Source organism: Candidatus Niyogibacteria bacterium (assembly GCA_016432485.1).
Taxonomy (GTDB): Bacteria; Patescibacteriota; Minisyncoccia; order HO2-45-28; family HO2-45-28; genus HO2-45-28.
In genome coordinates, this window is record CP066691.1 from 625980 (window position 1) to 836881 (window position 210902).

222 protein-coding genes, 18 tRNA genes and 1 other RNA gene are annotated in these 210902 nt (G+C 44.4%); 161 read left to right on the forward strand and 80 right to left on the reverse strand.

Going from position 1 to position 210902, the window contains the following annotated elements; translation table 11 throughout:
• Positions 1-141 precede the first annotated feature (141 nt).
• The 4 genes from HYY55_03460 to HYY55_03475 all read right to left on the reverse strand — a co-directional run bounded on the left by HYY55_03460 (position 142) and on the right by HYY55_03475 (position 2798).
• Positions 142-216: transfer RNA gene (locus HYY55_03460), tRNA-Cys, on the reverse strand.
• Positions 217-337: 121 nt separating this feature from the next.
• Positions 338-691, reverse strand: a complete 354-nt coding sequence (locus HYY55_03465) for a ribosome-binding factor A (protein ID QQG46001.1) — start codon at positions 689-691, stop codon at positions 338-340.
• Positions 692-753: 62 nt separating this feature from the next.
• The gene (gene infB, locus HYY55_03470) at positions 754-2283 is read right to left on the reverse strand and encodes a translation initiation factor IF-2 (protein QQG46002.1); all 1530 of its coding nucleotides are present in this window, start codon (positions 2281-2283) and stop codon (positions 754-756) included.
• Between the two features lie 47 nt (positions 2284-2330).
• A complete protein-coding gene (locus HYY55_03475; GenBank protein ID QQG46003.1) occupies positions 2331-2798 on the reverse strand; it encodes a DUF4446 family protein in 468 nt (155 codons plus the stop codon).
• Positions 2799-2993: 195 nt separating this feature from the next.
• Between HYY55_03475 and HYY55_03480 the strand changes: the two genes are divergently transcribed.
• Positions 2994-3061 (forward strand) — tRNA-OTHER (locus tag HYY55_03480).
• 319 nt (positions 3062-3380) lie between these two features.
• Here the strand turns inward: HYY55_03480 and HYY55_03485 are convergent.
• From HYY55_03485 to HYY55_03500, 4 genes are all read right to left on the reverse strand, one after another.
• Positions 3381-4001: a M23 family metallopeptidase gene (locus HYY55_03485; GenBank protein ID QQG46004.1), complete on the reverse strand. Its 621-nt coding sequence runs from the start codon at positions 3999-4001 to the stop codon at positions 3381-3383.
• 147 nt (positions 4002-4148) lie between these two features.
• Positions 4149-4238 (reverse strand) — tRNA-Ser (locus tag HYY55_03490).
• 102 nt (positions 4239-4340) lie between these two features.
• Positions 4341-4499 carry a hypothetical protein gene (locus HYY55_03495; GenBank protein ID QQG46005.1) on the reverse strand — a complete coding sequence of 53 codons (159 nt, stop codon included), beginning with the start codon at positions 4497-4499 and terminating at the stop codon, positions 4341-4343.
• 36 nt (positions 4500-4535) lie between these two features.
• Positions 4536-6089 (reverse strand): AarF/ABC1/UbiB kinase family protein, encoded by a 1554-nt coding sequence (locus HYY55_03500; protein ID QQG46006.1) that lies wholly within the window; start codon positions 6087-6089, stop codon positions 4536-4538.
• Between the two features lie 199 nt (positions 6090-6288).
• On the opposite strand from HYY55_03500, the gene HYY55_03505 reads away from it, so the two are divergent.
• Entirely contained in the window at positions 6289-7683 is a 1395-nt protein-coding gene (locus HYY55_03505) for an aminotransferase class III-fold pyridoxal phosphate-dependent enzyme (protein ID QQG46007.1), read from the forward strand.
• Between the two features lie 63 nt (positions 7684-7746).
• Entirely contained in the window at positions 7747-8466 is a 720-nt protein-coding gene (locus HYY55_03510; protein ID QQG46008.1) for a VIT1/CCC1 transporter family protein, read from the forward strand.
• A 23-nt stretch (positions 8467-8489) separates the two neighbouring features.
• Here the strand turns inward: HYY55_03510 and HYY55_03515 are convergent, their stop codons facing one another.
• Both HYY55_03515 and HYY55_03520 read right to left on the reverse strand, forming a co-directional pair.
• The gene (locus HYY55_03515; protein QQG46009.1) at positions 8490-9563 is read right to left on the reverse strand and encodes a trypsin-like peptidase domain-containing protein; all 1074 of its coding nucleotides are present in this window, start codon (positions 9561-9563) and stop codon (positions 8490-8492) included.
• A 65-nt stretch (positions 9564-9628) separates the two neighbouring features.
• Positions 9629-10036: a hypothetical protein gene (locus HYY55_03520; protein QQG46010.1), complete on the reverse strand. Its 408-nt coding sequence runs from the start codon at positions 10034-10036 to the stop codon at positions 9629-9631.
• An 87-nt stretch (positions 10037-10123) separates the two neighbouring features.
• Here HYY55_03520 and HYY55_03525 point away from each other — a divergent pair.
• The 3 genes from HYY55_03525 (at position 10124) to HYY55_03535 (ending at position 10861) form a co-directional block, all read left to right on the forward strand.
• Positions 10124-10195, forward strand: a tRNA-Arg gene (locus HYY55_03525).
• A 4-nt stretch (positions 10196-10199) separates the two neighbouring features.
• Positions 10200-10748, forward strand: a complete 549-nt coding sequence (locus HYY55_03530) for a cob(I)yrinic acid a,c-diamide adenosyltransferase (GenBank protein ID QQG46011.1) — start codon at positions 10200-10202, stop codon at positions 10746-10748.
• Positions 10749-10789: 41 nt separating this feature from the next.
• A tRNA-Ala gene (locus HYY55_03535) sits at positions 10790-10861 on the forward strand.
• A 48-nt stretch (positions 10862-10909) separates the two neighbouring features.
• Here the strand turns inward: HYY55_03535 and HYY55_03540 are convergent.
• Positions 10910-11113 (reverse strand): hypothetical protein, encoded by a 204-nt coding sequence (locus HYY55_03540; GenBank protein ID QQG46012.1) that lies wholly within the window; start codon positions 11111-11113, stop codon positions 10910-10912.
• 364 nt (positions 11114-11477) lie between these two features.
• On the opposite strand from HYY55_03540, the gene HYY55_03545 reads away from it, so the two are divergent.
• Both HYY55_03545 and HYY55_03550 read left to right on the forward strand, forming a co-directional pair.
• Complete coding sequence (locus HYY55_03545) at positions 11478-12599, forward strand: hypothetical protein (GenBank protein QQG46013.1); 1122 nt, start codon at positions 11478-11480, stop codon at positions 12597-12599.
• 2 nt (positions 12600-12601) lie between these two features.
• Positions 12602-12940 (forward strand): hypothetical protein, encoded by a 339-nt coding sequence (locus HYY55_03550; GenBank protein ID QQG46014.1) that lies wholly within the window; start codon positions 12602-12604, stop codon positions 12938-12940.
• A gap of 82 nt (positions 12941-13022) precedes the next feature.
• Here the strand turns inward: HYY55_03550 and HYY55_03555 are convergent, their stop codons facing one another.
• Positions 13023-13583 (reverse strand): hypothetical protein, encoded by a 561-nt coding sequence (locus tag HYY55_03555; protein ID QQG46015.1) that lies wholly within the window; start codon positions 13581-13583, stop codon positions 13023-13025.
• Between the two features lie 96 nt (positions 13584-13679).
• Here HYY55_03555 and HYY55_03560 point away from each other — a divergent pair, with 96 nt between their 5' ends.
• From HYY55_03560 to HYY55_03575, 4 genes are all read left to right on the forward strand, one after another.
• The gene (locus HYY55_03560; GenBank protein QQG46016.1) at positions 13680-14120 is read left to right on the forward strand and encodes a DUF192 domain-containing protein; all 441 of its coding nucleotides are present in this window, start codon (positions 13680-13682) and stop codon (positions 14118-14120) included.
• A gap of 82 nt (positions 14121-14202) precedes the next feature.
• Complete coding sequence (locus HYY55_03565) at positions 14203-14427, forward strand: type II toxin-antitoxin system HicB family antitoxin (protein ID QQG46017.1); 225 nt, start codon at positions 14203-14205, stop codon at positions 14425-14427.
• A gap of 7 nt (positions 14428-14434) precedes the next feature.
• Entirely contained in the window at positions 14435-14662 is a 228-nt protein-coding gene (locus HYY55_03570) for a type II toxin-antitoxin system HicA family toxin (GenBank protein ID QQG46018.1), read from the forward strand.
• A gap of 159 nt (positions 14663-14821) precedes the next feature.
• On the forward strand, positions 14822-15196 hold the full coding sequence (locus HYY55_03575; protein QQG46019.1) for a hypothetical protein: 375 nt from the start codon (positions 14822-14824) through the stop codon (positions 15194-15196).
• Positions 15197-15247: 51 nt separating this feature from the next.
• Here the strand turns inward: HYY55_03575 and HYY55_03580 are convergent, their stop codons facing one another.
• From HYY55_03580 to HYY55_03590, 3 genes are all read right to left on the reverse strand, one after another.
• Positions 15248-15589: a hypothetical protein gene (locus HYY55_03580; protein QQG46020.1), complete on the reverse strand. Its 342-nt coding sequence runs from the start codon at positions 15587-15589 to the stop codon at positions 15248-15250.
• A 65-nt stretch (positions 15590-15654) separates the two neighbouring features.
• A complete protein-coding gene (locus tag HYY55_03585) occupies positions 15655-15882 on the reverse strand; it encodes a type II toxin-antitoxin system HicA family toxin (protein QQG46021.1) in 228 nt (75 codons plus the stop codon).
• Between the two features lie 5 nt (positions 15883-15887).
• Positions 15888-16124, reverse strand: coding sequence for a type II toxin-antitoxin system HicB family antitoxin (locus tag HYY55_03590; protein QQG46022.1), 237 nt, complete (start codon positions 16122-16124; stop codon positions 15888-15890).
• Positions 16125-16325: 201 nt separating this feature from the next.
• Here HYY55_03590 and HYY55_03595 point away from each other — a divergent pair, with 201 nt between their 5' ends.
• Positions 16326-16871: an ATP-dependent Clp protease proteolytic subunit gene (locus HYY55_03595; protein ID QQG46023.1), complete on the forward strand. Its 546-nt coding sequence runs from the start codon at positions 16326-16328 to the stop codon at positions 16869-16871.
• 7 nt (positions 16872-16878) lie between these two features.
• Positions 16879-17106, forward strand: coding sequence for a hypothetical protein (locus HYY55_03600; protein ID QQG46024.1), 228 nt, complete (start codon positions 16879-16881; stop codon positions 17104-17106).
• Between the two features lie 46 nt (positions 17107-17152).
• On the opposite strand, the gene HYY55_03605 is transcribed toward HYY55_03600, so the two are convergent.
• The 11 genes from HYY55_03605 to HYY55_03655 form a co-directional block, all read right to left on the reverse strand.
• On the reverse strand, positions 17153-17365 hold the full coding sequence (locus tag HYY55_03605; GenBank protein ID QQG46025.1) for a hypothetical protein: 213 nt from the start codon (positions 17363-17365) through the stop codon (positions 17153-17155).
• Between the two features lie 39 nt (positions 17366-17404).
• On the reverse strand, positions 17405-17770 hold the full coding sequence (locus tag HYY55_03610; protein QQG46026.1) for a hypothetical protein: 366 nt from the start codon (positions 17768-17770) through the stop codon (positions 17405-17407).
• Between the two features lie 116 nt (positions 17771-17886).
• Entirely contained in the window at positions 17887-18075 is a 189-nt protein-coding gene (locus HYY55_03615; protein ID QQG46027.1) for a hypothetical protein, read from the reverse strand.
• A gap of 4 nt (positions 18076-18079) precedes the next feature.
• The gene (locus HYY55_03620; GenBank protein QQG46028.1) at positions 18080-18322 is read right to left on the reverse strand and encodes a hypothetical protein; all 243 of its coding nucleotides are present in this window, start codon (positions 18320-18322) and stop codon (positions 18080-18082) included.
• Between the two features lie 477 nt (positions 18323-18799).
• Positions 18800-18994, reverse strand: a complete 195-nt coding sequence (locus HYY55_03625) for a YHYH domain-containing protein (protein QQG46029.1) — start codon at positions 18992-18994, stop codon at positions 18800-18802.
• A gap of 328 nt (positions 18995-19322) precedes the next feature.
• Positions 19323-19748 carry a hypothetical protein gene (locus tag HYY55_03630; GenBank protein QQG46030.1) on the reverse strand — a complete coding sequence of 142 codons (426 nt, stop codon included), beginning with the start codon at positions 19746-19748 and terminating at the stop codon, positions 19323-19325.
• A gap of 61 nt (positions 19749-19809) precedes the next feature.
• Positions 19810-19880: transfer RNA gene (locus HYY55_03635), tRNA-His, on the reverse strand.
• 35 nt (positions 19881-19915) lie between these two features.
• A complete protein-coding gene (locus tag HYY55_03640; protein ID QQG46031.1) occupies positions 19916-20158 on the reverse strand; it encodes a hypothetical protein in 243 nt (80 codons plus the stop codon).
• 69 nt (positions 20159-20227) lie between these two features.
• Positions 20228-20731, reverse strand: a complete 504-nt coding sequence (locus HYY55_03645; GenBank protein QQG46032.1) for a hypothetical protein — start codon at positions 20729-20731, stop codon at positions 20228-20230.
• 146 nt (positions 20732-20877) lie between these two features.
• Positions 20878-21354 carry a hypothetical protein gene (locus HYY55_03650; protein QQG46033.1) on the reverse strand — a complete coding sequence of 159 codons (477 nt, stop codon included), beginning with the start codon at positions 21352-21354 and terminating at the stop codon, positions 20878-20880.
• 46 nt (positions 21355-21400) lie between these two features.
• Entirely contained in the window at positions 21401-21649 is a 249-nt protein-coding gene (locus tag HYY55_03655) for a hypothetical protein (GenBank protein QQG46034.1), read from the reverse strand.
• Positions 21650-21738: 89 nt separating this feature from the next.
• Here HYY55_03655 and HYY55_03660 point away from each other — a divergent pair, with 89 nt between their 5' ends.
• Entirely contained in the window at positions 21739-22938 is a 1200-nt protein-coding gene (locus HYY55_03660) for a thiolase family protein (protein ID QQG46035.1), read from the forward strand.
• A 2-nt stretch (positions 22939-22940) separates the two neighbouring features.
• Positions 22941-23990, forward strand: a complete 1050-nt coding sequence (locus HYY55_03665) for a hypothetical protein (protein ID QQG46036.1) — start codon at positions 22941-22943, stop codon at positions 23988-23990.
• Positions 23991-24033: 43 nt separating this feature from the next.
• Here the strand turns inward: HYY55_03665 and HYY55_03670 are convergent.
• The 5 genes from HYY55_03670 to HYY55_03690 form a co-directional block, all read right to left on the reverse strand.
• Positions 24034-24108, reverse strand: a tRNA-Trp gene (locus tag HYY55_03670).
• Between the two features lie 15 nt (positions 24109-24123).
• A tRNA-Ile gene (locus tag HYY55_03675) sits at positions 24124-24199 on the reverse strand.
• Positions 24200-24397: 198 nt separating this feature from the next.
• A tRNA-Leu gene (locus HYY55_03680) sits at positions 24398-24479 on the reverse strand.
• 15 nt (positions 24480-24494) lie between these two features.
• Positions 24495-24944, reverse strand: a complete 450-nt coding sequence (gene rplS / locus HYY55_03685; protein QQG46037.1) for a 50S ribosomal protein L19 — start codon at positions 24942-24944, stop codon at positions 24495-24497.
• Positions 24945-25045: 101 nt separating this feature from the next.
• Positions 25046-25117: transfer RNA gene (locus tag HYY55_03690), tRNA-Glu, on the reverse strand.
• A 46-nt stretch (positions 25118-25163) separates the two neighbouring features.
• On the opposite strand from HYY55_03690, the gene HYY55_03695 reads away from it, so the two are divergent.
• Positions 25164-26522, forward strand: coding sequence for a ComEC family competence protein (locus HYY55_03695; protein QQG46038.1), 1359 nt, complete (start codon positions 25164-25166; stop codon positions 26520-26522).
• A 1-nt stretch (position 26523) separates the two neighbouring features.
• On the forward strand, positions 26524-27375 hold the full coding sequence (locus tag HYY55_03700; protein QQG46039.1) for an MBL fold metallo-hydrolase: 852 nt from the start codon (positions 26524-26526) through the stop codon (positions 27373-27375).
• A 90-nt stretch (positions 27376-27465) separates the two neighbouring features.
• Here the strand turns inward: HYY55_03700 and HYY55_03705 are convergent, their stop codons facing one another.
• Positions 27466-27960 carry a hypothetical protein gene (locus tag HYY55_03705; protein QQG46040.1) on the reverse strand — a complete coding sequence of 165 codons (495 nt, stop codon included), beginning with the start codon at positions 27958-27960 and terminating at the stop codon, positions 27466-27468.
• Between the two features lie 47 nt (positions 27961-28007).
• On the opposite strand from HYY55_03705, the gene HYY55_03710 reads away from it, so the two are divergent.
• Both HYY55_03710 and HYY55_03715 read left to right on the forward strand, forming a co-directional pair.
• Complete coding sequence (locus tag HYY55_03710; GenBank protein ID QQG46041.1) at positions 28008-28610, forward strand: nucleoside-diphosphate kinase; 603 nt, start codon at positions 28008-28010, stop codon at positions 28608-28610.
• A 4-nt stretch (positions 28611-28614) separates the two neighbouring features.
• Positions 28615-29154: a hypothetical protein gene (locus HYY55_03715; GenBank protein QQG46042.1), complete on the forward strand. Its 540-nt coding sequence runs from the start codon at positions 28615-28617 to the stop codon at positions 29152-29154.
• A gap of 43 nt (positions 29155-29197) precedes the next feature.
• On the opposite strand, the gene HYY55_03720 is transcribed toward HYY55_03715, so the two are convergent.
• Both HYY55_03720 and HYY55_03725 read right to left on the reverse strand, forming a co-directional pair.
• Positions 29198-31003 (reverse strand): 2-oxo acid dehydrogenase subunit E2, encoded by a 1806-nt coding sequence (locus tag HYY55_03720; protein ID QQG46043.1) that lies wholly within the window; start codon positions 31001-31003, stop codon positions 29198-29200.
• Position 31004: 1 nt separating this feature from the next.
• Positions 31005-32216 carry a thiamine pyrophosphate-dependent dehydrogenase E1 component subunit alpha gene (locus tag HYY55_03725; protein ID QQG46044.1) on the reverse strand — a complete coding sequence of 404 codons (1212 nt, stop codon included), beginning with the start codon at positions 32214-32216 and terminating at the stop codon, positions 31005-31007.
• A 56-nt stretch (positions 32217-32272) separates the two neighbouring features.
• On the opposite strand from HYY55_03725, the gene HYY55_03730 reads away from it, so the two are divergent.
• From HYY55_03730 to HYY55_03760, 7 genes are all read left to right on the forward strand, one after another.
• Positions 32273-32743, forward strand: coding sequence for a hypothetical protein (locus HYY55_03730; GenBank protein QQG46045.1), 471 nt, complete (start codon positions 32273-32275; stop codon positions 32741-32743).
• A gap of 52 nt (positions 32744-32795) precedes the next feature.
• Positions 32796-34004, forward strand: a complete 1209-nt coding sequence (locus HYY55_03735) for a thiolase family protein (protein QQG46046.1) — start codon at positions 32796-32798, stop codon at positions 34002-34004.
• 61 nt (positions 34005-34065) lie between these two features.
• Positions 34066-35415, forward strand: a complete 1350-nt coding sequence (locus tag HYY55_03740; protein QQG46047.1) for an MBL fold metallo-hydrolase — start codon at positions 34066-34068, stop codon at positions 35413-35415.
• 467 nt (positions 35416-35882) lie between these two features.
• Entirely contained in the window at positions 35883-36458 is a 576-nt protein-coding gene (locus tag HYY55_03745) for a hypothetical protein (protein QQG46048.1), read from the forward strand.
• Positions 36459-36487: 29 nt separating this feature from the next.
• On the forward strand, positions 36488-36928 hold the full coding sequence (locus HYY55_03750; protein ID QQG46655.1) for an MgtC/SapB family protein: 441 nt from the start codon (positions 36488-36490) through the stop codon (positions 36926-36928).
• On the forward strand, positions 36921-38054 hold the full coding sequence (locus HYY55_03755) for a hypothetical protein (GenBank protein ID QQG46049.1): 1134 nt from the start codon (positions 36921-36923) through the stop codon (positions 38052-38054). Before HYY55_03750 ends, HYY55_03755 begins: the two co-directional genes overlap by 8 nt.
• A 9-nt stretch (positions 38055-38063) precedes the next feature.
• On the forward strand, positions 38064-38600 hold the full coding sequence (locus HYY55_03760) for a hypothetical protein (GenBank protein ID QQG46050.1): 537 nt from the start codon (positions 38064-38066) through the stop codon (positions 38598-38600).
• Between the two features lie 80 nt (positions 38601-38680).
• On the opposite strand, the gene HYY55_03765 is transcribed toward HYY55_03760, so the two are convergent.
• The gene (locus HYY55_03765) at positions 38681-39253 is read right to left on the reverse strand and encodes a uracil-DNA glycosylase (protein QQG46656.1); all 573 of its coding nucleotides are present in this window, start codon (positions 39251-39253) and stop codon (positions 38681-38683) included.
• 680 nt (positions 39254-39933) lie between these two features.
• Between HYY55_03765 and polX the strand changes: the two genes are divergently transcribed.
• From polX to HYY55_03800, 7 genes are all read left to right on the forward strand, one after another.
• A complete protein-coding gene (gene polX / locus HYY55_03770; GenBank protein QQG46051.1) occupies positions 39934-41673 on the forward strand; it encodes a DNA polymerase/3'-5' exonuclease PolX in 1740 nt (579 codons plus the stop codon).
• Positions 41674-41932: 259 nt separating this feature from the next.
• Positions 41933-42409: a hypothetical protein gene (locus HYY55_03775; protein ID QQG46052.1), complete on the forward strand. Its 477-nt coding sequence runs from the start codon at positions 41933-41935 to the stop codon at positions 42407-42409.
• Positions 42410-42813: 404 nt separating this feature from the next.
• On the forward strand, positions 42814-43281 hold the full coding sequence (locus HYY55_03780) for an NUDIX domain-containing protein (protein ID QQG46053.1): 468 nt from the start codon (positions 42814-42816) through the stop codon (positions 43279-43281).
• A 22-nt stretch (positions 43282-43303) separates the two neighbouring features.
• Positions 43304-43771, forward strand: a complete 468-nt coding sequence (locus HYY55_03785) for a GNAT family N-acetyltransferase (protein ID QQG46054.1) — start codon at positions 43304-43306, stop codon at positions 43769-43771.
• A 108-nt stretch (positions 43772-43879) separates the two neighbouring features.
• Positions 43880-44290, forward strand: a complete 411-nt coding sequence (locus HYY55_03790) for a nucleoside 2-deoxyribosyltransferase (protein QQG46055.1) — start codon at positions 43880-43882, stop codon at positions 44288-44290.
• A gap of 50 nt (positions 44291-44340) precedes the next feature.
• Complete coding sequence (locus tag HYY55_03795; GenBank protein ID QQG46056.1) at positions 44341-44553, forward strand: YwbE family protein; 213 nt, start codon at positions 44341-44343, stop codon at positions 44551-44553.
• A gap of 38 nt (positions 44554-44591) precedes the next feature.
• Positions 44592-45161 (forward strand): DNA-3-methyladenine glycosylase, encoded by a 570-nt coding sequence (locus tag HYY55_03800; GenBank protein ID QQG46057.1) that lies wholly within the window; start codon positions 44592-44594, stop codon positions 45159-45161.
• Between the two features lie 89 nt (positions 45162-45250).
• Here the strand turns inward: HYY55_03800 and HYY55_03805 are convergent, their stop codons facing one another.
• Positions 45251-45658: a hypothetical protein gene (locus HYY55_03805; GenBank protein QQG46058.1), complete on the reverse strand. Its 408-nt coding sequence runs from the start codon at positions 45656-45658 to the stop codon at positions 45251-45253.
• A gap of 56 nt (positions 45659-45714) precedes the next feature.
• Here HYY55_03805 and HYY55_03810 point away from each other — a divergent pair, with 56 nt between their 5' ends.
• Entirely contained in the window at positions 45715-46713 is a 999-nt protein-coding gene (locus HYY55_03810) for a phosphotransferase (GenBank protein ID QQG46059.1), read from the forward strand.
• Positions 46714-46767: 54 nt separating this feature from the next.
• Positions 46768-47070 (forward strand): nucleoside triphosphate pyrophosphohydrolase, encoded by a 303-nt coding sequence (locus tag HYY55_03815; GenBank protein ID QQG46060.1) that lies wholly within the window; start codon positions 46768-46770, stop codon positions 47068-47070.
• Between the two features lie 49 nt (positions 47071-47119).
• On the opposite strand, the gene HYY55_03820 is transcribed toward HYY55_03815, so the two are convergent.
• Positions 47120-47812 carry a hypothetical protein gene (locus HYY55_03820; GenBank protein QQG46061.1) on the reverse strand — a complete coding sequence of 231 codons (693 nt, stop codon included), beginning with the start codon at positions 47810-47812 and terminating at the stop codon, positions 47120-47122.
• A 60-nt stretch (positions 47813-47872) separates the two neighbouring features.
• Here HYY55_03820 and HYY55_03825 point away from each other — a divergent pair, with 60 nt between their 5' ends.
• Entirely contained in the window at positions 47873-48631 is a 759-nt protein-coding gene (locus HYY55_03825; GenBank protein ID QQG46062.1) for a ZIP family metal transporter, read from the forward strand.
• A 26-nt stretch (positions 48632-48657) separates the two neighbouring features.
• On the opposite strand, the gene rplT is transcribed toward HYY55_03825, so the two are convergent.
• The 3 genes from rplT to infC are packed head-to-tail and all read right to left on the reverse strand — an operon-like array spanning position 48658 to position 49670.
• Positions 48658-49008 (reverse strand): 50S ribosomal protein L20, encoded by a 351-nt coding sequence (gene rplT, locus HYY55_03830; protein QQG46063.1) that lies wholly within the window; start codon positions 49006-49008, stop codon positions 48658-48660.
• 10 nt (positions 49009-49018) lie between these two features.
• Positions 49019-49207, reverse strand: a complete 189-nt coding sequence (locus HYY55_03835) for a 50S ribosomal protein L35 (protein ID QQG46064.1) — start codon at positions 49205-49207, stop codon at positions 49019-49021.
• Position 49208: 1 nt separating this feature from the next.
• On the reverse strand, positions 49209-49670 hold the full coding sequence (gene infC, locus HYY55_03840; GenBank protein QQG46065.1) for a translation initiation factor IF-3: 462 nt from the start codon (positions 49668-49670) through the stop codon (positions 49209-49211).
• A 121-nt stretch (positions 49671-49791) separates the two neighbouring features.
• Between infC and HYY55_03845 the strand changes: the two genes are divergently transcribed.
• From HYY55_03845 to HYY55_03855, 3 genes are all read left to right on the forward strand, one after another.
• Positions 49792-51165: a tryptophanase gene (locus tag HYY55_03845; GenBank protein ID QQG46066.1), complete on the forward strand. Its 1374-nt coding sequence runs from the start codon at positions 49792-49794 to the stop codon at positions 51163-51165.
• Positions 51166-51243: 78 nt separating this feature from the next.
• Positions 51244-52047: a hypothetical protein gene (locus HYY55_03850; GenBank protein QQG46067.1), complete on the forward strand. Its 804-nt coding sequence runs from the start codon at positions 51244-51246 to the stop codon at positions 52045-52047.
• A gap of 82 nt (positions 52048-52129) precedes the next feature.
• A complete protein-coding gene (locus HYY55_03855) occupies positions 52130-53002 on the forward strand; it encodes a transglycosylase SLT domain-containing protein (GenBank protein ID QQG46068.1) in 873 nt (290 codons plus the stop codon).
• Positions 53003-53219: 217 nt separating this feature from the next.
• Here the strand turns inward: HYY55_03855 and ssrA are convergent.
• The 3 genes from ssrA to smpB all read right to left on the reverse strand — a co-directional run bounded on the left by ssrA (position 53220) and on the right by smpB (position 55150).
• Positions 53220-53570: a transfer-messenger RNA gene (gene ssrA, locus HYY55_03860) on the reverse strand.
• 32 nt (positions 53571-53602) lie between these two features.
• On the reverse strand, positions 53603-54622 hold the full coding sequence (locus tag HYY55_03865; GenBank protein QQG46069.1) for an ATP-grasp domain-containing protein: 1020 nt from the start codon (positions 54620-54622) through the stop codon (positions 53603-53605).
• An 81-nt stretch (positions 54623-54703) separates the two neighbouring features.
• Positions 54704-55150 carry an SsrA-binding protein SmpB gene (smpB, locus tag HYY55_03870; GenBank protein ID QQG46070.1) on the reverse strand — a complete coding sequence of 149 codons (447 nt, stop codon included), beginning with the start codon at positions 55148-55150 and terminating at the stop codon, positions 54704-54706.
• A gap of 46 nt (positions 55151-55196) precedes the next feature.
• Here smpB and HYY55_03875 point away from each other — a divergent pair, with 46 nt between their 5' ends.
• The 4 genes from HYY55_03875 to recO all read left to right on the forward strand — a co-directional run bounded on the left by HYY55_03875 (position 55197) and on the right by recO (position 61897).
• Positions 55197-56768, forward strand: coding sequence for an arginine--tRNA ligase (locus HYY55_03875; protein ID QQG46071.1), 1572 nt, complete (start codon positions 55197-55199; stop codon positions 56766-56768).
• A 383-nt stretch (positions 56769-57151) separates the two neighbouring features.
• Entirely contained in the window at positions 57152-57871 is a 720-nt protein-coding gene (locus HYY55_03880; protein ID QQG46072.1) for a GNAT family N-acetyltransferase, read from the forward strand.
• Between the two features lie 56 nt (positions 57872-57927).
• On the forward strand, positions 57928-61335 hold the full coding sequence (locus tag HYY55_03885) for a class I tRNA ligase family protein (protein ID QQG46073.1): 3408 nt from the start codon (positions 57928-57930) through the stop codon (positions 61333-61335).
• A gap of 1 nt (position 61336) precedes the next feature.
• Positions 61337-61897, forward strand: coding sequence for a DNA repair protein RecO (gene recO / locus HYY55_03890; GenBank protein ID QQG46074.1), 561 nt, complete (start codon positions 61337-61339; stop codon positions 61895-61897).
• A gap of 34 nt (positions 61898-61931) precedes the next feature.
• Here the strand turns inward: recO and HYY55_03895 are convergent, their stop codons facing one another.
• Positions 61932-63695, reverse strand: a complete 1764-nt coding sequence (locus HYY55_03895; GenBank protein ID QQG46075.1) for a thiamine pyrophosphate-binding protein — start codon at positions 63693-63695, stop codon at positions 61932-61934.
• A gap of 41 nt (positions 63696-63736) precedes the next feature.
• Between HYY55_03895 and HYY55_03900 the strand changes: the two genes are divergently transcribed.
• The 7 genes from HYY55_03900 (at position 63737) to HYY55_03930 (ending at position 72195) form a co-directional block, all read left to right on the forward strand.
• Positions 63737-65641 carry a hypothetical protein gene (locus HYY55_03900; GenBank protein QQG46076.1) on the forward strand — a complete coding sequence of 635 codons (1905 nt, stop codon included), beginning with the start codon at positions 63737-63739 and terminating at the stop codon, positions 65639-65641.
• A 39-nt stretch (positions 65642-65680) separates the two neighbouring features.
• Positions 65681-66961: a glycine--tRNA ligase gene (locus HYY55_03905; GenBank protein QQG46077.1), complete on the forward strand. Its 1281-nt coding sequence runs from the start codon at positions 65681-65683 to the stop codon at positions 66959-66961.
• A 58-nt stretch (positions 66962-67019) separates the two neighbouring features.
• Complete coding sequence (locus tag HYY55_03910) at positions 67020-67406, forward strand: hypothetical protein (GenBank protein ID QQG46078.1); 387 nt, start codon at positions 67020-67022, stop codon at positions 67404-67406.
• A 70-nt stretch (positions 67407-67476) separates the two neighbouring features.
• Positions 67477-68748, forward strand: coding sequence for an insulinase family protein (locus tag HYY55_03915; GenBank protein QQG46079.1), 1272 nt, complete (start codon positions 67477-67479; stop codon positions 68746-68748).
• On the forward strand, positions 68748-69767 hold the full coding sequence (locus HYY55_03920) for an AI-2E family transporter (GenBank protein ID QQG46080.1): 1020 nt from the start codon (positions 68748-68750) through the stop codon (positions 69765-69767). Before HYY55_03915 ends, HYY55_03920 begins: the two co-directional genes overlap by 1 nt.
• Positions 69767-71335, forward strand: coding sequence for a methionine--tRNA ligase (locus HYY55_03925; GenBank protein QQG46081.1), 1569 nt, complete (start codon positions 69767-69769; stop codon positions 71333-71335). The genes HYY55_03920 and HYY55_03925 overlap by 1 nt, the downstream gene beginning before the upstream one ends.
• Before the next feature lie 8 nt (positions 71336-71343).
• Positions 71344-72195 carry a TatD family hydrolase gene (locus tag HYY55_03930; protein ID QQG46082.1) on the forward strand — a complete coding sequence of 284 codons (852 nt, stop codon included), beginning with the start codon at positions 71344-71346 and terminating at the stop codon, positions 72193-72195.
• A 114-nt stretch (positions 72196-72309) separates the two neighbouring features.
• Here HYY55_03930 and HYY55_03935 read toward each other — a convergent pair whose 3' ends face one another.
• Positions 72310-74022 (reverse strand): aldehyde dehydrogenase family protein, encoded by a 1713-nt coding sequence (locus tag HYY55_03935; protein QQG46083.1) that lies wholly within the window; start codon positions 74020-74022, stop codon positions 72310-72312.
• 124 nt (positions 74023-74146) lie between these two features.
• Between HYY55_03935 and HYY55_03940 the strand changes: the two genes are divergently transcribed.
• From HYY55_03940 to HYY55_03955, 4 genes are all read left to right on the forward strand, one after another.
• The gene (locus HYY55_03940; protein ID QQG46084.1) at positions 74147-77128 is read left to right on the forward strand and encodes a class I tRNA ligase family protein; all 2982 of its coding nucleotides are present in this window, start codon (positions 74147-74149) and stop codon (positions 77126-77128) included.
• Between the two features lie 83 nt (positions 77129-77211).
• Positions 77212-77439, forward strand: coding sequence for a hypothetical protein (locus tag HYY55_03945; protein QQG46085.1), 228 nt, complete (start codon positions 77212-77214; stop codon positions 77437-77439).
• Positions 77436-77987, forward strand: coding sequence for a transglutaminase-like cysteine peptidase (locus HYY55_03950; GenBank protein ID QQG46086.1), 552 nt, complete (start codon positions 77436-77438; stop codon positions 77985-77987). The genes HYY55_03945 and HYY55_03950 overlap by 4 nt, the downstream gene beginning before the upstream one ends.
• On the forward strand, positions 77968-78699 hold the full coding sequence (locus tag HYY55_03955; protein ID QQG46087.1) for a CDP-alcohol phosphatidyltransferase family protein: 732 nt from the start codon (positions 77968-77970) through the stop codon (positions 78697-78699). The genes HYY55_03950 and HYY55_03955 overlap by 20 nt, the downstream gene beginning before the upstream one ends.
• Positions 78700-79493: 794 nt before the next feature.
• Here the strand turns inward: HYY55_03955 and HYY55_03960 are convergent.
• A complete protein-coding gene (locus HYY55_03960; GenBank protein QQG46088.1) occupies positions 79494-79892 on the reverse strand; it encodes a hypothetical protein in 399 nt (132 codons plus the stop codon).
• 233 nt (positions 79893-80125) lie between these two features.
• Here HYY55_03960 and HYY55_03965 point away from each other — a divergent pair, with 233 nt between their 5' ends.
• The 6 genes from HYY55_03965 to HYY55_03990 are packed head-to-tail and all read left to right on the forward strand — an operon-like array spanning position 80126 to position 85785.
• Positions 80126-80941, forward strand: coding sequence for a winged helix-turn-helix transcriptional regulator (locus HYY55_03965; GenBank protein ID QQG46089.1), 816 nt, complete (start codon positions 80126-80128; stop codon positions 80939-80941).
• Between the two features lie 31 nt (positions 80942-80972).
• A complete protein-coding gene (glmS, locus tag HYY55_03970) occupies positions 80973-82829 on the forward strand; it encodes a glutamine--fructose-6-phosphate transaminase (isomerizing) (GenBank protein ID QQG46090.1) in 1857 nt (618 codons plus the stop codon).
• 43 nt (positions 82830-82872) lie between these two features.
• On the forward strand, positions 82873-83523 hold the full coding sequence (locus HYY55_03975; GenBank protein ID QQG46091.1) for a nucleotidyltransferase family protein: 651 nt from the start codon (positions 82873-82875) through the stop codon (positions 83521-83523).
• 9 nt (positions 83524-83532) lie between these two features.
• Positions 83533-84492 (forward strand): YvcK family protein, encoded by a 960-nt coding sequence (locus HYY55_03980; GenBank protein QQG46092.1) that lies wholly within the window; start codon positions 83533-83535, stop codon positions 84490-84492.
• Positions 84485-85147 carry an HAD family hydrolase gene (locus HYY55_03985; GenBank protein QQG46093.1) on the forward strand — a complete coding sequence of 221 codons (663 nt, stop codon included), beginning with the start codon at positions 84485-84487 and terminating at the stop codon, positions 85145-85147. Before HYY55_03980 ends, HYY55_03985 begins: the two co-directional genes overlap by 8 nt.
• Positions 85147-85785: a threonylcarbamoyl-AMP synthase gene (locus tag HYY55_03990; GenBank protein QQG46094.1), complete on the forward strand. Its 639-nt coding sequence runs from the start codon at positions 85147-85149 to the stop codon at positions 85783-85785. The genes HYY55_03985 and HYY55_03990 overlap by 1 nt, the downstream gene beginning before the upstream one ends.
• Positions 85786-85883: 98 nt before the next feature.
• Here the strand turns inward: HYY55_03990 and HYY55_03995 are convergent, their stop codons facing one another.
• Positions 85884-86171 carry a hypothetical protein gene (locus HYY55_03995; GenBank protein ID QQG46095.1) on the reverse strand — a complete coding sequence of 96 codons (288 nt, stop codon included), beginning with the start codon at positions 86169-86171 and terminating at the stop codon, positions 85884-85886.
• A gap of 86 nt (positions 86172-86257) precedes the next feature.
• Here HYY55_03995 and HYY55_04000 point away from each other — a divergent pair, with 86 nt between their 5' ends.
• The 3 genes from HYY55_04000 to HYY55_04010 are packed head-to-tail and all read left to right on the forward strand — an operon-like array spanning position 86258 to position 88933.
• Complete coding sequence (locus tag HYY55_04000; protein QQG46096.1) at positions 86258-87505, forward strand: serine hydroxymethyltransferase; 1248 nt, start codon at positions 86258-86260, stop codon at positions 87503-87505.
• Complete coding sequence (locus tag HYY55_04005) at positions 87502-88359, forward strand: bifunctional 5,10-methylenetetrahydrofolate dehydrogenase/5,10-methenyltetrahydrofolate cyclohydrolase (protein QQG46097.1); 858 nt, start codon at positions 87502-87504, stop codon at positions 88357-88359. Before HYY55_04000 ends, HYY55_04005 begins: the two co-directional genes overlap by 4 nt.
• 4 nt (positions 88360-88363) lie before the next feature.
• The gene (locus tag HYY55_04010) at positions 88364-88933 is read left to right on the forward strand and encodes a phosphatase PAP2 family protein (GenBank protein QQG46098.1); all 570 of its coding nucleotides are present in this window, start codon (positions 88364-88366) and stop codon (positions 88931-88933) included.
• On the opposite strand, the gene HYY55_04015 is transcribed toward HYY55_04010, so the two are convergent.
• Positions 88930-89604, reverse strand: a complete 675-nt coding sequence (locus HYY55_04015; GenBank protein QQG46099.1) for a hypothetical protein — start codon at positions 89602-89604, stop codon at positions 88930-88932. The genes HYY55_04010 and HYY55_04015 overlap by 4 nt on opposite strands.
• A gap of 84 nt (positions 89605-89688) precedes the next feature.
• Here HYY55_04015 and HYY55_04020 point away from each other — a divergent pair, with 84 nt between their 5' ends.
• Entirely contained in the window at positions 89689-90855 is a 1167-nt protein-coding gene (locus HYY55_04020; GenBank protein QQG46100.1) for an acyl-CoA dehydrogenase family protein, read from the forward strand.
• Between the two features lie 163 nt (positions 90856-91018).
• Here HYY55_04020 and HYY55_04025 read toward each other — a convergent pair whose 3' ends face one another.
• From HYY55_04025 to HYY55_04045, 5 genes are all read right to left on the reverse strand, one after another.
• On the reverse strand, positions 91019-91507 hold the full coding sequence (locus tag HYY55_04025; GenBank protein QQG46101.1) for a hypothetical protein: 489 nt from the start codon (positions 91505-91507) through the stop codon (positions 91019-91021).
• A 435-nt stretch (positions 91508-91942) separates the two neighbouring features.
• Positions 91943-92572 (reverse strand): hypothetical protein, encoded by a 630-nt coding sequence (locus tag HYY55_04030; protein QQG46102.1) that lies wholly within the window; start codon positions 92570-92572, stop codon positions 91943-91945.
• Between the two features lie 158 nt (positions 92573-92730).
• Positions 92731-93489 carry a class I SAM-dependent methyltransferase gene (locus HYY55_04035; GenBank protein ID QQG46103.1) on the reverse strand — a complete coding sequence of 253 codons (759 nt, stop codon included), beginning with the start codon at positions 93487-93489 and terminating at the stop codon, positions 92731-92733.
• A 362-nt stretch (positions 93490-93851) separates the two neighbouring features.
• Positions 93852-94343 carry a hypothetical protein gene (locus tag HYY55_04040; GenBank protein QQG46104.1) on the reverse strand — a complete coding sequence of 164 codons (492 nt, stop codon included), beginning with the start codon at positions 94341-94343 and terminating at the stop codon, positions 93852-93854.
• A gap of 263 nt (positions 94344-94606) precedes the next feature.
• Positions 94607-94693: transfer RNA gene (locus tag HYY55_04045), tRNA-Leu, on the reverse strand.
• Positions 94694-94766: 73 nt separating this feature from the next.
• On the opposite strand from HYY55_04045, the gene HYY55_04050 reads away from it, so the two are divergent.
• On the forward strand, positions 94767-95798 hold the full coding sequence (locus HYY55_04050; GenBank protein QQG46105.1) for a ParB/RepB/Spo0J family partition protein: 1032 nt from the start codon (positions 94767-94769) through the stop codon (positions 95796-95798).
• Here HYY55_04050 and HYY55_04055 read toward each other — a convergent pair.
• Positions 95788-97536 carry a bifunctional (p)ppGpp synthetase/guanosine-3',5'-bis(diphosphate) 3'-pyrophosphohydrolase gene (locus tag HYY55_04055; GenBank protein QQG46106.1) on the reverse strand — a complete coding sequence of 583 codons (1749 nt, stop codon included), beginning with the start codon at positions 97534-97536 and terminating at the stop codon, positions 95788-95790. The two genes, HYY55_04050 and HYY55_04055, sit on opposite strands and share 11 nt — an antisense overlap.
• A gap of 72 nt (positions 97537-97608) precedes the next feature.
• On the opposite strand from HYY55_04055, the gene HYY55_04060 reads away from it, so the two are divergent.
• From HYY55_04060 to ftsH, 8 genes are all read left to right on the forward strand, one after another.
• Positions 97609-98049 carry a response regulator gene (locus tag HYY55_04060; GenBank protein QQG46107.1) on the forward strand — a complete coding sequence of 147 codons (441 nt, stop codon included), beginning with the start codon at positions 97609-97611 and terminating at the stop codon, positions 98047-98049.
• A 22-nt stretch (positions 98050-98071) separates the two neighbouring features.
• Positions 98072-99142 carry a DNA-protecting protein DprA gene (gene dprA / locus HYY55_04065; protein ID QQG46108.1) on the forward strand — a complete coding sequence of 357 codons (1071 nt, stop codon included), beginning with the start codon at positions 98072-98074 and terminating at the stop codon, positions 99140-99142.
• Positions 99143-99164: 22 nt separating this feature from the next.
• Positions 99165-101255, forward strand: a complete 2091-nt coding sequence (gene topA, locus HYY55_04070; protein ID QQG46109.1) for a type I DNA topoisomerase — start codon at positions 99165-99167, stop codon at positions 101253-101255.
• 184 nt (positions 101256-101439) lie between these two features.
• Entirely contained in the window at positions 101440-102204 is a 765-nt protein-coding gene (locus HYY55_04075; protein QQG46110.1) for a hypothetical protein, read from the forward strand.
• Positions 102201-102869, forward strand: a complete 669-nt coding sequence (locus tag HYY55_04080) for a hypothetical protein (protein QQG46111.1) — start codon at positions 102201-102203, stop codon at positions 102867-102869. Before HYY55_04075 ends, HYY55_04080 begins: the two co-directional genes overlap by 4 nt.
• 234 nt (positions 102870-103103) lie before the next feature.
• Positions 103104-104552: a hypothetical protein gene (locus HYY55_04085; GenBank protein ID QQG46112.1), complete on the forward strand. Its 1449-nt coding sequence runs from the start codon at positions 103104-103106 to the stop codon at positions 104550-104552.
• Between the two features lie 102 nt (positions 104553-104654).
• Positions 104655-105473, forward strand: coding sequence for an NYN domain-containing protein (locus HYY55_04090; protein QQG46113.1), 819 nt, complete (start codon positions 104655-104657; stop codon positions 105471-105473).
• A 100-nt stretch (positions 105474-105573) separates the two neighbouring features.
• Positions 105574-107427, forward strand: a complete 1854-nt coding sequence (ftsH, locus tag HYY55_04095) for an ATP-dependent zinc metalloprotease FtsH (protein ID QQG46114.1) — start codon at positions 105574-105576, stop codon at positions 107425-107427.
• A 63-nt stretch (positions 107428-107490) separates the two neighbouring features.
• On the opposite strand, the gene HYY55_04100 is transcribed toward ftsH, so the two are convergent.
• A complete protein-coding gene (locus tag HYY55_04100) occupies positions 107491-108066 on the reverse strand; it encodes a cation diffusion facilitator family transporter (GenBank protein QQG46115.1) in 576 nt (191 codons plus the stop codon).
• Between the two features lie 192 nt (positions 108067-108258).
• Here HYY55_04100 and HYY55_04105 point away from each other — a divergent pair, with 192 nt between their 5' ends.
• A complete protein-coding gene (locus tag HYY55_04105) occupies positions 108259-108711 on the forward strand; it encodes a hypothetical protein (GenBank protein ID QQG46116.1) in 453 nt (150 codons plus the stop codon).
• A 69-nt stretch (positions 108712-108780) separates the two neighbouring features.
• Here HYY55_04105 and HYY55_04110 read toward each other — a convergent pair.
• A tRNA-Ile gene (locus HYY55_04110) sits at positions 108781-108852 on the reverse strand.
• 129 nt (positions 108853-108981) lie between these two features.
• Here HYY55_04110 and HYY55_04115 point away from each other — a divergent pair.
• The 6 genes from HYY55_04115 to HYY55_04140 all read left to right on the forward strand — a co-directional run bounded on the left by HYY55_04115 (position 108982) and on the right by HYY55_04140 (position 118791).
• Positions 108982-111042: a serine protein kinase PrkA gene (locus HYY55_04115; protein ID QQG46117.1), complete on the forward strand. Its 2061-nt coding sequence runs from the start codon at positions 108982-108984 to the stop codon at positions 111040-111042.
• A gap of 60 nt (positions 111043-111102) precedes the next feature.
• On the forward strand, positions 111103-112476 hold the full coding sequence (locus tag HYY55_04120; protein ID QQG46118.1) for a DUF444 family protein: 1374 nt from the start codon (positions 111103-111105) through the stop codon (positions 112474-112476).
• 12 nt (positions 112477-112488) lie between these two features.
• Positions 112489-114177, forward strand: coding sequence for a SpoVR family protein (locus HYY55_04125; protein ID QQG46119.1), 1689 nt, complete (start codon positions 112489-112491; stop codon positions 114175-114177).
• A gap of 89 nt (positions 114178-114266) precedes the next feature.
• Positions 114267-116489 carry a serine protein kinase PrkA gene (locus HYY55_04130; protein ID QQG46120.1) on the forward strand — a complete coding sequence of 741 codons (2223 nt, stop codon included), beginning with the start codon at positions 114267-114269 and terminating at the stop codon, positions 116487-116489.
• A gap of 88 nt (positions 116490-116577) precedes the next feature.
• Positions 116578-118113, forward strand: a complete 1536-nt coding sequence (locus HYY55_04135; GenBank protein QQG46121.1) for a glycosyltransferase family 2 protein — start codon at positions 116578-116580, stop codon at positions 118111-118113.
• An 87-nt stretch (positions 118114-118200) separates the two neighbouring features.
• Positions 118201-118791, forward strand: coding sequence for a hypothetical protein (locus HYY55_04140; GenBank protein QQG46122.1), 591 nt, complete (start codon positions 118201-118203; stop codon positions 118789-118791).
• A gap of 82 nt (positions 118792-118873) precedes the next feature.
• On the opposite strand, the gene recG is transcribed toward HYY55_04140, so the two are convergent.
• From recG to HYY55_04220, 16 genes are all read right to left on the reverse strand, one after another.
• Entirely contained in the window at positions 118874-120970 is a 2097-nt protein-coding gene (gene recG / locus HYY55_04145) for an ATP-dependent DNA helicase RecG (GenBank protein ID QQG46123.1), read from the reverse strand.
• 2 nt (positions 120971-120972) lie between these two features.
• A tRNA-Arg gene (locus HYY55_04150) sits at positions 120973-121044 on the reverse strand.
• A 16-nt stretch (positions 121045-121060) separates the two neighbouring features.
• Complete coding sequence (locus HYY55_04155; GenBank protein ID QQG46124.1) at positions 121061-121297, reverse strand: GIY-YIG nuclease family protein; 237 nt, start codon at positions 121295-121297, stop codon at positions 121061-121063.
• A gap of 49 nt (positions 121298-121346) precedes the next feature.
• A complete protein-coding gene (locus HYY55_04160) occupies positions 121347-121811 on the reverse strand; it encodes a hypothetical protein (protein ID QQG46125.1) in 465 nt (154 codons plus the stop codon).
• Positions 121812-121852: 41 nt separating this feature from the next.
• Positions 121853-122257 carry a hypothetical protein gene (locus HYY55_04165; GenBank protein QQG46126.1) on the reverse strand — a complete coding sequence of 135 codons (405 nt, stop codon included), beginning with the start codon at positions 122255-122257 and terminating at the stop codon, positions 121853-121855.
• Complete coding sequence (locus tag HYY55_04170) at positions 122254-122754, reverse strand: hypothetical protein (GenBank protein ID QQG46127.1); 501 nt, start codon at positions 122752-122754, stop codon at positions 122254-122256. The genes HYY55_04165 and HYY55_04170 overlap by 4 nt, the downstream gene beginning before the upstream one ends.
• A 136-nt stretch (positions 122755-122890) precedes the next feature.
• Positions 122891-123631 (reverse strand): hypothetical protein, encoded by a 741-nt coding sequence (locus tag HYY55_04175; protein ID QQG46128.1) that lies wholly within the window; start codon positions 123629-123631, stop codon positions 122891-122893.
• A gap of 20 nt (positions 123632-123651) precedes the next feature.
• Entirely contained in the window at positions 123652-123858 is a 207-nt protein-coding gene (locus HYY55_04180) for a helix-turn-helix transcriptional regulator (GenBank protein ID QQG46129.1), read from the reverse strand.
• 325 nt (positions 123859-124183) lie between these two features.
• Positions 124184-124357, reverse strand: a complete 174-nt coding sequence (locus HYY55_04185) for a hypothetical protein (GenBank protein ID QQG46130.1) — start codon at positions 124355-124357, stop codon at positions 124184-124186.
• A gap of 2 nt (positions 124358-124359) precedes the next feature.
• On the reverse strand, positions 124360-124845 hold the full coding sequence (locus tag HYY55_04190; protein QQG46131.1) for a hypothetical protein: 486 nt from the start codon (positions 124843-124845) through the stop codon (positions 124360-124362).
• Positions 124846-124989: 144 nt separating this feature from the next.
• Positions 124990-125079, reverse strand: a tRNA-Ser gene (locus HYY55_04195).
• A 4-nt stretch (positions 125080-125083) separates the two neighbouring features.
• Positions 125084-125365 carry a hypothetical protein gene (locus HYY55_04200; protein ID QQG46132.1) on the reverse strand — a complete coding sequence of 94 codons (282 nt, stop codon included), beginning with the start codon at positions 125363-125365 and terminating at the stop codon, positions 125084-125086.
• 471 nt (positions 125366-125836) lie between these two features.
• Positions 125837-125928 (reverse strand) — tRNA-Ser (locus tag HYY55_04205).
• 196 nt (positions 125929-126124) lie between these two features.
• The gene (locus HYY55_04210; GenBank protein QQG46133.1) at positions 126125-126343 is read right to left on the reverse strand and encodes a type II toxin-antitoxin system HicA family toxin; all 219 of its coding nucleotides are present in this window, start codon (positions 126341-126343) and stop codon (positions 126125-126127) included.
• A complete protein-coding gene (locus HYY55_04215; GenBank protein ID QQG46134.1) occupies positions 126336-126554 on the reverse strand; it encodes a type II toxin-antitoxin system HicB family antitoxin in 219 nt (72 codons plus the stop codon). The genes HYY55_04210 and HYY55_04215 overlap by 8 nt, the downstream gene beginning before the upstream one ends.
• A 67-nt stretch (positions 126555-126621) precedes the next feature.
• Positions 126622-127230, reverse strand: coding sequence for a ComF family protein (locus HYY55_04220; protein QQG46135.1), 609 nt, complete (start codon positions 127228-127230; stop codon positions 126622-126624).
• A 155-nt stretch (positions 127231-127385) separates the two neighbouring features.
• Between HYY55_04220 and pilM the strand changes: the two genes are divergently transcribed.
• The 18 genes from pilM to gatA all read left to right on the forward strand — a co-directional run bounded on the left by pilM (position 127386) and on the right by gatA (position 142844).
• Complete coding sequence (pilM, locus tag HYY55_04225; protein ID QQG46136.1) at positions 127386-128522, forward strand: type IV pilus assembly protein PilM; 1137 nt, start codon at positions 127386-127388, stop codon at positions 128520-128522.
• Between the two features lie 20 nt (positions 128523-128542).
• On the forward strand, positions 128543-129100 hold the full coding sequence (locus HYY55_04230; protein QQG46137.1) for a PilN domain-containing protein: 558 nt from the start codon (positions 128543-128545) through the stop codon (positions 129098-129100).
• 1 nt (position 129101) lies between these two features.
• Complete coding sequence (gene pilO / locus HYY55_04235; protein ID QQG46138.1) at positions 129102-129605, forward strand: type 4a pilus biogenesis protein PilO; 504 nt, start codon at positions 129102-129104, stop codon at positions 129603-129605.
• Positions 129605-129904 (forward strand): hypothetical protein, encoded by a 300-nt coding sequence (locus tag HYY55_04240; GenBank protein ID QQG46139.1) that lies wholly within the window; start codon positions 129605-129607, stop codon positions 129902-129904. The genes pilO and HYY55_04240 overlap by 1 nt, the downstream gene beginning before the upstream one ends.
• 18 nt (positions 129905-129922) lie before the next feature.
• Positions 129923-131635 (forward strand): type II/IV secretion system protein, encoded by a 1713-nt coding sequence (locus HYY55_04245; protein ID QQG46140.1) that lies wholly within the window; start codon positions 129923-129925, stop codon positions 131633-131635.
• Positions 131636-131653: 18 nt separating this feature from the next.
• Positions 131654-132103 carry a type II secretion system protein gene (locus HYY55_04250; GenBank protein QQG46141.1) on the forward strand — a complete coding sequence of 150 codons (450 nt, stop codon included), beginning with the start codon at positions 131654-131656 and terminating at the stop codon, positions 132101-132103.
• A gap of 12 nt (positions 132104-132115) precedes the next feature.
• The gene (locus HYY55_04255) at positions 132116-132505 is read left to right on the forward strand and encodes a response regulator (protein ID QQG46142.1); all 390 of its coding nucleotides are present in this window, start codon (positions 132116-132118) and stop codon (positions 132503-132505) included.
• 1 nt (position 132506) lies between these two features.
• A complete protein-coding gene (locus tag HYY55_04260; GenBank protein ID QQG46143.1) occupies positions 132507-133577 on the forward strand; it encodes a type IV pilus twitching motility protein PilT in 1071 nt (356 codons plus the stop codon).
• The gene (locus HYY55_04265; protein ID QQG46144.1) at positions 133574-134782 is read left to right on the forward strand and encodes a type II secretion system F family protein; all 1209 of its coding nucleotides are present in this window, start codon (positions 133574-133576) and stop codon (positions 134780-134782) included. Before HYY55_04260 ends, HYY55_04265 begins: the two co-directional genes overlap by 4 nt.
• A gap of 105 nt (positions 134783-134887) precedes the next feature.
• Positions 134888-135400: a prepilin-type N-terminal cleavage/methylation domain-containing protein gene (locus HYY55_04270; protein QQG46145.1), complete on the forward strand. Its 513-nt coding sequence runs from the start codon at positions 134888-134890 to the stop codon at positions 135398-135400.
• Positions 135401-135472: 72 nt separating this feature from the next.
• Positions 135473-136279, forward strand: a complete 807-nt coding sequence (locus tag HYY55_04275) for a prepilin peptidase (protein QQG46146.1) — start codon at positions 135473-135475, stop codon at positions 136277-136279.
• Between the two features lie 38 nt (positions 136280-136317).
• Positions 136318-136875, forward strand: coding sequence for a prepilin-type N-terminal cleavage/methylation domain-containing protein (locus HYY55_04280; protein QQG46147.1), 558 nt, complete (start codon positions 136318-136320; stop codon positions 136873-136875).
• Between the two features lie 2 nt (positions 136876-136877).
• Positions 136878-137402, forward strand: a complete 525-nt coding sequence (locus HYY55_04285; protein ID QQG46148.1) for a type II secretion system protein — start codon at positions 136878-136880, stop codon at positions 137400-137402.
• Between the two features lie 22 nt (positions 137403-137424).
• Complete coding sequence (locus HYY55_04290) at positions 137425-137973, forward strand: prepilin-type N-terminal cleavage/methylation domain-containing protein (protein QQG46149.1); 549 nt, start codon at positions 137425-137427, stop codon at positions 137971-137973.
• Positions 137970-138416 (forward strand): pilus assembly PilX N-terminal domain-containing protein, encoded by a 447-nt coding sequence (locus HYY55_04295; GenBank protein ID QQG46150.1) that lies wholly within the window; start codon positions 137970-137972, stop codon positions 138414-138416. Before HYY55_04290 ends, HYY55_04295 begins: the two co-directional genes overlap by 4 nt.
• Positions 138417-138948: 532 nt before the next feature.
• Entirely contained in the window at positions 138949-140976 is a 2028-nt protein-coding gene (gene ligA, locus HYY55_04300; protein QQG46151.1) for an NAD-dependent DNA ligase LigA, read from the forward strand.
• Positions 140977-141177: 201 nt separating this feature from the next.
• Positions 141178-141402: an Asp-tRNA(Asn)/Glu-tRNA(Gln) amidotransferase subunit GatC gene (gene gatC / locus HYY55_04305; GenBank protein ID QQG46152.1), complete on the forward strand. Its 225-nt coding sequence runs from the start codon at positions 141178-141180 to the stop codon at positions 141400-141402.
• Complete coding sequence (gene gatA / locus HYY55_04310) at positions 141393-142844, forward strand: Asp-tRNA(Asn)/Glu-tRNA(Gln) amidotransferase subunit GatA (GenBank protein ID QQG46657.1); 1452 nt, start codon at positions 141393-141395, stop codon at positions 142842-142844. The genes gatC and gatA overlap by 10 nt, the downstream gene beginning before the upstream one ends.
• A 14-nt stretch (positions 142845-142858) precedes the next feature.
• Here the strand turns inward: gatA and HYY55_04315 are convergent.
• Positions 142859-142932, reverse strand: a tRNA-Met gene (locus tag HYY55_04315).
• A gap of 103 nt (positions 142933-143035) precedes the next feature.
• Between HYY55_04315 and HYY55_04320 the strand changes: the two genes are divergently transcribed.
• The 9 genes from HYY55_04320 (at position 143036) to gyrB (ending at position 150840) form a co-directional block, all read left to right on the forward strand.
• A tRNA-Met gene (locus HYY55_04320) sits at positions 143036-143107 on the forward strand.
• Positions 143108-143110: 3 nt separating this feature from the next.
• Entirely contained in the window at positions 143111-143860 is a 750-nt protein-coding gene (locus HYY55_04325; GenBank protein QQG46153.1) for an RNA methyltransferase, read from the forward strand.
• Between the two features lie 53 nt (positions 143861-143913).
• Complete coding sequence (locus HYY55_04330; GenBank protein QQG46154.1) at positions 143914-144552, forward strand: MFS transporter; 639 nt, start codon at positions 143914-143916, stop codon at positions 144550-144552.
• Between the two features lie 49 nt (positions 144553-144601).
• Positions 144602-144675 (forward strand) — tRNA-Asp (locus HYY55_04335).
• A 122-nt stretch (positions 144676-144797) separates the two neighbouring features.
• The gene (gene pyrH / locus HYY55_04340; GenBank protein ID QQG46658.1) at positions 144798-145559 is read left to right on the forward strand and encodes a UMP kinase; all 762 of its coding nucleotides are present in this window, start codon (positions 144798-144800) and stop codon (positions 145557-145559) included.
• A gap of 87 nt (positions 145560-145646) precedes the next feature.
• Positions 145647-146792 (forward strand): hypothetical protein, encoded by a 1146-nt coding sequence (locus tag HYY55_04345; GenBank protein ID QQG46155.1) that lies wholly within the window; start codon positions 145647-145649, stop codon positions 146790-146792.
• 285 nt (positions 146793-147077) lie between these two features.
• Positions 147078-147752 (forward strand): hypothetical protein, encoded by a 675-nt coding sequence (locus tag HYY55_04350; protein ID QQG46156.1) that lies wholly within the window; start codon positions 147078-147080, stop codon positions 147750-147752.
• A gap of 441 nt (positions 147753-148193) precedes the next feature.
• Entirely contained in the window at positions 148194-148769 is a 576-nt protein-coding gene (locus tag HYY55_04355; GenBank protein QQG46157.1) for a hypothetical protein, read from the forward strand.
• Between the two features lie 118 nt (positions 148770-148887).
• Positions 148888-150840, forward strand: coding sequence for a DNA topoisomerase (ATP-hydrolyzing) subunit B (gyrB, locus tag HYY55_04360; GenBank protein QQG46158.1), 1953 nt, complete (start codon positions 148888-148890; stop codon positions 150838-150840).
• A gap of 17 nt (positions 150841-150857) precedes the next feature.
• Here gyrB and HYY55_04365 read toward each other — a convergent pair whose 3' ends face one another.
• Complete coding sequence (locus HYY55_04365; GenBank protein QQG46159.1) at positions 150858-151832, reverse strand: succinylglutamate desuccinylase/aspartoacylase family protein; 975 nt, start codon at positions 151830-151832, stop codon at positions 150858-150860.
• 122 nt (positions 151833-151954) lie between these two features.
• On the opposite strand from HYY55_04365, the gene secE reads away from it, so the two are divergent.
• The 10 genes from secE (at position 151955) to HYY55_04415 (ending at position 157926) form a co-directional block, all read left to right on the forward strand.
• Complete coding sequence (secE, locus tag HYY55_04370; GenBank protein ID QQG46160.1) at positions 151955-152146, forward strand: preprotein translocase subunit SecE; 192 nt, start codon at positions 151955-151957, stop codon at positions 152144-152146.
• 45 nt (positions 152147-152191) lie between these two features.
• A complete protein-coding gene (locus tag HYY55_04375) occupies positions 152192-152395 on the forward strand; it encodes a hypothetical protein (protein QQG46161.1) in 204 nt (67 codons plus the stop codon).
• Positions 152396-152401: 6 nt separating this feature from the next.
• Positions 152402-152947 (forward strand): transcription termination/antitermination factor NusG, encoded by a 546-nt coding sequence (nusG, locus tag HYY55_04380; protein QQG46162.1) that lies wholly within the window; start codon positions 152402-152404, stop codon positions 152945-152947.
• Between the two features lie 10 nt (positions 152948-152957).
• The gene (gene rplK / locus HYY55_04385) at positions 152958-153383 is read left to right on the forward strand and encodes a 50S ribosomal protein L11 (protein ID QQG46163.1); all 426 of its coding nucleotides are present in this window, start codon (positions 152958-152960) and stop codon (positions 153381-153383) included.
• Between the two features lie 69 nt (positions 153384-153452).
• Positions 153453-154076: a dTMP kinase gene (gene tmk, locus HYY55_04390; GenBank protein QQG46164.1), complete on the forward strand. Its 624-nt coding sequence runs from the start codon at positions 153453-153455 to the stop codon at positions 154074-154076.
• An 80-nt stretch (positions 154077-154156) separates the two neighbouring features.
• Positions 154157-155002 carry a thymidylate synthase gene (locus HYY55_04395; protein QQG46165.1) on the forward strand — a complete coding sequence of 282 codons (846 nt, stop codon included), beginning with the start codon at positions 154157-154159 and terminating at the stop codon, positions 155000-155002.
• Positions 155003-155012: 10 nt separating this feature from the next.
• Positions 155013-155498, forward strand: coding sequence for a type 3 dihydrofolate reductase (gene folA, locus HYY55_04400; protein ID QQG46166.1), 486 nt, complete (start codon positions 155013-155015; stop codon positions 155496-155498).
• A gap of 65 nt (positions 155499-155563) precedes the next feature.
• Complete coding sequence (locus HYY55_04405) at positions 155564-156274, forward strand: hypothetical protein (GenBank protein ID QQG46167.1); 711 nt, start codon at positions 155564-155566, stop codon at positions 156272-156274.
• A gap of 48 nt (positions 156275-156322) precedes the next feature.
• Positions 156323-157390 carry a hypothetical protein gene (locus HYY55_04410; protein QQG46168.1) on the forward strand — a complete coding sequence of 356 codons (1068 nt, stop codon included), beginning with the start codon at positions 156323-156325 and terminating at the stop codon, positions 157388-157390.
• Positions 157391-157392: 2 nt separating this feature from the next.
• The gene (locus tag HYY55_04415; protein QQG46169.1) at positions 157393-157926 is read left to right on the forward strand and encodes an NUDIX hydrolase; all 534 of its coding nucleotides are present in this window, start codon (positions 157393-157395) and stop codon (positions 157924-157926) included.
• A 37-nt stretch (positions 157927-157963) separates the two neighbouring features.
• Here the strand turns inward: HYY55_04415 and HYY55_04420 are convergent, their stop codons facing one another.
• Together HYY55_04420 and HYY55_04425 are read right to left on the reverse strand one after the other, a co-directional pair.
• Complete coding sequence (locus HYY55_04420) at positions 157964-158377, reverse strand: hypothetical protein (GenBank protein QQG46170.1); 414 nt, start codon at positions 158375-158377, stop codon at positions 157964-157966.
• Positions 158378-158398: 21 nt separating this feature from the next.
• On the reverse strand, positions 158399-158557 hold the full coding sequence (locus HYY55_04425) for a hypothetical protein (GenBank protein ID QQG46171.1): 159 nt from the start codon (positions 158555-158557) through the stop codon (positions 158399-158401).
• A 137-nt stretch (positions 158558-158694) separates the two neighbouring features.
• Here HYY55_04425 and HYY55_04430 point away from each other — a divergent pair, with 137 nt between their 5' ends.
• The 12 genes from HYY55_04430 to HYY55_04485 all read left to right on the forward strand — a co-directional run bounded on the left by HYY55_04430 (position 158695) and on the right by HYY55_04485 (position 173262).
• Positions 158695-159153, forward strand: a complete 459-nt coding sequence (locus HYY55_04430) for a hypothetical protein (protein ID QQG46172.1) — start codon at positions 158695-158697, stop codon at positions 159151-159153.
• An 89-nt stretch (positions 159154-159242) separates the two neighbouring features.
• The gene (locus HYY55_04435; protein ID QQG46173.1) at positions 159243-161027 is read left to right on the forward strand and encodes an ABC transporter ATP-binding protein; all 1785 of its coding nucleotides are present in this window, start codon (positions 159243-159245) and stop codon (positions 161025-161027) included.
• Between the two features lie 5 nt (positions 161028-161032).
• Positions 161033-162367 (forward strand): protein translocase subunit SecD, encoded by a 1335-nt coding sequence (gene secD / locus HYY55_04440; GenBank protein ID QQG46174.1) that lies wholly within the window; start codon positions 161033-161035, stop codon positions 162365-162367.
• A 3-nt stretch (positions 162368-162370) separates the two neighbouring features.
• Complete coding sequence (secF, locus tag HYY55_04445) at positions 162371-163279, forward strand: protein translocase subunit SecF (protein QQG46175.1); 909 nt, start codon at positions 162371-162373, stop codon at positions 163277-163279.
• 45 nt (positions 163280-163324) lie between these two features.
• Positions 163325-164242: a proline dehydrogenase family protein gene (locus HYY55_04450; GenBank protein QQG46176.1), complete on the forward strand. Its 918-nt coding sequence runs from the start codon at positions 163325-163327 to the stop codon at positions 164240-164242.
• Positions 164243-164799: 557 nt separating this feature from the next.
• Positions 164800-165825: a hypothetical protein gene (locus tag HYY55_04455; protein QQG46177.1), complete on the forward strand. Its 1026-nt coding sequence runs from the start codon at positions 164800-164802 to the stop codon at positions 165823-165825.
• A gap of 8 nt (positions 165826-165833) precedes the next feature.
• On the forward strand, positions 165834-167177 hold the full coding sequence (locus tag HYY55_04460; GenBank protein QQG46178.1) for a hypothetical protein: 1344 nt from the start codon (positions 165834-165836) through the stop codon (positions 167175-167177).
• Between the two features lie 3 nt (positions 167178-167180).
• A complete protein-coding gene (locus tag HYY55_04465; protein ID QQG46179.1) occupies positions 167181-167702 on the forward strand; it encodes a hypothetical protein in 522 nt (173 codons plus the stop codon).
• Positions 167703-167712: 10 nt separating this feature from the next.
• Positions 167713-169197 (forward strand): type IV secretion system DNA-binding domain-containing protein, encoded by a 1485-nt coding sequence (locus tag HYY55_04470; GenBank protein QQG46180.1) that lies wholly within the window; start codon positions 167713-167715, stop codon positions 169195-169197.
• Positions 169198-169399: 202 nt separating this feature from the next.
• Entirely contained in the window at positions 169400-169822 is a 423-nt protein-coding gene (locus HYY55_04475; GenBank protein ID QQG46181.1) for a hypothetical protein, read from the forward strand.
• 89 nt (positions 169823-169911) lie between these two features.
• Positions 169912-171804, forward strand: a complete 1893-nt coding sequence (locus HYY55_04480; GenBank protein QQG46182.1) for a type IV secretion system DNA-binding domain-containing protein — start codon at positions 169912-169914, stop codon at positions 171802-171804.
• Positions 171805-171843: 39 nt separating this feature from the next.
• Positions 171844-173262, forward strand: coding sequence for a lamin tail domain-containing protein (locus tag HYY55_04485; protein QQG46183.1), 1419 nt, complete (start codon positions 171844-171846; stop codon positions 173260-173262).
• Here HYY55_04485 and HYY55_04490 read toward each other — a convergent pair.
• A complete protein-coding gene (locus HYY55_04490) occupies positions 173233-174405 on the reverse strand; it encodes a glycosyltransferase family 4 protein (protein QQG46184.1) in 1173 nt (390 codons plus the stop codon). The two genes, HYY55_04485 and HYY55_04490, sit on opposite strands and share 30 nt — an antisense overlap.
• Positions 174406-174435: 30 nt before the next feature.
• Between HYY55_04490 and HYY55_04495 the strand changes: the two genes are divergently transcribed.
• From HYY55_04495 to HYY55_04530, 8 genes are all read left to right on the forward strand, one after another.
• A complete protein-coding gene (locus tag HYY55_04495) occupies positions 174436-175614 on the forward strand; it encodes a glycosyltransferase family 4 protein (protein ID QQG46185.1) in 1179 nt (392 codons plus the stop codon).
• Positions 175611-176726, forward strand: a complete 1116-nt coding sequence (locus HYY55_04500; GenBank protein QQG46186.1) for a glycosyltransferase family 4 protein — start codon at positions 175611-175613, stop codon at positions 176724-176726. Before HYY55_04495 ends, HYY55_04500 begins: the two co-directional genes overlap by 4 nt.
• Before the next feature lie 18 nt (positions 176727-176744).
• Positions 176745-178457 (forward strand): hypothetical protein, encoded by a 1713-nt coding sequence (locus HYY55_04505; GenBank protein ID QQG46187.1) that lies wholly within the window; start codon positions 176745-176747, stop codon positions 178455-178457.
• Positions 178458-178577: 120 nt separating this feature from the next.
• Entirely contained in the window at positions 178578-179687 is a 1110-nt protein-coding gene (locus tag HYY55_04510) for a glycosyltransferase (protein ID QQG46188.1), read from the forward strand.
• The gene (locus tag HYY55_04515) at positions 179672-180754 is read left to right on the forward strand and encodes a glycosyltransferase family 4 protein (GenBank protein QQG46189.1); all 1083 of its coding nucleotides are present in this window, start codon (positions 179672-179674) and stop codon (positions 180752-180754) included. Before HYY55_04510 ends, HYY55_04515 begins: the two co-directional genes overlap by 16 nt.
• A gap of 20 nt (positions 180755-180774) precedes the next feature.
• A complete protein-coding gene (locus HYY55_04520) occupies positions 180775-181485 on the forward strand; it encodes a glycosyltransferase (protein QQG46190.1) in 711 nt (236 codons plus the stop codon).
• Positions 181486-181534: 49 nt separating this feature from the next.
• Entirely contained in the window at positions 181535-182464 is a 930-nt protein-coding gene (locus tag HYY55_04525) for an NAD-dependent epimerase/dehydratase family protein (GenBank protein ID QQG46191.1), read from the forward strand.
• Positions 182465-182511: 47 nt separating this feature from the next.
• Positions 182512-183963, forward strand: a complete 1452-nt coding sequence (locus HYY55_04530; protein ID QQG46192.1) for a glycosyltransferase family 39 protein — start codon at positions 182512-182514, stop codon at positions 183961-183963.
• 2 nt (positions 183964-183965) lie between these two features.
• On the opposite strand, the gene HYY55_04535 is transcribed toward HYY55_04530, so the two are convergent.
• A complete protein-coding gene (locus tag HYY55_04535) occupies positions 183966-184604 on the reverse strand; it encodes a class I SAM-dependent methyltransferase (GenBank protein ID QQG46193.1) in 639 nt (212 codons plus the stop codon).
• 28 nt (positions 184605-184632) lie between these two features.
• Here HYY55_04535 and HYY55_04540 point away from each other — a divergent pair, with 28 nt between their 5' ends.
• The 6 genes from HYY55_04540 to HYY55_04565 are packed head-to-tail and all read left to right on the forward strand — an operon-like array spanning position 184633 to position 192363.
• Complete coding sequence (locus HYY55_04540) at positions 184633-186108, forward strand: glycosyltransferase family 39 protein (protein ID QQG46194.1); 1476 nt, start codon at positions 184633-184635, stop codon at positions 186106-186108.
• A complete protein-coding gene (locus HYY55_04545) occupies positions 186105-186806 on the forward strand; it encodes a glycosyltransferase family 2 protein (GenBank protein ID QQG46195.1) in 702 nt (233 codons plus the stop codon). The genes HYY55_04540 and HYY55_04545 overlap by 4 nt, the downstream gene beginning before the upstream one ends.
• 39 nt (positions 186807-186845) lie before the next feature.
• On the forward strand, positions 186846-188027 hold the full coding sequence (locus tag HYY55_04550) for a glycosyltransferase family 4 protein (protein ID QQG46196.1): 1182 nt from the start codon (positions 186846-186848) through the stop codon (positions 188025-188027).
• Entirely contained in the window at positions 188015-189880 is a 1866-nt protein-coding gene (asnB, locus tag HYY55_04555) for an asparagine synthase (glutamine-hydrolyzing) (protein QQG46197.1), read from the forward strand. Before HYY55_04550 ends, asnB begins: the two co-directional genes overlap by 13 nt.
• Positions 189880-190521: a class I SAM-dependent methyltransferase gene (locus HYY55_04560; GenBank protein ID QQG46198.1), complete on the forward strand. Its 642-nt coding sequence runs from the start codon at positions 189880-189882 to the stop codon at positions 190519-190521. Before asnB ends, HYY55_04560 begins: the two co-directional genes overlap by 1 nt.
• Positions 190522-190527: 6 nt before the next feature.
• On the forward strand, positions 190528-192363 hold the full coding sequence (locus tag HYY55_04565; protein QQG46199.1) for a glycosyltransferase: 1836 nt from the start codon (positions 190528-190530) through the stop codon (positions 192361-192363).
• On the opposite strand, the gene HYY55_04570 is transcribed toward HYY55_04565, so the two are convergent.
• Positions 192306-193715 carry a glycosyltransferase family 39 protein gene (locus HYY55_04570; GenBank protein QQG46200.1) on the reverse strand — a complete coding sequence of 470 codons (1410 nt, stop codon included), beginning with the start codon at positions 193713-193715 and terminating at the stop codon, positions 192306-192308. The two genes, HYY55_04565 and HYY55_04570, sit on opposite strands and share 58 nt — an antisense overlap.
• 67 nt (positions 193716-193782) lie before the next feature.
• Here HYY55_04570 and HYY55_04575 point away from each other — a divergent pair, with 67 nt between their 5' ends.
• The 17 genes from HYY55_04575 to HYY55_04655 all read left to right on the forward strand — a co-directional run bounded on the left by HYY55_04575 (position 193783) and on the right by HYY55_04655 (position 209722).
• The gene (locus HYY55_04575) at positions 193783-194412 is read left to right on the forward strand and encodes a nucleotidyltransferase family protein (protein QQG46201.1); all 630 of its coding nucleotides are present in this window, start codon (positions 193783-193785) and stop codon (positions 194410-194412) included.
• Positions 194393-195154 (forward strand): glycosyltransferase family 2 protein, encoded by a 762-nt coding sequence (locus HYY55_04580; GenBank protein QQG46202.1) that lies wholly within the window; start codon positions 194393-194395, stop codon positions 195152-195154. The genes HYY55_04575 and HYY55_04580 overlap by 20 nt, the downstream gene beginning before the upstream one ends.
• Complete coding sequence (locus tag HYY55_04585) at positions 195138-196076, forward strand: NAD-dependent epimerase/dehydratase family protein (protein ID QQG46203.1); 939 nt, start codon at positions 195138-195140, stop codon at positions 196074-196076. The genes HYY55_04580 and HYY55_04585 overlap by 17 nt, the downstream gene beginning before the upstream one ends.
• Entirely contained in the window at positions 196073-196990 is a 918-nt protein-coding gene (locus HYY55_04590) for a GDP-mannose 4,6-dehydratase (GenBank protein ID QQG46204.1), read from the forward strand. Before HYY55_04585 ends, HYY55_04590 begins: the two co-directional genes overlap by 4 nt.
• Before the next feature lie 84 nt (positions 196991-197074).
• The gene (locus tag HYY55_04595) at positions 197075-198607 is read left to right on the forward strand and encodes a B12-binding domain-containing radical SAM protein (protein ID QQG46205.1); all 1533 of its coding nucleotides are present in this window, start codon (positions 197075-197077) and stop codon (positions 198605-198607) included.
• Between the two features lie 106 nt (positions 198608-198713).
• Positions 198714-199700: a galactokinase gene (locus HYY55_04600; GenBank protein QQG46206.1), complete on the forward strand. Its 987-nt coding sequence runs from the start codon at positions 198714-198716 to the stop codon at positions 199698-199700.
• Between the two features lie 117 nt (positions 199701-199817).
• Positions 199818-200435 (forward strand): SIS domain-containing protein, encoded by a 618-nt coding sequence (locus tag HYY55_04605; GenBank protein QQG46207.1) that lies wholly within the window; start codon positions 199818-199820, stop codon positions 200433-200435.
• Between the two features lie 4 nt (positions 200436-200439).
• Positions 200440-200988 carry an HAD-IIIA family hydrolase gene (locus tag HYY55_04610; GenBank protein QQG46208.1) on the forward strand — a complete coding sequence of 183 codons (549 nt, stop codon included), beginning with the start codon at positions 200440-200442 and terminating at the stop codon, positions 200986-200988.
• Complete coding sequence (locus HYY55_04615) at positions 200985-201725, forward strand: hypothetical protein (protein QQG46209.1); 741 nt, start codon at positions 200985-200987, stop codon at positions 201723-201725. Before HYY55_04610 ends, HYY55_04615 begins: the two co-directional genes overlap by 4 nt.
• A gap of 65 nt (positions 201726-201790) precedes the next feature.
• The gene (locus tag HYY55_04620; protein QQG46210.1) at positions 201791-202501 is read left to right on the forward strand and encodes a class I SAM-dependent methyltransferase; all 711 of its coding nucleotides are present in this window, start codon (positions 201791-201793) and stop codon (positions 202499-202501) included.
• A 149-nt stretch (positions 202502-202650) separates the two neighbouring features.
• The gene (locus HYY55_04625) at positions 202651-203229 is read left to right on the forward strand and encodes a methyltransferase domain-containing protein (GenBank protein ID QQG46211.1); all 579 of its coding nucleotides are present in this window, start codon (positions 202651-202653) and stop codon (positions 203227-203229) included.
• On the forward strand, positions 203226-205058 hold the full coding sequence (locus tag HYY55_04630) for a hypothetical protein (GenBank protein ID QQG46212.1): 1833 nt from the start codon (positions 203226-203228) through the stop codon (positions 205056-205058). Before HYY55_04625 ends, HYY55_04630 begins: the two co-directional genes overlap by 4 nt.
• Positions 205059-205060: 2 nt before the next feature.
• Entirely contained in the window at positions 205061-206272 is a 1212-nt protein-coding gene (locus HYY55_04635) for a class I SAM-dependent methyltransferase (GenBank protein ID QQG46213.1), read from the forward strand.
• 2 nt (positions 206273-206274) lie between these two features.
• Positions 206275-207054, forward strand: coding sequence for an aldo/keto reductase (locus tag HYY55_04640; GenBank protein QQG46214.1), 780 nt, complete (start codon positions 206275-206277; stop codon positions 207052-207054).
• Between the two features lie 35 nt (positions 207055-207089).
• Entirely contained in the window at positions 207090-208169 is a 1080-nt protein-coding gene (gene gmd / locus HYY55_04645; GenBank protein ID QQG46215.1) for a GDP-mannose 4,6-dehydratase, read from the forward strand.
• The gene (locus HYY55_04650; GenBank protein ID QQG46216.1) at positions 208169-208558 is read left to right on the forward strand and encodes a hypothetical protein; all 390 of its coding nucleotides are present in this window, start codon (positions 208169-208171) and stop codon (positions 208556-208558) included. Before gmd ends, HYY55_04650 begins: the two co-directional genes overlap by 1 nt.
• Positions 208559-209722, forward strand: coding sequence for a glycosyltransferase family 4 protein (locus HYY55_04655; GenBank protein ID QQG46217.1), 1164 nt, complete (start codon positions 208559-208561; stop codon positions 209720-209722). It begins immediately after the preceding gene.
• 220 nt (positions 209723-209942) lie between these two features.
• Here the strand turns inward: HYY55_04655 and HYY55_04660 are convergent, their stop codons facing one another.
• Positions 209943-210644 carry a hypothetical protein gene (locus HYY55_04660; protein QQG46218.1) on the reverse strand — a complete coding sequence of 234 codons (702 nt, stop codon included), beginning with the start codon at positions 210642-210644 and terminating at the stop codon, positions 209943-209945.
• Positions 210645-210902: the final 258 nt, after the last annotated feature.

Sequence of the window (210902 nt, forward strand, 5' to 3'; positions counted from 1 at the left end):
TTGGAGTATATTTACAACAAAGCTCGAACTCATTTTATCAAAAATTTTCAGAAAAAACAACGCCCCGTCGCCCACCAATTCGTCGGTCAAAAATCGGAAAGTCTAATTGTGGAGGCCCGGGCGGGAATCGTCCAGCCCTTTTGGAGGCGCGAGAGGGATTCGAACCCTCGCATAGCGGTTTTGCAGACCGCCGCGTTACCTCTTCGCCATCGCGCCGTCAAAAGGGCTGGATTGCAGATCCTTGCCTTTCCGGGGAACTCTTTAATATCATTTATTATTGTATGAGTTCCCGTCAAAAGCTATTTAAACGCTTTTGACCCTCTTGGTTACCAGGCCGTCATTTTTCTTTTTTTAAAATTTCCTCCACTTTCAGCCGCGCTTTTTCGCCCTTGTCTATTTTAAACTCGAAAACAGGCATATACTTGATTTTAAAATGCTCTTTCATATATTTATAGAGTTCTTTTTTGGAATTTTCAAGAGATCTCATGATTTCTTTTTCTCCGCCCTCCGGCCAGACGCTTATAAAAATTTTCGCCTCTTTAAATCCGGGGGTTATTTCAATTCTTGTCGCCGTAACCAAGACCCCGACGGCATCAATTTCCCGCTTAATAAAGTCCGCCGCGAGTTTTAAAATGAGCGAATGCGCGCGCCCGGCGCGCTTGCTCACCCCGTTAGAAAGTTCTTTGCTCATGTCATCACATTAACAAATTTTTTGTTTTTAGACGTAATTAGCCGTCTTTCTAACGGGGCAGGTCATATTTCCGGTTTTATTTTTTCTTCCTCAATGACTTCAATTTCGTCGCCTTCGGCCAAGGCTATTTTGGATAAAACTCTCATACCGAATTCTTTGCCCTCCTCTATTTGCACAGCGCGGATTTTATTTTGTTCCAGTCCCTGTACTCGGCCTTCACCCAAGTAGTTTGCGCGCCTTTTTATCCGGAATCTTTTGTTGACGGCGACAAATCCCGAAGTAACCCGTCCGCCAGCGATTTGGTCTTTGGCGTTTTGCTTGAAGATTCTTAGTATTTTAGCCCGCCCCAGTTCTTTTTCCACGATTTCTTCCGGCAATTTATTTTTTATCTCTTCTTTGAGCCATTCGGTTATTTCGTAGACTATCTCAAAAGTTTTCAGCGCGACACCCGTTCTTTCGGCAATTTCGGAGGCAGTTTTTTCCGCTTTTACGCGAAAACCGACGACTATTGAATTTGACGATCCGGAGGCCAGATTTATGTCGTCTTCGGTTACGGGGCCGACGCGCGAGCGAAGTATTTTTATTTTCAATTTCTCCGATTCAAGTTTTTTGATTTCATTTTCTACGGCTTCGGCTGAACCGGAGGTGTCCGCTTTGATTATTATCGATATTTCGGATATTTTTTTATTTTCTTCCGGCGCGGCCGCGGATGCCTTGGATTTGGAGTTTTTTTGGTTTTCTCCGGCAAGCGCTTCAGCTTCTTTTTTGGAATCAACGGTTATGAATTTTAGACCGACTTCCGGCGCCGAATTAAAACCGACCACGCGCACCGGTTGTCCAAACGAAGCTTCTTTGATGGAGTGACCGGCAAAGTCTTCAAAAATTCTTACCGGCGCGAAAGACGTGCCGCTTATGACGAATTCGCCTTGGCGCAAAACTCCGTCCAGGATTATTAAAGTGGCGGCATTTCCGCGTTTGGGATCAAGGCGGCTTTCAATTACGAGGCCCGAAGCTTTGGCAAGGGGATCGGCTTTTAAATCTTCAAGGTCGCTTGCTATCAGCGCCACCTCCAGAAGATCGCTGATGCCTTCGCCGGTTTTGGCCGATATCGGCACCAGCGGAATTTTTCCGCCCCATTCTTCAATAAGCACGTTGTTTTCAGCCAGGTCCTTTTTAGTTTTTTCGGCATTGACCTCGGGCTTGTCCATTTTATTCAGCGCTATTACGAAAGGTATGTCCGCGGAGTTTATGGCTTCTAGTGCTTCAAGGGTTTGCGGTTTTATGCCGTCATCCGCCGCGATAACTAAAATCGCGAGGTCCGCGACTTTTGCTCCGCGGGAGCGCATTTTTGAAAATGCTTCATGTCCGGGAGTGTCAATGAAAGTTATTTTTCTGGTTTCGCCTTCGTTGGTGCTTACGGTCGCTTCGTAGGCACCGATATGCTGGGTTATGCCGCCGGATTCGTGTTCGGCGACATTTGTTTTTCGTATATGGTCAAGAAGCGTGGTTTTTCCATGGTCAATATGGCCCATTATTACCACAATAGGGTTTCGTTCGGCTAATTTTTGATTTTGTTTGTCTGCTTCTTTCATATTTTATTTTTAAGGCCTCGGGAATCATACTATTTTTTCCGCCTCCGTTACGCGTATCTGTTTACTGCTTTTTCAATTGCTTCTTTTTCTTCGTCCGACAGTTTATGAGGCGATTTGCCGTGTTCTATCGGTTTGGCATAGACCCGGCTTTGTTCCCGGCCATAAAGTCCCGAAACCACGAAACCGCTCATTTTTTCGTCAAGAACCGCGATTGCGAAACTTTGTTCGCCTCCGACTCCGGAATACGGATTGAAGCGTACTATTCCCAAGTGCTGCGCAGAGCGGTTTAGCCGGCGTTCCACATGCCCCAAAAAATCATCAATTTCTTTTTCTTTTTCAGAGAAATATTTTAATTCTTTCTGAATTTCGGCAAGAACATTTTGCAGATTTTCGGCTCTGCTCCCTCGAAAAAGTTTTTTGAGCCGTAATTCAAGAAAAATTATCCAGACAACACTGAAAACGGCCGCGATCAGCGCGGTTATCACAAACCACTCTGTTTGCTCGCCAAAAATCATGTTTATAAGAATAACCTAAAATCATAAAAAAATAAAGCCGCTGCTGGACATTCGGGTTAAACGCCCATGATATGCAAGCAGTATCCTCCTTCGCCAAGGCTACGGAGGACGCCATAAGGCTTTTTGGGGGTCTTTTCCACTACTCGTTTTGAGGGGACTCGGTCGGAGGTTTGTTTATGATATGATTGTTTTGCTGGGCCCGGAGTGGTTCGGGAGCTCGTTCGTCAACGAGAGTCTCCGGGGTTCAATTCCCCGCGGGTCCAGCCCATAGAGATTATCCACAAGAGATGTTGACAAATAATATGTATTTGCTATACTGGAATTAGTTGACGAACGAGTATCACCGAATTACTTCGAGATTCGCCAAAGCCCGCGTTTACGCGGGTTTTTGGTTTGTCAAAATTCCCGTGAATTATCACGGGAATTTTCGGGGGAATTTTTTGAGGCAGTATAATATGGCAAAATGTGCGGCTCCGCCGCGAATATTGACAATTTCCCTCCTTCAGTAAACTTTCGGCGGGCAAGCAAGTTTTTCTTTGGAGGAATAAAAAGAATGCTGGTTTTTCAGGAAAACCAGCAAACCTATTGCGTGTCGAACCAAACGCGCAAGCTGTAGAAACCATATGGACTTCCGGCGAGCTTGCCAACTCGAAAGACAATGAAGTGCAGATGGTCTCTGTCTGTCCATCCCGTTTTCCCAACTCGAGCTATCACTTGTCCTTTCTCAATACGATCACCGACCATGAGGCCAGTTTCTCGGAACGAGTTCGGAGCAAGATGGCAATACTGTGAGTGTTCACCATTGTCGTGTCGAATTGTGAGGTAATTTAATTTGTCCCTGAACTGCTCCGTTGGTCCCCACTCGGTAAAGCTGTCAACCACTTCAACGATTTGTCCTGATTCTGCTGCCAGGACTTCTGTGTCGTCGGGCACTAGAAAATCGATCGCCCACTTGAATGGACCGATATGTGAGTTAGGACTTTTGGCGGCAACGAATTGTCCGACACGATAAAGCTGATCTTCCGGGATCCCTTTTGCAAGATTGGAAGCATCCGCGGAAAAATCTTTGTCGGTTGGAAGAGGGAAACGATAAGCCTTTTCTGTTTCTCCCTGATCCCACATTGGGTTATCAGCCAAACCACGAAGCTCATCCATGTCGAGCACCTCGCGTTTATATGGTTTTGTTGAAGGAACGCTGTTCATAAGAAAACATAAATTTGCATTGAAATCAAATATGAAAAAATTTCTTTTGCCCTTATTGATAAACGCATTTCTTTTTCGCCAAAAATCCCATACAAATTAGCCGCCGAGCGAAGCGAGGCGGACAATTCGCGTTTGCAAAATCCTTTCTGGCGGCGGGAGAGGGATTCGAACCCCCGATACCCTTTCGGGTATACCGCATTTCGAGTGCGGCCCGTTCGTCCGCTCCGGCATCCCGCCAGATTTTTTACGGGGCGAGCCAGCGCTTTAGACAGCTCAGCCAACCCACCTCAATATTGGTCATATTGAGTTTAGCAGAAGAAATTGATATTCCAAAAAAGTTTATTTAGGCGCCCTAAGCCCCCAAATGCCCAAAATGAGCGAAGCCGCTATGGCTATTCCTATTATATAATCGGGCTTGACGGCGTCGCGCGCTAAAATAGTGTAAGCGGCCATCAGCCAGATAATAACTATTGTAATTGCGAGCCACGGGTACTTCATACCAATTTTTTTAAATTTTTATGAATAATATGGGATTCATGCTTCTCTTATTTCATTATACAACTCTGGATATTTTTCGGCTAGCGCCGTGATTATCCCCATTAATTTTTCTCTGGCCGCGTACTGCTTCTCTTCAATCCTGGCCGATACTTCCCCCCCTTTTTCCGGCGCCTCCTCGGCAATGTGCAAACTGGCTAAAGTTTCCAATTCCTTTGTCTCCTCTTGATGCGCCGGAGTTTTAACCTTAATATCTTCAACGGAATGATGCCTGAAAAATAATCTGGCGGCCTCTACCATATTAAAATTAACATCCAGTTTTAGACAGACCATATCCACGATAACCAGACCCCGCAAAAAAGCAATGACATCCGAAGGAAACTTGAGCCGGTATTTTTCTATGGTCTTGGCGATTCTTAAAAACGCGCGGGCTGAACTTCTTTCGCTGATATCCGCTTCCTTGTTGCCGGTAAAAAAATTCCAGTCCTTGAGAATCGGCGCCACATCTTCTGTCAGGTGGCGCGTAATAAAGTCCAGGGTTGCTTCGTAAATTTTTTGGATTTTGGAATCGCTTTCTATCAATTCTCCGTATTCTTTGACAAGTCGCTTGTCTAAAAATTCAACAAGACCTTCAGCGCTTTCGCGAAAATCCATCTCCGTTGCTCCTTTGATGAAACGTAGTAGCCCAAAATTATCGTATAGAGACCGCCCGATTATTCCGAAATCAATGTAGCCGATTCGGCTTCCGGGAAAAATAAGGAGGTTGGCCGGATGAGGGTCGGCATGGAAAAATCCGTCTATGAAATATTGCCTCATCAGGTCGTGTATGAAAGAATTGGCCGCGTCCAGCAGGTTTATTTTTCGTTCATCCAGTATTTTTTTAAGGTCTTCCGGCCTGGTCTCCAGATAAACCATTATCCTTTTGGCCTGGCTCCCATCAAGAAATTCCTGCACTAAGACCTTTTTAGTCGTAAAGTCCGGATATATTTTAGGGATAACCACATTTTCAAGATTATGCCTTTTTGCGTGCTCATAAAGAATTTTATTGTTTTGGGCTTCTTTGGAGTAATCAAGTTCGTCGGAGAGCCACTCTTTCAGCTGGATTAAAATTTCTTTGGAAGAGACCGATTTTAAAATCCCCCAGAAATCTATAAAGAAAAAGGCCAATTTTAAAAAGAGCAGGTCGGCTTTAATGTATTTATCGCTTTCGGGCTTCTGTATTTTGACCACTATATTTTCTCCGTTCAAGACCCCTTTATATACTTGGGCGAAAGAGGCCGAGCCAATCGGTCTTCTTTCAATTCGTTCAAAGACCTCTTCCAATTTTTTTCCGGCTTCTTTTTCAAAAACATCAAACATTCTTTCATCCGAAACCGGCTTTACATTGTCTAAAATATCCATTAATCCCCGGGCGTAATTTATTGGCAGAATATCAAAACGCATCGCCAGAATCTGGCCGAGTTTTATGTAAACCCCGCCCAATTCTTCAAGAATCAGACGCAAGCGGGTCGGGCCGTCCGCGCGCTTCAAAAAATATTTAATTAAGACCGCCGGCAAAGAAAAAAGGCGCCCTATAAAAACCAAAAAAATCATAATAATTCAGGCGGCGCTTTTAAAGCCGATCATAGCCAACACTATGGTCGTGACGGTGCCGGCTAAATACAGATTGGTGGGATCCAGGCGGCTGTCGTTAGATAGAACAACGGCAATCGCCACCCATATCCCCACAATCGTGACTAATGTCCAGGGATAACGCATAAATACATATTACCAATTGACTTTTGCCTTTTCAATGCTAGATTTGGAAAGGGAAAAGAAACTTGAAAAGAAGGAGAGAAAGATGGCTGAAAATGGAAATCCGATTCGGTATACGCCGGAAAAAATTATTGAGATATCTAAGCAAACTATTGCGCCCACAACTCAAAATTTTTCGTTCGTGCCCGGCATAACGCCGCTGGGAACGCCTCCTTGTTGGATTATGGGCGAAGACGGCAATTTATATTTTGACGCTAATTCCGGCCCCGGCGTTTTCAGTATCGGCCACAGGCGTCTTGAAATTGAGCGGGTCAAAGCCGATGTTCGTTTCGGATTCGGAGCAAACGAATATCCGAATTACGAATCGGTGAAATTAGCCGAAAGGCTGATTGCTCTTTCTCCGGGCGGTTTTGATAAAAAGATTTTCTTCTGCTCTTCCGGCACTGAATCGGTTGAGGCCGCGATTCGCGCCGCCCAGATCTATCGCCGGACTCCGATAATGATGGCTTTTGAGAAGGCCTTTCACGGCCGCACCTACGGGGCTAGGACTTTGACGAGCCGAAAACATGTCACTAAATTTTCTTATCCGGCGTTTCCGGTGATTCATCTGCCATTTCCGGAGGCAGAGACGGAAATGGGTAATCCGCTTACTTTTATGAAACATGTAAAAAGGCAGCTTGCGACCGTAAATCTGAATGAGGTGGCCGCGCTTTTTTGGGAGCCCGTTCAGGGAGAAGGCGGAATCCGCTTTACGAGTCGCGACGCCTTCGAGGCCTTGATGGAAGAAATTATTGTTCCGAACAATATTTTGCTGGTGGATGACGAAGTGCAGACCTTCAGCCGCACCGGAAAATGGTTTGCCGCGGAACATTTTGGCGTTAATCCCGATATCATTTGTATGGCTAAGGCCTTGGGCAGCGGGGCGAAAATAGGCGTTACGATAATGCGGGCCGATGTCTGTTGGCCCGAAGGCGGACTTTATTCAAATACCTGGGGCGGAGATGCTTTTAGCAGCGCCTGCGCTCTTAAGACACTGGATATTATGGAAGAAGAAAACCTTATTTCTAAGGCCGAGCGCCTTGGCGATCTTTTTCTCAAAGAGCTTGCTGAAGCGATATCTGAGACGGGAGGCGAAAAAAGTTTTAAACAAAAATTGGTGTATTTTCACGGAAAGCTGATTGGTATTGTGTCCAAGGGTATGGGGCTTATGAGAAAAATTGAATTTATAGGGAGGGAAGATGATGGACCCGCGACAGAATTTCGCCAATTATTTATAGAAGAGACCCTCAATCGCCGAATTCTTTTAATGCCTTGCGGCGATTCGGCCGTACGCGTTATGCCGCCGCTGGTTGTTTCCGAAAATGAAATAAAGTGGCTGGCCAAAGAGTTGGTTAATTCTATTGTTTCGGCGTTGGAAAGGTTTAAAGATTAAGCTTCCGACTTGTCCGCCCGTGGCGGACAAGTTTTTTATTTAAAATCGGGTTATAATATTAAAATGGCGGAAATAAAAACGAGAACTTCCGAATTAAAGCACCAAAAAATGGGAACATATCTCAAAGATATGGTCTACGGCGCGAATGACGGATTGGTCACGACTTTCGCCGTCATTGCCGGTGTTGCCGGAGCGGCGCTTGACCCTATAATCATTGTTTTTCTGGGTTTGGCCAATCTTTTTGCCGATGGGTTTTCAATGGCCGCTTCAAGTTTTCTGGCGGCGCGTTCCGAAAGCGATGTTTTTAAACGCGAAAAAGAAGTTGAACACTGGGAAGTTGCCCATCAGCCGCATTTTGAAAAAAATGAAATAAAAGAAATACTCGCGAAACATGGTTACTCGGGCGCGGATTTGGAAGAGATGACGAACCTGGTGGTGAAAAATAAAAAGTTCTGGATTGATTTAATGATGCATGAAGAATTGGGCCTAGTTCCCGTGGACAGGGCCCGCCCGTTAAAGGGAGCGAGCGTGACTTTCGCGGCTTTTGTCATTACCGGATTTATGCCAGTCGCGCCCTTCTTTTTTGTTCAAGCCGATAAAAAGGCCTTCTGGATTTCTTCGGTTGTCGCCGGTTTGATGTTTTTTTTGGTCGGAGCTTTGCGAACCATTTTCACCAAACGTTTTTGGGTTTGGTCGGGAATAGAAATGTTTTTTGTCGGCGGTTTTGCCGCCTCAATTTCCTACGGAGTAGGATTTTTAATCAGAGCCGCGATTGGATATTAAACCCACCCCTCCACAAGTCGGTTTTATCTATGCAGTAAAAATTCCTCCAGCACTATTTTTGTCCGCAATTTTTTTCCGTTTCTTAAGACCTCCACATCAATTTTATCTCCTATTTTGCAGGAAGCGATCAAATCCTCAAGCGTTTCTTCCTCGGTTATATTTTTCTTATTAAAAGCGAGAATTACGTCATATTCCTGAAGTCCCGCTTTTTCCGCGGCGCTTCCCGGAACTACTGCCGTATCTCCGGGCATTCCTTCGTTCATAATCAGAGCGCCATGGTCAATCGGCAAATTGAATTTTTCCTGCAAAGATTTATTTAAAATCATATATCTTACTCCGAAAAAAGGTCTGCGTATGTGTCCGTATTTTTTAATTTCTTCAAGGTCTTTTTCCGCCTGATCTATGGGGATGGCAAAACCTATATTTTGCGCGCCGAATACCACTGCCGAATTTATGCCTATCGCGCGCCCTTCAATATCCACAAGCGGCCCGCCTGAATTTCCCGGGTTAATAGCCGCGTCCGTTTGAATCAACCCGCGAAGGCGCTGCTGATGCCCCAAAGGGTCGGTTATCGCGGTTATCAAGCGCGAGAGTCCCGAAACCACGCCGGTTGAAACCGAATTTTGAAATTCTCCCAAAGCGTTGCCGATAGCCACGACCGTCTGGCCCAATTCTATATTTTTTGCCGTACCAAGCTCTACTGCCGGAAGCTCTTTGCCGCCGGAATCAATTTTTAAAATAGCCACGTCATTTATCGGATCGCGCGCGAGTATTTTGGTTTCGTGTTTTTTGCCGTCATAAGTGATAACGCTGTAATCCGCTTTTGGATCGGCAATAACATGTTTATTGGTTAAAATAAGTCCGTTTTTAGTGATTAAAAATCCCGAACCTCCGCCGACTTTGATGCGGCCGTGTTCGTCGCGAGGAGCTTGGCGCAATTTTGATTCCAAAAAGGCCTGTTCCCGCGGATCCAGGTTGTAAAATTCCTCGGGCAAATCCGCGGCAATTTCTTTGAGATCCTTAGCCACGATAACGCTTACGACGGCCGGCATCACTTTTTTAACTGCTGTTATAATTTGTTTTTGGTAGTCTATCATGATATTCAGTATACCTTTTTTAAAAATAAAAAAAATCCCCCGCGATGAGGGGATTGGGGACGGCTTTACTGCGGGGACAAGGGGCGTGATTCTAAAAATTCCCTTTTGGTATTATAAAAACAAGGAGAGATTTCCCTCAACGCCTCCCAAAATTTTATTTTCAGGTGATTTCGCGCCGCCAACACAATGTCTGACTCTGGAGAAGGCGCTTCACCGAGAGCGGCGTAAAAACGACATTTGACGTCAAGCAAGGCATTGTCAATTTGATTTTCAATACCGCGCAAAATGGATATAATTTTTTCTTTTTCCTCCTGTGTCAACGGCGTCTTCGAATAAAGGATCATTTTTAAACGCTCATCTTGTTTTCTAATGGCCTCGAGATTCGGTTCGATAACCTCATGTACAACATTTCTGCTTATGCCGGCTAGCCGATGTAAAACGTCAACAAAACTCACCAACCCTTCTCGCGCCAATGCCTTGCCTCCTTAGCTAGTTGTCAAAGCGGACTATTTTTCCTACTCTATTAGATAGATTACGGACTTAATAAGTTTTGTCAACACGCCCCTGTCGTTCAATGGATAGGACGAAGGTTTCCTAAACCTTAAATCCAAGTTCGATTCTTGGCAGGGGCACTATATGGTGTTTTTCACAGGAAAAGGCGATGACGGAAAAACAGGCCGCTTCGGATGCGACCAGAGGATTTCAAAAAGCTCGGCTATTGCCGAAGCGCTAGGATGCGTGGATGAAATAAATTCTTTTTTGGGCGTTTGCAAAGTGAAAGCGGACGGTTTTGATGTGGCGGGCAGAGAAATTCGCGGCCTGATTTCAGACATTCAAAACGACCTTTTCGTGATTCAGGCGGAGCTTGGCGGATATTCCAAATTAAAAATCGGGGAAGAGAAAGTTAAAAAACTTGAAGAATATGTAAATTGGATTGAGCGCGAGCTTCCGCCGATAAAAACATTTTTTGTCGCTGGAGGAACGGAATTGTCGGCTCTTTTTGATTACGCCCGCGCCGTCGTAAGGCGCGCCGAACGCAGGGCAGTGCTTGTTTCCGAACAGTCGCCGGAAGATTTTAATCCAAATATTTTGGCTTATCTCAACCGTCTTTCAAGTATTCTTTACGCCTTGGCGCGTTTTGCTAATTTTAAGGCGGGCGTCCCCGAAGAACCGCCTAGGTATTAAGATTGAAATTTAGTTTTTCGGAATCTATAATTTTAGTTTAAGGGCCTGTAGCTTAGAGGAAAAGCGTGTGCATGGCATGCACAAGACCGCGGGTTCGAGTCCCGCCAGGTCCACAACACGTTATGTAATATAAAAAGCTCCACTGGAGTGGAGCATTAGGATTATGTGCTCGCTATGAGCTCCCCATCAACTTTAACAATAGCTCTCTCGTCCCATTCATAGTTAATTCCTGGATGCCCATCAATCTCAACCGAAAGCGTATGGTCATTATCAAACGTGAACACGATTATTCTCTCTTTTGGAAAAATTGAGTAGTGCCGGAGTTCATTCTCCTTAAAAACCTTACGAATCTCGTCCAGATTCATGGCCTCTTACCTCCCTTCTGTAGCAGTTCGTTCTATAATTTACACTATTGTAGTTCAGGTTGTTTTGCAAGAGGTTGCCAATTCAGCATTTCGTTTGTAATCTGGTTCCAATTAGTACGGACGTAGTCCACTGTATGATACTTCGAGTCGGAGAATTGCTGATTTATCCCGTTAATTTTGCAAAGCAAAATTTTTACGGGGCCAAAATCGGATAGGCCGCGAATACGCCACCCGCATGGCGTATTGGGAAAGCTTTGGCCTACAGGCAATAGCTCGTCCCCACACCCACACCTACGCATAGGTGTGGGTGTGGGGGCTCGCCTAACTTTGGACTTTTGTTGAGGCAATTGATATAGTAACAGCAATGAGATTTGCGCCTAAAAAAATTACACTATTGATTGCGGGGATGGTGTTTACCGCCGGACTTGCGGCGAGTTTTGTCGTCCCTGCCTTCGCCGGTGATCCGGTTGGAGGGCTTGATATAACTATTGAACAGATTCCCGGAGGGCTGGTTTCTACCAAAAATTATAGTTCTTCATTGTCAAATAAATCAGCGGGACTAATAAGAATGGAAGTCGGGGATGTGCTTTTACGCTATGGCGTTGGCGGCGCGGATATCAACAAAGTAACAGACGCACTTGAAGGCAAGGGTGTTTACGAAGCTGAACTCAAATCATTTCTAATCGCGATCGGAGTCAATGAAAAAGGCGTTCAGGAAGTCATTGCCAAACTTGACGAGCTTGGTGCCGCGTCAAACGCGGCTCCTGCCGCGTCAAACGCGGTTGAGACCGGAGCTGATTCTACTGAAAAAGAATCTGCGGGAGACGGTAACGCGCACGGCTTTCCCGATCGCAGAGCTGATTCTCCCAAAAAAGAATTTACTTCAGGAGCGGTTTTTGCTCCGGCCGCGAGGGAAACTCCGCAACCCGCGACAGTAAACCCAGAACTTCATAGGCCGCCCACATCGCTAAAAGAACTGGACACTAGCGAAAACGCGAAGGTACTTCGCGATAATTTCCGAGAAAATGTAAGAACACTGTTTAAAGACGACGGGACTCCGTTGCGCCGCATTGCCGTCGCCCACGGCAAAGGACTGCGCATGCTCAACCGTTTTCGCTCGGCAATGGCTCGGTTTGACCATATTTTAGGCCGGCTGGAATCGCGGATTGAAAAAATGAGAATTGAAATTGAGGCTGAAGAGCGCGCGGCGACGGGCAACACAAAGAGCAAATTTCCGCCAGAGAACGATGCCTCTCTTATTGAAAGAGCCAAAAATATGCAAGTTGAAAACGAGGCAAAGATGGAAGAACTTAAAGCAAAATACGAATCATTGCTTCTCGGTGAAAACGCGGGAGGAATCGCAAAAGAAGCCCGCGCCATAGCCGCGGAGCTTAAAGCAGACATAGAAAACCTCCGCGCCATAATTATTGAGATATATACATTTGCCGATGATTACAATAGTTCCAGATCAAATACCAGCATATAATCATGACTACGAATAAAAACAAACTCATCATCGCAATCATTGTTCTCGCTGTTGTCGCGGGAGGAGTATTATTTTTCTTGAATCGCGGCCCCTCGTATCAAAAAGAATCCGTTACGGTTGAACAGGATTTAACTCCGATTGAATTGACTCAAGAAGAACAGCGGGCGCTTCAGGCCGAGGGGCTCGTTATGCCGTCCGGGGACGACGCAGCTGCGAAAAAATTGCAAACCGTGCGAACTTCCGACGAACTCGGCGCCATTGGGGCTGACCTCAACGAAACAGACCTATCAGAACTTGACGCTGAACTTGATGCGATTGAGAGCGACCTTTCGGGATTATAACCGCAGTCCTTTTTATTTTAAAAAATAAAAAAGAGCCGAAGAAATAGTTGCCCATTCGGCTCTTTTCGCGCGGCTTAACCCTTCACTCGCGCGGCATGACATACATCCCGCGAATTAACTTGCTGTTGGGATATTTTTTAATAAGTTCTTTTAAATAGCGTTTATCTCCGCTGTTCCAAGCGTAAAGATAATAAAGCGCGAACGCCGCTGTCGGTTCGTTAAGGTCCTCTCTGGATGTCGGGTCTGATATTTTGCCGTTCGGGTGATTCACGACTATATCCTTAAGCCAATGATTGGCTTTTTTCCTGCTGTTTTTATCAAATTTTATGCCTGGAAAAAGTTCCTCTTCTCCCCGAGTCGCTCTGGATAGCTTATAAAACTCGGCGATGCGCAGTTTGGCGTCATCCACCAGATGGCTTTTAGGGTATTTTTTTATAAAGGCCTTATAATTCTTTATAATCCGCGGGTAGATGACCTCTATTTTTACTTTAAGGTCATCGCTTGAATAAAGTTGCTGAAAAATACCCAGATATTCGTTGAGCTCATCGGCAAACGCTATAAGCTTCGCGTTTGCCAATCCCGAACCCGCGAAAAAACAAAAAACAAGGATAAAAAAATGAAGGAGCGTTTTTCGGATTGTCATTGCCCGCGGCCCCATCCCTTTAATTCCTTTTCCGATCTCCAACTTCAGAATAGCGCATGATGTCCAATTCCGCCAATTGCCATTAATATAATAGTTATGGGCCCGATAAGATTCAGAATCTTTTTTCTTTTGGTCGCGGCCGCGGTTAGCGGCGGATTTTTTTATTTTTACGCGCCGCCGTCTCCAGTATCGGATGTTTACGTCTCCGGCCAAAAAATCGCGGTTGAACTGGCTAATACTCCGGCCAAAAGGATACAAGGCCTTTCCGGCAGAAACGCGCTCGGGCAAAACGAGGGAATGTTTTTTGTTTTTGAAAAACCGGATTACTACGCTTTCTGGATGCGCGATATGAATTTTAAAATAGATATTATCTGGATTGATGAGAATAAAAAAATCGTTGATATCGTGAAAAACGCCGCGCCGGAATCATATCCTGAAAAATTTTCTCCGCAAAGCCCCGCACAGTATGTTCTGGAAGTAAACGCCGGCCTTGTCGATGAACATAAAATAAATATCGGCGATCGGGTTGAGTTTTAAGTTAATTGGGCAAGCAAATGGGGGAAATTTATATCTATTTTTGCCTCTTTACATCCTAAAATATAATTGTTAATATTTGGTTATGAAATACTTAAATTTTTCTGTGATTATTGAAGAAGACAAGGATGGTTTTTTTGCTTTTTGTCCGGAACTTCGGGGGTGCTACACGCAAGGAAATACTTACGAGGAAGCGCTAAAAAACATAAAAGACGCCATAAAACTCCACCTTGCCGACATAGAGAAAAACAGGGAAAAACTGGAACGACCCAAATCCATTAGTTTGGCAACTGTTGAGGTAGCTGTTTAATTTTATTGTGTCTAGCGGGCTTCCGAGGACAAGAGCCAAGGATATAATCCGAGTTTTAGAAAAAATCGGATTTAGTTTTGCGCGTCAAAGCGGAAGTCATAAAATTTATAAAAATACCGAAAACAAACGAGTAACCGTGCCGTTTCACAACAACACTATTTTACATCCAAAAGTTTTAAAAAGTATCTTAAAAGACGCCGATATTGATGCCGAACAGTTGAAAAAACTGCTTTAGTTTTGTTTAGGGGCCTAGAGGGATTTGAACCCGCAACCTATTTTGCCACATGGAAACGCTCTGCCGTCGCTCTTTTTATTTCTTCATTGACCGTTCATAGGTTGGGGTATAGCGTTAAATTAGAGATGGTCTTTGTATGAGAATGCCTCGGAGAACGACATGAAACAGTGGCATCCCGAAGCTGCGTGGCGTCTTTTGCCTGAAGAAAACCACGCGCTTCAATGCGCGTTTGAAACGGCATGGGACGCGGCCCTGCTTGAAGTAAAAGATTTCGCCGCATCTCATCGAGATATTGAAGTCCTTATGATTACATTTAAAAGTTGCGTTCCGGGGGTCATTTTGCCGGCGGCCGATGATTTTGAAATATTCAAACGGGTTATTGAATACGAGCTGGATCGCTTAAATAATATTGATGAGCTCGGATCTACGGGATGCGGCAGCGACGATTGTTCGGCAGCGCGGCATCGCAAGGCGCTTAAGTCATTTTTAAAAAATAAGCTCGGCGTCAATTACAGACCCGCCGCCGATACTTAGAGTTTCAACTCAATAAAAAAGTGCGCGACCTATGTCCGCGCGCCTTTTTTATTATTTTCTTTCTTTATAAGAAAATAAAAGATAATACATTGAAAGGAAAACAAGGTTAAAAAGCATACAATTGTAAGTGAGGGTTTCAGAAAAAGGAAGATATTGATTTAAAAACGCGGCGGCGAAAACGGCGGTATGGACAAAAAAGGCGGATTTAAAAACAGGTTGACTATAAGACGTGGCCGCGTAGGCAAAAAGCGCGAGCGTAAATATGACCCATGCCGGATGCGCGAATGACTGCCAATTTATGATATTCGGCCCGTCGACGGCCAGATATTTCAGGCCGTCAAACGCTATGACGATGCCGAAGATGGATGCGTATAAAATAAGTTTTCGTTTCATATTAAGAAGGTTCCGACTTTTTTTAGTTAATGGGTCGGCAAACAAAGCCGCGCGGTCGAAGGATTTTATAGCAGTTTTATAAATTCAGGCACAGAGAAGCCGATCTGTTTTATTATTGATTTAAGCGTTTTTGGCGTAAGTTCTTTTCTGTGGAACGGAATCGTTACTCTTAGTTTGCTTTTTGCCAGATGGCGCAGCTGAATGTGGCTTCCGCTTTGATGAAATTCATAAAAACCGGCTCGTTTGAGAGCTTTGATAACCAATGCGGATGGGATGCGCGGTAATTTTGGCAAACGATTTAAATGCTAGCTGTAACTTTCTCTCTTCGTCTGGTGTTGCCAATAAAAAAGGCCTCGTCTTTGAGAACGGCCTCCAAATAACATTTTATGGCATCTTGCGCCATTTCTCGAGCTTCTTTTAAATTATTTCCTTCTGTCACTAAACCCGGGAGTTTGGGAACTGTAACCGTATATCCCGCGCCATTTGGCTCAAAAACAACTTCGTATTGTAATATATTTTCCTTACGTTTTTTCATATAGAAATATTATAACGCCATATTGCCAAAAATCAAATTTAACCCGGGTCAGCAAACAAGGCCGCGTCGCGTCAAACGCGATAGCGATTTGACGCGGTGGAATTAGTTCGAACCTGTTTTACGGTTGCCGTATGATATTTCGGGTTGGCTTTGATTGCTGTTGCAAAAATCACCCCCACCCTGTAAAATCAACCCATAATCATGGAATATTATATCCTTTTTCAAGGGCGCATTGATAAAGACGCGTCCTTGGCATTGATAAATGCGCTACTGGAGGCCAACGGAAAAAAAGAGGCCGAACATATAACCATGCTTTTTTCTTCAGTAGGAGGCTTTATTTACTATGGATTTAATATCGCTACCGTCATCAAAAATCTTGAAAAACCAATAAGAATTCATGCCACAAACGAAATAAGTTCAATAGCTAATGTTGTTTATTTGTCGGCAAAAGAAAGATCAGCCGAATCTTATGCCAAATTCTTTTTGCACGGAGCTTCAGTTGAGGGTAATCTTAGTTTAAACCTTGAAGATTTGAATGAACAAGTTTCGTCTATACAAGTCCAAAATGATAGACTGGCTAGGTTTATTTTTGAAACCACTGGAACTTCGATTGAAGAAATAAATCAAATGATGAAAGGCCGCAGATCTTTGTCGTCCGAGGAAGCTTTCAAGTATAATATTGTTCTTGAAGTAAAAGAGGAGCAGATACCAGTTGGCGCTTTAAGAAAAGATGTTATTTTCGTATAATTAAAATATGCTAAAAGAAAGTCTTAAAAATAAGATTAAAGAAATACTTGAAAAAATGGGTTGTGTTGATATTCAATTCTCAAATGGCACAGAAAATGAGGCCGCTGTTAGATTTAATTGCGAGATTTTGATAAGTTTTAAGACCGACCTGGAGGATTGGATATATTCAGGTATTCAACGTAACGATCTTGGGGAACAAAAGTACAAGATTGGGTTTAAACGTAAGAGCAACTAGGTTTTTAGGGTTATAAATCTTGAACCCCGTTTTTAAAAACGACTCTTCACTTATCTAAATAACGATCTAGTTTTTTATATGATTTACTTATTAAACGAGAAATTTTATATATGACAAAAAGAGCAAAAAACCCAATAATGATTAGTAAGAACCACCCACTAATGTCTAATAATTCCCGACCAAGGCCAGTTGTGGGTTTTAGATGATCTGGAGTTTCAACCGGTATTCCTCGTGAAAAATCAAATTCTTTTGGCGGCATATTATTAATTATAATGGATATTGTAAGTATTTGATACCGTTAAAATGTTCTATTTTTACAATGTCTCCAATCGTCCTCCATGATCGGATCTCCAACGCTAGCCCATCTATTAATGCAATCTACAAAATCTTCTAGTTTTGTTTTCGTATCTTCTGCAAATTCTTTTGCGTCTTCAAGCTGGCCTTGTAATGTAGATACGGCCCACTCTAAATCACTAATCTGACTTTCTAAATCATTAACTCTCCCCTCCAGTTCAGAATAACTTTGCCCATAAGTAGTTGGAGTTATTACCGTTTGTTTTTTAACTCCGCTTTCTTTTACGGAATGAATTTGCTCTAAATCAAACAGTGTTTCGCGTGGAGCCAAAGAAGAAGCGGTGTTATCATTTGGTTTTTCATTAAACACTGTAATATAAACCGCGGAGACCAATATGGATGTGAATAGTATTATCAGTAATGTTTTTATGCTGTAATTTTTCATGTCTTTCAACCACTGAAGCTAATTTTGTTTGAGCCGGTTTTTCATAAAAACTTTTGGCGATTTTCGCCGTGTTCTTTGCCAAGATTATAAGCCAAAACAGCGGCGTAGATAATACCATAGAAAATATGGAAAGTTTGACCAAAGTCTACACTATCCATAGCCGCATCAATAAACGCCAATGCCAGGGGAGAAATTATATATAAAAATAAGAGTATATTTTTTATTTTCATATTATTATAAGGGGTTGTTGAATGTATCCCGATTAAGTTTTTGGAAGTTTTTTATTTCTCTTTCCCCAATATATTTACTAAAACTATTTCTAAAATTATCCCCAAACCATTCAAGAGTGTCCTGTTGTGCTCTCAACCTTTTTAATTGATACTCTCTATAATTTATAAACATAAAACCAGCCACAAAAATAGTAGCTATTATTAGGATCAACAATCTAAACCAATTTTCTTTTAACCAGTTTTTCATGAATTTGTTTATACTATCAAACTATAAATTAAACTTTCTCACGATTCTACGCCAAATAAATGAAACAATAATAGATAAACCGAGGGCAATTATAAAAGACTCATCTTCGGACAAATTCCGGCTACTGTCTGACCAAATAAATATCACAGTAAAAAGTGATACGAAAATGAACGCCCTCTTTAAAAACGGCTTCAACAATACTAGTCGCCGCAGAGTTGGAAAATCGATTTTAAGCCAATCCTTCATAATTTATAATCCTTTTTCTCTTAAACAGAATTTGTAAAAAAAGTCGTAAACCCTATCTTGATCCTCAGACGCCTTTTTGGTTTTTTCGATGGACTCTGTGTTACACTCTTTTACAATTTTGTTTGGCCTCCATTCATACCAATAAAAATAACTTGCAGAGATTACGACCATCAAGACAATCACCCCAACCTTAAACCAATTTTGTTTGAGCCAATTCATGGTCGACATGATTTAACGATAACTCCTATATTTTTTAGCGTGAAAGTGGTGTTGGCCATATTTAAACCCCCACTTCGGGCAATTTGTCCTACAAGTGTGGCCGCCTTTTCTGTCTGTTCTACCGGGGTGTGCCAACGCCTCAAATGGCGCAGAGAATACAAGCGCCGTGAAAGCAGTAAAAATAACTACTAAAATAAAATTCTTCATTTCGAGGTTTAGTACCTAAATCTGTATGATTTATATGGATCAGAGTATCCCTTTTTGCCCGTGTACGGATTGTAATTACCGCGCGTGCTGTAGTTATCAAATCTAGTGCTATTGGGACTTGAGCGGTAATGGGGTAGGACATATGTGCCAGTGCGAGGTTTTACATACCCCCTCACTCTTACAGCTGCGTATGCGGAACCAGCGAAGACGAACAGACCAAAAATTATCAAAATCGCTGCTAAAAATTTAAAGTTTTTCATAATGTTTTAATTATACCATATCTAATAGAAATTGCAAGTGGGCGGGCAAATGGAGGAAGTTCGCGCCTTTACTTTTGGAGTTCTTGTTTGCGGCGAGCAAATTCAATTTGTAGGCGTGTTTTTGTTTTTTCTTCAAGAATGCCGTTTAAATTCCATAGCACCGTCCAGTCATACTTCGCTGAAAGTCGGCGAAAAAGTTCATATACAGCCATTCTTTCTTCAGAAATTATTTTTAAATTCTTGTCTTTTGTTTTGGAGCGCTCTTTTTCAGTGTCAACAGACCTCTCAAGTTCTTTCGCGTTTTTTTCTTTAGAGAAAGGAAAAAAGTTATGGAGTTCCACAAAAATCTCTTTCGGATATTTTAACAAATCTTCTATAACGGGCAGGTCTTCGGGCTTTATATCCCTGTCTTCAATAAACCTTTGAAATCTTTTTTCTTCCAAAGGAGAAGGTTCTTGTTGTGGGACCGACGACTCGCTACTTGATTCTTTCATTATATTTTATGGATTGATTAAAAATTGATTTGAGATTTTCTTTTAGAAATTCCACTTTGTGGGTGCCTAGAGGGATTCGAACCCTCGATAATTCCTCCACAGGGAACCGTGTTACCGCTACACCATAGGCACCATTTTTGCCCGACACTTGGTGTCGGGCATTGGATTTATTCGCGTAAAAGTTCTTGTTGGCCCTCTTTTTCTCCCAAGATTTTTCGGCGCATGGCTTCCAGGGCTTCATCAGCGGCTTTTTTTTCGCGCCTGCGATCTTTTGGCGTTATCACTTTTTTTACCCCCTTTACGCCCTGCATTTCAAGAATCATTTCTTTATCTTCAGGCGTCAGATTGTATTTTTCTTCGTTCTTTTCAGGCGTTTCTTGCGGCCGAAGGGAAAATTCTTCTTTAGGCATGACCCTATAATAACAAAAAAATGCCTTTTGGCAAGAAAAAAGGCCCAAAACGGGCCGCAAACTATTACGCTATTCCGATGGCACGCCGGGCCATTCCTCAATTCTAATCACCAGAGATTTTAAAGCTTGAATCAGCCGATCAAATGCCTGCCGCGCTTTTGGATTGTCCGAAAATAGCTTCTTTAATTCTTTGTTGCAAAATCTGCGAGTATCTTTTCGAGCATGAACCATAAAAGTGTTGTTGTACAGCGAAGCATAGATTATAGACTCCTGAACATGAATATCGGATAAAGCCTTTGACAATTCTTGACTATATGGATAACCTGCCCCCCTATAAAAATCTAATTGTAGGAGAGGCGGCAGATAGCACCCAAACATCTCTTGGAGCGCATAGAAAAGAGGATGAAAGACAGAATCGCGGCTATCCACAACTATTCTGGCTCGGGTTATTTTTCTGTTAAGAGGAGTATTACGGGCTTCTTCCAGCAGAAGGCGTATTAATGCTAGATGCAAAAAATTTGTAAAACAGATTTCGTTCAAACTTTCTTGCCGCATACCGCCGCCTACGGCCATTCCCAACCTAAAAGTGGCGAGCATTTTATCTCTCCCTCAGGTTATTTGAGGATATTTACAACCCAAAAAGATTGTATCGCTATTCCGCTTTAAATACAAGCGCCCTGTTTTTTACAAGAAAACGGCCCTGATTGGGCCGCGTCTATCTATATCGGGTAAATTCTTGTTTCTTTTAATGCTTCGCGAAGAAGTTTTTCTTTGAGGAAATCCACAAAGTCGCCGAAGATTCGCAAGCGAATTTCATCATTTTTAAAGATCTCGCTCGTCTCTTTAAGCACTTCCTGAACACCATCTTTTTGCGATACTACATCAAAAGAATTTTCCCGCGTGCCAAAAATCTCTATGAATCTGCTCAGTCTTAAGATAGCCATGGTCTCACTAAGTTCGCGGCTATAAGGAAACGCGCCTCTTTTGGAAAAACGCAGTTCGTTTAATTCGGGAAGCGTTTGACCAAACCTTTTTTGAGCTTGCAGAAACACCCCGTGAAGCTTATCCGGACTATATTCAAATGTGCATCTAATGCGGCTGTCACCAAAACTAAGCACAATTGTTTTTAGGGCGAGAGTAAGAATATCCACGAAAATCGTCTTTGAATCGGGGGTGCTTTTCGTTTCCTCGGACACGCAATCAACCTCCAAGAGATGAACTACATCCTAAAATATTATTATATTATTCCGCTTTAAATACAAGCGTTCCGTCTTTGGTCGGCTGGTCAACTTTTATCGCTACTTCCTGACCTTTCTTAGCCGATTTAATCGCTTCGTGCTCAAGTTGCATTGACTCAACGGTCTGTGAAAATTCATTCTCTCCTTTCACGAATTTAACTTCGTCGCCCGCCTTGAGCGCGCCGTTTAGCTTAACCACGGCCACCATGGCCTTGTCGTAATAATGTATTACTTTGCCTAATGGTTTATTCATATTAAAAAATGTTTAACCCGACCTTTACCATAATAATTCTATCATATATAATGGGTTCGGTTTTGAAAACTGAAAAAGGAGGAAAATGAATGCGAGATGTTGCGATAATTGGCGCGGGAATGACCCCTTGCCGTTCAAGATGGCTTGAAAAAACATTTTGGGAACTTTCCCAAATGGCAGTGGCTGAAGCAGTGCGCGATGCCCATATTCATATCAAAGAAATTGATGCCGGTGTGGTGGGTATTTACAACGATATTTTTGAGTTCCAGGCTATCCCCGAAAGCGGATTACAGGGGATCATCGGTCTAGCGAATAAGCCCCTGAAAAGATGCTCAAGTGGGGGCGCTACCGGCGCTTATACCATGCTTGAAGGATATACCTGGGTTGCAAGCGGACTTTATGATTTGGTTTTGGTTTTGGGAGTTGAGAAAGCGCTTGACTGCTACGATTTTGAAGCCCAAAGCCCGACACCGGCGGTGGTGCAAACCATTAGTTATTCTTGGGATCCCTGGTTTGAGCGGCCACTTGGCGCGCACGCCTCTTCAAGCTATGCAAAAGTCATTGCCGCTTATATGGACGAACATTCCGGCGACCTTGACCCACTGGCAAGAGCAAAAATTGTTGAACTTCTTTGCCAGCAAGCGCAAAATAATCCCTACGCCCAGCGTCTGGGTGAAAAGGTAACGGCGGATCAAGTCGTGCGGTCGCGTTATGTTGTCCATCCAATTCGGGCTCTTGAAACTTGCGTCTACACCGAGGGCGCGTGCGCTTTGGTTTTTGCTTCAGAAGAAATAGCCAAGGACATAGCCAAACGCAGCGGTCGCGATCCTGTCTGGATTACCGGCGTTGGCGCGGCTAATGAAAACTATTTTGTTGGCAGAGATATAACCCGTTATAAAGTTCTGAACCGCATTTATTCCGATTATCTTGCAACCAAGAAAGCTCTTGGGATGGCCCGTCTTACCATCAACGATATTCAAGTCATTGAACTGCATGATGCTTTCATCCCGCAAATGATGATTACGCTTGCTGAAATGGGAGTTGTGCCTTTGGGCCGCGCAGATGATCTGGTTAACGAGGGCATCATAATGCCTGGCGGCCGACTGTTAGTGAATCCTTCGGGTGGATTGGTTTTCGGCGGACATTTTGTCGGCGGATCAAACATGATGTCAACCTGGAGCGTTATGCGAGAGATGAGAACAAGGAATTTTGAACACGGCATGATTCATGGAACCGGCGCCAGCCGTTCAATCTACGGCGTGGCTGTTGTCCTTGAAAGGAGGGGTTGACAATGGCGAAGACGGAAGAAAAGAAACATATTATTACACCAGAAATGTGGCCGGAAGCTCGAATGGAAACAGTTCAAGGCCAAGACGGCCGGCCGTATCTTGTTCAAAATAATATTATGTTCACAGGAGTTCGACATTCACGAGGCGAATTTTCACCGTTTTTTATTGATATTCGCGATAAATGCCGAATTTTTGGCCACCGTTGTCCAGAGTGCAGGCATATTATTGTTCCGCCTTATCAACAACGCTGTGTTGGCGAGTGTAACTTTGTTCCACTGGTTAAAGAGTATGTCAAGGATATCGGGGTTTTGGTTGCTACTCCGGTCATAACTGTTTTTCCGCCGGCTCTTTTCAAAGACGCGGTTCCTTTTGGCGAAGGTGATGTTTATCTTGAAACGGTTGACGGCGAATTAACTGACACCGCTTTACCTGTTTGTGTTCGGACAACTACCGGCGCAATCCGCCCCGGTATTTACAAAAGGGGTACGCCGGTCAAAATTGTTTTTTGCAATCAACGCGAGGGCAGCGCGCGAGACATTTTTGTTATCCCCCAATCGGAACTGACACCAGAACAGATAGCCAAAAGTCCTCTTTTTGAACACGAACTTCGTTGGGCAAGTGTTGCTGAAATTAAAGAGGAAGAAAATCCAGCGATGCGTCAGGTTTTTGAGGAATGTTTTGAACTCTTTTGCCGGTTGAGAGATATGGTATCTCAAAGTCGGCGAGCGAAAAAAGATCTTGCAAATTGGCATAGAATTGTTCATATCAAAACGAAAGTGGGAACATTTGAATTAAGTTTTTATAATGGCACTTTTGCTCCCGCAAGAAAACCCGGAGGCAAAGAACCACAGCTTATTATCGTTATTCCGGATCCGAGACAGTTATCATTGTGGCTAAAAGATAGTATGAAAAGACAGAACGAACAGCTGGAGAGCCCGGCTCTGACAGACCTTGTGCTTGAGGGCGTGATTATTTTGGATCGGCCGGAGATTGAAACTGTTATTCGGCTTGACCGCATTCCAAGGTCTTTACGCCGAGACGGAGTTGTCTAAAATAAAAAACCGCCGCCACGCAACTGCGTGACGGCTTTTTGTTTGGCGGGGCCGGCAGGATTTGAACCCGCATCTTCGGGATTTGGAGTCCCGCTCTTTTGCTTTAAGATACGACCCCGCCCGAATTATTACATGGTGGGCCCGCTCCGATTCGAACGGAGGACCAATCGGTTATGAGCCGATAGCTCTGCCAATTGAGCTACGGGCCCCGTTAGTAGATTTTGGCATTGCTTTTGTGTTTACAACAAACGACTGGCTATTTTGCAGTTATGCGATATTGTCTTGTGTTGAGAAAACACACCAAAAAGCAAAAACACTATGCCAAAATTCACTACGGGGCGGGCCCACCGAAGAAACTCAGGTAACGATAAAAGAAGTATACCAAAATAAAGCTAAAAAGTCAAGTGTGCGCAGGGGGGGACTTGAACCCCCAAGCCTTACGGCATACGCCCCTCAAGCGTACGAGTTTACCAGTTTCTCCACCTGCGCTTAGTAGTCGGTTTTTTAGACCCCCTCTTTATTTTCTTTTTTCGGCTTTTCTTTTTTTATCACCTCCTCGGCTTCGCTCGGGGCAAGCATCACTTTTTCAACCTGGATGAGTTTTTTCATTTTCTTGCGTATTTCTCGCGCGGCTTTGTCGCGGATATAGTAAAGTTTAGCGCGTCTGACTTTTGAACGGCTTACGATTTCTATTTTTTCTATAGTCGGCGAATATAGCGGAAAAATTCTTTCAACGCCCACGCCGGCTGAAACTTTGCGAATCGTAAAAGTCGCGCCGGGCTCGCGGCCGTGTTTTCGGGCAATAACCAGACCTTCAAATGCCTGAAGGCGCGATTTATCCCCCTCTTTGACTTTTTGCCATACTTTTATAGTGTCGCCGGTGCTGAAGTCTATTTTGGCCCGCGCGCCGATGTCTACCGGCGAAAACTTGATTTTTTCTCTTAATAAAGTCATAAATTAATTTTTATCATGTTTGACGCCCCTCGACAAGCTCGGGGCGCTTTGTTTCGTTGATTTGTAATTTACACTGAGCGAGGCTTTGCCGAGTCGGAGTGCGGCCCCAAGGGGAATCGAACCCCTATTTTCACCTTGAAAGAGTGACGTCCTAGCCGCTAGACGATGGGGCCTAAACTCTACCCATTTTATCATTTTTTGCGTAGAATTCAAGCTATTATGCGGCGCGCTTTTCCGGCTCTAATAATTTTTGGTTTTGCTCTGGGCGTGTTTTCCGAGTCATTTTTCGCGTTCGGCTGGCCGTTCGCCCTGCTTATTATAATAGTAAGCGTTTTTTTATATATATTTTCGCGTTTTAAGGAAGTTGGCGTGTTGGCCGCAATTTCGGTTCTCCTTTTTTCTTTCGGTTTTGGGATTTTGCGCTACGAAATTAAAGACAACGCGTCTGTTTCGTCGGAATTGCAGCCAATAGTTGGGCAGAAAGTTTTACTAGAGGGTTTTGTCAGCGATGAGCCGGATGAGCGCGAAAATTCAACCCGTCTGATTTTAAAAACGAACGACGGAGACAAAATTTTACTGGTTACCAATCGTTATCCCGAATTTTCGTACGGCGATATTTTGGAGGTAAGTGGAGCGCTGAAAGAGCCGGACAGCTTTTCAGATTTTGATTATAAGGCATATTTGGCAAAAGACGATATTTTTCTTGAAATGGTTTTCCCGGAAATCGAAAAGGTCGGCTCCGGCGGTGGTTCAAAAATAAAATCGGCACTCCTGGAAATAAAGAAAAAATACCTGAGCGGCCTTGCCCGCGTTCTGCCCGAGCCTAATGCCTCTTTCATCGGCGGACTGACGGTCGGAGCAAGAAAATCGATGCCGTCCGACATTCTGGAAAACTTCAGAAAAGTCGGAGTCATACATATAGTAGTTTTATCCGGCTACAATATTACGATAATTGCTAGGGCGTTTGCGGGCGCTTTGGGCAGTTTTCTTCCGCGCATCTTGAGCGCGTTTTTCGGCGTGGCCGGCATAATTCTATTTGCGATTCTGGCCGGCGCCTCAGCCACGGTTATCCGTGCTTCAATTATGGCCGCGATTCTTTATTTGGCCGGAAGCGCCGGACGGGTATATCAGGCCAAAATCGCTTTGTTTGCTGCCGGATTTTTAATGATTTTGTACAATCCCAAAATTTTGCGTTTTGACCTCGGTTTCCAGCTTTCTTTTTTGGCTGCTTTAGGCCTAATTTATTTATCGCCTCATTTCGCGCGCTTCGTAAAATGGCTGCCGCAAAGATTTAAAATTCGCGAGTACGGTTTAGCGACGCTATCTGCACAAATCGCGGTTTTGCCGCTTCTTCTGCAAAACACCAACTCTATTTCGCTTTTGACTTTGCCGGCTAATCTTCTGATTTTAATTTTTGTGCCGATTACCATGTTTTTTGGGGCTTTATCCGGAGTTTCGGCTTGGGTTCATCCGTGGCTGGCCGTGCCGTTTTCATGGGTTGCTTATTTTCTTTCGTCTTATGAGCTTATGGTTGCGAGCTTTTTCGCGAACATTCCCTTTTCCTCAATAAATTTTTAATATGCGTAAATTTTTTGAGAAATATCAGCCGCGGTATATATTTTTAGGATCTTTGTTTCTGGCGGCGGCAGTTGTGTGGTTTGCCGTTTTTCATTTTGAAAATGACAGATTGGTTGTCGCTTTTTTAAATGTCGGTCAGGGTGATGCCATTCTCATCAATACTTCCGGCGATCAGCAGATTTTAATAGACGGCGGACCCAATAAACAGGTTTTGGCCGAACTTTCAAAAGTAATGCCTTTTTATGACCGTTCAATTGACGCGATAATTCTTACTCACCCGCATCAAGACCATGTTGGCGGATTAGTTGAAGTTTTGAAAAGATATGATGTAGATTTTGTTTTTGACTCGGGTGACGGCGCCTCGCTTGCCGAGTTTGCGGAGTTTAATAAGCTGATTAAAGAAAAAAATATGAAAGAGGTTAAAGTCCGCCGGGGGATGCGAATTTTATTGGGCGGGGGAGCGTATTTTGACGTTCTTCTGCCCGATGTTTTTCTAGACTCCGAAAATCAGCATCAAAATATGGTTGTCGGCCGCCTGACTTATGGTAATACTTGTTTTTTGCTGACCGGTGATATGGAGCGCGAGCAGGAATTTAAAATTTTAAATGATGATATTGATTGCGACGTTTTGAAAGTGGGGCACCATGGTTCAAAAACATCAAGTTCGGAGTCGTTTTTGAAGGCAGTTTCGCCTGAAATTGCCGTAATTCAGGTTGGCGCGAAAAACCGCTACGGCCATCCGTATCAGGCGGTTCTTGAACGGTTGTCTGCTTCAGTCGCTCAAGTCTTTCGCACCGACGTTTCGGGCGCGGTAATTATGGAAAGCGATGGCAGGGATATTATTGTCAAATAATTTAGGCATAATTTCAGCGATCGCTGAAATTATGCCAAGTTTATGTAAAAACAAAAACCCCGTCTTGTAACGGGGTCACTTGTAACGGGGTCAGTCGTAGCAATCAAAAATTCCGTACGTGATGCTTCTCTGTTTTTCCGCGCCTTCTCCCCGCTGTTTTTCAAAATACAATTCAGGAAACATTCTTTTGAAGGCCTCGCTGTCATTTTTAATGAGCCAATTTATGATTTCATTATGGGTTATGACGATTGGTTTGACGCCAGGGTTTCGCGCGGCTTCAATGTCGCCGATCATATCGGAAGAATGCGGCTTTCCGTCCTCAACCACAAGAATAAAATCGCATTTTTTGAGGCGTTCGCGTCCGAGCTCCTGACCAAGTTTACGCTCGTCCGGATTAAAATCATCAAGAAACTCGCAGAAATAAAATCCGGTTGATTCGGGGTCGTAACCGTTTAAGACCGCCCACCTCGCGTATAACTTAGCTCTTTCTATATTTCTTAAAAAGTTAGCCCTTTTTTCATGATCCGTTTCGCCGGTTCCGCCGATTCTGCAGCAGATAAAAATTTTTTCTCGCGCTCCGTTCACGGCTCCCTCCTTGAAAGTTTTTCAAAAACAGTTAATCTAAATTTATTATGGCACAAAATTACGCGAATCCGAAAGAAGAAAGAACATTAGTCCTCGTAAAACCCGATGGTGTCAAGCGCGGGCTAGTCGGCGAGATTTTAACCCGTTTCGAAAAACGCGGACTTAAAATAATAGCTTTAAAAATGATTCAACCGACCAAAGAACATATTTCCGGCCATTATCAGGGCGAGGACGAGTGGCTGGAAACAATAGGCGAGAAAACAAAATCGGCTTTTGAAAAACAGGGTTTGGATTTGATGGGAAAAATGGGCACGAATGAAAGTAAAGAGATAGGAAGAAAAGTAAAAGGATGGCTTGAAGATTTTATGACTTCGGGGCCGGTGGTGGCCATGGTTATCCAGGGGATGCACGCCATAAGTACTGTTCGAAAAATAGTGGGACATACTTATCCCATTGAATCCGCTCCCGGCACGATTCGCGGAGATCTTTCAGTGGATACGCCGACCGCGGCCAATGTGGAAGGCAGGGCGGTACGCAATTTAGTGCACGCTTCGGGGGATGAAAAAGAAGCCGCGCATGAAATACTGCATTGGTTCGCGCCGGAAGAAATACACGGTTATAAAAGAGCCGATGAAGACGTGATGTTTTAAAACCATGATTTTAGGAATTGACATTGTTCATAAACTTATAAGCGAGAAAAAGCTTATTGAAAATCTGTCGGAACGCGAATTAAAAAATCCCGAGGGAGCGGTTATTGATTTAAGGATTGCGCGCGCTCTTCGGCTGGAAGGCGACGGCTTTCTTGGCATTGAAGAAAGAGAAACCCCAAAGATGGAAGTTTTTGCCGAGTTTGACCCGAATAAAAAATCCGCGCTGATTTTAAAACCCGGAGACTATTTTGTTACCGAAACGATTGAAAAATTTAATATGCCGGAAGATTTAATGGCCATAATGAAGCCGCGCACAACTCTGCATAGAATGGGAATTATCGGTCGGCAAACTATCGCCGACCCCGGATTTCACGGAACAGTTCATCCCGCGCTTTATAATGCCGGACAGTCAACCATAACCATTGAAATGGGGGCGCGCTATATGCAGGTTTTCTTCGTTGAAATAAAAGGCAAAGCGAATTTATACCGCGGGCAATGGCAGGGTGGGCGAGCGACGACTGACGGAAGGGAAAAACAGATATAGGCGCGCGTGAAATAAAAATGCCCTGCAGTTGCGGGGCATTTTGCTAGTCGCCGAAAATATCAACGCTCCAATTTTCAAGGAATTCTTTGAGAGCTTGCTTGAAAATTCCGGCTTCGGCTCCGTTGATCGGGCGGTGGTCAAAAGCCAGCGTCAGTATTATTTTCCTTCCCTCGTCGGCCTCTCTTATCGCTCCGATCGCGAGCGATGCGTTTTGTCCGTCAAGAAGTATGGGGTTTCCTCTTAAAGTTCCGAACGCGCCGACATTGGTTAAAGTGAAATTGCCGCCTTGCAGTTCATCCGGAAGAATCTTTTTTTGACGGCATTTCTCGGCTAGAACATTGATGGTGCTTGCCAACTCTGAAAATCTCATATCCCCCGCATTTTTTACGATCGGAACCAATAAATCATGATTTTCAATATCCACGGCAAATGCCAGATTAACGAAATCTTTACGAAGATGCGTGTCAGCGAACATGATAGCCATAAGCAGGTCGCTCGGCGTTTCTGTTTCGGCAGATTTTTCTTCAACCGCGCTTCTGAATTTCCAAAATTCGTCCCGCGTCAAAACTTGAGTTGCGGCGTAAGCAAAGTAATGGGTCAAAGTCAGCTTGGCTTTGAACCGTCCTTCAAATTCCGTCTTGTTTTGTTCGCGATCATTCCAGATCCGCGTTACGTCAACTTCTATGTCGTCATGGATATGCGGCCGCAGCCAATTGCGGGACATTTTTTTCGCAACCCTTTTTTGGGCAGAAGAAAAAGGAACTCTGATAATTTTATCGTCGATTGCTTCGGGCTTCATGGGCGCGACCGGTACGTCTGTCTTTTTTAAGGACGTAACAATTCCGGTATCGCCAAAAATTTTTTTCATTACCGCTTCAACGATTTTTTGGGCGTCCGGAAGATATTCTTTTTCAAGATTCGGATGGTGCGGAATCGGAGTAAACGGCGCTCCAACCACTACGGGCTGCGCATATAGATATTCAAACATTTCTTCGGAGATCATTTGCGCCAGAGTCATTCCAAAGCCGCCTATTTTTTTATCTTCATGAGCGATGATCACGCGACCCGTTTTTTCAAGCGAGGCAAAGACCGTCTGCCAGTCAAACGGCATTAGAGAACGAAGGTCAATTAATTCCGCTTCAATTCCTTTTTCTTTTAGCAAGTCGCAAGCTCTGAGCGCTTCAAATAGCATATTGCCGTAGCTGACAACGGTGATATCTTTTCCATCCCTCACTATTCGCGCTTTGCCGATGGGTATTGTGTAATCTTTTTCCGGAATCTCAAGTTTAAGTTCATCGGGGTATTTTTCATAAGGCAGGTGATAGAGATTTTTCCACTCCAAGAATATTACCGGAGAATCTTGCCGTATGGCTGTTTTCAGAAGTCCTTTAGCTTCGTTGGGTGTTGACGGCGCGAGAATTATGAGCCCGGGCACATTAAAAAACATCATTTCAGGACAGATGGAATGAAAAGCTCCTCCGCTTGAGGTCGCGCCCGAGGGCATTCGTATTACCAGCGGCAATTTTATGCCATTTCGGTAATAAAGACCGGCGGCATAATCACGGACCATTTTTAGTGCGTCAGTAACGAAGTCGGCAAACTGCATTTCAGCGACGACCCTCATGCCTCTTAAAGCGATGCCCGCGGCAGTGCCGATAATGGACGATTCGTTGAGAATCGTATTTAAGACTCTGGGTGGAAAAAGTTCTGAGAGACCAGCGGTAACATTGAACGCACCGCCCTTCCCTTTGGGTCTGCAAATATCTTCGCCAATTATGAAAAGTTCCGGAAAGCGCCCCATCTCTTCGCGAAGCGCCGCGTTTATCGCTTCGGCATAGGTTATTTTCATTTTATCGCCTCCAATCCTTCGGTAGATTATCAAGAAAGTTTTGAGCGGTAGGGTTGGCAAAAATACCGCCGTATGAATCAGACGGTTCGGGATCCGGCAGATTTCTGGCCCACTCAATCGCTTCGTCAAGCTCTTGTTCAATATTCATTTCTTTCTCAAGGCGGGTTTTTATTTCCCGTAGCTTGCGGTCAAAATCCTCAATATTTTCTTCGGTAAGACTAGGTTCTCCGTAAATGGAGTTGGTTAATCGGGCAATCGGATCGCGTCTATGCCAGCGATCCAGATCTTCTTTCGGCACATATTTTTGGAATGGATCGTATTCCGAATGTCCGGCCATCCGGTAGGTAACCGACTCAATAAGAACCGGCCTGCCTCCGAGCGCGATTTCGTGGGCTTTTTTGGTTACAGCGTAAACGGTAAGGATATCGGTGCCGTCAACGGTAAAACCATGAATGCCGAATGCCTCGGCTTTTCTTGAAAGGGGAATCGCCTCGGTTTGTTCTTTCAGAGTCGTGCGGTAAGCCCACTGGTTGTTGTCAATAATTACGATTAAAGGCAGTTTCCACGCGGCCGCTTGGTTTGGCGCCTGGAAATCAGAAGCTGACGTGGCGCCGTCGCCTAAGAACGTGACGGCAACAAGCCCGCTTTTTTTAGTTTTTTCAGCAAGCGCCGCGCCGCCGGCAATCGGAATATTCGTGCCTAAATGGCTGATCATCGGATAGCGGTTCATCGTCGGAATTCCCCAATGGATGTTTCCGTCTCGGCCGCGGCAAGGAGAATCTTTTTTGGACATATGCTGGGCGAAATAAAGTTTAGCAAGGTTCACGGGAATATCTTCGCGCCTGAAAGCTCCCGCGCCTCTTACGAAATCGCACCCCAAATCGCGGTGAAGAGGGAATAGCGGGTCTTCATAGCATATCGCCGCGGTAACGCCGCAGGATGTCGCTTCATTCCCCCTTCCGAAAAAAATGCTTCCCGGAATCTCTTTCGGCCACAATTTTCTTACTTTTTCTTCAGCTCGTCTTGTGATCAGCATTGAGCGTAAAAGAAATAAAAGCGTTTCCGTATCTTTTGGCGCGAGTTCCATAAGTTCGCTTTTTTCGCGAAGATATATTTGATTGGGTCCTGCGACCTCAATAAAATGCTCCTTAAGATCTTCAAGATAATCGAATTCCTTGAAAAACGGCTTTATTTTCCCCGCGGTCGGTGTCATTTCCGGCCCCCTTTTTAGTTTTCAAATCCGCCTTAAAAATAGCAAAGTAGTTTGGAGTGTGCAATAATGTGGAAATGTTCGGGAAAACCTATCTTTTTTTAATCGCGCTTTTGGTTTTAATGCTCGCGATACATGCGGCTGCGGTTGGAGGACTGCTTGGCTATGGCCTTTGGTGGCTGGACATTGTTTTGCATTTTTTGGGCGGCATATGGCTTGCGGTTTTGGCTTTCTGGTTTTTGTTTGAGTATAAAGAGTTCCCGAGCGACTTTTTGCCAAAATGGCTTTTGGGCCTGGGCCTTATTTCATTCGTCATGCTCGGAGGCGTCTTTTGGGAATTTTTTGAATTTTCGTGGGATTATTTTATCGCCCGTCCCTACGGCGCGATTCTGGCCCAGCCGGATTTGGCTGACACCATGTCCGATTTGTTTTTTGATTTTGCGGGAGCGGTGGTTGCGGCCGCGTATTTTTTACGCTACTATCGTTTTGGATACGGTGAATACGGATTAAACTCCGAAAAACCGAACTAACATAATTCCCACGATCGTGAGAATTATGTTTACGCAAAAAGGGAGGCAGTGAATGTCCAGAAAGCGCGGAGTTTATGTTCTCGGAGCGTGTCGTACTCCTTTCGGAAAATTTTTTGGTCTTTTCAAAGATGTTCCGGCGCCTTGTCTTGCGGCCGCGGCTATAAAAGGATTATACAAATCTTTGAATCTTCCTCCCGCATTCAGCTCAATCGGCGGCCTTGTCCTTGGTCAAGTTTATTTCGCAGGCGTCGGACAGGCGCCGGTCAAACAGGCGGCTCTGCTTGCCGGTTTGTCCAAAACCGTTAATTCTGTTTCGGTTAATAAGGTTTGCGCTTCATCTCTTTATGCTTTGCAGGCGGCAAGCCGTGAAATTCAGATAGGCGAGGCAGGTCTGATGCTGGCTGGCGGAATGGAAAATATGTCAAGGGCGCCGTATCTTTTGGAACGGCGCGATAAAAAGGTCGGACCGGAATGGAGTGTTATGTCTCGCCAGCTTTTGAAAGGTGATGAACCTCTGATGTATGACAGCATGATTTTTGACGGCCTTCTTGATACGACTACTTCTAAATGGAGGACAATGGGAGAGTTGGCGGATATGTGCGCGGAAGTTCACGCGATTTCGCGCGAAGCTCAAGAAGCGTACGCCCGCGCCAGTTTTGAAAGGGTTTTATCGACTCGAGAGGCGGGCGCGTTTGATCGTCAGATTTGCGATAAAGAAGCAAAAGATGAATGCGTTCGTCATCTGGATTCGGAAAAAATCAAAGGCCTGAAACCCGCTTTTTCCCAAAACGGAACCGTTACTGCCGCGACATCTTCGCAGATTGCCGATGGGGCGGCGGTTCTTCTTCTGGGCGACTCCAGAACGGCCAGAAAAATGCGCATTTCGCCGCAAGCCAGATTGGTTGATTTTGTAAGTTTTAATCAGGACCCGATATGGTATACGACCTCTCCGGTAGGCGCGATCAGGGATCTTTTGGGCCGGAATCGGCTGGCCGTAAAAGATATTGATTTTTTTGAAATCAATGAGGCCTTCGCGGTCGTGCCGATTTACGCGATGCGGGAATTGGGCATCCCTTTTGAAAAAGTGAATGTTTGGGGAGGGGCGATTTCACTCGGACATCCTTTGGGGGCCTCCGGCGCGCGTCTGGTGATGAATATTGTTCAGCAGCTTCGTGAAATCGGGGGCCGTTACGGCATTGCTTGCGCCTGCCACGGCGGAGGAGGAGCAATGGCGATTCTTATTAAAAATATGCAGTCATGAAGTTTGAGGCCCGTGAGTATCGCGGGCTTTTTAATTTGATATAATAAAATATAATAAACAAATGAAACTTTCGTTTTACGGCGGAGCGCAGGAGGTTACGGGAGCATGTTATCTTCTGGAGACGGCAAAAACCAAAATCCTGGTTGATTGCGGGCTTTTTCAATGCCCGAAGATTTGCGAAGCGCGAAACCACGAGCCGTTTCCGTTTAACGCGTCTGAAATCAAGGCGGTTTTTATAACCCACGCGCATGTTGACCATATCGGAAGAATCCCGAAATTATTTAAGGAAAGATTTGCGGGCAAAGTTTATTCAACTCCGGCTACGAAAGAACTCGCGAAAATAATGCTTGAAGACAATCTCCAGCTTTTGAAAAAGGGCTTAGCCGAAAACGGCAAAAAAGGTCTGCTTTTTGACGAAAATGATTTGGCAAGCGCCATGCAGAACTGGGAGGACTTGGAATATCACGAAGAAAAAAATATCGGCGACTTTAAAATTCAATTGCTTGATGCCGGACATATTTTGGGCTCAGCAATGATTGAAATTACGGCGGGTGCTAAAAAATTTATTTTTTCGGGTGACCTCGGCAATCCGCCCGCGCCACTTTTACGGCCAACCGAGAAAATAACCGGCGCCGATTTTTTGACTGTTGAAAGCACTTACGGCGACCGTTTGCATGAAGACCGCGAACAAAGAAAATTAAAAATTGAGCGCGTCATTGAAAACACGATTAAGAAAAAGGGGGTCTTAATGATTCCGGCCTTTTCTTTGGAGCGCACGCAGGAATTGCTTTTTGAATTAAATTCCCTTGTTGAGGAAGGTAGGATTCCGGAAGTGCCGGTTTTTCTTGATTCTCCCCTGGCCATTCGCGCGACCGAGGTTTATAGAAAATACGAGCGCTACTATAATAAGGAAGCAAAATATATTATTGATTCTGGAGATAAGGTTTTTAAATTCCCCATGTTGAAATTTACTCTTACCACCGAAGAATCAAAACAAATAAATGAAGTGCCCGCGCCCAAAATTATTATTGCCGGCTCCGGCATGTCCACGGGCGGAAGGATTTTACATCACGAGCGTCGTTATTTGTCCGACCCTAATTCCGCGATTTTGATGATAGGATATCAGGCCGCGGGTTCCCGTGGCCGCCAGATTCAAGACGGCGCGAGGTCGGTTAAAATTTTTGGCGAAGATGTGCCGATAAAATGCGGGGTTGAAACAATTCAGGGTTATTCGGCCCACCCTGATCGCGAAATGCTTTTGGATTTTATTCGAAACTCCGCTGATACTTTGAAAAAAGTTTTTATTGTTCAGGGCGAGCCGGCCGCGGCGTTATTTTTGGTACAACGCGTTCGAGATTATCTCGGAATTGATGCAGTTGCCCCTAGATACGGCGAGAGTTTTGAATTTTAAATTATTAAACACCGATATCATTTTTCCATTGTTTATAAATGAACCTATCGGTCGATTTGTAAACAATGATGCTACAAACAAGGATGCCTTTAATATTTATTTGAAAACAAAAAACGGCGGGGAGTTTTCTCCCGCGCCGCAGGCTATTTGTTGAACCTTTCAGATTTGGTGAGCTTGTTTACGGGACACCACGGATCTTGTTCGCAAGGAATTATAAGGTCATCAGAATCGATTCCGCGCGGGATATCCGATGCTGTAAGACGGTGTAGACATTTTGTCCTTTCTATTACAAATCTTATTGGCGGATCGTTTTTCCGTCTATTTTCCACTTTCCACCTTTTTCTTCTAGCCGTGCCTAAATTTAGTATAGCGCATTAAGACGTCCAAATCAAGAAGCTTGTTGTTTAAAAACACTTTAAGTTATAATTAGAGCAATCAGGCCAATTAGAAATTAGATTAATTTATTTATGAAACCTTCTCCTCATTCACATCTGAAATTTAAAATAGCCGTATCGGGTGCGGCTGAAACGGGCCATTGCGCGCCGGATGCTTTGGAAAAAGCAAAAGAGCTCGGCAGGGAAATCGTGCGGCATAAAGGAGTTTTGGTTAACGGCGCGACTACCGGCTTCCCTTATTGGGCGGCCATCGGCGCAAAAGAAGAAGACGGGTTCACCATCGGTCTTTCGCCGGCCTCCACCGAAAAAGAACATATTGAGCGTTTTAAATTGCCGGTGGACTATATGGATATGATTGTTTATACCGGATTTGATTATTCCGGAAGAAACCTCTTGCTTACCCGCTCGGCAGACGCCGTGATAATCGGCTGCGGACGAATGGGCACGCTCAATGAATTTACTATCGCCTTTGAAGACCAAAAACCCATCGGCGTTTTAACAGGAACCGGAGGCACAGCCGACTTGATTGAAGAAATAGTCGCAAAGTCGCATCGTCCCAATGAAAAAATTGTTTATGACCCTGACCCTAAAAAATTGGTTGAGCGTGTGATTGAACTTATCCGTAAAGAAAAAGTGATTGAGATATGAGTGTCTTTTTTGATCCATTGACGCGGGAAATGACGCTTAGGATTTTATTAGCCGCGATTTTGGGCGCGATTATCGGTTTTGAGCGTTTTTACAAACACAAAGAAGCCGGCATAAGAACTCACGCGCTTGTTTCTATGGGCGCGGCTCTTTTTACCGCGATTTCAATATTCGGATTTGAAAGCGGCGGATTTCGGGACCCCGCGAGGGTCGCGGCTCAAGTTGTGGTCGGCATAGGTTTTCTCGGCGCGGGCCTTATATTTCTTAAAGGCAACGCCGTTCGCGGTTTAACCACGGCGGCGGGCGTTTGGGCCGCGGCCGCGATAGGCATGGCCGCGGGCGTGGGTTTTTTTTCCATAGCTATTTATACGACGGTAATCACCCTTTTTATTTTGTGGGGCGTGCGTCTAGTGGAAAAACGGCTTCCGAGGCCGGCGCCAAGAGAGGGAGAGGAAGACGACGGCGATGTCTAAATGGCGATTGTACCGCGACGGTTTGGGAACATTGGTCGGAATGATTTTCGGCGCGGGGATGTTCGCTCTGCCTTTTGTTTTTTCCCGCGCGGGAATTTTTTGGGGAGTTTTACATTTCCTTGTAGCGATGTTTTTTATGCTGGTTTTGCATTTGATGTACGGGGAAGTGGCTTATTTGACTGACGGCCAGATGCGTTTTACCGGCTATGTGCGGCGGTTTTTCGGTTCAAAGTCCGAAAAGTTCGCTTTAGTCGTTACGGTTTTCAGTTATTACGGCACGCTTTTGGTTTACGGCCTTTTGGGCGGCATTTTTTTATCAGCGCTTTTTCCGTTTCCTTCAGTCGCTTCATTAACGCTCATTTTTTTTGCGGTCGCGGCACTCTTGAGTTTATTCGGGTTTGAACGCATCGGCACAATAAATTTTTATCTTACAATACCCTTATTTATTTTCGTTTTTTATCTTTTTGGTTCTTCTTTCAGCTTCGTGCGTCTTGAAAACTTTCTGTCCGGCGTTTCAGGTAATTGGTTTCTGCCTTACGGCGTTTGGCTTTTTGCTTTGGGCGGGTTCGCTTCTTTGCCCGAGGCCAGGGATATAATGAAAGGGGCGACCCTTTTGGATTTCAGGAGAGTTATTATTTGGAGTTTAACCGCCTCGGCCCTTATTTATTTTGTCTTTATTGCCGCTGTCTGGGGGGTGTCCGGAGCGGCGACTTCGGAGGACGCTTTATCCGGCCTTGCCGGCCAAATTGGCCGACAGGCGCTATTGATTGGAGCTGTCATCGGGTTTCTGGCGGTTTTTACTTCTTATTTGGCTCTCGCCGCCGATTTCAAAAGCATTTTTAAATATGATTATGGCCGTAAAAATTTGGCCGCCTGGGCTCTTACGGTTATTCCCGCCCCACTTTTGTATGTTTTGGGTTTTTCCAATTTAGTGAAAACATTGGGACTGGTTGGCGCGATAGGCCTCGGGGTTCTCGGCATTTTTATAATTGAAATGGCGCGCAGGTTGCATAAACGATTTCCCGAACACCGTCATCGTCTTTTGGGGCCGAGAGTATGGCTGCGGTGGATTTTAATAGTCGGACTTTTGGTCGGCGTATTTTTGGAGATTTGGAATTTAATATAAAATTGAAATATGAAAATGCGGCAAAAAAGTTCCCGAATATCCGTCAGAAATAAACATCGTCGAGGGCTCAAACTCTCGCGTCATGCAGAGGCCGAATTCGGTCCGGGGCGTACCGACATAATTTTTTGTCCGGAAGGCCCAGAGGTTTACTATTACAAATCGTGGCATCATAATCTCCTCCGTTATCCGTACCTGAAAGAAACAAAGCCGGTTTATTTTAAGTTGTGTCCGTTTCATCAGATGAAGAAGAATCGCCAGTGGGAAGGCGAAGTCAGGATTTCGGATGTTCCCGAAAAATATCGTGCGCAGGTTTTGCAAACGGCTGAAAATGTCTCCCGCGAGGCCTATCGGCGGGATCCGATGCACCGGATTTTAAATATTAAATCCGCTAAAAAAGAAATTATAATTTATACTTCTGAAAACCAGCTGGCCCAAAAAATCGCGCGTAAAATCAGCGAGTCGTTCAAAAATAATTTTTCGCGTCCCAAAATATCGCGCGGCCGCGGGTCCGACGCGGTTTTGATTGTGATGGGGTGGGGGGAATAGGGCCTGGTCTCAACACGATGTTTAAAATAAAGGTAATTTATTAATTTTTTCAACTACGATATATCGTAGTTGAAATCAATTTATAAAACCTCTTTCAGTTTTTTGAAGTCGGCCTCAAGCAGTTTGCGGGTATCGGGGTGATACAATGATGCGGCTGGGTGGTACATCGGCATTATTTTTACTTTTCCGTAAGAGGTGTTCGCGTCAAATATTTTGCCGTGGATTTTGCTTATCGTTTCGCTATTATTTACTCCAAATTTCTCCAAAATATAGCACATTGAGAAACGCCCAAGGGGAACAAGGATTTTTGGCCGTATTATGTCAATTTGGCGGTCAAGAAACGGGGCGTAAGCCGTAATTTCTTCGGGCTCGGGGTCGCGGTTTTCCGGCGGACGGTCTTTGACAATGTTTGTGATATAGACATTTTTTCGTTCAATTCCTATTGAAGTCAGAAGTTCATCAAGAACGCGCCCGGCTTGTCCGCAAAAAGGACGGCCGGTAAGCGCCTCGTTTTTTCCCGGCGCTTCTCCCACGAACATAATTTTGGCGTTATGTGAGCCCTCGCCTATGACCGGCAGATTTTTTTGGTTTGTCCTGTATTCATATAAAGGCGAGCTCTTGAACGCGACAATCTCGTCGCGAATTTTTTTCATTGCCTTGTATCGTTCGTCTTTGTTATCCGGCATAGACGCATTATATCAGAAGAAAAACTTATCCTCACCCGTCGCGGCTCGCTCACCTCAAGGGATTCGCTCGCGCTCCCTAGAAACCCTCGGTTTCTAGCGCTCCCCCGCAACTGCGGGGTCGCTGTTTTCCAATACGGGGAACTTCCGTTCCCCCGACTTCGTCGGCCATAGCCGACTACGACGGGCGAAGGCCGACCCCCTCCCGCGCTGTGTCTAACCCTCACACCCACTTTTCAATACTTCTTTTGCGCATTGCGCTTTGAAAAGTGGGTGTGAGGGTTATCCACACCCCGCATTTGCGCATTTTCAAAAAGGATTTATTCTTAAATCAGATAGGCATTGAAAGTCGCGTAAAGATAAAAGAGGGAGTTGCTCCTCGCTCAACGAGCACAAAGTAATTTTTGCAACAAAATTCTCTTTCCTTTTTTCGCGACCGCCAACGGTCATTAAAAAATAATTTCTAACCAAAAAGCACAAGGCCTTACCCTCGCGGTAGGGTCTATTTGTTTTTTTAAGGAATTTGCTGAAAAATTGAAGTCCGCAAGACGAAGAATTTTTGATTGCAAAAACTTAACTCCGCCCCAATTTTGCGATATTATTATTTTGTGAAGCGCGGGCGCCGAATAGGCGTATCCCTCATAAAATTTATGGCAAATCAAGAACTCGCGAAGATATTTTTTGAGATGGCGGAACTCTTAGAAATGAAAGAGGTGCCGTTTAAGCCGCGCGCTTTTGAAAAAGCGGCCCATTCCATTGAGGCGCTGGATGAAGATGTGGGGGATATTTATAAAAAAGGGGGAATCGGGGCGCTGGAAGATATTTCGGGAGTGGGTAGGGGCATTGCCGAGCGTATTGAGGAATTTTTAAAGACCGGCCGCATTAAGGACTACGCGCGCCTTAAAAAAGAAATGCCGGTAGATGTGTCCGGGTTTACGGCCATTGAAGGCGTCGGGCCGAAAATAATCGGAACCTTGTATAAAAAACTTAAGATAAAAAATATCAAAGATTTAGAAAAGGCGGCCAAAGGGGGGAAATTACGCGATCTGCCGCGTTTCGGCGAAAAATTAGAGCAAAAAATTTTAAAGGGCATTGAGTTTCAGAAAAGCTCCGGAGGGCGGATGAATATCGGAGAAGCTATGCCGATTGCCAGAAAAATTATTAACGAGCTTAGAAAAGTTCCGGGAGTGGAAAAAGTTGAAACCGCCGGCTCTTTACGCAGGTGGCAGGAAAGCGTGGGCGACTTGGATTTTTTGGCCATATCTTCAAAGCCCGAACTGGTCATGGAAAAATTCGTTTCAATGCCCGAAGTCGCGAGCGTCTATGCTAGGGGCGAAACAAAATCAATGGTTCGCCTGCGTTCTGGGATTGACGCGGACCTGCGTGTTTTGTCGCACGAATCTTTCGGCGCGGCCTTACAGTATTTTACCGGCTCCAAAGACCATAATGTGGCTTTAAGGAAAATCGCGATTAAGAAAGGATATAAATTAAACGAATACGGACTTTTTAAGGGTAAAAAACTGGTTGAGGGGTATGATGAAGAAAAAATATACGCGCGTCTCGGGCTCGATTGGATGCCGCCCGAAATGCGCGTTAACTCCGGTGAAATTGAGACAGCTCAAAGACATAAATTGCCGCGCCTTATTGAGTTAAAAGACATAAAGGGCGATTTGCAGACGCAGACCGATTGGTCTGACGGCGCAAACTCAATTGAAGAGATGGCTGAATATGCCAAGAGCCGTGGATACGAATACATCGGAATAACCGACCACACTAAAAGTTTGGCGATGACCGGAGGCGCTGACGACAAAAAACTTTTGCGCCAGATCGCGCATATAGAAAAATTAAATAAAAAAATGTCAGGCATCAAAATTTTAAGCGGGGCCGAAGTCAATATTTTGCGTGACGGCTCGCTTGATATTTCCGATGCTGTTTTGGCTAAACTAGATTTTGCGGGAGGCGCGATTCACACGGCCTTCAAACTTTCGGAGGAAGAGCAAACCGAACGGCTGATTAAAGCCATGCAGAATCCGAATATAGACATCATTTTTCACCCGACCACTCGCGTGCCCATGCGTCGGGAACCGATAAAACTTGATTTTGATAAAATTTTCAAAGTTGCCGTCGAAACAGGCACAATTCTTGAAATAGACGGGCATCCTTGGCGTCTTGATTTGCACGACGAGCTGATCCGCATGGCAAAAAAATTTGGCGTCCGCTTCACGATTGACACGGACGCGCATTCAGCCGCCGAGCTTTCTTATTTGGAATACGGCGTCGCGCAAGCCCGCCGAGGGTGGGCGGAAAAATCGGACATCATAAACACCCTACCGCTTATAAAACTTCTTGAATTACTAAAAAAGCCGAAAGGCAAGAGATTCAGGAATTAAGAAGTATATGATATTATTATGGTTATGAAATCAAAAAATTATTACAACTCCAAAAGATCAGCTCAAGATATGCAGGACGAAATTTTTCGCATAATGTCAGCTGACGAAAAGATAAAGTTGGGGGCTGGTTTATGGCGCTTGGCTAAAGAGTTAGACAGTTCTAAAATTACTTATGGAACAATCGGATCCAAGAGATTTATTGGTGCGAATAATCGAAATTCTTGACCGTTTAAATATTTCCTACTTTGTAACAGGGGGTATGGCGGTTTTTATTTGGGGACGGCCGCGTTTTACCGCGGATGTCGATATTATTATTGAACTAAGACGAGAAGATTTAGGAAACCTTCAAAATGCTCTGCGAGATTTGAGTAAGGCCGGATATGTTGATAAGGAAATGATGAAAGAAGCATTTGCCAGACGAGGGGAGTTTAATTTTATTGACGGAGATACAGGGATAAAGGTTGATTTTTGGGTCGCCAAAGGCGATGATTTGGCAAAACAGGAATTTTCCAGAAAAATTCCGAAAAAAATAAAAAACCGGATGATCTATTTTATTTCTCCGGAGGATTTGATTTTACGAAAACTTCTGTGGGACAAATCAATGCCGTCAACAAAACAATTGGAAGATGCCGAATCAATTTTAAAAATCTCCGGCGATAAGTTGGACATGAAATATTTAGATGAGTGGGCGAGAAAGACGGATGTTTTTGAAACCCTCCAAGGGTTAAAAAGATAAAGCCGTGGTATTTTGAATGATGAATGAAGTATAAAAGGTGTCATGGGGCGTGAATACGCCAGACGGACGGCGTATTCAAAATTCCGAAGCTTTTGATATTCTATAAACATATGGAAAATTTAGAGCGAAGAATATGTGAAATTGAAGAAAGGAACAGAAATGTTGAGGCGGACAAAGGGTGGGAAACAAGCTGGACAAGGCGGGGATTGCTGATGCTGTTTACCTACCTTGCAATTGGGGCGTATATGCGGGCGATTGACATTTCGCGGCCGTGGCTTAACGCTGTAGTGCCAGCGGTGGCGTTTATGTTATCAACACTCACGATGCCGTTTTTTAAGAAATTGTGGTTAAAATTCGTGCGGAGTAGGCGATAAGCAACAAAAGTGCTATGGAAAATGAGGAGTATGAAAAAACCATTGTTCAAATTAAAACCGGGACAAGTTGATTATACAAACGCCAGGTGGGCGCCGGTGATAAATTGCGTGCTTAAATATCGCGGTAAAATCTTGATAGTTCAAAGAAGCAAGACATTGAATTTTTACCCCGGATACTGGAACGGCATTTCGGGGTTTCTTGACGACAAAAGAACTCTTGAACATAAAGTCAAAGACGAATTGAGAGAGGAATTGGGGATCAGCCCTAATAAGGTCAAAAAAATAAAACTCGGCGAAATTTTTCATCAAGATGCGCCGAAATATGGAAAAACATGGATTGTGCATCCGATTTTAGTTGAAGTTTTGTCAGACAAAATAAAACTTGATTGGGAAGCAAGAAATTATAAGTGGATTAAACCGCAGGAGACCAAAAAGTTTAAACTTCTTCCGGGATTTGATAAGGTTTTACAAAAATTATTTCCGCGGTTGCGGCAATAAATAAAGTGTCGTGGGGGATAACATGCAAGTCATAATTAGAAAAGCGGAATTAAGAGACGCAAAAGTAATTGCGGAGTTGCACAAAAAAGTTGTGAGCGAGGTTAATTCTAAATTTTATCCCGTCGAAGCCATAGAAGAATGGAGTAAAGACATATCGGAAAAAAACGTAAAAAACCAATTTCGAAATTCAGATTGGATAGTGGCCGAGGCGGGAAATAAGTTGGTTGGGTTTGGACAATATTTGGCCGCCGAAGGAAGGGTTTTTCAAATCAATGTCAGTCCAGAGTATCTAAATCAGAGCATCGGCAGGAAATTATATGATTATATGGAAAATGATTTTATATCCAAAAAAGTTGAAAAGATTGAATTGAATTCAACCTTAAATGCAATAGGATTTTATCAGAAATTAGGATTTAAGATGGTAGAAGAAATTTATATCGGGTCGATAAAAATGATAAAAATGGAAAAATCCCTGCGAGCTAGTCAATAAGCAATAAAAGTGCCACGGGAAGTGACATCTCGCAATCCCGAGCAAAGTCGAAGGATAAGAAGTGTCATGGGGCCAGCTGAGCTGGCTGGGGCGTAGGAGTATAAATTTATGTATTTTTTAGCATCACCATTATATAGAACAGATATAAAAGGCGTTGAAAAGGACGCGGCAAAGATGCGTAGGAATGAGATTATTGCTGAAACACTTGAACAAGCCGGAATTAAGCTTATCTTGCCACAGAGAGATGTTGATCAAGCACAACCTAAGCGGAAAATTTGGGAGCAAGAATTAGAATTGATCAGAAAGTGTGATGGAATGATTGTTATTTTGTCGGATACAAGAGGACTTTACCTCGAGACGGGATTTGCGAACGCATTAGGGAAGAAAGCGTTTGGTCTTAAAGTGGAAGAAACAAGGCCAGTTCCGCTCGATGGCTGGACTGCTCAATGGTTTGATTTTCTTACCGACGATGTCGAGAAACTGATAGAATACATAAAATCCCTGCGAGCTAGTCAATAAGCAATAGAGATGCCATATGACGCATGGATAAATACATTTAAAATTATATTATGACAGGTGACAACAAAAACCCGCCGAAGAGGTCGGAAATCAAGCCGGGGGACGCGGTCTGGATTATTGAGAAGGAAAATTACGGAACGGATAATTATAAGCAGGGAATTGTTAAGGAGCTTCTGACCTCCAAAGAAAATCATCCGCGCGGGGTAAAGGTGCGTCTGACCGACGGCTCCGTGGGACGAGTGCAATGGCTGATGGAAAATTAAAATAAATAGCATTTTCTAATTCGATCGAATAGTTGAATATGGCGGAAATAAGATTAAACAGGAAATTTTTTGAGAGGCCGACGGTGGAAGTGGCCAAAAATTTGCTTAGGCAAGTTTTGGTTCGTAAAATCGGCCCGCCCTCCGCCAAAGGCTACGGCGGACACAGCAAAAAAGAGATTCGGGGCGTTATTTGCGAAACGGAAGCGTATGTCGGCCAAAATGATAAGGCCTGCCACGCCTCTCGCGGACGCACGCCAAGATCAGAAGTTCTTTTCTGGGAGGCGGGTAGGGCTTACGTTTATTTAATTTACGGAATGCATTACTGCTTTAATGTCGTGACCGAGAAAAAGGACTTTCCTTCGGCGGTTTTGATTCGCGGAGTGATTCCCTTTGGCGGTACGGAAAAGATTTTTGGTCCGGGGAGGGTCTGTAAATTTTTCAAAATTGGTAAAAAATTTCATGGGCAAGATTTAATCGGCAATAAGGCGCTCTGGTTTGAAAGGGGTTCAAAAATTTTGGGAGCAAAAATAAAAAAAGGCCCGCGTGTCGGGGTGGACTACGCGGGCCCGTGGGCGAAAAAACCCTGGCGATTTTTGCTCGTCTCTTAACCAAAAAACCAGCTAACAACATTCTAACATTCTGCAGAATGTTAGAATGTTGCGGAAAAGAAAAAAGCCGCTGTGGACGGCTGTATTACCTATTGCATTTCTTCAATCAGCGCATCGTGCGATAAAATGAACCCGTCTTTCCATCGCACATTTCCGCGTTCGTCCTCACGGGTATATCCCAAATGTTTTTCGCAGAGAGCACAGGAGACCCTAATTCTTTTTCTCAACTTGGTTAGAGATAAAGCCCAACCGCCGGTAAGGCCAAACGGCATGTGGTCGCACTCTATTTTTTCTGGTTTGCAGTTTTTACATGGGCGATATCCCGCCTCAATAGCATCTTCCCATGTATGGAAAAAAATACGATTTTCTTTCTTGGCCCTCTTTCCGCTTCCGCATGAAAGTCGACCAAAGATTTTCTGAGTTGTTATGCCCGCGTATTGTCCCGGATAAGGGGATTTGATAATCTTGTTGTGTTTCCATATCTCATATAGTTTCACTTCTGTCTCCTTGCGGTGTCGGGAACTCTAAAATAATTGTATTATATGCATATAAAATGAAAACACCGCCGGAGATTAGGGATATAAAAAAGTGGCTAGTCAACCCCCACACCTATCGAGCAATAGCACGAATGTGCAATGGCAAAAATTGCTTGATAGGTGTGGGGGTCAAGAAAAATCCTCTTGGTTTGTTTGGTAAAAACAAATTTAGCGTTAAAAACATTGATCCTAAGCCGTGGTCGGGGCATTTTAATTATTTAATTAAAGTCGGCGGGAAAAAATTTGTTTTGCGCCTCAAGGGTCCGGAATGGGGCGAGCCGACAAAAGGGATTTTGGATGAGTATAAAACTTTGAAATATGTTGAAAAATATAAAGTCGGGCCGAAAGCATTTTATTTAACCAAAAACTTTTTCAGCTCGCCCCGTCAGAGGCGGGGCGAGCCGGCGATGCTTGAGGAATATCTGGAAGGAAAAATTTTTACGAAATTTTCGGTGAGGAAACAAGAAAAACTTTTCGGGCAAATTGCCAAATTCATCGCCCGCCTTAATAAAATCACGGTAAACAAAAAACTTGTGCCATTTCAAGAAGCGATGATGAGCTACGCCAAAAACAAAAAAGCGTGGCGCAGGCGCCTGAAAGATATTTTAAAAAACAAAAAAACACGAAAGGAGGGCCTGAAAATCAAAAATATTTTGCCAAAAGCCGAGCGTATGCTCGATGGGTTTGAGCCGAGGTTAAAAAGAGTTATTAAAAAACACGGCCCCGTTTTTATTTTTGAAAGCGCGCATGCCGGACATTTGTTAAAAACAAAAAACGGATTCAGATTTTTCAACTGGGAGCAGGTGAGTTTCGGCGACCCGTCGTATTCGCTCGCTGTATTTTTGGCTTCAATTCAGAAAAAGACGTACTTTGAAAGGGTGAAAGAAAAAATGATAAAAATATATTTGAAAGAAAATTATGTTCCGGAATTTAAAAGACTTGTTGAGCAGCGCCTGAAAGAGCGCGAGGTCTCAAATATGATTTGGAGAATCTGGATAAAAACTCAAAGAGAATAAGAAATATTATGGGAAATGATAACAAAAACCCGCCGAAGCGCGCTGAAATAAAATATGAAATATAACAAATTAGTGCGAGACAAAATACCTGAATATATTCGTAAGAAGGGCGGAAGCCCGATAACGCATATCGCGGATGAGGCAGAGTATTGGCAGAAGTTGAAAGAGAAACTGCTTGAGGAGATAGAAGAGTTCAAAAATAACGAGAGTATAAAAGAATTCGCCGATTTACTGGAAGTTATTGATGCGATAGCGGATTACAAAAAGTTTGATAGAAATGAAGTGAAAAAAGTCAGAGATGAGAAGGCGTCAGGGCGAGGAAAATTCAAGGATAAAATAATTTTGGACGAATCATAAAACAGTAGAAATGTCACGGAAGATAATGTTAAGAAAAAGGAGCGATCTTTTAATCGCTCCCGACGTTTTTTATTTTCATGCGCCAAGCATACAGGTTTTGGACAATATATGCGCCGAATAAGAAAAATCCTACAAATATTACGCCCCATAATCGTCCCGAGATTATACCAATGACAATGCCAAGAAGGATCGCGCCTATTGTAATTTCAGCAGCGGCTCGTTTGCTTTTTTCCATCCAAATTTTAAAAAGCCAGCACTGATGCTCTCTATGTATACCCCTCTCCGTATTATCAAGATACGCGCTTTTTGTTTTTGTATCCGCTCTAAATGGCCATAACCAGTTTATAGTTGGAATATCATGCAAGAAATGCCAGAGAACACAAATGGTCGCCACAACGCTCCAAAATAAACCGCCGATTACCGCGCTTAAGCCAAAAGTTGCCGGCAGAATAAAAAGAGGCCTATGCAGTAATGTTTTATGAGAATCTACGCATAGCCCATTCTTTTTTAGATAGATCATGGGGACGACAAAATCAGGAATGAGCGCGAAAATTCCGCCTAAAAAATAGTGATAAATCTGGACTTGATAGCCTGTCAAGAGCGAAGACAGAAATACAAGAAATGTCCCTGCGCTGAAATCCAGAAAAGCCGCGAGCATATTGGCGATCAGCCAAAATATTTTCAATTTAGGTTCCTCCTCCGGCAATAGACAGAGTCCGAACACCCCATTTATAAATAGCATAAAATTTTATAATCGTCAACCGTTTTTACTTTCAAAGCGCGACAATATATACTTTAAATCATGATTCTTTTTTACTGGATTTTGGGAGCGAGTCTTTTGTCAAGTTTGATATCGCTTGTGGGGCGGTCTGTCGCTTTTTTGGGCGAGGCAAAATTCAGGCACTATATTCAATACGCCATTAGTCTGGCGGTCGGAGTTTTGCTGGGCGTTGTTTTTCTTGATGTTTTGCCGGAGGCCCTGGAGATGAGCGGGGAGCCCCGCGGGGTGCTTTTATGGGTCCTTGGAGGGTTTGTTTTTTTCTTTATTCTTGAGAGGCTTTTGCTGGTTTATCATTGTCACGAAGGTCAATGTCCGGTTCATGTTTTTGGTTACCTGTCGCTTTTGGGGGACGCCATTCACAACTTTATTGACGGAATAATTATCGCGCTTGCTTTTTTTGTTGATATTAAATTGGGCATTTTAACCGCCCTAGCGGTGGTTTTGCATGAAATTCCGCAGGAGATGAGCGATTTTCTGGTTTTGCTTCATGCCGGATTCAGCAGAGCCCGCGCCATGTTTTATAACTTTTTAATCGCGCTCACCGCCGTTTTGGGCGCGGTTTTAACCTATATTTTTTCTGACGCGATTCAGGGGTTTATCGCGCCGGCTTTGGCTATTGTTGCCGGAAATTTTTTATATATTGCCGCCGTGGATTTGGTGCCCGAACTTCACGAGGCCGAACACAGCCGAAAAAAAACCGCCGTGCTTACGCAGTTTTTATTTATAGTTTTCGGAATTTTAATTATCTGGTTTGCCGGTTTGTTTTTAGAGCCTAATTAGAAAAACTTGTTTTCTAACAGCGAGCATTAAGCCGAGATCGCCTCTTCAATCACTTTTTTAAACACTTCGGGATGATGCTCGGCGAGTTCAGCCAGCATTTTGCGGTCAAGACGAATGTCCGCTTTTTTGAGCGCAGATACAAGTTTGGAATAATTTAAACCGGATACTCGCGCGCCGGCATTTATCTTTGTCTGCCAGAGCCGGCGAAAGTTGCCTTTTTTCTTTCGTCTGTCTGCGAAGGCATTTGACCATGCATGAAGCAGGCGCTCGTTGGCCGTCCGTTCTTTGGACTTAGCGCCCCACTTATACCCCTTAGCGTATTTAAGGATTTTTCGTCTGCGTTTTAATGAAGTTGTTCCCCTTTTTACTCGTGTCATATTTTAGAGATTAGGCATACGGAAGATATTTGCCCAATTCTTTTTTGGATATTGAAAATCCGCTGGATCGTTTAGTGTCCAGTTTGAAAGCGCGCGACTTTCTGGCGCGAAAATGATTTTGGCCCGGGTTTCTTTTTAAAACCCTGCCGCTCCCGGTGATTTTAATTCTTTTAGCAAAAGCTTTGTTCGTTTTTTCCATTTTACTTTTTTTCTACCATTATATATGGTCCGCGCGGACCTCTCTGGGGGCCTTCCACGATTTGATGTTCAACCGTAACATAATTTAAAATGCGTTTCAAGCGGTCATCTAAGAATTTAGGATCAAGGTATTTGGCCCGGCCTCTAAGCATCATTTCTATTCTTATCCGGTCGCCCTTTTCCAAAAAAGTGGAAGCCTTCTTGGCTTTTATTTCCAAGTCGTGTTCTGAAGTTCCAAGCCCGACTTTTATTTCCCGCGTTTCCGATTGTCGTCCTTTTTGGGATGATTTGGATTTGCGCCCCTCTTCGTAGCGGTACTTGCCGTAATCCATTATTTTAGCCACGGGCGGATTAGCTGTTGGCGATATTTCAATCAGATCAAACCCCGCTTCTTTGGCTTTAGCCAGAGCTTCTTCAGTTTTAATAATACCCAGGTTTTTACCATCCGGGCCTATGACCCTCATCTCGAGAGCCGTTATCTGGTTATTTATTCTTGTCTTTTTAATCAGATGATTTATTATAGCCCGAAAGATTTTTTAATGCAATTATTGCGGGTTTTAAATTTTACTTATATAAATAAAATATATGACATATCTGCCTCCGCCGTGGAAAATAAAAGTTGTGGAGCCGGCTATCTTGATTTCGCGTCGAGCCCGCGAGGGGGCGATTAAAAAGGCCGGTTTTAACACATTTTTACTGAAGTCCGGGGATGTTTTTATTGACCTTTTGACCGATTCAGGAACTTCGGCGATGTCCGACAATCAATGGGCCGGATTGATGCTGGGGGATGAGGCCTACGCCGGATCGGAGAATTTCTATAATTTTGCGAGTGCCGTAAAAGATATTTACGGCTTTTCTTATGTCGTGCCCACTCATCAAGGCCGAGGAGCCGAACACCTGATGGCGAAAGCTTTGATAAAAAAGGGACAATTTGTTCTTTCTAATATGTATTTTACGACTTCTCGCGAACATGTTGAACGCCAGGGCGGCGTTTGGAAAGATTGCGTTATAGAAGAGGCCTATGACCCGCAAAAAGCCAAGCCGTTTAAAGGAAACTTTGATATTAAAAAAACCGCGGGTCTTATAAAAAGATTCGGCAAAAGTAAAATCGCCTTTGTGCGCGTTGAAGCCAATTGTAATATGGCCGGAGGTCAGCCGGTTTCAATGAAAAATTTGGAAGATTTGCGCGCGTTAACCCAAAAATATGAAGTGCCTTTAATTATGGACGCGACGCGGGCCGCTGAAAATGCCTATTTCATAAAAACGCGCGAGAAAGAATGGGAGAATGTGTCGGTCAAAAAGATATTAAAAACCATGATGCGTCTGGTTGACGGAATCACCGTCAGTTCTAAAAAAGATAATCTGGTGAATATTGGCGGATTTTTGGCGACTCGCGACAAAAAAGTTTTTGAGGAAACGCGTTCTTTGGTTGTTGTTTATGAGGGTCTGCATACTTATGGCGGAATGTCCGGCAGAGATATGGAGGCGTTGGCCCGCGGCATTAGAGAGATGGTTGACGGCGATGATTATATTGAGCATCGCGTAAAGCAAGTTGAATGGTTTGGCGGGATTTTGAAAGATGCCGGCGTGCCGATAGTTTTGCCTGTTGGAGGGCACGGGGTTTATCTGGATGCCAAAAAATTTTTAAATCACCTGCCTCAAAATCAATATCCCGCGCAATCTTTGGCCGCCGCGATTTATGAAGAATGCGGCGCGCGTTCAATGGAGCGGGGTTTGGTTTCGGCGGGTCGAGATGCCAAAACAGGCCATGAACACGGATCAAAATTAGAGTTGGTAAGATTAACCGTTCCTCGCCGGGTCTATACCAACGACCATCTGGGATATGTCGCGGAGAATATAATTAATCTCTTCAAAAAAAGAAAAACCGCGCGCGGATTAAAAATGGTTTATGAACCGAAGCAGTTAAGATTTTTCCAGGCGAAGTTTAAAAGAATATAAAATGGATGTGGATAAGCGGGTTGACTAATTTATTCGTTTCTCTATAATTTCACTAATTAACAATAATTTTAAAAACTTATGTCGACATCGAACAAAAAATATTTAATTATCGGCGCGCTTGCGGTTTTTTTGACCGGAACTCTTATAGTGTCAGCCAACCATTCATGGGGCGGATATCATTGGGGCAGAACCGCCAATCCTTTTACGCTTGAGTTGGGAAGCAATGTTTCTGAAAAGTGGCTTGAACATTTGAATACGACTGCCGCCGATTGGAGCTTATCAGCCGTTCTTGATACGGTGGTTGGCGCGGGAAAAACCAAGCCAAGAAATTGCAGAGCAACTGACGGCAGAGTTGAGGTTTGCAGCGCCTCTTACGGATTTAATGGCTGGCTTGGAATCGCCCAAATTTGGATTTCTGGAGACCATATTGTAAAAGGCGCAACTAAAGTCAACGACACTTATTTTGACATGCCGGATTATAACAAGCCGGAATGGAGGAATTTGGTGATGTGCCAGGAGGTTGGGCACACATTGGGTCTTGCTCATCAAGACGAGGCGTTTGATAACCCGAATCTTGGCACCTGTATGGATTACACAAACGACCCCTTAACCAACCAGCATCCGAATCAGCATGATTATGACCAACTTGAGGCAATTTACGCGCATTTGGATAGTGTTCAGACCGTCGGTTCTTCCGATGGCGGAAGCGGGCCGGGAAAAGGCAACGGCAAGGGGAATAAATTAGGCGCCGGTATTGATTTAGATAATCCTTTAGAGTGGGGGCGGGCTGTTAAAAAAGACGCACAGGGAAAAAATTCGCTCTTCGTTCGCGACTTGGGCCGAGGCGAGAAGGTTTTCACTTTTGTCATTTGGGCGCGCTAGGACTCTTATTTTAAGCCATATTCAAACAGTCGGCTTTTCGTTATGATGAATAAAGAAAGCCGTAAAGCGGGAGGCGGTTTACATGAAACTCGCGCGTTGTTTGATAGTAGCTGGCGTTGCGGTTTTTTTGTCCGCGGGCTCGGCACAAGCCAGCGAAAAGCCGGAATTTTCTTTTTCATTTCTCGGTTTCCATAAAAAACTTGAAAAATACCGCCCAAAGATTGAAAAATTAAGCCGATATTATGGGATTGACCCCGATCTCGCCTTAGCCATAGCCATGTATGAATCCGGAGGAAACGAGGGGCTGGTGTCGCATGCCGGAGCGAGGGGCATTATGCAGGTTATGCCTTCCACGAAAGACAGCATGCAGCTTGATGACGACATTGAAGCCGGCATAAAGTATCTTTCGCGTCTTAAAAAAATTTTTGGCGACCAATCCTCAAAAATAATCGCGGCTTATAACGGAGGCCCGGGAGCGGTCAGGCGCGACCGATTGCGCCTTGAAACTATTCAATATCTGCAAGGCGTTTCAATGTATCATCACCTGCTTAAACAATATAGGAAAGAAATTGATAAAGAGGCCGCGGATTTGAAAATTGTTGAAATTAAAAATGAGACCTGGCGGGATGTCTCCATCCGTTTTCGTGTCTCCATTTTGGAACTTCGGATGTATAATCCTTTTTTGGCTCATCGCGGAGAGTTAAAGATGGGCGCGCGAGTGGTGGCGCCGAAAATATCGCGCCTCGGAATTAAAAAAGAAAATAACGAATTGATTTACATCGCGCGCTTGGGAGACGAACAGCATCTTTTGGCGAATGTATTTGATGTTTCTTACGATGAATTTCGCAGGCGTAACCATCTTTTTCTTTACGGCGCTGTCTACCCCGGCATCGTGATACGGGCGATAGCGCGGGAATATCTTTTAAGCGGATGGCCCGTAAATAATAAAAAGTAAAAATCCCCCGAGCGCTCGGGGGATTTTTGTATGGAGATGGCGGGAATTCTCTTCACCCGAAAATTTTTGGCGCTTTCAGCGCATCAAAATTTTCTCCTTCAGAGCCAGGGTTTTCAAAAAAGCAAAGCAGTTTGCTTTTTTGAAATACCCTTCAATTCCCGCTACCGAACCATACAGCAAATAAAAATCACCCCGCGCAAGGCGGGGTGATTTTTATTTGTGGAGATGGCGGGAATTGAACCCGCGTCAGGAAATTTCGGGCAGAAACGTTTACAGGCGTAGTCCCGTCTTATTTTCGTTTCGCAACTGAAGACGGAACAAAACATTGCGAAACTTTACTTCTTTGAGTCGTTGCAAACCGAAGCTTGTTTGAAACCAAGCCCCATAATTTTACGCTCCAAGCTCTTTATGAGGCCTCAAGAGCCGGAACGGCTTACGCTAAATTAAGCGTAGGCGAGTGCTGGTTGATAGTTTGCACTTAGAACTGCCTAGCGGATTTGCGAGGTTGCCAGGCACCCTCGGCATGAAGTTTTTTGCCTTCAAATCTCCTTCGAAGCCGGTCATCCCCGTCTTTATTATATACACTAAATTTTGCAATTGTCAAGTTAATGTTTTATTTCCCCGACGCAGCGCGTTTTCTACAATGTCCCTGATTAAATCGTTATAATCAATGCCCGCAACTTTGGCCGCATCGCCGAACTCTTCATTTAATGATATGTCGGGATTGGAATTAACTTCTAAAATATAAGGCCTTCTGTTTTCGCTGACTCGTATATCAATTCTGGCGTAATCACGACAACCGAGCAATTGAAAGGCCTTGAGCGCTATTTTTTCGAGGCGGTTTTTTAATATGGTTTCAATTTGTGCCGGAAAACGAGCTCTAGTGCCATATTCTCTTTTTGTGGAATTCCACTTTGCTTCGTATGAGAATACTTTAGGTTCTGTCGGATCCAAGCCGCTGAAATCAAGTTCTCCAATTCCAAAAATTCTTGGAGGATTGTCTACGACCACCACGGTAAACTCCCGTCCTTCAATGAATTCTTCAACCAGCGCCGGCTGCTTATATCGCCCGTGAATGAATTGTATTTTTTCTTCCGCCTCTTGAAATGTTCCGACTACGGATTTTTTAGTGATGCCGACGCTGCCATCTTCTCTGACCGGTTTGATAATAAAAGGCGGGGTTATTGATTCAAGATTCGGTTTTTCTCCAATGGGGGCGTAAACCGATGGCGGAACCGGAATGCCCGAAGAGCGTAAAATTTGTTTGCAGCGCATCTTATTTAACGAAAGGCCCAACGGCATAGGTGGGGCGCCGGTGTAAGGCAACTTTAAAAGTTCCAGCCATCCGGCAACATACATTTCCGTTAGACTCCTGTGCGGGTGATTATGAAGAGACACACATAAATTAAAAATCACATCCGGCTGTATTTTTTCAAGCGCGGCTGTAATTTTGGAATCAGAATTTTTTAGATTTAATGTTCGGACATTAAGCCCCGTTTTTTCCAGGGCTTGTTTTACGTCTTTAACATCCTGCACATCTTCTTGATCGTTGAGCTCGGAATCAAAATGGTTTTCTATTTTTTGCAGTGGTTCGATGTTCGCGGCGTTGTATAAAATCAAACAAGTTTTTCCTTCAAGTCTCACTATTTAATTGTAAAGTATTTTATTTACAGTTAAAGATGTGTATAACTAAAAATTGATTTATTCGTGTTTCAATTCTCTTTCAATCTTTCTTTTTGATTCGCGTTCTTTTATTTTTGCTCGTTTATCGTATTTTTTCTTTCCTCGGGCTATTCCAATTTCCATTTTCAGCACTTGTCCTTTGGCATAGATTTGTATCGGTATGACGGCGAGCCCTTTTTGTTCTGATTTTCCGGCCAGATAGTTTATTTCACTCTTTTTTAAAAGAAGTTTTCGGGTTCGCTGCGGTTCGTATTCTTTTGGCGTGTTTGCCGCCTGATACGGTGGTATTTCCATTCCTATTATATAGGCCTCGCCCCCGCGGATTATAACGCGCGCGCCCAAAAGCGAGCCCTGTTTATTCCGCAAGGCCTTAACTTCAAATCCGCGCAATTCCAACCCCGCCTCCAGTTTTTCCAGAATCTCATAATCAAAATATGCTTTTTTGTTTTGCAATAGGCCCGTCATAAAAGAATTATCGCATTTTTATCTATTTTACGATAGATTATAGGTAATGCTTCGCGGGAGAATAAAAAAAGAAATTGAAAAACTTGCGCCGAAGGGGGCGGAATTTTCCATTTTTCGGCCTGAGCGTGAGGCGTTCGGCGACTATTCGTCAAATGTGGCGATGATTGCGGCTAAGGCGGAGAAAAAGAATCCGCGCGAACTTGCCGCGGATTTTAAAAAGGAACTGGAGAAATCAGGTCTTTTTAAAAAAATTGAAATCGCGGGCTCCGGATTTTTGAATTTCTGGATTACGGACGGAAAGGTTGCGGAAAGTTTTGGGCAGTTATCAAAAATTAAAGGATTGCCTAAACTCAATTTAGGCAAAAATAATAAAATTCAAATTGAATATGTCTCGGCTAATCCAACGGGCCCTCTTACGCTGGCTAATGGCCGGGGTGGTTTTTTAGGAGATGTTTTGGGTAATGTTCTGGGACTCGCCGGTTTTAAACTTGAGCGGGAATATTATGTTAATGACACCGGAAATCAAATAATAATTTTGGGTAAATCAATACTTGCGTCAGCCGGACTGATTCCCCGCGAGGAAATATTTTATAAAGGGGACTATGTTAAAGACTGGGCAATAAAAAATAAAACCAAAGTTAAAAAGTTTAAAGATAATTCCTTAAAACTGGGTCAAGAAGCGGCAAAGGATTTTTTGAAGTCAATTAAAAATTCTTTGGAAAAAAAAGCAAAAATAAAATTTGACCGTTGGACTTCCGAAGACAAACACATCCGCAAGAGAAATTTTGTGGAAAAAGCGCGGGCGCTTTTTGACAAAAAAAACCTTATCTATAAAAAAGACGGCGCCGTGTGGCTGAAAACAACCGATTTTGACGACGATAAGGATAGGGTCCTTATAACTTCCGACGGCTATCCGACATATTTTTTGGCAGACTCCGGACACTATCTGGAAACTTTGTCACGAGGGTTCAAGAAAAAAATAAATATTTTGGGTCCTGACCACTACGGATATGTTGCGCGTATTCAGGCGGTTGCCGAAATTGTGGGAATGGAGGAATCCGAAATTATTGTTACCCAAACCGTGCGACTGATGAAGGGCGGAGAAGAATTTAAGATGTCCAAACGCAAAGGGACATTTGTGGAATTTGAAGAACTGATTGATGAAATTGGGTTGGATGCTTCTCGTTGGTTTTTTTTGGAACGCTCGGCCGATACCCACATGGACATTGATTTGGAATTTGCCAAAAAACAATCGGCGGAAAACCCCGTTTATTATGTCCAGTACGCGCACGCGCGCGCCGCTAGCATTTTAAGAAAAGCTCGCGCCGCGAGCACTCGGCCTCCAGCTTCCGTCTTCCAGCCTCAAGAACTGAGTTTTATAAAAAAACTTCTTGAGGTTGCCGATGTTTTGGAAGACACGGCGAAAGATTATCAAGTTCAGCGCCTGACCGCTTACGCCCATGAACTTGCGCAGGCGTTTTCGGCTTACTACCGAGATGTGAAGGTTTTAGGCTCGGGCGAAGATGAATCGCGCCGGCTTTTCATAGTAAAGTCCGCCAAAAATATCCTCGGTTCGCTCTTGAAGCTTCTCGGCATCTCGGCTCCGGAAAGGATGTAATACGATTTACTTTGTTTTTTGCAAAACTATCAATAAAATTTTACATACTCTTTGGGAGGGAAGCGTCCCACAAAATCATTAAAATTACATACATCATTTCCGTACGATCGTACAAAAATGATGTATATTGACAAAATTTGTATTCAGAGTATACTTTAAAATCATGCATTATCAATTTTGCATGGCCAATAAAGGTCTTAATAACCCGACTTTCGTCCGGGATATTTCCCGCGTTTCGAGGGAGGACCATTTGGCCAAAAGCGATTTTGTTTAATGCGAATTTAATTTAAAAATCAACAATTAAATTTCACAAAGACGCCCCGGCTAAATGGAGTCGGGGCGTCTTGTTTTGTTCTCTTATAACCATGGAGGAGGAAGCCAAAATGGAAAATAACGCCGTATCTCTTCGCGGAAAAAAAGTTGCGCTATGTGTTCCGGATAGAATTAAACATCTTGAAAATGCCATCAAATGGATGAACGATCCGGAGGTAACCCAATTCGTCACCACTTATTTGCCGGTAACCAGAGATTTTGAAGAGGCGTGGTTTGATAATTTGGGAAAAGAGCGCGAAAAAAACGTCGTTTTCGCGATTGAAACCAAGGACGGCAAACACATCGGCTTTACCGGACTGCATAATATAAATTGGCACGACCGAACAGCTGTCGTCGGAGCCATAATAGGCGATAAGGAATATTGGGGCAAAGGACACGGAACAGATTCAATGATGATTTTACTTTCTTACGCTTTTCTTACTCTGGATTTAAGAAAGGTGCGCGCTTCGATTCTGGCTTTTAATCAAAGAAGTTTGAAACACGCGATCAAATGTGGCTATCGCAAGGAAGGCGTTTCAGAAAAACAATACTATAAAAACGGAAAGTATGTTGATGAAATTTTGATGGCCGTTTTCAAGAATAAATGGATTTTGTTTCAGAATAGGGAGTTTCGTGAAAAAGGGGAATTGACCTTTCCGCAAGATATTTGTCCGAAATGCGCTGGAAAAATGAAAAAGCTTGCGAGGCCGGTCAGTCGTTCGGAATATCGGAATTGTTGGCGCTGCGAAGATTGCGGTTTTGAGACCGAACTGACAGAGATGCAGAAATAATAACTCGCGAATTAGGCGCCCTAGAAATGGGGCGCTTTTTTAGTTAAAGTAATCCTATGACCGACAAGGATTCGGAACATAAAAAATCATTTTCCGAAAGTGAGAAAGAAATTTTGGAATACTGGCGGAAAAATAAAATTTTTGAAGAAACCCTTGATAAAACCGAAAAGGGCAGGCCATTCGTGTTTTACGAGGGACCCCCTTACGCCAATGGCCGGCCGGGTATTCATCACGCGCTTGCCCGCGCCTTCAAAGACGCGATTTTGCGTTTTAAGACCATGCGGGGATTTTATGTCCGCAGGAAAGCCGGATGGGATACTCACGGATTGCCGACTGAAATGGAAGTCGAGAAAAAACTCGGTTTGGCTTCCAAAAAAGATATAGAAGAAAAAGTCGGATTGGAAAAATTCGTTGAGGAAGCCAAAAAAAGCGTGTTCGGCTACAAAGAAGAATGGGAAAGACTGACCGACCGAATGGCTTACTGGCTTGATTTAAAAAATCCGTACGTGACTATGACCAATGGCTATATTGAGTCGCTCTGGTCGGTTTTTTCCAAGATCGCGGAAAACGGATATTTGTATAAGGACTACAAGGTTTTGCCGTGGTGTCCGCGATGCGGAACCTCGCTTTCGTCGCATGAACTCGCGCAGGGTTATAAAAAGGTAAAAGACGAATCAGTGTATGTTAAATTTCCCCTCAAACAACCTAAAAGCTATTTATTGGTTTGGACGACGACTCCCTGGACTTTGCCGGGCAACATTGCTTTGGCGGTCAATCCGAAAATCGGCTACGCGACGGTTGAAAAAAACGGCGAGCGGCTGATTTTGGCTAAAAGCCGGCTTGAAGTTCTTGAAGAAGATTATAAAGAAATAAACGAACAAAAAGGCAAAGATCTGATCGGTCTGGAATATGAGCCGCTTTATCCAATATCTAACATTAAACATTCAACATCCGATTATAAGATAGTAGAGTCGGATTTCGTAACTGCCGAAGACGGCACCGGCATTTTGCATGTAGCTCCGGCATTCGGCAGAGAGGACCAGGAAATAGGCAAAAAAGAAAAATTGCCAACTCCGATCACGGTGGACGAAGAGGGGAAATTGAAAGCGCCCGGGTACGCTTGGGACGGCAGATATTTCAAAGACGCCAATCCGCTTATTATTGAAGATTTAAAAAACCGGCAGCTTCTTTTTAAGACCGAACTTTACGAGCACGACTATCCGTTTTGCTGGCGTTGTCAGTCGCCTCTTATTTATTTCGCGAAGAATTCGTGGTTTTTAAAAACAACGGCGGTTAAAAATCAAATGATCGCCGAAAATAAAAAAATCGGCTGGCATCCGGAGTTTATTCGCGACGGGCGATTCGGCGAGTGGCTTTCCGAAAATGTTGATTGGGCGATTTCGCGCGAGCGTTACTGGGGGACTCCCTTGCCGATATGGCAATGCAACGCGTCCGGATGCGGGCATCAGGAAATAATCGGATCGCTTGAAGAACTGGATAAGTTCGGGACAAAAAGAACTACGCGAGTTTTTATTATGCGTCACGGCGAGGCGGATCATAATGTTAACGGCTATGTGGGGCCGGTTATAAACGGCTCCGGCCTTACCGCAAAAGGCAGAAAACAGGTTGAAAAAGAAGTCAAAAAATTGGTCAAAGAAAAAATAGACATTATAATTTCTTCCCCGTTAACTCGCGCAAAACAAACCGCAGAAATTGTGTCTAAAACATTGGGAGCAAAAATAGAGGTAAACGAAAATATTTATGATTATAACTGGGGCAAACTTCAAGGAAAAACGGTTGCGGAAGGGAACAAATTATTTCCGCTTGAAAGGAGATTTAAAGAATCTCCGCCGGGGGGAGAGAGCATACCGGATGTTCGAGCGAGAATGATGATGGAGTTAAGGAAAGTTGTCAAAAAGCACGGCGGCAAAAATATTTTAATTATCAGCCACGGTGATCCGATATGGATTTTGAACGCGGCGCTTGAAGGGGCTGAAGAAAAAGATTATCCGCGATTATGGTATCCGAAAACAGGCGAAGCAAAAGAACTGAAGCTTCATAATTGGCCGTATAACCGAGCCGGAGAGCTGGATTTGCACCGGCCTTATATTGATTTGATTGATTTGGTTTGTGCCAAATGCGGAGGCGAAATGAAGCGCGTGAAAGAAGTCGCTGATGTGTGGTTTGATTCGGGCGCCGTGCCGTTTGCCCAGGACAACTTTTTATTCGGCGCGAAAGCGAAAAGGCCCAGTCAATACCCCGCCGACTATATTGCCGAGGGAGTTGATCAAACCAGGGGCTGGTTTTATACGCTGCTTGCCGTTTCGTCTCTATTGAAATTGCCGGCGCCTTATAAAAACGTTCTGGTCTTGGGATTGGTTCTTGATGAAAAAGGCGAAAAAATGTCCAAGTCGCGAGGTAACGCGGCTGAACCGCTGACGCTTTTTGAAAAATACGGGGCGGATGCCGTCAGATGGTATTTTTACACCGTTAATCAGCCGTGGGACGAAAAACTTTTTAAAGAATCGGACATCGCGGAGGCCTCGCGAAGATTCCTGAATATTTTTTGGAACTCGTTTGTGTATTGGAGGACTTATAAAGACAAGGGGAGTGTCCTGAAAAAAAAGCCGAGGCTTCTTATAAATAAATGGCTGGACATCAGATTAAACCAGGTTGGATACGACGCGACTGAAGCGCTTGAAAAATTTGACATTGTTCGCGCCGCGCGGATGATTGAAAACTTCGTGGCTGAAGATTTGTCGCGCTGGTATATCAGGCGGATAAGAGACGCCATCAGATTCGGCTCAAAGCCCGAGAAAAAAGAGATAAGCGATATTTTTGGCCTTGCTTTGCGCGAGGTTTCAAAATTAGCGGCTCCTTTTATTCCCTTTTTGACAGACAGGATGTTTTTAGAAGTTATGAAAAACGGCAGTATTCATTTGGAAAAATGGACTAAATTCAAAAAACCGTCAGTATCCGAAAAAAAACTGGTTGAAGAAATGAACGAGGCGAGACGGATTGTTTCCTTGGGGCTTGAAGCGCGGGCGAAAGCCGGCATTAAAGTCCGCCAGCCGCTCGCATTGCTTAAAATCCGAAATCCGAAATCCGAAATCCGAAACAAAAAAGAATTTCTAAATTTAATAGAAGGGGAGGTGAATATTAAAAAAATAGTTTTTGATCCCAAAATCAAAGACGAAGTTGAGTTGGACATAAACATAACTCCCGAACTGAAAGAAGAGGGCCAGCTTCGCGAACTTATACGTCATATTCAGGAGAAAAGAAAAGAAGCCGGTTTTAAGCCGTCAGATAAAATAACTTTTGCCGCATTAACCGACAGCAAAGGCGCCGCCTTTGTAAAGAAGTTTGAGGCAATCCTTAAAAAAGAAGCGGGGATTAAAATAATAATTTTTGGAGAAGCGAAGCAAGAGCGGGGGCCCCTCATTTCTTTAAAATTTAATATATAAAATGTACAACCTTCATCATACCGAGGGCGTAATTTTGTCGGAAACGGATTTCGGCGAAGCCGACCGCATATATAATATCTACACTAAAGATTTTGGGAAAATTTCGGTTTTGGCCAAAGGGATAAGGTTGGAGAAGTCAAAATTAAGAACGCACTTAACGCCGCGATCTTTAATCCGGCTTTCTTTCGTAGAGGGTAAAGAATTTATGCGCCTGATAGACGCCGAAGAAATTTATAATTTACCCGTGAACGAAGAAATATTCGCGTCGTTTACGCGGGCCGCGGCTTTTTTTGCGCGCATGATAAAAGGGCAGGAAAAAGATGAAGCGGTTTGGGAACTTATGCGCGGCATTTTATCCGACATCGAATGTTTGACAGTAGAATGGTTTGAGCCGCTTTTTGAAGCGAGGCTTCTGCATCGTTTGGGCTATGTTTCTTTGCCTGATAAAAATCTCGGAAAAATTATTTCGGAAAATAATTGGTTTCAGCCGGCCTTACCTAAAGAAGAAATTTCGGCTCTCAAAAATATTTCCTATAAAGCCGCAATGGCTTCGCAGCTTTGATTCAAAAAATCCCGCCGGAATCGGCGGGATTTCTTTATTCAATTAATTTTCGCATGGGGAGCGACTGATCATCGGGTTCAAGCCGCACATTGATTATGGCAAGCGTTTTACTTTCGGCGGCTTGATGCAGCGCTTCGGCAAATCCATTCGGAGTTAAAACCAGAAAACCGCGACCGTAATCAATGGCTTTTGCAAGCCGATGAAAATGAATTGGTGCCAGCGTCAGGCTTTCGGCATTCTGATTTTTATGGCGAAGCATTCCCCAGCCGTTATTATTAAGAACAATAATAATCGGGCAGAGGCCGTATTTTTTAAAAGAGCCAAGCTCGCCCTCCCACATTGAGAAAGCGCCGTCGCCGACAAGAACAACCGGCCTTTTGCCGGCAAACTCAACGCCGAACGCGCCGACGCTGATGCCCATTGTTCCGTAGTTTGAAGACGTGAAGTATCCGGCCGGGCTTAATACTTGAAGAGCGATCATCATTGCGTCGCCGGTATCAGCTATAAGGGGCATATCCGTGTTTTTACTGAAAAACGCGTTCAGGATCGGCGCGATGTCGGCCGTTTTTATCGGCATGGGAACAGCGTCGCTCGCGCGCACTAAAGTTTTCTGATAATTTTTAGTTTCTTTTTCCGTATAATCGGCAAACGATTCAACTTTTTCATCATCTCTCGGCAAAACATTCTCCGTCAGAAGGTTGATAAAATGAACCGCGTCTTTTGCGGATATGGTCGCATAGTGGTTGCCGATAACAATGGCGCGCTCCGGAAGGTCAATTTTAAGCGAGGGCCTTGGCAATTTTGGTTCCCTAAGGCCGTGGTTGACTTCATAATTATAAACGCCGATTTCCATTAAACAATCTGATGTTTCCGCCATCACGCCGGCAATTTCAGGATAGCTTGCGGTACCAACATATGCGCCTGTAAATAGCGGGTGTGTCAGAGGGAAATCACCGCGGCCATTAAAGCTTGAAATAACTGGAATGCGAGCCTTTTGGCTAAATCGCGCGATTGATTCTGTCAAACCGAATCGTTGGGCGAGATGCCCGATCAGAATTACGGGCCTTGCGGCATCGTCAAGCAAAGACATTGTTCTTTGGAGAAGGTTTTGAAACTTGCTTTCAGGCAGCCAAGTCAAAGTTTTTGCGGGAGGAGAGGGGAGGTATCTCGGCGTTTCAATAAGTCGATTCCACATATCCTGCGGAACTCCGATATAAACCGGCTGCTTGTCGCGCATGGCCATATCAATCATGCTGATAATTTGGCGCCAAGCGCGGCGATGGTCCACAAGGCTGATTGTGCGTTCGGGACCGAGAAGGTTTACAAAATTATCTCGCTGGTCGTCAAAATATCCCATTCGCGTCTGATGATGAAAAAGACAGTGAGTTTCTGAGCGCTTATTTAAAGCGATTTCAGAACCAATGACAACGAGCGGACAAAAATTTGTTTTAGCATCCGTTACAGCCGAAAGCATATTAAGACAGCCGACATTATATGAGCCGTAACATGCTCCCAAGCCTTTTATGCGTCCGTAGATGTTCGCGGCAAAAGCACTTCCCGCCTCTGTTCTCGTCGTAATATTTGCAATTTCAGACTGTTCGCCTAAAGCGTAAACCAGGTCCAGAATGTAATCTCCGGGAACGCCGAAAATATGTTTAACGCCGCGGCAAGACAGCGCGGCCAATAGAAATCGAGAAAGCGTTTTTTGAGTCATGGCGCGAGCGCCTCCTTTATCAATTTTCAAGCCGACTTTCTGCGTTATATTAACTCTTATTTGTTTTTTTGGCAAATAAGTCATGCGTATGGGCTGATGCCCGATTTGGGTGTTATAATGATTAAATGGATGAGGATAGTTTGGGGCGCCTTAAAAAACGGCTTTATAAAAAAGGCGAGATTTTCCGCGGGCGTTTCCGTGAGCCAGAGCTTCCTTATAGAAAAGAAAGAGTTGGGTCCGAGTGGCTGGAAAACCGGCCGGAAGAAGAGATTGCCGGCTTCTTAAAAGAATCAAGATTTTCTAAAATGAAGTTTTTTATATGGATTGCTTCAGTTTTTGTTTTGGGACTAGCCGTTCTAGCCACGGTTTATCTTTTTGGCGGCTTTGGAACAGTATCCTCGCGAAATATTGATGTTGTTATTTCCGCGCCGGCTGAAGTTGCCGGCGGCGATTTGGTCCGATGGGAAGTAACTGTTCATAACAAGAACAGCGTCAAATTGGTTTTGGCCGATTTAAGTTTCAAGTATCCCGACGGCTCACGTCCGGTCAGCAAACTTTCGGGGCAGTTTTTAATAGAAAGAGTTTCAATCGGAGAGGTTCCTGCCGGAGAAGTGGCGCGTCAGACTTTTGCCGCTTATGTTTTTGGACCTGAAAATTTTGAAGGCGCAGCTGAGGCAACGCTGGAGTATCGCACTGAAGGGTCTAACGCGATTTTTGAAAAAAGCGAAAAGAATGTCGTAAAAATAATCCGTTCGCCGGTGGGAGTTTCAATATCGGCTCCTCAAGAAATAAATGCCGCCCGAGTCGTGGATTTTGAAATCAGGTATGTTTCAAATTCCTCGGATATCATCGGCGGCTTGGCGCTGGATGTAATTTATCCTGTCGGGTTCGTTTTTAAAAACGCGCGTCCCACGCCGGTTGAGGGTCAAAGCCGCTGGGCTTTGGGGGATTTAGCTCCGGGCGAAGCCAGGTCCATAACGGTTTCCGGAGTTTTTGAAGGAGAGGATTCGGAGCAAAAAAGCGTAGTGGCTCAAGTCGGAGCGCTTGACGGAAAAAATTTGCTGGTCTACGGCGCCGGAACCCACACTTTTATTCTAAGACGAATGTTCATTGATCTTGGAGTCAGGATAAACGGCCAGGATGAAATTTTGGCGGTAAAAAGCGGGGATTTTGTCAGTGCGGATGTTTTTTGGAAAAACAATCTTTTGCAGTCGGTGCGCAATGCCACGATAGAGCTTGAACTGACGGGAGACGCGATTGACGAACGAAGCATATCGGTTTCATCGGGTTCATACCGAGGTTTTGAAAAAAAGATTATTTGGTCTCCATCAAGCAATAAAGATCTGGTTTTAATTGATCCGGGAGCAACGGGACAAGCTCATGCCGGATTCAGGATTTTAGACGCCGTTTCTTTATCGCGCAAGCAATTAGTGAATCCGACCGTAAAATTGAAAGGTGAGATTAAGCCCGCTTTTCTTCCGGAAGGTTTTGAGGGCGCCGACATTTCCGGAAAATTTGAAATTGAATTAAAAATTGAAACCGCTCTGCAATTATCCAGCGCCGGCTTTTATTATCTGCCGGCTTTGGCCGGTTATGGCCCGATACCTCCGCGCGTGGGGCAGGAAACCGTTTATACCGTCGTCTGGACTTTGGCTAATTTGTCTAATAATGCCAGCGGCGTTATTGTCAGAGCGTCACTGCCGGCATATGTCCGCTGGAAAGGCGTATTTAGTCCGGCCGTTGAAGAAATAAGTTATGACGCGGCAAAGTCCGAAATTGTCTGGAAGCCCGGGGCGGTAAAAGCCGGCGTTGGAATAACGCAGCCGGCAAGAGAGGCGTCTTTTCAGATAGGGATTATTCCGTCGGCAGACCAGATAGGGTCGTCTCCGGTTTTGCTTTTTGACATCACGGCTTCCGGCCGAGATGATTTTACCGGAAATGCGATTAGTGACGCGGAATCGTCGCTCACAACCGACATATCAAGGTCGGATGTTAAAACCAAACAGGCCGACGGCGTTATTGTTCAATAATTGATTGCTAATCGGTCCGCTTACAATTAGACTTTCATAATGGCAGAAAATAAATTGGAAAAAATAGTTTCGCTCGCCAAAAGGCGCGGATTTGTTTATCCGGCCTCTGAAATTTACGGGGGGCTGGCCGGCTTTTGGGATTTGGGACCTTACGGCGCCCAGTTAGCTCACAATATAAAAGATTTGTGGTGGAATCATTTTGTTAAAAGTCATGAAGATATGTACGGCATCGCCACAACCGCCATAATGCCCGAAGCGGTTTGGCGCGCGAGCGGCCACTTGGAGGATTTTGCCGATCCGATGGTTGAATGTAAAAAATGCGAAGGGCGTTTTCGGGCGGATCAAGTGAAAGACGAAAAGAAATGCCCGGAATGCGGCGGTAAACTCGGAAACTCGCGGCAGTTTAATCTTATGTTTAAAACCGGAGAAGTATATTTGCGTCCGGAGATCGCTCAAGGAATGTTTGTTAATTTTAAAAATGTTTTGGATACGACGCGCGCGGCTCTCCCTTTCGGCATTGCCCAGATCGGCAAGGCGTATAGAAACGAAATTTCTCCGCGCGATTTTCTTTTTCGTGTAAGGGAATTCGATTTGATGGAGTTTGAATATTTTTGCCGCGAAAAAGAATGGCCGGAGCATTTTGAGCGTTGGCGTAAAGAGATGCTGTCTTGGATTGCGAGTGTCGGAATTGATGAGAGCATGGTTCATGAAATTGAGGTGCCGGAGAATGATCGCGCCCATTATTCAAAACGGACGGTTGATTTTGAGTTTGATTATCCCTTCGGCACAAAAGAACTTTATGGTTTGGCTTATCGCGCGGACTACGATTTATCGCGCCATATGAAGGAATCCGGAGTTGATTTAAGGTACGCCGACCCTCAAAGCGGCGAAAAATTCGTTCCGCATGTTGTTGAGCCGACTTTCGGTTTGGGCCGGACGATTCTTGCGGTTTTGGTTTCGGCGTACGCCGAAGATGACTTTGGAGGAGAGCCGCGGACTTATTTAAAATTAAAACCGAGCATTGCTCCGGTAAAAATCGCTGTTTTCCCGTTAGTGAAAAATAAACCCGATTTAGTCAAAAAAGCCCGCGAGGTTTATCAAAATTTGAGAAAAGAGTTTGGCGCGGTTGAGTTTGACGATAACGGCAACATAGGCAAACGCTACCGCCGGCAAGACGAAATCGGAACGCCTTGGTGCGTAACGATTGACTACCAAACTTTGGAAGACGATACCGTAACCGTCCGTGATCGCGATTCGGGAAAACAGGAGCGTTTTGCGATAAAAGATTTGGAGACGCATTTTTTGAGCGTTTTACGCTGAATAAATCAGTTGTATAATTTAAAAAGAAGCGCGACTTGAGAAACTCGGAGAAAACGGGATGAAAAGAAAGATAAGGCGGACGAAATATCATATCAGATATAGGTATCGCGCAAAAGACGGCCGTTTAGGCCGGCGTCAGCTTAAAATTCTGGGCTTATGGTTTGGCGCGATTATTTTTCTTGGTTGGCTGAATAATTATTTCTTTACGCCGTTTTCTGAAAGTGAAGTGAGGGCCGCGGATCGGTCCTCGCGGCATGTAGAACTTGTCAGAGCCACGGGTGTTGAAAGAATTATTATTAAAAAGACGGATCCGAGCGGAGCCACAAAAACATATCGCGGAAATGTCGGAAAGGGTGTTGGTTTTCGCGAAGACGGCATGAGTTATAATCTTAAGGGTTATATTAAAGAAAATGGCGAGCTGATTCTTAACATAGACGTAGAGTGAGTTTTTGCAGGGGCGCGTTATGTCACGCGCCCATTTTTATTTTTTTACCGGCCATGATAATATTTAAAATATGAAATTTTATAAAAAAATTCTGCCAAGCGGATTAAAAATAATTACCGCACCCATGTCGGGGACGGAAGCGATGACTATTTTGGTTTTGGTCGGCACCGGCTCAAAATATGAAACTAAAGGAACTAACGGCATATCGCATTTTTTGGAACATCTTTTTTTCAAAGGCACCGAGCATCGTCCGAACGCCGGCGATGTGCATCGGGATTTGGATCGTTTGGGCGCGGAGCATAACGCCTTCACTTCACAGGAAGTTACCGGCTACTGGGTTAAAGCCGCGGCCAAGCATTTTGACGCGGCCTTGGACATTGTTTCGGACATTTTACTTGAGCCGTTATTTAAAGCGGAAGAAATTGAGCGCGAACGCGGCGTAATTTTGCAGGAAATCAGCATGTACGAGGATATGCCGCAAAGAAAAATATTTACGGTTTGGGAAGATCTTTTGTACGGCGACCAGCCCGCCGGATGGGATATAGCCGGCCCGCCCGCGACCATACGCAGGATAAAAAGAGAAGAAATTATCGGTTATAAAGAGGGGCAATATGTGGCCGCAAACACTTTAGTAATAGCAGCCGGAAATATTGACCAAAAGTCGGCGGAATCAAAAATCGCCGGAATCTTTAAAAAATTCAAGCACGGCCATCCGAATCCAAAAAAGAAAGTCAAAGAAAGTCAAATCAGGCCCGCCATAAAATTTGAATTTAAAAAAACCGACCAGACCCATCTGGCTTTGGGTTTTCGCGGTTACGATATGTATGACCGGAGGCGTTACGCTCTCGGCCTTTTGAGCGTGATCCTCGGAGGCAACACTTCAAGCCGTTTGTTTGACGAAATTCGCGAAAAGCTGGGGCTGGCTTATTATGTGCGCGCGGCGGCCCAGCAATACACCGATTCCGGCTATCTCATATCTAACGCCGGCATACCTCACTCGGAATTGCCGAGAGTGATTAAGAAGATAATTGAAATTTTTAAAGACCTCAAAGAAAATGGCGTGTCAAACGAAGAAATTAAGTTCGCCAAAGATTATCTCCGCGGAACAATGGCGCTTTCTTTTGAGTCCTCCGACGAGATTGCTTCTTTTTTCGGTGAGCAGGCGCTTTTTTACAAAAAAATAAAAATGCCCCGGGAGATTTTTAAGGATATTGAAAAAGTAAGCAGAAATGATATTATGAGAGTGATTAGAGAGCTTTTCCGGCCGGCCAAAATAAATTTGGCGGTCATCGGTCCGCACAAGGAATCCGGCGACTATATCTCTCTTCTTAAGAAATTTTAATGCCAAACCTGACTAAAATAGAAATTTCAACCGGCACGTTTCTTCGCGCCATACTTTTGATTTTGGGATTTGTTTTTCTGTATTTTATACGGGATGTCGTCGCGGTAATTCTTTTTTCCGTAGTGATTGCGTCGGCTGTTGAGCCGGCAGCCCAGTGGTTTATGCGTTATCGCCTTCCGAGGGTTCTTGGCGTGCTTTTGGTCTACATTATTGTTTTTTCTCTTGTGGCATCCGCTTTTTCCCTGATTATTCCTCCGCTTTTTGCCGAAATTTCCGCGGTTTCTTCGGAATCGCTGATTAAGAGCGCTTCCGGAGCGTTTTTTAACATCGCGCCGCAGCTGCCGGCCTCCATATCCGGCGTAATAACCGGATTTATTGAGAACTCCAGAGTTTATGTTGAAAAATTGGCCGGAGGATTTTTTCAAGCAACCTCTGCCCTGTTCGGCGGCGCCCTCTCTTTTATTTTAATTGTTGTCATATCTTTTTATCTCTCGGTGCAGGAAAGAGGTATTGAGGGTTTTTTAAAGATTGTTGTTCCGCTTGAATATGAGAGATATGTGTTGGATTTATGGTCGCGGGTTCGGCGCAAAATGGGCTCGTGGATGCAGTCCCAAATACTTTTAGGAGTGCTGGTAGGAGTTTTGGTTTTTATCGGTTTGACTATTTTGCAGATTAAATTTGCTTTGTCTCTCGCGATTATCGCGGCCATCTTTGAGATTCTTCCGGTTTTCGGACCGATACTTGCCGCGATTCCGGCGGTTCTTTTGGCTTTTTTGCAGAGCCCGGCTCTGGGTCTTATGGTTATAATTTTTTATTTCATAGTTCAGCAATTTGAAAATCATCTTATTGTGCCCGTGCTTTTCAAGAAGGCGGTAGGGGTTCCTCCGATCCTGGTAGTTTTGGCTTTAATCGTCGGAGGAAAGCTCGGAGGTTTTTTCGGTCTTTTACTCGCGGTGCCGGTGGCAGTGGTTTTGGTGGAGTTTTTAAATGATATAGCCGCAAGGAAGCAGATTGGCTGATGTCCGAGAAATTTTATATAACTACGGCCATAGCTTATGTTAACGCGCGACCGCATGTCGGTTTTGCTTTGGAGTTGGTTCAGGCGGACGCCATCGCCCGCTGGCACAAACTTAAGGGGCGGGAGGTTTATTTTCTTACGGGGACCGATGAACATGGCGCCAAAAACATCCGCGCCGCCCAAAAAGCGGGAAAAGATATAAAGGAGTTCGCGGATACAAACGCGTCTATTTTTAAAAAACTTGTTTCAGATCTCGGAATTTCAGCTGATGATTTCATACGCACTTCAGACCAAATCCGCCATTTCCCCGGAGCGCAGGAACTCTGGAAAAAACTTGAAGCGTCGGGAGATATTTATAAAAAAAAATATCGCGGTCTTTACTGCGTGGGGCATGAGGCCTTTGTGACCCAAAAGGACTTGATTGGAGGCAAGTGCGCCGACCACGACGCGGAGCCGGAAATTATAGAAGAAGAAAATTATTTTTTCCGCCTCTCACGCTTTACTCAAGAAATAAAAAAAGCGCTTTCTTCGGGTGAGTTGCGGATATACCCCGAATCGCGCCGGAATGAAATGCTGGCTTTTATTGAAGGGGGTCTGGAAGATGTAAGTTTTTCTCGGCCGTCAAAAGATATTTCCTGGGGAGTGCCCGTCCCCGGAGATGCCGCGCAAACAATGTATGTCTGGTCGGACGCCCTGGCTAACTACATAACCGCGCTCGGCTTCGGTTCTGAAAATTTGGAAAAATTCAAGAAATTCTGGCCGGCCGATTTGCATGTTTTGGGCAAAGATATTTTGCGCTTTCACGCTTTAATCTGGCCCGGCATGCTTCTCTCCGCGGGGCTTCCTTTGCCCAAGGGAATTTTCGTTCACGGCTTTATTAAGGTCGGCGGGCGGAAAATGTCCAAAACACTCGGCAATGTCATTGACCCGATTGATTTTATTGAACGACACGGGCGTGATCCGCTCCGTTATTATCTTCTGCGCGAAATCCTGACGCACGAGGACGGCGATTTAACCGAAGAAAAATTCATAGAGGCTTATAACGCCAATTTGGCCAACGGCCTTGGGAATTATGTGAGCCGAGTAGTGAAAATGATAGAGCAATATTTCGGCGGCGTTTTACAAAAGCCGTCTGACGCCGAAATATCCGCCGTTCCTATGAAAAAACGCGCCTCTTTTTTCAGGTCTGAAGATGAGGGCGCGAAACTGGAGCTGGTTTCCCCGCCTTATTTTATTGATCGGGTGGTTTGGCCGGCCTATGACAAATCAATGGAAGATTATCAGTTAAAATCCGCCCTTGATTTGGTTTGGTCGCTGATAGCGGAACTTGATTTATATATTCAAGCCTACGAGCCGTTTAAACTCATAAAGATCGAACCGGAAAAAACCAAAGTTATTTTGTGGAATCTGGCTTACGGCGCTTTAAGCGTTGGCTGGATGCTTAAGCCGTTTATGCCGGAGACCTCCGAAAAGATATTTAAGGCCTTTGGCGTTGATTTTGGGTCAAAAGAAGAGTGGCGCGAGGTTCGGGTGAAACTTGACGAGCCGCTGTTTTTGAGAATTTCTTAATTTTTGGCATGTTGATTGACTCACACGCCCATTTGCAATTCAAGGACTTTGACGAAGACCGCGAGGAAGTGATAAAAAGGACTCTTGATGGCGGGATATTATGCATTAATGTCGGGACGGATTTAAAAATGTCCGAAAGTGCGATTAAGCTCGCGGAACATTATGACGGTTTTTGGGCGACTGTCGGTTTGCATCCGACTGACTTATCCGAGGATTTTAATTTTGAGGATTATGAAAAATTAGCTGTCCATCCGAAAGCTGTCGCAATAGGCGAGTGCGGATTTGATTACTATCGCTTGTCCGTCAAAGTCTTGGCGAAGGCGGACGCGACTCCCGAAAGCCGCGTCAAACAGGAAAAAATTTTTCGCGCGCAAGTTGGACTCGCCAAAAAAGTGGGCAAACCACTTATGCTTCACTGCCGGCCATCGCAAAATTCCGCCCCCTCTTCGCTAAAGCTACGAGGGGCAAGCAAATCCTATTCGGATGACGCGTATCTGGACATGCTTCGGGTTTTAAAAGAAGAAGGAGGCGATAAAATCGGAGGAAATGTGCATTTTTTCGTCGGTTCCAAAGATATTGCCGAAAAATTCCTGGAAATCGGCTTTTCGTTTTCTTTTTCCGGCGTCATTACCATTACTGATATGTATGACGAAGTGGTAAAATTTTTGCCGCTTGACTCAATTTTAATTGAGACCGACGCTCCATATGCCGCGCCCGTTCCGTATCGCGGTAAACGAAACGAGCCGCTATATGTTCGCGAAGTCGCCAAACGTCTGGCAGAGCTTCGCGAAAAGTCATTTGAGGAAATTGCCGAAATCACCGCCCAAAACGCCAAAAGAGTTTTTAACCTGAAGTTTTGAAAGTAACACATTTTTAACAATTGTTAAAAATATGTTACCGGAGTAAAACAAAAAGCTCCGACAATTCGTCGGAGCTGGGTTTGCAAAGTGGTCCAAGTCCGACTTGGACCAAACTTATTGTTTGGAAAGATTCATGCCGCCTCGCGCCAAAACCTCTTGTGCGGCTTTCCTGTATTCCTCATCAGCTCCCGCCGGATAAAAACCGGAAAATGTCTGTTGAGATCCAAAGAGCGCCAGCGCATTTTTACCTTTTACGCCGTTTGGTGAAGATGCCGAGCGCAGACCGCCGAAACATTCCGTTTCAACAAGCGCGCCGGTGCATTTCCTGTTCCAGTACAAGTTTCCGGCAGGTATTACGCTCATCATTCGCTTCAATGCTTCAAGGTCTCGGCAGAATACGGAGCCCGTAAGCGCGAACTCCGTACGCTTGCACATCTGTTCCACTTCGTCCAGGTTGCCGAACGGCACAACCGTGCTTACGGGACCGAAAAATTCGGTGTTCATAACTTTCCATGTCGCATATCTATTATCTATTGATCCATGAAGCATTAAGACCGTTGGCGGAAAGTCGCTTGCCGAAACCTCATCAATTTTTTTCTGATAAAGTTTAAATACTATACCCAAATGCTCGAGCTCCTCTATCTTTTCAGCTAATGAGTTTTTGGCCTCAACAGTAATCATTGCTCCCAGGTAAGTGCCCTGCTTGACATCACCATAGCGAATTTGTTCCAGCTGTTCCAGCGTCGTTTGCATAAATTGCGTCTGAATATTTCGGTCCACAAACGCGATTCGCGCCGAGGAACACTTCTGCCCCGAACGTCCGATGAATGATTTTACATATTCCTTCGCGGCATGAATTGGGTCGGCATCTTCACAAACGACAAAAATGTTTACGCCGCTTGTTTCGGCCGAACCGTAAACAAGTTCCGCTTTGCCGTGATATCCATAGCGAAGAAAGTCCCTGTAGTTTCGTCTGATTGCCCTGAAGACCTCGCTTGAGCCGGTAAAAGAAAGACCGGAAACATGGGGACTCGAAAGAAACGCGTCAACCACCTCTTTGCCTCCGGGAGCGTAGTTAATCACTCCGTCCCAACCAATACCCGTTCGCTCAAATGCTACTCTGATGCTTTCCCAGACAAGATATCCGCAAAGAGATGCTTTTGGCGACGGCTTCATAATAACTGCGTTGCCCATAGCGAGCGCTTTGGTCGCCATATCTATTGGAATAGCGCCGGGGAAATTGAACGGTTCAACATCAAGAAACACGCCGTGCGGGAAAAAACACTTTCCGTTTAGGTCGCTAGCAAACTTCGGACTTGGAATCAGCAAGTCGCGGTTAAGTTCTTCAAGATACATCGCGTTTACAAGAGGAAAATCAACTTCTTCGTCTGTTTCACCTATGGCTTCGGCAACGGATTGCCCCGTCTCGTACATTTTCGCGGCACACAAAAGCCAGAAACGCTCTTTGACCACTCGCGAAATCATTTCAAGAAGTTCTACTCGCTTCGGCCAAGGATTTTTTTCAAAAAATCTGCGCCCGGCATCGCGAATAGCTTCAGTATGTGGATTAATACTCCAAGGAAAATATTGTTCAAATTTCCCTATTATATGTGGATTTGCTGCCGGCGAGTTTGGATCAACGGTTGTAAAAAAGCTTGCCGGCACGTATTTAGTGCCGCTGAGAATCCACGGAAAATAGCTTCCAAGATAATCTTGCTCGAATTGTTTAATCCCGTCAGCAAGTTTTTTCGCCGTTTCAGGGTCAGACGGATTCGGATAAACCTTGCCTGAAAGCTGTCTCTGAATGCGCTCACGAACAGAACTCATCTTATTCCTCCTTTTTAGCTCCGACCTTGTCTTGCTAGCGTCGGAGTTGTCAAAAACCGTCTTTATCTTAACGCCGTTTTTTTTATTGTCAATCGGCGGCGGAGTAGTTAAAATAACTAAATAAATGCCTGATTACGATTTCAATAAAATAGAAAAGAAGTGGTCGGAAAAGTGGCTTAAGGATAAAACTTACGAGCCCCTCGACTTCGCTCGGGGTAAACCGGATTTAGACAAGGCCAAAAAGCCCTTCTACAACCTGATGATGTTTCCGTATCCTTCGGCCGAGGGGCTTCATGTGGGCAATATGTACGCGTTTACCGGCGCGGATATTTATGGCCGGAAAAAAAGAATGGAGGGCAAGGATGTTTTTGAGCCAATCGGCCTTGACGGTTTCGGGATTCATTCGGAAAATTACGCCTTAAAAATCGGCAAACACCCCAAAAAACTGGCGCAAGAGACAGAAAAAAGATTTTACGAGCAGTTGAAAATGATTGGCAACGGATTTTCTTGGGATGAACGGCTTGAGACATACGACCCCGAATATTACAAATGGACCCAGTGGATTTTTGTTCAGATGTTTAAGCGGGGGCTCGCCTATCGCAAAAAAGCCAGCGTTAATTGGTGCGCGCAATGTTTAACGGTTTTAGCCGATGAACAGGTGCTTGCGGGCGAGTGCGAAAGGTGCGGGACAAAAGTAATTAAAAAAGAACTTGAGCAATGGTTTTTTAAAATTACGGATTACGCCGAGCGGCTTTTGAATGATATTGAAAAAATAGATTGGTCCAAACGAATTAAGATTGCCCAGAAAAATTGGATTGGGAAGTCAGAAGGAGCGTTAATAAAATTTCCGCTAAAAGCTAAGAGCTTACAGCTAAAAGTTGAAACAGAGGTTTTTACGACGAGGCCGGATACTTTATTTGGAGCAACATACCTTGTGTTAAGCCCGGAACATCCGTGGCTTACACAAGAAATCCTAAATTCTAAATCCGAAATCCTAAACAAATCCGAAATCCGAAATTATATAGAAAAATCCAAGGCAAAAACCGAAGAAGAAAGAATTGCCGAAAGGGGCGACTCGCCTTCGCATAAAGCTTCGGCGGAGCAAGGAAAAACGGGAGTAGAATTGAAAGGAATTAAGGCAATAAATCCGGCAACGAAAGAAGAAATACCAATATGGATTGCAGACTATGTTTTGGCGGGCTATGGCACTGGCGCGATTATGGCAGTTCCGGCGCATGACCAGCGCGATTTTGAGTTTGCACAGAAATTCGGGCTAGAAGTTAGGGAAGTTATTCGGCCGGTCTACGGGGAGCCACACGAAGGCGCGGAGTTTAGAAGGACTGTTACGGCTATAGTCCAAAGAAAAAGCGATGGTAAGTTTTTAGTCGTGAAGTGGAATAAATTTAATTGGGTGTCTTTGCCTATAGGCGGAATTGACGAAGGGGAGACGGCAGAAGAAACAGCGGTTCGCGAAGTATTTGAAGAAACTGGGCACAGAGTAAGACCGGTAAAAAAATTAGGCGGTGAGGTTACAATGCATTTTTTTGCTGAGAACAAAAATGTATGGAGACATAGATTGGATCAGCCTGTACTGCTTGAGTTGGTTGACGAAAACCAGACGGAGCGAAGTATTGAAGAAAAGGAGAAGTTGGAGCCAGTATGGATGAGCGGAGAAGAACTTATAAGATCAATAACCCATGAATACAATGTTATTGGCGTAAAGCGTTTTCTGGGTTTTGAGCTGGCGTATCAAGGACGGGGGGAATTGGTTAATTCCGGCGTTTTTGATGGAATGGATTCAGAGAAAGCAAAGCGGGAGATTACTAAATTTGTTGGCGGGGAAATAAAAAGTCAATATCATCTTCGCGATTGGCTTATATCCCGCCAGCGTTACTGGGGGCCTCCAATCCCGATGATTTTTTGCCCCGCCTGCGCCAACTCGGCCTTCGTAGCTACTTCGGCGAAGGAGGCGGCTTCGGCGGGCAAGAAAAATGCCGGTTGGCAACCCGTGCCGGAAAAAGACCTGCCTGTTTTACTGCCGGACATAAAGAATTTTCGTCCGACAGGAACGGATAAATCTCCGCTGGCGACAGTTGAAGAATTCGTAAAAGCGAAATGCCCGAAATGCGGCGGGGAAGCACGAAGGGAAACGGATGTTTCAGACACTTTTTTGGATTCGGCCTGGTATTTTTTCAGATATATTGACCACGAAAATAAGCAAGAAGCTTTTAGCCGGAAGCTCGCGAAGCGCTGGCTTCCCGTGGATATGTATATCGGAGGCGCCGAGCACGCCGTTTTGCATCTTTTATACACAAGATTTTTAACCAAAGTTTTTTATGATTGGGGTTTGATTGATTTTGACGAGCCATTCAAAAAGTTCCGCGCGCATGGACTTTTAATAAAAGACGGCGCGAAAATGTCCAAGTCAAAAGGCAATGTGGTGAATCCCGACGATTATATAAATAAATTCGGCGCGGATACTCTTAGAATGTATTTGATGTTTTTGGGGCCGTTTGACGAGGGCGGAGATTTTAGAGATGAAAGCATCGCGGGCGCTGTCAGGTTTTTGAATAGGGTCTGGAAGTTGAAAGAAAAAATCACCCCGTCATCCGACGGGGTGCCCGGTCGAATGACCGGGCAAAATCCCAAATTAGAAATCATACTGAATCAATCAATTAAAAAAATCGGAGATGATATTGAGAAACTTCATTACAATACCGCGATTTCCCAATTGATGATTTTATTAAGCTCGTTTGAAAACGGATGCGACGAAAAAAGTTTTAAAATATTTTTGAAACTTCTCGCGCCCTTCGCTCCGTTTCTTGTAGAAGAGCTCTGGCATAAATTGGGGGAGTCAGAAAGTATTCATACATCAAAATGGCCCGAATACGACGAATCAAAAATTAAAGAGGAGATGAAAACGATAATTGTGCAGATCAACGGAAAAGTCCGCGAAAAATTTGAAATATCATCTAAGGACTCGGATGAAGAAATTAAAATACAAACGTTGAATCTCCCGAAGATAAAAGAATTCCTTGGCGGAAAAAATCCTCAAAAGATAATCGTGGCCAGAAATCGGTTGGTAAATATAGTGCTTGCAAAATAGATATAGTTGTGTTATAATTTGAGCAGTTAAAAGGCGTTGTCGTTCCCTGACAAATAAACCCTTTTAAGAGGAAGGAGAGCCCTATGTTTCGCCGGTTGAGAAATTGCGTCGGCATCCTTTTGGTTTTGGTTTTTCTTTTCGGATGCGGCGCGCAAAAGCCCTCCGACCCCATCGACTGGGGAACGCGAAAAGAAGAATCGTTTGGTGACGGCGGGTGGAGAGCGGCTCCGCCAGGATTCATTCAAAGCTGTATCAGTCCTTCCAGCGAAGTAGCTGACGAGGACTGCGTCAGAGGAGGGTTTAAGAAATGAAGTTTGAAGAAGTTGTTGCCGGCTGGCTGCAGTCAGGGCAAATTGCCCATAAAAGAGATGTAAGTATCGGTTTTGAATCCGGAGAAGGGAATTTTCTGGGCCCTAAGGTTATTTATCGTCCGGATTTGGGCCGCGAGCTTAACGCCGTTTTGGCTTTTGTTTTGGATCACGTGGTCTGGACGGAAGATTCTGTGACTCGCGATCAAGCCGAACATTGGGGACTGCCTGTTTTTCAAAACGGCGCTTGGCGCGGCGACTGCGACGATTTTATGGCGGCGTTTCGTCTAATTCTGAAAAAACTTGGATGGGATGAGAAAATTTTGCGGCGAGCGGTGTGCTTCGCGCCCATCGGCGGCAAATTAAGACCCGACAGCGAATATGAATTCAATCACGCCGTTTTATGTGTCAATTTTGACAAGGGACTTGTGTTTTTGGACAATCGTTTTTCTGAAGCCAAACCCCTTTCCGTTTTATTCAGAGAAGGATATCAAAACTTTTCCGTTCTGTCAGCGAAAGACGGGCAATGGCATGGCATCAAATCCCTTTAAAAAAATTAAGCGCATTTCCGCCCGCCGGCATCTTACCGGCGGGCTTTTGACTTTCAAATACAGCGGTGATAATTTGACGAAAGAAGCGAATGATTTTTGCAAATGGAGAAAGCGAATAATGAAACCCGCAGATTACTTAAGTTTGGTAAGACTTATTTTCGGCCCGATTACGGCATTTTTTCTGTATCTGATTTTAAAATTCCCCGGAGCTTATCCCGACCTTGAAACATTCTGGTCTTTTAAGGCCTTTGCGATTTTTTATCTGGTTTTTTTATTTACGGATTGGCTTGATGGCCGGCTGGCTAAAAAATACGGCGGAACACGTTTCGGCGCTTATCTCGATCCTTTGGCCGACAAAGCGCTTAACTGGTCTTATTCAGCCGCTCTGGTTTTTACAATCGGTTGGACCGCGTTTTTTACACTTTTTATACTTTTTTTAGGCGATGCGGCCTCAACTTTTGAAAGGACTTGGGTGTATAAAAAGCCGGACAAAAATGTAAAAGCCAATTATGCGGGTAAACTTAAAATGGGATTTCATTCGGCTGCTATATTATTTCTCCTCCTGACCTTTGTTTTGTATCCGGAAACGGTATTCTCCGATAAACTTTTTTGGGAGGTTTGGCCATCGGGCATCGGATTCCTTCTTTTATGGCCGGCGCTTGGTTGCGCCGCTTATTCGCTTCTGGTTAAATTGGAACAATGGAGAGATTAAAAATTTTAATGGCAAGAGCTTAGCTCTTGCCATTATTGTTGGTTTTAAAATAAAAAAAGCCCGCCCTCCTGTTCCCAGGAAGACGGGCTTACAATGCCGCCAGCCCTGCTGCGGCCCTTTTTTTGCGGAACGTCTTCCGCGGGTATCGCGCAGCAGCCAAGACTCAGCTTGGCGGGCCTTACGGCGGCAGGGGATCCGTGAGGTTCCGCGCTTTCGGGCGGCCCTCAGGGGTCCCCCTCGGAACGCCTGTCGGGGAGTCAATTCCCCGTATTACCAGACGCTCCGGAAAAAAGAACTTGGGGGAAGTTGAACCCCTCTGTCAGGTTCAATTCTCCCCCGGAGGCGCTCCGAAGCCTTCTCCAGATGACGTTATGCCTCCTTATCTCCAATTCCGCCACCGCAAAACATCGAGGCCGCGGTGGGGAGCTGCCTATGGGCTAGCAGCCATCGCAGCAGGGCTTCACCAAGCAGACAAGAGTGCTTGGCTCCTTCGGATTGGCCGATCCAAAGGGAACTCCCTGTAGGCCCCTTCAAACTGGACGAACTGCTCCTCTTTTCAAACTGCAGCCATTATAGCAAACCCACAGAATCTGTCAAGTCCCCCATCAGGGTATGATTTTCCGGACATGAATAACGACTTATGAAAAATCCGTCTTTTTTGTTCCCGCCAAAATTTAGTTTTGACAGTTTTTAGAAAATAAAAAAGCGCCCCACGGAGGTGGGGCGGCCGGGCAAAGCCGAGAGCTTCAAGCTCATGGCTTTTTCCCGGACTTTTTCAGGGTGTGGAGCCTCCCTTAGGCGCCACTGGAGTTGAAGAGGCGAAGAGCCTCCCCGATCTTCTCGGCGCGGAGATTGTCGCCCTCGCTTTCCAGGACAAGAGCTCTCTTGCGCCTCCCTGCCGAGTCCCGAATTTCGGCGATCCTGTTCTCGAGCACGGCGATTTGAGCGTCCGCCCGCTTCGTGTCTGCCTCGATGAGCTCCTCACGCCCCTTGTTGTTGGCAAGGATCTGCATCAGTTCCCCAGCCGCGTCATCCCGGACGGTGACCCTCGTCCAGAAAGACACCGCCATCACCAAGATGACCTTGATGATGTCGGGCGTGATCGGAACCCCCTCGTTTCGCACTTTGCTGATGAGACCCTCGAACACCCTCAGCGTGAACTTTCCGAACAGAAGCTTCTTGAGGACTCCCATGATACCTTCTCCTCTCTTCTTTGTTGCTTTAATATGCGTAACCCTATGTCACGCATTACTAGATCTTCCAAAGAAAGTCTATCATATAGCAATCTATTTGTCAAGTCCCTGTAATTGTTCAATAGCTTTGCAACATTCTAAGTGACGCAAAAGTATTGATTAGAAAACATCCCTTACTCATCTTGACAGATGAGTTATCCCCAACTACTGTAGAAAATTAGTTGACAAACTATATGCTTAAAAATAGCCTTAAATATATGCTGGAAGTAAAAGATGTATTAAAGGATATAGGATTGGTTGACAAGGAAATGCAGATTTATGAGGCACTGTTGCCCATGGGCTCGGCTTCAGTAAGGGTTTTAGCCGAACGTACTGGTATAAACCGGGGGTCGGTTCACGACGCCCTAAACTCCCTTGAACAAAAAGGGCTGGTTGCAAGCGAACGCCGGGGTAGCCGCAGGCGCTTCGTGGTTCGTTCGCCAGAAGACATTATTGATACGCTTGAAGCCCAGAAGAAAAAAATTGAGCGAAGTGAAGAAAAAGTGCGTCAGGCAATGCCGTCTCTTTTGTCTTTTTACGCCAAGCAAGGAGGCAGGGCCGGCGTTGAATACTTTGATTCCGATGAAGGCATAAAATTGATATTGCAAGACGTGCTGGCAACGGTTTCCGGTCTGGATGAAAAAGAATACGCGCTTTATTCTTCAAAATCGGTTCGCTCCTATTTATATAAATTATATCCCGACTTCACGAAGGAGAAGATAAAACGGGGCATTAAAACAAAAGTCATTGCTTTGGGAGAAGGAGGGGACCCGGCCAATCTGAAACTGGCTGAGCGCAAATGGATCGCTGAGGATGCTCCGGCATATTTTTTAATTTACGGCCCAAAAATCGCTTTAATTTCAGTGGCTGAAGACGATAGCCCGTTCGGAGTTCTGATAAAAGACGAAAAGATAGCGCGCACCCAGAGAATTTTATTTGATAATTTGTGGTCGAGGATAAATGAATATCCGCCTTCGCATAAAGCTTCGGCGGATGCTCAAAAATTATAGTCATTAATAAATTAACTTCTTAATTTTTGGCATGTGCGGAATCGTCGGGTATATAGGTAAGAAAAACGCGGTTCAAATAGCGCTTGACGGGCTCAGGCGTCTTGAATATCGCGGTTATGATTCGGCCGGCATTGCGGCTATTGAAGCCGGAGGCTCTATATTTATTCAAAGAGAAGTCGGAAAAATTTCAGCGCTTGAAAAAAAATTAAAAAATTTGCCGCAAAGTTCTCTGGCTATTGCCCATACGCGTTGGGCTACTCACGGCGAGCCGAGTGTTTTAAACGCCCATCCGCATGCCGACTGCACCAATAAAATTTTCGTGGCTCATAACGGCATTATTGAAAATCACGATAAAATTCGCGAAGCTCTTATGCGCGAAGGGCATATTTTTCGTTCCGAAACAGACACGGAAGTTTTGTCCCATTTAATTGAGAGGCACCTTGCTTTTGGCGCGCCAGACCTTAAAACCGCCGTCCTGCAGGCTTTGCGCCACGTTGTCGGCACTTTCGGCCTGGTTGCCATTTCGCTTGACGAACCGCAGACTCTTGTCGGGGCAAGGCGAGGCTCGCCTCTTCTGGTGGGCATTGGCAGAAAAGAATATATTGTTGCTTCAGATGCCGCGGCGGTTCTAAATCGCACTCGAAAAGTAATATATCTTAACGACAACGAGATGGCGGTTTTAACTCCGAGGTCAAAAAAGATTTTTAATATTTTGAGAACCGGCGCGAAAAGCTCCAGACCTCTCAAAAAGGACATAAAAATAATAGATTGGTCTTTGGAGGATGCCGAAAAAGGAGAATTTGACCATTTTATGGAAAAAGAAATCCATGAAATACCGCAGGTAATTGAAAACGCGCTTCGCGGACGCGCGATAGTTAAAGACGGCAACGCGAAACTCGGCGGTCTGGATTCCGTTTCGGACAGGCTGAAAAAAACGCGGCGCATTATTATTACCGCCTGCGGTACGTCATATTACGCGGGCCTTGTCGGCAAATATCTTTTTGAGAGTCTGGCGAATTTACCGACCGAAGTGATTTATGGGTCGGAATTCAGATATCATGTGCCGATTTTAGATAAAGAAACTTTGGTTTTAGCGATTTCGCAGTCAGGAGAAACAGCCGATACCCTTGAAGCCGTGCGCGAAGCCAAAAAAGCCGAAGTGCTGACTTTGGGGGTGGTGAATGTTGTCGGTTCTTCAATTGCCCGTGAAGTGCACGCCGGCATTTATAATCACGCCGGTCCCGAAATAGCCGTGGCCTCAACCAAAGCTTTTGTTTCTCAGCTTACGGTTTTGGCGTTGGCCGCGGTTTATTTCGGCCGCATTCAAGGCTCGCTTGATGTTTCGTTAAGTCAGGAGATTTTAAAAGAATTGGTGGCCATTCCGTCAAAAGCCAAAAAGATTCTGGCTTCATGCTCAGAAATTTTGGCGTTAGCCAAATCTTACAGCAAGTACGACAATTTTATGTATCTTGGTCGCAAATATAGCTGGCCGGTGTCTCTTGAAGGAGCTTTAAAACTCAAGGAGATTTCTTATATACACGCCGAAGGGTATCCGGCAGGAGAAATGAAACATGGCCCGATTGCGCTGGCGGACGCTCATTTTCCGGCAATCATTATAATTCCTCAAGACAGCGTCTATGAAAAGACATTATCTAACCTTCAGGAACTTAAAACCCGCAAGACAAAAATTATAGCGTTGACCACCGAAGGCAATGATGAAATTGGTAAATACGCCAACCATATTTTAACTATTCCGCAAACTCGTGAAGAACTGAGTCCTATTCTTTCTATCATACCTCTGCAGATTTTTGCCTATTACATGGCCGTTTTTAAAGGGCGAGATGTCGATAAACCCCGGAATTTAGCAAAGTCGGTAACCGTGGAATAAATAAATGAAGTGCGCGATTTTAGCTGCCGGCGAGGGAGTAAGAATGAGGCCGCTGACATTAAAGCGACCTAAACCTCTTTTAACAGTGGACGGCAAACCGCTTATTGAACATATTATCGGCGCTTTGCCGAAAGAAATTAATGAATTGATTATGGTCATCGGTTATAAAGGCGAACAGATACAAAATTTTCTGGGAGATGAATTCAGGGGTTTAAAAATTAAATACGTTTGGCAGAAAGAAAAATTAGGCACGGGGCATGCTTTAGGCCTTTGCCGGCCGTTTTTGGGACGGGAAAAATTTTTAATGCTTTTTGCCGACGATATTTACGGCAAAGGCGTTTTTGAGGAAATGTTAAAACGAGATTTGGCCGTTGCGGTTACTGAAGTTGAAGATCCGCGGAGATTCGGCGTGATTTTGATGAATAAAAATAAAAAGATTCTTGAGATAGAAGAAAAGCCCGAAAATCCTAAATCCAACATTATTTCCTGCGGCGCCATGGTTCTTGACGGCCGGATTTTTGATTACAAGCCCAGCCGGCATTCCAATGGAGAATATTATCTGACGACTATGACTAATCAGTTGATCCAAGACTATGATCTTTACGGCGTGGAAGCCCCGACCTGGATATCTATCGGATATCCCGAAGACCTTAAGAAGGCCGAGGGCATATTAAAATTAAATGCCGAACATTAAATTCGCTTTATGCCAAAAGAAAAAAGAATTGTTGTTGTTGGCGGCGGAACCGGTGTTTATACCGTTTTGTCGGCTTTGAAAGAACATCCGGTTTATTTATCAGCTATAGTTTCTATGGCTGATGATGGAGGGTCAACCGGAATTCTTCGCGAGGAGTTCGGTATTCTGCCGACGGGTGATGTCCGAAGAGCTTTAGTCGCCCTTTCTAAACATCCGGACGAACTTTTGTCCAAACTTTTCAATTATCGTTTTCGCGAAGGGGGACTGAACGGCCATAATTTCGGAAATCTCATAATTACGGCGCTCGAAAGAATCTGCGGCAATTTTGAAAAAGCGTTGTACGAAGCTTCGCGTCTTTTGGCAGTGGAAAAAGGGGAAGTGATTCCGGTGACCCTTGCTGATGTCCGTCTTTTGGCAGAGCTCGAAAACGGCGCGGTGATACGGGGCGAAACTAATATTGATATTCCAAAACATGATGGAGAGTTGGCGATAAACAAACTCTGGCTTGAGCCGGAAGCCAAGGCAAATTCAAAGGCCCTTTATGCCGTTAAGCGGGCCGATTTGATAGTAATGGGCCCGGGCGACCTTTATACGAGCGTTATACCGAATCTGCTTGTGAGCGGCATTTCGGAAGCAATCGCGAAGTCCTCGGCCAAAAAAATTTTTATCTGCAACCTAATGACTAAATATGGCGAGACGCACGGATTTGTGGCTCGCGATTTTGTCTTAGCCCTTGAAAAATATCTCGGTGAAGGGATGCTGGACATCGTTATTTTAAATAATCAAAAACCGCCGGAGACAGTTTTAAGGCGTTATCGCAAAGAGCGCGCTTTTTTTGTAGATCCCTTTCTTGCCGGATTTTCTGCCCCCTCAAAATTAAAAGTCGTAAAAACCAATTTGTTGCGCAAGGGAGAATTTATACGCCACGACCATAAAAAATTAGCCGACATAATTTTAAAATATGCCTGATGTGACTAAAATCGCGCTTTTGGATTTTGACGACGTTTTGTTTAAGACCAGAGAGTTTATTGAGCTGGCCGGAAAAAACTTTTGTTTGGCGGGGGCCAAAAAGGCGGAACTCGATTTGATTTATAAAAAATATAGAGACCAACTGGTTTCTTCCGGCAAAGTTTATCACCAAGACAACTTTGTAAAGCATCTGGCCCCCAAATGTCCCGGATTTAATCCGGAAATTTTCGCGGTATTGTTTCAAAAAAATGTTGTCTCTGTTATGAAAAATCTTATATACGAAGACGTTGGTGACTTTTTGAACTTTCTGCGAAAAAACGGGTGGCGGACGATAATTATAAGCTCGGGACATCCCGATTGGCAAAGGAGAAAAATTGTTCACAGCGGAATAGATGAATTGGTCGACGACATTATTTTAACAAAGGGGCGGTCTAAAACAGAAGAAGTCGGCAGGATTTTGAGCTCATTTGCGCCGTCAGAAATAATATTTATTGATGACAATTATACCGGCTCCGTTGGCGCGGTGAAAAAAGCATTTCCGCAGATAAAAGTTTTTCAGCTGGTGCGCCAGGAACTTGCGGGACAGCGCGAAAAAGTAGATTGTGATCACGACTGCCGCACTCTTGACGAAATCCAAAAATTGCTTTTATCCTGATGGAAATATTAAAAGTTGGAAAAAATAATTTTGATGAGGCGGTTGGCAGAGCTGTGGAGGTGTTAAAAAACTGCGGGGTGGTTGTTGTGCCGACGGACACGGTTTACGGATTAGCCGCCGATGCCGGCAACGAAAAAGCGGTTAGAAAAGTTTTTGAGATAAAGGGCAGAGTGAAAGACAAAAAACTGCCCGTTTTTGTTTCTTCGCTCGAAATGCTTAGTCCAAGTCCGAACTCGGTTCTGCCAGAACCGAGTTCGGACTTGGAGCGGGAGGGCAGACTCGGGGGTTTTTTGAAAAAAGTTTGGCCCGGTAAAATAACTTGCGTATTTAATGCAAAAAATGGCGGGACGATAGGCGTGAGAATGCCTAATCACGATTTAGTTTTAAAAATTATTGAAAAATTTGGGGGACCCATCACGGGAACCTCGGCTAATGTTTCAGGCAAGCCGGAGCACACGAAAATAGATGAGCTTATCAAAGAGTTTAAAGGTCTCAAAGTTAAACCGGATTTAATTTTGGACGCCGGCGACTTGCCTCCGTCAAAACCATCAACTGTCCTTGACTGCACAATTTGGCCCCCAAAAATTTTAAGAGAAGGCGCGGTGAGCAAAGAAGAACTGGAAAAATTACAGCTTTAGTTTTATTTAACTGGATTATTTGGTTGAGGTTAAAATTTTAATTTTTAAACAAAAAACCCGACCTTTCGGGTTCGGGCTAAATATTCTCAACCACTCTATTAGTTTCTGTCGATTTTGTCCATCAGTCGTTTAGCTCCTACGCAACTTATTAATCCGGCTACGAAAGAAACAACGAGAAGAGACACAGCAAGAGAATATGGTGTAATAAAACTAAAAAACCCAGGCGCACTTCTTGGAATTACGGCCACTGTGCTGATGACTATTGCCATCAATAGGGAGGACAAAAAAATTCCCGCAAAAATACCACAAATTACAAATCGCCCACTAAGTTCGCCGGCCATTTTTTTAACTTCCGAGATCGTTTTTGGACAACCGTTGATAGACACGGCACCTCCTTTCTGGTCTTGGTTTTTAACACCCGATACGTATTTTATCTCTTGCAAAACCATTTGTCAATGCCTATTATCAAATAATGATAGACCAAAAAATGCGCGGACTGATTAAAGCCGAAGAAAAGCGGCAGCAAGGCGTTATCAACCTGATTGCTTCTGAAAATTTTGCATCAAAAGAGGTTCGGGAGGCGAGCGGTTCGGTTTTGACTAATAAATATTCAGAAGGTTATCCGGGGAGGCGTTATTACGCCGGAAACGAAATTATTGATAAAGTTGAGCGGCTGGCACAGGAGCGCGCGCTGAAACTTTTTAAATTAAATCCGGCGCGTTGGGGCGTGAATGTTCAGGCGCTTTCCGGAGTTCCGGCAAATTTTCTTGTTTACTCGGCTTTGATTGAACCGGGACAAAAAATCGCGGGACAGGCCTTGGATCAGGGCGGGCACTTGTCTCACGGTTCAAAGGTTAGTTTAACCAGCAAGTTTTGGCACTGGGTTCATTATACGGTTGACAGGAAAACAGAAATTCTGGACTATAAAAAACTTGCAAGCCGGATGAAAAGAGAAAAGCCCAGGATGATTGTTGCCGGATATTCGGCTTATTCACAAAAATTGGATTTTAAAAAATTCAGAAAAATTGCCGATTCAGTCGGCGCGCTTTTGATGGTTGATATGGCGCATTTCGCGGGTTTGGTTGCGGGCGGAGTTTATCCTTCGCCGTTTCCTTACGCCGACATTATTACAACCACGACCCACAAAACTTTAAGAGGCCCCAGAGGCGCCTTAATTTTCGCACGAAAAATCCAACATCCAACATCCAACTTCCAACTTTCAGAGTTGATCGATAAAGCCGTATTTCCGGGGGGACAAGGCGGGCCCCATGATCATCAAACCGCCGCGATTGCCGTCGCTTTACGCGAAGCGATGCAACCCCCGTTTAAAAAATACGCTCGCCAAATCGTAAAAAACGCGAAAGTTCTTGCCGATGAATTAAAAAAGAAGGGCTGGCGAATTGTCTCGGGCGGAACAGACAATCATTTATTTTTAGTTGATGTCTGGTCGCAAGGTCTTGCCGGAAAAGACGCCGAGAGTATTCTGGAATCAGCCGGAATTATAATCAACCGAAACGGTATTCCGTATGACAGCCGTTCTCCTTTTAATCCGTCGGGGATTCGTATTGGAACTCCGGCCGTGACCACGAGGGGAATGAAAGAAAAAGAGATGGTGATTATCGCCGGGTGGATTGACGGGCTTTTAAAAAGTGAAATAAGCCCCTTGAGCGTTAAAAAAGAAGTCGCGCGCTTCGTAAAGAAATTTCCGATTAAACAATGATTATTGACGGAAAAAATCTTGCCGAAGAAATTAAGGAAGAATTAAAAAAAGAAATCTCGGCAGCCGGAAAAAAACTTAAGCTCGCCGTAATTTACATCGGTGAAAATCCGGCATCAGCCAGTTTTATTAAGCGAAAGCAGGCATACGGCGCGGAAATAGGCATTGAAGTTGAAATAAAAAAACCGAAAGAAGAAATATGGAAATCGCGGGCGGGATTAAGGGATTATCTCTCAAAAATAACGCACGATAAAAAAAATAACGGAGTCATAATCCAATTGCCGCTTCCAGAAGAAATAAAATCAAGAACTCAATATCTGCTGGACGCCATTCCCGCGGATAAAGATGTTGATGTTTTGTCATCGGAAGCCGTCGGTAAGTTCGCAAGCGCCCGCTTTTCCATAACTCCTCCGGTTGTGGGGGCGATTAAACATATTTTTGAAAAAAATAAAATTGAACTCGCGGGTAAAAATATAGTTATTGTGGGCGAGGGCGTTTTGGTGGGCAAGCCCGTTGCTTTGTGGTTTTTAAGCCGGCGTTTGCCGTTCACCATCTTAACCACCAAGTCGCCAAATTTTTCAGAAGTTATGGCTGGCGCCGATATTGTTATTTCGGGAGCGGGCAAATCCGGATTGATTAAAAAAGGCATGGTAAAAAACGGCGTTGTTGCCATTGATGCCGGTACCTCATCCGAGTCCGGCCAACTGAAAGGAGATTTTGATCCGGTGGTTTCCGAGAAGGCGTCTTTGTTTACTCCCGTTCCCGGCGGCATCGGCCCCTTAACGGTCGCGATGCTTTTTAAAAACTTTATTGTTTTGTCGCAAAAAACCAAACACCGAGTGTCTGGTAAACATTGATAATATGGATACGGCTGTTTTAAGTTATTTAAATAGTTTTGCGGGGCGATGGCAGTTTTTTGACACAGCCGTAATTTTCAAGGCCGAATATCTCGGCTGGTGGATGCTTGCGGGAGTCGGTGCGTTTTTGGCGGTCTCCGCCTATCTAAAAAGAGGGGAATTAAAGGCAAGGCACATGGTTTTTGTGGCCGTTGTCTCGGGCCTTCTGTCGCGGTTTGTGGTTACGGAGATCATCAGATTTTTTTACGACAGACCGCGCCCGTTTGACTTGTCCGCCGAAGCCTTGGCGAAGGCGGGAGTTTTGGATGTTTATAAACTAATAGCGCATAACGGCGGAGGGTCATTTCCTTCGGGTCATGCGGCTTTTTTCTTTGCTGTGGCAGCCGGAGTTTTTATCTATTACAAAAAGTGGGGAATTTTATTTTATTTGTTTGCTTTAGCCATGGGGCTAAGCCGAGTTATCGCGGGTATCCATTGGCCGTCAGACATCTTGGGGGGCGCTATTATAGGCATTGCCTCGGCGTATTTAACGACTTACGTCGTATCAAAATATCAAAAACGCTCCGATATCTAACTTTCCTTAACTTCCCAATCAAGATGCATTTTGGGGAGCATCATATGGGGGTTCCATTCTTTTTTGAGTTTATTTAAATCGTCGGCCGCCTGATACTTGCCTTTATCCTGGGAATAATCTTTATCTAATATTGGCTCTACTTCGTAAAAAACCATCTGCGCTATTCTGCGTCCGACAACCAGCGGTATCGTGAAGTGCTGTGAATTGTTCGTCACCTCCATCGTCCAGCGGTTAAAGTACCCGACATCTCCCCAGCCGGCGTCTTTGCAAACCTCAATAAAATTTCGTCCGAGTGATGAGCGGGCGTACATTTTGCCGACGCATTTTTTGCGGCCGCCGACGAATTCCTGGGTGTGCGCAAGGATTGTTTCTCCCGGGTGCAGGAGAATGACCTTATCGCGCGGTTTGATATTGGCGAATTTCATCCCCATTTGTTTTGAAAGTTTGTCCGCGTTAGCCGCTTTATGCGGTCCCGACCAAATACGTCTGGTTGAGGCCTCGTCATATATATTATGTATGGTGTGTCCGCCGTTCGGGTGCGATTCGCGCCAGAAATGCTCGCCGAGTGTCACATCGTAGCTCGTGGTTTTGAGCTTTTTGGGATGAAAAGGAGCAATAATTATATTGCCCTCCTTAATATGTCTTAAAATTGCGTTTCGGGATAAAAGCATAAGGAAAGTTTAGCACGCTTGAAGACGGAAGAGTATAGATTTATGATGTGGATGGCTGTTGAAAACTGAATAAGGGGTCCGATTATGGATTTTGAACTGACTGCCGAGCAAAAAATGATTCAAGATATGGCGAAAGGTTTTGCCGTCACTCATTTCGCGCCCATTGTTGAAGAATATGAGGCGCAAGAAAAATGCCCCACACATCTTTTTCAGAAAACGGCCGATTGTGGATTTTTGGGCATAAATGTTCCCCAGAAGTTTGGTGGAATGGGCTTGGATTCCGTCTCTCAAATGCTTATTGTCAAGGAGTTGTCCAAGGTCTGGGCCGGGGGCACTTTGAGTTTGATCATTGTCCCGAATTCCTTGGTAGCCTATTCTCTGGCAAAATACGGTACGGCCGAGCAAATTGAAAAATACCTGAAGCCGCTAATTAGGGGCGAGAAGCATGGGTGTTTTGGCTTGACCGAGCCGAATTATGGTTCGCATGCCTCGGGCGTGAAAACCAAAGCACACCCCCCCGACATAAGTGTGTTCGGAAGCGCATATAGAATAAATGGCGAGAAAACCTTTATTACCAATGTTACTTTTGCCGATTTTATCCTGGTTCTGGCACGAACCCATTTGGCAGACAAAGACCGGCCGGAATACGACGGTTTGACTGCTTTCATTGTAGATATAGGTGCGACTTGCGTTACCAAAGAGATAAAAAAAATAGGACTTCACTCCGCTCCTTTCGGTTCAATTCATTTTAAAGATACGTTTGTTTCGGAGGAAAATATTTTAAGCAAAGAAGGACGAGGTTTTAAAATTTTTATGGATACCCTGATTTCGGGTCGGATTTTTATTGCCGCCCAAGCGTGGGGAGTTGCTGAAGCCGCGTTTGAAGACGCGTTGGCCTATACCAAAGAGAGGAGGACTTTCGGAAAACTTTTGATTGACCATCAGGTGGTTAGCCACACTCTTGCCGATATGGCCATGGCGGTCAAAGAAGCCGAGTTCTGGACGCTTTACGCCGCTTCGCTTAAGGACTCCGGCGCGCCCGATTTTCGTAAATGGGCTTCGGCCGCGAAGACAAGGGCTACTGAAAGCGCGCTTTTTTGCGCCGATAAAAATGTTTTAATTCACGGCGGCATGGGTTACACCCGCGAAGCTCTTGCGGGACGCCTTTGGCAGGAAGCTAAAGCATTTGAAATTTATGAGGGCGCAAATCCCATTCAAAAAGAAATTATTGCCAGAGAACTGAAAAAGTAAAAAATGAATACGCAACGAGTGTTGCGTATTTTTATTTTGGCGGGCGGCAAATTTTTTGAAAAATATAAAGAGAAAGGCACCGTCAACTGAATGAACGGTGCCTGTGATGGACAGCACTCGAAGGTGACTATCCGGAAACCTTTAGAACGAACGCTTACTCCTCCTACATCCACACCGGCCCTCGAGTTCCCCACGTGTAGGGAAGCCCGATGCCAGCGCAGCCGTACTCGCCGCGTCTCGCCTTTTTCCAAAGGACGAGCTGTGCGTGGCGGACCTTCTGGTCACACACCACGCACAGGCGAAGCTGCCTGATCCGATCGTTCTTCACGAACCGGATCAGCGCAACCTCGACATCGGCTTGCCGACCTGATGTCTCCACCAGATCGTCGGGACCGAGCGCCGGCGGCTCCTGCGGCACTTCCGCGTATCCGTACGCGTAGTATTCGCCGTTGTAGTAATCGAGCCGGAGCGTGAAGTCGCCGAAGTTGATCTTCGGACGATGCACCACACTTTGCCGGTCCGACCAGATCCCGAAGAGGAAGAAGAGAATCGCTTCTCTCCACCTCGACTCGGGGAATTCCTGCGACGACAGACCGCTGACCTGGATGCCATTGCTGATGACACCCGCGAGACGCGCAACTAGCTGATTCATACGAACCTCCTGGGAGGTACTCCGCAATACCACACTACTGAACCATTCAGCAGGTGAATTGTGGAGGCAGCCGCATTTCTGCAGCAACAAGCGAGAAACTAAGGAATAATTTCCCATTTGTTGCCGCAAAAGCCAAAAATCAATGTGCTTAATTTACTGTAATAAGTATAGCATATATAAACTCATATGTCAAGCCAAAACAGAGCAATCAAAAAAAGCCCTTATTTCAGGCCATTTTCCACTTTTAAATTCTTATGGAAATTTTTCTTTGCATTGCCCTACGAAGCCTTGGTCCTACTCCGTAGCAGTCACTACTGCGAAGGACGCAGCGAAGTATGGGGCGGCAAATTCTTTGTTTTTTACAATTTTAAAAATGAGAAACCCGCTACGCCCGAAGACGTAGCGGGTGGGCAGTCTGCTTAGTTTTTGTTGCGATCACCACCATGGCGGGCGTTCGAAGTCGCGAAGCGAGATGTTGTTCACGTTGATCCACGCATCGTAGCAGTCACCACCGTCGAGCTTGGCGGACAGCTCGGAGCCATCCTCAAACTTGATGTGGAGATTCTCGCCGACCACGTCAATCTCGGTGAGCTTCTTGCCAACGAATTCGCTCGTGAGCTTCGCGACGAACTGCTGTCGTGCCGCTTCGTGCGCTTCCGCCCTACGACGCTCTCGCTCTTCCTTCTCGCGCTGAGCCCGCGCCTCGTAATCCCTGCGGATCGTTTCCTTGAGCGTCGGGTTCGATACATAAAGCGCGATTCCCACGGCAGGCACTTCACGCCAACCGCCGCCCTCGATCTTCTTGCGCTGTTGTTTCCGCATGAACGTATGGCGGATCTCGACAGTCCAAGGATCGGTAAGGGCGATGTTGTCGCTCGGAACCTCGAAACTCCGATCTCCGGATTCGATCTTCACCAGCTCTCCGAAGAGAGACGCTCCGACAACCTGAGGATTCGGCGAGAAGCCGAGCTCTCGCACCTGATGACCACCAGACACGACCCATCCTCCCTCGTTGAGCTTGTTGACAAGCTCTATCGGGGACAACGAAGTGCTGTGCCGGTTCATCGCGTTCACCTCCTAAGGTTTGATTTGTTCAAGGGAATGTAGATAATTCCACACTCCGACTGTTTACAGTGTAGCAAGTATATATGACTTTGTCAAGCTCAGGTACAGTTAACCTTATGAGGTGACATTCTTGATGCGATAGGGTGACAAATTCTTTTTTAGATTTTATGAGCAACAATGACAACTCTATGGCGTTTCAACTCAATACCTTCTTGCGTTTTCATTTTTTCAACATACTCGGACAAAAATTTCCCGTCTTTAGTTGGGTCAAAATCCTTAAAAATAGGCACACTTTCAAGCCAAAGGCTGAAATTATCAATATCCGAATAATATTCGGAGTAAAAAAATTCTTTTGCGAAAATCTCCTTAAAGCCAAGTGTTTCAAGCTCCGTCTTTTTCGATGCAAGGACGGATTTATCCCAGCCGCCAAAATTTTGGCCCCGACCAAAAACCTCCTTCAATTCCTTTGCGTCTTTCTCGCCGATACCAATTTCTATAAAACAACCACTCTTTTTCAAAACTCGATGAATTTCTTGATAAGGAGTTGGGCCTCTACGACTGTAAATCAAATCAAAATATTTGTCTTTAAATGGAAGTTTTTCTGCCTCGGCTTTTTGAAAAGTAACATTAGAAACTTTCTGTTCTTCTTGAAACTGCTTGGCCTTAGCGAGCATTTCAGAAGATATATCAATTCCAAAAGTTTTATGAAATTTTTCTGCTATTTTAAGCGTAAATCTTCCGTCGGCACAACCAATATCAAGAGCGGTCTTATCTTTGTGGCCATACTTAATAAGTTGCTCAAGAAAAATTTCTTCTGGATTCCCATTGGGAAAATGGCTTTTGTGAATTGCTTCGGACTTATAGCCGCCGAATTTTTTAGCAACTTTATCATAAAACTTTTGGTCAGGAATATTCATAGGATTAAAAAATTTTCTTTTCTGCTTCTAACGAAATCGGGAATTTCTTTTTCCCCTAAAAGATTTGCTTCGCAAATTTAACGGGGCACGTATTTTTCTCCGAATTCTTTTGCTGTTTTGGCATCCTGAAAGGAAGTGACAATTTCCCTCCTTCGCTTTCAGCTACGGACGGACAAGCAAGTTTTTTTTTGCTTTGCACTTCGTAGCTTCAGCGAAGGATGTGGCGGCATTCAATCCAAGAATTCGCGAAGCGAATACCTAAAGAATATAGGATTTTAAAAATGATGACAACAATGACAATCAGAAAAAAGAAACAGGCCGAACGCTCTTGCGAACGCTGGCCTGTTGGTTGTGGTTATTCCTCACGGCAGTTCTCCGTTCAGGATTTCCTGCCACGAGTTCACCTGCTTGACGCGGCTGAGGAAGCGAGCGTATCGCCACACTTCATCGGGACGCGGCTGGAAGAGGTAGAGCGTGCTCACCGTAGCGAGGTTGCCCAAGACTTCCAATCGGTCGTCAACAAAGTGGGTAACGCCCAACTCCTCACAGATACCGGCCTTCTCGTGTCGCTCACGGCAGAAGCGAACGCGCTCGCGTCCGATTCCAGTGAGGTCATAGAAGCGGTGATGGTCGAGCCATTGCAGGGTTTTGTTCTGCACACGCTGACCGCACTTCGAGACAAGGAATACCTTGTCGCCGAACCGCTTCTCCACGAGCTGACGCAGAGCGTCGAAGACGCCCGGCACTGCCGTAGTCCGCAGGTAATTGTCAGTGAAGAACGAGGTATCGGTTCCGTCGTTCACTCGGTCGATGATGACGCCGCCGATATCGACGCCAAGCGTTTCTGCATTCAACGTTCTGCCCTCCTATCAAGGCACATTTTAACCTAAGCACTATGCCTAGATTTGAAAGCAATCATAGCATATCCAATCTAATACGTCAAGAAGCGGCGTTTGGCCGCTTCTTGGAAAGAATCACTAGGATTAAAAATTTTTCTTTTCTATTTTTCTTACGTGATGCCGCGGGTGGGAGTTCTTTTGACTCGCTTTGCTCGTCTGCAAGCCTGGGCTGCCTAAAGGCAGCCCTTCAACTCCCACCAATAATTATTTTAAATTCTTGGTGCCGCGGGTGGGAGTTGAACCCACATGACCTTGCGGTCGCAGGATTTTGAGTCCTGTGCGTCTGCCAGTTCCGCCACCGCGGCATAAACTTCTACGATAAATCTATACATTTATCCACCCATTGTCAAAAAAAACTGATTTGCTAACCTATAAATAATGTCTGAAATTTCATCCGAAGCCTCAAATAAAACCCAAAGCATTTTTTGGATTGAAACCGATAAAATAAGTCCGAATCCGCTTCAGCCGCGGCGCGAATTTGATGAGGCAAAGCTCAACGATCTTGCCGAATCAATCAAACAATACGGCATTTTGCAGCCGTTGGTGGTGGTGCGTCAAGAGCGTGAGACCGGCGCGGGCATCGCGGTTGACTACGAGCTGATTGCCGGTGAACGTCGTTTGAGAGCGGCAAAGATAGCCGGATTGGCTCATGTTCCGGCAATGATACGAAGTGAGCCGGCCGACAAAGTGAAACTGGAGATTGCTTTGATTGAAAATGTCCAGCGTGAAGATTTGAATCCGATGGAACGGGCCGTCGCTTTCAAACAACTGATGGATAATTTCAATATGCGTCAGCGCGACGTCGGTTTGAAAATCGGGAAAAGCCGCGAATTCGTGGCCAATACTTTAAGAATGCTGTCTCTTCCGGAATATGTGCAAAAAGCGCTTGCTGACGGGCGAATAAGCGAGGGACATGCCAGGCCTCTTATGATGCTGTCCGAGCGGCCCGAAGAACAGGAAGCTTTGTTTAATGATATTTACTTCAAACGGCTTTCGGTCCGCGATGCCGAAAAAGCGTCGCGCCGAATCGCGGTTGAGCGTACGCGCAAGCGCGACGACATACCGGATGCCGAAACCCGTTCGCTTGAAGAAAAGCTGCGCGAAGCTCTGGGCACCAGAGTATATATAGAAAGGAAAGGCATCGGCGGAAAGATTTCCATTGAATTTTTTTCGGAAGACGAACTACGCACTCTGATAAATCAAGTTGCTTTGCATAGAACTCAAGAGGGCGCTGATTATGGAAGTGTTCGGCCTGAAGAAAAACTTGCTGAAAAAATACCGCTAAATGAGCCGGTTTCGGGTCAACCTTTTGAAGACGAATCTTTGGATTCTTTGCCTTCGCCGGAGTCCGAAATAAACATAATGACCGCTCAAGCCCGCCCCGAAGACCTGAAGGATTTTACGGTTTGATTTTCTCCGCTACCGATTGCACTCCGCTGATTTTTTTGATGCGGGTTTTTATGCGTTCAAGCTGTTCGGCTTTTTTGCTTCGGAATTTTATGGTGATGGTCGGATAATCATTGCCGTGCGCCGCGCTGGAGACGGATTCTATATTAATTCTGAAAGTGGCGAGCACCGCGGTTATATCTTTCAGGACGCCGACTCTATTTTTTACGACTATATTTAATTCAGCGGAGTCTTCGCCAATTTTTTTAGACGGATGAATTATGCCAAGCACTTTTTTTATGCGGTTTTTGGCTAAAGAAGTTTTTACAAAGGTCAGCCATTCGGCGCTGGGTTTTTTATTTTTTTGAGTTATGATTTCCACCACGCTTCCGGAGGATAGAGTTGACGATAACGGAGACATTTTGGAATTGATTTTCGCGCCGGCCGCGTGATTGCCGATTTCCGAATGGACATGGTAGGCGAAGTCCACGGGTGTGGCTCCCTCGGGCAGGTCCACGACATCGCCCTTGGGAGTTAAAACGAAGATGCGGTCTTTGAAAAAATCAATTTTTAAGGATTCCAAAAATTCTTCGGAATTTTGTTCTTTTTCAAATTCTTTTTGCCATGATTGCAGTTGTTTAACCCAGGCGAACTTTTGTTCTTTGAATTCGGCTCCGCCTCTAGGTTTGCCGGCTTCATCCCAGAACCAGTGGGCGGCGATTCCGTATTCCGCTTCGCGATGCATTTCCTCGGTGCGTATCTGAAACTCGGTTGGCTGTCCGTCAAGGCAAAATACCGTGGTATGGATGCTTTTGTAGCCGTTGAGTTTCGGCAGTGCTATATAATCTTTTATTCTTCCGGGCATGGGCTTCCATAATTTATGGATGACACCGAGCGCTGAATAGCAATCTTCCACGTTTTTTACGATTATTCTCAGCGCTACCAGGTCTAAAACCTTGCCCCAGTTCATTTCATAGCGCAAAAGTTTTTTCCATGTGCTGTAATAATGTTTAGCCCGAGCCGATACTTCAAGCGGTTTTATATGTTCGGCCGCCAGCTCTTTTTTGACCACCGGCATTATTTTTTTCAGGTATTTTTCTCTTTCGGGAATTTTGGCGCCAACTTCTTTTTTGACCCATTCGTATTCTTGAGGATAGACATAGCGGAAGGCCAGGTCTTCAAGTTCATTTTTCATCTCGCCCATTCCCAGCCGATCAGCCAGTGAAGCGTAAATTTCAAGGGTCTCGGTCGCGATTCTGCGCTGTTTGTCGGCAGACGGCAGGACGTAAAGAGTTTTCATATTATTAAGGCGGTCAACCAGTTTTAATACGACTACCCTGATATCTTCGGCAACGGCCAGAAACATCCGTCGCATGGATTCGGCGGCGCGCTCTACGCCGTGGTATTTTAATTTATCCACTTTGGTGACGCCCCGGACTAAAAAAGCGATTTCGTCCCCGAATTTCTTTTTTATGTCGCGCATTGTGGCTACGTTGTCTTCAACCGTGTCGTGGAGAAGTGCTGCTGAAACGGTTTTCACGTCCAGCTTTAAAGAAGCCGCGTCCAGCGCGACGTCCGTTACGTGATTTATGTACGCTTCTCCGGTAAGGCGTGTCTGTAAGCGATGGGCCTCGGAGGCGTATTCAAAAGCTTTTTTAATCAGCGCCAAGTCGTCTTTTGAGAACCGCCCCCTATTTTTGGCCAGAAGTTTTTGTTCAAAGTCCGACCAAGACAGGCCTAAATTTTTTGAAGCATTTACCATATACATATTATATGGCAGAATTAACTTTATAGGCCAATTCAATTATTAATTATTAATCATTAATAAATTAGTATGAATGATTCTGAAAATCCTCAAGGGGTCACAGGCGGCGCTCCGGATAGTCCCGCCCAAAACCAATACTCGGTTTTAATAGTTGAAGACGATAAATTTCTGCGGGACCTTTTGGTTCTCAAATTAAAAAAAGAAGGTTTTAAAATCAGCGAGGCTCTTGACGGTCAGGAGGGGCTGAATAAGGCCAGAAGCGTAAAGCCGAACATAATCGTTCTGGATTTGATAATACCGGTTAAGGACGGCTTTGCTTTTTTGGAGGAGATGAAGAAAGATCCGCAGATAGAATCAATACCGGTGATTGTGCTTTCCAATTTGGGACAGCGCGAGGATATAGAGCGCGCCAAGGCTCTGGGCGCTAAAGATTACATGGTTAAGGCTCAGCTTACGCCGATAGAAGTGGTGGAAAGGATTAAAGCCATTTTAAGGGAGTCATACATTTAGTTTTTGGTTCCGGAATTTGTATATGAATAAAGAGGCTCAATTTGCCCATGCTTTTAATACTATTCAGGGTATGGGCGCTCTTAAATTAAGAAGACTTTGGACGTTTTTCAATTCATTTGAAGACGCGTGGTCAGCCGGACATCATGAAATTGAGAAAAAAACTGGTGATGCGGATTTGGCTTTACTTCTTGACGCAAGGCGGAACGTAAATCCGCGCCAAGAGTGGCGCATTCTTGAAGACGCGGGCATTAAAAGCGTTTTTCAAAGCGATGAAAATTATCCCAACCTTTTGCCTGAAATTCCTCATCCGCCGGCCATTTTATATTATTTAGGCGATCTGAATTACGCGGTTCAGCCGACAGTGGCCATTGTCGGAACAAGGCGCGCTACGCGCTATGGACTTGAAACCGCGGAGAACTTAGCCGCGGATCTGGCCGCTTCCGGAATTTTAGTGGTCAGCGGTTTGGCTTTGGGCGTTGACAGCCGCGCTCACCGCGGAGCTTTGAAGGGGGGAGGTAAAACCGTTGCCGTTTTGGGCTCCGGCCTTAACTATATTTATCCTTTGCAGAATAAAGAACTCGCCGCTAATATAATCGCCCAAGACGGAGCCGTTATTTCCGAGTTTCCTCCGGCTAAGGCTCCGGAAAAATGGACTTTTCCGCAGAGAAACAGAATTATAGCGGGATTATCCCGATTGGTGGTGGTTGTGGAGGCTCCCCGGAAAAGCGGCGCTTTAATTACGGCAAATTTAGCGCTTGATTATAATAGGGAAGTGGGCGCTGTTCCCGGGGAAGTGGGCTCAATAAATTCATTCGGAACAAACGCGCTTTTGAAAAACGGCGCGGCAGTCATTCGTTCAGCCGACGATGTTCTGGAACTTCTGGGAATGGAGACGGTCCCAGTGAACACTCTTGACAAAACGGACGACATCGACCAATACTTATTGGGTTTGATGGAAGAACCGCTGGACGCCGGCTCCATTTTGCAAAAAAGCAATTTGAGTCCGGCGGAACTTAATCAGAAACTTACTCTTCTGGAATTATGCGGGAAAATTAAAAATGTCGGAGGAATGTTTTATAAAATTTCTAATTAACCTAAATTTCTAATTAACATAAATGAAGTTGATAATAGTAGAGTCGCCAACTAAAGCCAAAACTATCGGCAAATTTCTGCCGAAGGATTTTGAGATTGCTTCGTCTTTCGGCCATATTCGCGATCTGCCGGCGTATGAATTGGGGGTTGACGCCGAAAAAGGTTTTGAACCTCATTATGTAGTTCCGAAAAAAGCAAGGCCCGCCGTAAAAAATTTAAAACAAATGGCGATTAAATCTTCGGATGTGATTCTGGCGACAGACGAAGACCGCGAGGGAGAAGCAATTGCCTGGCACATCACGCAAGCCCTGGGCTTGCGGGAACTAAAAGCTAAAGGCTCAAAGCTAAAGGCCGTGGAACGAATTGTTTTTCATGAAATTACCAAGCGCGCCATCGAGGATGCTTTGAAAAATCCGCGCGAAATTAATATGAATCTGGTTGATGCCCAGCAGGCGCGGCGCATTCTTGACCGACTCGTGGGATACAAACTTTCGCCGTTTTTGTGGCGCAAGGTTATGCGCGGACTTTCTGCCGGGCGCGTGCAGTCGGTGGCCTTGCGTCTGATAGTTGAGCGCGAAACGCAAATCAAAGCCTTTACACCAGTAACTTTTTGGACGATTGAGACGGAGGTGCAAAAAAAAGGATGCGCGGACCAAAAAGGCGAGTGCCTTCCGTTTAAAGCCCAGCTTGAAAGCGTGAATAAAAAATCGCCGTCCGAACCCGGCTTCACCGATAAAGAAGAAGTTGATTTGCTGGTTGACGATTTAAAAAAAGCCGAATTCAAATCGGTTTCGGTTGATAAGAAATCAAGAAAAAGAAATCCTTTGCCGCCCTTCACCACTTCAACTTTGCAGCAAGACGCTTACCGGCGGCTCGGATATTCCGCCAAGCGCACAATGATGTCGGCACAGCGTCTTTACGAAACCGGCTTCATAACTTATATGCGCACCGACTCCGTTAATCTGGCACAAGAAGCTCTGAATAAAGCCGAAGAGTTCATAAAAAAAGAGTTCGGAGAAAATTTCAGCTCCAGACGCGTTTTTAAAACCAAATCGCGCCTGGCCCAGGAAGCTCATGAAGCAGTGCGGCCCACAAATCCGGAATTAGACCCGCAAAAAGCGGCGGGCGAAATAACAGACAGGTCGCAATTCAAACTTTATGACCTTATCTGGCGGCGTTTTACGGCTTCGCAAATGGCTGAAGCGGTTTTTGACGAAACGGTCATTAAAATCGAAGCGCGGAATAAAAATGTTTATGAATTGAAAGCCGCGGGCTCCGTGATTTCTTTTGAGGGCTTTTTAAAGGTTTATCCGTCAAAAGCCGAAGATGTTATTTTGCCGAATTTGGAAGGTTCGGCGGATTTGAATTTGCTTGGTTTGGAATCGGTTGAGCGTCAGACCCGCGGGCCCGCGCGTTATTCCGACGCCACTCTGGTTAAAGAACTTGAGAAATTGGGGATAGGCCGGCCGTCCACTTACGCGCCCATTATTTCAACCATTGAAGAACGCGGCTATGTCGTTCGCGATGAGAAAAAAAGTTTTCAGCCGACCGAAATCGGGGAAAAAGTAAATGAAATCTTGGTTAAAAACTTTTCAGAAATTGTTGACGTGGATTTTACGCGAAAGATGGAGGGCGAATTGGACGAAATCGCCGAAGGCAAAAAAGAAACTAAAGAAGTTTTAACCGCTTTCTACGAGCCCTTCATTAAAAATTTAAACGAAAAATATCAAAGCGTGGTTAAAGAGGATTTGTCCCTGCCGACCGATCGCAAGTGTCCTGAATGTTCTAAGCCGCTTGTAATCCGGCAGGGGCGGTTCGGTAAATTTATCGCCTGCTCCGGTTTTCCGGAATGTAAATACACCGAGGCATTGCCGCCGCCGACTATAGATATGAAATGCCCCATATGCAAAGAAGGCGAAGTTGTAGTGCGCCAGACCAGACGTAAGCGGACTTTTTACGGATGTTCCAAATGGCCCGAATGCAGTTTTGCCAGTTGGCGCAAGCCGACCGGAAAATTGTGTATAGAATGCGGCTCGCCCTTGGTTGAATCTGTGCGCGGAGAAAAGTGCCCCAATAAAAACTGTTCATTCCGGGCCAAAAAAGAAAAAGTTTAGCTGTTTTAAGTAAAAACCGCCAAAAGTGTGCGCACATTACCTGTGGGCCTTTACATAATTTTTAGATATGTTATCATAGAGCCGGAAGCTAGGTTGAGAATTCCGCCCCGAAAGGTCTAAAAAAGTTTTCGGGGCGGAGTTCTTTAAATATCATTTTTTTCAACGGAGAGGAAAGGAGGAGCATATGTGGCCGGAAGGCAATGGTTGGAGAACCGTAGATGAAATGGCAGAGGAATTTGAAAGAAAACTGAACGAGGCTCTTAACGATTTTAAAGAATATCGACCCGCCAAAGAAACAAAACCTACCGATATTGAGTTAGTGCTTGATATACAGCGACGGAATGTCCCAAAGGGCCACAGTTTGGTTCGCGAAATTTCTGGTATGTCCAAAAAGGCGCTCAAAGCTCTTCTTCGGGGAGATGAGGAAACTCTTGATCTTTTGAAGAGAAAGTTGGTTGAAGCTGTAACGAACCTTCATCTTCTTGACCTTCCTGATGGCCAGCAGGCCCGTGTTTTTGACGGCACGAAAGAGTATGGAGAATTTGTCTTCGCCTCCATCATCTGCCCCGTTATTTTGTACGGCAAACCCTTGCCAGAAAAACTGCCGGTCGCTTTTGAACTCTTAGCCGACCCGAAAACATACGCACATTGTATCATTGAAAGTTTCGGAGAGGCTTCACGGAAAATGGGCGAGTTTCTGATGAGGACTGATATTTCTGATCTTGATATTCGTGTTGCCGCTCGCCAGCGTTTCATCGCTCTGGCCACAGTGACTTGCAATGTTTACAAAGAGCGCTTGCTGGAATTTGACCCCCAGCTTAAGGCCGGACGTTTTTGGAGGTCGTCTCTTCGCGGAATGGTTGATAACCTGGGCGCGATAATCAGGCGTCATGTAGATACTTTAAACCACATTTTTGACACGCTGTCTGCGCGGAGGGCGGGCCTATGAGCGACGCAAGGAGGCTGGCCGTAAGCGGTTCATTCGGAATATCCGCTTTTTACGAAAGAAATCTGGCTTGGCTCAAGTTTCCGGCAGGAGTTCACGGATCAGCTCTGAAAATCGCCTTTGAAACGACATTTCTTGCGGAGAGCAATCCGGAAAGCCGTCGTTTGCTGATACCTCCGGCCGGCTATCCCAGGGAAATGGACAGGTATTATAGGGGACAAGATGGAAAAAAGATGGCGCGATTTTACAACCCTGCTTTTCAGGGAAGTGATGTCTGCAACATTGTTTTTTCGTCCCGCTTCTCGCCTGACGGCGACTTTCCAAGAAAGCGTCTGGTTTTCAGGCGAAAAGAAGCGGCGCGCTTTGGCAAAACTCATGTTTTGCCGATGACAATGGCCCGTTTAGGCGAAGAAAAGCCGTTTGGTTTTTCTTTGTGGGAAGAGGGCGACCCCGGCGACAGAAACTATGTCAATTTGGCATTCCCCGGCCTTTCCGGAAAGTTTGAGCCGGCATTTGTCAGGATTGACGAAGCGCTTGAAACCATCTTTTACAAGATTGAGGCGGAAGAAAGGGGCGTTCAGCTGCACATTTTCGTAAAGAGGGTGGAGGCGGATGACGTTCCGCTCCAACTTGGCGACATGATTCCGATTGAAGAAATGACTCGTTAATATAAGGAAGAATTTTTAGGCCTTGTCATGACCACTTGACAAGGCCGTTTTTTTTGATATAATAGAGAGAGTAAAATGCCACTGTTCAATGTGAATGGGTTGGCACAAGGTCTTTGTCAACTTTTCAGATAAGGAGAAAAGACACATAGGACACCTGTTTTTGGCGTTTTTTTCGTAACACAGGCGAAAGGGGCATTGAGCCCAAAGCAACATATCTCCAAGGAGGAGAGGAACGTGGCAAAGCCCAAGAGTGAGCACAGAACAGCGGAAGAGGGAAGCCTCGGCACCCTCGGCGATTTGGCGGTGGGTGGCCTCGTCGTCAGAGGCAAGGCCGCCAAGAAACCGTCGGATGACGACGGCTTCGGCATCCCCGATCTCACCGGCATCAAGCCGGCGGAGGAGTTGGAGGACGAGCGCTTGCGCGCCGAAAGGAGGGAGGAGAAGACAGCCTCCTTCCTCGAGGCCGTGCCGTCGGCAGTCAAGATGCTTCTCGAGCGGATTCGCTCCAAGGCGGGAGCCGAGGAGGCCCGGCAGATTCTGCAGGAGAGGATCCTGGACGTTCAGGACCCCGAACTGCGGGGTCGCGCTCGCTGGCTCTACGCCCGTGAGTTCGTGGCCCGCGCCGTGGAAAACGGCGGGTCGCCCAACATGTTCGAGGTTCTCAATCACCTCGGCATGAAGGATGATGGCCTCAAACTCGTCGGGGAGCCCGAGGGGAACAAGGTCGTCACCATCCGGGTGCAGGTCGGGAAGAAGTTCTTTGTCCCGGCCCACATTCCGACCGGCATGGAGCCGGTGGTGAAGGAAGCGTTCCAGCTTCTTCACCAGCTTTCCGGCGTCACCAAGGAAAAGCAGTACGATGAGCGAAAGGCTGCTCTCGAGGCGTTCACCAAGGACGTCTCGCGCGAGTGGGACGACCTCCTCTCCGGCCAGCCCGGGACCTACGTCTTCTACGTGCCCGACGAAAAGGGCACAAGGAAGACGGACACCGGCGAACGCGTGCCATGGACTTACTTCGGAGGCCACCTCAAGGTGGTTTCTGACGGTGGAACCTTCGTGGCCGTGGGGGCTCTCGGCGCCTTTGAGAGGTCGAGAATCCTGGCCGAAGCCATCGCCTGGCAGGTGGCCGTTATCGTTCCCTCCGTTCAGAAGGGGTTCGAGAGGGATGCGGAGGGCAGAGGGCCAAGGATCTCGCCCGAGCGCCTGCCCAAAGATCAGTTCAAAGCGGCCATCCATCTTCACAGCCTGATGAACCGCGCCTTCGTCCTTCACGAGGCCAACATGGCCAAGAAGGCCGAGGCCGACAAGGCCAAGGCCGAGGCGACGGTGGAGCACGAAGCCTTCCTGCTGGATGGCGCCGACGGCGTGGCTTTCGTCAAGCACCTCCGCTTCAACGATGTGCCCCATCCGTGGGCGCTCGTGGAGCGCAAGGCCGGCGAGATCCGGGTCGTGGAAGCCCACCCTGCGGAAGATTTCTTCCCGCCTGAGAGCTTCGGGTTCATGCCGGAGGGCGAGGATTTCGCGGGTCTGGATAAGACCCTGCGCAACTTCTTGCGCTACGCCAGAACCAAGGCCGAGCGGGCCAAGGAGAAGGGCAAGGGCTTCGACTCCGGAAACGCCACGGAGGAGGAGATGAAGGCGTACGCCGAAGATTTGGGAGTTCCCACCGACGGACGCTCCTGACGAAGCCGGAGGACCGGCGACACAGGACTGACGTCAATAACACCTGCCCCCGGAAGGAGGATTTTCTCCTCCTTCCGGGGCGTTTTTTTGAAAGGAACGTAAATGGAAATTCATCCGCAAAACAGGGGAAAGGCTAAAAAGATTTTTGATCTGGTTCTTTCAGAAGCCGGAGAGGGAAATAGGTGGGATAATGAGGAACCGGGAGTAATTGATTTTATTTCCAAAAAGAGCGGTCTGAAATTGGGCCGCGAAGTGATAGGCAAACTTCTTTCAGAAGTTTGTGATGCGGGTTATCTGGAAAAGATTCTTGGCGGAAGGACGGGCCGAAAAATTGTTAGCCTGCGGATCCTCCGCCGCGAATGGCAAGAGAAAAGCGCTCAAAGGCCGCCACAGAAAAATAAAGAGACGGCCGCGATAACACCGGCGCCGAAGACGGCGGCAGATCGGAAAAAACCCGAAAAGCCAAGGCTGGTTTTGCTTGTTGATTTCGTCAATATAGAAACTACTTTGATGAGCGCGTCTAAAGCCGTTGACGCAATAGTCGGCTTGGAAGGACCTCTGGTGAACATTGGCACGATTGAAGCCAAATTCAGTTTTATACCGTCCCATCGATTAGATGGCGCGCTGGTCCTCTCACTCATTTATCGTCATCTATTGATTGTCTGTCCCAGAAATCTGCATAACGGAGTCGATAAGACTAAGGATAAAGACCTGGTTGACGCGAGAATGAGCAATTTGGTTAATATCATCGCTCTTTTTAACGATGACATATCGCACATTGTCTTTGTTTCAGGAGATGGAGATTTTCTCGACGCAGCCTGTTATGCCAAAGACCACGGCAAGAAAGTGGTCGTGGCCGCTCCGATGGGACATCTTTCAAGGGCGCTTGAAAAAGTGGCCGACGAAATTATCTTTTTCTAGTTTTGGTTTTCTGACGAAGTAGCCCGAAGGGGCAGCTCAAAGAGCTGCCCCTTCAATATTTTTACTTGTTTAAATCAAAAATCTATTTTATCATTTTGGTATGAAACTATTTTCCAGGAACATTTTTATAACCCTGTTTATTTTTCTTTTATTGGCCACGCTTTACCCCATGATTTTGGAGCAATTTAAGGAGGTTGAAGAAATCTCGCTTTCAGCTCTGGCTGAAAAAATTAAAGCGGGTAATGTTGAACGCATTGAAGTTTCCGGCGACACGCTTCAAGTTTTTACGGCCGGAGAACGGGAATTCGTCTCTAAAAAAGAGGCGGAGGCCGGACTTACCGAAACTCTTAAAAATTACGGCGTCACCACCGAAGAATTTTCCAAAATAGACATAGCCGTAAAAAATCCCACGGGTTTCGCTTTCTGGGTCGGAGCGATTCTTCCGTTTTTGGCGCCCTTTCTTTTGATTATTTTATTTTTCTGGCTAATTTCGCGCCAGGTCAAACAGGCCAATGTCCAAGCCTTTACTTTCGGACGCTCAAAAGCGCGGGTCATAATGCCCGACAACAAAAAAGACCGCGCCACTTTCGCGGATGTCGCCGGAGTTGAAGAAGCCAAAGAAGAGCTTCGGGAGGTTGTTGAGTTTTTAAAGACCCCGGCCAAGTTTTTAAAAATCGGAGCGCGCATCCCCAAAGGGGTTTTGCTGATGGGTCCTCCGGGAGCGGGCAAGACCCTTTTGGCAAGAGCCGTGGCGGGTGAAGCGAGCGTTCCGTTTTTCCACATATCGGCATCCGAATTCGTGGAAATGTTCGTTGGAGTCGGCGCGAGCCGTGTTCGCGATCTTTTCAAAATGGCCAAACGCACGGCGCCGGCCATAATTTTTATTGACGAAATTGACGCTATCGGGCGCCATCGCGGCGCGGGATTGGGAGGGGGTAATGACGAAAGGGAGCAGACCTTAAATCAGATTTTAGTGGAGCTTGACGGTTTTGAACCGCATGAATCGGTAATCGTGATGGCCGCGACTAACCGGCCGGATGTTTTGGATCCCGCGCTTTTGCGTCCAGGAAGATTTGACCGTCGGGTTATCCTTGATTTGCCCGACCTTAAAGCGCGAGAGGCGATTTTAAAAATACATGCCATTAAAAAACCTCTGGCAAAAGAAGTTAACCTGCGCGTGGTGGCCGAACGGACGCCGGGTTTTTCGGGCGCTGATCTGCAGAATTTAATGAACGAGGGCGCGATACTGGCCGCGCGAAAAGACCAGAAACACATCATCCAGCAGGACCTTTTGATTTCAATTGAAAAAGTCATGCTCGGACCGGAAAGGAGAAGCCACATTTTAACGCCCGATGAAAAAAAGATCTCGGCTTATCACGAAGCCGGACACGCGCTGGTGGCCACAGCGATGCCCGCGGCCGATCCGGTGCATAAGGTCTCAATAATTTCCAGAGGCCGCGCCGCCGGCTACACTCTTAAATTGCCGATAGAAGACCGTCATTTATATTCCAAACTTCATTTTTTGGCCGAGCTTGCCGTGTCGCTTGGAGGATACGCGGCCGAAAAAATAATTTTCGGAGAACTGACCACCGGCGCGTCAAACGATTTGAAACAGGCCACGGCCGTGGCCCGAGATATGGTGACCAAGTACGGAATGTCCGAGAAAGTCGGGCCGGTTAACCTCGGTTCGGGCGAGGATATGGTTTTTCTGGGACGGGAGATTGCCAGCGGCCAGCATTATTCTGAAAAAATGGCTTCCGAGGTTGACGGCGAGGTGAGCCGTTTTATGCGCGAAGGATTCAAAAAGGCCACCGAGCTTTTAAAAAAGCACAAAAACATTTTGGAGGCCATTGCCAAATATTTGATTGAAAAAGAAACCATAGAGCGCGATGAATTTAATAATCTGGTCAAATCCTTCGGATTGATTCCTAAAACGGCGTTAGAAACGGCTTAAAATGTAGACCAATAAAACTTTAAAAATTAAAATAAAAACCCCGCGGGCATTGCCGAGGGGGTTTTAGGCCATTTTTATGACTTTCCGGATTATCCAGACGGCGATAGCGAAAGCGATTAAAGTATCAACAATCAACCAAGCGGGGTTAAAATAAATGATTATTGCTCCTAAAAGAACTCCAAGAGAACTATAGATGTCGGTGTCCAGACATAATTTGTATCTGTCCGCGCTTTTGCTTGAAAGCCCCCGGCCGCGCACTATGAATCTTTGCGCCGCGTTGCCCAAGAGCCCCAATATGGTTGCCCAAAACATAATAGGCGCTATGATACTCTCCGGTTTTAAGTAGCGCTCCACCGCTTCCCACATAAGCCAAGGGACAAACAAGAAAAGAAGCAGGAAAATAATAAGCCGGGAACCGACCCTGTCTATTTTTTTGCTTCCGGTCCAAAGAGCGATAATGACCAAGACCTCAGTCGCGGCGTGGGTGAATACATGAGCCGTGTCAACGATCAAGGCCTTGCTTCCGGATAATATTCCGCCGGTAAGCTGGATAAGAATAATGAGCGCCGATAAACAGAGATTAAGCCGGAAATAAGGCAGATCTTTTAAATTTCGCGCCGCGTCATGCTCATGAGGCAATTCGTTTTACTCCATTTTTGCAGACGGGGTTTCTATAAAGATTTTAATAAAAATTAAATTAAAATCAAGTCAATATTGTGTTTTTTTATCTTTTATTATAAGATATTCACGGCCGACACGATGGAAATGTCCATCGGAAAGCCGGCATATTTAAGGGCCGATAGGCCGCGTTCCTTGATAAAGGAAGAAAAAATGGAAAAAGCGCCTGAATTTGTTTTACAGGATATTCAAAATATCCTTAATACATCCGAACGTCTTAATAAACGCAAAGACGAAATTAAAAGATTTTTAAAAATTATAGAAGGATTTCTTACAGAAAGCGGCGAACTAGATCGCTTATCATCAGGATCAGAGATTACTAAAATCAATTTTAGAGAACCGCTTGAGAGTTATTCCTGCAGTATTTTGTCTAGGATTGATGCGTCATCTGGATGGAAAGGGAGAATGTTGTTTAGATTGTATGATATGGGGATTCAACAGAATGTATTAGATATTTCTTCAGATAATGTTAGCGGGCTTTCAAGACATTTGATGCCGATTTTTTATCTCGCATTGCCAGAAATTCTCGAGGCGCTGGTAAATTTGTTTCCTAAATTGGGGGAGAATATACAAGAACTTATTCAGATTTCTAATATGACACGATAAACTAATTATAAAATTATAATCACTTTTTGATTCTTCGCGCAAAGCGAAGAATTTTTTTTGTCGAGATTTTGGGCACACCAGGACTCGAACCTGGAACCACCAAGGTATAAGCTTGGCGCTCTGCCATTGAGCTATGTGCCCATCGCGATGAAGTCAAGGCGGGCGCATCATATTTTATATTATCGTTTCCTTGACTAATTTACAAGCCAATATATGCTGAAAATGGGTTGAAATTTGAAATAAAACATCCGTTTTAAGGAGGAGGCAACGATGGCAGAGGTGCGGGAAAACGAGCGGCTGAAATATCACCTTCAAGCCGTGCTTAAAAGTGAAAGAAGGTTTGAGAACGTGAATCAGGCCGTAACCAGAATGGTTTTGGCTGACGGCGTGGATAAGGTTTCAATAGCCGGAAGAACAACTTACGATTTCAGATTTTTCCGCAAAGGTCCAAAACACATAATCGGCTGGCTTGACGAAATAAATGATTTTGTCAACTTTACGAAAGACGCGGCCGAAGGCGGACCATCTAAAGAAATGGCCTTTGTTTTGGTCGGTGAGCCCGGAAACGGAAAAACCTTTTTCGTGGATTATATCTGCGACAGGTATAAAAGGTTTACTTCCCTCCCGGAAAACAGGCGCTATACTTTTGAGTTTGCAAATTTAGACCAGCTTGGCGGATACGGAGGAATCCGTTTCGCCCAATCGCAGACATTTGAAGATCCGGTGATTTTGGCCATGAATTTATTTGAGTCTGTTGACGAAAACAAGGAGTATTTGCTCAAGTTCGGGTTTGGTGAACAGAGAATAGAGCAATTATTCGGAAACTACAGACCTCTGGGGGCTTGCACGGAACATATTTGGAACGAAATTTTTGTCCATTATGACGGCGACGTTGAGAAAGCTCTTGGGTCCGTAAAAATTGTTCCGGCGAAAATCGGCAATAAAAAATCCGGCGTTCTTACCGGCAAATATTCGGCTAAAGACAAGATTACTTCTTCCGCCGAGGATATTTTGGGAGATGAAGACCTAAAACGCATGCTTGATATTGAAGATGCCGCGCATCCGTACAGATATAATGTCCGCCGGGGAGTGATTGCCCGCGTTGCCGGCGGAGGCATTCTCTTTTTGGACGAGTTTTTCAGAATCAAAAAAGACCTTGTGCAGGTTTTTCTTCAGGTTATTCAGGACAGAATTATTGAATTAAGGGGCTTTTGCTGGTACCCGGATATGCTGATTATCGGCACCAGCAACAGTGATTCATATAAAGATTTTGTGGCCGAGAAGAGCGAAAGTCCGATTAAAGACCGCAGCAGGGTTTGCTATGTTTCCCACTGCACCGATTACAAACTTCAGCAGCTTTTGACCCGCTATTCTCTTGGTGTGGAAAAGAAGTCCACCGTTATCGGCGAAGAGATGCACGAAGATCCCAATCTCAATTACGCTTTATCGGTCGCGGTGACTCTTACCCGCCTTCCTCATAGCGACCAGCTTACTCCGGTTGAGACAATGAAATTGGAGGCCGGCGAGATTGCGGGTGATAAAAGCGTCAAGACCTTAACGGAAATCAAGGGGACTTTGAACGCGAGCACCGATGTTACCAAGCGCTGGGGGCAAAGGGGCGTAGGACACAGAGGCCTCGGAAGATTTATTAATATTATGCTTGCTATGCCCGAAACACATGAGGGCAAGTGTCTTTTTGCTTACGATTGCTTTAAGGCGGCGGAAAGGGAAGTAATAGATTTTGGCTATGATCCCGCTGACCGTGAAAAGTTTATGAAAGACATAGCCATTGCCCGCAAGCTTTACCGAGAAAGAATTAAAACAGGTATTTATAACGCTTTTCGCGATGACCCCGAGGCTGTCCGTAAAGATGTTATGATCTATGTCAACATGATTATAGGCTTTGACTCGGACGCATTGGGTCCGGATAAGATATGGAGGCCCAAAGATCCTCAAACCGGAGAAGAAAAGCCGCTTAAAATAGATGAGAAATATATTAACAGCGTTGAATCCCGCCTGGGTCTTAATACCAAAGAAACAAGAGATTCATTCAGAACATCCATCAGAAGGATTTACGGTCAAAAAGCAACCATTGATCCCGATTACGATTTTATGGATAACGAGAGGCTTATCAAGGCAGTGACCGAGGTGCGTTTGGAGTCGGATTTCGCAGGCGCGGGTTCACTCATTGGCGCTCTGTCCAATCCTACAAACGAAGAAAACGCCCGGCTTCGCAACAGAATGATTGATACTATGTTTAAGATGGGTTATTGCAGAACATGCGCGCAAAAAACAATTGAGTATTGGTGCGAGAAAGAAGACGAAGAATAAAATCGCGATTTAAGCCCGCGCAGCTGCGTGGGCTTTTTTTGTGGGGTTTGTTGTTGTAATATGTGCCTGGAAGTGGATTTCGCGGAGCTTTTTGAAAGGAGGCGGACAGTGGTTAAAGAGTTTATGACGGAACTGGATATTTTAGGCGAGAACTCGGCGGCGAAAGAACGCCTTGAAAAGCTTTTTGGAGCCGGGCGCGACAAAAGACTATCCGCTAAAATTTCAGCCCTTGAATCATTCGATGATCTTTTAAATAGAGACAAGAAACGCGAAGATGACGGATTTAAGCCGAAAATAAAATTCAGGAGAATACTTGTTGGTCCGAATAAGATAATCGTGGTTCCGTATGTTGAGGAAGAACAATTTGTGCATGGAGAATTTGAGCCAACGAACATAGCTCAGCTTTCTCAATTGTCGGATGAAAAAGAAAAAGATATTGGGGAAACGATTGGACACGGCGACGGCGAAATCGGGGATATAATCAGGGAAGAGCCTTTGCGCGATTCCGGCGGCGACGGAGACGGTGACGGAGATGGACAGGACCCCGGTAAAAACGCGGGCCAGGAGTCGGGCGATCATGGATTTGAAGAAGAGGCCTATGAAGCGGGTAAAAAACGAATGGAACAGCTTCAGCTTCCCAATACTAAAGAAAAACGTAAAAAGATTCCGACAGACGAGTATGTTTATGACCTGATCGACAGGCATAAGGGCTCGGGCCAGCTTTTGGACAAAAAAGAAACTTTAAAGAGAATTGTCCGCACAAATATTTTTCTCGGACGAATTAACGAGGATAATCTTGACCCGTCAAAGATGATAGTGGGTCCGCAAGACAAAGTTTTTCGCGTGCTTTCAAGAGAAAGGGTCTGGAAGTCGCAGGCGGTTGTCTTTTTCCTCCGGGACTATTCCGGTTCAATGTATGGCGAACCGACAAGAGCGCTTATTTCACAGCATTTGGATATATACGGCTGGCTTTTGGTTCAGTATGAAAGAATGGTTGTGCCGAGATTCGTAGTTCACGATACTGAGGCCAAAGAAGTTTCCGCTCGTCAGTATTTTAAGCTTAGTTCTGGCGGAGGAACATCAATCATTTCCGGATACAAAAAAATAAATGAAATTGTTGAAGGCGAAAGTTTGGATAAAGACTATAACGTTTACGTGTTTCAAGGCACTGATGGCGATGACTGGGTAAAAGGCAGCGGGCAGACTCTTGCGGAACTTAAGAAAATTCTTGGATATGTGAATCGGATGGGTGTTACGGTTTTTAAGCATCCTTATCATATCGCGAACGGCAGAAAAACAACCTTTGAGGAATATATTGAAGAGGGAGGAATCTTGCAGGAGCGCGACGTTTTCAGAATGCATGTTATGTCAAGCGAGGAGGTGACTGAAGAGATGAATATTGAAGCGATAAAAGCGCTTGTGGATCAGGATTAAGGAGGAATGAACATGAAGCTCTTAGATCCGGCGGCAAAAAAAGATATGGAGGAATGCAAAAAAAGAGCCAGAGCCGCGGGCTTGGTATTTCCCGACGACACTCTGGAATATTTTGTTACCAACCGCGATATGCTTGAATTGAGTCCTAAAGTTATGATTCCGACTCTATATGACCACTGGATTCAGGATCTTGAAGTGGTGAGAAGTAAATGGATTTATGAGGCCTTTCCGCATAACCCCTATGAAACAGTGATTAATACAAGGCCCCCGATTTCTTTTTATAACGCCGATAACGCTGACTGGCTGAATGTTATGATTTTTTATCATGTTTTGGCTCACATAGACTTTTTTCAGAATAATATATTTTTCCGAAAAACCTGGGACGATGATTTTTGCGGGCAGGCTTTGGCCGACAAACGGCTAATTAACCACATAAGAAAGGAATTGGGAGCCGAAAAAAGATGGGTTGATTATGTCATTGAATTTTCGAGCGCCATCGGAAATCTCGTCGGCTATTACCCCGAACTGGAAGAAGCTTCAAGGCAAGATGCGCCGGAGGTTTTCGGGAGAGTTTCCGAAAAAACAGACTTTTATTTCGGGCATTTTCTTAAGCAGCGTTATGAAGCAAAAGTCATTGATTTGAAATTCTTTTTTGACGAAGTGGAACGCCGTAATCTCTTTCTTAGGAATCATGGACGAGAACGCGGAGAAGTCGCTTTCTTTGAAGATGACTATCTTAAAAGCAGGTTTCCGGAGTTTAATGACGTGTTTAGGAAGTGGAAGGAAAAGAATCATAAACCAAAGCCAAAAGACCTTTTTGAGCATCTCGCGGAAAACTCGGAATTTTTGAATAAAGAAAAAAACAGATGGATGAAAGACGTGCTCCAAGTGGTCAGAAGGACAAATCTTTATTTTCAGGCGCAGATAAGGACAAAAAATTGCAATGAGGGCTGGGCCAGTTTGTGGCACGAAAGGCTGTTTATACCGGACGAAAGGATTAAAACCCGCGAAACGGATTATGCCAAGGTTAATGCCGGAGTCGTTGTTGATCCGAGGATCGGACTTAATCCTTATGCTTTCGGCAAGCATATGCTTGAATTTATTGAAGATATGGCAAGGCGCGGAAAATTGTCTCGCGGATATCAGTTGATTAAAGACGCGGAAATAAGGAAACATTACAATTGCGGCTCCGGAGAAGGGTTTGCTAAAAAAGTTCTCTTTGAAGCCAGAAAATATTTTGACGACCGCCTGCTTTTGAATTTTCTTTCCGACGACGATTTTCAGGATTTTACGGACAAGCACAAGTTTTTTGTGGTTGGAGCTCGTCTCAGCCCCACGAAGTGGGGCATGGCTGAACTATATATCAAAAGCAAAAGCGGCATAGAATATCGCAGACTGCTCAACAAGCATCTATATCATCCTCCGCATATCGTGATTGACGAAAAAAGGAGCGCGGACGGCGGGTTGTATCTTGTTCATGAGTATGAAGGCAGAACTTTGTTTACAAAGCATATTCCGGAGGTTTTAATCGGCCTTGAGTTTTTGAGCGGCGGATGTGTTGCCCTTGAGACAACCGAATACGAAGAAGTAAATATGAAGCCGCAGTGGAAACATTTTTGGGAAGGGACGGAGCCGGAATTTAAAAAGGAGCGAGTTCGTTATACTTGTAAAGATAAAGAAGTTGAAAGGACGGTTTTATAGACGGAATGTTTGGGGTTGTCAAATTTGACAGCCCTCTTTATTTTTCGTAGAAATAAAAAGGAGTTTTACGCGAAAAGGAGGTTGTCAAAATGGCGGATATTCAGGAAGCTCTTCAGTTTTTGGGGACCGAAGTTGATAGAAAGGATCAAAAGACTCTTTTGAGTTTTCCGGAATATCTGGAATATGTCTGCGAAAATCCGCAGATGGCCCTAAGAAATATTTTCAGATTGTTCTATGACATGGTCAAAGGCCGCGTCGTCGAAGAAGACGACGGACATCCGGACGATCCCGAGTCAGTAGGATTTAAAAAATACGACTGCTCAAAATTGCTGGTTGAGGGTGCCGATAATCCGTTTTTTGCCGACCGTCTTTTTGCCAACAGATTTGTAAGACAGGTGGAAAGCTTGAGGCAGGGATTTCAGCAGAACAGAATTTATGTCTACGAGGGCCCTTCGGGATGCGGCAAGAGCACTTTCTTGAATAACCTTTTGAGGTCTTTTGAAGATTATATGAGGACGGACGAAGGCCGAACGTTTGAGATTATTTGGGAAATAGACGAGGCGGCTTTTCAGGTAGGGGCTACCCCGTCGGCAGACCAGAACCGTCGAAAATTAATTGTTCCTTGTCCGAACCACGATCATCCTATACTGATAATTCCGAAAGAGCACCGGGTAAAATTTGTTGAAAAGCTGTTGGAAAATTCTAAGGCAAAAAAGATAATTTTGACTGAAAAAGATTATGAGTGGCTTTTTAGAGAAGAGGTTTGCACGATTTGTAAATCAATTTTTGTCTCTTCTTTGGAAAAACTGGGTTCAGTCGAAGAAGTTTTAAAGATGCTTAAAGCGAGGCCTTATAAGTTTGACAGGCGAGTTGGAGAAGGCATAAGCATTTTTAATCCCGGAGACAAACCGGTCTGGAGTGCCGCTGAAGGAGTGCCCGTAGAGGGGTTTTCCGCTAATAGGCAAATTCAAGACAAGCTTGACGAAATTTTCGGTCCGAATGCCGTTAGATATGTTTTTTCTCCCTTGGCCAAGACGAATGGCGGGATATACGTTTTAATGGATATTAAGGCGCATAATAAGGAGAGGTTTCTGGAGCTTCATAACGTAATTTCGGAAGGCGTGCGAAAGGTGGGAGACGTGGAAGAGTGCATAAATTCATTCTTTTTTGCTCTGATGAATCCGGAAGATAAAGCGGTTATTGAAGAAGCGAAGATGGAGTCTTTCCAGGGAAGGATACACTATAACAAAATTCCCTACGTTTTGGAACCGGCCACAGAAGTTAATATTTATCGCAGCGTATTTGGGCGGTCAATAGACAAACATTTTTTACCGAGGGTTCTAGATAATTTTGCCAGAGTCATAATTTCCGGGCGCATGAACACGGAATGTGAGACCTTGAAAGGGTGGATTCCGAACCTTAAAAAATACGATATTTACTGTGATAAAGACGGTCTTTTGTTGAGAATGGAAATATACGGCGGGGTTATCCCGACATGGCTTTCCGAGGAAGAAAAAAAGAAGTTTACGGCGTCCGTTAGAAGGAGTCTGATCGCCGAGGGAGAAAAAGAGGGAAACAAGGGGTTTTCCGGCAGGGACTCAATTGGTCTTTTCAACAGTTTCCTCGTTATTTATGGGGGAAGGTTGGGCTTGATTAACATGGAAAATGTCGTTGACTTCTTTAAAGACAAGATAGGAAAAGAACGTCGGGATAAGAATATACCAAAAGAATTTCTCGCTTCTCTCCTGGGCTCGTACGATTACGCTGTTTTAGGCGAAGTAAAAGAAGCCCTTTATTTTTACAATACGGATCAGATTCAAAAAGATATACTGAATTATCTTTGGGCCGTAAACTATGAAATTGGAAGTAAAACAAGGTGTGGATACACGGGCGAAGAGTTGGAAGTCACGATTGATTTTTTTAAGTTGATGGCGGGCCGGATTAGCGGAGAAGAAATGACTAACACTGCGGCTCTGAAATTTGCCCAAGACATTCAGAAGAAATACGTCACCTCCATTGCCAGAGAGCGTGTCAATATCGTCGAAACAGAGCTATATAGGGAGATTTTCGGCGATTATGTTGGGAATCTAAAGGAGAAAGTGCTGGAGCCCTTTGTCGGAAATGACAGTTTCCGGGAAGCAATAAAATCTTATGGAACCAAAGAATTTGATACTTTTGACAGGCGCCTTAGGGAACACGTGGCTTATATGATTAAGAGTCTGATGGGGAATTTCGGCTATACTCAGCAGGGCGCGAAAGAAATCTGTCTTTACGTTTTAGACAAAAAACTGAATGATAAATTTTCTTCTTAAATAGTATTTTAAACGCGGGGTCAGCCCGCGTTTTGATTTTTAACGGCAGGTCTTTTTTGTTTCGGTTTTTGAGGATAAAATATCAAGAATGGTTTATCCGTATCTGCATATAGCAAGCCACAAGGATTTAATCGGGCGCGACCGCGTTATTTACCGCGCGCTTGAAATTCTACCCGGATTTTTAAGCTGGGGGACTCTTGGCGCGGTAGTCTTTTTTTCGTGGGCTTCTCCGGTAGGCATAGCCATTTTTATAATAATTTTTGACGTCTACTGGCTGATAAAAACTTTTTATTTGTCTTTTCACCTTCGCGTGAACTGGAAAAGGCTTAAGCGTAATTTAATTATTGACTGGGAAGCGCGGCTTCAGAATTTAAAATGGGATCATGTTTGGCAGATGGTTATACTACCGATGTATAAAGAGGATTATAAAGTTGTTGCCGAAAGTCTGGATGCTCTTTTAGGCGCAAAATGGCCCAAAGAAAAGATGATTATTGTGCTGGCCGCCGAAGAGCGCGCGAGACCCGAAACGGAAAACGCCGTTAAAAAACTGGAAGAAAATTATTCAGGCAAATTCGGTCGATTTTTGGTAACATGGCATCCTGTGGGTCTTGAGGGTGAAATTTCCGGCAAGGGCTCCAATACCGCGTGGGCTTCTAGAGAAGTTAAAGAAAAAATAATTGACGCTGAACAAATTCCTTATGAAAATATTCTGGTTTCATCTTTTGATATAGATACACAGGTTTATCCGCAGTATTTTTTATGCCTTACTTATAATTTTCTGGTTGCCGAAAATCCTTATCGTTCGTCATATCAGCCGGTTCCGATTTTTAATAATAATATCTGGAATACTCCGGCCTTTTCGCGGGTGGTGGCGACCTCCGGAACTTTTTGGCAGATGATGCAGCAGGAGCGCCCGGAGCGGCTATCCACTTTTTCTTCGCATTCAATGAGTTTCAAAATGCTTGTTGATGTGGGGTTTTGGCAGAAAAATATGGTTTCTGAAGATTCTAGAATTTTTTGGAACGCCGTTTTGTTTTACGACGGCGATTACGAGGTTATGCCGCTCGCTTATCCGGTTTCAATGGACGCTAATGTCGGAAGAAGTTTGTGGCAGACGATGAAGCAGGTCTATAAACAGCAAAGACGTTGGGCTTGGGGCGTTGAAAATGTGCCGTATCTTTTATTCGGTTTTTTGAAAAATAAAAAAATACTTTTCGCGAAAAAACTGCGTTTTATTCTTACTCAGCTTGAGGGGTTTTGGAGTCTGGCCACAAATCCCATTTTGATTTTTATTCTTGGATGGCTGCCGTTGGTTTTAGGAGGAGATGAGTTTAATGCCACGCTTCTCTCTTATAATCTGCCGCGTATAACCAGGATTTTGATGACTATTGCGATGCTTGGCTTGGTTGTTTCGGCTATAATTTCAACTTCTCTTTTGCCGCCGCGGCCCGCCGGAGTGAAAAAATCAAAATTCGCCCCAATGATTTTGCAGTGGCTTTTAATTCCTTTCACCATAATAATTTTTGGCGCGATTCCCGGCCTTGATTCGCAAGCGCGATTAGCTCTGGGTAAACCTCTGGGGTTTTGGGTCACGCCAAAAATACGCAAAACTGTTTTAGATTAACAATTAAACCAGCAAACAGCGTTATAAACAGCATTACTAATAATTAACATTCACTTACGGCCGTTAACCTGTGTTATTGTAAAGTCTATGGCTAGTAAAAAGGGAAAAATCGCTAGAATCAGAAAAAGCGTCTTAAAGTCAACCGTTTTGGAGGTTTTGAACGCTCTTGGTGAGGCGTCTATTGAAATTATTGATCAGGGTTTCCTTAATCCAAAATATGCTTTTACCCACCCAACCAGAGAACTCCTGGGTTTAAATAAAAAATATAAATATTACAGCGCAGAAGAACGTAAAAATCTGTTTGCTGTGGTTGTAAGCCGTCTTCAAAAAGAAGGTCTTATTGAGAAGTTAACGACAAAAAAAGGAATGTTGTGGAAAATTAATTCCAAAGGGTTAAGTTTTTTAGAAAACCATGACGGACTTTATAAATTGCCTCCAAAAGACGGCAAAACCCGCATTTTTAGTTTTGATGTTCCGGAAAAGGAGAGGTGGAAAAGAGACAGACTGAGAACCATCCTGGTTTCTTGCGGTTATGAAATGCTTCAGCAAAGTCTCTGGATGGGAGAGAGTCCCATGCCCGCCAAGGTTTTTGACGAATTAAAATCTTTGAATCTAATGTCTAAGATTCACTTTTTTGAAGTTTCTAAAAAGGGCACGCTTAAACAAATTAATATTTGACTATTTAACATTCGATAACGGCCGTAAGTGAATGTTAATAAAGATATTTCCATCATGTTTTTAGGGTAAGAACGGGACGCCTTTACTCAAAATGAAGATTTTCAAAGCGAGGCACAAGCGATTTGAGCGCGGGATAATTTTTTAATTCAAAGTCCTTTTGCAAAAGTTTTTGTGCTTCCAATCTCGCGGCTTCAACCATTTTTATATTCTTCAGGGCCTCCATTCCGATATCCGAAATGCCCCACTGTTTTGAGCCCGAAAGCTCTCCGGGTCCGCGAAATTGCAAATCGTATTCGGCAAGCTCAAATCCTGTATTCGCATCAGTCAGCGCTTTAAGGCGGGCTAGAGTTTTTTGAGAAGGGGATTCGGTAAAAATAAAACAATACGCCTGGTGAGTGCTTCTTAAAATTCGTCCGCGAAGCTGATGCAATTGCGCAAGGCCAAAGCGCTCCGCGCCCTCAATCATAATAATTGTGGCATTAGGCACGTTTACGCCCACCTCAATTACTGAAGTCGCCACGAGTATTTTAGTTTTATTTTCTCTGAACGAGTTCATCTCTTTCTCTTTTTCTTTGGGTGTCATTTTGCCGTGGAGTATTCCGATTTCAAATTCGGGGAAGATACTCGCGGAAAGTTTTTTATGTTCCTCCTTTACGGATTTCATCTCAAGAGATATTTTTTTTGCGGCAACAGAATTTTCTTCAATGCGCGGGCATACGACATACGCCTGGCGTCCTTGCGAAATTTCCGCGCGCATTTGCTCGTAAGCGCGGGCGCGCTGGCTCGGAGGCACTATGACCGTTATCACTTTTTTTCTTCCCGGCGGCATTTCATCCAGTATTGTCAGGTCTAGGTCGCCGTAAATAGTCAGCGCCAGCGTTCTCGGTATCGGAGTGGCGGTCATGCTTAAAAGATGTGGCGTGGATTTTTGGGCGAGCATTGCCCTTTGATTGACTCCGAAGCGATGCTGTTCATCTATCACAACCAAACCAAGGTTCCTGAATTTTATTTTATCCTGAATAAGCGCGTGCGTTCCGATTAGAATCGGCACTTGCCCGGACCCGACGAATTTAATGAGCTGGCTCCGGCTTAAATGGGTGTCTTTTGCGGGGTATGCTTTTGAGGGAAATTTGCGGAATTCCGCCGATGTGGCGAGCGCCACCGCCAAGCGATAGTTTCGGAACCGCTCTATGAATTCCTGGTAGAGTTGACGCGCCAAAACCTCGGTCGGCGCCATATAGGCCACTTGTTTTCCGTTTGAGGCCGCGGCGTACGAGGCTATGGCCGCGATGACAGTTTTTCCGGAGCCGACATCTCCTTCCAAAAGGCGCGACATCGGTTTGGAGTAGCTTATGTCCGCCAATATCGCGGCCACGGATTTTTCCTGCGCCGAAGTTAGGGCATACGGAAGAGACGACCGGAATTCTTTTATTTTTTCTTGGTCAATATTTATGGCTCCGGCTTCAAGTTTGTCGCGTTCAATCCTTTTTCTTTGGCGGTCAAGCTGTATTAAAAATATTTCTTCAAAAGCGAATCGTTTGCGCGCCGCCTCGGACATTTTTTCTTTTTTGGGCAGATGTATTGCCAGAAGCGCGGTCCTTAACGACGGCAGATTATAATTTTTCAAAATTTCCGCGGGAATCGGGTCATTTAAACCGGCCGGCAAGTTTTTTAGTATTTTTTTAATAGCGAACTGGAACCATTTTGAATGCAAACCTCTGGTTTCCGGATAAATCGGACTAAGCCCGTCTTTATTTTCTTGTTCGTATTGAACTACGCCTTCGCGATAGTCGGGATTGGCCATGTAGAGCCCTTTTTTATTCCGCTGCACTTTTCCGGAAAATGAGTACTCTTTTTCGGGAGTTAAAATGTTGGCCATATACGGCTGGTTGAACCAGGTTATGCGAAGTGTCCCCGTGCCGTCGGACACTATCGTTTCGGCAATCGCCATTCTTCTGCGCCAGGTTTTAAGCGTTTTTGAAGATATGACACGGCCGGAAACGGCGGCTTCGTCTCCTTCCGCGAGATCGGCTGCGGCCTTGGGAATATGGAATTTTTCGTATCTGGCCGGAAAATGCCAAAGTAAATCACGCACGGTTTTAAACCCCGCGCGCTCTAAAATGTTTTTTTGTTTTTCGGTCAGGCGGAGATGATTATTTAAGGCGTCGTTAAAATCCATTGTGCCCTCGAGAGGAATCGAACCTCTATTACAAGCTCCGCAAGCTTGCGTCCTGTCCGTTGAACGACGAGGGCCTCACACCTGCTTGGTTTAAGTAATACAACCTTTAATTCTTCTTTTCAACTGTAAATATGCGTTGCCCCTTAATTTTATACTATATTCTCTGTGTTTTGCATTATTTTCATTACAATAAGCTTCATAATAAACAAGTTGCCACCCGCCTCTGTTTTTGGTTGATAGCACTTCGTTGGAGTTGTGTTGTGTAAATCTTTTCTTAAGATCACTAGTGTAACCAAAATATAAATTGTCGTTTTTGGTGTTTTTCAAAATATAAAAATAATACATAAGTCAAGTAGGTGTGAGGCCGAGGGCATTTCTAAAAACCAAGACGCTCAGCGATTATTTCCGAAAGCGATTCTTTGGTTTCTTCTTCTTTCAAGGCGCGGCCGATGATAGCTCGTATTTCATTAGGGTCGGCCGACCCGAGCGGCAATATAAATCGAGACATTAGAACTCTTTTTGATATTATTTCAAGCTCTTTTTTTCGCGGCGGCTCGTATTTTATCCAGAATGACCGCAAGGATTCATACGGATAAAATCTGTCGGCAATTTGAACGCCCCGGGCGTTTATTATAAATTTTATTGTCCGCGGCCTTTTCGCGCCGTAAAGCGCTATGGTAAATCCGGCAAGCACAATAAAACTAGCAAAAAGAATGTTTTTGATCAACAAAGCGACGATAGCCAGAGCCAGCGTAAAAACGCCCAAAATCCAAAACCACTCCGCGGATTTCGGCGCGTGTTCGTATTCTGGCGCCGACCACAAAACGGAATTACTGTCCATAATATAAATATAACGCAACCGGCGAAAAGAAAAAGCCCGGCTTATTGGCCGAGCAACTCTTCAATCAGTTTTTTTTCTTCCAAAATCTTTTGAACTTCTCGTTTCTGTTCGTCAGCCATTTCTTTAAATCTTAGTTTTGGAAAAAACAGAATTGTATCATTGGGGCATGATGAGCCCTCAACATTCCCACTGATTGTATAGCGAACCAATACGCGGTCCCGGTTCTCGGCAATGATGGTGATTTTGCCGCCGGTTTTAAGATGGCACATGTCCCCGTAGGCAAATTCGTCGGGCCCGTTTTTTATCGGTTTTAGATTTTTTACGATTACCAGTTCCGGCGAGGTGACTTTTATGGTATCACCCTTTTTTATTTCAGACGTGGCGCCGGAGGTGGCGAGCGCGAAGAGACCGACAATTAACGATATCAGCCAGACCTCTTTTTTCATTTGGCACCTCTTTTGCGGTCGGGTTTTATTGACACCTGATTATCCCCGCCCGTTATTGCGTGCTTGGCAATTTTCACGTTGGGGAATAATTTCACAATAATTCGTCTCAGCACTCGATTTCTTCGTTCAATTTTCAGTTCGCCATTGATGAAATCTTTGGGAAGCATGTCTGTATCGGTTAGGGTAATTGTCCGAATAAAGTGTTCTTCGCCGATAAATTCTTCAAAGCAGAGTCGTCCAAAATGTAGCATGCCGCTGTCTTTGTAGAAATTATCCCGGCGGGTCGGTTCCAAGCCAGGAATCAATGACACCATAAGCTTTTGAAGCTCTTCCATCTTGAAAGTGCCCTTTACGGGAGCTACATGGCAATAAACAATTTGGCTATAGCAAGTAAATTCAGTTGACAAGTGCTCTGACAGAACGGTTTCAAAAAATATCTTTTTATTTCTCTTAAGCGCATCTAGTATCTTCGAGTATTTGGTCGCGGGCTTGCTCACCTTTTCTCCTTTTCGGGTTTTTGGTTTTCAATATCCGAGGCAATTATGGCATAGCGTATATAAAAAATCAAGCGCTTGACCGGAGCGGAAAGGAGGATTTCAAGTTTTTCGCGGGCGTTAGCCCGCTAACAAAATCTTACAGATTTTGTTCTTTGACGGCAAATTCTTTTTTGGTACTGTCAAAATTAATAAAAAATATTATGGATACAACCGTAAAGAATGAGTATACAACATCAATTAGTGTGTCTGTTGCAATACTTGTAGCAAAGTTATCGGGTAGAAACCAATAAGGCACTCCTGCAATAACTCCAACAATCAACCCCAATAACCCAAATACTAAAGAGTATCCGGCGACTTTCCACCACCTACCTTTTACAATGGCCTTACTATAATCTAAAGCACTTTTTCCAGATTTGTCTTGCAAGACAACAATATACAATACGAATGACCAGTAAACATAGTAGATAATTCCTGGAATTATTAACAATAATGTTAATCCCAATAAAAAGATACCAAACAAGATATTAGTTCCTATTGCTGCTGGCCATCTAGACATGGATTTTTTAAGTGCTTGGCCAAAACTGATTGTTTGCCCATCTATCTTGGATTTAATAATATACGCAATTGCCATTGATGCGATTATTCCAATTAAGCCCTCAAAAATCTGAATAACTTTCATGTAAATCTTAAAACCCCGCAAAGTGCCCCATTGTTCCATTAATGCATCAATGGGAATAAAAGCCAATATAATATTAACCGGTATGTAAACAACTAAAGTTATTAGCAAAATTAACTGAAAATTTTCTTTAAATTTCTTCCAAGATTCTGAAAGAATTTTCCCAATAGTATATTCTTTATTATAGATTTCTTGTTCCATATTTTTAGGTTAGTTAATTATTATTTTAACAAATCCTCTATATTAACATCAAGCGCCCTAGCGATCTTCGCCATAGTTTGGACGCTCGGCTTATTAACTGTGCCACTTTCGACCTTCATAAGCGTTGTATATTTAATATCAGCTTTCTTGGCTAAATCGTCTTGGGTTAAGCCAAGTTTAGCGCGTAATTTCCTGATATTCCCGCTGATTGTTTTTCCACTTATCATATAAATAAAGTTTTGGTAGTATTATGATATATGAGAATTTTATCTCTAATGTAATACCACCAAATAAAATGAATTTAATCAATAAAAATTCGAAAAGCCCGCTTCTGGCCTTACTGAATTCAAAACGGCTTGAAATTTCCCCGAAAAACGGCTGGCGAGCCCGCGTAGCGGGCGAGCCAATGACTTCATTTCCTAACTGGCGGGGACGATGTCCGCAACTTTGAACCGGTGGTATCCCGCAAAACCATTAGTTTTGCTCGTACGGATAAAATTATATGCAAACTGCGACGAATATACAAAGAAAATCCTGCCTCTTTTGATATTCCTATTTTTGCCCAAAAACAGTATTAAACACCCTCTCCACTTCTTTGCCAGACAGCTTTGAGCCCGCAAGACGAGTTGATGCGCCTGTGGAGGTTATCAGAGTGACACGACGAAGTTCCGCCAATCTTTCTGGTGAAATACCAGAAAGCTTTTTGATAGATTTAGGATTTTTCATGTCTATTTTTTTAATTTTGTCCTAAATATTTTAACTTGCTCGAGGTCATGCTCAATTGGGCTGCGCGCCATTTCAATTTTTTCTCCCTCCATTTCATCTTCGGCGTTCTCTTCCAGGGCATCAAATTCCTTAAGGCTTTGTTCTAGCTCCTGCTGTCGTTGTGCAAGTAACTCATCGGCCTTAGTCGGATCAATATCAATGATAGAAATTTCAGGGCTTGAATCGTAGTATTCCGCCATTGCATTATCATCGTAATCAAAATCAGCCGGGTCTATCTTCTCCGGTATTTTTGAACTGTCATAGAGTCCTTTTTTAATTTTTGGCGTTCCATCCGTATCAAATACTAGACTAGTAAGCAAACGCCTTCCTTCCGGAACTGTAGTATCTACTCCGAGTTGCTCCGATCGAAATTTTATTCCCCCATGAAATCTTCCCTCTTTTTGTTCTAACTTTGAACGAGAATCGGGGGCTTGCTCAGGATTTTCCATATATTTATATTAAGTTAAAGTATTATAAATGTAAATCTTTCTTGTATAGTTCGAATCCCTTCAGGGTTCTTACATTTTACCACTTTCCCATTTTGAAATGTTGCGTAAAATAAGGGAATTTTTACTGCTATTTTCTAAAACTACTGGCGGAGACGGGAGGATTCGAACCTCCGGTACCCTTTCGGATACTCCGGTTTTCAAGACCGGTGCCTTCAACCGCTCAGCCACGTCTCCCTATTTATTGCACAAGCAATTTTTGAAGTTCTGCGGGAAGGTTATTTTGGATGCCCTGCGTTTGGTTTAATGTTCCCAACAACCCTTGATATAAATTCAAAACGTTATTGAGATAGGGCTGTATCTGCCAGAAGCCAAGGATGGTCAGGGCAATTATAACGACCCATTTTGCCGTTTTCAAGGCCCTTTGCCAAAAAATCCTCCGTTCCATTTTTTTCACTATGCCGAGAACTTTTCGCGACAGCTCCAGGTTTTCCGTCAATAATTTTCGTTCGTCATCACCCATTATTAGATTATAAAACAAAAGCCGGCCCCAAAAAAGAAGCCGGCTGGTTTCGCGCGTTTAGTTCAGTCGAAAGACTTTTTAACCGCTCTATATACTGTTACCGATGCCGCAGAAACACATACCACAATCATAAATACTGAAAAAATAAAAATTACGTAAGTATTTTCCAAAAACCGTTTGAGATTCTTTTTGTTCATTTGACCTCCCTACCCCCTCTCTTGATTGGAAATGTGCTACTCGGCTAACAGTCTAGCACTATGTTTAATGAATTGTCAAACGAAAACAGAAACTCTTTCGAGTTTTTGTTTTCAAAAAATTAAGATGAAAAAATTTCTTTTGCTCTCATTGATAAATCTTTTTCCTTTTCGCCAAAAAAAGCCCTTTCAAATCGTGAAGTTTCTATTGGCGGAGGGGGTGGGATTCGAACCCACGCGAGGCTTTTTAGACCCCCACGGATTAGTCCCGCAAGAATGGCGGTGGGTAGAGGATTCGAACCTCTGTGGCGCTTTTTACACGCCCGTGGATTAGCAATCCACTGCTTTAAGCCGCTCAGCCAACCCACCGCCATTCCGACGGGATCCTCGAAAAATATATTCGCTTCACTCGTTATTTTTCGGGACAATCCGCTCCGTTAAACCGCTCCGGCACGCTTCCAAGTTCTTTTGAATCATACAAAAATTATCGTTTGGCGGCAACTTTTTCTTACCTCGCAACCAGGTAGTGAAAATCCGACTAATTGATTTTGCTCGCGCCGGATTTTTATTTGTTTCTAAAGTCGGATTCTTTTAGTCCCGACTGAAGTAAAATTGACCGAAAAGTCCCATACGGAATTTGCTTTTTGGCCATTTTCACGATGACAGTTTTTGCTGGTGAATCAAGTTTACGAAACTTAGCATGCGCGCCTTTCTGCGAAACGAAAAAGAAGCCCTTAACTTTAAGAACTCTAATAATAATTCTTAAATCTACCGGTTTAGGCATGCTGGAGTTCCAGCGGAATTATATCAGGTCGTTCCACACTAGATGCTTTGGAAAAAGGAATGTCTTCAAAATATAGTTCTAACGCTTCCCGCAAAGCTTCAAAAGCTTTTTTCCTGGTGTCGCCAAAGCTGGAAATTCCCGTATTTAGATTCCACGAAACATAATTTTTGCCTTCTTTCCAGATAACATTTTTTAAAATGATTTTACGCATACGATTATATTCCCAATTATATAATAAAAGGAAAACAAGTCAAAGCCACAATGTATTCCGAAATTCACTACCTGGCGACCGCCGCGCAGATTATTTTTTTAACTCCGGCTTTTTTTAAAACGCGGCCAGCTTCTGCCATTGTCGCGCCCGTAGTATAAATATCGTCCACTATGACGGCAAATTTCGGCGGAGAAAAGTTTTCTTTAAGCGCGAAAACCCCTTTAATATTTTCCAGGCGTTCGGCGCGGTTTTTAATTTCGGCCTGCGGTTTTGTTTCGCGGACTTTAATCAAAATAGGCGAGTGTTCAAGATTTAAAATTCTTGCCAGATGGCAAGCCAAAAGTTCGGCCTGATTAAAACCGCGGGCTCTTTTTCTTCGCTCGGTCATTGGAATGGCGGCAATGATCGGCTTGAGATCGTATTTTAGATACGGTCTCAAGTCTTGAGCCATTATTTCAGCAAGCTCCTCGGCAATGTCGCTAGCCGATGAATATTTTAATTTACGCAAAGCCATTTTTATTGCCGGCTCGCGGTAAGAAAAAGAGGTCAAGGCGAAATCCATATTTTTCGGATAGAAAATGTCGGGATCGCGGATTTCCGTCAGGCATTTCAAACACAAGTACTTTCCTTTTGCGCCGCAGCTGAAACAGGAACGCGGGAATAGAATTTCTGCCAAAAAAGCCCAAATTTTATGGGGACTAAGGATGCGTTGCGCGCGTAATATTGATTTGTGGATAAACAATGGCATCAATAGCGATTATCCTATGATATAATAAAGTAGGCAAAGCCCAGCAGAATTGGGGGTCGGAATAATTTTGCCATTGGATATGCATGTCCGCGATTTCATTTTTCAAGAATCTGTCATTGCCGTCAGGCTTTTGGCCCTGGAAAAAGGAGGGCGAGAGCGTTTTGGGTATTGATTTCGGCTCTTCTTCAATTAAATTAGTTGAGCTCCATAGACACCAAGAGCGGGCAAAGCTGATGACTTACGGAGAATTGGCGCTGGGTCCTTACGGCGGAACAGAAGTCGGAAGAGTCAGCAAGCTGGTTGAAATCAAGGCAAAAGAATCTTTGGAAGACCTGATGCGTGAAGCGTCCGCAAAATCCAAAGAAGCCATTGTCGGAATACCGGTGCGCTCAAGTTTCGTCACCATAATTGAAATGCCGCTGATGAGTGAAAAAGAAGTGGGCGAGGCTATAAAATTTGAGGCAAGACGCTACATTCCCGTTCCGCTTTCGGAGGTGATTCTTGATTGGTGGGTAATTCCCGAAACATTTGCCGTAAATCACGAGGGAGGAGATGACGAAGGTTTGGTTAAGAAAAAAAAGGTAATGTCAGTTCTTTTGGTCGCGATTCATAATGAAGTCGTTGAAAAATACAGGTCTTTTATGGCCGCGGCCGGAATCAAAATAGCCGGATTTGAAATAGAAATATTCAGTGCTTCGCGTTCGTTAATCGGTAATGACTTGGCCCCCATGCTTTTGATGGATTTCGGCGCTTCATCAGTGAAGATGACCATAGTTGATTATGGAATCGTGCGGATGGTTTACGCTTATGAGCGCGGCGCGCAAGCCATAACCGATGCTATTTCGGGAGCGCTGAGCGTGGATTTCGCCCGAGCCGAAGAAATGAAGCGCGCTATCGGCATATCGTCAAAACCGGAGCATCTGGAGCTTAAAAGCGTTATTGAGCCGATTTTGGACGCGTGTCTCGCGGAAGCCAGCCGTCTAATGGTTGATTACCGGCTTAAATCCGGCAGATCAGCAAGCAGGGCAGTGCTTTACGGCGGAGGCGCGATGCTGAAAGGACTAGCGGACAAAGTAGCCGAACGCTTTGGTCTGGAAGTTTCAATAGGCCAGCCGTTTGGCCGTCTGGAATATCCTCTTTTGGTGCAGCCGGCGGTAAAAGATGTCGGGCCGGCGTTTGCCACAGCCATCGGACTCGGTCTAAGGGGGTTACAGCAATAATCAAGAAACAATAATCAAACATGGTTGATCAGACAACATTTATTCCAAAAACCTCGGCGGTTAAATTGCCTTATCGGGCAAGAGGTTTGGGATGGCTTAGCGGTTTGTCTTTGATTTTTTTCATACTCTCATTACTTTTGTCTTTCGGCCTGTTTTTTTACCGAAGTTATCTTGAGGGTCAGATAAAAACCCTCGCGAATAATTTGCAAAAAGTTGAAAAAGAGTTTGAACCCGGGCTTATTATTGAATTGCAAAAAACGGTCAAAACCATAAATTCAACCGGAGATTTGCTTAATAAGCACGTGGCTCTTTCGAGACTTTTTGATTTTTTGGAGGAGAATACCATTTCAGACGCGCGTTTTTTTAATTTTTCTTATGATAAAAGCGGCGTGCAGATGTCCGGAACCGCGAGGTCTTACGCGGCGCTGGCTCAGCAATCCTTGGTTTTTGAGCAAAGCCGTCTGATTAAAAACGTTTCTTTTTCCAATTTTAATCTGGCCTCGGATGGTTTTGTTAATTTCAACGTTAAATTTACCGCCGAACCCGAGCTTATTTTTTATCAAGCGTCAACAAATTAAGATGCGTTTAGCCATTTCAATCATTTTATTGCTCGCGGCGCTCTCCCTGCTTTTTTTCTGGGGGAGAACTCTCTGGAACGATATACAGGTTCTTCGCGTTGAAAAAAGTTCTTACGAATCCGTAATTGCCCGCCTCAATACGCTGCGTAAAACCCGCGATAATCTTTTAGCAAGCTATAATGCCATTTCGGCTCAAGAGCTGAAAAAAATTAAAAATTTCTTGCCGGAAAACGCGAATCACGGTTTGTTCGTGGTGCAGATGTCTAATATGGCCAATGAAAGCGGGCTTTTGTTGAAGAATATAAATATCGCGGCGCGCGAAGAGCGGTCGTCTGAAGTGCCGGTGTCAATTTCCGTTTCCGGAAGCTACCAAAATTTTATTGGCTTTTTAAATCGTCTTGAACGCAGTTTGCGGCTGATTGACGTTGCTAAATTGTCCTTTACTGCCGGCCGCGACGGTTTCTATGATTTCAATTTAGAAGCTAAAACTTATACTCAAAAATAATGTCAGGCAATTTGCGTTCAACAATATTAATAATCCTGATTGTGGCTGCCATTTTGGGTTCGGCCGTGATTTGGTACAGGTTTTTTACTTCCCGGCCGGTGGAGCCCGTAACCGGCGTTTCATTCAACAATATGGCGGTCGGTTCGCAAAGTTTGCTTACGCTTCTGGAGTCTTTGGAGGGCCTCAAATTTGACTTAGGGATTCTTGATAATCCGCTTTATAAAAGTTTGCAGGATTTTACGCCGAATATCCAAGCGCCCGAACTGCGCGGACGCGCCAATCCCTTTGCTCCGTTATAAAAATAACTTTAAATAGATATGGTTGATGTTTCTTTTATTGACCGCCTGGCAGAATACGGAGTTTTAAGCCAGAGCGATGCTAATCAGATAAAAACAGATGCCGCGTCCGGACGGGCTGACGCGGAGTCTTTGCTCGCGGCTAAAAACGTGCCGCCGAAAGAAATCCTAAGAGCCAAAAGCGAAACTTATGGCGTGCCGGCCTATGAGCTTGAGGGCAGAAAAGTCCCTTTTGATGTTTTGAAATACATTCCCGAAGAATCGGCCCAGCATTATAGATTCGCGCCGCTTGACGTTAAAGACGGAGTTTTGGAAGTGGGGGTTTTGGACCCGGCGAATATCGAAGCCAGGGAGGCGTTGAAATTCATAACTTCAAAAACCAATGTGCCCTTTAAAATTTACGCGATATCTCTGAAAGATTTAAATGAGATTCTGGAAGAATATAAAAGTCTGGGTGGCGAGGTGACCAAAGTTCTTTCGGAATTTGAAATTGCTTTGCAGGAAGAAAAGCCGGAGGTTTCGGCTAAAGAAATGATGAAAGAGGGGGGGTTTGTGGAAGAGGCGCCGGTTACCAAAATGGTCGCGGTGATAATAAAACACGCTACTGAAGGCCGGGCGTCGGACATTCATATTGAACCGGCAAAGGATAAGATCCGCGTCAGGTTCAGGGTGGACGGCATTCTTTATACGAGTTTATTGCTGCCGCTCAATATGCGTGAGGCCATTGTTTCCAGATTGAAAATAATGACCAATATGAAGCTTGATGAGAAGCGAAAACCTCAAGACGGGCGCTTTTCGGCTAAAGTTGAGGGGAGGGAAATAGATTTCAGAGTTTCAACCTTGCCCACGGCTTTCGGGGAAAAAGTCGCCATACGAATATTGGATCCCGAAAGCGCCACTCTTGATTTGACAAAACTTGGCCTTGAGGGCCGCAATTTCTCGGTAATTGAGCATGCCTTGAAGGAGCCTTACGGCCTGATTCTTCTTACGGGGCCGACCGGCTCCGGCAAGACAACCACTCTTTATGCCATGCTTAAGACCATCAATAACGAGAAATACAACATAATAAGCCTTGAAGACCCGATTGAATATAATATCGCCGGCGTTAACCAATCTCAGGTGCGGCCGGAGATAGGATATGATTTTTCTTCCGGCCTTCGTTCTATTTTGCGCCAAGATCCTGATATAATATTGGTAGGAGAGATTCGGGACAAAGAAACAGCCGGCCTTGCTATACACGCGGCGCTTACGGGACATTTGGTTTTATCAACTCTGCACACTAACAATGCCGTAGGCGCGATACCAAGATTGGTAGATATGGGGATAGATAGGTATCTGATAGCGCCGACATTGGTTGCGGTAATAGCTCAAAGATTGACCCAGACTTTGTGTCCGGATTCGCGCCGTCCCATGAAAATAGCCGGCAATCTGAAAGAAAAAATAGAGGATGAATTGAAAGACGTTCCGGAGCCGACCAAAAGCACCATAAAAATGCCGAAAGAGATTTATGAAGCCCAACCGTCGGCAATGTGCCCCAAGGGAACAAGGGGGCGAATAGGAGTTTTTGAAGTTTTGGCCGCGAGTAAAGAGCTGGAAAAAGTTATTTTGACCGAACCAAGCACTGAAAATCTGGAACGTGAAGCTCGGCGCCAGGGAATGATTACCATGCGCGAAGACGGGGTGCTTAAAGTGCTGAAAGGCCAGATAGGCATTGAGCAGTTGGCGCAATTATAACGCGAAACAAATACACGAATGCGCACAAATGATACGAATAAAAAAATAATGGGGTTCACCTTAATCGAGCTCGTGGTGGTCGTGGCCATAGCATTTTTTATTTTATCTCTTGTCTTTGTTTTAATGCGTGACGCCAAAACTCGTTCCCGAGATGCCAGGCGCGAAGAGGATGTCAAGCAAATTCAAAATTCTTTAGGCGTCTACCAGATTAATCGCCGTCAGTTTCCGTCTTGTTCTCTCGGCGTAATTAACGGCGCAAGCGATTGTTTGTCGCAAGCTCTTTTTGACGAAGGCGCTGTCGGCGCGGTCGCGATTGATCCTTTGGGCGGAGGCAGCGGCACGTGTCTGGCCGGAGGCTCTTATGTATATTGTTACGAATCCGGGGGGCTGGATTACACCTTGCATTATAATTTAGAAACTGATTCCATACCCGGCAAATCGGCTGGTTGGCAGCAGGTTAAACCTTAAATTCTAAGCATTATGACTGATGAAATAAAGAAAAAAATACTTATTGTAGATGATGATGAATTTTTACTGGATATGTACGCGATTAAATTCCGCGAATCGGGCTTTGAAATTGAAGTGACTATTTCCGGCCCCAGCGCTTTGGATAAAATAAAAAACGGATTTAGTCCCGACATCATACTTTTGGATATAGTTATGCCCGGAATGGACGGCTTTGAATTTTTAAAACAGCTGAAAAAAGAGAATCTTGCTCCGAGTGCTGAGGTGGTTATTTTGACCAATCTCGGCCAAAAAGAGGACGTGCAAAAAGGGCTGGCTATGGGCGCTAAGGATTATGTGATTAAAGCCCATCACACGCCGTCGGAAATAGTGGCCAAGGTTAAAAGCATCCTTTCAAATTTATAGTATGACTGACGATTACAAAAAACGGTTTGAAGAACTCATAACACTGGCGGCTAAAGAAAAAGCGTCGGATTTGCATCTTTCGGTCGGCCGTCATCCGACTCTCAGAATTTCAGGAGAGCTTACGGCTTTGGTTAAGTATCCGGTACTGACCGCGGCCGATACCGAGGGCATGATTTTTTCAATACTTACGTCGGAGGAAAAAAGCGAGTTTTTGAAACAAAAGACATTTGATTTTTCTTATGCCTACGAAGATAAGGCTCGTTTCAGAGTTAATATTTTTTTCCAGCGCGGATTTATTTCGGCCTCTTTCCGTCTGATTCCGGTTGAAGTTTTGGGACTTTCTGATTTGAATTTGCCTCCGATTCTCGCGGACTTCGCGCGTAAAGAACAGGGATTTTTTCTGGTTGTCGGCCCCACCGGACATGGGAAGTCCACGACCCTGGCCTCAATGATTGATATTATAAATCGTGAAAGGGCCGAGCACATCATTACGGTTGAAGACCCGATAGAATATTTGTTCACCCAGGATAAATCAATAATAGACCAGCGCGAAATCGGGCGGGATGCTATGAATTTTGCTTCTGCTTTAAGGTCAATGTTCCGTGAAGATATCAATGTGGCCATGATTGGCGAGATGCGTGATCCGGAAACAATTTCTGCGGCCGTGACTGCCGCTGAAACCGGTCATCTGGTGCTTTCCTCGCTTCATACTAATAGCGCTTCGCAAACTATAGACCGCATTATAGACACATTCGCGCCCGGACAACAGAATCAGATACGCACGCAGTTGGCCGGTTCATTGCTGGGCATTTTTTCGCAAAGACTTGTTCCGCGGGTATCGGGCGGCCGCATTCCGGCTTACGAATTGCTGATTGCCAACACTCCGGTGCGAAATCTGATTCGCGAAAACAAAATACACGAAATAGATTTATACATAGAAACCAGTTCTGAAGCCGGAATGATCTCTTTGAATCAATCGTTTATTGATTTGGTTCAAAAAGGCGAGGTGACTATGGAGACAGCCCGCGCTTATTCGTTAAACGCCCACGGTCTTGAAAATTTAATGAGATGATTTTTAATTATTCTGCAAAAACCGCGCAAGGCGAGGAGAAAACGGGGACGGTTGAAGCCGCGAGCCAGGATTTGGCCGTGTCGGCTCTTCAAAGGAGGGGGCTGATTATAGTTTCTCTGGAGTCGGCGGAGGAAGCCGTTTCTTTTTTTGGAAAATTTTTTTCTTTTTTTGAACGGGTCAAGGACCGCGATGTCGTCATATTTTCCAGGCAATTGGCCACTTTGTTTTCGGCAAAAGTGCCGGTTGTTGACGCGTTAAGGATTTTAATGAGTGAAGCGTCAAATGAATCTTTCAAAAAAAAATTAAGCGCGATCGCCGACGATATTCAAGGCGGACTTCCGGTCTCTCAAGCACTGTCTCGGCATCCGGACATCTTTTCAAACTTTTATATTCAGATGGCGCGTTCCGGGGAAGAATCCGGAAAACTTGATGACATTCTGAATTATCTCGCCGATTATCTTGAACGTTCTTACGACCTTACGTCAAAGGCCCGCAACGCTTTAATTTATCCGGCGTTCGTGCTCGGAGTTTTTTTGGTTGTGGTCGGCATAATGCTGGTTGTGGTCGTGCCAAAACTTTCTTCAATTATTCTTGAAGTTGAGCAGAATGTTCCGATTTACACCAAATTTATAATTGGCCTTTCCGATTTTATTAGGACTTTCGGCGTTTTTTTTCTGGTTTTAGCGGCTTTGGGCGTGATTTTTGTCTGGCGCTGGCGCCTTACTCCTGCCGGCCGAAAGTCGGTGTCCAGACTTCAGTTATCCATACCGGTTTTTAAAAATATGTATCGCCAGATTTATCTGGCGCGTTTTGCTGACAATTTTCAAACTCTTCTTTCGGGCGGCGTAAGCGTTGCCAGGTCCCTTGAAATATCCGCTGACGTGGTAGGCAACGAAGTTTATGCTGAAATAATACGAGAGGCCCGCGATTCCGTGAAAGGAGGAACGTCAATTTCCGCGGCTCTGGCGCGCTATGAAGACATTCCGCCGTTAGTCGCCCAAATGATTCGGGTTGGAGAAGAAACAGGAAAGCTGAATAAAATATTGGAAACTCTTTCGCGGTTTTACCGGCGCGAAGTTGATAACACCCTTGAAAGGATGGTCAGTCTTATAGAGCCGGCGCTTATCGTTTTTCTCGGATTGGGAGTCGGCATTATTGTGGCGGCCATACTTGTTCCGATATACGGCATATCTGCCGGAATATAACGTTATACACATAAGGGGTTTGCTTATAAGTTAATAGAATTTATAATTAAATTATTGATATTTTAAGGTCGATTATTTACAGCTTTTATTTTTATTAAATTTTTTATGTTTAAATTTTTGAAAAAGAAATGGTTTGGGGGCGGAAGAGGGGGATTCACTCTAATTGAGCTTCTGGTGGTTATCGCCATAATCGGCGTTCTGGCTTCGGTTGTACTTGCTTCTTTGAATAGCGCTCGCAGAAAGTCGCGCGACGCCCGCCGCGTTGCCGATGTAAAGCAAATGCAATTGGCGCTTGAACTTTATTTTGACACTGAAGGCGAATATCCCGATGCGACCTCTAAACTCGCGCCCGATTACATTCCGGCAGTGCCTACGGACCCAGTGGGTCAAGTGGCTTATCCTTATAACGCCTATACTGCTACGACTATCAGCGCGGGCAATGATTGCGACGAGGCCACGGAGACTTGTCTTTATTACCACGTGGGAACCAATCTTGAAGAGAGTACCAATCCGGCCTTGCAAAGCGACCGCGATGTTGACGGCGATGTAGTTGACGGTCCGGACGCTGACGGTTGCGCCGATGAAGCCAGCAGATATTGCTACGATGTAACGCCGTAAATTAGATTCCAGATTCTGGACAGGAAATCCCCCGCTTTATCGGGGGATTTCTGTTTGTGGTAAAATTTATTAATGGAGAATGCGTTTATTTTTATCCTGGGCCTTTTTTTCGGAAGTTTTGCCAATGTTTTAGTTTATCGCCTTAATACCGGTGAGCCGATAATGTTTTCAAGGTCGCGGTGTTTTTCCTGCGGGCAAAATCTAAAATGGTTTGAGCTTATTCCGGTTTTTTCTTTCTTGTTTTTGAAAGGCCGGTGTCGGGTCTGCGGCTCAAAAATTTCCTGGCAGTATCCGCTCGTTGAGCTCGCAAGCGGATTTTTGTTTTTGATACTTTATGTTTATATTCCCAGTGGTCCAAGTCCGACTTGGACCAGTTGGGCAATTGCGGCCTTATTTTTCTGGCTGCTTTTTGTTATTTCCGTCTATGACCTCCGCCATAAGATAATTCCCAATAATTTGGTTTATTTATCAACGGCAGCCGTCGCATTGTTTTTGATAATTGGAAATTTAGATTTCATTGAAAATTGGAAATTGTTAATTGAACATTTTGCCGCGGGAATCGGCCTTTTTGCTTTCTTCGGCGGCCTGTGGTTTATCTCTCGCGGCCGCTGGATGGGTTTTGGGGATGCTAAAATGGCATTCGCCCTCGGATTATTTTTGGGCTGGCCCGAAACGCTCGCCGCTTTCTTTTTTTCTTTTTGGATTGGGGCCTTCTTTGGCCTTATTCTTGCCTTTTATAACTATAAGCTAAAAGCTAAAAGCTATAAGCTGTTGAGCGGGACGCAAGTTCCTTTTGCTCCCTTTATTTTTTTGGGCGGGCTTGCCGCGTATTTATGGGCTGACGCGATTATATTTTGGTATTTGTCGTTACTCGGTTAGAAATCGTCATTTTCAACCGAGTTTGATATAATAAATAAATGAAAACGGGGTTTACCCTATTAGAACTCGTGGTAACCGTGGGTGTTGTCCTGATAATTTCGCTTTTGATTCTGGCCGATTTTCCAGAATTCACCAGGCGACTTGAACTTTCACGGACAGCGCAAGCGGTGGCGTCTTCTTTTCGTCAGGCCGAGTCCGCGGCGCTGGCGGTTCGCGAGTTTAGCGCGGAAGTTTTTCCGGCTTACGGCCTGCATTTTGAAAACTTGCCCGCGAAATCTTATGTTTTTTTCGCGGATATTGATCAGGATTATAAAACTTCGTCTCCGGATGGTTTTTACGACGGACCAAGTGAGGAAGTGGACACGTTTACTATCAATACTCCCGTTGAAATCTATAAAATATGCGGCGGCGAATCCGGTGAGGGCGCGGATTGTTCAATTACTCGCCTTGACGTGCTGTACGCCCGTCCAAATCCCGATATTTACATTATTACCGACAAAGGATCTTTTTTGAATGTTGAAATATTCGTTCGTTTAACAACCGGCGCGGAAAAGAAAATAGCAATTTGGACAACCGGACAATTATCCATTGAATAAATATGTTGAAATTCTCAATCCTCAATTCTCAATCTTCAATTAAGCGCGGATTTACGCTACTCGAAACTTTAGTGGCCATAGCCGTATTGTCGCTGGCTCTTGCCGGAGTATTGTCACTTTCTTCAATCGGCATACGCTCGTCTTCCGGAGCCAGCAATCAAATTAAAGCTTTCTTTTTAGCAAGCGAAGGAGTGGAATACGTCAGGAATAAGCGCGATGCCAATATTCTTGCCGGTTCTAATTGGATAAGCGGTCTTAACGGCTGCGAAGGAGGCTGTTATGTTGATGTGTACGCGCCGGGTGGCATTGTTCACTGTTCCGGCGCTTGTCCGAAACTGAGATTTGATGCGTTTAGCAACCGTTTTGATTATGACCCGGACAGCCAAGAGACGATCTTTACTCGCAAAATAATCATTGTTCCGATTAACTCGCAAGAAATCAGTCTTTCATCCGAAGTTTCTTGGGTCCAGGGAGGAATTACCCGCGGTTTTTCTTTGGAGGAACATCTTTTTGATTTGTCTTTTTAATTAACGCGATACGAATATACGAATGCGCACGAACGATACGAATAAAAAAATAACGGGGTTTACGTTATTGGAAATGGTGGTGGCTATCGGCGTTTTCTCCGTAGCGGTTTTGCTTGCTGTGTCTTCATTTTTGAGTTTGCAAAATGCTGAGAAAAAAATTCAATCGTCGGTTAATCTGCAAAATAATTTGCGTTTCGCTTTGGAAATTATGGCCAAAGAAATTCGCACCGGCGAATTTTATCATTGCGGTTTGGGCGGCGGCGTTGATCCTGCGGATTGTCTGTCGGGTGAGTCATCTTTGACCTTTCAAAACGCCCTCGGGCAAACTGTTATATACAGAAATATTGATTCAAAGATTCAAAAATCATCCGATGGCGGCGTTGTCTTTCAGTCCCTTAGTTCGGGAGATATCACCGTTGACGATTTAAAGTTTTACGTTGTCGGTTCGCCATCAGGCGATAATTTACAGCCGAGGGTTACTATAACCGTTAAAGCGTCCAAGCGGGTTGGCGCGAATGTCAGCGAATTTAGCTTACAAACATCCGTTTCTCAGAGAAAATTAGCGCCATGATGAAAAAGTTTTCAATCTCCAATCTTCGATTTTCAATTAACGGCGGGTTTACGCTGCTTCTCGCCGTTCTTTTTGTTTCGGCTTTTTTGGCTTTAAGTCTGGGTTTGTCCAATCTGATTATCGGCCAGATTCAGCTTTCCGGAACCGGCCGAGATTCGCAGAGCGCTTTTTTCGCCGCTGACTCCGGAGCCGAGTGCGCCGTTTATTGGGATAGGTCATCCGGCAGTTTTTCAACTTCAAGTCCTTCCACGATAACTTGCGCTGGAGAAAGTCGTCCGGTAGGAGGAGCGCCGACAAGCTCGTTTGATTTGAATTTTTCCAACGGTTCCTGCGTCAGCGTGGTTGTTGATAAATCATCTCCGTCCGAGACGATTATTACTTCAATAGGCCATAGTCCCTGTAACGGGAGGAAAGTTGAAAGAGGGTTGGAGGTGCGTTATTGAAAGACGCCGCAAAATTCATTTTTTCTTAACTCGCAAGATCCTCAAAGCGTCGCAAAATTGTTTTCTTATGACGGTGCTCCGGGTCTTGAAAATTATAGTCGTTTTGTTCGCGAAAAATAACGCTCCATCGTTCCTCCTTCGCTACGCTCAAGAATTTCCTACTCGCTATTTTTCGCTTCAAGACTCTTTAATTTTCAAAGTCCCTTCGCAAGCCAACGAAAATCAATTTTGCGACGCTTGAGGACGAGTTTACTGTAGCGAATCCGGAAGATTTATTTTAGGGGCTCCGCAGGCGCTTTGCAGGGCGTCCCGCGGCTGCGGGACAAAGCGCCCAGGACTAGAGTTTGAATTTCGCTGGAAATTCAAACGTACCCTAAAATGAATTTCCGGATTCGCAAAATAAGCCGGAAAAAATGAATCCCGTTAGAAAGACATTAAATAATATTTCTAAATAAAAATATGTTAAAGAAAGTTGGACAAAGGGCTTTCTAACGGGATGAATTTTGCGGCGGTTATAGTAGAATAAAGAATAATGGATAAGATAGAAGCTCAGAAGCAGATAGAAAAATTGAGGAAGGTGATAAATCACCACAGGTATCTTTATCATGTTTTGGACCGGCAGGAAATTTCAGATGAGGCCCTTGATTCTTTAAAACACGAATTGAAGAAGCTGGAAGACCGGTTTCCGGATTTGATTACTCCGGATTCGCCGACGCAGAGAGTGGGAGGAAAAGCCCTGAAAGAGTTTAAAAAGGTCAGGCACAATGTCCCGATGCTTTCGCTTGAAGACGCTTTTTTGCCCGAAGAAATAACGGACTGGATTTCCCGCAATTCTAAAGTTGTACGGGACGCCGGGAGTGCCGCTCTTTTTGCCGAACTTAAGTTTGACGGTTTAGCCATGAGTTTGATTTACATAGACGGGGTTTTGGACAGGGCTTTAACCCGCGGAGACGGCAGAATCGGAGAAGACGTCACTCAAAATGCCAGAACGGTTGAAGCCATACCTCTGCGTTTGGAAATTCGCGGCAAGGTTTCCGAAGCCGTCCGTAAAGAAGCCGAAAAAATAATTAAAAAGGGAGTTATAGAGGCGAGGGGCGAGATTATAATAACCAAAAAAAATTTCGCCAAGGTTAATGCCGAACAAAAAAAGGCCGGCAAGCAAATTTTTGCCAATCCCAGAAATCTGGCGGCAGGTTCAATCCGCCAGCTTGATTCGGCAATTACCAAATCGCGCCGGCTGGATTTTCACGCCTACGACCTGATTGCCGATTTCGGGCAGGTTCTGCATTCCGAGGAACACGAAATATTGTCGGCCCTCGGTTTTAAAACTGACGAAAAAGCGAAAATTTTTCATGATTTGAAATCCCTTTTTTCATATCGCGAAAAAATAGAAAGCGAACGGAGCCGTTTTGAATATGAAACAGACGGAATAGTCGTTAGCGTTGACGACAATGATTTATTCGGGCGTTTGGGCGTTGTCGGCAAAACTCCGCGCGGAGCCATTGCTTTTAAATTTACTCCGCATGAATCAACGACCGTTATTGAAGACATAATAGTGCAGGTGGGGCGCACCGGCGCCATTACGCCGGTCGCGGTATTGAGGCCCGTTCAAATAGGCGGGGTAACCGTGAGCCGCGCGACTCTGCATAATGAAGATGAAATTAAAAGGCTTGATACGAGGATAGGCGACACTGTTATTGTCGGGCGCGCCGGCGACGTCATTCCGGATATTAAAAAAGTTCTTAAAGAATTAAGGCCGAGAAACACGGAAGAATTCCGTATGCCCAAAAAATGTCCGGTTTGCGGGGAAGAATTAAAGCGGGAAGGGGTAATTTTAAGATGTATTAATCCGAAATGTTCCGCCCGTCACCGCGAGTCGCTGTATCACTTTGCTTCGCGCGGAGCTTTTGACATTGACGGCCTGGGCCCCAAAATAATAGACGCCTTTTTGGATAACGGCCTGATTCAAGACGCGGCCGACCTTTTCGCGTTGAAAGAAGGCGGTATACGGCCGCTTGAAAGATTCGGAGAAAAATCAGCCGAAAATATCATAAAAGCCATACAATCCAGGCGCGCCATAGGTTTGGTTAGATTTATTTTGGGGCTGGGCATTCTTCATGTCGGGGAAGAAACGGCTCTGGATTTGGCCGAGCGATTCGCGTCTCTTAAAGCCCTGCAAAACGCTTCAAGAGATGATTTGGAAGCAATACCGAATGTGGGCGGGATTGTGGCCGAAAGCATTCATAATTGGTTTCGGGACGCGCATAACAAAGAATTTTTAAAAAAACTTTTAAAATATGTTAAAGTTGAAAATGCGAGGGGAAAAACCAAGGGTCGGCTTTTTGCCAAGACCTTTGTTTTGACCGGAAGTTTGCGGTCGCTGTCCAGAGATGAGGCCAAATCCAAAATCCGCGCTCTTGCCGGCAATGTTTCCGAAGCGGTTTCGTCAAAAACCGATTTCGTGGTCGCCGGCTCCGATCCGGGCTCAAAATACGAAAAAGCCAAAAAATTGGGAGTTAAAATTATTGATGAAAAAGAATTTTTAAAAATGTTAAGATAACCACAAAACTAATTTTCTTATGACAGCGCTTCAAAACTTGAAAATTATAGTCGTTTTGTTCACGAAAAATAACGCTCCATCGTTCCTCCTTCGCTACGCTCAGGAATTTCCTACTCGCTATTTTTCGTTTCAAAACTCTTTAATTTTTAAAGTTTTTCCGCAAGCCAACGAAAATTAGTTTTGTGGTTAAATATAGATAAAATGATTTCTCCAAAAGATGTGAAAAAAGCGGCGGAACTCTCAAGATTGAAACTTTCCGCCAAAGAGGAAAAAGAATTAAGCCGAGAACTTGAGTCAATTCTGGGTTACATAGATAAGCTTAAAGAAGTTAATGTTTCGGGCGTTGCCGAAACAAGCCATGTTTTTCATGTTAATGATTTCAGAGAGGACATCCGGCCGAAAGAAATTTTTGATTCATCTACTTGACAGTTTCCAAAGTCAAAAACCTTTTGCATAAAGGAGAAATTTCCTCTAGGGAACTGGTTACGATTTATTCCGAAGAAATTAAATCAAAAAATAAAAATTTAAACGCGTATCTTGAGACCTTTAATGATGTTTTTGATGAAGCCGAAAAAATTGATGAACATTTAAAAAGAGGCGAGGAGCCGAGGGCGCTTGAGGGTATTCCGTTCGCGATTAAAGACAACATTTTAATTCAGGGCAAAATTTGCTCGGCGGCTTCCCGCATGCTTGAAAATTACAGGGCTTCTTATGACGCTTTTGTCATTAAAAAACTGCGTAAGGCCGGCGCGATTTTTTTAGGCCGTACCAATATGGATGAATTTGCGATGGGTTCATCCACCGAAAATTCGGCGTTCGGCGCGACTAAAAATCCTTATGACGAGACGCGCGTTCCCGGAGGTTCTTCGGGCGGTTCGGCCGCGGCGGTTAGCGCGAATATGGCTTTAGCCGCTCTGGGTTCGGACACCGGCGGCTCCATCAGACAGCCGGCGGGATTTTGCGGGGTCGTCGGACTTAAGCCGACTTACGGCGCTGTTTCCCGCTCGGGACTTATCGCCATGGCTTCGTCTTTAGACCAAATCGGGCCGATTACGAAAACTGTTGAGGATGCGGAACTTATTTTTGATATTATCAAAGGCAAAGATCCTAAAGATTCAACTAGTGTTGAATCCAACATCCAACATCCTCCGACTTCATCGAGAGTCCTCGATAAGTTCGGGACAACATCCAACATCCAAAAGTTGAAAATAGGAATACCGAAGGAGTTTTATAGTGGAGGGATTGATAAAGATGTTTTGGAGATTGTGAATCGTGCGGCCGAGACATTTCGGGGGCTCGGACACGAAGTTAAAGAGGTTTCCTTGCCCCATGCTCCTTACGCTCTGGCCGTTTATTACATCGTTGTTCCGGCGGAGGTTTCGGCGAATATGTCTCGTTTTGACGGCCTGCGTTACGGCCTTCATAAATCCGGAAAAAATTTACTTTCCGAATATATGGAAACGCGCTCGGCCGGTTTCGGCCCGGAAACCAGGCGCAGGATAATTTTGGGAACCTATGTTTTATCGGCCGGATATTACGACGCTTATTACGCGCGCGCATCTAAAGTGCGCGCGCTCATTAAAAAGGATTTTGAAAAAGTATTCGGCGATGTGGATGTTCTGCTAGCGCCCGCTTCTCCGAACCCCGCTTTTAAAATCGGAGAGAAAATCAATAATCCTCTTTCAATGTATCTTGAAGATATTTTTTTGGTGCCGGCCAATCTCGCCGGCCTTCCGGCAATGTCTTTACCTTTCGGCTCGGCTACCCGCGACGGTGTTAAATTGCCGGTCGGAATACAACTCATAGCGCCGTGGTTTGAAGAAAAGACCCTCTTTGAAGCCGGCCGTCTTCTTGAGGCGCATAAGTAAAAAATTTCACTATGTCGCGGGGGCAGGATTTGAACCTGCGACCTTCGGGTTATGAGCCCGACGAGCTACCGGACTGCTCCACCCCGCGATATTATTTTACAACCCCCTTTGATTTTTGCAAATTTTAAGGGTAAAATATGAAAAGTCGCCTTGTCCATCGAAGCTCTGGTGGTAAACCAGAGCGAAGTTGGGCCAGCGTAGTTCAACGGTTAGAACGAGGGACTCATAAGCCTTAAATAGAGGTTCGACTCCTCTCGCTGGTACTTATGAAAATACTGAAAGTTAGAAATAAAAACGCGATGATGGAGCTTCTGCGAAGCGGCGCCAATTTTGATAAAATTTCAATAGTCAATGATCTGGAGCAGGATAATCTGACAAAAGAAATTATTACTCTCGCAAAGAGCAGGGGAATACGGATTGTGACGGCTCCCATCGGGAAAATGGCTAAAAGAAGAAGCGGGCAAACCAGAGAAGTTCTGGTCGGTTTTCTTGTGCCGGAAAATATCCGGACGCTCGGCGATCTTCTAGACGAGATTTACAAAAAGAACCAAGACCCCTTTTTTCTTCTTGTTAACAGGGTTGATTTTGAGAGCAATATCGGGGTGATTGCCCGAACGGCTTTCGCGTCCGGCGTGAACGGTTTGATTTTTCAGGGAGACGAGGACAGATTTTTTAACGAGGAAACGACTCATTTTTCCATGGGCGCGATCGCGAGAATTCCGCTTATTAAAATGAACATTTTTGAAGCTTTGAAAGAACTGCGGAAAAATGGCATTAAAACATTCTGCGTTCAAACAGGGGGCGGGGCGTATTACGGCGAAAATTTTTTGGGGCCGGTCGCGTTTGTGCTGGGAGCGGAAGGAGAGGGCTTATCGGAAGGAGTTTCAAGCAGATGCGATAAAAAAATATCCATTCCCATGCGTAAGGGCATTGATTCTCTTAATGTCGGAGTTAGCGCCGGAATCGTGCTTTATGAGAAAGTGCGTCAAAATGGGGGCGCCATCTCGAATTTTTAGGCCCCGCGATTTTTTGACCTTTTTCTCGCCGGCTGAAATGGTATAATTAAAAAATGTCTTCAACGATCAGCCGCGCCATATATATTTTGACCTCGGCCGACATTCTGATTGTTTCGGCTTACAGTTTCATCATCCCGCTTTTCGCCATTTTCGTAACCGACCAGATTGAAGGCGCGACCATAACCACGGTTGGGTTTTACACCGCTATTTATTGGATTGTAAAGTCAATCGTTCAGATTCCGATTGCCCGATATTTGGACAAAAAAGAAGGGGAGGTTGATGAATATCACGCGCTGATACTCGGCTATTTTATCGCCGCCGGAGTCGCCTTCGGATATATTTTTGCCAGAAACGTTTGGCACATTTATCTTCTTGAAGGAATTTTGGGCATTGCCGATGCTCTCGGAGTGCCTTCGTATCTATCCATTTTTTCTCGGCACCTTGATCGCGCTCGCGAAAACATGGAATGGACCCTGCGCAGTGTCGGAGTCGGAATAACCGCGGCCGGAGCCGGGGCCCTTGCCGGAATTCTGGTTAAAAATTTTGGATTTAATTCGGTTTTTGTTCTCGGCGGCGTTTTGAGCTTGATTTCAGCATCTTCTCTTTTTCTTCTTAAACCATATTTAAAAACCAGAGACGGCAGGTCAATGGTTTATCAAATATCAAAGCCGCCTCGCAAGAAAACTTTTTAGCGCTTGTTATAGCCCCCGATTTATGCTAAATTTTTAAAAAGAAAATTATGCGGGTGTAGCTTAGCGGTTTAAAGCGCTGCCCTGTCACGGCAGAGATCGCCGGTCCAAATCCGGTCACCCGCGCTTTAGAATATTTCACTCATTGATTCATCTCTCTTGACTTCCGGTCTGGATTTATCTAGTATTTTTGAGAATCCTTTGAACCATATTTTGGAGGTAAGGGCATGCCCGATCGCGCTGTTAGAATGCATGACGAAGAAGGAGAGCCGTTAGGCGAATTGACCAGATCGATTTACACAAGAGCTATTTTGAAAATTTCCGGCGAGACATTAAGCGGGGAAGGCGCCAATGGAATTAACGCTTCTCACGTCTCTTTCGTTGCGCATGAAATCAAAGAGGCCTATGAACTTGGAGTGGAACTTGCCATAGTGATGGGTGGAGGCAACCTTGTTCGCGGCGAAGAGTTGGCCAAGACAGGCATTGTCCGCGAAACCGCGGATAAAATGGGAATGCTGCTTACGGTTGCCAATGCCCTTTGCCTTCAAGATGGATTGGAAAAGCTCGGTTTGCCTGTTCGCGTCGCTATTGCCCAGCAAATGCCAGATTTTGGCGAGTACTATGTTTCTCAAAAAGTAAGGCACCATCTTAGAAAAAGAGAAATAGTTATTTTGGCCGCCGGCACCGGCAACCCATTTGTTTCCACCGATACGGCTGCGGTGCTCCGCGCATGCGAGTTAAGAGCCGACGTTATTTTGAAAGCGACTAAAGTAGAAGGTGTTTATTCCAAAGACCCGCAGGAACAAGGAGCGGAATTTTTACGAACATTGACTTCGGAACAAATGCTTCAATGGGGCCTAAAGATAATGGATTCAACCGCCGCTTCAATGGTCAAGGACAACCGTATTCCCATTGTTGTTTTCAGGATTTTTGACAAGGGCAACCTCCGCAAGGTGCTTTTGGGCGATCCTTCAGTGGGGTCGCGAGTTGATTATCAATCACAAATATAAATCCGAAATTCAAAAAAAACCAAACCCCCCCCCTGAAGGTCGGGGGTTTTGTATTTTGATCTGGAATTTTGATATAATTTATCCATTGTGCCGGAAAAAAACATTGAAACTAAATCATTGGAAGAAACAGAGATAATTAAAAATCTTGAGCGTAGAGATGATTTTGAGGCCGAACGGCTTTTACGCTATCTTAATATGCCCGATTTGTCGCGCGAGGCGGACAGCCCTCTCAAGGAACTTGTTAGCCGAATTTTAAAAATTAAACGTTTATCTGATTTTGACGATATCAAAGTTCCGGAAATAGTTCCTGCCGACATCAGTTTTGATTTATTTAATTTTCCTGAAGACCATCCGGCGCGGAAACGCTCCGACACTTATTTTATTGACGATAATCATATTTTAAGAACCCATACCACTATAATGTGGTATTACTGGCTTAATAACGAAAAAGTTAAAGCGCAAATCGCTGGGCAAAAATCCGTCGGCGCGCTTTCTTACGGAAAAGTGTACAGAAAAGACGAAATAGACCGAAACCATATGAATGTTTTTCATCAGATGGATGGCTGGTACTTGACCCCAAAAAAAGAAAAAACAATAACGGCTGATGATTTAAAAGAGGTCTTGGTTGAAATAGCCAAAACCATTTTTGGCGCGCGCATAAAATACCGCTTTAATAAAGATGATTTTCCTTACACCAGCCCGTCAATAGAGATGGAAATAGAGGTTGGCGGTCGTTGGGTTGAAGTTTTGGGCGCGGGAGTTGTCAGAGAAGTTGTTTTAAAAAATCTCGGAGTTGATCCCGAAGAATATAACGGCTGGGCTTTCGGTTTCGGGCTTGAACGGCTCGCGATTATCAGTATGGATTTGCCGGATATTCGGCTTTTGTGGTCCAAGGACATAAGGGTTCGGCGTCAGCTTAAACTTGGCCGAAAATTCGTTCCGGTTTCAAAATATCCGCCGATTACGCGCGACATTTCTTTTGTGGTTTCAAGCGATTTCGTGCCCAATAATTATTTTGATTTAATCCGCGATTTGGGCGGCGATTTGGTGGAAGAAGTTAAGCTGATTGATAAATATGAAAATTCCGAAAAATTCGGCGCGGGCAAAACCAGTTACACCTACCGCATAATTTATAGAGCACCCGACCGGACTTTGGTTTCGGAAGAAGTTGATAAAATCCAAGCGGAAATTTATCGCCAAACGGCGGAGCAATTTGAGGCGGAGGTGAGGTGATGTTGGGTGTTTTAGATTTGATTTAAACGGCTCAACGGCAAGTCCCGTTGAGCCGTTTGGGTTAAGCTATTGAACCATTGCGACGGGGTTGACCCACACACCCACTTTGCCATTTTTAATTTGCGCCTTGCGCTATGGCAAAGTGGGTGTGTGGGTTGACAAAGCATGTTGCTGGAGTATAATGCAAAGGTAGTTCTTAAACATTTATGGTCCGTCTGACCCCGCATAGGGCGGGGCAAGGACGACGCCAAAATCCCGCCGTAGGGCGGAGAGGAGGACTCGGTTATGAAACCGACCCTGGATCAAGGAAGGAAGCTGTTGGAACTCGTATCACAAAGCGGAAGGTCAGCCAAATGGGTGCAGGAACAGCTCTTTGGCTCCGGGGCTTTCACGGACCTTCTCGCGGTGGACGACTTGGAGGGAGTACACCGCGAGAGCCATAGGTGCTTTCTTGGTCTCCCGCCCCTTACACCCCCGCTTCTTGAGCCGTTCGGCACCGTCACGGTTCCCGCAATCGCCGAGAGATTCGTCGCTAGCGAGAAGTTTGTGGTGGACACGAGCAAGAGAGCAAGGGTGAAAATCGGATGGCTGGGCTCGGATTTCAAGTGCTGGTTTCTGGGCAAGACAGAGGAGCCGGTTCAGGAGGCGATCCTTCGCTGCGCCAGACTCACTCGTGACGCGTTCGACCGCGACATCCGTGAAGAGATTGGTACCGAGTTCGAGGAAACGAGCCTCGCCCAGGTCTACGCTCTTATGGAGCGTCAGCCGAACGGCGAGGCAGGTAAGCTTCTGACCAACGGTCGCGCGAACACCTTTTGCGTTCGCGACATCCCCGGCGTCCTCCGCGCTGTCCGCGTGAGCTGGCTCGCCGGCCACGACGGCTGGCGCGTGGACGCCTGCTTGGTCCTGAGCCCGAACTGGTGGTCCGACGGCGACTGTGTCTTCTTCCGCAATTCCTGAGTCGCTGTGACTGTCTGAACTTTGGTCACTCTGATTCTAAAACCCTTAGCCCCTCGGGTCGCTTGCGACCCGAGGGCGTTGTATTTTTGGAAAGAACTTTATCTACCGCCAGACGGCGGAGCAATTTGAGGCGGAGGTGAGGTGATGAGAGCGCATGGAATCACTTAATTAAATTCTATTATTAAATTCTATAAAAAATTCTATAAATGGTCAGATATTGTAGCGATAGCAGATTTATCTGACCATTTGGATTGAGTAAAATAATGGACTATTTGACAAACCTAGCTAGCGGATGTATAATTCTTTTATAGTTCTTAGAAATTTTTACTGGCGGTTATAGCCAAAAGTCGCTTGTTTCAGGCGTTTTCTGGCTATGACCGCCATTGGGGCGGTCCTCTGGCAAAACACACGATGGGCACATGTGCCCAAAAGGAGAGAGACATGTCTCGATACTCCGAAGGCCAGACACACCAGTTGATGGAGGCCTTGCAGGCGAAGGGATTTACTCCCGAAGAAGTCACCATGCTCGGCCAGTACCCGAAACTCGGCGATTTCAGGTCGGTTCTCAACGGCCAAGCGGAAATCAAGATGACGGAACATGTCATCAATCTGGACGCCGACCCGTTCGTTCCCGACGGCTGGAGAGTGGAAAAGCACCAGAAGGGCGGTGGTTTGTTCAAGTGGGACCCCAAGAAGGTGCGATTCTATCTGTCTAAGTCCCAACTCAATGGTAAAGTCATTAAGGGGAAGGAGCTCCATGCGGAGCTTGAGGGCAAGCCGGTCCTGAACGCCAATGTTCTTGACTACCTTTTCGCCCACCCTTACCTCATCCCCGAGGAGTGGAAGAGGGACGAGCGCGGCAACACGCGCAACATCTCTTTTTGGGGTACGAAGTACTCCTTGCCCGGCTGCTATGTCATCCGATGCCTCTACTGGAACGGTGATACGTGGAGCTGGGGTTACATTTGGATCAACAGCATCTGGCTCGACAGTAGTCCCGCGGCTCTGCGCGATTAGCATTTCGGTTTTTCTCCCCGCGCCCCGGCTTCGGCCTCGGCACGGGGATTTTTAATACAATGAAAACGGCAGTTTGCATTGTTTTGAAGCAATAAATCTGCTATAATTAAGATGTAAAATGCCCAAAAAAAGCGCCAAAAAAATCTCTCCTAAAAAGGAGAAGAATGAGGGATATACCGCCAAAGACATTTATGTTTTGGAGGGACTTGATCCTGTGCGCAAGCGCCCGGGAATGTATATTGGCTCTACGGGTGTAGACGGCCTGCACCATTTAATCTGGGAAGTGGTGGACAATTCCGTGGACGAAGCAATGGCGGGATTTGCCAAAAATATCTCTGTAACTCTTTTGCAGGGCAATAAAGTCAGGGTTGTGGACGACGGCCGCGGCATTCCGGTTGAACGCCACGCCCAAACCAAAAAATCGGCGCTGGAAACGGTGATGACCACGCTTCATGCCGGCGGAAAATTCGGCGGAGAGTCATATAAAATTTCAGGCGGTTTGCACGGCGTCGGCGTTTCGGTGGTGAACGCGCTTTCCAAATGGCTTGAAGCGCGCATTTGCCGCGACGGTAATTTGTGGGTTCAGGAGTATGTTCGGGGCAAACCGAAGTCGGCCGTTAAAAAAATCGGCAAATGTTCCGGTTCCGGCACGGCAGTAACTTTTGACCCCGATCCGGAAGTTTTTAAAGAAATAAAATTCGATTGGCCGAAGGTTTTAAACCGTATGCGCGAACAAGCGTATTTGACCCCGGGCCTGAAAATAACAGTTGAGGATAATAGAAACGAGGAAGAGTACAACTATCTTTCGCATTCTTTTTATTTTGAAGGGGGCATTCGTTCGTATGTTTTGCATCTTAATCGCGGTTTTACGCCCCAGCATCAGAATATTTTTTATGTTTCCAAAGACAGCGAAGGCATTTTGGTGGAAGTCGCTCTGCAGTTTGTTGATGATTTGCAATCGCGCGAGTCAAGTTTTGCCAATAATATCAATACGCCCGACGGTGGAATGCACTTGACCGGTTTCCGGACCGCTTTAACCCGAATCCTTAACGATTACGCCCGTAAAAACAATTTTCTTAAAAGCGATGATGAAAATCTTACCGGCGACGATGTTCGCGACGGCTTGACCGCGGTGCTTTCGGTAAAAATCCGCGAGCCGCAGTTTGAGGGGCAAACCAAAGCCAAACTCGGCAATCCGGAAGCCAGGAGCGCGGTTGAAACGGTTTTTGGCAAAGCGTTTTCCGATTTTTTGGAAGAACATCCGTCTGACGCCCGGGCTATTATTGAAAAAGTGCTTTTGGCCATGCGCGCCCGCAAAGCGGCTAAAGCGGCCAAAGACACGGTTTTACGAAAAGGGGCGTTTGACGGCCTGACTCTTCCGGGGAAGCTTGCCGATTGCCAGTCTAGAAACGCCGAGGAGTCCGAACTTTTTTTGGTGGAAGGCGATTCGGCCGGAGGAAGCGCGAAATCGGCACGGGACCGCAGGACGCAGGCAATTTTGCCGTTAAGGGGCAAAATTTTAAACGTTGAACGCGCTCGCCTTGATAAAATGCTTGCCAATCAGGAGGTTAAATCTTTGGTGATAGCTTTGGGCGCCGCGGTGGCAGAGGATCTGGATGTAACGCGCCTTCGTTACCACAAAATAATTTTAATGACCGATGCCGATGTTGACGGCGCGCACATCAGAACACTTCTTCTTACTCTTTTTTATCGCTATTTCAAACCCGTCATAGAACAGGGTTATCTCTATATAGCCCAGCCGCCCCTGTATCGTATTCAGAAAGGCCGCGAGGTTAACTATATTTATTCCGAAGAAGAAAAAGAAAAATTGTTGAAAAACAAAGGCATGGAAGATTCCAACATACAGCGTTATAAAGGCCTCGGCGAGATGAATCCCGATCAGCTTTGGGAAACCACGATGGATCCGCAAATAAGAACCCTTAAGCGCGTGACCATTGAGGATGCCGAGGAAGCAAACAAAACTTTTGACATATTGATGGGATCAATAGTTGAGCCGCGAAAAGCTTTTATTCAATCGCAGGCCAAGTACGTTCAGAATCTGGATATTTAACACCTTGAGGTGTTTTGTTATAAAACTCCGAAGGCGGCAAGCGGCGCTCCGGGAAAAGAAACCGCGGTATCCGGGTAGCCCAAAACTATGCCGTCTTTTTCGGCGACCGCCGTTTCCTGGAGTTTGCCGAATACATTGTAAATTTTAGCTATCGTTTCTCCGGTTCTGATAATTTCGCCGGGCCTGGTGAAATATCTGACTAATCCGCTGGTCTGGCTTTTTGGTCCGTCATAATATGACAGCGCTTTGTTCAAAAATTCTTTCGGCGGTTTGAAAAATAATTCAAGAGCTGGATCGGGCTTGACCATTTCTAATTCGGATAGTATCCGCCATATCGCCGAAACTCCGTCGCGGACATTTTTTTCGTTTACCACGTAAGATTCGCCGAGCTCAAGGGTTAAAGCCGGAATGCCCGCTTTAATCATGCTGCCCGAAAGAGTTTTGAATGAATCTGATTCGTCTTCTTCCTGGATCATCAAAAAACCGCTGGTAAAAGCAAGGCGTCTGGCGATGTAGTGAGTCGTTTTAAATTCTTTGCCCGGGTAGGGGTCAATAAGCAGATATGGCACTGATTTATTCCAGTCATTGTGCAAATCCAGCACAAGCTGCGGCTTTGTTGAAGTGATAGTGGAAAAAATTGTTTCGGCCATGCGCTCCGAAAGGCGCCCGTTTTTATCTCCGGGAAATGAGCGGTTCAGGTCTTCTTCTATGACCGATATGTTGCGCGTAGATGCTTCAAATCCTATGGGGTTCATTATAGGCATTGCTTTGAGCGCTCCTTTCAGCAGGGGCTTTTGGCGGACACTTTTTACGACTTCGTGAATGACTGCCGCGCCTCCGACTTCATCTCCGTGGACCGCCGCGGTAATCCAAACAGTGGGTCCGGCAATGCCGCTGTCAATCTCCATAATGGCCAGTTTTCTTAATGACAAATCTGAACCGGTCAGAATTTTTTTAAAGCCATATTTTATTCTCTGGTTTTTATCTTTCATAAGGGATAACTAATTTTAAAATGGACGGCTATTGACCGCAAGGCGTTATTTGGTATAATCAAAATAACAACCCCCTCGGGGGGTTTTTTAGAAGAAGTTTATCCGCATCGGTATAAAATAATATGGGTTTTTTCGCAAGACTTATTGATTATCTTAAATCCACGAGACTCGAGGTAAAAAATGTTAATTGGCCTACCCGTCGGGAGACCATTCGTTTCACTTTGCTGGTTATAGCCGTCTCAGCCGGAATTGCCGCCTATTTGGGTTTTTTGGATTTTATTTTTATAAATATTTTGGAAAAATTCGTGCTCTAGGCGGATAAATTTTATTCGTTATCACTCTAAAATTTAAGCAAATATATGGCTACCCTGACACAAACTTTGCGAAAAATTAAACTTTTAAACTTTTTTACTTTTAAACGGCTTGTTTTTGTTGGCGGCGCGCTTCGCGCATTAAGGGACGCGCTATTCGTGCCCGCGCGCCGCGGGATTAAAAACGGCAAAGTTTGCGCGGGGTGCTCATATTTGCAATTAAATTTTATTCGTTATCATTCTAAAATTTAAGCAAATATGGCAAAACAAACTGGGGAATACGGCAGAAATTGGTACGCGGTGCACACTTATTCCGGCTACGAAGACGCCGTAGCTCGAAATCTCAAACAGCGCGTGGAATCGCTTGGCTATGAAGACAGAATTTTTAACATCCTTGTTCCCAAGGAAAAGAAAATAAAAATAAAAGGCGGAAAGAGGCGGATTGAAGAAGAAAAAATATACCCGGGATATGTTTTGGTTGAAATGATTGTCACCGATGATTCTTGGTATGTAGTTCGCAATACTCCACGCGTTACCGGTTTCGTTGGTTCAGGCATAACGCCCACTCCGCTTTCACGTGAAGAAGTTGACACTCTTTTTCAGCGAATGCAGGCCGGCGAGCCTAAATATATGATTGATGTCGCGGCCGGCGATACCGTAAGAATCAATGACGGGCCGTTTAAAGATTACGAGGGCAAGGTGGCGGAAGTTGACGAAGCCAGAGGCAAGGTAAAGGTTCTGGTTTCTATTTTCGGACGCGAGACGCCGGTGGAGCTGGACTTTCTTCAAATAAAAAAACTATAAATAAAGTATTATGGCAAAACCAATTAAAACAATAATTAAATTACAGATACCCGCTGGCAAAGCTACGCCGGCGCCTCCGGTTGGGCCTGCTTTGGGACAGCATGGCGTAAATATCGGCGAATTTGTAAGTAAATTCAATGAAGCGACTCGCGAAAAAGGCGACAGTATTATTCCGGTTGAAATTACGGTGTATGAAGACCGCAGTTATGATTTTAAATTAAAAACTCCGCCGGCTTCGGATTTGCTTAGAAAAGCGGCGGGCATTGAAAAAGGCGCGGCCAATCCTTTAACCGGAAAAGTAGGTAAGGCGACTAAAGCCCAAATCAGGGAAATCGCCGAGCAAAAGATGGAGGATTTAAATGCCAATGACATTGAAGGCGCTATTAAAATTGTGGAGGGCACTGCCCGCTCAATGGGCATTGAAATAAAGGATTAAATCTATTTCATTTTTTTTGTACGCGCACTAAACTTTTTACAGGTTTCTTTGCTATAATGGGAGCGTAATATGCGCGGAATTTTTATCGTTTTTGAAGGCGGGGATTTTTGCGGAAAAACCACTCAGTCCAAACGGTTTTACGAGGATTTGAAAGCGCGCGGACTTGATGTCATCTGGACCAAAGAGCCCGGCGGGACGCCTGAAGGCGTTGAAATCAGGCAAAAACTTTTGCATGGCAACATAACTCCCGAAGAAGAAATCGACCTTTTTTGCGAAGACAGAAGAATTCACTACGAAAAAGTAATAAGACCGGCTCTTGAAAGGGGTGCCATAGTCATTTGCGACAGGAACGAATATTCAACAATCGCTTATCAAGGCGCGGGCCGTGGCTATGATATCACCGAGATAAAGCGTAAAAGTGGCGAAGCCCGGGGCGGGATTGAGCCGGATTTGGTAATTCTAGCTGATTGCGACCCGGAAATTTTGCAAGACAGGGCAAAAAAGCGGGGCGAGATGCTGACCCGCTTTGAAAAGTTGGGAATGGATTTTCATCACAGAGTTCGCATCTCCTTTTTGGAGCAGGCCGAAGAAAAACCGGAGAAATGGCGTGTTTTAGACGCGTCTCGAAGCATTGATGAGATATACGAAGATGTAAAAAGGCATACGGGGCCCCTCTTGTCAAAAACCAAATAAACATTTCTTAACACTTATCCCCAAGCAATTGGGGAATTTTTTTGTGAAATAAAGGCGAAACACCTTAAAATGAGAATAACATGAAAGCGTATCTTAATGCTCTTAAATATGTGATGGAAAACGGCGTGGACAAGCCGAATCGCACAGGTATAGACACACGGGCGGTTTTTGCTTTGCCGTTAAGATTCAAAATGTCAGACGGCTTTCCGGCGATGACCACAAAGAAACTCGCGTTCAAAAGTGTGGCAAGCGAGCTTTTATGGTTTATTGAGGGCTCAAGCGATGAGAGGCGGCTTGCCGAGATTCTTCACGGGACGAGAATTCCCGAAAAAACGACAATATGGACGGCAAACGCCGAGGCGTCTTTTTGGAAGCCAAAAGCCAGATTTGTGGGCGACCTCGGCAGAGTGTACGGCGTGCAATGGCGGTCGTGGAAAACTCCGGACGGCGCTGAAATTGACCAGTTAAAAAATATCATAGAACGAATAAAAAAAGACCCCTATGACCGTCGTCTCGTTGTTTCGGCCTGGAATCCGGCCGAGATTGACCAGATGGCTCTGCCCCCCTGCCACATGCTTTTTCAGTTTTTTGTGGCCAAAGGCAAATTATCTTTGGCCATGACCCAACGCTCATGCGATATGTTTTTGGGCGTGCCGTTTAACATCGCTTCATACGCCTTGCTTTTGAATATGGTTGCTCAAGCGACAGATTTAGAGCCGGACGAAGTCATACTGACGCTGAACGACGCTCATATTTACCATAATCATTTTGATCAGGTGCGCGAACAACTTTCTCGAGAACCTTACCCGTTGCCGAAACTCTGGTTGAATCCTGAAATAAAAGATATTGATAAATTCACGATGGACGGCATCAAGCTTATTGATTATCAGCATCATCCGCCGATTAAAGCCGAAATGGCCGTGTGAGGATATGACCATGAAAATTTCTCTTATTGCGGCAGTTTCTAAAAATGGCGTTATCGGGAAGACCAACTCTTTGCCGTGGCATTTGCCGGCGGATCTCAAAAGGTTTAAAGAGGTTACGATGGGCAAGCCCATTATTATGGGCCGAAAAACTTACGCATCAATCGGTCGTCCGCTTCCGGGAAGAAAAAATATTATTCTTACTTCTGATGAAAATTTTACGGCCGAGGGGTGTGTTATCGTCCATTCCAAGGAGGATGCGCTGAAAGAGGTTGGGGATGTCGAAGAGGCGATGGTTATCGGCGGAGGGATGACTTATGAACAATTTTTGCCCGTTGCTTCGAGGATTTACCTGACGGAGGTTGATGCCGGCATTGAGGGCGATATTTATTTTCCGAAATTTGACCGAAACGAGTGGCGTGAAGTTTTTCGCGAGCGCCACGAACCAGACCAAAAAAATCAATATTCCTACTCGTTTGTAATTTTGGAGAAAGTTTAAGCCCCTTGCGCACCAAGGGGTTTTTGTTAAGATGTGTTAGGAGTTTTTATTTAAGGAAAAACAAAATGCCGTACGTTCCAAGCAAAAAAACGAACCCGCCGGCGGATGACAGGGAAATTCTTGATCCTCATATTGAAGCGCTCGCGCAAAGAGCCGCTAAAAGAATAGTGGATAATGAGGCGCTATCGGAGGTCTACGCGAATATTTTTTATGAAGTCGCGATTCACTTGGATGATTTATTTTCAGCCAACAGAATGTTGGGCGACGGCGAGGAATGGAAGTTAGCCGAAGCGATTTATGAAGTCAGTAAAAAATACGGCTATTGGGGCGCGCATCTCGGGGAATTGAATTACTCAATTACCCGGTTTATTCAGCGCGTTCCGCAGATTAAAGTGGAGAATGGTCAGTGGGAAGAAAAAAATGAGCTTCGCTACTGGATTTACTCCGCAACTGTTTCGACATTAATCAGAGCTTCGCATCTGACCGAACATTTAGACATAGCGGTTGATGGCGTTTTTGAAGACATCAAAGACGAATACAAGTGGAAGGTGAACAGGCCATATGAGATCGCGCAGATTCTAAAAAGCGGCGATGCGTATGACACTCCATATTACATGAAGGTCATCGAGCTTGTGGACGAAGAAGGAAATGTCATTGGCCATCAGGAAATCGCGCTTAAGCGAAGTCCCGAAACCGCGGGCTTGGATTTGCTTCCCTGGCAGATTATTGTCGGAAAAAGGAATGCCGGAAAAAAGAACATCAAAAAAAAGAAATAGAAAAAAGAGGCCGCTGGCCTCTTTTTTGTTTTAAACTATAATTAAAATATGTCTAAACTAATCATTACAACCGCCATTTCGGGGTCTCGCAGGAAAGAATATCTGCAAAAATTTGAAGAAAGGGCTAAGGCGAGCGGCAAAAAAGTAAAAATTTACCATGTGGGCCAGATGATGCTGGAACACTCTAATCATATTGGTGTTAATTTTACGCCGGAAAATGTTTTAAACGCCCCGCCGTCGGTCATAGGCGCGGTTCGTTCCGCCGTTTTTGAGCGAATAGCTGGCGAGCTCCCGAAAGAACTCAAAAAAAACGACGTGGTTTTCATAAATATCCATGCCTTCTTTTACTGGAAAAATGTTTTTGTCAGAGCGTGGGACAATTATTACGTGAGTCAGCTTAATCCCGATATGTTTCTGGCTTTTGTTGACGACGTCATCGGCATTGACCGCGAATTGCGGCGGCGCAAGCAATGGAAGAAAGAAAAACTGACTTATAATGAAATACTTTTATGGCGAAATGTGGATGTTGAGATGACTGCCTCCTGGGCTGAAATGAAAAGGAAGCTCTTTTACGTGATTCCTTCCCAGTCAAACGAAAAACTTTTATATCGCATGATTTTTGAGCCGCATTTGGAAAAGATTTATATCGCCATGCCTCTGACTCACTTTATGAATCCCGCGGGACAGAAGATTGTGGATAATTTTATAAAAAAACTTGAAAAATATTTTGTAATTTTTGACCCGCGCGAAGTTGAAATGGTGGAGCAATGGAAGCCGTCTATGAGAACCGAAGAGGTTTTAAATCAGATAGTCAATCGCGATATGTATTGGCTGATTAAGCAGGTGGACAGGGTCATCGCTTATTTCCCGAAACCCGTACTTTCGCCGGGCGTTATAAACGAGCTTCGCGAAGCCCATGAGACCAATAAAGAGGCCTGGCTGGTATATCCAAAAGGCGAAACAATGAGCCCTTTTTTGACCTATTATTCAAACATGGTTTTCAGGGGGCCGGACCAGCTTCTGAAATTTTTAGGCGAAAAAGACCAAGCTCATGATTTGCCAAAATCCAGAAAATCGGCAAAAACTAAAAAAGGTTCTTCAAAAAAGAGGAAATAAAAATGGCAAAAATCCGCGACAATACTTCGGTCGGAGAGATAATCCGCGATGGAGAGAAAATTGTCGTAATTGAACGGGCGAATTATCCCGAATCATTTGCTCTGCCAGCCGGGCATGTGGACGGCGATCCGAATTTCATAAGTGCGGTGACAAGAGAGTTGGAGGAAGAAGTGGGATTAAGGGTTGATAAGAACAATATTGTTTTTGAGGAAGATATAGATAATCCTTGCAAGCGCGAAGGCGGAACGCATCATTTATGGAAAGTGTATGAAGCGTTGAATTGGTCGGGAGAGTTAAGGGCCGGAAGCGACGCCAAAAAAGCCGTTTGGTTTTCAAAAGACGACTTGCAAAAGATAGCCGCGCGGACGGAATACTTTATGAAGAAGTACGGCATATCTTATGATAAGGTTGGCAAACTTACTGTCGCAATTTTCGGCAAAAACCCGGCTGAAAAAGCTACCGATCAAGAATGGAAGCAGGAAATGGGTCTTGAGCCGGTTTGGTACTATATTTTGAAAAAACTCGGCCTAATTTAAAAAAACACCCCACTTGGCGTTAAACCGCCAAGTGGGATTAATTTTTCTTTTTGTTTCTTCTTGTTATATCGCCGTCTAGTTCAATACAAGCCATTTTGACAAGCTGAAGCGGGAAATTTATCCAGTTGCCATCTTTCGTGGTGTGCTCAACTATTTTTATCCCGGCCCTTTTTGCGGTGTTAAAACAATGGAGGCACGGCTGGCAAAAAACGAATCTGCCGTTTCTTTTTCGTCTTCCGGCAATCGTCAGAATCGCGCCTTTTAATCTTTTTCGGTTGGCCTGTTTGATTGCTTTACGTTCGGCGCACATTCCGAAGCCGTCTCCGATGTTATTCCAATACCAGGCAAAAATTCCATTTCTGTCGCTTAAAACCGCCGCGACCTGAATATTGCAAGGCGAGCGATGCAAAAGGTTTAAAGCTAGTTCCCTGGGCCCGCAACCCTTTTTCAATTTTCAACCCTCCTTTCAAAGTCAGTCGCCGACTCCGTGGTCAATCCATTCGGAAAACGATTCCTCGTTTTCGTACAGCCCGGGAAACCAATTGCAGTGTTCGCATTTTCGGCTCGCGCCATTGTCATGGGTTTCGCGAAGTTCCGGTTCTTGGCAAACAGGGCAATGCTCGTTGTTCATTTCCGAATCCCTCCTTTTGAGTTATTGTGAACAACTTCCGGTATTTTAAGATATTTTAATAAAAAAGTCAAATAAAAAAGACATTTTTTCGCTTTTTTATTGCTGTGGATAAAGTTTTGGTGATATAATTCTTTCATATGCGTTCAGTTGTTTTTTGCACCAGCCAGCGTTTCAGGCATGAGCTGGATGAATTTGTTAATCATTTAAAAGACGCCGCTGAAAAAAGGGGTACGCATATTCATATTTTAAAACCCAATTTTGACGGCGACGATTTGGAATTGGCCCATCTTTCCGAGAAAGACCGATTGCGTGACGATTTATACCGCGCGACCGTCGCCGGAAAAGTGTACGACCACCTTTTTAGAAAAGTAATGGTTGCCGATGTCTGTTTTATTTTTAACAAAGACGGCTATATCGGCGCAAATACTAACGGCGAGCTTTTTGCCGCCGCGGTTCTCGGAAAAACAATTTACGCCCTTGAAGACAAAACTTTAATGGGCTCTTATCCCGACGGCCTTTACGAAGAACCTTCAAGCCGTAAGTTTATCCACGATGTCGTTTCAAGTCCCGAAGAACTTTTGAAACGTTTGCACTAAAAATTTTCGGAACAACATTACTAATTTCTTCTCGTAGCCAAACGGCTCAACGGGGTGCTCCGTTGAGCCGTTTGCGTTATAATATAAAAATGGTAAAAGCTGACTCAAAAAAACGGGGCGCTGGGCAGATTTTCAAAGAGCTTGCGCCTATAATGAAACGTATTTTTGCGCCTCACAGAAAAACGCTACTCGCGGTTGCAGTTTTTTCTTTGATCGTCGCGGGGGCTGATGCCATGGTGCCTTTTCTTGCCGGACGTTTTTTTGACGGTTTAATCGCTGTCGCGGCCGGCGCCGGCTCATTTGAAGCGGTTTTTATAATTCTTTCTTTTTGGCTGGTTTTGCATGTTTTTTCGGATATTCTCTCTTGGAGAATTGACCGTAATCAGGGTATTTTGGGAGCTGAATTGGAGGCCGAATATATTTCCGAATCTTACTCGCGTCTTATTGAAAAACCGCTTGAGTTTCATAAAAAAACCAAAGGTGGGGAATTGCAGAATAGAATCTATAACGCAAGAAATTTAATTGACGTCATCGCCGAGGTCTTAATAAGCTTCTTGCCTATGTTTTTGAGCATTGTGGCGGCGGTCGCGCTTTCGTTTTTTATTCACTCGGGTATTGCCTTAATAATGCTTTTTGCGATTTCGATTTATCTTTTAATTTTAAGATTTATTGCCCCAAAACTTACTCCGCTCCAAACAAAAATGAATCGTGCTTACAACATCGCTTACGGGGATTCGAGCGACGTCTTGTCCAACATCAAAGAGGTTAAACAATTTACGACTGAAAAGCACGAATCAAGGCAAATTTTTAAAAAATTCTTTTTGGGCGCTGCCAAAAGCTGGATTGTAATTCACCGGCTGTGGGCCGGTTTGAGTTTTTCCCAGCGCGCGCTGGTAACCGCGACCCAGCTTACTATTTTTATTTACTCCGTTTTTTTAATTTCTCATGGCAATCTTACTCCTGGAGAATTGGTAACTCTCAACGCCTACGCAGCAATGCTTTTCGGGCCTTTTGTGCGTCTTGGAAACAACTGGCAGAGAATTTCAAATGGCGCGGTGGCCATGATTGAAGCCGAAAAGGTTTTTAGCGCTCCGCCCGAAATTTATGTTCCCGCGCGGGCGGTTATTGTGAGCAACATAAAGGGCGAGGTCGTTTTTGAAAATGTTTCATTCGGCTATAAGGGCGGGCGCGAAGTTTTGAAAGAAGTTTCTTTTTCTGCTGAATCAGGCCAAAAAGTCGCGCTTGTGGGTGAGTCGGGAGTCGGCAAGACGACGATCATTGATTTATTGATGGCGTTTTACTTTCCCAAAAAGGGTCGGGTTTTGGTTGACGGACACGATGTCCGTCGATTTGACTTGAGAACTTATCGCGGATTTTTGGGAGTTGTGCCGCAGGAAGTAACTCTTTTTAATGACACGGTTTTTAACAACATTCGTTACGGAAGTTTTGATAAATCGGAAGAAGAGGTCAAGAAAGCCGCCAAAATCGCTTATGCTTCGGAGTTCATAGAAAATTTTCCTAAAAAATACAAGCAGGTTGTTGGGTGGCGCGGGGTAAAACTTTCGGCGGGACAGAAGCAAAGAATCGCGATTGCCCGCGCGGTTCTTCGCGACCCAAAAATTTTGATTTTAGACGAGCCGACATCGGCTCTGGATGCCAAGTCGGAAAACTTCATTCAGGAGTCGCTTCGCGAATTGATGAAAGGCAGAACGACTTTTATTATCGCTCATCGTTTAAGCACAGTTCGCGAAGCCGACAAAATTATCGTTCTTGACAAGGGCCGTGTTATGGAGCAGGGCAGGCACGAGGAACTTCTCAAAATTGAAAGCGGGGTGTATAAAAGGTTATATGATTTACAGTTTAAGGGAAGATAGAGATCATGTTTAAAATCCGCATTTGGGCTTTTGTTTTGCTTTTGGCTGGCCTTACTCTCGGCTATTTTGCGGGCGCGAATTTTGTGAAGTCCGATTGGTTTTTGGGCAATATCGGATATCGCCTGGGGCTTGATTTGCAGGGAGGGGCGCATTTGGTCTATCAAGCCGATGTTTCCGCGATTGAAGGCGTTGAAGTCAGCGAATCAATGGAAGGGCTTCGGGATGTGATTGAACGCAGAATCAACGCCTTCGGCGTTACCGAGCCGGTAGTGCAGGTACAAAGATCGGGCGACGATCGCCGTCTTATCGTGGAGATTGCCGGCGTTTTTGACACCGATGAAGCAATTAAAATGATAGGCCAGACGCCGTATCTTGAATTTAAAACCGAAAGGCCCGAAGAAGCGCGAGACGTAATCCTTGCGGCGCTTGAAAAAGGGGAACAGGTTTCGGAGGACCCTTATTTTGTTCCATCTGGGCTTACCGGCAGGTTTCTTAAAAAATCACTCCTTGATTTTGACCAGACTACCGGAGAGCCTGTGGTGCTTTTGGAGTTTAACAAAGAAGGAGCCGAACTTTTCGGACGCATCACAAGAGAAAATGTTGGCAGGCGCGTAGCAATTTATCTGGACGGATTGCCGATAAGCGTGCCGGTGGTTCAGCAGGAGATAACCTCGGGTAATGCCCAAATTTCCGGAAAGTTTACGCCGGAAGAGGCCAGAGTTTTGGTGCGTCGCCTTAATTCCGGGGCCTTGCCCGTTCCAATCAGTCTTATGGCCCAGCAAAGCGTCGGCGCTTCTTTGGGCGGAGAGTCGCTTGCGCGAGGAATTATTGCCGGAATTTACGGCATATTGGCCGTGGCCTTATTCTTAATTTTGCGATACCGCCTGCCGGGCTTGGTCGCGATTTTCGGCCTTATGTTCTACGTGGTTTTAGTTTTAAGTATTTTTAAAATTTTGCCGGTTACGCTTACCGCGGCCGGCGTTGCCGGATTTCTTTTGTCGGTCGGCATGGCGGTTGACGCCAATATTTTGATATTTGAGCGCATGCGAGAAGAGATACGTTGGGGCGGGAATTTGGAAAATGCCATGGAAAGCGGATTTAAGCGGGCCTGGCCTTCAATTCGCGATTCAAACATTTCAACGCTGATAACCTCCGCGATTCTTTATTGGTTTGGAACAAGCATGATTCGCGGTTTTGCCCTGACTTTGGGCGTCGGAGTTTTATCAAGTATATTTTCGGCGCTTGTGGTTACCAGATTTTTTCTTTATGCCGCGTCTTTCAGGCAAAACAGGTTTTCGTTTATTCTTTACGGCGCAAAACATCGGGAACCGGAACAATAATTTATGCTGATTATACGTTTTAGAAAAATTTTATACGCGTTTTCAGCAGTCGTTTTGGCGATAAGCTTATTCGGTATTTTAGCTTTTGGATTCAGGTCCGGAGTCGATTTTTCCGGCGGGTCTATTTTAGAAGTGGAGTTTTTGGAAGAGCGCCCCGATATTTCTTTTTTGGAGGCGGATATATCGGCGCTGAATTTGGCGGCATTCAGAATTCAGCCTACCGGCGACAAGGGTTTAATCATAAGATTCGGCGATACTTCAAACGAAAGCCGCGAAATTCTGCTACAAACTTTATCCGCGGGCAAAGATCCCGCGTCGGTTTTGACTGAACGCAGGTTTGACGCCGTGGGTCCGGCCATAGGTTCTGAACTAAGAAAAAACGCCGTTATTTCAATAATTCTGGTGATAATTTTAATTCTTGGTTTTGTTAGCTGGGCATTTCGTCATGTTTCAAAACCTGTGGCCAGCTGGAAGTACGGGATGGTGGCGATTATCGCTTTAGCGCATGACATAGCAGTGCCGGCCGGACTTTTCGCGTATCTCGGGCGTTTTTACGGGGCTGAAGTTGATGCGCTTTTCGTAACCGCGCTTTTGACCATCCTGGGTTTTTCCGTGCACGATACCATAGTGGTTTTTGACCGCATACGCGAAAACCTCCGCAAAGCCGAAGGCCGCGGAGAATTTGAAGATATTGTCGGAAAAAGTTTAAACGAGACATTCGGCCGGTCTTTGGCTACATCGTTCGCGCTGTTTTTGGTTTTGTTCTCTCTTTTTTGGCTCGGGGCCGGAGCCACCCGTTATTTTGCTCTGACTTTGCTGGTCGGAGTTGTTGCCGGCACTTATTCTTCAATATGCCTCGCCAGCCCCCTTTTAGTCACGTGGCATAAATTCTCCGGCAAGAAAAATATTTGACAAGGGCCTTTTAAGGGTTTTCTATTAAGTTAGAGATTTTTAACTTTGGAGGACGCTGCTTTGCTCTTCTACGCCGGGCTTTCGGTTTTGGTTTTGGCGGGTCTTGCGGTTTGGCGCGGAATTTATCTGATAAACAAATTCACCTTTCGCGATCTCAAAAAGCTTTTTTTGAAAATAGAGGAATACGATAAAGAAGGCATCGGCGTTTTAATTAATGTCGCCGCCGAAAATTGCCGCAGCGAAAAAGAAGCCGGCTTTTTACTGAGGTCTTACTTTTTGATTTTAAGTATTCTGAACGGCTCGGGAGGGATGAAAAACGGCCATATAAGCGTTAAACCCTCGTCCTTTGTTTTATCAGGATGGCCCGCAGAAAAGAAAAAGGAAAAATTTGAAGCCGCGCTTTCTCAGCTTGCCGATTTTGCCGGAAAAAGAAATCGCAGGGTGTGGCTGGATGAGGAACGTTCAGCCGATGAAGAATGGGTTGAACCGGTTAAGCGCGCTCTGGTCTGCGATAGGGGTATAACCAATCTGTCTTGGCGAATCAGATGTTACCGCAGGGACGCTTTCCGGCGCATCACAGAATATGTTAATTGGCATAAGCAAGGAGCCAGTTTCAGCATCGGACTTTGCCGGGGCGCCTATCCCGAAGACGGGGAATTGGATGAAAATGAAACTGCCGAAAATATTTTAAGATGCGCCCGACTTTTGGCTGATAATTCAATTGATTGCGTCATCGCTTCACATACGGCAATTAAACCGATTACAAACGCGAAAAGCGGAACTTTTTCACTGCACATGCTGCATGGCCGAGAAGAAGTTGATACGGCATTGAAATCCATTTTAGTTAAAGAATTGGCAAAAAGTCGGGGGGTCTACATGATTTACGGAAGAAGTTTACGTTCCCTTCTGCCATATGTTTTGCGCCGTTTACTGGAAAAGCCGGCCCTTTTTTGGACCCAGTAGTGAAAAATGGCATAGTGAGTCGCGGCATCTAAATAAAGATTATGATACACAGCCGCAATGCCATTTTCTACTAACGGGGTGGGGGGCTTGACATATAAGAGGCGTGATGCTATAATACAAGTATTGAAAAGAGTGGAGTTTCGTAACCCATTCCAACAACAAGGAGGAAAGATGGGAAAATCAATATCGTTGTTTGTGACAGAAGGGACGGAAGACGGCCTTGGAAAGCATTCTGCCGACGAAAGCGGAGAAACGCCCCTCGCTCGCGGGATCGGGTTCAAGCCCCCGGGCTACACGGGGGGAAGATTGTTTCGTCCGGGACCTGGAGGCACGGTGGAGCCGGTTTCCGATCGGTCCCCCAAGTCCGAGCGAACCGTTTCGCGAAGGATCACGACCCCGTCCTTCAAGTAGGGCGCGGTCACGGTGAAGTGCCCCCCGAGAAGTTTTCGGGGGGCGCGTTTTTTAAATTTATAATTTATAAAGGGGGAATATTATTTTTGATTTGACCCCTTGACTTGACAGAAAAATCGCTGTAAGCTAGGATTGAATTAAATATTATGGTCAAGACCGGTAATAATTTTGAGGATTTATCAAAGTCAATGCTAAAGGAGCTGTCGGGCAGAGCGCGCGATGTTATTGAGCGTCGTTTCGGCATAGGCAGCCGTTCCAAAAAGCAGACCTTAGAATCAATAGGCGGGCTCTATAAAATAACCCGCGAGCGCGTTAGACAAATTGAAGCCGCGGCTATCGGTAAAATTAGAAATTCCGAGGTCTTTTCCGCTTCCAAAGAACTTTTTGCCGATTTGGAAAAAGAGTTTAACCTTAGGGATAAGGTATGGCGTGAAGACGAAGTTCTGGCTCATTTTGCCGGCAATGATTCCGGGAAGAATTATGTTTACTTTTTCTTATCGCTGGGACGCCCTTTTGAAAGGATTGGGGCGGATAATGAATTTTATCACCGCTGGACAAATGACGCGGCGGGGGTTGCCGAAGTTGAGAAAACTATAAAAAATTTTTGCAGAGGATTAGGAGAGGAGCCTTTGAATCGCGAGGAGATAGCTGATAAATTCAAAAAACATGTCGAATCGGATTTGAGCCGGAAGATTTCAGCTGATGCTGTTTTTTCATGGCTCGGCGTGTCAAAAAATATAAATTCAAACAATTTTGGCGAGTGGGGGCTCACAAGTTCTCCTTTGGTCAAGCCTTCGGGCATGCGCGATTTCGCTTATTTGGTTTTAAGAAAGCATGGTTCCCCTTTGCATTTTCGCGAAGTGGCTTCGCGCATTGAAGGCCTGGCCAATAAAAGAGCCCATGTCCAGACGGTTCATAATGAGCTGATTAAAGACAGACGTTTTGTGCTTGTCGGCCGCGGGCTTTACGCGCTTGCCAGCTGGGGCTATCAGCCCGGAACCGTAAAGGACATCATTAAATCCATTTTGGAAAAACAGGGTCCGTCTTCAAAGGAGGAGCTGGTTAAATTGGTAAAGCAAGAGAGGCACGTTAAAGACAATACCATTTTCATAAATCTTCAAAACAAGGCTCGCTTCAAAAGACTTCCCGACGGGCGGTTTCATGTGGCATAATATAAGTAATGCCGCAGATTAGGGAATCTTTTTATCTTTTATATCAGACAGCTTTGCTTCCCGGTTTTAAAGTAATCGCCAGATTATGGTGGCTTTGGCTTTTTATTTTCTCGGTGGTTCTGGTTAAGAATATGATCCGCTATTGGCGGACTCTTGTTTATAGAAAAGACATGCGTTGGGTTCTTCTTGAAATTTTGATTCCGCGCGAAGTCAGGAAGTCTCCCAAGGCGATGGAACAGATTTTCAGTCAGATTTACAGTCTGCGCAATTCTGCCGAAAACTGGAGTGAAAAATATGTTGAAGGCGAAGTTACGGCCTGGTGGAGCTTTGAAATAGCCAGTTTCGGCGGCGAGATTCATCTTTTTATCCGCACGCTCGCGAAATATAAAAATATAATTGAGTCAAACATCTATTCCGTATATAACGACGCCGAAGTGGTGGAATCGGCCGATTACGTTGACCGTTTGCCGGCAAAAACTACGGATATTTACAAAATGGGCATGGATTTGTTCGGGTTGGAATTGGCTTTGGGCCGGGAAGACGCTTATCCTATTAAAACCTATCCCGAATTTGAAAATATGGAGGAAGAAAGGTCGCTTGACCCTTTGTCTAACCTTATTGAGGTTTTGTCAAAAATAAAAAAAGAAGAACAGTTGTGGCTGCAATTGGTCGTGAGGCCGGTTGACCCAGCCGGAGATTACCAAAAGAAAGGCCGGAAATTAGTGAAAGAAATGAAGGAAAAAACAGTTGGCAAAGCTAAGGTCATCGGAAGCGACAAAGACACGGTTATGATTTCACGCACTCCGGGTGAGATTGAAGTCATTGAAACAGTTGAAAAAAATCTGGCCAAAGCCGCTTTTGAAACCGTCATACGCTATATTTATTTATCGCCGCGCTCTATTTTTAACCGCAATCTGCCTTATCGCGGGGTGCGCGGAGCGTTCGCCCAGTACTCCACTCAGAATATGAATTATTTTATTCCCAATATCCCGACCAGAACAATGGTCTGGTGGGGCAAACCGCCGTTTCTTTTCCCGAAAAAGCGCGAGGAAGCCCGCAAACAAAGAATTCTGCAAAGTTACCGCAATCGCGCTTTGCCGGAAGAAATGCTCATTGGCAAAATTTTTAATTCCCAAATTTTTTATTTTGACAAGAAGTCGCGTATCAGCGTTTTCAACACCGAATCTTTAGCGACATTGTTTCACCTGCCGTCTTTTTTGGTTTTAACCGCGCCCTTTATTAAAAGAGTGGAAGCCAAGCGCCTTGGTCCTCCGGCCGGCCTTCAGATTTTCGGCGGGGAGGAAGACGTGCCCGGACTTAAAGTGTCGGAAGGAAATAAAAACGGTAAATAATATATGGATTTTTTGAACGCTGCTTTTTGGTCCAAGATTTATACGGCAGTTCAGGACGTTTTAGCGATTCTGTCTTTTATATTTCTTGCGGTATCTATCTTTGTTTTTGTAAAAATATGGCCCTTAAGACAGCGGCTTTACGTCTTTGAAGGACACCGGGCTAACCGTGCTCCGCAAAAGCAAGTTTCTTTTGAAGATGAGCAAAGACGCGCTAACCGCCGCAAGTGGGACGCCATAATCAAAAAAGCCGAAACCGCGGGTTCCCGGGGGTATCCGATGGCTATTATTGAAGCCGACATATTGCTTGAAGACGTTATGGGCCGGATGGGGTTTTTAGGCAAGAATTTAGCCGAACGTCTGCGTTCTTTAGCTCCGGGGGAATTGCCGAGTTCCAACTCTGTCTGGGAAGCTCATAAGCTTCGCAATAAAATCGCCCACGAACCGGATTTTCATCCAAGCCGTGAAGAGACAACGCGCACGCTCGGCGCTTACAAAAAAGCTCTGGAAGAATTAAAAGTCATCTAATAAGTGAAACGTGGCACGAGAAGGAAAAATCCAGATAATAAAATATGCTCCGCCGCCGCCGGAACTTCCGGTCTATAAGCAAGTTGACCCGAAAGAGGCCGTTTTTTTCGGACGCACCAATTACGTAGCCGGACTTGAGGAAAAGCGGTTCATATTCGGTATCAAGCGAAGAGACCGCCGGCGCCATATGTATATAATCGGAAAATCGGGCGTCGGAAAAAGCAAGCTTTTGGAATTGATGTTAAGGCAGGATATTCAATACGGCCATGGCGTTTGCTTGATTGATCCGCATGGAGACGTCATAGAAGAGGTCTTAAAATTTATTCCTGAAGAGCGCGTTAGAGACACCATTTTAGTTGATCCGTCCGATACTGCCTGGCCGATTTCTTTTAATCCGCTACAGAATATAAATCCGGAATTGAAACATCAGGTGGCTCAAGGCCTGATTGAAGTTATGGAAAAACAATTCGGCGCGAATTGGACCCCCAGGCTTGAGCACGTTTTTCGTTTTACTGTTCTTGCTCTTCTTGATTTTCCAATGGCGACTATGCGCGGAATGATTTCAATGCTCGTGGATCGTAAATACCGTCAAAAGGTTGTTGAGTATATTGAAGACGAAATGGTCAAGCGTTTTTGGGCGATTGAATTTGCCGATTGGTCCGAAAAATTTGATACCGAAGCGATCATTCCGCTAGTCAATAAACTCGGCCAGTTTTTGGCCAATCCTTATCTGCGCTACATTTTTGGTCAGCGCGAAAATAAAGTTGACCTTGAGCGCGCGATGAACGAGAAAAAAATTCTTTTAATCAATCTTTCAAGAGGAAGGCTTGGAGAGGAAAATTCAAGTTTTTTGGGTTCAATGTTTATCACTAAAATAAAGCAAGCCGGAATGGCGCGCGCGTCAATGTCCGAGGAAGATCGCGAAGATTTTTATCTATACGTAGATGAGTTTCATAATTTGGTTACGGCCACATTTGTTAACATTTTTTCCGAAGCCAGAAAATACGGAGTTTCTTTGACGGTGGCCCATCAGTTTTTCGGCCAGCTTATTCAGCATGTTCGCGAATCAGTAATCGGTAATGTCGGCACTATGGTTGTTTTCAGAGTCGGCGGTGACGACGCGGCGAAGCTGGAAGCGGAGATGACGCCGGTATTCAAAGCAAAAGATATGGTTAATCTCGGCACTCAGCAATTTTACATAAAAATGACTATTGACGGCGACACCTATGACCCGTTTTCCGCCGAAACTTTGAAAGTTTTACCGCCGGTCCACAAGTCTTTCAAAGACGAAATAATTAAATTCAGCCGCGAGAATTATGCCGCTCCGGCCGAAGAAGTGAAAAGAAAAATTCTTGAAGAAGAAAACGAACTTTTGGGGCTTGCCTCCGCGCCCGGGAAAACACTCGGTGTTGAGACCTTAAAAACACCGGGTGTTGAGTGGGGCGCGGTCAAAGAATCCGCTCTTCCCGATTCACCTCCCGAACCGATAGTATAATAAATTTCCCTCTGTTCAATATGGGTAGATTGAACATTAGAGCTAAAAATCCTTATTTTAAGCCATTTTTTAGCTTTTTGGTGTTGCGAAGCTATTGAACCATTGCAAGAGCTTGACGAGATGCGGTGAGGTGGTATGATGGCAACGGTTGGGACACGGTGTCCCCGCACATTAAACTATTTTTGAGAAAAGAGGAGGAACGATGGACCTGGAAAAGCTGGAAGAAGTTCTTGATCAAATTTTGGAAGCGATAGGGAATGGCGCAAACGAAGACGTAGTGAGGGATCTGTTTGATGTCCTCTATGAAGGCGTGGTTTCAGAATATCGTCCTGTTCTGAAGGTTCTCCCGCATGTGGCTGATAAGGTTGCTGCTGATTTGGTTCCCATCATACAAGTTTTTGTCAGAATATTTAATGCTGTAGAATCAGACAAAACTTTGCAGAAGGAACTCGCTGCATATAAAAACGACCGCGCAAAGAAGCGTTTTGCCGCTCTTAAGATTTATCAGAAAGCCGGATTTACTCGTCATGAAGCAATGCAGTTGGTATTACAAGACATTGCTAATTTTAAAGCTCTGCGACAGGAGGTATCAAAGATAAAAGGACCCACCTCCTCAAAGAAGTAGAGAGGAAAAATTTTATTGCCCAACCTTTTTGGATTGGGCGATTTTGTTTGGCATACAAATTTATATATAAATGTGGCATAATATAATTAATGGCAAAAGATACGGTTTATTTCGCGAGAACGAATTTCAGAGGCGAAAATAAAATTTTCGGCATTAAGGTTTCTGACCGTCGCCAGCATACTTATATCATCGGAAAAACCGGCACCGGAAAATCGGCGCTTATCAAGAATTTCGCGATTCAGGATATTAATTCCGGAAAAGGAATTTGCGTGGTTGATCCTCACGGAGAGCTGGTTGAGGAATTGCTGTCCAGAATTCCTAAAGACCGGATTAAAGACGTCATTTATTTCAACCCGGCCGACACCGACTTTCCTTTGGGTTTTAACGTTCTTGAAGTTCCGGATAAAAAATACAAACACCTTGTGGCGCAGGGCCTGATAGGCATATTTACTAAAATTTGGGCGAATGTCTGGTCGGCGCGCATGGAATATATTTTGCAGAATTGCATCTTGGCTTTGATTGAGACTCCGGGCACGACACTTTTGGGAATCCAAAGAATTTTGACCGACAAAGATTACCGCCAAAGGATTTTAGCTAATGTTACAGATCCGGTGGTGCGAGCTTTTTGGGTTAACGAATATGAAGTGTGGCAGGAGCGTTTTCGCAACGAAGCCATCGTGCCGATTCAAAATAAAGTCGGCCAATTCGTTTCAACGTCATTGATACGTAATATCGTCGGGCAGACCAAATCTAGCTTTGATGCTTATGAATTGATGAATGAAGGCAAAATACTGCTGGCCAATATTTCAAAGGGCCGGGTGGGGGAGGAAAACTCAATGCTTTTGGGGGCCATGCTCATAACTAAAGTCCAGCTCGCGGCAATGGAAAGGGTCAGGATCCCGGAAGAGGAACGAGAGGACTATTATCTCTATGTTGACGAGTTTCAGAACTTTGCTACTGAAGCTTTCGCGTCTATTTTGTCCGAGGCCAGAAAATACCGTTTGAATCTTATTATTGCTCATCAGTATACCGGCCAATTGGTTTCGGAAACTTCAACTAAAGTGCGCGACGCGGTTTTTGGCAACGTCGGCACGATGATCGCTTTCAGGGTCGGGGCGACGGACGCCGAATTTTTAGAAAAAGAATTTGAGCCGGAATTTACCATCCAGGACCTTGTTGATTTGCCGAACTATAATATTTATTTGAAGCTTATGGTCAACGGCGTGGCTAGCCGGCCATTTTCGGCAATTACTCTGCCGCCTCTGGAGACGACTAAAGATATGGTTTCTCCCGAGGAAATTATTGAATCTTCGCGCGAAAAATACGGCCGTCTGGTGGACGAAGTGGAGCTGGATATTAAAAAATGGAGCGGTTCTCTGCCGAGCGTTGATACTGAAAATGATAAAACCGAAGCCGAAAGTGCTGCGTCAAAAAGCGAGCGTTTCGAGACCCCCTGCTGGATTTGCAAAAAGTCGGCAACGATTCCTTTCAAGCCGGATGGCCGCCGGCCGGTTTATTGCTCGGATTGTTTGAAAAAAATTGAATCAGGCCAATTGCAGCCGCTCAGGCCGCTTCCGACATCCAGGGCGGACCGAGAGGAATTTGGGGGCAACTTGGGATTAATGGGCATTGAATTTTTAGGAAAGCCGGCCCCATCTTCTTCCGGCCGTTTTACGCAGCCGAAGACTCCGGAAAAATCAGCATCAAGAGCGGGAAATACGGGACGCCAAAGTGGCGCTATGCCGATTACAAGCGGAGGGCCGGTAATAAAAAAAACTCCGTCCGAAAAAACACTTTCGCTTGATGATTTGAAAGCCAAAGCGTGGCAGAACATGAAAAGAGATAAAAATATTCAAATTGAAGAGTTGCGTAAGGCCTTAAAAGAAAGCATGGCTGACGAAGAAAAAAGCGAAAAAAAACCGGAAGAAGAACATTCTAAATCTAAAACGCTTAAACCCGGCGACAGCATAAAGTTCAATTAGATTTGACTTTAAGGCTTGTTTTTCTTAACCTGGTTTCATATGAAATCGGTTTTTTTTATTTTATTTTTACTATTTTTACCGTTTTTGGCCGGCGCCCAAGTCATTATTAACGAAGTGGCTTGGATGGGGAATCAGACCTCGGCATCTGATGAATGGATGGAGCTTTATAATTCAGGAAGTTCGGCAGAAGATTTATCGGGCTGGATTTTAATTTCCGAGGATGGCGGTATGACTATAAATCTTCAGGGCAATATCTCGGCCGGCGCTTACTATTTAATTGAACGCACCGACGATACGACCGTTCCGGAAATTATGGCCGATTTAATTTCGCCTTTTGGCAACGGCCTTTCAAATTCCGGCGAGATTTTAATTTTGAAGAATTCTTCGGGTCAGGAAATTGACCGTGTTGACGCTTCGGCGGGCTGGCCCGCGGGCGATAATGCGACTAAAGAAACAATGCAGAAATCGGCGTCCGGCTGGATTACGGCTGCCCCTACCCCAAAATCAATTAATTCAGGGGCGGGGCAAGCGGTTGAAAGCAACGGAGATGCCGATCAAAGCCAAACCCCGGCTCCAGCCGAATCCGGTTCTGTAATGCCCCCGCCAGCCCCGCAAATAATTGCGGATGCCGGAGGAAAACGGATAGCAATCTCCGGAGCCATGATAAAGTTCGAAGCCAAAGTCACGGGCCTTAAAGGCGAACCGTTAAAAGCCGATGATTATTTGTGGAATATGGGTGATGGCAGTATTAAACGCGGGCGGTTTGTTTATCACGTTTATAATTTTATCGGCGATTATAATATTGATTTGAGCGTTTCGGTCGGCGGTATTTCGGTGTCTGATCGCGCGACGGTAACAGTGGTGCCGAACGGCGTCGTTATTTCCGAGATAAAACCCGGCAATGGAGGGTGGGCGGAGATTTTTAACGATTCTAAATTTATCGTTGACCTTTCGCACTGGGGCATTTCCAACGGCAGTAAAGTCTTTTATTTTCCGGAAAACACCGCGATTCTTTCGCAGTCGCGCGTTGTCATAACCGAGACGGCTTCAAGTATCGTTTTTCCCGATTCCGGTTCGGCCGCCCTTCTATATCCCGACGGCAAAACGGCGCGCCAATTTGTTTACTCCGGGCATATTCAGGATGATGAAAGTTTTCATTATGTCGGAGATGAAATAAAAATTGGCATTGAAAGTCCTGGTGAAAATAAATTTGTCGCGAGAGTGAGCTCCGGCAGTAAAAGCCGGGTTCTTAATATTAGTAATTCTTCTGTCTCGGAAGTCGCGCCTCCGAGTAAAAGTGATGAAGATAAGATTTCGATACCGGCGAATAAACAAACCGCTGCCGTTGGCGATTCGTCATTTGCGGGTTCCTCGTTTTTTTGGTTCGTTATCGCTTTGGCAGTCGGAATTTTGTCCGCGGGCGGCTACTTATTCATAGTTCGACGCGGCTCGCCATGAATAAAGCGCGATGGTTTTTTCCAGCATTTCCTGAATTGTAAATTCTTTCAATATTTTTTGTTTGGCGTTTAGCCCGAATTTCTCCCTTAATTTTTCGTCCGCCGCGAGTTTAAATACAGCTTCTGCCAGGGCGGAGGCGTTTTTTGGAGGCACAAGAAAACCGGTTTTGTCGTTCTCAACAATATCTTCGTTTCCGCCAATGTCCGAGGCAACTATGGGCAACTGCGCGAAAGAGGCCTCCATTAAAGCGTAAGGCAGCCCTTCTTTGAGCGAAGGAAAAACAAAAATATCAAAGGCCCTCAAATACAAATACGCATCGGGTATAAATCCGGAAAAGCGAATTTTTTCCGAAATGTTTTCTTTGGCCGCCAAAGTTTTTAAATTATTTAATTCTTCGCCGGAGCCGATAATATAAATCAAGAAATTAAAGCCCCTTTTATTCAGCGCTCCGCCGGCTTGAACGAGATAACGGAGTCCTTTATTTTTTGTTAATTCCGCCGTTGTTCCCAGAATTAGAGCGTTTGGCGGCAGGCCGAGCCTTCCGCGCGCCTCCTCACGAGTTAATAACTCCGCAATCGGAGAGAAACCGTTGTGAATCAGATGTATTTTTTTGGCGCAAAACGGCAGCTTGCGCGCTCTTTCGTGATTATTTCTTGAGATTACGATGACTTCGCATGATAAGAGAAACGTTAGCCATGTGGCAATTAAAATAATAAAACGCGAAAGCGGATTTCTGTCTTCGTCATAAGCCAGACCGTGGGAGGTAAAAATTATATTTGGCGTCCCTGTCAGGCGAGCAGCCAGAGAACCTATGCCGCCGGCTTTTGAACTATTAAGATGAATTACGTCTGGTTTTTCGAAGCGGAACAATTTTAGAAGTTCAAAAAACGCTTTTAATTCTCGCACAAAAGAAATATCGCGCATAAAAGATTTTACGAATATTGTCCGTATTTCGTGTTCGCGGAGTTTTTGGGCAAACAATCCTTCCTTGGCGTCTTTTTCCCCAGAGCCTCCGAAAGCGACAACCACTTCAAAATTTTCTTTGGCGGCGACCGCTAAATTATAGACATATCTTTGAGCTCCGCCCCAGTTTGACTTGGTTATTACAAAAAGTATTTTTTTAATTTTTTTACGATTGACCATAAATAAATTTTATTATATAATAAGCTGAAAATGCCTGAAAAGTCAAAAATTTTAATTTTTTCTACGGCCTATTTGCCGTTTATCGGTGGAGCGGAGCTGGCGATAAAAGAAATCACGGATCGCCTCGGAGGCGAATTTGATTTTATTTTATTTACCGCCCGTTTCAGCCGCGCTTTGCCCGCGCGAGAAAAAATCGGCGCGGTTGAAGTTCATCGTCTCGGATTCGGCCTGTCTTTTGATAAGTATCTTTTGCCCATTCTCGGCTATCTTAAAGCCAAAAAAATAATCAACCGCTATAAGCTAAAAGCTAAAAGCTATAATCTGTTGCTCTGGGGTATGATGGCCTCATTCGGCGGCATTGCCGCGTATTTTTTAAAAAGAAAAAATCCTGATATAAAATTTTTACTGACTTTGCAGGAAGGAGACCCGGAAGAATATCTGACTTCGGGCCGTTTGGGCCTGATGGGTTTTTGGCTTAAAAAATTGGTTATGCTGGCCGATCAAATTCAGACGATCAGCCGCTACCTTAAAAATTTAGCCGTAAAAGCCGGCGCGTCCGCGGAAAAAACGCTGATTGTGTCCAATGGCGTGGATTTGGAAGTGTTCGGGCGCGAGTTTAGCGCGGAAGAACTCAAAGAGCTTAGATTGAAATGCGGCATCGTTAGAACCAAAGACAAAATCGCGATTACCGCTTCTCGCCTGGTCCGTAAAAACGCCGTGGACATTTTAATAAAAGCCATGGTCGAAATTCCCGGTGAATATCTGCTTATCGCGGGTCGAGGCGACTTGGAAAAAGAACTGAAAAAATTAACCTCGGATTTAAAAATAGAAAAAAGAGTGCGATTTTTGGGCAATGTGGGACACCGGGATTTGGCTAAGTACTACGCGATTTCGCATTTATTCGTGCGTCCGTCCCGTTCGGAGGGTTTGGGCTCGGCTTTTTTGGAAGCAATGGCGGCTGGGCTTCCGATAATCGGAACCAATGTCGGCGGTATCCCTGATTTTTTGCGAGACGGTTCAAACGGCCTTTTTTGTGAAATAGACGATCCTAAAGATCTCGCTTTCAAGATAAAAAGGATTTTTTACGACCAGGAATTCAGGAAAAAACTTTCCGAAAACGCCCTTAGAGACGCTCGCGAAAATTATTCATGGGACGCCGTCGCCACAAAAATGGGCGGAATTTTTTATCGTTTAATTCATACAAAATGAAGATTTTAATCTCCACGCCTCTTTTTCCGCCCGACATCGGAGGTCCCGCGACTTACAGCAAAGTTCTTGCTGAAGAATTTCCGAAATACGGCGTTAATGTTGAGGTTTTGTCTTTCGGTGGCGTTCGGCATCTGCCTAAAATAATTCGTCACGCAGTTTATTTCTGCCGAGTTTTTTGGCGCGCGCGTAAGGCCGATATTATTTTTGCTCAAGACCCGGTTTCGGTCGGCTTTCCTTCGGCGCTTGCCTCAATGATTTTGCGAAAGCCGTTTATTTTGAAAGTGGTTGGTGATTACGCTTGGGAGCAGGGAGTCAATCGTTTCGGCGTCAAAGAACTGCTGGACGAATTTCTCAATACGCCACACGGCTGGCGTATTGAATTTTTGCGCCGGGTTGAGAGGTTTGTTGCGAATCGCGCCCGCGCGGTTATTGTGCCGAGCCGATATTTGAAATCGGTTGTTGAGAAATGGGGGATTGAATCCGGAAAAATTAAAGTAATTTATAATTCCGTTCAACTTCGATATATCGAAGTTGAAAAAGAAAAAGTTCGTAAAGAATCGGATTTGGCTGGAAAAATTTTAGTCAGCGTCGGCCGCCTTGTGCCGTGGAAAGGTTTTGAAATGCTGATTGGAATAATGCCGGAAATTTCAAAAAAATATCCGGACACGAAGTTATTAATAATCGGCTCCGGCCCCGAAGAAAGCGCGCTAAAAGCTAAAAGCTATCAGCTAAAAGCTAACGTGCAATTTTTAGGCAATTTGCCTCATGAGCAGGTCCTGAAATATTTGAGAGCAGCCGATATATTTTTATTAAACACTGGCTATGAGGGATTTTCGCATCAGATCCTGGAAGCTATGGTAGTCGGCGCTCCGATTATCAGCACGCATTCGGGGGGCAATCGCGAGATTCTCAAAGATCGCGAAAATTCCATAGTGGTGGGTTATAATGACAAAGAAGCGTGGGTACGGGCAATTTTCGAACTTTTTGAAAACTCGAGTTTGTATTCCGGTATTTTGCAAAATTCCAAAATAGATATCGCGCGTTTTTCCGGTCAAAACATGATTGAAGAAACATTAAAAGTTTTAAAATATATCCCTAATTCGCGCGAATAAGAGAATAGTTTGAAAAACATGAATTCCGAAACCAAAACCTGTCAGAGTTGTAAATCCGACTTCGTCGTTGAATCCGATGATTTTGAGTTTTACGAAAAAATAAAAGTTCCGGCGCCGACTTGGTGTCCCAAATGCCGGCTTCAGAGGCGACTATCATTTTGGAATCTAGTAAATTTACACAAAAGAAAATGTGATTTATGCGGCAAAGACACAATTTCTAATATCTCGCCAGATAAGCCCTTTAAAGTTTATTGCCCCGACTGCTGGTGGTCGGACAGGTGGGATGTTTATGAATACGGCCGTGATTACGATTTTTCTAAGCCATTTTTTGAACAATGGAGCGGGCTATTTCATGAGGCACCGCTTTTAGGGCTTGCTATTGATGTGGACATTGTCAAAGATTCGCCATACAACAATAATGCCGGACATTTAAAAAACTGTTATCTTCTTTTTCACGCCGTTTATAACAAAGATTCGGCATACGGAGCTGTTCTGGTGTATAACGAATCGGTCATGGATTGTGCTTTTATGCACACAAATGAACTTCTTTACGACTGCATGCATCACCACAAATGCAGTAAATGCGCCGGCTCCAGGTGGCAGGCCATAGAGTCCAGAGAGTGTTTCTTTTGTCGCGATATTATAAATTGTCATAATTGTTTTGCCTCTGCCAATTTACGGAACAAAAAATACTATATTTTTAATAAATCTTATTCAAAAGAGGATTATTTTAAGGAAATCGCTAAATATGACCTCGGTTCTTATAAGACCTATCAAGAAATCAAAAAACTTGCCGAAGAACACTGGAGGAAGTTTCCTCCAAGACCCAAATATGACAACTTTTCTGTGAATTCAACCGGTGATTTTGTTTTTTACTCCAAAAACTGTAAAGAATGTTTTGAGGTGGTAGATACAGAAGATTCTAAATTCATGTTTTTAGTGTCAGATGGACCCGTTCGAGATTGTTATGATATTTCGGCCAGCTGGGGGAACAATTTTTCCCTATCTTATGAATCAGTTATATCCGGAAATCATACTTCTGGTGTCCGGTTTTGCCAGGGGGTTGGTATGGGAATACAAAATGCGGAGTATTCTCACCATTCCTTGTTAAAAGGCTCAAACCATTTTGGATGCGTTTCAATGAAGGGCGGAGATTATGTCATTCTAAATAAACGTTATTCTAAAAATGAATTTGAAAAGTTGCGCGGAGAGGTAATTAAACATATGGATGATATGCCATATATAGATAAAAAGGGAAGAGTGTATAAATATGGAGAATTCTTCCCGCCGGAATTGTCCGTCTTTGGTTATAACGAAACAATTGCCCAAAGCGCCTTCCCCCTTGCAAAAAAAGAAGCTGAAGAACAGGGTTATCGGTGGCGAGACGAGGACAAAAAAGAATATAAAACGACCAAGAAGGTGTCTGACATCCCCGACCATATTAAAAACGCGGGGGATGATATTTTGCAGGAAATTATTGAATGTCAGAAATGCGCCAAGGGTTATAAAATCATTCCTATGGAGCTGAAATTTTTACGGGAGATGAACTTTCCCCTGCCGAGAGAGTGCCCCATTTGCCGGATTAATGAAAAATTTTCGTCTCACATTCGAGGTCTTCATATTTTAAAACGCAAATGTTCCAAGTGCGGCGCCGGTTTTGAAACCTCGCATCCGGAGGACGAAATACCCTATATTTTGTGCAAAGAATGTTATCAAGAATCGTTAGAATGAAACACACCCCTTATTCGCACGAATAAGGGAATGGTTTAAAACTTAGAATATGCATACATCATATGACCCCGCAAAGAAATTAGATGTTCGTTGCGAGGAATGCTATCTTAAAGAATTCGCATGAAAATTCTAATGTTTTCGGCTGATCCGACGATTTTGGATAAAGAGTCCTCGGCGTCAAGAAGGATGGTGGAATACGGCAGGCGCGTGGAGCGGCTTGATGTTTTGGTTTTGACCTCCCGCGCGGCGGTGAAGCAGTCGAGCGGAGGAGGGGTTGCGGGCAATGTTCTTGTGCGGGCGTTTACGGGGAAATTCATGCGTTTTCCGAAAGCGTTTTTTGCGGCATGGCGGGCGCTGAAGTCCGAAAAGTACGACTTGCTGACGGCGCAGGATATTGAGCACGCTTTTATTTGCCGGCTACTTTCTAAAAGTTTCAAAGTTAAATGGCAGATGCAGATTCACGCGGATATTTTCAGTCCATTTTTTACTAGACACTCGATGTTTAATAAAATGAGGGCAATGCTCGCTAAATTTTTGATTCCGCGAGCATCGTGTATCCGAGTTGTGTCCGAAAGAATTAAAAAATCAATAATTAGAAAATTTAACAATCTTGGAGGCAAAATCATTGTTTTGCCGATTTTGGCGGAGTCAGCCGATTTAAATGTTGAACCAAAAGTATTTCCTGAATTTGATAAGACGATTTTAATGGTTTCGCGCTTAACTTCCGAAAAAAATATCGGGTTAGCGCTTGATGCGATAGCGGAAGTAATTAAAGGACATCCGAAAACCGGTTTGATAATAGTTGGCGATGGCTCGGAGCGCGAAGCCCTTGAGCTAAAAGCTGACAGTTTACAGCTAACAGCTAATATTAAATTCGAGGGCTGGCAAAAAAATACCGCACAATACTACAAAGGCGCGAATATTTTTCTTTTGACCAGCCGGTATGAAGGTTGGGGAATGAGCGCGGTTGAAGCCATGCGATACGGCGCAGCAGTTGTTATGGCCGATGTTGGTTTGGCCGGAGAGTTTGTTGAAGACGGAAAAAATGGCCTTATTATTCCGGTCAACGACAAGGATGCTTTGGTTGCCGCAATTTTGCGCCTTTTAGAAAATGACGAGCTGCGCCGAGATTTGGCTGAAGCGGCGGCAGAAAAAGTTAAAAAACTTGCGAGCGAAGAAGATTATTATGGGCGTATAGTCGAATCCTGGAAAAAATGCTCAAACTTTTGATTATCACGCAAAAAGTTGATGCGCGGGACCCGATTTTGGGGTTTTTTCACCGGTGGCTTGAAGAATTTTCAAAGAATGTTGAGAAACTGACCATTATTTGTCTTGAAAAGGGCGAATATAATCTTCCTTCAAATGTTAAGGTTTTGTCGCTAGGCAAAAAGAAATTAGAAATTAGAAATTGGAAATTAGAAATTCTGCATCGTTTGATATACTTATTCAGATTTTACGGACATATTTGGCGAGAACGGCGTAGCTATGATGTTGTTTTTGTGCATATGAATCCGGAGTACGTGATTTTGGGCTGGGCTGATTGGAAAATTATGGGCAAAAAAATCGCTCTTTGGTATACGCATAAAGCCGTTAATTTAAAATTGCGTCTTGCCGAGAAGCTCGCCGATAAAATTTTTACGGCTTCTCGCGAAAGTTTTCGCCTGCCCTCAAAAAAAGTAGAGGTTGTGGGGCATGGGATAGACACACAAAAATTCACCCCGTCATTCGACGGGGTGCCCGGTCGGATGACCGGGCAATTTTCAAATAAACTACAAATAATAACGGCGGGGAGAATTGCGCCGGTGAAAAATTTGGAAACTCTGATAGAGAGTTTTAGTATTTTGCAAAATTCCAAAATAGATTTTGAAGCTAAAATTGCCGGCGGGCCGGCAACAAAATCGGACGAAGTTTATTTTGAAAAATTAAAGTCGCTTGTTCGGCAAAAAGGCCTTGAAAACAATGTTTTTTTTGTCGGTCCCATTCCGTATCCCCGAATTCAGGATTTTTACCATTCCGGCGACATTTTCGTGAATTTAAGCGAAACAGGCAGCCTTGATAAAGCCGTGCTTGAAGCGATGTCTTCGGGACTTTTGGTGATTACCTCAAACGAGGCTTTTCATGATATTTTGTTTCCGCAATTCTTTTTAGAAAACAAAACTCCGGAAGTTCTTGCTGAAAGAATAAAAAAAATGTCATCCGAAAATCGTCCAAATTTAGGACTTCGGGAGCTCGTTGTGAAAAACTACGGCTTGGAAGTTCTTATTAAAAAGATTATTGCCCTGTTGGTCGAGCGGTAGAAATCTGATATTTTGAGCACATGATCGATTTATCCATTGTTATACCTATTCATAACGAGAAAGAAATTTTAGAAAACGAGGTTCGCAAACTAACTTTGGCTCTTGAAACAGCCGTTGCCGGACGCGACTACGAAATTTTATTGGTGGAAAACGGAAGCTCGGACAAAACGCCTGAAATCGCAAGTAACCTTAGCCGGAATTTGCCAAAAATAAGAGTTATTGCTCTTCAAAATGGCGACTACGGCGCCGCTATGAAAGAAGGAATTTTACAAAGTCGCGGACAATACGCGGCGATTTTTAATATTGATTTTTGGGACATTGAAGCTCTTAAAAAAACTCTCTATTTGTTTGAAAATGAAAAAAAGGACGTGGTTGTGTGTTCAAAAGCAATGCGCGGAGCCCAAGACCGACGTTCCTGGAAAAGAAGAGCGCTGAACCGGATTTATAATTTATCTTTGCGCGTCCTCTTTAACTATCGCGGCACTGAAACTCACGGCATTAAGTTTTTGCGTTTGGAGCCGATCATTCCTATTCTGAAGAAATGTTGGACTTCGGGCGCTATGCTGGATACGGAGCTTTTGCTGCGCGCGCAAGATGCTGGTCTTAAAATAGCCGAAATTCCCGTAATCTGCGAAGAAAAAAGAAAAAGCGTTTTCGGGCTTTCTAAACACCTGCCGCGGGTTTTTAAAGACACCCTTGCCCTTTTTATTGAACTGCGTCTTAAAATTTAAAAAAGCAGGTTGAAATTTTTAAATAACGTGGTAAAATTTTTTCATCAATATGAGTTCAATTTTAATCACGGGAGGCGGAGGTTTTCAAGGCAGTCATCTGGTCGAATCTTTGATTGCGCAAGGACACCGCGTTTCTATTTTAAATACCCGCTCCAAAACTGCACTTAAAAATCTGGCCGCGGTCATCGATAAGGCCAATTTTATTTGGGGAAACATTACCGATAAAGAATTGGTTGAAAAAAGTGTTCGCGGGAAGGACGCGGTATTTCACATGGCGGGACTCATAAACGTTGACGAATCCCTTGATAATCCGGCTTCTTTTTTTGAAGTTAATGTTTTGGGGACACAGAATGTTTTGGAATCGGTAAAAAAGCACGCGTCGCGTTTAATTTATATTTCCAGCTGCGAGGTGTACGGCGACGGTCATAATTTAAAAGAAGGAGAAAAGCTGTCCGAATTTTCTGAAATGAGACCATCGAGCCCCTACGCATCGTCAAAAGCCGCGGCAGACGGGATGTGCTTTTCATATTTTAAATCTTTCGGAACAGACGCATCGATAGTTCGGCCGTTTAATGTTTTCGGCGAGCGTCAAAAAAGCGGAAAATTCGGAGCACTCATTCCCATTTTGGTTTCAAAAGCACTTTTAGGAGAAGATTTAACAGTATTTGGCGACGGTTCTTCAACCAGAGATTACACTTATATCAGTGACATCGTGCGGGCCTATAATCTTGTTTTGAATAATCCCTCCCTAAAAGGCCGGGCTGTCAATTTTGCGAGCGGCGTTAACGTCTCGGTTAAAAATATCGCCCAATACATCGCAAATAAATTTAACGTTAATGTTGTTCACGCGCCCGCTCGTCCCGGCGAAGTTTCTCGCCCCCCCGCGGATATTTCTTTTGCCAAAAGTTTGGGCTACGAGCCCGAAATAAGCATTTGGGAGGGCATTGACCGCTATATTAATTGGGCGAAAAATCAATAATTCGCAGAGATAAAACTTCTCGGATTCATTTTTAAGAGCGAAATAAAATGATATATAATAGAGAAATGTTTCCAAACACCTCTTGGTCGGTTTTAGCCGCGATTTTATTTATTTTTGCTTTTGTCAATCTTTATTCATTATCAACTTTAACCACTAAACCGGCTGTATGGTATGACGAAGGCATTAACATTGAACTTGCGCGAAACTTTTCAGAGTTCGGGAAACTTGATCTTATTGTTGAACCGCTCGTATTTTCCGGCAGAGGAGCCAATGTCGGCTCAACCGGCTATCCCGTTACCGTTCCTTTAGCCGGGTTTTTCAAGGCGTTTGGATTCGGATTTTCGCAGGCTAGGATCTACATGCTTTTATGGATGAACATCTTTCTTATAAGTCTCTTTTATTTTGTTAAAAAAATCTGGAATACCCGTATAGCGCTTCTTGTTTTGCTGCTCGTCGTTTCTTTCCCGTCTTTTTATGCCAACGGGCGAAGCGTTATGGGAGAAATTCCCGGGCTCGCCTTTCTGTTATTTGCTTTAGTCTGGTATTTCCGTAAAAAAAATAATTTTATCATCGGCGTCTTTCTCGGACTGGCGGTTGTCAGTAAGCCCTCGGTTTATGCTTTTTTTATTCCGGCTTTCGCGGCGCTTTTTTTATTGGACAGAGAAGATTTTTTTAAAAAGATAATTAATTTTTGTGCGGGAGTATTCCTGCCGTTTTTGGGGTGGCTTATGATATATTCGGAAGCCGCTTTTTCTTCTTCGCTCTGGAGGGCCCTTCAAAATCACTTTATCAATCCGTATGCCGCCGAAAATTTCACTGTCGTCGGAAACATTCAAAATAATCTTGGATTATTCTTGCGTTCTTCAACTTTGATTTACTTTTCTTTTTTCGCGGCTGTTATACTGCTTGCCGTTTTTTTGAGCAGAGATTTTCGTAAAAATAACCGCGCTGTTTTAATACTAGCCGGGCTTTACGCGCTATTTCAACTGTTTTTCTTTCTAAAAAGTTTGGGATATTTTCGTTATCTTATCGCCGTTCAGATTTTTATTTTTATTCTGTTGCCTTTGGCCATTAAAATTATTTTTGAGAGGTTTTATGGCGACCGGAATTCCAAAATTTTTGCCGCCACCTTTCTTATATTTGTTGTTTCGTTTCAGACCGCATATCTATTCACTAAAGCAGATATTTTTTATTCAAACGAAACGCAAGACGCTTTTGGTTATCTTCGTGAGAATTTTGAAGAAAGTTCAATCGGCGTTATTAATTTGCCATCACTCGCGAGTTTGCTGCCGCCGGAAAAAAAATTCCAGAATATTTCCACTTACGGATTAAGGGATTTGGGACGAAATCCGCTTTCGTTTGAACACGAAAAACTTCCTGGAGTCGTTGTTTTTGAATCCTCTCTGATTCTTAAAGTGGCGGATACGGCCAGTCTTGAAAAATTTTACAGACTGGACAAAAAAATCGGCCGGATACTTATATACGCCAAAAAGCCGTAGTTTTATTTCTTGCCCACTATCACGAAACTCGGCGAAAGAAAACCGATGAGGCGTTTTATTTTGAACTTTAAGACCATATATGGAAAATAGCCGTATATTTTTGCCGACGGAAACAATTTTTTTATGTATTTAATGTGAAAAAAGTTTTTGTGACCCTCGTTTTGCCAGTCTTTATGGTCGAGTCTGAACAATTTCAAAAAATAGTAAAGCCAGAAATAGGAATTAGGCGTAGTTAAAATATACGAGCCGCCGGGTTTCAAAACGCGCATCATTTCGGCTATTGCCAGGCTATGATGTTCAAGATGTTCTATTACTTCGGAGGACCATGCCAAATCAAAAGAATCGTCCGGAAACGGAAGCCTTTGATTTAAATCCGCCGGAACCATTTCGTCATAGCGGCAGTCGGAGTCAACATTCGGGTATTTTCGTTCTTGGTCCACGGAAGTTGTTTTATACCCTTTGGCTTTTAATTTTTCAGACCAGTATCCGTCTCCACAACCTAAATCAAGAGCGCGGCATTGACTTCGGCAGTTGGGAACGCAATTAAACGCGATTAACTTTGCCTTTGTATCATGTTTAAAGGTTCCTTGTCCTAAATCAATCGGCGTTTTGGCTAACAGCTTTATAAGAGGCGTGCTCATGTGTTAATATGCCTATACAATAGCATAAATGAAAAATAATAAAATAATTGTTTTGATTATTTTTGCGTCTCTTGCGGTTTCACTTGCTTACTCTTTTTATTTTAAAATCACGCCGGCGGTTGACGCCGCGGCTTACGATAAAATAGCTTGGAATTTGACTCAAGGCAACGGATACAAAGAAAACGCCGATCTGTCTTACGAAGAGGACATAGCTATTTTGCGAGTCGGGCCCGGCTATCAATTTTTTCTTGCGGGGATTTATTCTATTTTTGGGCGAAACTTGGGGGTTGTCTGGATTATAAACGCGATTTTGCACGCGCTCTCGGTTTTATTTGTTTTTCTTTTAAGCCGAGAAGTATTCAAGGAAAATTCAAGGCTGCTTTTGGGATTTACGGCCGCCGCACTAATCGGGTTTTCGCCTGACTTAATCACAATGTCCGGAATGTTGATGACCGAAACTCTTGCGATTTTTCTTATTATCTTATCTGTCTATTTGTTTTTCAGATACATAAACAGCGTCGAAAAGCCGTTTTGGCTGGTTATTGTATCAGCGCTCGTTTTCGGTTTTGCGATTATGGTGCGCACACCTATAGCACTCATGATTTTGCCGGTTTTATATTATTTTTATGCCGGCGGCCAATTAAAAAAAGCGGCGGTTTTTATTATAATTTTGGCAGCGTTATTTTCCCCGTGGATTATAAGAAATTATAAAATCTACAATGTCTTTATTCCAACTAATTATGCTTTTGGTTACGATTTGCTTGTGGGTAATCATTTGGGTTCAACAGGAGAGCTTGAACCGTATGAGCCGGCCGAACGTTATGTTTATGAGTACAGCCGCGTTGAAGGAAATCGCCAAGCTCTCGGTGACGCCCTGACTTTTATTGCCGGGCATCCCTTTGAATTTTTAAAAATAACCGCGCAGAGAATTTCAATTTATTTTAGTTTCGCGCGCCCGACTGGTTTTTGGTTTCACTTGGAAGGTGAAGCAAGGGCTGCGACTCTTGCTCTTTCGGCGATATACTCGGCCTTAATTTTCGGCCTTGGTTTTTGGGGGATTTACAGGGCCGTGGCGCAGAACCGAGTTTTGCAAATGCATCTGAATGCAAGGCTGCTTTTTTGGATATTCATAATGGTTCCGCTGGCCGTCATTTTCATTATTGTTGAGACAAGATACAGGTTTTTAGCTTATCCTCTGCTTGCTGTTTTTGCCGGTTTTGGTTTATCGGATTTATCCGCCTTCGCAGAAGACCACGGCTGTAAAGCCGTGGATGAATGCGAAGGTCGGACCCTCCGAAGCTCGGAGAGCGAAGGAGGGTGCTTCGGCGGATTCCGCCGAAGAAATGAAGGATACCACGGGCGTAAGCCCGTGGAGGCTTCATTTAATGGAAAGCTTGAGTTGAAGCCGATGCTGGTAATTTGGGGTATTTTGTTGTTAAATAGTGCCATAGATATTATGCGTAATTTGGAAAGAGTCGCGGAAAAATTAAAAGAGTTGATATGACCAAGACTCTATCAATAATTATTCCGGCATATAACGAAAAAAAGACCATTTCCGAAATTATCCGGCAGGTTCAAGGCGTTTTTTTGGAGGGGATTGAAAAAGAAATTATCGTGGTTGATGACGGTTCAACTGACGGCACCCGCGATATTTTAAAAACGATTCCGGGTATAAAATATATTTTTCATGAAGAGAATAGAGGAAAGGGAGGCGCTGTTAAAACCGGATTTCAGGCGGCACTAGGCGATATTCTTTTGATTCAGGACGCGGATTTGGAATATGACCCCAATGAATACGGCAGATTGCTTGGTCCGATTTTGTCCGGACGGGCGGATGTGGTTTACGGATCGCGTTTTGTCGGAGGAAATCCGCATAGAGTTTTGTTTGTTTTTCATTACCTCGGAAACAGATTTCTTACGATTTTATCAAATATTTTCACCGGTCTTAATTTATCGGATATGGAAACATGCTACAAAGTTTTTTCAAAAGAGGCGGCGGATTCAATAAAAGACAAGATTAAATCCAAAAAATTCGGTATTGAACCGGAGTTGACGGCGCGCGTAGCTAAAGGAAAGTGGCGCGTTTATGAAGTCGGTATTTCTTATTACGGCCGAACTTACGAAGATGGCAAAAAAATAAATTGGAGGGATGGGGCCGCGGCAATTTTCCATATTATCAGATTCAATTTATTTACTAAATAAATTGAATCTGAAAATCCGGTTTCGGATTTATTAAAATTTATGCATAAGATTTTAGTCATTACTCCTCGTTTTCCTTTGCCAGATGCCGGCGCCTGTGAAAAAGACCGGCTGTCAGGCATTAAACAGTTAAAGCGCCTTGGTTTTGACGTGCGGATTTTGGCAAAAGTATTTGATTTTCAACCAAAGGATGAAATAGAAAAATTTTCGCAAGATTTCGGCACGCACGTTAATTTGCTCCCCTACGAAAATAAATTAGGTCTAAGAAAAATTTTAAATCCTTTTTATTGGGACGGCGCGGCTTATGAGTATGCGTCATCCGTAACAAAAAAAGCTCTTATTAAAATACTTGACGAATTTGGGCCGGATTTGGTTTGGGTTGATTATACCTATTTATGGCCGCTTTACGGTATTTTGCGCAGAAGAAAAATACCGATTATTACTCGCTCCATTAATTTTGAGCCCTGGCATTTTCTGCAAGAAGACGGTTATTCGCCGTTAAATATTATAAAATCTCTTTCCAAACTTTTAAGTGAAATCATAACTATTCATAAAAGCGATTTTTTATTCGCCATCACCCGGAAAGAAGAAAAAATTTATCGCCTATTAGGGGCGCGTAATACCGTTACTTTGCCATTGCGCGGACTGCCGGTTTGTTTAAAAAACGAGCATCAAATTAAAAATAAAGAGATTCTTAACGTTTTTTTCGCCGGTTCAACCTATAGCGTTTCCCACAACAAAAAAGCCCTTGAGCTTATTTTAAAGAATATTGCGCCTGCCGCTCTGCAAAAATATCCGGGCAGATTTATTTTCCATATTACCGGCAGAAAGTTTCCGGAAGATTTTAAGCCGTTTCTCGGAAAGTTCGCCGTTTATCACGGAACAATTAACCGCTGGGAAGAATTTTTGGAGGATATGGATATCGCCGTAGTTCCCTCGTTATACGGAGCCGGCATGCAGCAAAAAATTTTTGAACCCATGTGTCGCGGAATTCCCACGGTTGCGTCTTCAAGGGGCCTTGCGGAGTATCCTTTCAAAAATGAAGAACATTTGCTTTTAGCTAAAACCCCGAATGATTTTGTAAACGCGCTTATTAAACTTCTGGATACAAACTTTAGAAAAAAGCTCTCCGAAAATTCAATAAATCTTTCTAAAAAGTTATTTTCTCAAGAAATTTTGGATTTAACCGTTTTATCGGTTCTGAATAAGTTATGTGCGCGATAAACGGTTTTAATTTTTTGGACCGCGCATTGATTGCGCGTATGAACGCGGTTAATCGCCATCGGGGTCCGGATGCTTCGGGAATTTTTTCCGAGGACGGAATTTCGCTGGGGCATAACCGTTTAAGCATTATTGACCTGTCGGAAAAGGCGGGGCAGCCTATGAAAAGTTTTGATGAAGCGGAAGTTATGGTTTTTAACGGAGAGATTTATAATTTTAAAGAACTCAAGAGCGAACTCGGAGGTTCTTATCCGTTTAAAAGCGAAAGCGACACCGAAGTGATTCTCGCGGCTTTTCGTAAGTGGGGTCCGGATTGCGTTAAAAAATTCAACGGCATTTTCGTTTTTGCCATCTGGGACAGAGCAAAAAGAGAAATTTTTCTCGCCCGCGATCATCTCGGGGTAAAACCGCTTTATTATTATATAAAAGACGGAAAATTTATATTTTCTTCTGAAATTAAATCAATTTTGGAACACGCTATTTCGCGCCGTCTGAATTTGGAGGCCTTTAATCATTATTTGCGCGTTTTATATGTCCCGGAGCCTTTGACGATGTTTGAGGACATATATAAATTCCCGCAGGCAAGCCGCGGATTTTACAAGAACGGGGAATTGAAAATAGAAAAGTATTGGGAAATTGAACCAGACAACTATTTGCGCGCTTCTAAAGCGCGTATCGGGGAAGAGTTAAGAAATAAAATACAGCAGGCGGTTAAATCGCAACTTATATCAGATAGGCCATTGGGACTTTATCTTTCGGGGGGGCTGGATTCGAGTATTCTCCTTTACAATATGGCGCAAGAGCGCGGAAAGATTGACACTTTTTCTGTCGGATTTTCTCTGAAAGAAGAAGAACAGAAAGAAAAATTTAATGCCGATTTTAATTTGGCCAAAAAAACCGCTTCTTTCTTCGGAACGAATCATAATGAGGTTATAATTGGTCCCGGAGAAGTTTGGGATTTTCTTGAACGTTCCGTCTGGCAAATGGATGAACCCATATCAAACCCCACGGCTTCGGCCATGCTGAAGCTTTCCGGTTTTGCCAAAAACAAAGTTGATGTGGTTTTGGCCGGTGACGGCGGAGACGAGCTTTTTGGAGGATACGAGCGCTATCGTTTAAGCAGGATAGCTACTTTATTTCAAAAAATTCCGGGATTTTTGCGCGCGCCGTTTAATTTAAACCGAAAGTTTAAAAAGCTGAATACGCCGGCCGGCGTTGAGCGATTCGCGCTTTTTATGTTTCAAAAAAACGATATTTTAAAGAAAGTCGTGTCGTCGGATTATTTCAACCGCGATGTATCTAAGTCGTTTTTTGAAAGAAGATATTTCGGACAGCCGTCAGAAACATCTGACTCCGATTTTAAGACCGTGTTTTCGGGAAATTTCGAAGAAACGCTCATGAATGTTGATCGGCGAACTTGGCTGACGGACTTTGCTTTAATGCTGACCGATAAAATGTCTATGGCAAACGGACTTGAGACGCGAGTGCCGTTTTTGGATAAAAATATCGTGGAGTTTGCGGCGCGCATCCCTCTTCAATACAAGATTGATTTATTCAATACCAAAAAAATTTTAAAAAATGCCTATCGCGGCAGAATTCCGGATTATCTTTTAAACCAGCCCAAACGCGGATGGTTTTCGCCCGGAGCAAAATGGCTGCGCGCGGATGAATTTAGAAATAGAGCCGAAGAAGCGCTTTCGCCGGGCTATTATCCGGCAACAAAGGCGCTTTTCGATTGGCGGGATATTAAACAAATACTTGAGAATCATATCTCCGGAAAGGAATATAACCTTAATATTCTTTGGGCCATTCTTACCTTCCAGCTTTGGGCAAAAAGGTTTAATATCCATATATAATGCGCGCGCTTTTATATATAAAAGAAATCTGGCGAGGCAAGGATTTATATCGTATTTTGATGAATAACGAGTGCGCGAAATACGCGCTTCGCGGAAAAACCGCGGATATCGGCGCAGGTTCCGGTTCGGCGAGTTACCATCGCTTTTTTACCAAAGAAGCCGGAACAGAAATCATATCGCTTGATCGCCGGACATCGCCCATTGATTTTGAATTCGATCGACTGCCTTATCCTGACGTAAGTGTTGATACGGCGCTTGCTTTTAATATTCTTGAACATATTTACGAATATCAAAACCTGCTTTCGGAAATAAAAAGAGTTTTGAAGCCGGGCGGGCGGGTTTACGGAGCAACGCCCTTTTTGGTGGGGTTTCATCCCGACCCCCAAGATTTTTGGCGCTATACCAGCTCTGTTCTTTTGGAGATTTTTCGGTCAAACGGTTTTAAAGATATTGAAATAAAAATTTTGGGCAGGGGGCCGTTTATCGCGTCTTTTTTTCAACTTGAATTTTTGTTCCCGCGTCTTTTTAAAATGGCGATTTTACCACTTTATTTTCTATTGGATTTTTTATTTCTTAAATTGAAGCCGAATGTCCCAAAAGAAAAATTCGCTTTAGGCCTTTTCTTTTTTTTCGCAAAGTAAAATATCATGAGATTAATTTATACGGCAAATATTCGCCTGCCTACCGAGCGCGCTCACGGTTTTCAGATTATGAAGATGTGCGAGGCATTCGCATCATTAGAATGCATTCGTATATTGGCATCGCACGAAGCAAATGACGCGAATAAAATTGAGGTGGAGTTGGTTGTGCCGAGACGGCTAAACCCGATTAAAACTGACCCGTTTGAATATTACGGAATCAAGAAAAGTTTCAGGGTTAAATATCTGCCTGTTTTGGATTTGGTAAATTTCGGCCGTTTTGGTTTCTGGCTGGAATCTTTGTTTTTTTCAAAAATTTTATCAATTTATCTTTTCTTTAAGAAAACAGATATTATTTATGGGCGGGATGAACTGCCTTTATACTTTTTAAGTTTTTTCAAGAAAAATATTTTTTGGGAGGCGCATCAGGGCAGAATAAATGTCGCGGCTCGTCGGCTTCTTAAAAGAGTTTCGGGCATTATAACAATAAGTGAGGGTCTAAAAAATTTTTATATTAAAAACGGAGCGGAAGCCGAAAAAATCATGGTTTCTTCTGATGCCGTTGATTTTGACTCTTTTAACATTTCGCTTTCAAAAGAAGAATGCCGTCAAAAATTAAATTTGCCGCAAGACAAAAAAATTGTTCTTTATTCTGGCCATCTTTACGTCTGGAAGGGCGCGGATATTTTACTTGAGGCAGTAAGGGAATACTCAACATTCAATACTCAACATTCAACTCTTTTTGTTTTTGTGGGCGGAACGGAAAAAGACATTTCAAGTTTTAAAGAAAAAAGCTCAAATTTTGAAAATGTTTTTGTTGCCGGCCACAGGCCACATTCAGAAATTCCTCTGTGGCTTAAGGCGGCAGATATTTTGGTTTTGCCTAATTCGGCTCGCGAGGAAATTTCGCGTTCTTTTACCTCGCCCCTGAAGCTTTTTGAATATATGGCGTCGGGAACGCCGATTATCGCTTTTGATTCGCCGTCAATCAGAGAAATAGTAGATACGAACGAAGTTTTATTTTTTAAACCGGACGATGTCCATGATTTGGCGAACAAAATAAAATACGCGCTTGAAAACTATGACGAGATGCAAATCAAAGCGGTTTTGGCCAAAGAAAAGGTTCGGGGCCGCACTTGGTTGGAAAGAGCCGAAAAAATACTCTCGTTTATTTCCTGGAAACGGGGTGCTTCGGAGAAGTCTGATTTTTGGCCGGCGCTATTCGCGGGTCTCGGTATTGCCGTTTTAAGCTTGCCGATTTTGAAGAACATTTCGGTTTTTGACGAAATTTTCTCGTTCAACCGCGGATTAGCTTACATAATTTTAATTTTGTGGCTTTTGATTATACCTCTTGGAGCGGTTTTGGGAGTTTACATCGCCGATATTATCGGACGGAAAAAACCGATTATTTTTCAGATCGTGAAATACGGCCTTATAGGCTGGCTGAATGTTTTTATCTATGCCGGAATTTTTAACATGATTTCCTGGCTTACCGGAATTGTTTCCGGTTTGGCTGCCGATTTTTTTCTGGTAATATCTTTTATCGCGACAACCGTCAATGGATTTTTCTGGAATAAGTTTTGGACTTTTGAGGCGAGAGGAGGAGATGGTCGCAAAGAATATATTAAGTTTTTCGCCGTAACCGGAGCAACGGCCCTCTTAAATATTTTTTTATTTCATTTGATTGTAAACACATTTGGCGCGCCGGACGGAATCAGTGAAGAAATATGGGCAAACATTGCCATACTGGGTTTGATCCCGGTGGCTTTTCTTGGCAATTTTTTTGGCTATAAAATTTTTGTTTTTTCCGCCCTTGGCAGAAAGAAATTTTTTAGTTCGTCGTAAATACGCGACATTCCATACAAAGCAAAAATTAAAATAAACACTTTAATTGATTCGCGGAATCGGGCATTAACCGCGAGTCCGATAATGGCGGTTGCCGCTAAAAAATAAGTAATACTCCATAAAGCGAGTTCTGCCGATTTTCTTTTGGGGCCGTTTCTTAAGTAAAAAACAGCGCCGTAAAAAAATGAGATAGCGATTAAAATCCAGATGACTCTGCCGCTGATTATCAGCGTTCCCGGACCGGAAATTAATTCAGCCGTTTTTTTAAGCAATTTTACGGGAGAGTTAAAAAACATAGTCAACGAAGAACTTTCCAGGCGAAAATCCCTCAGTGATCCCATGTGCTGGAGCACGGTTAAATAACCATCGTTGGAAAAAAAAGCGTAAGAGGTCGTAATCAGAGATTTCGCAAGTCCGCGCGGGTGTTTTTTCAGTTCATTAACCGCTCTCTTTTGAAAAAAAGATTGGTTCTCGGGCGCGTATACTCGCTCTATACCCAGACTGGTTTGTTTTTTTTCTTCTTCCAGGAATTGTTTTCTGGCGTCTTCAAGTCCGATATTTTGCTCCAAAGACACGGCGGACGGAACAAGATACATATATAAATTTTTGGAGGGCTGTATTGTTAAAAATAATTTGTTGAATGTGGAATAATTGCGCCAAAACCATGGCGACAGGACGAGGACGAATAAAATGAGCATAGTAAGGATTTGATATATCAATTTCCCGGATAATTTTTTACGGAATTTCCAAAAAATAAATAAAGCGATAAAGATCGGCAGATATTCAATTGTGGGCCTGGTCAGCGTCGCTAAACCGAGATAAAATCCCGTAAACGCCGCGTTTTTAAGATTTTGCTCCTCAAGATATTTGAAACAAAAATTCATCCCCAAAAGAAAAAGAAAAGTAAAAAGCGTTTCTGAAAGCAGTACTGTTGAAAGATATACGGAAAAAGGTTCAAGGGCCATTATCAGTCCCGCGGTAAACGCAAGTTTTTCATTCGTTAAAAAATATTTAGCGATCACCCACGCCAAAAGAGGCGTAATGCTGGCTATTATTATTTGGGCTGCTAAAACCGCCCAAAAACTTTTAAAAATGTAAACAAGCCCTGTTACGAAAAGCGGGTAAAGAGGCATTCGTTCGGCCCCCGGCGTGAAAGGCGGCATTGAATCATGAGAGAATCCCCGCCCCTCAAGAAGATTTGTCGCAATTTCGTAATAGCCGTCGGAAAGAACTAAGGAGTCGATCAGGTCTTGCCCGTGGCCATTAAATATTGTATAAAAAAACAATACGCGCGCTATTACGGCAACTGCGAAAAGTATTAAAAGCGGGCGATATTTTTTAATAAAAGGCATTATTTAATAATAATCAAATTATAGAAGCATGAAAGCCGTAATTTTAGCGGCAGGCCGCGGGAAACGAATGAAACCGTTGACCCTCAAAGTCCCAAAGCCTCTTATAAGAGTGGCGGGCAAAACTTTTCTGGAGCATATTTTGGATGTTTTGCCTTCGGAAGTTGACGAAGTTATTATTGTCATCGGTTATTTGGGAGAAAAAATAAAGAGATTTTTGGGAGATCAATATGGCAATAAAAAAATTAAATACGTTGTCAATAAAAATATACCTCTTGGGAACGCTCATTCGCTTATTTTGACCAAGCCGCATTTTAAGTCCAAAGAAAGATTTATGCTGATTTATGCCGATGAATTGATTGCCAAAGAAACTGCGCGAAAATGCCTCAGGTATCCTTTTAGCTGGATTGTTAGGCGTTTCGATAAGCCGGAAATATCGGCGGTTGCCGAGTTATCCGCGGACAAAAGGATTTTTCGCGTAACCGAGAAACCAAGGCGGCCGAAATCAAATATTGTTGTTGCGGGGGCAATGGTTATTAACGCCGATATTTTTAAATGCCGGCCCACAAAACATAGAAACGGAGAATATTATGTTACGTCTATGATGAGTAAATTTATAAAAAATAATCGAGTTACGGGCGTTTTCGTAAAAGACAATTTATCATTTTCAACCCCATTGGATGTTAAAAATTACAGATAAAAGCATATCCGTATTTATTCCCGTATATAATGAGCGGGATAGTATCGGGAGAATTGTCTCGGAAATCGACGAATATTTAAAAAGCCGGTTTACGGATTATGAAATATTGCTTATTACCAGCGAAGCAAGCACCGACGGCACAAATGAAGCGGCGCGCGGTCTTGAGTCCAGGATATCCGCTTTGAGAACGGTCAGCCGCGGGTCTGATTTCAGTTACGGAGGCGCCTTAAGAACCGGTTTTAAAAATTCTGTTAAAGAGCTGATTTTTTTTACTGACGGCGACAGGCAATTTGATATTTCCGAGATGGATAAGTTTCTGCCGCTCATTCATAGACACGATATTGTTACCGGCTACAAAATTAAGCGCAATGACCCTCTTATGCGCGTCTGGATGTCGTGGATATATAATATTACGATGCGATTATTATTCGGTTTAAAATTAAAAGACGTTAATTGCGCTTTTAAGCTTTATAAAAGAGAGGTGATAGAAAAAGTCGATTTTTTACCCGATTTAACGCAGGGCGTTGTTAACGCCGAGATTTATTTGTCCGCCATTAAGAACGGTTATTCCATAGGAGAAGTCGGCGTGAATCACTTTCATCGCATGACTGGTTTTGCCGACTCTGAAATCGGCAGACGCGGAAAAATTATTGCTTTTGTGCGGCCGCGGGTTATTTCCGGATTTTTAAAGGACACATATAAACTTTTTAAAAAAACATATTTTCATGGCTGGCAAAAATAAATTTTTGGTAACGGGCGGCGCCGGGTTTATCGGTTCAAACCTGGTTAAGCTTCTCTGTGATAAAGGTTATAATGTTTTTGTTTTAGATGACCTGTCTTCCGGTTTTAGAAAACTTGTGGATAAACGGGCAAAATTTTACAAGGGTTCTATTTCCAACAGGCATCTTTTGAGGCGCATTCTTTCGAGAACAGATGTTGTTTTTCATTTGGCGGCTCTCTCCACCATTACCTATTCTATGACCAATCCGAGAATATATTTTGAAAACAATTTTATGAAAGGAATAATCCTGCTTGAAGAAATGCGTCGGGCCGGAATTAAAAAGATGGTATATGCTTCCAGCGCCGCTTCTTATGACGGAACAAAAAAGACTCCGATTAAGGAAACAGATCCCATAGGGCCGATAAATCCTTACGGCGCTTCAAAACTTGCGTATGAACACGCAATGAGCGCCTATTATCATTCTTTTGGCATAGAAGGAGTTGCTTTGCGATTTTTTAATGTATATGGGCCGAATGATGACCAGTCAAATACCACGCGCGCCATACCGACGTGGCTTAAAGCGGCGCTTAAAGGCAAACAGGCGAACTACTATTGGAAGGGAAGGCAAAAAAGAGATTATGTTTTTGTGGAGGATTTGGCCGAGGCCAATTTGCTTGCCGCAAAAAGAGCTAAAGGCTTTAAGGTTTATAATGTAGGAAGCGGAAAAGGCTATTGGATGATAAACATAATTAAAAAAATTGAGCATTTGTTGGGAGAAAAACTTAAATTGAATGATTGCGGCCAGAGGGCCGGCGACCCAAAATTAGCCATAGCCGACATTCTTAAAATAAAAAGGGAATTGGGATGGAGGCCGCGAGTCAGTCTTGAAGACGGCCTTCAAAAGACCATTGATTATTACAGGAAGAAGCCTTCTCGCATATGAAAACTTTAGTTACGGGCGGCGCGGGCTTCATCGGTTCTAATTTGGTAAAGCATTTATGCGATGAGAGGCATAAGGTGGTTGTTATTGATGATTTTTCATCAAGCGGCGGAAGGATTTTTAAGGAACCGCGGGCGAAAATTTTTCGCGGTTCGTTCGGCGATGAAAAACTTTTACGAAAATTATTAAAAGGGCAAGATGTTGTTTTTCATCTTGCCGCAACCGGAATAATAAAAAAGTCTCTGGAAAATCCGCTGTCTTATTTTAAAAATAATTTTTTGAACGGCGTAAAACTTTTAGATGCCATGCGTTCGGCCGGCGTTAAAAAAATAATTTATTCGTCTTCATCCGGAGCTTACGGCGAACCCAAAAAAATTCCGATTTGCGAGGACGATATTAAAGAGCCGGTTAACCCTTACGGCGCCTCAAAACTCGCTTACGAACATGTTTTAAGTTCGTATTGGCACGCTTTCGGCATAGAAAGCGTTTCATTGAGATATTTTAATGTATATGGGCCCGGAGACGAACAGCGGCCGGTAACCAGGGCGGTTCCCATGTGGATTAAGGCGGTTTTAAAAAATGAGGAGGTGCCGATTTATTGGGGCGGAAAACAGATTAAGGATTATATTTATGTCAGCGATGTGGTGAGCGCGAATATGCTTGCGGCTAAACGAGGCAGAGGATGCGCGGTTTACAATGTCGGGAGCGGGAAGGGTATAAAAATGATTGACGTCGCGCGAGCAGTTGAAAAAGCCTCCGGCCTCAAGCTTAAAATAATAGACGGCGGAAATAGAGCCGGGGACCCGAGCGTTCTTATTGCTGACACAAACAAAATCGAAAAAGAGCTGGGGTGGAAGCCGAAAGTGGGTCTTGAAGACGGACTTAGATTTGCGATTGAGTATTACAAGAAAAATTGATTTTTATATTTTTTTATGCTTTAATTATAAGGGATTAAAGCGCAAAAGCGTTTTTTGAAAATAACTGCCGGAGGAGGATTGGTTATGCGGGGGCCGAAGGTTCTTTTAGTTTATCCGCCAAATCAGTTGATGGCGGTTGAAATTCCGCGACCGGACGGTTCTCTCGGTCCTTTATACCTTGCGGGCGCTTTGGAAGGAGCCGGCGTTGAAACCGATATTCTAGACGCATCCGTAGGTCCCGAAGAAGATGATTTGCGGGACACATTTTACCGTATGGTGGAATTGCCCAGCGGATTGGTAAGGATCGGAATGACTTACGAACGGCTGAGAGAATTTATAGCGGATGGCGAATATGACATCGTGGGCATTAATTCAAATTTTACGCCGCAGACCAGGATGGCTCTTGAGGTTGCCCGCGCCGCTAAAAGCGCTGACAAGGATATTTTGGTTATTGTTGGAGGAGTTAACGCCCGCAGTTTGGTTTCGCGATTTATAAAAAGTGACGACGTGGATGTCATTTGCCTTACCGAGGGTGAGAGAATTATCGTGAATCTGGTTGAAGCGCACAGGCACGGCCGTGATTTCGGCGAAATTTCGGGGGTCCTTTATAAAAGAAACGGCCGGGTTGTTTCTAATCCGGTTTGCGCCGCTAATGACATCCATACCAATCTGGACAGGCTTCCTTTTCCTTTATGGCATAAGCTTCCGTTTGGGCATTATGACCGCATAGCTTCTCCGCACGGTTCAATGCTTTTCAAAGACCAGCGTTACGCCCCGATAATGACTTCGCGGGGATGCCCGTTTCGCTGTTCTTATTGCCATATTTCCAAAGAAAAAGAAGATCACGAGGGTTCGGGAGGCATAGGAGAATTCAGAGTCAAATCTGTTGAACGTGTTATGGCGGAACTGGAGATATTAAAAGGGCTGGGCGTCAGAAAGATTTACATAGAAGATGACAGTTTGCTTGCCAAAAAACCGCGCGTAAAAGAGATTTTTGCCCGCATTCGTTCAATGGAATTCAAGATAGCTGATGTGAATGGCGTTAATCTGGTTCATTTTCAAAAACGCGGTTCTGGGGGAAAACTGGAAATAGATATGGAATATCTGGAGCTGCTTAAAGAGGGCGGTTTTGACCAGATTGTGTTTCCGGTTGAATCCGGCTCTCAGCGCGTTTTAGACAAGTATGCCACTGCTAAATTAAATCTGGAAACGCTGGACGTGATTGAGCTTGTTCGCGTTGCCTCCGGCGTAGGCATTGTCTGCCCGATAAATATGATGATTGGTTTTCCGGACGAAACAGAAAAAGAAATAATGCAATCGATTGAGCTGGCAAAACGTTTGGTTGAAGCCGGCGCTTATTATTGCACCTTTTTTATTCCCATTCCTTTCCCGGGAAGCGCTTTGTATGATACTGCCATTCGTGACGGATATTTGGAGCCAAATTTTGACACCGATATTATGAATTGGAAGAATCCTGTTATGAAAAATACCGTCGTTCCGCCCGAGCGTTTGACGGAATTGCGAGACTGGGCGTGGCGCGAGGTAAATACCGCTGAATACGTCAGCACCCGCTTAAAAGCGGAAATTGGTTCTCGTTGGAATTCAGAGGATAATTAAACATATAGCTCTCGATATCAGTCGGGGGCTTTTAATTTGCGTTATTTTTTGGGATTGATTATGCTTATTTTGGTTTAGTATCTTCAAAATCAAACTAGGAGCGAAAATGAGCGCGCCCATGATTTTCAGCCGAACGCCGTTTCGGATTTCTTTGGGTGGAGGTTCAACAGACTTACCTTCCTATTCGCGAAAATTCGGCGGTTTTATTTTCGGATTTGCCATACAAATGTATATGGATATTTTTGTCCGTAAGCCGGTTATTTATGATCGCGTTGATTTGCAGTATTTGGAATTTGAATCGGAGGAATCTCCGGAGAAATTGCGTCATCCAATTGCCAGAACGGCTCTAAATATGATTGGTATCAAACGAGCAGTCAGCATCTATTTTAAATCCGACACTCCTATGGGCACCGGCCTCGGGTCTTCGGGGGCTTGCGCGGTTGGACTTCTAAACGCGCTTTATAAATATACGGGCATTGAAAAATCGCAGCATGATTTGGCTGAAGATGCGTTCACGATAACCCAAGATCTGGGATTGCCGGACGGAAAGCAGGACCCGTATCTTACGGCTCTCGGAGGATTTATTGCCATTGAAATAGATCAGAATGATAAGGCCAGATTTTGGCGTCCGGAAATTACGGAGCCAACTGTCAATCTTTTTTTGGCAAACACCCTTTTCTTTTACAGCGGGATTAAGCGCGAAAGCACGGATATTCTGCGCTCTCAGGAACATGGAAATGCTTTGGCGTTGAAGCATAAAACCAAAGAAATCGGCCGACAAATTCTGCGGGCTTTCACGGCGGGAAATTTGGAGGATTTTGGCCGTCTGATGCACGAACACTGGATATTGAAAAAAGAAATGTCTGACAAAATAACTTCTCCTGAACTTGATGATGTTTACGGCCTCGCGATTAAAAATGGCGCGTTGGGCGGCAAACTTATAGGCGCGGGAGGCGGGGGATATTTTCTTTTTTATTGTCCGGATGAAGGAAAAAAGCAAGAAGTAAGTTATGCGATGCGAACCGTCGGTTTTCGCGAAATTCCGATTGCAGTAGACAAAAAAGGAACTCGCGTGCAAAAAATTGATTTTTAGACCCCCGATTTTAGGGGGTTTTTTATAACACGAAAATTTTTATATAACAAGTTTTTTTTAAATTAGTCCGCGCTAAACTAATCGGTAGAAGACCGGACCGGATCACGGAGGTGTTTGGTGAGAACAAGTGAAGAATATGTCTCGTCGTATCTTGAAAGCGTAAAACACACGGCCGAAAAACTTCTTGAAGCCTGTAGAGGAGAAATCGTTTTAATGATTGTTGCCTTGTTTGAAGCGTGGAAAAATGACGTGCCGGTCTTTATTATGGGCAATGGCGGGTCAGCTTCAAGCGCGACTCATTTTGCCGCCGATCTTTCAAAAACTATTGCCGATAAGCCCGGCTATAGAGGCCTGAAAGCCATAACGCCTTGGGATAATATACCGCTCATTAGCGCCATCGTTAACGATCGTCCGAAAGAGGACCTTTTCACGGCCTGGCTTGACACGCACTATGTTAAAGGCGGAGTCGGCGTTGGCATAAGCGTTCATGGCGGAAGCGGAAGCGATAAGGGCGGAAAATGGTCGCAAAACCTTCTCAAGGGTTTGCAGTATATTAAAGATCGCGGTGGGATTACGCTCGGATTTTCCGGATTTGACGGCGGACCGATGAAGGACTTGGTTGATGTCTGCGTTGTCGTGCCTGAAGATTCAACACCGCTCGTTGAATCGTTTCATGTTGTCTTGCAGCATTTAATTGTTTTTCGGATGAGGGACTTGATTCAGGCGGGGAGATGAAGTAATGAAAGGTCGTAAGGCGGTTTTTATTGACCGCGACGGCGTAGTTAATAAGCTGGTGCAAAGGCCCGGTTTTGATTTACCGACAGCCCCGTTTGCTTTTGAAGAATTGCGTATTTTTAACGGCGTCAAAGAAGCTTTGCTGGTTTTAAAACGCATCGGTGTTTTAAGGATTCTTGTAACTAATCAGCCGGATGTCGTATACGGATATTTATCTTACGAAGAGTGGAAAAAAATTCAGGATGAGATTGAAAAACTGGGATTTGATGATGTGTTTATTTGTCCGCACGGGCGGGACGATGGCTGCGAATGTAAAAAACCAAAACCCGGAATGCTGCTTGCGGCACAAAAGAAATGGAACATTGATCTTGGCCGATCTTTCATGATTGGCGATACACAAACAGATATGATGGCGGCTAAAACCGCAGGTTGCCGGACGATTCTCGTGAAGGATCGTTATAACAGCGGGGTAATGAGCGATTTTCGCGCGGGAAGCTTGCTGGAAGCAGCCCGACTGATCGCGCGCCTTATAACGGAAGGAGGGGCAACATGAAACTCTTTGTGGATAGCGCCAATTTGAAAGATATCGCGGAAGCTTTGAAGCGCGGTTTTGTGCGCGGAATTACGACCAATCCGTCTCTTTTGGCCAAAGAGCCGAAGTCAGCGTTTGAAGAGCACATTGAAAAAATCGTCGCGTTGATTCTGTATTATCAGCCGGGCATCCACTTGAGCGTTGAGGTGTTTTCAAGAGAGCCCAATGAAATACTGAGGCAGTCCGTAGAATTTCGAAGGATATTTGAGTACCCCGATCTGAGCATTAAAATACAGATTGGCTTGGATGAACTTGAGATTATAAATTTGTTGAAAAAGGAAGGTTTTTCAGTAAATTGTACCTGCTTAATGACAGTTAATCAGGCAGTTATGGCTGCCGCGGCTGGTGCCAGATATGTCAGTCTGTTTGTCGGGCGTATCCGCGACGGCGGTATTGACATCGGCGGCAAGTTTGAAAAAGAGTTAAAAGACGGCTTTGAAAAAAAGACATTTACAGAAAAAGATTTTGACCCGTTTACGGTCATTAAAGAGACCCGGATGCTTTTGGATAAATCTTATCCTGATGTTGAAATTATCGCCGGAAGCATGCGTTCATGCAATGACATCAAGATGTCCGGACTGGCCGGCGCGCATATTGTGACTGTTCCTCCTAAGTATTTCGCGGATATGGCGGCGCATTTTAAAACTAATGAAGTGGTTGCTCAATTCTTGAAAGATTTTGAAGATTGGATTAAGTAATCCCGCGGGACGCGAGTCGCGCGGGATTTTATTTTTTACCGCTTTTATGTTAAACTTTTTTAAGTATGGAAAAAAAATCCTCAAGCGAATCTGACGGACTCGTTTTCGCAATAAAAAAAATAGTTAAAAAATACCCAAAACTTTTTTTTATCCTCAATCATACGCTTGGCATTTTTGTCGGGAAATCGGCCGGTCAAAGCATAAGACACCTTGCCAAAGGATCGGTTATTCTTAATTTGGGCTCGGGTTCGGCAATAATAAGGGAAGATGTCATCAATGTTGATATTGAACGGCATCCCGGAGTAAAAGTTGTGGCAGACGCGGCTAAGTTGCCTTTTAAAAACGATTCGGTTGACGCGATTATTGCCGAATCGCTTTTGGAGCATATTCTTGATCCGGGGGCGGTTGTAAAAGAAATACACAGGGTTTTAAAAATCGGCGGGATAGTCTACATAACAACTCCGTTCATAATAGGTTTTCATTCCTCGCCCAATGATTATTACAGGTGGACTGATTCGGGCTTACGCGAATTGTTAAAAAATTTTGAAGAAAAAGAATTGGGAATTATGGTGGGGCCGACCAACGCCATGACCTATATTTTAAGAGAGTGGCTGGCCCTGGTTTTGTCTTTTAATATAAATTTTTTGCGCCAGATTTTCGTAATGTTTTTTATGGTCCTTTTCGCCCCGCTTAATTTTCTGGACTATATTTTCGCGCGATTTAAAGGCGCCAAAAACATCGCGCACGCTTTTTACTTTATGGGGATAAAAAAATAATAATTTTAATAAACATGCTGTTTTATAAGCTTAAAAGGCGGGCAATTTCTCTTTTAAGAGCCGTTAAGTTAATGCGGCCGGTTAACAGTTTAAATAACTTTCGTTTTCGCTTATTAAAATTGTGTTGTTTTTTAACCGGGGCGAATGCGTTGGAAAGCGTTTACAACGACGGATATTTTAATGTCGCTAATTGGGAATATGCGCTAGGGATTTCCCCGAAGATTTTTGCCGAAACCATCGTGAACTTATATGGAGTAAGAAGCGTCGCGGATATCGGCTGCGGGCCCGGTTTTTACTCTAGAGAATTTGGGAAATTGGGCGTTGATTATTTTGGAGCGGATGGGAGCCCCGCGGCATTGAGGAATTTGATTATTGACAAGAGAAATTTCATTCTGCGGGACTTAACGGAAAAATTTAATCTGTCCAGAAAATACGATTGCGCGATTTGTTTAGAGGTTGCCGAACATATTCCGGCCGATAAATCAGAAATCTTGGTTGAGAACTTGTCAAAAATTAGTGATTTGATATTTTTTACGGCGGCTCGGCCTGGACAGGGGGGACACGACCACATTAACGAGCAGAGTCCGCAATTTTGGGTCAATATTTTTAATAATTTTGATTTTGAGTTTCAATTGGACGACACAAACCGAATAAAAAAAATTTTAGCCGACAACAATGTTGTTTTTTGGATTAAGGATAATCTGCTTGTATTTAGGCGCCGTAAATGAAATATTTTATTCATTATTTTCAAAAAATTGTGGACGGCCATAAACTGGCTTTGATTTCGGCGTTCGCGGTTGGCGTTTTGTATATCGCGCCGCATATAATTTTTGTCATTTCGCTCGGAAATGAGTATCAAGGCATTCCTAATTTTCAAACTCCGAATGAGATTTCGTATTTAGCCCGCGTTCGGGAAATTTTGGACGGCCACCGGCTTGTAGGCTCCCCCTTCTTTTTTGAATACAAGGACCAATTTCCTTTGGCCCCGCCGACGGGCGAATATTTTTACGCCGTTCCGGCGTATTTGCTCGGAGTTTCGGCTGAAAATATTTTGGTCACGAGTAAATTCGTTTTGCCGGCCACTCTTTTCTTTCTAATTTATGCCTTGGTGTATAAACTTGTCTCGGATGGAAAGGGCGCTGTGCCGCGTAAAATAACGGCCGTTGCGGGAGCTTTGCTTATAACGCTTGGTTACGACTTAATTGATTTCAGAACGGTCTTAAATTTTGTTTCCGGAGAAAGTTCGCCGGGAGGATTCTTGCTTTGGTCGCGGCCTGTCAATCCGATTCTCGGCGCGATTTTTTTATTTTCTTTCCTGCTGTTTGTTCGGGCCGTGATAAATTCCGCCAGAAAGACGGACGGTTTTACAAGATATAAATTTGCCATAACCGGTGCCTCACTTTTTTTGGCCTTAATGATTTCAAGCTATTTTTTCAGCTGGGGAATTGCCGCATCGGTCTTATTTACGCTAATTTTACTTTATTTCTTCAGAGGAGAATATAAACTCGTTAAAAGATTATCTTTCATTTTTCTTTTTGGGGCTTTATTTTCCGCGCCTTACTGGATAAACGCGCGGCTGGCTAGTAAAAGCGAGTGGTATTCGTCAAGCGTTTTGCGAAGCGGTATTTTTTATACGCATTACCCGCTTTTAAATAAGCTGATGATAGCGGCGCTTATTTTTTACGTTTTAGCCGTTGGCTTTGATTTTTTTAGGGCAAGAAGAAAGAGGATTCCATACACCTTTGAGGATTGGCATTTGTTTTTGCTGTCTTTTATACTCGGTTCTTTGTGGGCGTATAGCCAGCAAATTATTACGGGGCAGACCGTCTGGCCGTACCATTTTGTTCAGTACTCAATTCCTTTGGCAATGGTCGCGGGCCTTGTGATTCTGCACAATGTTTTTAAAAAAATGTCTTTTCATTTATGGCTGGTCGGAATTTTATTTATGGTAAGCGCCTCTCTTTTTTACGGGCTTTATGTTCAGGCGGTTGCTTATCAATCATTGTATGAATATCAGGTTGACAGACAATCATACCGCCCTCTTTTTGATTGGCTTAATAGCCGGGATAAAGATTGTGTAGTCTTAATTGATGAAACTTCCCCGTCAGGCTACGAATTAAATGAAGCCATTCCGGCGTTTACTCATTGCAATCGTTACGCTTCATCTGAAATGTTTTCCGTTATGCCGTATGAAAGAGGCCTGCGCGGCTATTTGACGCTCTTACGGCTTAAAAGCGTGACTTCGGACGGCATTGATAAGTATCTTGCGGAAAACAGGAGAAGAGCGACCGGTTATCTCTATTCAAATTGGCAGGGGCTTTTTAATGTCCAGGATTTTCCTGATTTTTCGGATGAACTTTTAGAGGAACGTTTAATGAAGTTTCCGGAAGAATACCGGCTTTTTTTGAAAAAAGATTTTACGGGCGAACTTAAAAAATATCGCCTGGATTACATAGTTTCCGTCGGGTTTCTTCCCGATGATATTATTGACGAATTGCCCGGCTTGATGTTAAAATTTAACGAAAATAATTTATTTGTTTATTCGTTTAGTCAATAGTTATGGCTTGTTTTATATGCGGAAGAGAAAACATTATTCCAATTCTTGATTTGGGCTTACATCCGCCAAGCGATGCTTTTTTGCGGAAAGACGACTTATCAAAACCGGAAGCGGCGTATCCTCTTGAATTTTGTTTTTGCCGGAACTGCAAGCTCGCGCAGTTAAATTATGTCGTGGACCCCGAAAAACTTTTCAGAGACTATGTTTACAACACCGCGACAAATAACGCGCTTAAAGCAAATTTTAAAAATCTGGTTGACTTGGTTGTGTCCAAATTCGGACTAAAAGAAGGAGACTTCGCGCTTGATATCGGCTCAAATGACGGCACTCTTTTGTCTTATTATTTGCCTTACGGAATTAAAATTTTAGGCGTTGACCCTTCTAGCGCCACTGATTTAGCTTTAGCGCAAAATATTCCCACGATAGTAGATTTTTTTTCTCATGATTTATCAAAAAAAATAGCGGTCGAGCGGGGGCATGCAAAAATAATAACCGCGACAAATGTTTTCGCGCATGTGGCTGACATTCATGATTTTATGTCTGGCACAAAAGAATTGATGGCTCCTGCGGGAGTTTTTGTGTCGGAAAACGGCTACTTGTTGGATTTAATTGAAAAACTGCAGTATGACTCAATTTATCACGAGCATTTAAGGTATTATTCAATAAAACCGCTCGCGATTTTATTCGATGAGTTCGGAATGGAAATTTTTGATGTTGAGCGCATATCAAGCCACGGCGGCTCAATTCGGGTGTTTGCCGCGCGCAAAGGAGATTACGAAATACAGCCGAGCGTTAAACAGTTAATGGATTTGGAAGAAAGCGCCGGTCTTTACAAAGAGTCAACTTTTATTGATTTTGCCGATAAAGTCCGTCAAAATAAATTTGAAATCCAAAAATTTATAACCGAACAAAAATCCGCTGGCAAAAAAATAGCGGGTATTGGCGCGCCGGCCAAAGGCAACACCCTGCTTAATTATTGCCGTTTGGGGCCGGACATTATTGACCACCTCGCTGAGAAAAGTGAGCTTAAAATCGGACTTTTCTCTCCCGGCATGCATATACCGGTTGTAGATGAAACTCGGCTGTTTTCGGAACAGCCCGATTTCGCCCTGCTTTTATCGTGGAATCTGGCCGACGAACTTATTCCCAAAATCCGCGCCAAAGGATATAAGGGAAAATTCATTATTCCTAATCCAGAGGTAATCATTGTTTAAACATGGATATTCCTTTATTCGGAATGGGAACTTGGGGGATGGGTGGAAAATTTGAAAAAGACCCTTCTAATTTTGACGAGTCAATTAAAATTTTGCGCTCTGGACTTGATATGGGCATAAAACTAATTGATGTCGCCGAGATTTACGGCCAGGGCTTGACCGAAGAAATAGTCGGAGAAGCTATATCCGGTTATGACCGCAAAGATATTTTTATAATAAGCAAGGTCTGGAAAACCAATTTGCGCTACGGCGATGTTTTAAAAGCCATGCAAGGCAGTTTAAAGAGGCTTAAAACCGATTATATTGATTTATATTTGGTACATTGGCCGAACGATGAAATTCCGCTTTCAGAAACTATGCGCGCTATGGAGCATCTGGCGGATGAAGGCCTTGCCCGCAATATAGGCGTCAGCAATTTTTCAGTTGAATTATTAAAAGAAGCTCAAAGTCATCTCAATCATTCTAAAATAGCCGCTAATCAAATTGAATATAGTTTTGTTGAGCGCTCGGCAGAAAAAGATATTATTCCGTATTGCCGCGCAAACGGCCTAAAAGTTATTGCTTATCGGCCTTTAGCCCGCGGCATACTTGCCGAAAGCCAAAATAAAAAACTTGCGGAGCTTGCCGAGAAATACGATAAGACGCCGGCACAAGTAGCTTTAAATTGGATTATTTCTCAAGACATCGCTGTTATACCAAAAGCGGGCAGCATTGCCCATCTTCAAGAAAATTTGGGAGCATTGGGATGGAAATTGGACGAAAACGACCTTATTGCTTTATAAATTAAATCATTTTATGATAATTGGGTCTTAATTTTATGGCGAAAAAAGCTTTAATTACCGGAATTACCGGGCAAGACGGCTCATATCTAGCTGAATTTTTACTTGAAAAAGGATATGAAGTTTACGGTATACAGAGGCGCGCAAGTTCGCCGAATACCGACCGTATAGACCATCTGTATAACGACTCCGAAAGTCCGCGTTTTTTTATGATGTACGGCGATATGACGGACGGTTTGAATTTAGCGCGGATTATCAGCAAAGTACGTCCTGATGAAATATATAATTTAGCCGGACAGAGTCATGTCGGAATAAGTTTTGAAAAATCGGAATATACCCACAATGTCAATGCTTTGGGTCCTCTTCGCATATTGGAAACCGTCCGTAATCTGAATCTGCCGGTAAGATTTTATCAGGCCTCATCTTCCGAAATGTTCGGCAAGGCCTTAGAAACTCCTCAAAACGAAAAAACCCCGTTTAATCCGCAATCGCCTTACGGGCTTTCCAAACTTTTCGCTTTTTATACCACCAAGATTTTCAGGGATGGTTACGGAATTTTTGCTTCAAACGGAATTCTTTTTAATCATGAATCACCAAGGCGGGGTTTAAACTTTGTTACGCGAAAAATTACGCTGGGGTTATCCAGGGTGAAATTGGGCGCTCAAAAAGTTTTGAGGCTCGGCAATATGGACGCTAAAAGAGACTGGGGGTATTCAAAAGACTATGTTGAATTGATTTGGAAAATACTTCAGCACGATAAACCCGACGACTTTGTAATAGCCACGGGAGAAACACATACTGTTCGCGAGTTTGCCGAAGAAGCCGCGAAAGTTCTCGGTATGGAAATAGAGTGGAGAGGATCGGGCATTGATGAAAAGGGCATTGACCGGAAAACCGGCAAAACCGTTATTGAAATTGACGCGGTTCATTTTAGGCCGACTGAAGTTGATGTTTTGCAGGGAGATTCAACCAAAGCTAAAAATATTTTAGACTGGAAACCAAAGACCGATTTTAAGAATTTGGTCCGACTGATGGTTGAGCATGATTTTGAACATGCTAAACGCGAGGTGGAGTCCGGTCGCCCTATCGTCACTCAAAGAAAATTCAATCTAAATTGATGGCGATTAAAAAATTCATTGATGGCAAAAATATTTTAATCGGCCTTCTTTCTTCCGCGATTGAAGGAGGCATAAATCCGGTTACCGAACCGGAGGAGGCGCTGCAGGTTTTAGGGGTAAAACATTCTAAAGGAGCGGAAGTGGCCGCGCATCGCTATGCTCCCAGACGCCGGGTCACGACCGCGCTTCAAAAATGCCTGGTTGTCAGGGACGGCAAGGTGCGCGCAACGCTTTACGGAACCGATGACCGACCGTTTAAAGAAATCACGCTTAAAAGCGGGGATATTTTCGTTCTTCTCCGCGGGGGATACCATCTTAAATTTTTAAGCGATACTGATATGATTGAGATTAAAAACGGTCCGCATTACGACGATAAAATTTTATTGTAAATGCGATTTATTTTAATTACATCCAAGTTGAATTTTGAGACTGCCGGCGGAGCAGTTCTTGATTTACACTGGAAGGCTAAGCGCTTGGTTGAGCTGGGGCACGATGTGACGGTTATTACTGCTTTTTCGCGCGCCAATCTGGCCGTGCCGGAGCTTGCGTATAAATTGCGTGAAGAAAATATCGCGCCCTTCGGCGATTTATTAAGCATTCAGCGCGGTGTATACCGGATTTTAAAAAAATACGAAAATGATGCTGACGCTTTTTACGTGGACGGGCATATTTTTTTGTACGGCGCCGGATTTTATCGTTTGCTTGGTGGAAAAACTCCGGTTGCCGCTTTTTTCAACATACGCCTTAATTCGTGGCGTCCGGCAACACAGAGCGCTTTAACCGTGAGCGCCAGACGGTCCTTGTGGCAGGTGTTCAGGTGGTGGATTGAACGCATAATCGGGGTTCAGGCGGCCAATAGAATAGACGCCTTCATTTTTAATACGCCTCATCTTGCCGCGCTTTATTATCGTTTTGGAATCGGTTCCGGAAAGGGGGTTATTATTGAAGATTTCATAGATACTCGCGCAATTTCGGAAAAATACCCTCGTTCGTCGGAGCAGTTTGAAAATAACAATAAGAAAATCATGATTTTTTGTTCCGGCCGGATGCTGCCCGAAAAAGGGTTTGATTTGGTTATCAGGGCGTTTTCTAAAGTTGCTGATAAAGACAAATACGAATTGATTGTCAGCGGTTCCGGGCCCGAAGAGGATAATTTGCGTCTTTTGGCACAGGCGCTTGGGCTTGAATCACGAATTAAATTTCCCGGATGGGTTTCGCGCGGCGATTTACTGGATTTTTTTGCCAGAGCCGACATATTTGTTTTTCCGCGATGGTGGCTTGAATATGGTTCGGCAATTTTAACCGAAGCGATGGCGTTCGGTCTTTCAAGTATCATTCCTGGCGGAGGGGCGTTGGAGTGGTTGGTTTCTGGCGGCGCCCTGACTTTTAAAGATGGCGATATTGACGATATGGCGCGTCAAATCGAGCGTTTGGGCAAGGATGCACAGCTACGTCGAGCAATTTCCGAAAAAGCCATTATCCGCGCGCGCGAACTTTCGTATCAAAATTTAGGCGATAGACTCGCGGGAATCCTTGAATCAATAACTAAATAGTAAGAGCATCCTTGTATGGTTTTCACTTAATAACTTCCTGACGGATGATGTTTTCGGCTTTGGTCAGCATCTGCCTTTTCGTACGGCCTTCACAAAAGCCATGGAGATTCTAGAGGTTCGCGATCAGCTCTAAATTCAAAAATGAACAAGTTGAACATGAGTTGGTCGTGCCCGCAAAACAAAAGCCATCAGTTATGCTGATGGCTTTTTACTCCCGATGTTACAGAGGCTTCCATTCATTGTAGAAACCGCCGAGGCATCGCTTGATATCTTCCTCAACCGTGTTCGGGACGCCGTGGGCTTCGGACACTTCCTCTCCGAAAAGCCGAATGCAGTCAAGGAAGTTCTGGAACCTTTTCGTGTGGCGCCGGACGAGCTCGCGCAGGAGCGGAAATATCGGATACCACTCAAGGACTCTGTAGAAATTCTCGTAGATGGTTTGGTATCCTTTTTCTCCTTCTGCCGTGGGGCCGTATCCGAACGGTTTTTCCGCGTGATACATCGGCATTTTCGTCCCCAAGAACATGAAGCCGGAGACGACTCCCAGAAAGCCAATCCTGTCCCACTTGTCGGCTAGTCGGAGAGCTTGCAGTAGCGGAGAATCATTCTCTCCGTCCTTGAACTTGCTGTGTTCAAGAATGGCGCTGACAACGGCTTTCTTTGAGGATTCGGAGAATTCGCTCCCTGCGAGAAATCCGTTCAATACGACAGCCAGGGTTTCTTTGCTGATTTTGATAGCTCGGTCCAGGCTGTGCAGCCAAACTGCGGCTTTGAATTCATCTTCATCCACGCCGGGAATGAGAGAGCTTATTTCCGGGAACATCTTTAGCATCCGCTGGCAATGATCAGGTTCATGGCCTCCCAGGTTCGCGTAGAGCGGTGAAATCATTTCCCGCAGTTTTTTCAAAAATGACTGCCCCATCTGATTTTCTCCTTTGCTTGGGGTTTCGGAATGGGGTTTTTGTCTGACAGAAAAGTAGCATAGGGCCCAGTGTGTTGTCAATACTTGGCGTATGGCCCGGTAAATCCTCGGGCCATTTTTATAATATTAAAAGGGCTTATTAAGGCCTAATTTTGAGGCAAGTAAATCTACGAAAGAAGAAACCTCTTTTTCTTTTCCCTCCATATTTGCTCCGCCCTCTATATCCCAAATTTTTATCAGGTCCATATCCGCGCTCTC

Coding starts and splice junctions, on each gene's coding strand:
- HYY55_03465 (QQG46001.1), bottom strand. CDS start 691: ATGAGCAAAGAACTTTCTAACGGGGTGAGCAAGCGCGCCGGGCGCGCG.
- infB (QQG46002.1), bottom strand. CDS start 2,283: ATGAAAGAAGCAGACAAACAAAATCAAAAATTAGCCGAACGAAACCCT.
- HYY55_03475 (QQG46003.1), bottom strand. CDS start 2,798: ATGATTTTTGGCGAGCAAACAGAGTGGTTTGTGATAACCGCGCTGATC.
- HYY55_03485 (QQG46004.1), bottom strand. CDS start 4,001: ATGAACAGCGTTCCTTCAACAAAACCATATAAACGCGAGGTGCTCGAC.
- HYY55_03495 (QQG46005.1), bottom strand. CDS start 4,499: ATGAAGTACCCGTGGCTCGCAATTACAATAGTTATTATCTGGCTGATG.
- HYY55_03500 (QQG46006.1), bottom strand. CDS start 6,089: ATGATTTTTTTGGTTTTTATAGGGCGCCTTTTTTCTTTGCCGGCGGTC.
- HYY55_03505 (QQG46007.1), top strand. CDS start 6,289: ATGCTAGATTTGGAAAGGGAAAAGAAACTTGAAAAGAAGGAGAGAAAG.
- HYY55_03510 (QQG46008.1), top strand. CDS start 7,747: ATGGCGGAAATAAAAACGAGAACTTCCGAATTAAAGCACCAAAAAATG.
- HYY55_03515 (QQG46009.1), bottom strand. CDS start 9,563: ATGATAGACTACCAAAAACAAATTATAACAGCAGTTAAAAAAGTGATG.
- HYY55_03530 (QQG46011.1), top strand. CDS start 10,200: ATGGTGTTTTTCACAGGAAAAGGCGATGACGGAAAAACAGGCCGCTTC.
- HYY55_03540 (QQG46012.1), bottom strand. CDS start 11,113: ATGAATCTGGACGAGATTCGTAAGGTTTTTAAGGAGAATGAACTCCGG.
- HYY55_03545 (QQG46013.1), top strand. CDS start 11,478: ATGAGATTTGCGCCTAAAAAAATTACACTATTGATTGCGGGGATGGTG.
- HYY55_03550 (QQG46014.1), top strand. CDS start 12,602: ATGACTACGAATAAAAACAAACTCATCATCGCAATCATTGTTCTCGCT.
- HYY55_03555 (QQG46015.1), bottom strand. CDS start 13,583: ATGACAATCCGAAAAACGCTCCTTCATTTTTTTATCCTTGTTTTTTGT.
- HYY55_03560 (QQG46016.1), top strand. CDS start 13,680: ATGGGCCCGATAAGATTCAGAATCTTTTTTCTTTTGGTCGCGGCCGCG.
- HYY55_03565 (QQG46017.1), top strand. CDS start 14,203: ATGAAATACTTAAATTTTTCTGTGATTATTGAAGAAGACAAGGATGGT.
- HYY55_03575 (QQG46019.1), top strand. CDS start 14,822: ATGAAACAGTGGCATCCCGAAGCTGCGTGGCGTCTTTTGCCTGAAGAA.
- HYY55_03580 (QQG46020.1), bottom strand. CDS start 15,589: ATGAAACGAAAACTTATTTTATACGCATCCATCTTCGGCATCGTCATA.
- HYY55_03590 (QQG46022.1), bottom strand. CDS start 16,124: ATGAAAAAACGTAAGGAAAATATATTACAATACGAAGTTGTTTTTGAG.
- HYY55_03595 (QQG46023.1), top strand. CDS start 16,326: ATGGAATATTATATCCTTTTTCAAGGGCGCATTGATAAAGACGCGTCC.
- HYY55_03600 (QQG46024.1), top strand. CDS start 16,879: ATGCTAAAAGAAAGTCTTAAAAATAAGATTAAAGAAATACTTGAAAAA.
- HYY55_03605 (QQG46025.1), bottom strand. CDS start 17,365: ATGCCGCCAAAAGAATTTGATTTTTCACGAGGAATACCGGTTGAAACT.
- HYY55_03615 (QQG46027.1), bottom strand. CDS start 18,075: ATGAAAATAAAAAATATACTCTTATTTTTATATATAATTTCTCCCCTG.
- HYY55_03620 (QQG46028.1), bottom strand. CDS start 18,322: ATGAAAAACTGGTTAAAAGAAAATTGGTTTAGATTGTTGATCCTAATA.
- HYY55_03625 (QQG46029.1), bottom strand. CDS start 18,994: ATGAAGAATTTTATTTTAGTAGTTATTTTTACTGCTTTCACGGCGCTT.
- HYY55_03630 (QQG46030.1), bottom strand. CDS start 19,748: ATGAAAGAATCAAGTAGCGAGTCGTCGGTCCCACAACAAGAACCTTCT.
- HYY55_03640 (QQG46031.1), bottom strand. CDS start 20,158: ATGCCTAAAGAAGAATTTTCCCTTCGGCCGCAAGAAACGCCTGAAAAG.
- HYY55_03645 (QQG46032.1), bottom strand. CDS start 20,731: ATGGCCGTAGGCGGCGGTATGCGGCAAGAAAGTTTGAACGAAATCTGT.
- HYY55_03655 (QQG46034.1), bottom strand. CDS start 21,649: ATGAATAAACCATTAGGCAAAGTAATACATTATTACGACAAGGCCATG.
- HYY55_03660 (QQG46035.1), top strand. CDS start 21,739: ATGCGAGATGTTGCGATAATTGGCGCGGGAATGACCCCTTGCCGTTCA.
- HYY55_03665 (QQG46036.1), top strand. CDS start 22,941: ATGGCGAAGACGGAAGAAAAGAAACATATTATTACACCAGAAATGTGG.
- rplS (QQG46037.1), bottom strand. CDS start 24,944: ATGACTTTATTAAGAGAAAAAATCAAGTTTTCGCCGGTAGACATCGGC.
- HYY55_03695 (QQG46038.1), top strand. CDS start 25,164: ATGCGGCGCGCTTTTCCGGCTCTAATAATTTTTGGTTTTGCTCTGGGC.
- HYY55_03700 (QQG46039.1), top strand. CDS start 26,524: ATGCGTAAATTTTTTGAGAAATATCAGCCGCGGTATATATTTTTAGGA.
- HYY55_03710 (QQG46041.1), top strand. CDS start 28,008: ATGGCACAAAATTACGCGAATCCGAAAGAAGAAAGAACATTAGTCCTC.
- HYY55_03715 (QQG46042.1), top strand. CDS start 28,615: ATGATTTTAGGAATTGACATTGTTCATAAACTTATAAGCGAGAAAAAG.
- HYY55_03720 (QQG46043.1), bottom strand. CDS start 31,003: ATGAAAATAACCTATGCCGAAGCGATAAACGCGGCGCTTCGCGAAGAG.
- HYY55_03725 (QQG46044.1), bottom strand. CDS start 32,216: ATGACACCGACCGCGGGGAAAATAAAGCCGTTTTTCAAGGAATTCGAT.
- HYY55_03735 (QQG46046.1), top strand. CDS start 32,796: ATGTCCAGAAAGCGCGGAGTTTATGTTCTCGGAGCGTGTCGTACTCCT.
- HYY55_03740 (QQG46047.1), top strand. CDS start 34,066: ATGAAACTTTCGTTTTACGGCGGAGCGCAGGAGGTTACGGGAGCATGT.
- HYY55_03745 (QQG46048.1), top strand. CDS start 35,883: ATGAAACCTTCTCCTCATTCACATCTGAAATTTAAAATAGCCGTATCG.
- HYY55_03750 (QQG46655.1), top strand. CDS start 36,488: ATGACGCTTAGGATTTTATTAGCCGCGATTTTGGGCGCGATTATCGGT.
- HYY55_03755 (QQG46049.1), top strand. CDS start 36,921: ATGTCTAAATGGCGATTGTACCGCGACGGTTTGGGAACATTGGTCGGA.
- HYY55_03760 (QQG46050.1), top strand. CDS start 38,064: ATGAAAATGCGGCAAAAAAGTTCCCGAATATCCGTCAGAAATAAACAT.
- HYY55_03765 (QQG46656.1), bottom strand. CDS start 39,253: ATGAAAAAAATTCGCGACGAGATTGTCGCGTTCAAGAGCTCGCCTTTA.
- polX (QQG46051.1), top strand. CDS start 39,934: ATGGCAAATCAAGAACTCGCGAAGATATTTTTTGAGATGGCGGAACTC.
- HYY55_03775 (QQG46052.1), top strand. CDS start 41,933: ATGGCGGTTTTTATTTGGGGACGGCCGCGTTTTACCGCGGATGTCGAT.
- HYY55_03780 (QQG46053.1), top strand. CDS start 42,814: ATGAAAAAACCATTGTTCAAATTAAAACCGGGACAAGTTGATTATACA.
- HYY55_03785 (QQG46054.1), top strand. CDS start 43,304: ATGCAAGTCATAATTAGAAAAGCGGAATTAAGAGACGCAAAAGTAATT.
- HYY55_03790 (QQG46055.1), top strand. CDS start 43,880: ATGTATTTTTTAGCATCACCATTATATAGAACAGATATAAAAGGCGTT.
- HYY55_03795 (QQG46056.1), top strand. CDS start 44,341: ATGACAGGTGACAACAAAAACCCGCCGAAGAGGTCGGAAATCAAGCCG.
- HYY55_03800 (QQG46057.1), top strand. CDS start 44,592: ATGGCGGAAATAAGATTAAACAGGAAATTTTTTGAGAGGCCGACGGTG.
- HYY55_03810 (QQG46059.1), top strand. CDS start 45,715: ATGAAAACACCGCCGGAGATTAGGGATATAAAAAAGTGGCTAGTCAAC.
- HYY55_03815 (QQG46060.1), top strand. CDS start 46,768: ATGAAATATAACAAATTAGTGCGAGACAAAATACCTGAATATATTCGT.
- HYY55_03820 (QQG46061.1), bottom strand. CDS start 47,812: ATGCTATTTATAAATGGGGTGTTCGGACTCTGTCTATTGCCGGAGGAG.
- HYY55_03825 (QQG46062.1), top strand. CDS start 47,873: ATGATTCTTTTTTACTGGATTTTGGGAGCGAGTCTTTTGTCAAGTTTG.
- rplT (QQG46063.1), bottom strand. CDS start 49,008: ATGACACGAGTAAAAAGGGGAACAACTTCATTAAAACGCAGACGAAAA.
- HYY55_03835 (QQG46064.1), bottom strand. CDS start 49,207: ATGGAAAAAACGAACAAAGCTTTTGCTAAAAGAATTAAAATCACCGGG.
- infC (QQG46065.1), bottom strand. CDS start 49,670: ATGAGGGTCATAGGCCCGGATGGTAAAAACCTGGGTATTATTAAAACT.
- HYY55_03845 (QQG46066.1), top strand. CDS start 49,792: ATGACATATCTGCCTCCGCCGTGGAAAATAAAAGTTGTGGAGCCGGCT.
- HYY55_03850 (QQG46067.1), top strand. CDS start 51,244: ATGTCGACATCGAACAAAAAATATTTAATTATCGGCGCGCTTGCGGTT.
- HYY55_03855 (QQG46068.1), top strand. CDS start 52,130: ATGAAACTCGCGCGTTGTTTGATAGTAGCTGGCGTTGCGGTTTTTTTG.
- smpB (QQG46070.1), bottom strand. CDS start 55,150: ATGACGGGCCTATTGCAAAACAAAAAAGCATATTTTGATTATGAGATT.
- HYY55_03875 (QQG46071.1), top strand. CDS start 55,197: ATGCTTCGCGGGAGAATAAAAAAAGAAATTGAAAAACTTGCGCCGAAG.
- HYY55_03880 (QQG46072.1), top strand. CDS start 57,152: ATGGAAAATAACGCCGTATCTCTTCGCGGAAAAAAAGTTGCGCTATGT.
- HYY55_03885 (QQG46073.1), top strand. CDS start 57,928: ATGACCGACAAGGATTCGGAACATAAAAAATCATTTTCCGAAAGTGAG.
- recO (QQG46074.1), top strand. CDS start 61,337: ATGTACAACCTTCATCATACCGAGGGCGTAATTTTGTCGGAAACGGAT.
- HYY55_03895 (QQG46075.1), bottom strand. CDS start 63,695: ATGACTTATTTGCCAAAAAAACAAATAAGAGTTAATATAACGCAGAAA.
- HYY55_03900 (QQG46076.1), top strand. CDS start 63,737: ATGGATGAGGATAGTTTGGGGCGCCTTAAAAAACGGCTTTATAAAAAA.
- HYY55_03905 (QQG46077.1), top strand. CDS start 65,681: ATGGCAGAAAATAAATTGGAAAAAATAGTTTCGCTCGCCAAAAGGCGC.
- HYY55_03910 (QQG46078.1), top strand. CDS start 67,020: ATGAAAAGAAAGATAAGGCGGACGAAATATCATATCAGATATAGGTAT.
- HYY55_03915 (QQG46079.1), top strand. CDS start 67,477: ATGAAATTTTATAAAAAAATTCTGCCAAGCGGATTAAAAATAATTACC.
- HYY55_03920 (QQG46080.1), top strand. CDS start 68,748: ATGCCAAACCTGACTAAAATAGAAATTTCAACCGGCACGTTTCTTCGC.
- HYY55_03925 (QQG46081.1), top strand. CDS start 69,767: ATGTCCGAGAAATTTTATATAACTACGGCCATAGCTTATGTTAACGCG.
- HYY55_03930 (QQG46082.1), top strand. CDS start 71,344: ATGTTGATTGACTCACACGCCCATTTGCAATTCAAGGACTTTGACGAA.
- HYY55_03935 (QQG46083.1), bottom strand. CDS start 74,022: ATGAGTTCTGTTCGTGAGCGCATTCAGAGACAGCTTTCAGGCAAGGTT.
- HYY55_03940 (QQG46084.1), top strand. CDS start 74,147: ATGCCTGATTACGATTTCAATAAAATAGAAAAGAAGTGGTCGGAAAAG.
- HYY55_03945 (QQG46085.1), top strand. CDS start 77,212: ATGTTTCGCCGGTTGAGAAATTGCGTCGGCATCCTTTTGGTTTTGGTT.
- HYY55_03950 (QQG46086.1), top strand. CDS start 77,436: ATGAAGTTTGAAGAAGTTGTTGCCGGCTGGCTGCAGTCAGGGCAAATT.
- HYY55_03955 (QQG46087.1), top strand. CDS start 77,968: ATGGCATCAAATCCCTTTAAAAAAATTAAGCGCATTTCCGCCCGCCGG.
- HYY55_03960 (QQG46088.1), bottom strand. CDS start 79,892: ATGGGAGTCCTCAAGAAGCTTCTGTTCGGAAAGTTCACGCTGAGGGTG.
- HYY55_03965 (QQG46089.1), top strand. CDS start 80,126: ATGCTTAAAAATAGCCTTAAATATATGCTGGAAGTAAAAGATGTATTA.
- glmS (QQG46090.1), top strand. CDS start 80,973: ATGTGCGGAATCGTCGGGTATATAGGTAAGAAAAACGCGGTTCAAATA.
- HYY55_03975 (QQG46091.1), top strand. CDS start 82,873: ATGAGGCCGCTGACATTAAAGCGACCTAAACCTCTTTTAACAGTGGAC.
- HYY55_03980 (QQG46092.1), top strand. CDS start 83,533: ATGCCAAAAGAAAAAAGAATTGTTGTTGTTGGCGGCGGAACCGGTGTT.
- HYY55_03985 (QQG46093.1), top strand. CDS start 84,485: ATGCCTGATGTGACTAAAATCGCGCTTTTGGATTTTGACGACGTTTTG.
- HYY55_03990 (QQG46094.1), top strand. CDS start 85,147: ATGGAAATATTAAAAGTTGGAAAAAATAATTTTGATGAGGCGGTTGGC.
- HYY55_04000 (QQG46096.1), top strand. CDS start 86,258: ATGATAGACCAAAAAATGCGCGGACTGATTAAAGCCGAAGAAAAGCGG.
- HYY55_04005 (QQG46097.1), top strand. CDS start 87,502: ATGATTATTGACGGAAAAAATCTTGCCGAAGAAATTAAGGAAGAATTA.
- HYY55_04010 (QQG46098.1), top strand. CDS start 88,364: ATGGATACGGCTGTTTTAAGTTATTTAAATAGTTTTGCGGGGCGATGG.
- HYY55_04015 (QQG46099.1), bottom strand. CDS start 89,604: ATGCTTTTATCCCGAAACGCAATTTTAAGACATATTAAGGAGGGCAAT.
- HYY55_04020 (QQG46100.1), top strand. CDS start 89,689: ATGGATTTTGAACTGACTGCCGAGCAAAAAATGATTCAAGATATGGCG.
- HYY55_04025 (QQG46101.1), bottom strand. CDS start 91,507: ATGAATCAGCTAGTTGCGCGTCTCGCGGGTGTCATCAGCAATGGCATC.
- HYY55_04030 (QQG46102.1), bottom strand. CDS start 92,572: ATGAACCGGCACAGCACTTCGTTGTCCCCGATAGAGCTTGTCAACAAG.
- HYY55_04035 (QQG46103.1), bottom strand. CDS start 93,489: ATGAATATTCCTGACCAAAAGTTTTATGATAAAGTTGCTAAAAAATTC.
- HYY55_04050 (QQG46105.1), top strand. CDS start 94,767: ATGTCTGAAATTTCATCCGAAGCCTCAAATAAAACCCAAAGCATTTTT.
- HYY55_04055 (QQG46106.1), bottom strand. CDS start 97,536: ATGGTAAATGCTTCAAAAAATTTAGGCCTGTCTTGGTCGGACTTTGAA.
- HYY55_04060 (QQG46107.1), top strand. CDS start 97,609: ATGAATGATTCTGAAAATCCTCAAGGGGTCACAGGCGGCGCTCCGGAT.
- dprA (QQG46108.1), top strand. CDS start 98,072: ATGAATAAAGAGGCTCAATTTGCCCATGCTTTTAATACTATTCAGGGT.
- topA (QQG46109.1), top strand. CDS start 99,165: ATGAAGTTGATAATAGTAGAGTCGCCAACTAAAGCCAAAACTATCGGC.
- HYY55_04075 (QQG46110.1), top strand. CDS start 101,440: ATGTGGCCGGAAGGCAATGGTTGGAGAACCGTAGATGAAATGGCAGAG.
- HYY55_04080 (QQG46111.1), top strand. CDS start 102,201: ATGAGCGACGCAAGGAGGCTGGCCGTAAGCGGTTCATTCGGAATATCC.
- HYY55_04090 (QQG46113.1), top strand. CDS start 104,655: ATGGAAATTCATCCGCAAAACAGGGGAAAGGCTAAAAAGATTTTTGAT.
- ftsH (QQG46114.1), top strand. CDS start 105,574: ATGAAACTATTTTCCAGGAACATTTTTATAACCCTGTTTATTTTTCTT.
- HYY55_04105 (QQG46116.1), top strand. CDS start 108,259: ATGGAAAAAGCGCCTGAATTTGTTTTACAGGATATTCAAAATATCCTT.
- HYY55_04115 (QQG46117.1), top strand. CDS start 108,982: ATGGCAGAGGTGCGGGAAAACGAGCGGCTGAAATATCACCTTCAAGCC.
- HYY55_04120 (QQG46118.1), top strand. CDS start 111,103: ATGTGCCTGGAAGTGGATTTCGCGGAGCTTTTTGAAAGGAGGCGGACA.
- HYY55_04125 (QQG46119.1), top strand. CDS start 112,489: ATGAAGCTCTTAGATCCGGCGGCAAAAAAAGATATGGAGGAATGCAAA.
- HYY55_04130 (QQG46120.1), top strand. CDS start 114,267: ATGGCGGATATTCAGGAAGCTCTTCAGTTTTTGGGGACCGAAGTTGAT.
- HYY55_04135 (QQG46121.1), top strand. CDS start 116,578: ATGGTTTATCCGTATCTGCATATAGCAAGCCACAAGGATTTAATCGGG.
- HYY55_04140 (QQG46122.1), top strand. CDS start 118,201: ATGGCTAGTAAAAAGGGAAAAATCGCTAGAATCAGAAAAAGCGTCTTA.
- recG (QQG46123.1), bottom strand. CDS start 120,970: ATGGATTTTAACGACGCCTTAAATAATCATCTCCGCCTGACCGAAAAA.
- HYY55_04160 (QQG46125.1), bottom strand. CDS start 121,811: ATGGACAGTAATTCCGTTTTGTGGTCGGCGCCAGAATACGAACACGCG.
- HYY55_04165 (QQG46126.1), bottom strand. CDS start 122,257: ATGAAAAAAGAGGTCTGGCTGATATCGTTAATTGTCGGTCTCTTCGCG.
- HYY55_04175 (QQG46128.1), bottom strand. CDS start 123,631: ATGGAACAAGAAATCTATAATAAAGAATATACTATTGGGAAAATTCTT.
- HYY55_04180 (QQG46129.1), bottom strand. CDS start 123,858: ATGATAAGTGGAAAAACAATCAGCGGGAATATCAGGAAATTACGCGCT.
- HYY55_04185 (QQG46130.1), bottom strand. CDS start 124,357: ATGAAAAATCCTAAATCTATCAAAAAGCTTTCTGGTATTTCACCAGAA.
- HYY55_04190 (QQG46131.1), bottom strand. CDS start 124,845: ATGGAAAATCCTGAGCAAGCCCCCGATTCTCGTTCAAAGTTAGAACAA.
- HYY55_04200 (QQG46132.1), bottom strand. CDS start 125,365: ATGGGTGATGACGAACGAAAATTATTGACGGAAAACCTGGAGCTGTCG.
- HYY55_04210 (QQG46133.1), bottom strand. CDS start 126,343: ATGCCTAAACCGGTAGATTTAAGAATTATTATTAGAGTTCTTAAAGTT.
- HYY55_04215 (QQG46134.1), bottom strand. CDS start 126,554: ATGCGTAAAATCATTTTAAAAAATGTTATCTGGAAAGAAGGCAAAAAT.
- pilM (QQG46136.1), top strand. CDS start 127,386: ATGTCCGCGATTTCATTTTTCAAGAATCTGTCATTGCCGTCAGGCTTT.
- HYY55_04230 (QQG46137.1), top strand. CDS start 128,543: ATGGTTGATCAGACAACATTTATTCCAAAAACCTCGGCGGTTAAATTG.
- pilO (QQG46138.1), top strand. CDS start 129,102: ATGCGTTTAGCCATTTCAATCATTTTATTGCTCGCGGCGCTCTCCCTG.
- HYY55_04240 (QQG46139.1), top strand. CDS start 129,605: ATGTCAGGCAATTTGCGTTCAACAATATTAATAATCCTGATTGTGGCT.
- HYY55_04245 (QQG46140.1), top strand. CDS start 129,923: ATGGTTGATGTTTCTTTTATTGACCGCCTGGCAGAATACGGAGTTTTA.
- HYY55_04250 (QQG46141.1), top strand. CDS start 131,654: ATGCGCACAAATGATACGAATAAAAAAATAATGGGGTTCACCTTAATC.
- HYY55_04255 (QQG46142.1), top strand. CDS start 132,116: ATGACTGATGAAATAAAGAAAAAAATACTTATTGTAGATGATGATGAA.
- HYY55_04260 (QQG46143.1), top strand. CDS start 132,507: ATGACTGACGATTACAAAAAACGGTTTGAAGAACTCATAACACTGGCG.
- HYY55_04265 (QQG46144.1), top strand. CDS start 133,574: ATGATTTTTAATTATTCTGCAAAAACCGCGCAAGGCGAGGAGAAAACG.
- HYY55_04270 (QQG46145.1), top strand. CDS start 134,888: ATGTTTAAATTTTTGAAAAAGAAATGGTTTGGGGGCGGAAGAGGGGGA.
- HYY55_04275 (QQG46146.1), top strand. CDS start 135,473: ATGGAGAATGCGTTTATTTTTATCCTGGGCCTTTTTTTCGGAAGTTTT.
- HYY55_04280 (QQG46147.1), top strand. CDS start 136,318: ATGAAAACGGGGTTTACCCTATTAGAACTCGTGGTAACCGTGGGTGTT.
- HYY55_04285 (QQG46148.1), top strand. CDS start 136,878: ATGTTGAAATTCTCAATCCTCAATTCTCAATCTTCAATTAAGCGCGGA.
- HYY55_04290 (QQG46149.1), top strand. CDS start 137,425: ATGCGCACGAACGATACGAATAAAAAAATAACGGGGTTTACGTTATTG.
- HYY55_04295 (QQG46150.1), top strand. CDS start 137,970: ATGATGAAAAAGTTTTCAATCTCCAATCTTCGATTTTCAATTAACGGC.
- ligA (QQG46151.1), top strand. CDS start 138,949: ATGGATAAGATAGAAGCTCAGAAGCAGATAGAAAAATTGAGGAAGGTG.
- gatC (QQG46152.1), top strand. CDS start 141,178: ATGATTTCTCCAAAAGATGTGAAAAAAGCGGCGGAACTCTCAAGATTG.
- HYY55_04325 (QQG46153.1), top strand. CDS start 143,111: ATGAAAATACTGAAAGTTAGAAATAAAAACGCGATGATGGAGCTTCTG.
- HYY55_04330 (QQG46154.1), top strand. CDS start 143,914: ATGTCTTCAACGATCAGCCGCGCCATATATATTTTGACCTCGGCCGAC.
- pyrH (QQG46658.1), top strand. CDS start 144,798: ATGCATGACGAAGAAGGAGAGCCGTTAGGCGAATTGACCAGATCGATT.
- HYY55_04350 (QQG46156.1), top strand. CDS start 147,078: ATGAAACCGACCCTGGATCAAGGAAGGAAGCTGTTGGAACTCGTATCA.
- HYY55_04355 (QQG46157.1), top strand. CDS start 148,194: ATGTCTCGATACTCCGAAGGCCAGACACACCAGTTGATGGAGGCCTTG.
- gyrB (QQG46158.1), top strand. CDS start 148,888: ATGCCCAAAAAAAGCGCCAAAAAAATCTCTCCTAAAAAGGAGAAGAAT.
- HYY55_04365 (QQG46159.1), bottom strand. CDS start 151,832: ATGAAAGATAAAAACCAGAGAATAAAATATGGCTTTAAAAAAATTCTG.
- secE (QQG46160.1), top strand. CDS start 151,955: ATGGGTTTTTTCGCAAGACTTATTGATTATCTTAAATCCACGAGACTC.
- HYY55_04375 (QQG46161.1), top strand. CDS start 152,192: ATGGCTACCCTGACACAAACTTTGCGAAAAATTAAACTTTTAAACTTT.
- nusG (QQG46162.1), top strand. CDS start 152,402: ATGGCAAAACAAACTGGGGAATACGGCAGAAATTGGTACGCGGTGCAC.
- rplK (QQG46163.1), top strand. CDS start 152,958: ATGGCAAAACCAATTAAAACAATAATTAAATTACAGATACCCGCTGGC.
- tmk (QQG46164.1), top strand. CDS start 153,453: ATGCGCGGAATTTTTATCGTTTTTGAAGGCGGGGATTTTTGCGGAAAA.
- HYY55_04395 (QQG46165.1), top strand. CDS start 154,157: ATGAAAGCGTATCTTAATGCTCTTAAATATGTGATGGAAAACGGCGTG.
- folA (QQG46166.1), top strand. CDS start 155,013: ATGAAAATTTCTCTTATTGCGGCAGTTTCTAAAAATGGCGTTATCGGG.
- HYY55_04405 (QQG46167.1), top strand. CDS start 155,564: ATGCCGTACGTTCCAAGCAAAAAAACGAACCCGCCGGCGGATGACAGG.
- HYY55_04410 (QQG46168.1), top strand. CDS start 156,323: ATGTCTAAACTAATCATTACAACCGCCATTTCGGGGTCTCGCAGGAAA.
- HYY55_04415 (QQG46169.1), top strand. CDS start 157,393: ATGGCAAAAATCCGCGACAATACTTCGGTCGGAGAGATAATCCGCGAT.
- HYY55_04425 (QQG46171.1), bottom strand. CDS start 158,557: ATGAACAACGAGCATTGCCCTGTTTGCCAAGAACCGGAACTTCGCGAA.
- HYY55_04430 (QQG46172.1), top strand. CDS start 158,695: ATGCGTTCAGTTGTTTTTTGCACCAGCCAGCGTTTCAGGCATGAGCTG.
- HYY55_04435 (QQG46173.1), top strand. CDS start 159,243: ATGGTAAAAGCTGACTCAAAAAAACGGGGCGCTGGGCAGATTTTCAAA.
- secD (QQG46174.1), top strand. CDS start 161,033: ATGTTTAAAATCCGCATTTGGGCTTTTGTTTTGCTTTTGGCTGGCCTT.
- secF (QQG46175.1), top strand. CDS start 162,371: ATGCTGATTATACGTTTTAGAAAAATTTTATACGCGTTTTCAGCAGTC.
- HYY55_04455 (QQG46177.1), top strand. CDS start 164,800: ATGGTCAAGACCGGTAATAATTTTGAGGATTTATCAAAGTCAATGCTA.
- HYY55_04460 (QQG46178.1), top strand. CDS start 165,834: ATGCCGCAGATTAGGGAATCTTTTTATCTTTTATATCAGACAGCTTTG.
- HYY55_04465 (QQG46179.1), top strand. CDS start 167,181: ATGGATTTTTTGAACGCTGCTTTTTGGTCCAAGATTTATACGGCAGTT.
- HYY55_04475 (QQG46181.1), top strand. CDS start 169,400: ATGGACCTGGAAAAGCTGGAAGAAGTTCTTGATCAAATTTTGGAAGCG.
- HYY55_04480 (QQG46182.1), top strand. CDS start 169,912: ATGGCAAAAGATACGGTTTATTTCGCGAGAACGAATTTCAGAGGCGAA.
- HYY55_04485 (QQG46183.1), top strand. CDS start 171,844: ATGAAATCGGTTTTTTTTATTTTATTTTTACTATTTTTACCGTTTTTG.
- HYY55_04490 (QQG46184.1), bottom strand. CDS start 174,405: ATGGTCAATCGTAAAAAAATTAAAAAAATACTTTTTGTAATAACCAAG.
- HYY55_04495 (QQG46185.1), top strand. CDS start 174,436: ATGCCTGAAAAGTCAAAAATTTTAATTTTTTCTACGGCCTATTTGCCG.
- HYY55_04500 (QQG46186.1), top strand. CDS start 175,611: ATGAAGATTTTAATCTCCACGCCTCTTTTTCCGCCCGACATCGGAGGT.
- HYY55_04505 (QQG46187.1), top strand. CDS start 176,745: ATGAATTCCGAAACCAAAACCTGTCAGAGTTGTAAATCCGACTTCGTC.
- HYY55_04510 (QQG46188.1), top strand. CDS start 178,578: ATGAAAATTCTAATGTTTTCGGCTGATCCGACGATTTTGGATAAAGAG.
- HYY55_04515 (QQG46189.1), top strand. CDS start 179,672: ATGCTCAAACTTTTGATTATCACGCAAAAAGTTGATGCGCGGGACCCG.
- HYY55_04520 (QQG46190.1), top strand. CDS start 180,775: ATGATCGATTTATCCATTGTTATACCTATTCATAACGAGAAAGAAATT.
- HYY55_04525 (QQG46191.1), top strand. CDS start 181,535: ATGAGTTCAATTTTAATCACGGGAGGCGGAGGTTTTCAAGGCAGTCAT.
- HYY55_04530 (QQG46192.1), top strand. CDS start 182,512: ATGATATATAATAGAGAAATGTTTCCAAACACCTCTTGGTCGGTTTTA.
- HYY55_04535 (QQG46193.1), bottom strand. CDS start 184,604: ATGAGCACGCCTCTTATAAAGCTGTTAGCCAAAACGCCGATTGATTTA.
- HYY55_04540 (QQG46194.1), top strand. CDS start 184,633: ATGAAAAATAATAAAATAATTGTTTTGATTATTTTTGCGTCTCTTGCG.
- HYY55_04545 (QQG46195.1), top strand. CDS start 186,105: ATGACCAAGACTCTATCAATAATTATTCCGGCATATAACGAAAAAAAG.
- HYY55_04550 (QQG46196.1), top strand. CDS start 186,846: ATGCATAAGATTTTAGTCATTACTCCTCGTTTTCCTTTGCCAGATGCC.
- asnB (QQG46197.1), top strand. CDS start 188,015: ATGTGCGCGATAAACGGTTTTAATTTTTTGGACCGCGCATTGATTGCG.
- HYY55_04560 (QQG46198.1), top strand. CDS start 189,880: ATGCGCGCGCTTTTATATATAAAAGAAATCTGGCGAGGCAAGGATTTA.
- HYY55_04565 (QQG46199.1), top strand. CDS start 190,528: ATGAGATTAATTTATACGGCAAATATTCGCCTGCCTACCGAGCGCGCT.
- HYY55_04570 (QQG46200.1), bottom strand. CDS start 193,715: ATGCCTTTTATTAAAAAATATCGCCCGCTTTTAATACTTTTCGCAGTT.
- HYY55_04575 (QQG46201.1), top strand. CDS start 193,783: ATGAAACCGTTGACCCTCAAAGTCCCAAAGCCTCTTATAAGAGTGGCG.
- HYY55_04580 (QQG46202.1), top strand. CDS start 194,393: ATGTTAAAAATTACAGATAAAAGCATATCCGTATTTATTCCCGTATAT.
- HYY55_04585 (QQG46203.1), top strand. CDS start 195,138: ATGGCTGGCAAAAATAAATTTTTGGTAACGGGCGGCGCCGGGTTTATC.
- HYY55_04590 (QQG46204.1), top strand. CDS start 196,073: ATGAAAACTTTAGTTACGGGCGGCGCGGGCTTCATCGGTTCTAATTTG.
- HYY55_04595 (QQG46205.1), top strand. CDS start 197,075: ATGCGGGGGCCGAAGGTTCTTTTAGTTTATCCGCCAAATCAGTTGATG.
- HYY55_04600 (QQG46206.1), top strand. CDS start 198,714: ATGAGCGCGCCCATGATTTTCAGCCGAACGCCGTTTCGGATTTCTTTG.
- HYY55_04610 (QQG46208.1), top strand. CDS start 200,440: ATGAAAGGTCGTAAGGCGGTTTTTATTGACCGCGACGGCGTAGTTAAT.
- HYY55_04615 (QQG46209.1), top strand. CDS start 200,985: ATGAAACTCTTTGTGGATAGCGCCAATTTGAAAGATATCGCGGAAGCT.
- HYY55_04620 (QQG46210.1), top strand. CDS start 201,791: ATGGAAAAAAAATCCTCAAGCGAATCTGACGGACTCGTTTTCGCAATA.
- HYY55_04630 (QQG46212.1), top strand. CDS start 203,226: ATGAAATATTTTATTCATTATTTTCAAAAAATTGTGGACGGCCATAAA.
- HYY55_04635 (QQG46213.1), top strand. CDS start 205,061: ATGGCTTGTTTTATATGCGGAAGAGAAAACATTATTCCAATTCTTGAT.
- HYY55_04640 (QQG46214.1), top strand. CDS start 206,275: ATGGATATTCCTTTATTCGGAATGGGAACTTGGGGGATGGGTGGAAAA.
- gmd (QQG46215.1), top strand. CDS start 207,090: ATGGCGAAAAAAGCTTTAATTACCGGAATTACCGGGCAAGACGGCTCA.
- HYY55_04650 (QQG46216.1), top strand. CDS start 208,169: ATGGCGATTAAAAAATTCATTGATGGCAAAAATATTTTAATCGGCCTT.
- HYY55_04655 (QQG46217.1), top strand. CDS start 208,559: ATGCGATTTATTTTAATTACATCCAAGTTGAATTTTGAGACTGCCGGC.
- HYY55_04660 (QQG46218.1), bottom strand. CDS start 210,644: ATGGGGCAGTCATTTTTGAAAAAACTGCGGGAAATGATTTCACCGCTC.